211 protein-coding genes, 3 tRNA genes and 3 pseudogenes (2 of these 217 only partly in view) are annotated in these 230,686 nt (G+C 59.3%); 75 read left to right on the top strand and 142 right to left on the bottom strand.

Annotated features, from left to right (window positions below; translation table 11 throughout):
* A protein-coding gene (locus tag BM229_RS13800; protein ID WP_208604087.1) for an IlvD/Edd family dehydratase crosses the window boundary here: on the top strand, positions 1-1,763 show its 3' portion. It extends 34 nt beyond the left edge of the window; 1,763 of the gene's 1,797 nt are visible here — the last part of the coding sequence; the start codon falls outside the window, past its left edge; it ends in the stop codon at positions 1,761-1,763.
* 62 nt (positions 1,764-1,825) lie between these two features.
* Here BM229_RS13800 and kduD read toward each other — a convergent pair whose 3' ends face one another.
* The 3 genes from kduD to BM229_RS13785 all read right to left on the bottom strand — a co-directional run bounded on the left by kduD (position 1,826) and on the right by BM229_RS13785 (position 4,173).
* On the bottom strand, positions 1,826-2,581 hold the full coding sequence (gene kduD, locus BM229_RS13795; protein ID WP_093928224.1) for a 2-dehydro-3-deoxy-D-gluconate 5-dehydrogenase KduD: 756 nt from the start codon (positions 2,579-2,581) through the stop codon (positions 1,826-1,828).
* The gene (gene kduI, locus BM229_RS13790) at positions 2,578-3,405 is read right to left on the bottom strand and encodes a 5-dehydro-4-deoxy-D-glucuronate isomerase (RefSeq protein ID WP_093928223.1); all 828 of its coding nucleotides are present in this window, start codon (positions 3,403-3,405) and stop codon (positions 2,578-2,580) included. The genes kduD and kduI overlap by 4 nt, the downstream gene beginning before the upstream one ends.
* A 72-nt stretch (positions 3,406-3,477) precedes the next feature.
* Positions 3,478-4,173, bottom strand: coding sequence for a GntR family transcriptional regulator (locus BM229_RS13785; protein ID WP_093928222.1), 696 nt, complete (start codon positions 4,171-4,173; stop codon positions 3,478-3,480).
* A gap of 332 nt (positions 4,174-4,505) precedes the next feature.
* Between BM229_RS13785 and BM229_RS13780 the strand changes: the two genes are divergently transcribed.
* From BM229_RS13780 to BM229_RS13760, 5 genes are all read left to right on the top strand, one after another.
* Positions 4,506-5,249 carry an SDR family NAD(P)-dependent oxidoreductase gene (locus tag BM229_RS13780; RefSeq protein WP_093928221.1) on the top strand — a complete coding sequence of 248 codons (744 nt, stop codon included), beginning with the start codon at positions 4,506-4,508 and terminating at the stop codon, positions 5,247-5,249.
* A gap of 9 nt (positions 5,250-5,258) precedes the next feature.
* The gene (locus BM229_RS13775) at positions 5,259-5,570 is read left to right on the top strand and encodes a cupin domain-containing protein (protein ID WP_093928220.1); all 312 of its coding nucleotides are present in this window, start codon (positions 5,259-5,261) and stop codon (positions 5,568-5,570) included.
* 8 nt (positions 5,571-5,578) lie between these two features.
* Positions 5,579-6,490, top strand: a complete 912-nt coding sequence (locus BM229_RS13770) for a sugar kinase (protein WP_093928219.1) — start codon at positions 5,579-5,581, stop codon at positions 6,488-6,490.
* Positions 6,491-6,502: 12 nt separating this feature from the next.
* On the top strand, positions 6,503-7,654 hold the full coding sequence (gene uxuA / locus BM229_RS13765) for a mannonate dehydratase (RefSeq protein WP_093928218.1): 1,152 nt from the start codon (positions 6,503-6,505) through the stop codon (positions 7,652-7,654).
* Positions 7,655-7,727: 73 nt separating this feature from the next.
* Complete coding sequence (locus tag BM229_RS13760; protein ID WP_093928217.1) at positions 7,728-8,606, top strand: NAD(P)-dependent oxidoreductase; 879 nt, start codon at positions 7,728-7,730, stop codon at positions 8,604-8,606.
* On the opposite strand, the gene BM229_RS13755 is transcribed toward BM229_RS13760, so the two are convergent.
* From BM229_RS13755 to uxaC, 3 genes are read right to left on the bottom strand one after another with little or no spacing between them, the layout of a single operon-like run.
* Positions 8,603-9,028 carry a GlcG/HbpS family heme-binding protein gene (locus BM229_RS13755; RefSeq protein ID WP_093928216.1) on the bottom strand — a complete coding sequence of 142 codons (426 nt, stop codon included), beginning with the start codon at positions 9,026-9,028 and terminating at the stop codon, positions 8,603-8,605. The two genes, BM229_RS13760 and BM229_RS13755, sit on opposite strands and share 4 nt — an antisense overlap.
* Before the next feature lies 1 nt (position 9,029).
* On the bottom strand, positions 9,030-10,484 hold the full coding sequence (locus BM229_RS13750) for a mannitol dehydrogenase family protein (protein ID WP_093928215.1): 1,455 nt from the start codon (positions 10,482-10,484) through the stop codon (positions 9,030-9,032).
* The gene (gene uxaC, locus BM229_RS13745) at positions 10,481-11,887 is read right to left on the bottom strand and encodes a glucuronate isomerase (protein ID WP_093928214.1); all 1,407 of its coding nucleotides are present in this window, start codon (positions 11,885-11,887) and stop codon (positions 10,481-10,483) included. Before uxaC ends, BM229_RS13750 begins: the two co-directional genes overlap by 4 nt.
* Before the next feature lie 396 nt (positions 11,888-12,283).
* On the opposite strand from uxaC, the gene BM229_RS13740 reads away from it, so the two are divergent.
* The 3 genes from BM229_RS13740 to BM229_RS13730 all read left to right on the top strand — a co-directional run bounded on the left by BM229_RS13740 (position 12,284) and on the right by BM229_RS13730 (position 15,170).
* The gene (locus BM229_RS13740) at positions 12,284-13,267 is read left to right on the top strand and encodes a TRAP transporter substrate-binding protein (RefSeq protein WP_093928213.1); all 984 of its coding nucleotides are present in this window, start codon (positions 12,284-12,286) and stop codon (positions 13,265-13,267) included.
* A 93-nt stretch (positions 13,268-13,360) separates the two neighbouring features.
* Positions 13,361-13,891 carry a TRAP transporter small permease gene (locus tag BM229_RS13735; RefSeq protein WP_093928212.1) on the top strand — a complete coding sequence of 177 codons (531 nt, stop codon included), beginning with the start codon at positions 13,361-13,363 and terminating at the stop codon, positions 13,889-13,891.
* A gap of 1 nt (position 13,892) precedes the next feature.
* Positions 13,893-15,170, top strand: a complete 1,278-nt coding sequence (locus BM229_RS13730) for a TRAP transporter large permease (protein WP_093928211.1) — start codon at positions 13,893-13,895, stop codon at positions 15,168-15,170.
* Between the two features lie 826 nt (positions 15,171-15,996).
* On the opposite strand, the gene istB (BM229_RS13725) is transcribed toward BM229_RS13730, so the two are convergent.
* Together istB (BM229_RS13725) and istA are read right to left on the bottom strand one after the other, a co-directional pair.
* Positions 15,997-16,788: an IS21-like element helper ATPase IstB gene (istB, locus tag BM229_RS13725; protein WP_093928210.1), complete on the bottom strand. Its 792-nt coding sequence runs from the start codon at positions 16,786-16,788 to the stop codon at positions 15,997-15,999.
* A complete protein-coding gene (istA, locus tag BM229_RS13720; protein ID WP_093928209.1) occupies positions 16,778-18,307 on the bottom strand; it encodes an IS21 family transposase in 1,530 nt (509 codons plus the stop codon). The genes istB (BM229_RS13725) and istA overlap by 11 nt, the downstream gene beginning before the upstream one ends.
* 405 nt (positions 18,308-18,712) lie before the next feature.
* Here istA and BM229_RS13715 point away from each other — a divergent pair, with 405 nt between their 5' ends.
* A complete protein-coding gene (locus tag BM229_RS13715) occupies positions 18,713-19,093 on the top strand; it encodes a hypothetical protein (RefSeq protein WP_093928208.1) in 381 nt (126 codons plus the stop codon).
* Between the two features lie 74 nt (positions 19,094-19,167).
* Here the strand turns inward: BM229_RS13715 and BM229_RS13710 are convergent, their stop codons facing one another.
* The 3 genes from BM229_RS13710 to BM229_RS13690 form a co-directional block, all read right to left on the bottom strand.
* Positions 19,168-21,051, bottom strand: a complete 1,884-nt coding sequence (locus tag BM229_RS13710) for a UvrD-helicase domain-containing protein (protein WP_093928207.1) — start codon at positions 21,049-21,051, stop codon at positions 19,168-19,170.
* Positions 21,048-23,252, bottom strand: coding sequence for an ATP-dependent nuclease (locus BM229_RS13705; RefSeq protein ID WP_208604086.1), 2,205 nt, complete (start codon positions 23,250-23,252; stop codon positions 21,048-21,050). Before BM229_RS13705 ends, BM229_RS13710 begins: the two co-directional genes overlap by 4 nt.
* 1,714 nt (positions 23,253-24,966) lie before the next feature.
* Positions 24,967-25,695: a Crp/Fnr family transcriptional regulator gene (locus BM229_RS13690; RefSeq protein ID WP_244152228.1), complete on the bottom strand. Its 729-nt coding sequence runs from the start codon at positions 25,693-25,695 to the stop codon at positions 24,967-24,969.
* Positions 25,696-25,849: 154 nt separating this feature from the next.
* Here BM229_RS13690 and BM229_RS13685 point away from each other — a divergent pair, with 154 nt between their 5' ends.
* Positions 25,850-26,080, top strand: coding sequence for a hypothetical protein (locus tag BM229_RS13685; protein ID WP_093928203.1), 231 nt, complete (start codon positions 25,850-25,852; stop codon positions 26,078-26,080).
* A gap of 336 nt (positions 26,081-26,416) precedes the next feature.
* Positions 26,417-26,602, top strand: a complete 186-nt coding sequence (locus BM229_RS13680; protein WP_093928202.1) for a hypothetical protein — start codon at positions 26,417-26,419, stop codon at positions 26,600-26,602.
* 497 nt (positions 26,603-27,099) lie between these two features.
* Here BM229_RS13680 and BM229_RS13675 read toward each other — a convergent pair whose 3' ends face one another.
* From BM229_RS13675 to BM229_RS13665, 3 genes are all read right to left on the bottom strand, one after another.
* Positions 27,100-27,288, bottom strand: coding sequence for a hypothetical protein (locus BM229_RS13675; RefSeq protein WP_093928201.1), 189 nt, complete (start codon positions 27,286-27,288; stop codon positions 27,100-27,102).
* 286 nt (positions 27,289-27,574) lie between these two features.
* Positions 27,575-27,988 (bottom strand): hypothetical protein, encoded by a 414-nt coding sequence (locus tag BM229_RS13670; protein ID WP_244152188.1) that lies wholly within the window; start codon positions 27,986-27,988, stop codon positions 27,575-27,577.
* Positions 27,985-28,410 (bottom strand): hypothetical protein, encoded by a 426-nt coding sequence (locus BM229_RS13665; protein WP_093928199.1) that lies wholly within the window; start codon positions 28,408-28,410, stop codon positions 27,985-27,987. Before BM229_RS13665 ends, BM229_RS13670 begins: the two co-directional genes overlap by 4 nt.
* Before the next feature lie 632 nt (positions 28,411-29,042).
* Between BM229_RS13665 and BM229_RS13655 the strand changes: the two genes are divergently transcribed.
* The 3 genes from BM229_RS13655 (at position 29,043) to BM229_RS18435 (ending at position 30,172) form a co-directional block, all read left to right on the top strand.
* The gene (locus BM229_RS13655; RefSeq protein ID WP_093928198.1) at positions 29,043-29,432 is read left to right on the top strand and encodes a hypothetical protein; all 390 of its coding nucleotides are present in this window, start codon (positions 29,043-29,045) and stop codon (positions 29,430-29,432) included.
* Positions 29,433-29,561: 129 nt separating this feature from the next.
* Positions 29,562-30,056: a hypothetical protein gene (locus tag BM229_RS13650; protein WP_093928197.1), complete on the top strand. Its 495-nt coding sequence runs from the start codon at positions 29,562-29,564 to the stop codon at positions 30,054-30,056.
* A complete protein-coding gene (locus BM229_RS18435) occupies positions 30,050-30,172 on the top strand; it encodes a hypothetical protein (RefSeq protein WP_276326645.1) in 123 nt (40 codons plus the stop codon). The genes BM229_RS13650 and BM229_RS18435 overlap by 7 nt, the downstream gene beginning before the upstream one ends.
* 609 nt (positions 30,173-30,781) lie before the next feature.
* On the opposite strand, the gene BM229_RS13645 is transcribed toward BM229_RS18435, so the two are convergent.
* The 10 genes from BM229_RS13645 to BM229_RS13600 form a co-directional block, all read right to left on the bottom strand.
* The gene (locus BM229_RS13645) at positions 30,782-31,243 is read right to left on the bottom strand and encodes a deoxycytidylate deaminase (protein ID WP_093928196.1); all 462 of its coding nucleotides are present in this window, start codon (positions 31,241-31,243) and stop codon (positions 30,782-30,784) included.
* Positions 31,244-31,245: 2 nt separating this feature from the next.
* Complete coding sequence (locus BM229_RS13640) at positions 31,246-32,709, bottom strand: aldehyde dehydrogenase family protein (protein ID WP_093928195.1); 1,464 nt, start codon at positions 32,707-32,709, stop codon at positions 31,246-31,248.
* A 24-nt stretch (positions 32,710-32,733) separates the two neighbouring features.
* Entirely contained in the window at positions 32,734-33,618 is an 885-nt protein-coding gene (locus tag BM229_RS13635; RefSeq protein WP_093928194.1) for a dihydrodipicolinate synthase family protein, read from the bottom strand.
* 8 nt (positions 33,619-33,626) lie between these two features.
* Positions 33,627-33,974 (bottom strand): 4Fe-4S dicluster domain-containing protein, encoded by a 348-nt coding sequence (locus BM229_RS13630; protein WP_093928193.1) that lies wholly within the window; start codon positions 33,972-33,974, stop codon positions 33,627-33,629.
* 12 nt (positions 33,975-33,986) lie between these two features.
* The gene (locus BM229_RS13625) at positions 33,987-34,763 is read right to left on the bottom strand and encodes an enoyl-CoA hydratase-related protein (RefSeq protein ID WP_093928192.1); all 777 of its coding nucleotides are present in this window, start codon (positions 34,761-34,763) and stop codon (positions 33,987-33,989) included.
* On the bottom strand, positions 34,760-35,926 hold the full coding sequence (locus tag BM229_RS13620; protein WP_093928191.1) for a CaiB/BaiF CoA transferase family protein: 1,167 nt from the start codon (positions 35,924-35,926) through the stop codon (positions 34,760-34,762). Before BM229_RS13620 ends, BM229_RS13625 begins: the two co-directional genes overlap by 4 nt.
* 9 nt (positions 35,927-35,935) lie before the next feature.
* Positions 35,936-37,300, bottom strand: coding sequence for an FAD-dependent oxidoreductase (locus BM229_RS13615; protein WP_093928190.1), 1,365 nt, complete (start codon positions 37,298-37,300; stop codon positions 35,936-35,938).
* Positions 37,301-37,379: 79 nt separating this feature from the next.
* Entirely contained in the window at positions 37,380-38,186 is an 807-nt protein-coding gene (locus BM229_RS13610; RefSeq protein ID WP_244152187.1) for an ABC transporter permease, read from the bottom strand.
* On the bottom strand, positions 38,186-38,995 hold the full coding sequence (locus BM229_RS13605) for an ABC transporter ATP-binding protein (protein WP_093928188.1): 810 nt from the start codon (positions 38,993-38,995) through the stop codon (positions 38,186-38,188). Before BM229_RS13605 ends, BM229_RS13610 begins: the two co-directional genes overlap by 1 nt.
* Positions 38,996-39,002: 7 nt before the next feature.
* Entirely contained in the window at positions 39,003-40,046 is a 1,044-nt protein-coding gene (locus BM229_RS13600; RefSeq protein ID WP_093928187.1) for an ABC transporter substrate-binding protein, read from the bottom strand.
* 99 nt (positions 40,047-40,145) lie between these two features.
* On the opposite strand from BM229_RS13600, the gene BM229_RS13595 reads away from it, so the two are divergent.
* On the top strand, positions 40,146-41,102 hold the full coding sequence (locus tag BM229_RS13595; RefSeq protein ID WP_208604085.1) for a LysR family transcriptional regulator: 957 nt from the start codon (positions 40,146-40,148) through the stop codon (positions 41,100-41,102).
* A 527-nt stretch (positions 41,103-41,629) separates the two neighbouring features.
* Here the strand turns inward: BM229_RS13595 and BM229_RS13590 are convergent.
* The 6 genes from BM229_RS13590 to BM229_RS13570 form a co-directional block, all read right to left on the bottom strand.
* Entirely contained in the window at positions 41,630-41,908 is a 279-nt protein-coding gene (locus tag BM229_RS13590) for a hypothetical protein (protein ID WP_093928186.1), read from the bottom strand.
* Positions 41,909-42,040: 132 nt separating this feature from the next.
* Positions 42,041-42,271 (bottom strand): hypothetical protein, encoded by a 231-nt coding sequence (locus BM229_RS18070; protein WP_139226289.1) that lies wholly within the window; start codon positions 42,269-42,271, stop codon positions 42,041-42,043.
* Positions 42,272-42,320: 49 nt separating this feature from the next.
* Positions 42,321-43,442: an alanine/ornithine racemase family PLP-dependent enzyme gene (locus tag BM229_RS13585; RefSeq protein ID WP_093928185.1), complete on the bottom strand. Its 1,122-nt coding sequence runs from the start codon at positions 43,440-43,442 to the stop codon at positions 42,321-42,323.
* On the bottom strand, positions 43,439-44,638 hold the full coding sequence (locus BM229_RS13580; RefSeq protein WP_093928184.1) for an N-acetyltransferase DgcN family protein: 1,200 nt from the start codon (positions 44,636-44,638) through the stop codon (positions 43,439-43,441). The genes BM229_RS13585 and BM229_RS13580 overlap by 4 nt, the downstream gene beginning before the upstream one ends.
* Positions 44,639-44,722: 84 nt before the next feature.
* The gene (locus BM229_RS13575) at positions 44,723-45,562 is read right to left on the bottom strand and encodes a hypothetical protein (protein WP_244152186.1); all 840 of its coding nucleotides are present in this window, start codon (positions 45,560-45,562) and stop codon (positions 44,723-44,725) included.
* A complete protein-coding gene (locus BM229_RS13570) occupies positions 45,552-45,785 on the bottom strand; it encodes a hypothetical protein (protein ID WP_093928183.1) in 234 nt (77 codons plus the stop codon). The genes BM229_RS13575 and BM229_RS13570 overlap by 11 nt, the downstream gene beginning before the upstream one ends.
* A 1,330-nt stretch (positions 45,786-47,115) precedes the next feature.
* Between BM229_RS13570 and BM229_RS13565 the strand changes: the two genes are divergently transcribed.
* Positions 47,116-47,409, top strand: coding sequence for a hypothetical protein (locus tag BM229_RS13565; protein WP_093928182.1), 294 nt, complete (start codon positions 47,116-47,118; stop codon positions 47,407-47,409).
* Positions 47,410-47,779: 370 nt separating this feature from the next.
* Here the strand turns inward: BM229_RS13565 and BM229_RS13560 are convergent, their stop codons facing one another.
* Both BM229_RS13560 and BM229_RS13550 read right to left on the bottom strand, forming a co-directional pair.
* Positions 47,780-48,784, bottom strand: coding sequence for a hypothetical protein (locus tag BM229_RS13560; protein ID WP_093928181.1), 1,005 nt, complete (start codon positions 48,782-48,784; stop codon positions 47,780-47,782).
* Between the two features lie 684 nt (positions 48,785-49,468).
* The gene (locus BM229_RS13550; RefSeq protein ID WP_093928179.1) at positions 49,469-51,748 is read right to left on the bottom strand and encodes an adenosylcobalamin-dependent ribonucleoside-diphosphate reductase; all 2,280 of its coding nucleotides are present in this window, start codon (positions 51,746-51,748) and stop codon (positions 49,469-49,471) included.
* A gap of 580 nt (positions 51,749-52,328) precedes the next feature.
* Here BM229_RS13550 and BM229_RS13545 point away from each other — a divergent pair.
* Positions 52,329-52,781: a DUF1489 family protein gene (locus tag BM229_RS13545; RefSeq protein WP_394805066.1), complete on the top strand. Its 453-nt coding sequence runs from the start codon at positions 52,329-52,331 to the stop codon at positions 52,779-52,781.
* A gap of 161 nt (positions 52,782-52,942) precedes the next feature.
* Here the strand turns inward: BM229_RS13545 and hisG are convergent, their stop codons facing one another.
* From hisG to hisS, 3 genes are read right to left on the bottom strand one after another with little or no spacing between them, the layout of a single operon-like run.
* Positions 52,943-53,632, bottom strand: coding sequence for an ATP phosphoribosyltransferase (gene hisG, locus BM229_RS13540; protein ID WP_093928178.1), 690 nt, complete (start codon positions 53,630-53,632; stop codon positions 52,943-52,945).
* Positions 53,629-54,711, bottom strand: a complete 1,083-nt coding sequence (locus BM229_RS13535) for an ATP phosphoribosyltransferase regulatory subunit (protein ID WP_093928177.1) — start codon at positions 54,709-54,711, stop codon at positions 53,629-53,631. The genes hisG and BM229_RS13535 overlap by 4 nt, the downstream gene beginning before the upstream one ends.
* Entirely contained in the window at positions 54,711-56,207 is a 1,497-nt protein-coding gene (gene hisS / locus BM229_RS13530) for a histidine--tRNA ligase (protein WP_093928176.1), read from the bottom strand. The genes BM229_RS13535 and hisS overlap by 1 nt, the downstream gene beginning before the upstream one ends.
* 167 nt (positions 56,208-56,374) lie before the next feature.
* Here hisS and BM229_RS13525 point away from each other — a divergent pair, with 167 nt between their 5' ends.
* Positions 56,375-56,569, top strand: a complete 195-nt coding sequence (locus BM229_RS13525) for a SlyX family protein (RefSeq protein WP_093928613.1) — start codon at positions 56,375-56,377, stop codon at positions 56,567-56,569.
* A gap of 13 nt (positions 56,570-56,582) precedes the next feature.
* On the opposite strand, the gene BM229_RS13520 is transcribed toward BM229_RS13525, so the two are convergent.
* Positions 56,583-57,149 carry a hypothetical protein gene (locus tag BM229_RS13520; RefSeq protein WP_093928175.1) on the bottom strand — a complete coding sequence of 189 codons (567 nt, stop codon included), beginning with the start codon at positions 57,147-57,149 and terminating at the stop codon, positions 56,583-56,585.
* Between the two features lie 96 nt (positions 57,150-57,245).
* Positions 57,246-60,782 (bottom strand): DNA polymerase III subunit alpha, encoded by a 3,537-nt coding sequence (gene dnaE / locus BM229_RS13515; RefSeq protein ID WP_093928174.1) that lies wholly within the window; start codon positions 60,780-60,782, stop codon positions 57,246-57,248.
* A gap of 199 nt (positions 60,783-60,981) precedes the next feature.
* On the opposite strand from dnaE, the gene xdhA reads away from it, so the two are divergent.
* From xdhA to BM229_RS13460, 11 genes are all read left to right on the top strand, one after another.
* Positions 60,982-62,373 (top strand): xanthine dehydrogenase small subunit, encoded by a 1,392-nt coding sequence (gene xdhA / locus BM229_RS13510; RefSeq protein ID WP_093928173.1) that lies wholly within the window; start codon positions 60,982-60,984, stop codon positions 62,371-62,373.
* Positions 62,370-64,784 (top strand): xanthine dehydrogenase molybdopterin binding subunit, encoded by a 2,415-nt coding sequence (gene xdhB, locus BM229_RS13505; protein ID WP_093928172.1) that lies wholly within the window; start codon positions 62,370-62,372, stop codon positions 64,782-64,784. The genes xdhA and xdhB overlap by 4 nt, the downstream gene beginning before the upstream one ends.
* On the top strand, positions 64,781-65,536 hold the full coding sequence (xdhC, locus tag BM229_RS13500) for a xanthine dehydrogenase accessory protein XdhC (protein WP_093928171.1): 756 nt from the start codon (positions 64,781-64,783) through the stop codon (positions 65,534-65,536). The genes xdhB and xdhC overlap by 4 nt, the downstream gene beginning before the upstream one ends.
* Positions 65,533-67,050, top strand: coding sequence for an ABC transporter ATP-binding protein (locus BM229_RS13495; RefSeq protein ID WP_093928170.1), 1,518 nt, complete (start codon positions 65,533-65,535; stop codon positions 67,048-67,050). The genes xdhC and BM229_RS13495 overlap by 4 nt, the downstream gene beginning before the upstream one ends.
* A gap of 42 nt (positions 67,051-67,092) precedes the next feature.
* Positions 67,093-68,175, top strand: a complete 1,083-nt coding sequence (locus BM229_RS13490; protein WP_093928169.1) for an ABC transporter permease — start codon at positions 67,093-67,095, stop codon at positions 68,173-68,175.
* A complete protein-coding gene (locus tag BM229_RS13485) occupies positions 68,175-69,095 on the top strand; it encodes an ABC transporter permease (RefSeq protein WP_067263609.1) in 921 nt (306 codons plus the stop codon). The genes BM229_RS13490 and BM229_RS13485 overlap by 1 nt, the downstream gene beginning before the upstream one ends.
* Before the next feature lie 71 nt (positions 69,096-69,166).
* Positions 69,167-70,240, top strand: a complete 1,074-nt coding sequence (locus BM229_RS13480; protein ID WP_093928168.1) for a BMP family ABC transporter substrate-binding protein — start codon at positions 69,167-69,169, stop codon at positions 70,238-70,240.
* Positions 70,241-70,354: 114 nt separating this feature from the next.
* Entirely contained in the window at positions 70,355-70,972 is a 618-nt protein-coding gene (locus BM229_RS13475) for a glutathione S-transferase family protein (RefSeq protein ID WP_093928167.1), read from the top strand.
* A gap of 65 nt (positions 70,973-71,037) precedes the next feature.
* Positions 71,038-71,976: an aldo/keto reductase gene (locus tag BM229_RS13470; RefSeq protein ID WP_093928166.1), complete on the top strand. Its 939-nt coding sequence runs from the start codon at positions 71,038-71,040 to the stop codon at positions 71,974-71,976.
* A complete protein-coding gene (locus BM229_RS13465; protein ID WP_208604084.1) occupies positions 71,973-72,626 on the top strand; it encodes a DUF938 domain-containing protein in 654 nt (217 codons plus the stop codon). Before BM229_RS13470 ends, BM229_RS13465 begins: the two co-directional genes overlap by 4 nt.
* A complete protein-coding gene (locus tag BM229_RS13460) occupies positions 72,623-73,411 on the top strand; it encodes a glycoside hydrolase family 25 protein (RefSeq protein ID WP_093928165.1) in 789 nt (262 codons plus the stop codon). The genes BM229_RS13465 and BM229_RS13460 overlap by 4 nt, the downstream gene beginning before the upstream one ends.
* Positions 73,412-73,506: 95 nt before the next feature.
* Here BM229_RS13460 and BM229_RS13455 read toward each other — a convergent pair whose 3' ends face one another.
* From BM229_RS13455 to BM229_RS13440, 4 genes are all read right to left on the bottom strand, one after another.
* A complete protein-coding gene (locus BM229_RS13455) occupies positions 73,507-74,253 on the bottom strand; it encodes a hypothetical protein (protein ID WP_093928164.1) in 747 nt (248 codons plus the stop codon).
* Positions 74,250-76,742, bottom strand: coding sequence for a GcvT family protein (locus BM229_RS13450; protein WP_093928163.1), 2,493 nt, complete (start codon positions 76,740-76,742; stop codon positions 74,250-74,252). The genes BM229_RS13455 and BM229_RS13450 overlap by 4 nt, the downstream gene beginning before the upstream one ends.
* A gap of 210 nt (positions 76,743-76,952) precedes the next feature.
* A complete protein-coding gene (locus BM229_RS13445) occupies positions 76,953-78,356 on the bottom strand; it encodes an FAD-binding oxidoreductase (RefSeq protein ID WP_093928162.1) in 1,404 nt (467 codons plus the stop codon).
* 99 nt (positions 78,357-78,455) lie between these two features.
* Positions 78,456-79,442 (bottom strand): 2-hydroxyacid dehydrogenase, encoded by a 987-nt coding sequence (locus BM229_RS13440; RefSeq protein WP_093928161.1) that lies wholly within the window; start codon positions 79,440-79,442, stop codon positions 78,456-78,458.
* A gap of 154 nt (positions 79,443-79,596) precedes the next feature.
* Here BM229_RS13440 and BM229_RS13435 point away from each other — a divergent pair, with 154 nt between their 5' ends.
* The 5 genes from BM229_RS13435 (at position 79,597) to BM229_RS13415 (ending at position 85,245) form a co-directional block, all read left to right on the top strand.
* Positions 79,597-80,106 (top strand): SH3 domain-containing protein, encoded by a 510-nt coding sequence (locus tag BM229_RS13435; protein ID WP_093928160.1) that lies wholly within the window; start codon positions 79,597-79,599, stop codon positions 80,104-80,106.
* 77 nt (positions 80,107-80,183) lie between these two features.
* Positions 80,184-81,176 carry an NADPH:quinone reductase gene (locus BM229_RS13430; protein WP_093928159.1) on the top strand — a complete coding sequence of 331 codons (993 nt, stop codon included), beginning with the start codon at positions 80,184-80,186 and terminating at the stop codon, positions 81,174-81,176.
* 67 nt (positions 81,177-81,243) lie between these two features.
* A complete protein-coding gene (locus BM229_RS13425; RefSeq protein ID WP_093928158.1) occupies positions 81,244-82,587 on the top strand; it encodes a mechanosensitive ion channel family protein in 1,344 nt (447 codons plus the stop codon).
* Positions 82,588-82,649: 62 nt separating this feature from the next.
* Positions 82,650-82,724: transfer RNA gene (locus tag BM229_RS13420), tRNA-Gln, on the top strand.
* Between the two features lie 538 nt (positions 82,725-83,262).
* A complete protein-coding gene (locus BM229_RS13415) occupies positions 83,263-85,245 on the top strand; it encodes a TonB-dependent receptor domain-containing protein (RefSeq protein ID WP_093928157.1) in 1,983 nt (660 codons plus the stop codon).
* An 83-nt stretch (positions 85,246-85,328) separates the two neighbouring features.
* Here BM229_RS13415 and BM229_RS13410 read toward each other — a convergent pair whose 3' ends face one another.
* Positions 85,329-85,616 (bottom strand): DUF2218 domain-containing protein, encoded by a 288-nt coding sequence (locus tag BM229_RS13410; protein ID WP_093928156.1) that lies wholly within the window; start codon positions 85,614-85,616, stop codon positions 85,329-85,331.
* A gap of 128 nt (positions 85,617-85,744) precedes the next feature.
* Between BM229_RS13410 and BM229_RS13405 the strand changes: the two genes are divergently transcribed.
* The 8 genes from BM229_RS13405 (at position 85,745) to BM229_RS13370 (ending at position 92,168) form a co-directional block, all read left to right on the top strand.
* On the top strand, positions 85,745-86,614 hold the full coding sequence (locus tag BM229_RS13405; RefSeq protein WP_420855259.1) for a siderophore ABC transporter substrate-binding protein: 870 nt from the start codon (positions 85,745-85,747) through the stop codon (positions 86,612-86,614).
* 5 nt (positions 86,615-86,619) lie between these two features.
* Complete coding sequence (locus BM229_RS13400; protein ID WP_093928154.1) at positions 86,620-87,567, top strand: ABC transporter permease; 948 nt, start codon at positions 86,620-86,622, stop codon at positions 87,565-87,567.
* Complete coding sequence (locus BM229_RS13395) at positions 87,557-88,501, top strand: iron chelate uptake ABC transporter family permease subunit (RefSeq protein WP_093928153.1); 945 nt, start codon at positions 87,557-87,559, stop codon at positions 88,499-88,501. Before BM229_RS13400 ends, BM229_RS13395 begins: the two co-directional genes overlap by 11 nt.
* A complete protein-coding gene (locus BM229_RS13390; protein WP_093928152.1) occupies positions 88,498-89,250 on the top strand; it encodes an iron ABC transporter ATP-binding protein in 753 nt (250 codons plus the stop codon). The genes BM229_RS13395 and BM229_RS13390 overlap by 4 nt, the downstream gene beginning before the upstream one ends.
* A 169-nt stretch (positions 89,251-89,419) precedes the next feature.
* Positions 89,420-89,791, top strand: a complete 372-nt coding sequence (locus BM229_RS13385) for a hypothetical protein (protein ID WP_093928151.1) — start codon at positions 89,420-89,422, stop codon at positions 89,789-89,791.
* A 42-nt stretch (positions 89,792-89,833) separates the two neighbouring features.
* Positions 89,834-90,325, top strand: a complete 492-nt coding sequence (locus tag BM229_RS13380) for a copper chaperone PCu(A)C (RefSeq protein ID WP_093928150.1) — start codon at positions 89,834-89,836, stop codon at positions 90,323-90,325.
* A gap of 114 nt (positions 90,326-90,439) precedes the next feature.
* Positions 90,440-90,718 (top strand): hypothetical protein, encoded by a 279-nt coding sequence (locus BM229_RS13375; RefSeq protein ID WP_139226287.1) that lies wholly within the window; start codon positions 90,440-90,442, stop codon positions 90,716-90,718.
* A gap of 40 nt (positions 90,719-90,758) precedes the next feature.
* Complete coding sequence (locus tag BM229_RS13370; protein ID WP_093928148.1) at positions 90,759-92,168, top strand: PepSY-associated TM helix domain-containing protein; 1,410 nt, start codon at positions 90,759-90,761, stop codon at positions 92,166-92,168.
* Positions 92,169-92,210: 42 nt separating this feature from the next.
* On the opposite strand, the gene BM229_RS13365 is transcribed toward BM229_RS13370, so the two are convergent.
* From BM229_RS13365 to BM229_RS13345, 5 genes are all read right to left on the bottom strand, one after another.
* The gene (locus tag BM229_RS13365) at positions 92,211-93,125 is read right to left on the bottom strand and encodes a D-amino acid aminotransferase (RefSeq protein WP_093928147.1); all 915 of its coding nucleotides are present in this window, start codon (positions 93,123-93,125) and stop codon (positions 92,211-92,213) included.
* A gap of 186 nt (positions 93,126-93,311) precedes the next feature.
* The gene (locus tag BM229_RS13360) at positions 93,312-94,118 is read right to left on the bottom strand and encodes an ABC transporter permease (protein ID WP_208604083.1); all 807 of its coding nucleotides are present in this window, start codon (positions 94,116-94,118) and stop codon (positions 93,312-93,314) included.
* Positions 94,111-94,878, bottom strand: coding sequence for an ABC transporter ATP-binding protein (locus BM229_RS13355; protein ID WP_093928146.1), 768 nt, complete (start codon positions 94,876-94,878; stop codon positions 94,111-94,113). The genes BM229_RS13360 and BM229_RS13355 overlap by 8 nt, the downstream gene beginning before the upstream one ends.
* A gap of 81 nt (positions 94,879-94,959) precedes the next feature.
* A complete protein-coding gene (locus BM229_RS13350) occupies positions 94,960-96,219 on the bottom strand; it encodes a cation:proton antiporter (protein ID WP_093928145.1) in 1,260 nt (419 codons plus the stop codon).
* 176 nt (positions 96,220-96,395) lie between these two features.
* Positions 96,396-97,415 carry an ABC transporter substrate-binding protein gene (locus BM229_RS13345; RefSeq protein WP_093928144.1) on the bottom strand — a complete coding sequence of 340 codons (1,020 nt, stop codon included), beginning with the start codon at positions 97,413-97,415 and terminating at the stop codon, positions 96,396-96,398.
* A 122-nt stretch (positions 97,416-97,537) separates the two neighbouring features.
* Here BM229_RS13345 and BM229_RS13340 point away from each other — a divergent pair, with 122 nt between their 5' ends.
* The gene (locus tag BM229_RS13340) at positions 97,538-100,744 is read left to right on the top strand and encodes a 4Fe-4S dicluster domain-containing protein (protein WP_093928143.1); all 3,207 of its coding nucleotides are present in this window, start codon (positions 97,538-97,540) and stop codon (positions 100,742-100,744) included.
* Between the two features lie 63 nt (positions 100,745-100,807).
* A complete protein-coding gene (rpe, locus tag BM229_RS13335; RefSeq protein ID WP_093928142.1) occupies positions 100,808-101,497 on the top strand; it encodes a ribulose-phosphate 3-epimerase in 690 nt (229 codons plus the stop codon).
* 33 nt (positions 101,498-101,530) lie between these two features.
* On the opposite strand, the gene BM229_RS13330 is transcribed toward rpe, so the two are convergent.
* The 14 genes from BM229_RS13330 to lepA all read right to left on the bottom strand — a co-directional run bounded on the left by BM229_RS13330 (position 101,531) and on the right by lepA (position 117,567).
* Positions 101,531-103,030: a class I adenylate-forming enzyme family protein gene (locus BM229_RS13330; RefSeq protein ID WP_093928141.1), complete on the bottom strand. Its 1,500-nt coding sequence runs from the start codon at positions 103,028-103,030 to the stop codon at positions 101,531-101,533.
* A 54-nt stretch (positions 103,031-103,084) separates the two neighbouring features.
* Positions 103,085-103,852, bottom strand: a complete 768-nt coding sequence (locus BM229_RS13325) for an oxepin-CoA hydrolase, alternative type (protein ID WP_093928140.1) — start codon at positions 103,850-103,852, stop codon at positions 103,085-103,087.
* The gene (locus BM229_RS13320) at positions 103,849-104,256 is read right to left on the bottom strand and encodes a PaaI family thioesterase (RefSeq protein ID WP_093928139.1); all 408 of its coding nucleotides are present in this window, start codon (positions 104,254-104,256) and stop codon (positions 103,849-103,851) included. Before BM229_RS13320 ends, BM229_RS13325 begins: the two co-directional genes overlap by 4 nt.
* The gene (locus tag BM229_RS13315) at positions 104,237-105,370 is read right to left on the bottom strand and encodes an acyl-CoA dehydrogenase family protein (RefSeq protein WP_093928138.1); all 1,134 of its coding nucleotides are present in this window, start codon (positions 105,368-105,370) and stop codon (positions 104,237-104,239) included. The genes BM229_RS13320 and BM229_RS13315 overlap by 20 nt, the downstream gene beginning before the upstream one ends.
* Entirely contained in the window at positions 105,367-106,566 is a 1,200-nt protein-coding gene (locus BM229_RS13310; RefSeq protein WP_093928137.1) for an acyl-CoA dehydrogenase family protein, read from the bottom strand. Before BM229_RS13310 ends, BM229_RS13315 begins: the two co-directional genes overlap by 4 nt.
* A gap of 11 nt (positions 106,567-106,577) precedes the next feature.
* Complete coding sequence (locus BM229_RS13305; RefSeq protein WP_093928136.1) at positions 106,578-107,753, bottom strand: acetyl-CoA C-acyltransferase; 1,176 nt, start codon at positions 107,751-107,753, stop codon at positions 106,578-106,580.
* Positions 107,750-109,846: a 3-hydroxyacyl-CoA dehydrogenase NAD-binding domain-containing protein gene (locus BM229_RS13300; RefSeq protein WP_093928135.1), complete on the bottom strand. Its 2,097-nt coding sequence runs from the start codon at positions 109,844-109,846 to the stop codon at positions 107,750-107,752. The genes BM229_RS13305 and BM229_RS13300 overlap by 4 nt, the downstream gene beginning before the upstream one ends.
* A 15-nt stretch (positions 109,847-109,861) precedes the next feature.
* Positions 109,862-110,647 carry an IclR family transcriptional regulator gene (locus tag BM229_RS13295; protein WP_093928134.1) on the bottom strand — a complete coding sequence of 262 codons (786 nt, stop codon included), beginning with the start codon at positions 110,645-110,647 and terminating at the stop codon, positions 109,862-109,864.
* The gene (locus BM229_RS13290) at positions 110,644-111,984 is read right to left on the bottom strand and encodes a TRAP transporter large permease (RefSeq protein WP_093928133.1); all 1,341 of its coding nucleotides are present in this window, start codon (positions 111,982-111,984) and stop codon (positions 110,644-110,646) included. The genes BM229_RS13295 and BM229_RS13290 overlap by 4 nt, the downstream gene beginning before the upstream one ends.
* Entirely contained in the window at positions 111,984-112,517 is a 534-nt protein-coding gene (locus BM229_RS13285; RefSeq protein ID WP_093928132.1) for a TRAP transporter small permease, read from the bottom strand. Before BM229_RS13285 ends, BM229_RS13290 begins: the two co-directional genes overlap by 1 nt.
* Before the next feature lie 26 nt (positions 112,518-112,543).
* Complete coding sequence (locus BM229_RS13280; RefSeq protein ID WP_093928131.1) at positions 112,544-113,599, bottom strand: C4-dicarboxylate TRAP transporter substrate-binding protein; 1,056 nt, start codon at positions 113,597-113,599, stop codon at positions 112,544-112,546.
* A 245-nt stretch (positions 113,600-113,844) separates the two neighbouring features.
* Complete coding sequence (locus BM229_RS13275; protein ID WP_093928130.1) at positions 113,845-114,621, bottom strand: MBL fold metallo-hydrolase; 777 nt, start codon at positions 114,619-114,621, stop codon at positions 113,845-113,847.
* A gap of 80 nt (positions 114,622-114,701) precedes the next feature.
* Positions 114,702-115,532, bottom strand: coding sequence for a 3-oxoadipate:acetyl-CoA acetyltransferase (locus BM229_RS13270; protein ID WP_093928129.1), 831 nt, complete (start codon positions 115,530-115,532; stop codon positions 114,702-114,704).
* Positions 115,533-115,764: 232 nt separating this feature from the next.
* Entirely contained in the window at positions 115,765-117,567 is a 1,803-nt protein-coding gene (gene lepA, locus BM229_RS13265) for a translation elongation factor 4 (protein WP_093928128.1), read from the bottom strand.
* A 215-nt stretch (positions 117,568-117,782) separates the two neighbouring features.
* On the opposite strand from lepA, the gene BM229_RS13260 reads away from it, so the two are divergent.
* A complete protein-coding gene (locus tag BM229_RS13260; protein WP_243261421.1) occupies positions 117,783-118,145 on the top strand; it encodes a hypothetical protein in 363 nt (120 codons plus the stop codon).
* A 4-nt stretch (positions 118,146-118,149) separates the two neighbouring features.
* Here the strand turns inward: BM229_RS13260 and BM229_RS13255 are convergent, their stop codons facing one another.
* The 7 genes from BM229_RS13255 to BM229_RS18255 form a co-directional block, all read right to left on the bottom strand.
* On the bottom strand, positions 118,150-118,611 hold the full coding sequence (locus BM229_RS13255; RefSeq protein ID WP_093928127.1) for an arsenate-mycothiol transferase ArsC: 462 nt from the start codon (positions 118,609-118,611) through the stop codon (positions 118,150-118,152).
* On the bottom strand, positions 118,612-119,115 hold the full coding sequence (locus BM229_RS13250) for a UPF0262 family protein (protein WP_276326650.1): 504 nt from the start codon (positions 119,113-119,115) through the stop codon (positions 118,612-118,614).
* Positions 119,116-119,216: 101 nt separating this feature from the next.
* Positions 119,217-120,518: a histidinol dehydrogenase gene (gene hisD, locus BM229_RS13245; protein WP_093928126.1), complete on the bottom strand. Its 1,302-nt coding sequence runs from the start codon at positions 120,516-120,518 to the stop codon at positions 119,217-119,219.
* A gap of 51 nt (positions 120,519-120,569) precedes the next feature.
* Positions 120,570-120,899 carry a hypothetical protein gene (locus BM229_RS13240; RefSeq protein ID WP_093928125.1) on the bottom strand — a complete coding sequence of 110 codons (330 nt, stop codon included), beginning with the start codon at positions 120,897-120,899 and terminating at the stop codon, positions 120,570-120,572.
* A gap of 29 nt (positions 120,900-120,928) precedes the next feature.
* Entirely contained in the window at positions 120,929-121,399 is a 471-nt protein-coding gene (locus BM229_RS13235; protein WP_093928124.1) for a DUF2948 family protein, read from the bottom strand.
* Entirely contained in the window at positions 121,396-122,667 is a 1,272-nt protein-coding gene (murA, locus tag BM229_RS13230) for a UDP-N-acetylglucosamine 1-carboxyvinyltransferase (protein WP_093928123.1), read from the bottom strand. Before murA ends, BM229_RS13235 begins: the two co-directional genes overlap by 4 nt.
* A 3-nt stretch (positions 122,668-122,670) precedes the next feature.
* On the bottom strand, positions 122,671-122,847 hold the full coding sequence (locus BM229_RS18255; RefSeq protein ID WP_093928122.1) for a hypothetical protein: 177 nt from the start codon (positions 122,845-122,847) through the stop codon (positions 122,671-122,673).
* Between the two features lie 85 nt (positions 122,848-122,932).
* Here BM229_RS18255 and BM229_RS13220 point away from each other — a divergent pair.
* A tRNA-Thr gene (locus BM229_RS13220) sits at positions 122,933-123,007 on the top strand.
* A 294-nt stretch (positions 123,008-123,301) separates the two neighbouring features.
* Here BM229_RS13220 and BM229_RS13215 read toward each other — a convergent pair.
* Entirely contained in the window at positions 123,302-123,823 is a 522-nt protein-coding gene (locus BM229_RS13215) for a superoxide dismutase family protein (RefSeq protein ID WP_093928121.1), read from the bottom strand.
* Between the two features lie 105 nt (positions 123,824-123,928).
* Here BM229_RS13215 and BM229_RS13210 point away from each other — a divergent pair.
* A tRNA-Arg gene (locus BM229_RS13210) sits at positions 123,929-124,005 on the top strand.
* Between the two features lie 182 nt (positions 124,006-124,187).
* On the opposite strand, the gene BM229_RS13205 is transcribed toward BM229_RS13210, so the two are convergent.
* The gene (locus BM229_RS13205; RefSeq protein WP_244152226.1) at positions 124,188-125,375 is read right to left on the bottom strand and encodes an ATP-binding protein; all 1,188 of its coding nucleotides are present in this window, start codon (positions 125,373-125,375) and stop codon (positions 124,188-124,190) included.
* A gap of 24 nt (positions 125,376-125,399) precedes the next feature.
* Positions 125,400-125,576: pseudogene (locus BM229_RS18385) on the bottom strand (MHYT domain-containing protein); the annotation flags it as partial.
* 627 nt (positions 125,577-126,203) lie between these two features.
* Between BM229_RS18385 and BM229_RS13200 the strand changes: the two are divergent.
* Positions 126,204-127,985 carry a sensor histidine kinase gene (locus BM229_RS13200; protein ID WP_093928609.1) on the top strand — a complete coding sequence of 594 codons (1,782 nt, stop codon included), beginning with the start codon at positions 126,204-126,206 and terminating at the stop codon, positions 127,983-127,985.
* Positions 127,986-128,000: 15 nt separating this feature from the next.
* On the opposite strand, the gene BM229_RS13195 is transcribed toward BM229_RS13200, so the two are convergent.
* The 3 genes from BM229_RS13195 to BM229_RS18250 form a co-directional block, all read right to left on the bottom strand.
* Positions 128,001-128,708: an SDR family oxidoreductase gene (locus BM229_RS13195; protein WP_093928119.1), complete on the bottom strand. Its 708-nt coding sequence runs from the start codon at positions 128,706-128,708 to the stop codon at positions 128,001-128,003.
* Between the two features lie 64 nt (positions 128,709-128,772).
* A complete protein-coding gene (locus tag BM229_RS13190; RefSeq protein WP_093928118.1) occupies positions 128,773-129,492 on the bottom strand; it encodes a helix-turn-helix transcriptional regulator in 720 nt (239 codons plus the stop codon).
* A 430-nt stretch (positions 129,493-129,922) separates the two neighbouring features.
* Positions 129,923-130,102, bottom strand: a complete 180-nt coding sequence (locus tag BM229_RS18250; RefSeq protein ID WP_167360260.1) for a hypothetical protein — start codon at positions 130,100-130,102, stop codon at positions 129,923-129,925.
* 5 nt (positions 130,103-130,107) lie between these two features.
* On the opposite strand from BM229_RS18250, the gene BM229_RS13180 reads away from it, so the two are divergent.
* From BM229_RS13180 to arsJ, 3 genes are read left to right on the top strand one after another with little or no spacing between them, the layout of a single operon-like run.
* Positions 130,108-130,956, top strand: a complete 849-nt coding sequence (locus BM229_RS13180) for an arsenate reductase/protein-tyrosine-phosphatase family protein (protein ID WP_093928116.1) — start codon at positions 130,108-130,110, stop codon at positions 130,954-130,956.
* Positions 130,953-131,951: an ArsJ-associated glyceraldehyde-3-phosphate dehydrogenase gene (locus BM229_RS13175; RefSeq protein ID WP_093928115.1), complete on the top strand. Its 999-nt coding sequence runs from the start codon at positions 130,953-130,955 to the stop codon at positions 131,949-131,951. Before BM229_RS13180 ends, BM229_RS13175 begins: the two co-directional genes overlap by 4 nt.
* Positions 131,948-133,210: an organoarsenical effux MFS transporter ArsJ gene (gene arsJ, locus BM229_RS13170; RefSeq protein ID WP_093928114.1), complete on the top strand. Its 1,263-nt coding sequence runs from the start codon at positions 131,948-131,950 to the stop codon at positions 133,208-133,210. Before BM229_RS13175 ends, arsJ begins: the two co-directional genes overlap by 4 nt.
* 3 nt (positions 133,211-133,213) lie before the next feature.
* Here the strand turns inward: arsJ and BM229_RS13165 are convergent, their stop codons facing one another.
* From BM229_RS13165 to BM229_RS13110, 12 genes are all read right to left on the bottom strand, one after another.
* Positions 133,214-134,719, bottom strand: coding sequence for a mannitol dehydrogenase family protein (locus tag BM229_RS13165; RefSeq protein WP_093928113.1), 1,506 nt, complete (start codon positions 134,717-134,719; stop codon positions 133,214-133,216).
* Positions 134,720-134,791: 72 nt separating this feature from the next.
* Entirely contained in the window at positions 134,792-135,796 is a 1,005-nt protein-coding gene (locus tag BM229_RS13160) for an ABC transporter ATP-binding protein (RefSeq protein ID WP_093928112.1), read from the bottom strand.
* 15 nt (positions 135,797-135,811) lie between these two features.
* Entirely contained in the window at positions 135,812-136,642 is an 831-nt protein-coding gene (locus tag BM229_RS13155) for a carbohydrate ABC transporter permease (RefSeq protein WP_093928111.1), read from the bottom strand.
* Between the two features lie 12 nt (positions 136,643-136,654).
* Positions 136,655-137,521: a carbohydrate ABC transporter permease gene (locus tag BM229_RS13150; RefSeq protein ID WP_093928110.1), complete on the bottom strand. Its 867-nt coding sequence runs from the start codon at positions 137,519-137,521 to the stop codon at positions 136,655-136,657.
* 118 nt (positions 137,522-137,639) lie between these two features.
* Positions 137,640-138,944: an ABC transporter substrate-binding protein gene (locus BM229_RS13145; RefSeq protein WP_093928109.1), complete on the bottom strand. Its 1,305-nt coding sequence runs from the start codon at positions 138,942-138,944 to the stop codon at positions 137,640-137,642.
* Positions 138,945-139,059: 115 nt separating this feature from the next.
* A complete protein-coding gene (locus tag BM229_RS13140; protein ID WP_093928108.1) occupies positions 139,060-140,091 on the bottom strand; it encodes a LacI family DNA-binding transcriptional regulator in 1,032 nt (343 codons plus the stop codon).
* Positions 140,092-140,234: 143 nt separating this feature from the next.
* A complete protein-coding gene (gene eda / locus BM229_RS13135) occupies positions 140,235-140,888 on the bottom strand; it encodes a bifunctional 4-hydroxy-2-oxoglutarate aldolase/2-dehydro-3-deoxy-phosphogluconate aldolase (protein WP_093928107.1) in 654 nt (217 codons plus the stop codon).
* 3 nt (positions 140,889-140,891) lie between these two features.
* Positions 140,892-142,700 (bottom strand): phosphogluconate dehydratase, encoded by a 1,809-nt coding sequence (gene edd, locus BM229_RS13130; protein ID WP_093928106.1) that lies wholly within the window; start codon positions 142,698-142,700, stop codon positions 140,892-140,894.
* Positions 142,697-144,160, bottom strand: a complete 1,464-nt coding sequence (gene zwf, locus BM229_RS13125; RefSeq protein WP_093928105.1) for a glucose-6-phosphate dehydrogenase — start codon at positions 144,158-144,160, stop codon at positions 142,697-142,699. The genes edd and zwf overlap by 4 nt, the downstream gene beginning before the upstream one ends.
* A 149-nt stretch (positions 144,161-144,309) precedes the next feature.
* Complete coding sequence (locus tag BM229_RS13120) at positions 144,310-145,236, bottom strand: carbohydrate kinase family protein (RefSeq protein ID WP_093928104.1); 927 nt, start codon at positions 145,234-145,236, stop codon at positions 144,310-144,312.
* 3 nt (positions 145,237-145,239) lie between these two features.
* On the bottom strand, positions 145,240-146,367 hold the full coding sequence (locus BM229_RS13115) for an ROK family transcriptional regulator (RefSeq protein ID WP_093928608.1): 1,128 nt from the start codon (positions 146,365-146,367) through the stop codon (positions 145,240-145,242).
* 199 nt (positions 146,368-146,566) lie between these two features.
* The gene (locus tag BM229_RS13110; protein ID WP_338117467.1) at positions 146,567-147,193 is read right to left on the bottom strand and encodes a zinc-binding dehydrogenase; all 627 of its coding nucleotides are present in this window, start codon (positions 147,191-147,193) and stop codon (positions 146,567-146,569) included.
* 67 nt (positions 147,194-147,260) lie between these two features.
* Here BM229_RS13110 and BM229_RS13105 point away from each other — a divergent pair, with 67 nt between their 5' ends.
* The 3 genes from BM229_RS13105 (at position 147,261) to BM229_RS13095 (ending at position 149,366) form a co-directional block, all read left to right on the top strand.
* Positions 147,261-147,782 (top strand): TetR/AcrR family transcriptional regulator, encoded by a 522-nt coding sequence (locus BM229_RS13105; protein ID WP_093928103.1) that lies wholly within the window; start codon positions 147,261-147,263, stop codon positions 147,780-147,782.
* 64 nt (positions 147,783-147,846) lie between these two features.
* Positions 147,847-148,434, top strand: coding sequence for a TetR/AcrR family transcriptional regulator (locus tag BM229_RS13100; protein ID WP_093928102.1), 588 nt, complete (start codon positions 147,847-147,849; stop codon positions 148,432-148,434).
* The gene (locus BM229_RS13095; protein ID WP_093928101.1) at positions 148,431-149,366 is read left to right on the top strand and encodes a DMT family transporter; all 936 of its coding nucleotides are present in this window, start codon (positions 148,431-148,433) and stop codon (positions 149,364-149,366) included. Before BM229_RS13100 ends, BM229_RS13095 begins: the two co-directional genes overlap by 4 nt.
* A 27-nt stretch (positions 149,367-149,393) precedes the next feature.
* On the opposite strand, the gene BM229_RS13090 is transcribed toward BM229_RS13095, so the two are convergent.
* The 11 genes from BM229_RS13090 to BM229_RS13045 all read right to left on the bottom strand — a co-directional run bounded on the left by BM229_RS13090 (position 149,394) and on the right by BM229_RS13045 (position 162,943).
* On the bottom strand, positions 149,394-150,353 hold the full coding sequence (locus tag BM229_RS13090) for a 2-hydroxyacid dehydrogenase (RefSeq protein WP_093928100.1): 960 nt from the start codon (positions 150,351-150,353) through the stop codon (positions 149,394-149,396).
* Between the two features lie 3 nt (positions 150,354-150,356).
* Positions 150,357-150,518: a hypothetical protein gene (locus BM229_RS18245; protein ID WP_167360259.1), complete on the bottom strand. Its 162-nt coding sequence runs from the start codon at positions 150,516-150,518 to the stop codon at positions 150,357-150,359.
* 10 nt (positions 150,519-150,528) lie between these two features.
* Entirely contained in the window at positions 150,529-151,884 is a 1,356-nt protein-coding gene (locus BM229_RS13085; RefSeq protein ID WP_093928099.1) for an amidase, read from the bottom strand.
* Entirely contained in the window at positions 151,874-153,292 is a 1,419-nt protein-coding gene (locus tag BM229_RS13080; RefSeq protein ID WP_093928098.1) for a TRAP transporter large permease, read from the bottom strand. The genes BM229_RS13085 and BM229_RS13080 overlap by 11 nt, the downstream gene beginning before the upstream one ends.
* Positions 153,289-153,873 (bottom strand): TRAP transporter small permease subunit, encoded by a 585-nt coding sequence (locus BM229_RS13075; RefSeq protein ID WP_093928097.1) that lies wholly within the window; start codon positions 153,871-153,873, stop codon positions 153,289-153,291. The genes BM229_RS13080 and BM229_RS13075 overlap by 4 nt, the downstream gene beginning before the upstream one ends.
* A gap of 74 nt (positions 153,874-153,947) precedes the next feature.
* The gene (locus BM229_RS13070) at positions 153,948-155,078 is read right to left on the bottom strand and encodes a TRAP transporter substrate-binding protein (RefSeq protein ID WP_093928096.1); all 1,131 of its coding nucleotides are present in this window, start codon (positions 155,076-155,078) and stop codon (positions 153,948-153,950) included.
* 492 nt (positions 155,079-155,570) lie between these two features.
* Positions 155,571-157,187 carry an MFS transporter gene (locus BM229_RS13065; RefSeq protein ID WP_093928095.1) on the bottom strand — a complete coding sequence of 539 codons (1,617 nt, stop codon included), beginning with the start codon at positions 157,185-157,187 and terminating at the stop codon, positions 155,571-155,573.
* A 429-nt stretch (positions 157,188-157,616) separates the two neighbouring features.
* Entirely contained in the window at positions 157,617-159,089 is a 1,473-nt protein-coding gene (locus tag BM229_RS13060) for a TniQ family protein (protein ID WP_167360258.1), read from the bottom strand.
* Positions 159,089-160,054 (bottom strand): TniB family NTP-binding protein, encoded by a 966-nt coding sequence (locus BM229_RS13055; RefSeq protein WP_167360257.1) that lies wholly within the window; start codon positions 160,052-160,054, stop codon positions 159,089-159,091. Before BM229_RS13055 ends, BM229_RS13060 begins: the two co-directional genes overlap by 1 nt.
* 11 nt (positions 160,055-160,065) lie before the next feature.
* A complete protein-coding gene (locus BM229_RS13050) occupies positions 160,066-162,132 on the bottom strand; it encodes a DDE-type integrase/transposase/recombinase (RefSeq protein WP_139226286.1) in 2,067 nt (688 codons plus the stop codon).
* A 127-nt stretch (positions 162,133-162,259) separates the two neighbouring features.
* Positions 162,260-162,943, bottom strand: coding sequence for a hypothetical protein (locus BM229_RS13045; protein ID WP_167360256.1), 684 nt, complete (start codon positions 162,941-162,943; stop codon positions 162,260-162,262).
* A gap of 906 nt (positions 162,944-163,849) precedes the next feature.
* Here BM229_RS13045 and BM229_RS13040 point away from each other — a divergent pair.
* Positions 163,850-164,239, top strand: coding sequence for a DUF2384 domain-containing protein (locus BM229_RS13040; RefSeq protein ID WP_093928090.1), 390 nt, complete (start codon positions 163,850-163,852; stop codon positions 164,237-164,239).
* 260 nt (positions 164,240-164,499) lie between these two features.
* Here the strand turns inward: BM229_RS13040 and BM229_RS13035 are convergent, their stop codons facing one another.
* Both BM229_RS13035 and BM229_RS13030 read right to left on the bottom strand, forming a co-directional pair.
* Positions 164,500-165,324, bottom strand: a complete 825-nt coding sequence (locus BM229_RS13035) for a polysaccharide deacetylase family protein (RefSeq protein WP_093928089.1) — start codon at positions 165,322-165,324, stop codon at positions 164,500-164,502.
* Positions 165,305-166,249 carry a glycosyltransferase family 2 protein gene (locus tag BM229_RS13030; protein ID WP_093928088.1) on the bottom strand — a complete coding sequence of 315 codons (945 nt, stop codon included), beginning with the start codon at positions 166,247-166,249 and terminating at the stop codon, positions 165,305-165,307. Before BM229_RS13030 ends, BM229_RS13035 begins: the two co-directional genes overlap by 20 nt.
* Positions 166,250-166,497: 248 nt before the next feature.
* Here BM229_RS13030 and BM229_RS13025 point away from each other — a divergent pair, with 248 nt between their 5' ends.
* The gene (locus BM229_RS13025; protein ID WP_139226285.1) at positions 166,498-166,731 is read left to right on the top strand and encodes a hypothetical protein; all 234 of its coding nucleotides are present in this window, start codon (positions 166,498-166,500) and stop codon (positions 166,729-166,731) included.
* Positions 166,732-166,811: 80 nt separating this feature from the next.
* Here the strand turns inward: BM229_RS13025 and BM229_RS13020 are convergent, their stop codons facing one another.
* The 9 genes from BM229_RS13020 to BM229_RS12980 form a co-directional block, all read right to left on the bottom strand.
* Positions 166,812-168,071: an O-antigen ligase family protein gene (locus tag BM229_RS13020; RefSeq protein ID WP_093928086.1), complete on the bottom strand. Its 1,260-nt coding sequence runs from the start codon at positions 168,069-168,071 to the stop codon at positions 166,812-166,814.
* Position 168,072: 1 nt separating this feature from the next.
* Positions 168,073-168,840, bottom strand: coding sequence for a family 16 glycosylhydrolase (locus BM229_RS13015; RefSeq protein ID WP_244152182.1), 768 nt, complete (start codon positions 168,838-168,840; stop codon positions 168,073-168,075).
* Positions 168,841-168,880: 40 nt separating this feature from the next.
* A complete protein-coding gene (locus tag BM229_RS13010) occupies positions 168,881-171,136 on the bottom strand; it encodes a Wzz/FepE/Etk N-terminal domain-containing protein (protein WP_167360255.1) in 2,256 nt (751 codons plus the stop codon).
* An 89-nt stretch (positions 171,137-171,225) separates the two neighbouring features.
* On the bottom strand, positions 171,226-172,299 hold the full coding sequence (locus tag BM229_RS13005) for a glycosyltransferase family 2 protein (RefSeq protein WP_093928083.1): 1,074 nt from the start codon (positions 172,297-172,299) through the stop codon (positions 171,226-171,228).
* Positions 172,296-174,767, bottom strand: a complete 2,472-nt coding sequence (locus tag BM229_RS13000; RefSeq protein ID WP_093928082.1) for a glycosyltransferase — start codon at positions 174,765-174,767, stop codon at positions 172,296-172,298. Before BM229_RS13000 ends, BM229_RS13005 begins: the two co-directional genes overlap by 4 nt.
* Positions 174,764-176,269, bottom strand: a complete 1,506-nt coding sequence (locus BM229_RS12995) for a lipopolysaccharide biosynthesis protein (RefSeq protein WP_093928081.1) — start codon at positions 176,267-176,269, stop codon at positions 174,764-174,766. The genes BM229_RS13000 and BM229_RS12995 overlap by 4 nt, the downstream gene beginning before the upstream one ends.
* Positions 176,266-177,501 (bottom strand): polysaccharide biosynthesis/export family protein, encoded by a 1,236-nt coding sequence (locus BM229_RS12990; RefSeq protein WP_276326644.1) that lies wholly within the window; start codon positions 177,499-177,501, stop codon positions 176,266-176,268. The genes BM229_RS12995 and BM229_RS12990 overlap by 4 nt, the downstream gene beginning before the upstream one ends.
* Positions 177,502-177,569: 68 nt before the next feature.
* Positions 177,570-178,268 carry a sugar transferase gene (locus BM229_RS12985; protein WP_244152180.1) on the bottom strand — a complete coding sequence of 233 codons (699 nt, stop codon included), beginning with the start codon at positions 178,266-178,268 and terminating at the stop codon, positions 177,570-177,572.
* A 447-nt stretch (positions 178,269-178,715) separates the two neighbouring features.
* Positions 178,716-179,405: a GNAT family N-acetyltransferase gene (locus tag BM229_RS12980; RefSeq protein WP_093928079.1), complete on the bottom strand. Its 690-nt coding sequence runs from the start codon at positions 179,403-179,405 to the stop codon at positions 178,716-178,718.
* A gap of 352 nt (positions 179,406-179,757) precedes the next feature.
* On the opposite strand from BM229_RS12980, the gene BM229_RS12975 reads away from it, so the two are divergent.
* The 4 genes and pseudogenes from BM229_RS12975 to BM229_RS12955 all read left to right on the top strand — a co-directional run bounded on the left by BM229_RS12975 (position 179,758) and on the right by BM229_RS12955 (position 183,418).
* A complete protein-coding gene (locus BM229_RS12975; protein ID WP_093928078.1) occupies positions 179,758-180,873 on the top strand; it encodes a GNAT family N-acetyltransferase in 1,116 nt (371 codons plus the stop codon).
* A gap of 197 nt (positions 180,874-181,070) precedes the next feature.
* Positions 181,071-182,158 (top strand): annotated as a pseudogene (locus BM229_RS12965) (IS3 family transposase).
* 164 nt (positions 182,159-182,322) lie between these two features.
* Positions 182,323-182,646 (top strand): hypothetical protein, encoded by a 324-nt coding sequence (locus BM229_RS12960; protein WP_093928076.1) that lies wholly within the window; start codon positions 182,323-182,325, stop codon positions 182,644-182,646.
* A 148-nt stretch (positions 182,647-182,794) separates the two neighbouring features.
* Positions 182,795-183,418, top strand: coding sequence for a hypothetical protein (locus tag BM229_RS12955; RefSeq protein ID WP_139226284.1), 624 nt, complete (start codon positions 182,795-182,797; stop codon positions 183,416-183,418).
* 48 nt (positions 183,419-183,466) lie between these two features.
* On the opposite strand, the gene BM229_RS12950 is transcribed toward BM229_RS12955, so the two are convergent.
* From BM229_RS12950 to BM229_RS12900, 11 genes are all read right to left on the bottom strand, one after another.
* Positions 183,467-184,303: a sulfotransferase family protein gene (locus BM229_RS12950; protein ID WP_093928074.1), complete on the bottom strand. Its 837-nt coding sequence runs from the start codon at positions 184,301-184,303 to the stop codon at positions 183,467-183,469.
* 87 nt (positions 184,304-184,390) lie between these two features.
* Entirely contained in the window at positions 184,391-185,797 is a 1,407-nt protein-coding gene (locus BM229_RS12945) for a sulfotransferase family 2 domain-containing protein (protein ID WP_093928073.1), read from the bottom strand.
* 753 nt (positions 185,798-186,550) lie between these two features.
* A complete protein-coding gene (locus BM229_RS12940) occupies positions 186,551-187,024 on the bottom strand; it encodes a MaoC family dehydratase (protein ID WP_093928072.1) in 474 nt (157 codons plus the stop codon).
* Complete coding sequence (locus BM229_RS12935; RefSeq protein ID WP_093928071.1) at positions 187,024-187,869, bottom strand: HpcH/HpaI aldolase/citrate lyase family protein; 846 nt, start codon at positions 187,867-187,869, stop codon at positions 187,024-187,026. Before BM229_RS12935 ends, BM229_RS12940 begins: the two co-directional genes overlap by 1 nt.
* A complete protein-coding gene (locus tag BM229_RS12930) occupies positions 187,869-188,333 on the bottom strand; it encodes a MaoC family dehydratase (RefSeq protein WP_093928070.1) in 465 nt (154 codons plus the stop codon). Before BM229_RS12930 ends, BM229_RS12935 begins: the two co-directional genes overlap by 1 nt.
* 1 nt (position 188,334) lies before the next feature.
* Positions 188,335-189,540, bottom strand: coding sequence for a CaiB/BaiF CoA transferase family protein (locus BM229_RS12925; RefSeq protein WP_167360253.1), 1,206 nt, complete (start codon positions 189,538-189,540; stop codon positions 188,335-188,337).
* 89 nt (positions 189,541-189,629) lie between these two features.
* On the bottom strand, positions 189,630-190,664 hold the full coding sequence (locus BM229_RS12920; protein WP_167360252.1) for a TRAP transporter substrate-binding protein: 1,035 nt from the start codon (positions 190,662-190,664) through the stop codon (positions 189,630-189,632).
* A gap of 42 nt (positions 190,665-190,706) precedes the next feature.
* Positions 190,707-191,105 carry a cupin domain-containing protein gene (locus BM229_RS12915; protein WP_208604081.1) on the bottom strand — a complete coding sequence of 133 codons (399 nt, stop codon included), beginning with the start codon at positions 191,103-191,105 and terminating at the stop codon, positions 190,707-190,709.
* A gap of 14 nt (positions 191,106-191,119) precedes the next feature.
* Positions 191,120-192,409, bottom strand: coding sequence for a TRAP transporter large permease (locus BM229_RS12910; RefSeq protein WP_093928067.1), 1,290 nt, complete (start codon positions 192,407-192,409; stop codon positions 191,120-191,122).
* A complete protein-coding gene (locus BM229_RS12905; protein ID WP_093928066.1) occupies positions 192,406-192,942 on the bottom strand; it encodes a TRAP transporter small permease subunit in 537 nt (178 codons plus the stop codon). The genes BM229_RS12910 and BM229_RS12905 overlap by 4 nt, the downstream gene beginning before the upstream one ends.
* The gene (locus tag BM229_RS12900; protein WP_139226283.1) at positions 192,936-193,694 is read right to left on the bottom strand and encodes an IclR family transcriptional regulator; all 759 of its coding nucleotides are present in this window, start codon (positions 193,692-193,694) and stop codon (positions 192,936-192,938) included. Before BM229_RS12900 ends, BM229_RS12905 begins: the two co-directional genes overlap by 7 nt.
* Positions 193,695-193,905: 211 nt before the next feature.
* Between BM229_RS12900 and BM229_RS12895 the strand changes: the two are divergent.
* A pseudogene (locus BM229_RS12895) lies at positions 193,906-194,319 on the top strand (transposase); the annotation flags it as partial.
* Between the two features lie 159 nt (positions 194,320-194,478).
* Here the strand turns inward: BM229_RS12895 and BM229_RS12890 are convergent.
* From BM229_RS12890 to BM229_RS12875, 4 genes are all read right to left on the bottom strand, one after another.
* Positions 194,479-194,892, bottom strand: coding sequence for a hypothetical protein (locus BM229_RS12890; protein ID WP_139226282.1), 414 nt, complete (start codon positions 194,890-194,892; stop codon positions 194,479-194,481).
* A 122-nt stretch (positions 194,893-195,014) separates the two neighbouring features.
* Complete coding sequence (gene istB / locus BM229_RS12885) at positions 195,015-195,746, bottom strand: IS21-like element helper ATPase IstB (RefSeq protein WP_093928063.1); 732 nt, start codon at positions 195,744-195,746, stop codon at positions 195,015-195,017.
* On the bottom strand, positions 195,743-196,321 hold the full coding sequence (locus BM229_RS12880; protein ID WP_420855258.1) for a Mu transposase domain-containing protein: 579 nt from the start codon (positions 196,319-196,321) through the stop codon (positions 195,743-195,745). The genes istB (BM229_RS12885) and BM229_RS12880 overlap by 4 nt, the downstream gene beginning before the upstream one ends.
* Before the next feature lie 525 nt (positions 196,322-196,846).
* Complete coding sequence (locus BM229_RS12875; RefSeq protein ID WP_093928061.1) at positions 196,847-197,158, bottom strand: ETC complex I subunit; 312 nt, start codon at positions 197,156-197,158, stop codon at positions 196,847-196,849.
* Positions 197,159-197,299: 141 nt separating this feature from the next.
* Here BM229_RS12875 and BM229_RS12870 point away from each other — a divergent pair, with 141 nt between their 5' ends.
* On the top strand, positions 197,300-197,584 hold the full coding sequence (locus BM229_RS12870) for an antifreeze protein (RefSeq protein ID WP_093928060.1): 285 nt from the start codon (positions 197,300-197,302) through the stop codon (positions 197,582-197,584).
* An 87-nt stretch (positions 197,585-197,671) separates the two neighbouring features.
* Positions 197,672-199,876: an excinuclease ABC subunit UvrB gene (uvrB, locus tag BM229_RS12865; protein WP_093928059.1), complete on the top strand. Its 2,205-nt coding sequence runs from the start codon at positions 197,672-197,674 to the stop codon at positions 199,874-199,876.
* 59 nt (positions 199,877-199,935) lie between these two features.
* Here uvrB and BM229_RS12860 read toward each other — a convergent pair whose 3' ends face one another.
* Complete coding sequence (locus tag BM229_RS12860) at positions 199,936-200,205, bottom strand: GlsB/YeaQ/YmgE family stress response membrane protein (RefSeq protein ID WP_093928058.1); 270 nt, start codon at positions 200,203-200,205, stop codon at positions 199,936-199,938.
* 256 nt (positions 200,206-200,461) lie between these two features.
* Entirely contained in the window at positions 200,462-200,818 is a 357-nt protein-coding gene (locus BM229_RS12855; protein ID WP_093928057.1) for a PRC-barrel domain-containing protein, read from the bottom strand.
* A 182-nt stretch (positions 200,819-201,000) separates the two neighbouring features.
* Between BM229_RS12855 and BM229_RS12850 the strand changes: the two genes are divergently transcribed.
* Both BM229_RS12850 and BM229_RS12845 read left to right on the top strand, forming a co-directional pair.
* Positions 201,001-201,186 (top strand): PLDc N-terminal domain-containing protein, encoded by a 186-nt coding sequence (locus BM229_RS12850; protein ID WP_093928056.1) that lies wholly within the window; start codon positions 201,001-201,003, stop codon positions 201,184-201,186.
* 118 nt (positions 201,187-201,304) lie between these two features.
* Positions 201,305-201,976 (top strand): hypothetical protein, encoded by a 672-nt coding sequence (locus BM229_RS12845; RefSeq protein WP_093928055.1) that lies wholly within the window; start codon positions 201,305-201,307, stop codon positions 201,974-201,976.
* A gap of 58 nt (positions 201,977-202,034) precedes the next feature.
* On the opposite strand, the gene BM229_RS12840 is transcribed toward BM229_RS12845, so the two are convergent.
* The 3 genes from BM229_RS12840 to BM229_RS12830 all read right to left on the bottom strand — a co-directional run bounded on the left by BM229_RS12840 (position 202,035) and on the right by BM229_RS12830 (position 206,525).
* Positions 202,035-204,323 carry a glycosyl hydrolase family 28-related protein gene (locus BM229_RS12840; protein WP_093928054.1) on the bottom strand — a complete coding sequence of 763 codons (2,289 nt, stop codon included), beginning with the start codon at positions 204,321-204,323 and terminating at the stop codon, positions 202,035-202,037.
* A 147-nt stretch (positions 204,324-204,470) separates the two neighbouring features.
* The gene (locus BM229_RS12835) at positions 204,471-204,884 is read right to left on the bottom strand and encodes a DUF4864 domain-containing protein (RefSeq protein ID WP_093928053.1); all 414 of its coding nucleotides are present in this window, start codon (positions 204,882-204,884) and stop codon (positions 204,471-204,473) included.
* Positions 204,885-204,944: 60 nt separating this feature from the next.
* Positions 204,945-206,525: a lysine--tRNA ligase gene (locus BM229_RS12830; RefSeq protein WP_093928052.1), complete on the bottom strand. Its 1,581-nt coding sequence runs from the start codon at positions 206,523-206,525 to the stop codon at positions 204,945-204,947.
* 122 nt (positions 206,526-206,647) lie between these two features.
* Between BM229_RS12830 and BM229_RS12825 the strand changes: the two genes are divergently transcribed.
* Positions 206,648-207,070 (top strand): tellurite resistance TerB family protein, encoded by a 423-nt coding sequence (locus BM229_RS12825; protein ID WP_093928051.1) that lies wholly within the window; start codon positions 206,648-206,650, stop codon positions 207,068-207,070.
* Positions 207,071-207,077: 7 nt separating this feature from the next.
* On the opposite strand, the gene dacB is transcribed toward BM229_RS12825, so the two are convergent.
* Positions 207,078-208,655 (bottom strand): D-alanyl-D-alanine carboxypeptidase/D-alanyl-D-alanine endopeptidase, encoded by a 1,578-nt coding sequence (gene dacB, locus BM229_RS12820; protein ID WP_244152177.1) that lies wholly within the window; start codon positions 208,653-208,655, stop codon positions 207,078-207,080.
* A gap of 100 nt (positions 208,656-208,755) precedes the next feature.
* Here dacB and BM229_RS12815 point away from each other — a divergent pair, with 100 nt between their 5' ends.
* Complete coding sequence (locus BM229_RS12815; RefSeq protein ID WP_093928049.1) at positions 208,756-209,589, top strand: DMT family transporter; 834 nt, start codon at positions 208,756-208,758, stop codon at positions 209,587-209,589.
* Here BM229_RS12815 and BM229_RS12810 read toward each other — a convergent pair.
* From BM229_RS12810 to BM229_RS12800, 3 genes are all read right to left on the bottom strand, one after another.
* Positions 209,581-210,174, bottom strand: a complete 594-nt coding sequence (locus tag BM229_RS12810) for a nicotinate-nucleotide adenylyltransferase (protein WP_093928605.1) — start codon at positions 210,172-210,174, stop codon at positions 209,581-209,583. The two genes, BM229_RS12815 and BM229_RS12810, sit on opposite strands and share 9 nt — an antisense overlap.
* An 82-nt stretch (positions 210,175-210,256) precedes the next feature.
* Positions 210,257-211,804 (bottom strand): alanine/glycine:cation symporter family protein, encoded by a 1,548-nt coding sequence (locus BM229_RS12805; RefSeq protein WP_093928048.1) that lies wholly within the window; start codon positions 211,802-211,804, stop codon positions 210,257-210,259.
* Positions 211,805-211,815: 11 nt separating this feature from the next.
* On the bottom strand, positions 211,816-212,253 hold the full coding sequence (locus tag BM229_RS12800) for a universal stress protein (RefSeq protein ID WP_093928047.1): 438 nt from the start codon (positions 212,251-212,253) through the stop codon (positions 211,816-211,818).
* Positions 212,254-212,607: 354 nt separating this feature from the next.
* On the opposite strand from BM229_RS12800, the gene ettA reads away from it, so the two are divergent.
* Positions 212,608-214,263, top strand: a complete 1,656-nt coding sequence (ettA, locus tag BM229_RS12795) for an energy-dependent translational throttle protein EttA (protein ID WP_093928046.1) — start codon at positions 212,608-212,610, stop codon at positions 214,261-214,263.
* A 169-nt stretch (positions 214,264-214,432) separates the two neighbouring features.
* On the opposite strand, the gene BM229_RS12790 is transcribed toward ettA, so the two are convergent.
* Positions 214,433-215,410 carry a response regulator gene (locus tag BM229_RS12790; protein WP_243261489.1) on the bottom strand — a complete coding sequence of 326 codons (978 nt, stop codon included), beginning with the start codon at positions 215,408-215,410 and terminating at the stop codon, positions 214,433-214,435.
* Positions 215,411-215,785: 375 nt separating this feature from the next.
* Between BM229_RS12790 and BM229_RS12785 the strand changes: the two genes are divergently transcribed.
* Both BM229_RS12785 and BM229_RS12780 read left to right on the top strand, forming a co-directional pair.
* Positions 215,786-215,992: a cold-shock protein gene (locus BM229_RS12785; RefSeq protein ID WP_007117950.1), complete on the top strand. Its 207-nt coding sequence runs from the start codon at positions 215,786-215,788 to the stop codon at positions 215,990-215,992.
* A 143-nt stretch (positions 215,993-216,135) separates the two neighbouring features.
* Positions 216,136-216,687 carry a L,D-transpeptidase gene (locus BM229_RS12780; protein ID WP_093928044.1) on the top strand — a complete coding sequence of 184 codons (552 nt, stop codon included), beginning with the start codon at positions 216,136-216,138 and terminating at the stop codon, positions 216,685-216,687.
* Positions 216,688-216,919: 232 nt separating this feature from the next.
* On the opposite strand, the gene BM229_RS12775 is transcribed toward BM229_RS12780, so the two are convergent.
* The 6 genes from BM229_RS12775 to BM229_RS12750 all read right to left on the bottom strand — a co-directional run bounded on the left by BM229_RS12775 (position 216,920) and on the right by BM229_RS12750 (position 223,273).
* A complete protein-coding gene (locus tag BM229_RS12775) occupies positions 216,920-217,900 on the bottom strand; it encodes an ABC transporter substrate-binding protein (protein ID WP_093928604.1) in 981 nt (326 codons plus the stop codon).
* A gap of 29 nt (positions 217,901-217,929) precedes the next feature.
* Positions 217,930-218,769 carry an ABC transporter permease gene (locus tag BM229_RS12770; RefSeq protein WP_093928603.1) on the bottom strand — a complete coding sequence of 280 codons (840 nt, stop codon included), beginning with the start codon at positions 218,767-218,769 and terminating at the stop codon, positions 217,930-217,932.
* Complete coding sequence (locus BM229_RS12765; protein ID WP_208604080.1) at positions 218,769-219,629, bottom strand: ABC transporter permease; 861 nt, start codon at positions 219,627-219,629, stop codon at positions 218,769-218,771. The genes BM229_RS12770 and BM229_RS12765 overlap by 1 nt, the downstream gene beginning before the upstream one ends.
* Positions 219,629-220,414 carry an ABC transporter ATP-binding protein gene (locus BM229_RS12760; RefSeq protein WP_093928042.1) on the bottom strand — a complete coding sequence of 262 codons (786 nt, stop codon included), beginning with the start codon at positions 220,412-220,414 and terminating at the stop codon, positions 219,629-219,631. Before BM229_RS12760 ends, BM229_RS12765 begins: the two co-directional genes overlap by 1 nt.
* A gap of 74 nt (positions 220,415-220,488) precedes the next feature.
* Positions 220,489-221,949 carry a dihydropyrimidinase gene (hydA, locus tag BM229_RS12755; protein ID WP_093928041.1) on the bottom strand — a complete coding sequence of 487 codons (1,461 nt, stop codon included), beginning with the start codon at positions 221,947-221,949 and terminating at the stop codon, positions 220,489-220,491.
* 73 nt (positions 221,950-222,022) lie between these two features.
* Positions 222,023-223,273: a Zn-dependent hydrolase gene (locus BM229_RS12750; protein WP_093928040.1), complete on the bottom strand. Its 1,251-nt coding sequence runs from the start codon at positions 223,271-223,273 to the stop codon at positions 222,023-222,025.
* 156 nt (positions 223,274-223,429) lie between these two features.
* On the opposite strand from BM229_RS12750, the gene BM229_RS12745 reads away from it, so the two are divergent.
* Positions 223,430-224,068 (top strand): TetR family transcriptional regulator C-terminal domain-containing protein, encoded by a 639-nt coding sequence (locus tag BM229_RS12745; protein WP_093928039.1) that lies wholly within the window; start codon positions 223,430-223,432, stop codon positions 224,066-224,068.
* A gap of 321 nt (positions 224,069-224,389) precedes the next feature.
* Here BM229_RS12745 and preA read toward each other — a convergent pair whose 3' ends face one another.
* Positions 224,390-225,703, bottom strand: coding sequence for an NAD-dependent dihydropyrimidine dehydrogenase subunit PreA (preA, locus tag BM229_RS12735; RefSeq protein ID WP_093928037.1), 1,314 nt, complete (start codon positions 225,701-225,703; stop codon positions 224,390-224,392).
* Positions 225,704-225,728: 25 nt separating this feature from the next.
* Complete coding sequence (locus tag BM229_RS12730) at positions 225,729-227,060, bottom strand: NAD(P)-dependent oxidoreductase (RefSeq protein WP_093928036.1); 1,332 nt, start codon at positions 227,058-227,060, stop codon at positions 225,729-225,731.
* 331 nt (positions 227,061-227,391) lie between these two features.
* Here BM229_RS12730 and BM229_RS12725 point away from each other — a divergent pair, with 331 nt between their 5' ends.
* The gene (locus BM229_RS12725) at positions 227,392-227,598 is read left to right on the top strand and encodes a cold-shock protein (protein WP_067623368.1); all 207 of its coding nucleotides are present in this window, start codon (positions 227,392-227,394) and stop codon (positions 227,596-227,598) included.
* Between the two features lie 49 nt (positions 227,599-227,647).
* On the opposite strand, the gene BM229_RS12720 is transcribed toward BM229_RS12725, so the two are convergent.
* Positions 227,648-228,304, bottom strand: coding sequence for an arylesterase (locus BM229_RS12720; RefSeq protein WP_093928035.1), 657 nt, complete (start codon positions 228,302-228,304; stop codon positions 227,648-227,650).
* A 49-nt stretch (positions 228,305-228,353) separates the two neighbouring features.
* Between BM229_RS12720 and BM229_RS12715 the strand changes: the two genes are divergently transcribed.
* Both BM229_RS12715 and BM229_RS12710 read left to right on the top strand, forming a co-directional pair.
* Positions 228,354-229,022 carry an ABC transporter ATP-binding protein gene (locus BM229_RS12715; RefSeq protein WP_093928034.1) on the top strand — a complete coding sequence of 223 codons (669 nt, stop codon included), beginning with the start codon at positions 228,354-228,356 and terminating at the stop codon, positions 229,020-229,022.
* Positions 229,019-230,686: the 5' portion of an ABC transporter permease gene (locus BM229_RS12710; protein WP_093928033.1), read on the top strand. The gene runs 864 nt beyond the window's last position; the window shows 1,668 of its 2,532 coding nt (coding positions 1-1,668); its start codon is at positions 229,019-229,021; its stop codon lies beyond the right edge, outside the window. The genes BM229_RS12715 and BM229_RS12710 overlap by 4 nt, the downstream gene beginning before the upstream one ends.

The raw sequence follows: 230,686 nt of genomic DNA, 5'->3' as shown, positions 1-230,686 counted from the left end.
GAGATTGGTTTGCGCGCGAAGGTGATCCGGAAATGTCGGCGCTGTATCTTGAACGTTATCTGAACTACGGGCTCACGCGCGAGGAGCTTCAGGGCGGCAGGCCGATCATCGCCATTGCACAGACGGGCAGCGATCTCAGCCCCTGTAACCGCCATCATATCGAGCTTACCAAGCGTGTCAGGGAAGGAATTATCGCGGCGGGCGGGACCTGTATCGAGGTGCCTGTGCATCCTATTCAAGAGACCGGCAAGCGCCCTACGGCCAATCTGGACCGCAATCTTGCCTATTTGTCATTGGTTGAGACGCTTTACGGCTATCCCATTGATGGCGTGGTTCTGAACATCGGATGCGACAAAACCACCCCGGCCCTGTTGATGGCGGCTGGGACGGTCAATATTCCGGCGATCGCACTGTCTGTTGGCCCCATGTTGAACGGCTATTGGAATGGGGAGCGCGCAGGCTCGGGCACTGTGATCTGGAAAGCGCGCGAGTTGATGGCCAAGGGCGAGATCGATGGCGAGGAGTTTATGGAGATTGCCGCCTCCAGTGCGCCATCCGTCGGATATTGCAACACGATGGGAACGGCCACCACGATGAACTCGCTAGCGGAGGCTTTGGGCATGCAGCTTCCCGGCTCCGCCGCCATTCCCGCGCCGTACCGCGAACGCGGGCAGATCAGTTATGAGACTGGAAAGCGTATCGTCGAGATGGTCTGGAACGACCTGCGCCCGTCCGACATCATGACGCGGGAGGCTTTTGAAAACGCAATTGTCATCAACTCGGCCATTGGCGGCTCTACCAATGCGCCCATCCATCTGAATGCGATCGCTGCGCATCTTGGCGTGCCGCTGGACAATGACGACTGGCAAGACTTGGGGCATAAGGTGCCGCTGTTGGTGAACCTCCAGCCGGCGGGAGAGTATCTGGGCGAAGATTATCACCGCGCCGGCGGCGTGCCTTCCGTGGTGGCGCGTCTGCTGGACGGTGGATTGCTGCCGCACCCTCAGGCGATCACTGTGAATGGACGGTCGATGGGCGACAATTGCGAAAGGCGCACCGCGACGAACGAGGACGTGATCCGCAGATTGGAGAACCCGCTATCGACGAATGCGGGGTTCTTGAACCTCTCGGGCAACCTGTTCGAAAGTGCGCTTATGAAGACCAGCGTGATCTCTGACGATTTTCGCAAACGCTATTTGTCCAATGCGGACGACCCCGATGCTTTTGAAGGCCGCGCTATCGTGTTCGACGGCACCGAGGATTATCACAACCGCATCGATGACCCTGCCGAGGATATCGACGAGAACTGCGTCTTGTTCATGCGAGGTGCGGGGCCGAAGGGCTATCCGGGCGGGGCTGAAGTGGTCAACATGCGCCCCCCTTCCTATTTGCTGACAAAAGGGATCGCCGCCCTGCCCTGCGTCGGCGACGGGCGCCAGTCTGGCACGTCCGGGTCGCCTTCGATCCTTAACGCCTCACCCGAAGCGGCGGAGGGCGGCGGCTTGGCTCTTTTGAAAACCGGTGACCGGGTGCGATTTGATCTGGGAAAAGGCACCGCGGACATGCTGGTGCCGCTGGACGAGCTGGCCGAGCGGGCGCGTCAACTTGTCAGTGACGGGGGATATCAATTGCCCGCCAGCCAGACCCCGTGGCAGCAGTACTTCCGCGACCTGACCACTGGATTGGACAAAGGGATGATAATGCGCGATGCGCCCTCCTATCGCGATGTCGCCCGTAAGAGCAGGCCGAGGGACAGTCACTGATGACCGGCTTGTCCATCCTATAAGAAAGGCGGCGCCATTCGAGCGTGAGTTGGCGCCCCGCTCTATCGCCCCAACCAGCCGCCATCGACAGGCAGCGTAATCCCCGTGACATAACGCGCCGCGGGGGAGGCGAGGAACGTGACCGCACCCGCGATATCTTCAGGCTCGGCCCAGCGACCCAGTGGGATACGGTCGAGGATCGCTTTGTTCCGCTCGGGGTCAGCACGCAGGTCTGCTGTGTTGTTGCTGACGACATACCCCGGGGCGACAGCATTCACCGTGATCCCCTGTGCCGACCACTCGTTGGACAGGGTTTTCGTAAGCCCCGCCACGGCGCTTTTCGATGCTGTATAGGATGGCACGCGAATGCCGCCCTGAAACGAGAGCAGCGATGCAACGTTGATTACACTGCCGCCTTGTTGTGCCGTCACGCGCGCCTTGGCAAAGGTTTGGCTGAGGAAGAAGACAACCTTGAGGTTGATGTCCATCACGGCGTCCCAATCGGCCTCCGTGAACTCCAGACTATCCGCGCGGCGGATGATGCCTGCGTTGTTGACCAGCGTATCAATCGGCCCGAACTCGGCCACAGCCTGTTCGAACGCGGCGACCGCGCCTGCGACCGTTCCCAGATCGGCCTGCACTGCATCAGCCTTGCCACCTGCTTCGGCAACAGCCTTTAGCGTATCCGTCATGCTGGACCGACCCACCGCGATGACGTGGCAGCCTTGGGCTGCCATATCAATCGCGATTGCCTGTCCGATGCCTGTGTTCGCGCCGGTCACAAATGCACGGCTTCCCTGTAGTGAAAAGCGGCTCATCTAAGGTCTTCCATCGCGACCATATCCATATCGGTGAAGGCCATATTGTCGCCTGCCATCGCCCAGATAAAGGAATAGGCAGCCGTGCCAGCACCACTGTGTATCGACCACGGGGGGGACAGAACCGCCTGTTCGTTGCGCACGATCATGTGGCGGGTCTCGTCAGGCTCACCCATTAAATGCACGACGTTCTGATCTTCGGGCAGATCGATGTAGATATAGGCTTCGGAGCGGCGTTCATGCACATGCGCGGGCATCGTGTTCCAGATCGAACCGGGGGCGAGTTTCGTCATCCCCATCACGATCTGGCAGCTTTCGATCCCTTCGGGATGGACGAACTGGTAGATGACACGCTCGTTGCAGGTATCGCGCGACCCGAGCGGAACCTGCCGTGCATCGTCGATGGTTACCAGTTGCGCAGAAATGGCGCGGTGGGCGGGGGCAGAGATGATATAAAAATATGCGTCTTCCCCGCTGAGCGTTACGACGCCCGTTCCCATGCCGAGGTACAGCATGTCGCATCGGCCTAAGGAATATGTCTCTCCGCCCGCCTCGACAGTGCCTCCGGTGCCGAGATTGACAAACACAGCCTCGCGGCGGTCCAGCCAAGATGGCGTGCCCGTCTGGTCGACAGCATCAATCGCGAGCGGGCCGCTTTTCGGCTTGGCGCCCCCCACAATCATGCGGTCATATTGGGTGTACGTCAGATTGACCTCGTCGTCCTTGAACAGGTCTTCGATCATGAACTCCGCACGCAGCTCTGCGCTGCTCATCGTCTTGGCGTGGCGCGGATCAATTGCGCGGCGTAGGTTGGTCTTATGCATCGTTTCCTCCCGTGATGCCTGAATGATCGAAGGCTTTAATGGGCCTTGTTTTGTAGGGTTACTCCTTTGCCCCTATTGGTCCTCAAATGCCTCGAAATAGCTGGCGTTGGTGTCGGTGATGCGCTGGATTGTCTCATCGAGACGTGACAAATGCAGCGCCCCTGCGGCGACAGCCTGGTCTGCATCATGCGCCTTGATCGCCTCTGCAATCGCTTTGTGATCCACCAAAAGCTCAGGCATGCGCTGTTCCTTCGACAACCCAAGGCGACACAGGCGATCTACTTTCGCCTTCTCCCGCATGATGACGTCGAAGGCGAATTCGGCATCTGCGATGCCGCAAAGGGTTTCATGAAACTCGTAGTCTAGCTTGCCGAAGCCATCGACATCGTGGTCCTGTATCGCCTGCTTTTGCAGCTTGAGGGCCGCGTCGATCTTTGCCGCACCATCGGCATCGCATATTGCAGCCGCGCGGCGCAGCACTTCGTATTCCACAGAAGCGCGCACAAAGCGGGATTTCTCGATCTCTCGCATGGAGAACCGCTTTACCTCTGTCGCGCGTTGCGGACGGATCAACAGCAGGTCCAAATTCGCCAACCGGCTAAAGGCATCGCGCACGGGTTGGCGCGAAATACCGAATTTCGTTGCGATCTCCGCCTCGGAAATCTTGTCGCCGGGGAGGAGTGCCAATGTCGAAATTTCGCTATGCAGGTAATCGAACACCTCATCGACGCTGGTGCGCCGCTCGCTCAATTTTGTTACCTTCGCCATGTCGCTACCTTCTCTTAAAGGGGCCGTGAATTTCGCCGTCTCGTGGCATTGGGCATACTGGCCCCACAGAAGCGGCTCACTAACTTTTGCTTCTTTGAAGCCGCCAGATCCAGAAGTCTAGGGACACCCTACCCAATAAGTAACTAGTATGCTAGTACTCAGTTTAAGTTGATTCGACCAAAGTCGGCGGTAAGACGTATTGAAAATTGCTGAGCAGAAGGCCTTTTCCCGCGCCGACCTGCATATGCCGATACGATAAATCGCATTGCTTTGGGTGCTTCGCAGAAACCGGTCAACATATTGTGCCACGCCAGTCAGAAGAAAGTAGATTTATGAAACTTGCAGGAAAAACAGCCATCATCACTGGCGGTGGTCGGGATATCGGGGCGGCGGTCGCGCTCAAATTTGCGGAAGAAGGCGCGAATGTCGCGATAAACTATTTCGCCAGCTCCAAAGGTGCCGACGATGTCGTGGCCAAGATCAAAGCCGCTGGCGGCAAGGCAATTGCGGTTCAGGGTGATCTGAACAAGCAGGCAGACGTCGATGATCTGGTGGCAAAAACGCTCGAAGCATTCGGCGGCATTGATATTCTGGTGAACAACGCAGGCGGGCTGATCGCACGCAAAACACTGGCAGAGATGGATCTGGATCACTGGAATGCGGTCATGTCGCTTAACCTGACCAGCACATTCATGATGACCAAAGCCTGCCTGGAGCATATCAAAACCGGTACGATCTTGAACCTCGCCAGTCAGGCCGCGCGTGATGGCGGCGGCCCCGGTTCGGTGGCCTATGCATCTTCCAAAGGTGCCATTGTGACCATGACCCGCGGCTTGGCCAAAGAGCTTGGGCCCGATGTACGCGTAAATGCGCTTTGCCCCGGCATGATCGATACGGATTTCCACAACATCCACACGCCCGATGCGGGCCGTCGCGGGTACGAGGCGAACGCCCCGCTGAAGCGCCAAGGCACCGTGGATGATGTGGCCAGTGCCGCGCTCTTCCTAGCTTGCGATGACAGTGCCTTCCTCACGGGGACAAACATCGACATCAATGGCGGTATGCTGTTCAGCTAAGGATAGAAGATGGCTGATTTTCCTGTTGTGCCCACTGGCGAAAACGTCACCCGGCAAGTACTCTCGGACCATCCTGAGATGATGGTCGTGGCGTTCCGCTTTGCGGAAGCCGGTGCGGTTGGCGCGCTGCACGATCACCCGCATGTGCAGTCGACATATGTCGAGACGGGGCGTTTCCGCTTTACTCTCGGCGATGTCGAAAAAGAGGTGGGGCCCGGTGATAGCTTCGTCATTCCGACCCAACTGACCCATGGATGCGTCTGCCTTGAGCCAGGCACTTTGATCGACTGCTTCACGCCCCGGCGTGACGATTTCCTGTAGCCTTCGGCATGCGGATTTTGTCCATAGGGGAATGTATGGCAGAGCTTTCCCCGCAGGAGGATGCGGGGGCGTTCAAGCTTGGGTTTGCGGGGGATACGTTCAACACCGCATGGTATCTGGCGCGCATCGTCCCAGACAGCCCAGTGTCCTATTTCACGGGGCTGGGGGACGACACGATATCGGGCCAGTTGCGTGACACGATCACGGCTGCCGGCGTCGATGACAGCTATTGTGTCGAGGTGCCGAACCGGACCGTGGGCCTCTATCTGATCTCTTTGGAGAATGGCGAACGGAGCTTCTCCTATTGGCGTGGTCAATCGGCGGCCCGCAAGCTGGCCGCTGACCTCCCCGCATTGGAACGTGCGATTGACGCGCATGATCTGATCTATTTTTCAGGGATCACTTTGGCGATCCTTGAGGCTGGCGACCGCGACGCGTTCATTTCGGCTTTGAAAGCGGCTCGTGCTAGCGGCAAAACGATCGCATTCGACCCCAATCTTCGCCCCCGGCTTTGGGACGATAGCGAAACGATGCTCTCGGTCATCATGGCGGGTGCTGCGGTATCCGACATTGTTCTACCCTCGTTCGAGGATGAGGCGGATTGGTTCAAGGATGCGTCCCCACAAGCCACCGCAGATCGCTACGGCGCGGCAGGGGCGAGCACCGTAATCGTGAAGAATGGCGCCGGTGACGTTTACTATGATAGCCCGGAGGATCGCGGAACGGTTGCCGTCGCGCCGGTCACGAATGTGGTGGATTCCACGGCTGCCGGTGACAGTTTCAACGCGGCAATCCTTGCGGGGCATGTCGGTGGGCAGCCATTGTCAGACAGTATCGCGATGGCCTGTCGCCTGTCCGGCGCGGTCGTTCAGGGCCGTGGTGCTTTGGTCGACATCAATCTGGGCCCATCCAAAATTTGAAGAGGCGGAAAGATGCGGGAGACTTGGCGCTGGTTCGGTGAGTTCGACCCTATTCCGCTGGATCAGGTCGCACAGACAGGGGCGGAAGGCATCGTGAGCGCGCTGCATGCGATCCCCTACGGCGAAGTCTGGACCCGTGACGCCATATCCAAACGCCGCGACGAGATTTTGGCAGCCGGATTCACATGGGATGTCGTCGAAAGCCTGCCCGTTCACGAAGACATCAAGCGCGGGACCGGAGATCTGTCAGGCCTGTTCGAAAACTACCGCCAATCCCTCGCGAACCTTGCCGCTGAAGGTATCACGACCGTCTGCTACAACTTCATGCCGATCCTAGATTGGACCCGCACCGACCTGATGGCGCCTGTCGCGCGCGGTGGTACTTGCCTGCATTTTTCAGCAGCCAAGATGGCCGCGTTCGAAATTCATATGCTGGGGCGCGAGGGCGCAGAGGAAACCTATCACCCCGATGCCGTTCGACAAGGACGTGTGTGGCATGACGCCGCTTCACAAGAGGACAAGGCGGCGCTCTTGCACGCGATCATGTCCGGCCTTCCGGGGGCCTATGACAGGTACGATATCAGCGGCTTGCGCGACGTTCTGACAACATACGATGGGCTAACCCATGATGATCTGCGCGCAAATCTCGGGCGGTTTCTGGCGGAAGTCATTCCGGCAGCTTCCGAGCTTGGCATTCGCATGTGCATCCACCCCGATGATCCCCCGCGCGATATCTTGGGCCTGCCCCGCATCGTATCGACGCAAAGTGATATCGACTGGATCATGAACGCCCACCCAGATCCGACGAATGGCCTGACGCTCTGCAGCGGATCGCTAGGGTCTCATGCGGATAACGACGTGCCTGGCATCGCGCGCGCCTTTGCGGATCGCATCCACTTTGTCCATCTGCGCAACGTGACCAAATCGCACGACGGATCGTTTAGTGAGGCGGCCCATTTGACGGGTGATGTCGACATGGTCGCGGTCGTGAATGAAATCCTGAAGGCCGAAAGGCTACGCAATGCCGAGATCCCCTTCCGCGCGGATCATGGTCATGCCCTTTTGTCGGATGCCGAGGCGGAAACCCAGCCCGGCTATACCCTTATCGGGCGGATGCGCGGCTTGGCCGAACTGCGCGGGATCGTCACTGCCCTCAAAAGATGACTTTCTTCTAGTATACTAGTCTGTATGAACGTAAGGTAAGGCGGGAGATTACTTGTTCGTCTAGGAGTAGGAAATGGAAAACCTTGTCATCGGCTTTATCGGGCTCGGCCTCATGGGCGGCAATATGGTCGAATGCCTTCAGAAGAACGGCATCGAACCTGTTATCATGGGCCGAAACCGAAAAGCGGTCGATGCGGCCGTCGCCCGCGGAGCCCGCGAGGTGGCTACCCCTCGGGAGATGGCGGAGGCCTGCGACATCATCATGCTCTGCGTCACCACCTCTGAAGTTGTGGAAAGCTTGGTCTACGGCGACGATGGCATCTTAGCGGGTATCAAAAAGGGCGCCGTTCTGATCGATTTCGGCACATCCATTCCGGCATCCACGCGCAAGATCGGTGCCGACCTCGCCGCCAAAGGCGCGGGCATGATCGATGCGCCACTGGGCCGCACACCCGCACACGCCAAGGATGGGTTGCTGAATATCATGGCCGCTGGGAATGAAAACACATTCTCCTCTGTCAAACCCACGCTGGATATCTTAGGTGAAAACGTATTCTACGTCGGCGCGCTCGGTGCGGGGCATACGACGAAATTGATCAACAACTTCATGGGCATGACGACCGTCAGCGCCATGAGCCAAGCCTTCGCCGTTGCCGACCGGGCGGGCCTCAACCCGGCGCAGTTGTATGAGATCATGTCGGCAGGTCCGTCCAATTCACCCTTCATGCAATTCTGTAAAAAATACGCGGTCGATGGTGTAAGCGACCTTGGGTTCTCATTGGCGAATGCCAACAAGGACATCGCCTATTTCCTTGAAATGGTCAGCGATCTTGGCACGCGGTCCGAGATTGCCGAAGGCACGTCGCACAACCTTCAGGCCGCCGTCGATGCAGGCATGAGTGATGGCAACGTACCCGAAATTTTCGACTACTTCCTGAAGCTTAAAGGCTAGGTGCCCTCAGCGTCAAACGCATCAACACCGGCCTGTGCGACCTCAAGGTCTTGGGCCGGTGTTCCCGAACTTACCCCGATACCCCCGATCACTTCGCCATCCTTGAGTATTGGCAACCCACCTGCGATCACGACAAAACGTCCGCCATGTGCGGAGGTGAGCCCGTAGACAGGGCCGCCCGGCATGCTGGGTTCGGCCAGGGCCTGCGTCGGCTTCTGGGTTCCCGTCGCCGTAAAGCATTTGTCGATGGCCATTGTGATGCTGGGGATTTTCCCGCCATTCATGCGCAGAAACCCGATCAAGTGACAGCTTTCATCCATGACCGCGATGCACATCGGCACACCGATTGCCTCGGCGTGTTTCTTTGCGGCCTCGATAATACGCTGCGCGTCGTCGCAATCAAGACGGTGAATAGTCTGCATTCTAAGTTCTTTCTTCTGTTTCTTGTGGGCCATTAACGGCCCGCTCAATCGCTGCTCGCACGCCAAAGGCCCAAACCTCCTTCGCAGCGGCGGTCAAAGGTGCTTTCAGTTGGCGCGCCAAGCCTTCGGGGAACACCGCGCTCATTCCCAGCAGCGCGGTTACGGTTGCTTCCGGCCCGTCTGCTGCGGCGGTCAATGCATCGAGTTCGCCTGCCAAAGGGTCACGGACATCAATTGCACTGCCTGCTTCATCGACGCCGCGCACATAGAACATCCATGCCGCAACCGCCAAACACATGAGCGGAGTATCGCGGCCGGATTTATGCGCGTCGCCCATGGTTCCCAGCAACCGTTGTGGCAGTTTCTGGCTGCCATCCATCGCGATTTGCCATGTGCGGTGCTGGATATTGGGGTTTGCGAAACGCGCGAACAATGACGTGGCATAATCGCTCAAATCAACGCCTGCCGGTGCTTTGACCGTCGGCATAATCTCATCCCAAAGACCGTGAACAAACCGCTTGAACACGGGATCGGCCACGGTTTCGGAAATGGTTTCATATCCTGCCAGATAGCCTGTGTAGGCCAAAGCCGAGTGCGCGCCGTTCAGCATTCGCAGCTTCATCTCTTCGTGGAATGCGACATCGGGGACCAGCTCGGCACCCGCGGCGGTCCAATCGGGCCGTGCATCCGCGACAAAGCTATCTTCGATAACCCATTGGGAAAAGGGCTCATGCACAACCGGCGTGGCATCATAGCGGTCCGTCAGCGCGGCGATCCGTGCGATGTCATCTTGGGTTGTCGCAGGCGTGATACGGTCCACCATCGTGCAGGGAAACCGGGCGTTCTCGGCGATCCAACGCTGCAACTCGGGGTCGACGAGGGCCGCAAACTCAAGGACCAGCCCGCGCAAAAGCCGACCGTTCTGGGGAAGGTTGTCGCAGCTCATCACCGTGAAAGCCGGTGCGCCCGCGCGCATACGTTCCGCCAAAGCGCGCACGATGAATCCGATCGCGGATTTAGGAAGCTGGCTTGCCAAGTCATGTGCGATATCGGGGTGACCACGGTCCAGTTTTCCCGTCGCCGGGATGTGGCAATAGCCCTTTTCAGTCACCGTTAGGGTCACGATGCGCACATCCGCATCGGCCAACGCTTTCAACACTGCGGCAGGATTCTGCGGTGCGACGAGCACGTCATTCAAGATCTCGATCACACGCGGGGTTTCCACTTCCGATCCTACGGAAACGGCGGTGTAGGCCCAGCCCTGATCCCGCAAGGCATCGCGCAGATCCGAACTGCGAAGAGAGACCCCGACGATCCCCCAACCGCCGCCACTTGCCGCCATGGCATCGCTGGTTGTCGGTGCGCCAAAAGCCCGAAAGAATGCACCAAGGCCGAGGTGGACGATACCGGTTTGGGGGCGCGGATCGGTCGACCGTTGCAGACGAGGTTGGGTCATAGCTTATAGGCCGTCTTGGCCAACCCGTAGGACAGGTCATGGGCCACTTCGTCGGCTTCATCCCGGTCAAGCCGCCCTGTCTCCACCAGCGTCGCGAGAAAACTGCAATCGACGCGCCGCGCAACATCGTGCCGCGCGGGGATCGAGCAGAAGGCCCGCGTGTCATCGTTGAAGCCAACGGTATTGTAAAACCCCGCCGTTTCCGTGACCGTTTCGCGAAACCGCCGCATGCCTTCGGCGCTGTCGTGAAACCACCAAGGCGGCCCCAGTTTCAGTGCGGGATAGACCCCAGCCAAGGGCGCAAGCTCCCGCGCGAACGCCGTCTCATCCAGAGTGAAAACGATGATGGTCATTCTCGGGTGCTGCCCCACGGCGTTCAGCAAAGGGCGCAGCGCTTGGACATAATCGGTGCGCGTTGGGATGTCATAGCCTTTGTCGCGGCCAAAGCGTTCCATGATCGGACCACTGTGATTGCGACAGGACCCGGGGTGAATTTGCAGGACCAATCCATCATCCAGCGACATCCGCGCCATTTCAGTCAGCATGTGACCGCGAAACGCATCCGCCTCTTCCTGCGTGCATGCCCCACGCAGGGCTTTGTCGAAGAGAGCGGCGGCGGCCTCCTGCGAGAGGTCTTCGGTTCGGGCGGTAGGATGACCATGATCTGTCGACGTGGCGCCGAATTCCTTGAAAAAGGCACGCCTGTTCCGATGGGCAGCTAGGTATCCGGCCCAAGTGGTCGTATCCTCCCCTGCGAGTTCGCCCAAGGTAGCGACATTGTCGGCGAACCCTTCGAACTCGGGGTCGATGACGGCATCGGGCCGGTAGGCCGTGACCACCCTTCCGGACCAGCCGCTTTCCCGTATCATGCGGTGCCAGCGCAGGTCATCGATCGCGCTGTCGGTGGTGGAGAGTGCTTCGATGTTGAAGCGTTCGAACAGCGCACGGGGGCGGTAGGTCTCTTGCGCGAGGCAACCGTCGATCTGGTCGTAAATCTCGTCAGCGGTGGTCGCAGACAAACGCTGGGTAACGCCAAAGACCTCTTGCAGCGCATGGTCGATCCAAATGCGCGAAGGTGTGGCGCGGAATAGGTGATAGTTGTCTGCAAACAAACGCCAAATCTTGCGCGGGTCTTGCTCGATGGCACCGCCATCGACGCGCGGCACACCCAGTTCCTCCAACGCGATCCCCTGAGAATGGAGCATCCGGAACACATAATGATCGGGGGTGACGAACAGCTCGGACGGGTTGGCGAAGGCTTTGTTTTCAGCAAACCAGCGCGGGTCGGTATGGCCGTGGGGGCTGATGATGGGCAGATCGCGCACCTCATCATGGAGCGTGCGCGCCAGTTTTCGTAACTCGGGTTCAACCGGAAACAAGCGGTTGGGATGAAGCTGGGTCATCACTGGGCCTTCACTAATGAATTATCTGGTATTCTAGTCATCATCAGTTGGTCTGTCACGTGATATAAGGAATTACTGGCCTCCTCTGTTTTGATGTCTTCCCCACAGCTGGTTGAAGAAAACACGAGGTTAAGCGTGCCCCCTCGCACCCGCGAAGTCGAATGATGGTGGGGTGCCCAATATATAATCGCCCCCCTGACAAGAGGCGCAGATCGATCATTCCACCCCTTAAAAACCTTAGTAAAAACCGCGGCCTCGTGCAAAAAACACCACTTTCGCAGATGGATAATTGACTCAAACAGAGACAGGACATACTAGTATACCTGTTACGATGGGCGAGCGATGTGAGAGGGCACATCAACGTTCCAAATAGTCAAACGTATCTGGGAGGATCACATGACAGTAGGTTTCACACTTCGCAGCGCACTGCTCGGCAGCTGTATCGCACTCGCGGCGACATCCGTTTCGGCGAAAGAGCTCAGAGGCTGGAACATTCACGTTGAGGACTATCCAGTGTCTATCGCCATGGACTTTTTCGCAGAGTCCATCTCTGAAGCCACGGACGGCGAATTGACGGCAAAGACTTTCCACAATGGCGTTCTGGGCAGCCAGCCTGACGCGATCGAACAGCTTCGCCTTGGCGTATTGGATTTCGGTGAATTCAGCCTTGGCCCTTTCGGGACTTCCGTGCCGGAAGCCAACGTTGTTTCGCTGCCATTCATCTTTTCTTCGATCCCACAGATGTACAAACTCATGGATGGCGAAGTCGGTGAGGCGATTTCCGAAGGCATGCGCGCCCGCGGTGTTGAGCCGCTTGGCTGGTATGACGCTGGCGCCCGGTCCTTCTACAACTCCGCCCGCCCGATCAACACGCCGTCTGATGTCGAAGGTCTGAAAATCCGGGTGATGAGCAACGACCTCTTCGTGCAGATGGTCGAATCCATGGACGGCAACGCGACACCGATGGCATTCTCCGAAGTGTACCAGTCCATCCAGACAGGCGTCGTCGACGGCGCGGAGAACAATCCGCCCTCTTACGAATCGACAAGCCACTATGAGGTCGCAAAATACTACTCGCTGACCGAGCACCTGATCATTCCCGAGTGCCTTTGCATGTCGAAAAAGACTTTCGACTCTTTGACACCCGAGCAGCAAAAGATCGTGAAAGAGGCGGGGCAAGCCTCTACCGAGTTGCAGCGTGAACTGTGGCAGGCCCGTGAAGCGGCTTCCATGGAGACAGTCAAGGCTGGCGGTACGATCGTGAACACCGTAGCGGACAAAGCGCCTTTCCAAGCCGCGATGACACCGGTTTACGAAAGCTTCCTTGAAGCGAACCCTGATCTTGCGCCTTTGGTGGACATGATCCGCAACGCTGAGTGAACCTGCATCGAGTGAATGAATGAAACGGCCCGTGTCCTTTGCGGCGCGGACTGTTTTTCATTCGGACAAAAAAATTAACTCGGCGAGACTGTTATGAGTGGCAAGAAGACCGTTCTGGAAAGATGTGAAACCGTACTTGCGGCCGTTCAATGGGCCAGCATTCTGACGGCGTGTATCGCTCTCGTCGTACTGATCGTTACATTCGGTTGGCTGGTCTTTGGCCGCTATGTTTTGAACGCCACGCCAACTTGGGTCGAGCAGCTTGCGTTGCTCCTGATCTGCTACATTGCATTTTTGGGCGCTGCCGCGGGGGTTCGGGACAACACCCATCTGGGCGTCACACTGTTTCGCGACGTCATGCCCATTCCGGTGCAAAAAGTCATCATGATGGCAATCGACTTTATCCTCGCCGCGTTCGGCAGCGTCATGTTTTACGCAGGCACGCAATTGATGATATTTGGCTGGGATTCCAACCTGCCCATGCTGGAAATCCCCGAGAGCTCTCGCACCCTCGCCATCACCCTGTGTGGCGCTTTGATCGTGCTGCATGCGGGCACGCGCGGCATCATTCGCATTCTTACCTATTCCGATTGGCATCCCCAATTCGAAACGCGGGAGTCCTGATATGGGCCTGGTGATCCTTTTGCTTGTGTTTGCCATCGGCGTCTTCATCGGCTTGCCCGTCGCCTTTGCCATGGGCATCGCTGCCGCCTCTGCCTTCTGGATCGAAGGCTTTCCGATGCTCATCACTTTCCAGCGTGCGACAGCGGGCGTTTCGGTTTTCTCCCTTCTGGCGATCCCCTTCTTCGTCCTCGCGGGCGAGATTATGCTTCACGGCGGGATTGCTGCTAGACTGGTCAAGCTTGCATCGGCCCTCGTAGGACACCTCAAGGGCGGCCTTGCGATGGTAAATATTTTTTCGTCAATGCTGTTTGGCGGCATCTCCGGCTCTGCCGTGGCGGACATCTCGGCGCTTGGATCGATCCTTGTCCCCGTTATGAAAGAGCGTGGATACCGGCCCGACTTTGCGGTGAATGTCACGGTGACGTCGTCCATCGCCGGGATCGTCATCCCTCCCAGCCACAACATGATCATCTTCGCCGTTGCCGCCGGTGGCGGGATCTCTGTCTCCAAACTGTTCCTTGCTGGGGTCGTCCCCGGTCTGTTGATGTGCATCAGCCTTGCGATCGCCGCCTATATCCTTTCCGTCAAACATAACTATCCATCCGAGCCATTCCCCGGATGGCGTGAGGTTGGACGCAGTGCCGCCGACGCGATACCCGGCTTTTTGACCGCCGTGATTATCGTCGGCGGTACGCTGTCGGGTGTGTTTACCGTGACGGAATCCGGTGCCTTCGGTGCGATCTACGCAATCCTTTTGACCAAGTTCTACTATCGGAGCCTGACGTGGCACTCCTTCAAGATCGCTTTGGTCGGTACCGTGCGCACGACGTCGATGGTCATGATCCTTATCGCCTTTGCCAGCTCGTTTGCCTATCTGCTGGCCCTCTACCAAGTACCTGCCCGCCTCAGCGAAGCCTTGGTTTTGATCTCGGATAACCCCATCATCATTTTGCTGATGATCAACGTGATCCTGCTAGTGCTCGGAATGATCATGGATATGGCCGCCCTTATTCTGATCTGCACACCGATCTTCCTGCCTATCGCAAAGGGTCTTGGCATGGACCCGACGCAATTCGGCATCATGATGTTGATGAACCTCGGCCTCGGCCTCTGTACACCGCCCGTCGGAACCTGTTTGTTCGTGGGATGTGCGGTCGGTCGAATCAAGATCGAAACGGCGTTGAAATCGATCTGGCCCTTCTACATCGCGATCCTCGGCGCTTTGATCTTGGTGACCTATGTTCCGGCTGTATCGCTTTGGTTGCCGTCGCTGTTCTGATTTTGCGCTCCCCGCTTTAAGGCGGGGGTTCACTGCTTTCGGTCTGACCTACTACTGTCTCGGGGCAGAGCGTTGCGGCGAAGCGCCACTGAATCGCCCATTCATCCATCTTGTAGTATTGCCGGTGGATGAAGGCCGGGAAAGCGGACCTTAGTGATCTTAGCAGCAAAAGACAGGTTGAGCGATTGCTGACCAATTGAGGTGCAGAGTTCTTCGCCACTGCTGCATAGGCCGCGCCTCTAGGAGCGGCCCAAAGCCGGCCTTGGCCAAAGTCAGTGTTGCCGCAGTGCAGCCCGCCCTTCCTCCCGGGGGTGTTCGCAATCGCGGCGGAAACTGAGTGTCCACCGCGAACGGCAGGAAGGTCCGCCTATCGGACCTCAAGCCTGCTCCAAAAAACCTCGAATGTGAACGTTCAAAATGGGTGTGTTTGTGGCGCTACCAGATAATATCTATAAGCCGCCCATCACTATGTTGACAGACTCCGACCCCACCAGCTGTCGTAGGACCACTTGACTCAGCATATTGCAGTTCACAGGATAGAGTTGATCCTCGATTGCCAAGCAATTTGGCAACGAAGTCTCCAGTATAGCTGGACGCCACTAATGTAGACAGGCCTACATTACCAATAGCTGTTGAGCTTCACCGCATCACAGATTTGCCAACGAATACTTCTTGATCAATGGTTGCTGTTAAGCTGTCACTCGACATGCCTTGTTCGTATGAAAACGCTACCGGTTCGCCGGTACCTCGAACTGTTGATTGTCACCGAGAACTGACCCGGCATTGTCACCGAGACTTGACCCACCCAATTGTTATGTTCTTTGCGTTATGATGGCGTCAATGCCGCTGTCTCCTTTCGTTTCTTTTTGGCTGTCGCGGAGCTGGCCTTGAACCGGTAGCTGTCATTGCCGGTCTCGAGAATGTGGCAACGATGTGTGAGGCGGTCGAGGAGCGCGGTGGTCATCTTTGCATCACCGAACACGCTGGCCCATTCACTAAAGCTCAGGTTGGTTGTGATGACGACGCTGGTGCGCTCGTAGAGTTTACTCAGAAGGTGGAACAGCAACGCGCCACCCGAAGCGCTGAACGGCAGATATCCCAGCTCATCCAAGATCACCAAATCGGCTTTCACCAGCACCTCGGCGATCTTTCCTGCCTTGCCTTGGGCCTTTTCCTGCTCCAACGCATTGACCAACTCGACCGTGGAGAAGAAGCGCACACGCTTGCGATGATGCTCGATTGCTTGAATGCCGAGGGCGGTAGCGACATGCGATTTTCCCGTTCCAGGGCCCCCGATCAGCACTACATTCTCAGCCGCGTCCATGAACTCGCATCGGTGAAGCTGGCGCACTAATGCTTCGCGGACTTCGCTGGCGCCAAAGTCGAAGCCAGAGATGTCCTTGTATGCCGGAAAGCGTGCTGCCTTCATGTGGTAGACGATGGAACGCACCTCACGTTCAGCCATCTCGGCCTTAAGCAGCTGCGACAACATGGGGATCGCTGCATCGAAAGCGGGCGATCCCTGCTCATGCAGGTCCTGCACGGCCTGTGCCATGCCCGGCATCTTCAGGCTGCGCATCATGATGACGATGGCAGCACCGGCGGGATCATGACGCATGACGTGTTCCTTCCGTCGTGCGTAGCCCGTCATATCGTGCGACATTGGCCTCGGGCTCCTTATTCAAAGAAAGGGCCGCAGGCGGGGTCACATCAGGCTGGTCTATCGGTGCGCCATCCACCAGCCTGTGAAGTAGGTTCAATACATGGGTTTTTGTTGGCACGCCCGCCTCCAGCGCCATTTCCACCGCGCAAAGCACGGCCTGTTCGTCATGGTGGAACACCAAGGACAGGACGTCGACCATCTCGCGGTCACCACCTGGCCTACGCAACATCTGATCCTGCAGCTTCCGGAACCCTTCTGGCATCTCAACGAAGGGCGCCCCGTTGCGCAGCGCGCCGGGTTTGCGTTGAACCACCGCCAGATAATGGTGCCAGTCATAAATAACCCGCCCTGGCTGACGGTGTGAGCGTTCAATAATGCGCTCATGCGTGCAGACCACGTAGCCTTCGGCGACGACGACCAGCCGTTCAGGATAGATACGGAGACTGACAGGGCGGTTCGCAAAGCTGGCAGGCACTGAGTAGCGATTACGGTCGAATGCTATTAGACAAGTGGGGGACACCCGCTTGCTCTGCTCGACAAAGCCGTCAAACATTGTGGGCAGTGGCATCAGCGCGGCCTTCTCGGCGTCCCAGACATCCGCAATGTTGCCAGGCAATCTGCCATGCGGTGTCTCGGCCCACAGAAGCTTGCAGCGCTCCTCCAGCCATTCATTCAGCGCATTGAGGTTCGGAAAGGCGGGCATGAGTTGCCAAAGCCGATGGCGGGCGTCGCGCACACTCTTCTCAACCTGACCTTTCTCCCACCCTGCCGCAGGATTGCAGAACTCAGGGTCAAAGACATAATGGCTGGTCATCGCAAGGAACCGTGCGTTTACATCGCGCTTCTTGCCGACACCAATCCGGTCAACGGCTGTCTTCATGTTGTCATAGACGCCACGCCCCGGAACACCCTCAAACACCCGAAAGCCATGCCAGTGGGCATCGAACAGCATCTCATGCGTTTGCAGCAGATAGGCCCGCACCAGAAATGCGCGGCTGTGGGACAGCTTGATATGGGCGACCTGAAGCTTGAGACGCTCGCCCCCGACATAGGCCCAGTCCTCGCTCCAATCGAATTGGAATGCCTCGCCCGGCTGAAAGACCAACGGCACGAAAACACCCCGGTCAGTCGTATGTTGAGCACGCTGTCGTTCGCCCTTCCAGTTCCGCACGAAGGCCGCGACACGCTCATATGAGCCATCAAAGCCGAGCTGAACCAGATCCGCATGCATCTGTTTGGCCGTTCGCCGTTCCTTCCGTGATTTACGCTGCTCAGACAGCAACCAGCCTGTCAGCTTCTCAGCATAAGGGTCCAACTTGCTCGGTCGGTCCAAAATTTGGAACTCGGGCTCAACTATCCCTGTCCGCAGATACTTCTTGATCGTGTTGCGAGACACCCCTGTCCGGCGCGCAATCTCGCGGATGGGCATCTTGTCTCGCAGAGCCCATTTCCGAATAATCCTCAGAAATCCCATGTCTAACACTCCAATAGCTCCCAGCTGATTCAAGCAGGGGCAAGGTTGCACATGGGTCAATTCTCAATGACAATTTCTGCAGTTGCCGGGTCAGTTCTCGGTGACAATCAACAGACTCAGGTCCAAATGCAGCAAGGGGTACTTCCTACTCGCAGTGAAGACTGCCACTCACGGCCCGTTGCTGCCGTTCGCAAGGCTGGCTATTGCTGCGGCGCAGATTCACCAGAGCGGCCATTCGTCCATCGCGTAGCATTATCGGAGGATGAAGGTCGGCAGTGGGGACTTTCCGACACTGTAGCGAAGTTCAGCGTTTTAAGGCGGTGGGACAGAAGTCATCTCAACTGATAAACTTAATAACAAGTAAAGAATAAGGATCTTTGACGGTGACCGACTTAGAATAGCTCGATGACGCAAAGCGAAGGTTCATTGAGGCTCAACGCGAAATTGAAGAACTCAGAACCAAAATCGCTCATGGAAAAATGTCCAGTTAATGAGGGCGATGTTGTTCAGGTTAACTACGATGGCCGAGAGTTCTCATTCGTTGTTGAGTTAGCAACCTACCACCTTGACATGGACCCAATGACTGGAGAGTTGCCTGGTGCTGTCGCAGGTGCTGAGACTGGATGGGCAGCATCTGGTCCGAAAATGCGCAAGTCGGATGGTGAGCCTGGGAAGCACCGCTATTGCATCAACGGTGCCGAATTTAGCCTTGAACATGACCGGTGGGTCTCCCAACCAAAGGGTATCGAAGAAGCTCTCGGGATCGGAAAGCTCAATGAAACCTAAGTCTGCTTGTAATGCGCCTTCTACGCCGATCAGCGTTGAGTTCATGACCATCCGTGGTCTGAAAAATTCTCACACTACTCGAAGACGTTGATGCAGTCAGGCTCGAAAAAGGCCTTTTCTGTGATTGCATCACGCATCTGTGCCGGATCTTCGGCAAAAATGACTACGGCAAGGTCGGACAACGCCCGCGAGCAACAGACATAGAACAAGCGCCGTGTTCGGCCGATTACGGAGTCCCGCCCGGCATCTACATGAGCCTGATCCGTGTCAGAAAGCGGCGTCACACCAAAGTATTTGCCATAAGAGAATGCGTTCGATCTGCCCTCCTGATCATCAACGACCACTAAGACTTTTTCGAATTCCGCGCCCTTGATGCCTTGCTGTGTGGCAAAAGGCGAGAGTTTTTCGATGTATTTCCGGTAGCCCCACAACTCGGATGCTTCGCATTGCATGAAGCGCAGCGCTGCGTTCTCGGGGGCGGGATCGGCTACCTGTTCTTCAGTTTGGGCAAATTTCTCTACAAGCGCGGCGTATCGTTCGTCGAGTCCGAACAAGTTGTTGGCTTCCAGAAAACTAACGACATCGCCGATACGAGCACCGCTGCCGGGCTGGAGCATTCCCACCAGTTTGGCGATTTCGTCTCGCAGCGCATTCAGGAAACCTGCAGTATCTGCAGCGGCCGCGGTTTCGGGCTGGAACTGCGGGCTATGCTTACGCAGCAGGCGCATGATTTCGAATTCGCGCCCCTCCTGACGCGCGAGCGCGACCGGCATGATATACGAGAGGAAGGGCCGCACGACCCAGGCGGTGCCATCGATCAACCCCGAGCTCAGTTCTTCCGATGATTTGTCGTTGAGCGCGCTGTACAGGTCCGGAAACCCGAGACGCGCCGCAGCCATCCGGTGGACCAGCACCAGCAGCCTTAGCGCGCTTTCATCTTCGGTTTCTAACCAGCCATCATCATTGTCCTGATCGGCAAGCCACTGACGCGCATTTTCGAGCCGTTCTTGTCTCTGCTCGTCAGCCGGCAAGATCAACACCCGTGTTGTGCCTTCTACCGGAACCTCTTCACCGTCAACGATTTCACGGCGTCCGCGTGTCTGCTCCAACCCGTCATCTTCGGCCCTGATCCGGTTGATAACGCGCAACACAGCTTGCGGGCACCTGAAATTCTCAGGCTTTTCCAGCGTTTCCCAGCCGTCCTCGGTCTCGATTGGACCGGCCCCCTGCATGTAGATCTTCTGGACCGGATCACCGAAGAAACCGAGACAAAACCCTTGGGGTGTTTCTCTCGCTATGTGGCGCAAAGCCTCGACAAAGGCGGGGTCTGTATCCTGGCTTTCATCGACAAAGATGACGGGAAAGCGCCGCGTCAGGACACTACGCATCAACGTATGATCCTGAATAAATGCGGGGCCAATCCTCAGAATGTCACTGTGACCGAGCACACCATTGGTGTAATCGCTCCCGGTGCCATAGCGAAAATTCTTGACGCGATCGATCTCGGCAAGTTGACCCTGATATCGCAGGATATCCTCGGCCGCACGCGCCTTTGTGGCTTCTCTTGTTTTAGGCTTATCTATCTTTTCCTGCTTTTCGGCAATCTTCTCGTGTAGCCTGCCTTTCACCCATTCGCGGAGATTGTTCTGGAACGGCTTGATTACGGTCCAGAGAAAGCTGTGAATCGTCGAAACGTGGAAGAGATCGTCATTGCCGACATCACCGCGAATTTCTTCGACTGCCACTTCCGTATAGGTGATGCAGGCAACTTCTTGTCCGTTTCTGCGCAACGACGCACCCTGCGTGCGTTCGATCTGAGCCAAGGCCTTTACGAGCGACGTGGTTTTCCCCGAACCGGCGCCTGCCACCATGACAAAGTGGCGGTTGCCGTCTTTGGCGAGCCGCTCATGAAGAGCCGTGTCGGTCGCTGTATTGGGCTTTCCTATACGGCTTGTCATTCGGCAGCACCCCCGGGCTCTTCGATCTCTTGCTCCGCAACGCCCAGTGTATCTTCAAGCCATTGCAGCCCCTCGGCGATATAGCGGGGCACAGTCCAGCCATCGGGGTCTTTGGCGAGCAATGCGAGGGCGAAGTCTGTTTTCTTGTAGTTCGATCCGTGCACCTTATTGTGCAGCTTCAGAGCAAGGTCTTCGAGGTCCTGCGGCGCGCGTATCCGCAGCCTGAGTTCCCGATTGTCGTATTCCTGAGTCCATTCGAGGTTGTCGAAAGCGAAGGCAACTTCGAGTGTCCGACCGGCACGCTCAATCTGTTCATCGCCGCGTGTGAGGTTGACCGTGCACGGATAGGTGACACGAACAGAACCCATGCTGGTCGCGTCACCCGAAATGGTTTTCGCCGCGGCATCGGCGGCCAGCAACTCGTCGATCCTGCTTATGGCCGGGAGCCACCGGGCAAGCATCTGGTTCGAGGTAACGGCATTTGGTGTTTCAGGCGTGCAAGTGCTGCCCGTTGCGACACCGTCCTCTTCGTCTTCAGCCTCCGCCGGTTCAGCCTCTTCGCCTTCGTCCACAGCGGCAGCCGGAGTCACGCTATCCAGGTCGGTGACGACCAGTGTCGTAATCCCAAGAAACTCAATAAGCGTGCGGAACAGGTGTGCGTAAGCACCGCCGATCTCCAGCACGCTCAGGTAACACGATCGCAGGCCCGGCGCGGCCTTCGCGATCATTTGCGGCATGATCAGCCGTTCGACATTGCCTTCCACGAGCACTGCGGCATCAGCAAAGAACAGGTCGCAGTGTGTAAGCTTCAAGTATCTTTCCAGAAAGTCTCGGCTCGGATTGCCGGTTGTGCGGTAGAACGCCGACAAGTTCAGAACTGTCGACGCTTGCTGCGTGCCGTTGCCCTCGCGCCGAAAGTAGCGGATCGGCTGAAAGCCCCTTTCATACAAGATGTGTGGCGAGTGCGTTGTCAGGGCAAGTTGCGTATGGAACCCGTTCGGCGCGTCGTCCTCTGCGGCGAGGATTTCCCGGACCTTGTTGACGAATACCTGCTGCAGCTGCGCATGGAGATGCGCTTCCGGCTCTTCGACAAAAACCAGATGGACCGGCGGACGCCGTTCTTCCGTAGCAACCCATTGCGCGTGAAGGTCGAGCAGCTCGACCACCATGTAAATCAGGTTCTTAAAGCCAAGGCCGTTGTACTTGTCGGGGAGCGTAAGCCCCTCATCGTTAAGCGCATAGTGGACGTGTGCGCCGTCCTGGCTGTTCATCACCGTTGCGGGATTGAGTGCGGACTTGATCATCAGCCGCGGGTTAGTCAGCCCCGGATATCCCAATTGCGCGAGGCGCTCCAGCGTGTCAGCAAAAACCTGACGCAGGTGCTCGTTTAGCAGCGCCTCCGAGGCCGCCAGCGCTCTTATTGCATTCTGGTCTTCCTCGTGACGTTGCAGATTGCGCTGATAATAGCGGCTCAGGTGTCTGGAAAGCTCCTCGGCGCGGCTGCCGCCTTCACTATCCGAGAGGTGGCGCTGTGCATGAAGAAAATCGACTTTGATCAGAGAGCTAATGATATCCTTGCCGGTCCGCCCCTGTTCACGGAGCAATTCCTGCGGCTCGTAGCCGGCGTTGGGCTCCAGATCATCGTTGAACTGCGCTCCATCAAGAACATAATATTTGAAATCGTACTCTTTCCCCAATTCCCCTTCAAGGAATTCGCGTAACGACCGCGGCGAGGCGATATAGGGCTCCTGACCTTCGGGCGTTTCTATCCCCGCCACAGCTTCTTGCGCCTGTTGGTGCCGCTCATTGAAATGCGCCAGCGATTCGTCTGCGTTGCGCGGCGCGAAAGCGATGCGAACACCGACCTGCGATCCCTGCCATTCGAGACGGGGAAGCAGATCGAGTACACGATGAAGGTCGTCCTGCTCTACGGTAAACCACAGATCGAGCGACAACACCGGAAGTGAGGCATCGTCATTCCCGGCTTGAAACGCATCGATATCACTCCAGCGACACGCGCTGATATCGTGGAAACTGACGCGATCGCGGGTCGCGTTGACAAAGAAATTCAACGCATGGCCGACAGACGTCTTGCCACTGTTGTTCGCGCCAACAAAAATCGAGATATCCCGATCGAGGTCAATTTTAACATCCGCCAGGCGGCGAAAGTTCCGAATGGCTAACTTATTCAAATGCATCATCAATCCAAATTAAATTTTGAGCGCTAATTTTGTCGGGTCGCTTAGCGCGATGTTCGTCACACTGCCTCTATGAATCAAGATACTTTAGCAAAAACTCGCGAGAGTGGGCTTGTCTCACTCGGCCAGCGAGGTGTCGAAGATCGCTCCGTGAAAGCACTCGCCAAGTATTACGTTTGCCGCAAGACCTCTTTGGCCGTGGGGCCATGCCTCGAACAGCTGTTCTCAAATTCTTAAAACTATTCCATGACGCTACTTTGATCCCCTTGGGAAATACAAGCGCCAGCAATTTAAGGGATTTTAGTTTTCAGCCTGAATGTCGTCCTTCGCCTCCATCCGCGAGGTTTGTTGGCTGCCCCTGTGTTTCGCGCCCAAGGGCTGCGAGCCAGAGTCGGCACGTATGTTGGTAATGCGCGGATTAAATCAGACCAAGCAACGCTCGGGAATCTGCCCGATGATGGCTACAGGTGCGGACACCCCCCAATGCTTTAAGACAAACTATTTGCGCGGAATTGGCCGTGGGGCTGGGGGGGCTGCCGCCAGTGCTGAGCCTCGTGTAACCTATAAGTCGGTCAAATCGGGTTCGTCCTACTATCAAATGGGTGTGGAGCTTGCCGAGGCTATGAACGCGGACAGCAGCGGGGACATCTCGGTTGCGGTGGAAGAAAGCCAAGGCTCTAACCAGAACGTCATGGAAGTACGCACGCGTGGGGCCGACTATGTCTTTACCTCCCCGTCCTCTCTTGTCGGTCTGGCCCCCCGAACGGCAAGGTTGTGTTTGAGGGCGGGTGTCGCCGCCAAAATACAAAATTCAGCAGCGATATTCTCTTGTGAAACGTAGAAGACCCGGAATGGGACCAGATTGGACCTAACTGCAAATTTTGAGTGGAACGTTGCTGATAAGGCCTTGTTCAGTGTAAACTAAAAGTCGACTGCGCTTTCTGACAAGCGGACGATCGATCATAGTTTTGTCGACGCAAACACTGTAGGGGTTTGTGCTGCCGTCAATCGCAACGATGTCTATGTGCCCCGCAATGTTGATTGACGGCTCGATCAGAGCACGTTTCACGAGACTAAACTCGTGTACCGCTTCTCTGTGAACGCTTGGCAACAGCAAGCGCCAATTGCCTGCGTTGCCACTTAGATAGCAAATCCCAGATTTTGCCATCGGCAAATTCCAATAATTGGTTTCAACGATGCGCGACGCCTCGTTCCGGAACCAAACGGGACTCAGGTGCTCAGCAATATCGATGTAGTACGTCGTAGTCTTTAAAGTCATTTCACTCTCCAAGTTCAGTTACCTAAGAGAGATGGACATTTAGTGATAGACGCGGAAACGCCGACGCCCAATTCTACGAGATTAGTACCAATATAAACGGGCAACAAACGGCCCTAACCGGCCATTGAACCAGCCTTCCAATGCCGCAACGCGGCTTCCCCAGACCGCCCGTTCGTGTATCGCGCGGCATTTTCGGCGGCTGATAGCCCGCAGTGCGGACGTTACTGCAGTTCGCGGCACCTGCTCAATCTGCGCAGCGCCCGTGAGGGCCTTCAAAAATGAAGGGCGGTTTCCGGCCATTCGCCGCAGCCCCGTGCGGAAGCCGATCATGGCCACTTGCGTATTTCGCCATCCACCCGAAGTTCTTTGCACCCCGCGCGACCTTGCCAGCATTCCCAGACGATGCGGGGCATGTTGCAAAGTAAATGAGAATGAACCTTACGGTAGGAGCGGCCCTGCCTGATCCAAATAAGCTAATTCAAAATCAGCGAATTCAGCCAGAAGATCATAATTATCGAACGTGACATAGTCGTCGCGAAATGTGACCAATCCCTGCTCACGTAAGTACCGCAAAACCCGGTTTACATGGACGGCGCTCAGCCCAAGAGCATCTGCGAGGTGGTATTGCGTTAGAGGGCAAGCAAACCCAGTCTTGGTTCCCATGCCGACGAGAGTAAGCCTCGCACCAAGTTCCAGCAGGAAATGTGCCACACGTACCTTCGCATCGCGGCAACCAATTCCCACCAGATGTTCTACGACCATGGCTTCGTCACGAGATGCGGCCCACAGCACAGCGGTGGCAAGACGTGGTGTTCGCGCAAAAGCATCCAAGAGATGAACAGCTTTCACTTCCGTCACTTCAATCTTAGTTACAGGCATGATGCTGTGATCTGAAATGTGTAGTACGACACTGCGTAATCCCAGAAAATCCCCCGGAACCTGGAAGTCGATAATCTGCCGCTGACCGGTCCGCAATAGCTTGTAGGAACAGGCCCAGCCAGAAATCAGGATGTATGCGGCATGATCCAGTTGCCCCTGAAGGACCAGATCGCGCCCAGAAACGAAGGTGCGTCGGCGCTTATGTAGACCATCAAGTACGCACAATTCTGTCTCTGAGAGGGCCACAAATGCGCCCAGTTTGCGGACGAGAGGCTGGCTTTCGATGATGTCCTCCCTTCCGCGTTCATTCGCAAAATTTTGTCTGATAAAGCGCACAATTGACTGATTTCGATCAGGTTGTGGACGTGTGTTTTCTGAAAGTCTGTGGGGAGCATGGTCGAGGAAGGCCATGCAGAGACAATCGCTTTGAAAGGCAATTTACATGTCTGAGCATAGCATCAATTCAGGTATTGCGGCACTTTCAATTTCCGAAGCTTTATTGCTTGCTTTGAACGACGCACATATTTTACCGGAACACGAAATCTTGGGCGTTCTTCGGGATGCCGCTATCACTCATGAAAACGCTGGCGGTTCTGATATTGAAGAGCATAAGGCCGTGGCCGCTTTAATCAACAGGATCATCGCCAGCGGAAACTCTGTTCGTAGACTGTAAGCGTATTACTCATTTGCAACCACTTTTCTGGGCCAGCATCTCTTGAAGACCTGTTGAGTAGCATGTCTTGCTACCGGCCGTTCCAGCAAGATGATGCCGTTGTAGCTCAGACCCCAACCTGTGTTAGCAAACCACGTTTCATAGAATGATAGATCTTGCTCAGCACCAGCCTCTTCGGAGAGGTTCTGGTGCAGCATCTCCTACGTCGTCCGTGTGGTCACTTTTTCTTTCTGTGTTTGTGACCAACTTATGCACGAACGATCTTCGTACCGCGGAACGACCATTCAGGCCCCGAAGCGCGCTCCAAACCCAGTTCACATCAGAAAAGAGGCTGCCATGACCAATTCGAATTTCCCAGATGCGATAGCTGAACTCGCTCGGCATTTTTCTTCATTAGACCAAGATGACACAGAACTCGACATGCAGCGAACTCGCGGGCTGGACGTCGTCGCCGACAATGCCCAACCGGCGAAGGATCAGTTATTTGATGAAATCGAATGGTTCGACAATTTTCCAGTCTGAACACGACGCTGTTTGCCAGCCATTGGTATTTGCACACTGCTCAGTGTGAAGGGTGTTCATTGATAATAGGAAGCGACGGAAAGCTAACCTGCGTCAATTACTGCAGGTTCGCAGAGTGCTTAAATGTCATGTGTTCATGAATTTCGGACCACAACGATTTTTTAATCTCTCATGGGGCGCGAGATATCCTCATCCTCTATCAGGATGCACCCTTATCTCGCGCTTCGTATTTCTACCATAGTCTGAAATGCTAAATCGATGCCGTCTGTTATGGTTGACCCATCTGAGAAATATGGTTCGAGAGCACAGCTCTGGTAAGCACTCGATTGGCACCGCCTGCCGTAAACTCCCTTCACGGCGTCACAACTTAACAATGCTATCTTCGCCACGCAAACCGTCCAGGGCGATCCTGATCGTTTCTTCAGGCATGTTTAAGCGTGAATGGCCGCCCTCCGTTCACGGCAGGCGGCCATGTTGGCTAATTCAGAAACCGGTGTTTACGACAGTTTGTGTGTCACCGCATCGAGTTCTTTATTGGTTTCAGCATCGTTTTTAGCGGTATGCGCCTTCTCGGCAGCTTGGTAATGCTTGAACGCCACGTCCTTCTTCGGACCCGAGGGCGCCTTGTCCCATGCGGCTTTTACTAATTTCATCTTGCTGGAGGTTTTGCTTTGTTCGGGTGTCATTGTTTTGTCCTTTCATGGACGCTCCCAAGAACGAGGCGTATAAACGGGCGGATCTGCTGAAGCCTACTTATCTACACATTCTTCGAAAACTCGGGATGATTGGGCTACAGAGTCTTCTGCGGCTACATCTGCTCTTAATCCGGTCGGGATGGTGTTGCACTGACGCAGGTTAGCCGCCTGGAGATTAAAGACCCTTCGCTACGTTAAGGTGAACCACATACATTCGGTCCACGTACACTGTGCCCAACTGAGGCCAGACTTGCTGGAATACATAAATAATTCAAGATCATGCCACGGGAGTTTGCTGGTGTGAGACGCGCAGCCATCTCGCTGCGTCGTAGAGGTAGGTGGAAGCGCAAAAGGCCTCATAGATCGGTACCTCGGCCTTCTCGGCGGACACGCGGTAACTGAGCATGGCGACCTCACCACAGCGCATTACGCGGCGTTCAGACATGGCGATAGAACGCCAGCCAGTTCGCACTTTGATATGTTCCCAAATCTGATCGCCCTGTAAAATACCCGGCGGATAAGGAAAAATCATAATGGCATTCGTCGCTGTCGTTGTTTGGGCGCTGGCTGCATCGCTGGTCCAGAAGCGCTCTTCCATGTCCCAAAGCGTCGTTTTATCTATGGGCGATACTGTGCCCGTCTTATGCGCAATGTGACTGAGCACTGGAGGGTTTGGCAAAGGAATGGTCATTCGGCCACGCCCCATATGGTGATCGACAGAAAATGGACCATAAACAATACGAGCGCGAGTAGGGACCAGATCACAATGATAGTTACCTGTTGGCCCTGAGCGAGCTCCTTCTTAGAGGGTCTTGGGCCGGGCGCCTGGCGGTCGGGAAGCAAGAGACTTAAATCCTGCGCCACTTGGCCAGCGCTACGTTTCAGCCCAGGCACATCCCGAAGTTGAGACAGTAACTGGGCCAGCCTTACTCGTGCCGCGCAGTGGTCCATTGAGACAAGCGCCGCAGTTTCCGCCCAACGATCAAGATCAAGCCTCGCCAGCGCCGAGAGAACCGTCACGACGTTGCTGTTCCGGTCCTTTCCGACTGGCGAATAGAGAAACTGCTCGAAATCAGGCGGATGTGGGTAGAGGCTGTTGCTGTGGTTCAACATGGGAACTCCTTCCTATGATGTCGTGCTGCGCGCTCAAATTATGGTTCAGAGGCGTGGCGCTGAAAGCCCCAATCTGGTTGATTGTAATCTCGGATCGACGCCGCCGCCCAAACATAGATCAGTGGAGGTCAGGACCTATCTCAGCACTTGCTTACAGCCCATCCGGATTGTCTTTCGAAGGTGGGCGCTAACCTACATCAGTACTTTGATCGCACATGGGGCGTATTGTTGACGGACTGGCGTAAGCACTACGCCCCTTAACCTTGGGAGCGTTCCGGTGACGGGGTCGATAAGGGCCTGCCTTTATCTCGGAATCTTAATATGAACCTGCGGTCGTCTAAATTTACATTGGAGTTCTCGAATGTATTTTGTTTGCCGGGCAACGCGCAGGTGCTTCCCGCTGGCCCTTATGAAGTCCTCATAGAGGAGGAATGCTTACAGGGTCCTACATTCGAAACCTGGCAGCGGAAAACAACCTACTTGCTCGTGCGACAAAAGGGAGCGCGCTCGGGCCAAGTTGACTTGTGGGAAACGACCGAAAGAGCTCTCTTCGAGGCGCTCAGGCGTGATGACGCCACCCACAAAACGAACGGACACAGCGGCGCAGCACTGCCTCTGCCGGAGGACTCGAAATGACAACCCTTGTATGGTTAAGGCCGGGCATTTACGGTGCACTCATAGGTGCTGTGCTTGCCAGCATCGTCGGCTTTACATGGGGCGGTTGGGTAACCGACGGAACCGCAGTTGCGAGAGCGCGCGTTCTGTCTCACAACAACGTTGTTGCATCCATGGTGCCTGTTTGCCTCTACTTGGCCGAGGGCGACCCGGATCGGTCAACGAAATTGGCTACCATTCGGGCGGCCCCATCCGTGCGGAAGCGCGATGCTCTTATGGCATTTGGCTGGGCCACCGTGCCAGGAACCGACACCCCAGATCAAGATCTCGCAAACGGCTGCCTTGCCGCGCTCGATATTGATCGTCGGTCACCTGACGCCATAAACGCGTTGGCAGATGGCGGCTAAGCATCGCTTACGTTCTTTCCACCAGTCCAGCGTCAGCGGTAATCGCTGCCATCGACAGTAAGGCTACGAGCATCTTATCCCTGGCCAGGAGGAGTCGTTCAGTATGGAACCATTCAGAGGAACAAATAAATGGAAAGCCTTACAAGCAGAAGCGTCATTGTCCTATCCAAACCTTTTAGGGTCCCGGGGCACGATGAAACGTTGCCGGAAGGTGAGTATGAAATAGAAACCGAATTGCACCCGCCCCCTGCCCACCAAAGTCCCGGCAGCTGGAAGGCCTCTGTGATAGTGAAACTACAACCTCTGGCATCTCATCCGGGTCTTGCAAGAACCTTGACCCTATCACTGGCAGACCTTGATCAAGCGCAGGCAAGAGACAAAAAGACTGGGACGCAGCTTTCAACGCTGTTTCTTGAAGAGATGCTGGCGGATCCTATGATCCAAATGGTCATGGAAGCTGATGGATACTCAGAAATGCAACTCCGGCACCTTTATTCTGCTCAGATCAAGCCAGGTGATGCCACACGCGCAGGCGCATTTGGACAGAGCCTGAAAAGTAAAAAGGAAATCTTTTCGATCCAAGTCGCAGAAAACGAAGGAATGCCAACCAATCCCAAATGCTGAATCCAGCGTGGAAATTCGGTGCTCAGCAGGCGAAATTTTACGTGCCGCTATTACTGATCCCAGTGAAGGAAAATTCTGCCGGCAACCGCACTAAGCAAGGTTTTGGCGGCGTATGATTTTGGACACAGCGGACCTTGATGCTTACCGCGGCGAAGGTCCGCAAACCGCCCATTGTGTTGAAAAACTATTTGCTGCAGCTGCAAATTTTTAAAAAGTGGGAAGCTGTTCTCTGACAGAGCAATTGTGCCCCGGGGGCGCCGCCAAAATTTCAATAATTTGGAATTTTGTTCTGACAAATTTGGCTTCAGCGCGCTGTGAGAGCGTTTTTCAACACAATCCGCCCATTAGTGAAGGAAGTCGCTGAAAATTCCCACCGAACATCATGATGCTGCCCTGCGGCAATCCGAAGGATACGTTCGCGGTCTGGGAGATACTTATGCGTGACCGAAATTGGCTGTGTGAACGTTGCGAGCGCCCTCGCTCTGAGCGTCAACAGCTGCTTTTCAACTGATTAAAGAATTCACGTTAAATATCTGTGTAGCTGCGGGCGCCAGCATCATTACATGTTAAATTAAGCACGCAGTGGCTCGACTGCAATTGAAGTGGTATGCCGCTTAGTCGCCCCCCCGAAAAGGAGCATTCGTTTTTCTTAGGAGCTGTCAGGAGGGCCTATTAGCGCGCTACGCCATCAGATTATGCATCGCGGAGGGCAAGGGGGATCGAGGCTATACTGAGCTTTGGGCGGTTCGAAACAGTACCTTTCCTTCTTGGATCATTATCTCAGAAGCGCCAAAGCTTCTGCCGAGCGCCGCGTCATAAGCAGGTTTTTCTGGACAGATAATCTTTTCTATACCGCATTGAATTATAGCCCTCGTGCAATCTGCGCAGGGGAAGCGGTTGATATAAATCGAGCAGCCAGTCAGCGGTACGCCTATCCGGGCGGCGTTATAGATTGCATTGCGCTCGGCGTGTTCGAACCAATAGAACTTCTCCCCGCTCGCTCGATCGAAACGGGCGCCCTCGTTTGAGGCGACGCCGCGCGGCAGGCCATTGTAGCCTGTCGCGCGGATTTCATGGTCAGGCCCGACAATCACTGCGCCGACATGGAAGTCGCGGTCTTCCGACCAGCCGGAAACTACCTCGGCCAGTTGAAGAAAGCGCGCATCCCATGTGGCTTGGTCCGCCATGCTTAGCCCGCAAAGACATAGGAGGTTTTCACAATGGTATAGAATTCCACCGCATAGCGCCCCTGTTCGCGCGCGCCAAAGGACGAGCCTTTGCGGCCCCCAAACGGCACATGGTAATCCACCCCGGCGGTCGGCAGGTTGACCATCACCATGCCGGCCTCGACCCGGCGCTTGAAGGTGCGCGCCAGTTTCAAACTGCTGGTGCAAATCCCGGCTGAGAGGCCAAATTCAGTGTCATTCGCCACCGCCAGTGCCTCGTCAAAATCGGCAACTTTGATGACCGTCGCACAGGGGCCGAAGATCTCTTCGCGGTTGATGCGCATCGAATTGTCGGTGCCGACAAAGAGCGCGGGCGCTTGATAAAAGCCGGGCGTGTCACACTCCAACTGCTCACCGCCGATCACCTCAGTGGCCTCGGATTTGGCCAAGGCGACATAATCGAGGTTCGACTTGAGTTGCTTTGCGTCCACAACCGGCCCGATCTGGGTCTCGGGATCAAGCGCGTCGCCGACCTTGAGCGCCTGCATCTGCTTGGTCATCTCGGCTACAAATTCATCATGTATCCCGGCTTCGACAATCAGACGCGAAGAGGCGGTACAGCGCTGCCCGGTGGAGAAGAAGGCACCATTCAGGCAGGCAGAGACGGCCACAGATAGATCCGCGTCGTTCAGCACGACCATCGGGTTCTTGCCGCCCATCTCAAGCTGCACCTTCTTCTTCATCTTGCCGCAGACCTCGGCAATGTGATTGCCGGTGCCGACAGAGCCGGTAAAGGAAATGGCGGTGATGTCGGGGTGGGTCACGATCGCCTCGCCCACGGACGAGCCGCGGCCCATCACCAGATTGAAGACGCCGGGAGGACAGCCATTTTCTTGCAGCAGTTCCGCAATGGCATGGGCGCATCCGGGGGTCAGGTCGGCGGGCTTCATGATGACGCAGTTGCCATAGGCCAGCGCCGGGGCGATCTTCCATGCCGGGATGGCAATCGGGAAGTTCCAGGGCGTGATCAGTCCTACAATGCCCACCGGTTCGCGGGTCACTTCGACATCGACGTTTGGCCGAACCGAGGCTTGCAAATCACCCACTTGCCGCAGGGCTTCTCCGGCAAAGAACTTGAACACCTGACTGGCGCGCATGGTTTCGCCAATGCCTTCGGCGAGGGTCTTGCCCTCTTCGCGGGCCAGCAGTCGGCCAAACTCTTCCTTGCGGGCGGCCAAGGCGTTGCCAACGGCGTCCAACAGATCATAGCGGGCCTGCGGGCTGCTGTTGGCCCAAGCGTCTTGGGCCGCCTTGGCACCCTCGACGGCCTGCTCAACGGAGGCAGCATCGCCATAGGAATAGCTGCCGATCACGTCATTGGTGTCAGAGGGGTTCACGTTGTCCTTGTAGTTGCCAAAGCTGACCCAAGTGCCGTTGATCAGATTGTCGTGCTTGCCCAGATGGGAGAGATTTTCATGTTTGGTCATATGCTTTGCTTTCTGTCTGTTGGGTCAATGAGTCAGCGCGGGCATCAGCAGGTCGATCTGATCCAGCCGGGCCGTCTGGGCGTCCGCTAAGGAGGTGAATGGCGGCAGCGTCTGGGCCCAGAGGTTTGCTGCCGTTCGCCGGGCCACGAGGTATTTCACCGCCGGGATCAGCGGCTCACTGGCAATCGCGGACCGCAGCGCGGCGATCCGCGCCATGGTCTCGGTGTTCGGTGCGCCCCGCGCCTGCCAGACCTGCGCGCAGAGCGGCGCGCTTTGGTTCACCGTGGCCGAGATACAGCCCGCAAATCCCGACGCCGCGGCCTCGGCCAGAGATGTCTCGGAACTGGGGAAGACCGCGAAATCCGGCAGTGCCGCGGTCAGGGTCCGGCAATAGGCCAGATCGCCTGAACTGTCCTTGATGCCGGTAAAGCGCTCGGGATAAGCGCGGTGCAGTCGTTCGATCAAGCGCGGCGTCAGCGGGGTCCCGGTCATCTGCGGGAAGTTATAGAAATAGATCTCGATCCGTCGCGCGCCAAGCCCGTGGTGCAGCGCCTCATACCAGCAAAACAGCCCGTCTTCGTTGACAGGTTTGTAGTAATAGGGCGGCAAGACCAGCGCCACGCCGTAGCCTGCGTCGTCTGCATGCGCAGTCAGCGCGAGGGTTTCCGCCAGTGCGGGCGTGCCGGTGCCAACCATCAGGCGGGCCGTCTCGAAAGCCTCTGCCGCCCAGGTCATGATCTCCTTGCGGGTGGCCGCATCAAAGGAATTGGCTTCGCCGGTGGACCCCAAGATGTTGAGCGCGTCACAGCCGTTTTCCAGCATCCAACGGCAATGTTCAAGAAACGGCGTTTTTTGGGGCACGCCCTGCGCATTCACGGGCGTCGGCACGGCGGCAATGATACCTTGCATCGATAACCTCATTGATCCTGTGTTTCGGGTTGCCGCGCCTCATGGGCGGCGACCTCTGGGTGATCCTTGATTGGATCGGCGCCTTTGTACCAACCGCCCGGCTCTTCGATCTCGCCCCCGGCATCGTGAAAGGCTTCGGCATTGATCCGAACGAATTTCACCTCTGCCCCGGTGGCTTCGTCATCATAGCGGATCGCATCCACCGGGCAGATGCTTTCGCACATGCCACATTCGATGCATTCGGTCGGGTGGATGTAGAACATCCGCTCGCCCTCGTAGATGCAGTCGACCGGACAGGAGGTGGTGCAGATCCCGTCTTTGACGTCGATACAGGCGCTGGTGATGATCAAGGGCATGACGACCTCCTTTTATTTGCCGCGCCAGACCGGGGCACGTTTTTCGCGAAAGGCTGCGACACCCTCATCGGCATCCTCGGATTGCAGCGCGGCGATCAGCGCGGGGGTTTCGTGCTGATAGGCCTCATGCACCGACATATGCGCGGTCTCGCGGGCGGTGGCCTTGATCGCCTTCACACTCAGCGGGGCCGAGGAGAGGATGTCGGCGACCCAACGGTCGATCTCGGCGTCGAGATCGGCGGCAGGGACCACCGCGTTAACCAATCCGAAGCCCGCCATGTCCTGTGCCGAGACCATGCGCCCCGTCATCATCATGCCCATGGCGATGTTACGTGGGATCAGGCGCGGTAGCGTGACCATGCCGCCATCCAGCGGCAGCCGGCCCACCTTAGCCTCGGGCAGGCCAAAGCGCGCGGTGTCGGCGGCGATGAGAATGTCGCAGCCCATCGCCATCTCCAACCCGCCGCCAAGCGCCAGCCCGTTGATCCGCGCGATCACTGGGGTGGTCAGCGTGCCGCGCAAGGCGATCCGGCCAAAGCCGGTGGCGCTGATGTCTTTCCAGTAGTCGACACCGGACATGCCGCTGTCGTCCTTCAGGTCCGCCCCGGTCGAGAAGGCCCGGTCCCCGCTGCCGGTCAGCACCACGCAGCGGATCTCGGAGGTGGCCTCAATCTCGTCCCAGATCTCGGCCAGCCGGGCCTGCGTCGCGCTGTCCATCGCGTTCATCCGGTCGGGCCGGTCGATGGTGACGCGCGCCACATGATCTTCGACAGTGAAGAGAACGCTCATCCTGCGGCCCTTTCCTTCTGCCGTAGGCCAAATTCGGCGATCACCTCTTCGGTATGTTCGCCCAGACGCGGCGGCATCCGGCGGATGCCCATCGGCACGTCGCTCAGGTGCACCGGAGAGCCGACCAACTGCATCTCGCCAAGGATGGGGTGGTCAATGTCCAACAGCATGCCGTTGATCTCGGTCTGCGGGTCTTCCAGCGCGGTGCTCAACGAGCGTACGGGGGCGCAGAGCAAATCTTGGGCCTCCAGGCGCTCCAGCCAATAGGCTGTGGTGTTGGTGGCAAACCGTTCGCGGAAGGTGTCTTGCAGGAAGGGCTTGTTCTTCCGCTGCGTGGCGAGGGTTGGATACTGCGGCGACAGATCCTCGATCTCGAGCGCATTGCAGATGTCCTGCAGTGGGTTGAGCTTGAACGCCCCCACCACAACCAAAGCGCCGTCGGTGGTGTCGAACACGCCCGTCAGCGGCATTGCGGCCCAGTTCAGCACCTCGCGGTGTTTGCTCCACTGCGCGGCCTCCTGCATCTGCATCGCAATCATCGAGTCGTAGAGCGAGACACTGACCTTTTGGCCCTGCCCGGTCTTGGCCCGCGACAGCAATGCGGCCAGCACGCCCTGCACCAGATGCATCCCGGCGGTGTAGTCGCAAAGCGTGGTCGGGTAGATCGACTTGGGGATCGAAGGGTCTGACCTTTTTTCCATCACGCCGCTCATGGCTTGGGCCAGCACGTCCTGCCCGCCTTTGTGGGCATAGGGACCCGTCTCGCCATAGCCGGTGCCTGAGGCGCAGATGATGGCGGGGTTGATCTCTTTCAGCTTGTCGTAGCCAAAGCCGAGCCGCGCCATCACACCAGCGCGGAAGTTGTCGACCACCACATCGGATTCGCGCACAAGGTCATAGACCATCTGCTTGCCCTCGGGCGATTTCGTGTCGATCTCGACCGAGCGTTTGTTGCGGTTAAGCGAGGCGAAGACGGCGTTGTTGACCGCCTCCTCACTGTCCTCGCCATAGAACCCCCGCGACAGGTCGCCGGCGCCGGGGCGCTCGACCTTGATCACATCTGCACCGAAATCGGCCAGCATTTGGGTGGCGCAGGGGCCGAGCATCACTTGGGTGAAATCGATCACCCGGATGCCATCAAGTGGGAGAGTATTCTGCTGCATTAGGGCCTCCTATGCGTCCATTTTTTCTTCGACGAGGGCGTTGGACGAGGGCACATCGCCCGGGTCCGCGCCCTGCGCGCGCATTTGCTTCTGAATTGCGGTCACATCGACGTCACGCAGGGCGGTATTCCCTTGCAGCGCCTTGGCCACGGCGACACCGGCGGCCTCACCTTGCGACATGCAGGGCGGGATCTCGCGCGACATCTTCTGGGCCTCGCTTTCGACCGAATAGTGGCGGCCCGCGACGATCAGATTGTCGACACCTTTGGGCAGCAGCGCGCGGTAAGGGGTGTAGTAGTCCCGGCCCCGGCAGACGCTGTCGGCAAAGTGGCGGCGGCTTTTGACGTCGTCTTTGGTGACGACATATTCGCCCTGCAACAGACGGGTCTGGCGGACGCCCATCTGCTCGGCCGCGCCCAGCATCTTGGCATTCTCAAAGCCGGGGATGTTCTCGCGGGCATAGGCCAGCAATTTCATCATCCGCTCGCGGCCCTCGAACTCGGCCTCGACCATATGCTCGGGCGACATGCCGTCATAGCCCGGCATATGCGGGCAGTTGCACCAGACGACGCCCGGCAGCGGCGTCTTCAGCCACCACATGCCCCAAGCGCCACCGATGATCCGGCGGGCCTGCCGGTCGATCTTTTTGTATTCCTCAGGGTTGGCGTATTCAAAGGCTTCGGCCTTGTCGGTATCCACGTCGCAAAGGCGGAAGACGGTGGTCACGATGAACTGCCCGTCGATGAAGGACGCGCCGGCCGAGGAGGCCACATCCAGATCACCACTGGCGTCGATCACCATGTCTGCCTTGATCGCTTGGCGGCCCAGTTTGGTCTGGCAGATCACGCCGGTCACCCGGTTGTCTTCGACCAGCGCCTCAGAGAACCAGCTGTGCAGGCGCAGGTTGATGCCCGAGTCCTTGACAAGATCAAGGCTGACCCGCTTCCAGGCGTCGGGATCAAAGGCCACGGCGTGGATGATCGGCTGCGGCATCCCGGTCTTGTGGAAGTCGATGCAGCCCCAGCGGGACCATTTCTGCCACATGTCCCAGTTGGTCAGGCAGTCCTCGGACGGTGGGTAAACCGCCCCGTCTTGCTTGACCATCCGGTCGACATATTCGCTGACGATGCCGGTGGTGACGACTTCATTGCCTTCATTGACCATGTCGTCGAGGACCAGAACCATGCCGCCAGAGGCCATGCCGCCGAGGTGGTGGTAGCGCTCCAGCAGGGTCACTGAGCAGCCGTTGCGGGCGGCAGAGACCGCGGCGGAGACCCCTGCCGGGCCAGCGCCGATGACGACGACATCGGTATGAGCAACAACCGGAACCTGCTCGCCGCGGGTTTGAACGTGATCTTTGATTTGTGCAGTCATGTGACGTACTCCTTTCGGTGCCCTGCCTGACCCTCGGGCCGCAAGCAGTGCAATTTACGTTTGTTTTCAGTTTATTGGCTTACCAGCGCACAACCAGACGTTCGACAATCGAGACGGTCGCGAACATCAACACCGACAGTCCGGAGGACATAAAGACGGTAGCGTAGAGCAAGGGTGAGTTGAAGTTGAAGGTGGCATCGATGATCAGCGCCCCAAGGCCCATATCGGCCCCAACCCATTCGCCGACAATCGCCCCGATGACACTGGTGGTCGCCGCGATTTTTAGCGCCGAGAACAGGAAGGGCAGCGACGACGGCAGTCGGATTTTCCAGAAGACCTCGGATTTGGAGGCCGAGAGGATACGGGCCAGTTCCAGCGCCTGCGGGCTGACAGCCTGCAAGCCGCGGACCATATTCACCAGCGTGGGGAAGAAACAAATCAGCGCCGCGATCACCACCTTGGCCGTCAAGCCCGGCCCAAAGATCAGCACTAAGATCGGCGCGATGGCGAGGATCGGAATGGTGTTCACAAAGACCGCGATCGGGAAGAAGGCCCGCTCGACCGTGCGGCTGTGCACAAAGGCCACCGCGATCAGCACCGCCGCGATATTGCCCACGACGAACCCCAGCACACTTTCATAAAGCGTCGGCCAGAAGTTGGCCAAAAGGATCGGAAACTTGTCGACCAGCGTATAGGCCACATCCGTCGGCGCGGGCGCGATATAGGTAGGCACGGCGAACAGGCGAACGCCAATTTGCCAGAGCAGGATCAAACTCGCTGCGGTGCCCAAGGGCACGGCGATGGCCAGCATTTTCTGGCGCCTTTCGAGGGCGCGTTCGATGTCGAGCTCCGGGTCGGCAGCCTGCATGTTCTCAATGGCGGTCATCAGCATGTCTCCAGCAGCTTGCGCAGATAGGCGGAATATTGAACGAATTCCTGCGTATCGCGTTGTTCGATTGTGCGCGGGCTCGGCAAATCAATGTCGACCACCTCGCGCAGGCGCCCAGGGTGGGCCTGCAACATCATCACCTTTTGGCCCAGAAACACCGCCTCGGGGATCGAGTGGGTCACAAAGAGGATCGTGACCCCGGTCTCCTCCCAGATCTTCAGCAGTTGCAGGTTCAGGTGATCACGGGTCATCTCATCCAGCGCGCCAAAGGGCTCATCCATCAGCAGCAGCTTAGGCTGACAGACCAGCGCCCGGGCAATCGCAACCCGCTGGCGCATCCCGCCCGAAAGCTCATGCGGCAGCGCGTCTTCGCGGCCCTCAAGCCCCACAAGTTTCAAAAGCTCGCGCGGGGTCTTGTTGCCGATGGGGAGTTTGATGCCCCGGCGGCGTCCAATCTCAAGAGGCAGTTCAACGTTCTTGAGCGCCGACCGCCAGGGCAAGAGGGTCGCATCTTGAAAGACAAAGGCGAACTCGCGCGCCAGCCGGGCCTCTTCGGTCGATTTGCCAAAGATCGACACATCGCCCGAGGCTGTCGGGATCAGATCCGACACCAACCGCAGCATTGTCGATTTGCCACAGCCCGAGGGGCCCAGAATGGTATAGAACGCGCCCTCTTCGATATCGATCGACATCCCGCGAATGGCCGTGAAGGAGCCAAATTTGACGGAGGCATCTTTCAAAGAGGCGGCGATTGGACCAGTCGGAGTTCCGTCGGGTGTGGCTTGGGTTTCAACTATCGATGGCATTGGTCAATCATCCGTATTTAGGACGTGCGGCCGCGGTGGCTTCGAGCACGGAGAGGGTCATCACGTCTTCGAGCGAAGGCGCGCCATTTTCAAACTGGCCGAGCTGGTCATAGATGTCGATCTGCGCTTGCCAGTTTTCCGGGGTCATCGTGCCCCAGCCTTTCGCGGCGGTCTCTTTGTTAAAGGAATAGTCGAGCACCAGGTCGATGGTTTCCAATTCCTTTGCGCGGTCCATGTTGGGATAGCGTTTGACCAGCATATCGACGGCTTCTTCGCGGTTGTCACGCGCATAGCCCCAGCCTTTGGCGATCGCACGGATCATGCCGTTCACCTGCTCGGGGTGTTCGTTCAACGTTTCGTCGGTGACGTAATAGGGGTTGGCATAAAGCTGGATGCCCGCATCCCAAAGCGTCATGTCATTGCGCTGATCGCCCAAGACGGCAAGCGCGCTGGTGTTCGTCTTCCACCCCGTCACCACATCGACCTGCCCGGTCATCAACGGGGCCATATCCGACCCCATGACCATGATCTCAACATCGTCCTCGGAAATGCCGTTCGTGGCCAGCAAGGCGCGCAGCAGGATCCGGGCAGTACCGTTGGTTGCGACCCGTTTACCGATCAGATCCTGCGGGGTGTTCACCGCGTTATCCTTAAGGGAGAAATAGGTGAACGGATGCTGCTGATAGCCAGCGGCGATGCATTTGACGGGCAGCCCAGCAGAGCGGGCCAACATCAGCGATGGGCTCGAAGAAATTTGACCAATGTTGGCACGGCCCGACGCAACCGAAGCGACACCATCCACATTCGGGCCGCCAGCTACGATATCCAGGCTCAGCCCTTCCTCAGCAAAGAAGCCTTTCTCGTCGGCGACGACTTCACCCAAAATTCCATTTGTGGGCAACCAACCCAGCTGTAGGGTCGCGTTGAATGTATCCTGCGCAAAAGCTTTTTCGATGCCCACGAAGGTGCCGGTGGTGGCAGCACCGCCGAAAGCAGCCATAGATTTCAGCAGCGCGCGCCGTTTCATCTCGAGAAAAGAAGGTCGTGTCATTGATGATCTCCCGTTGGTCGTATTTTAGTCGTTTGTCTCTGTACGCCTTGTTCACATTTGACACTACGTCTGTGGAGAGCGATGCAGGAAGGATCAATATTGACCTACAGTGGTGCAAAAAATGCACCACCCCAAAATCGGAGCATTGCCTTGCACTCTAACTTTTTGAAATACTTTGATGAAGTTGCGCGTCAGGGGTCGATCCGCAAAGCCGCAACAGTTCTGAATGTGTCCTCAACCTCGGTAAATCGCAAAATACTAAGCATTGAGAAACAGCTCGGGGTCGCCGTTTTTGACCGCACGCCGGAAGGCGTTGAGTTGACAGGAATCGGCAGCATCCTTCTGGAGCACTGTCGCAAGACCCTGCACGACTATGAGCGCACCCGTGTCCTAATCGATGACCTACGCGACCTGCGCACCGGCCACCTTAAGGTCGAAACGATCGACTCAGTGGCATTCGGAATTTTACCTCAGGCCCTGCACCAATTCAGCCAAACTTTCCCTGATATCTCCATCTCCGTCACTACCGCGTTGCCTGACGATGTGATGAAATCCGTAGCTGAGGGTAGCACGGATATCGGCATATCGTTCTTACTGGACCTACACCCTGATGTACGGGTGATCTCCGAAAAATCCGCGCCGTTCGGTATAATCGTCCGCAGCGATCACCCTGTGGCCGAACGCAACAGCGTTACCATTGACGATATCGCCAGCTATCGTCTGGTACGCACTCTCGATGCCCGTGGTCGCAATTCCATCATCGATCAGGTCGTCTCGACAATCACCTCACCGCTATCAACACATGTTTTTACCAACGCACTAATCGTTGCGAAGCAAATGATCCTCGATAACCAGGGAATCGGCCTTTACACAAAAATTGGCTTTATTGACGAGATAGAGGCGGGAAGTCTAAAATTCATTCCTTTGGTACAAGAAGGGCTCAATGACATGCGGATTGGCTTGCTGGTGTCCGCAACTCATGGCATTGATCCAGCGAAGCGGCACCTTTGCGATGTAATCGGGCGCGCTCTTCGAATGATGCGGCTCGACTCTTAATGTCCCTAAATAATCTTCCGCGAGTTCCCAAGGTTATCTGATAAATTCATGTCGACAAGCCATTCGCTGATAATTTGTATAGCAGCAATCGAATTTATTCTACCTGGTTAGCATGACCGACGCTTCAGTATTAAGAAGACCTCCGTAGGAGAGATCAATTAGACGTTAGCGGCTCAATTGATCGTTATCCACACACACAGGTCAAAGGTAAAGCGATTATAGCGATTATTGACCCTTTCTGGAATTGGCGCTTTCGGCCCTAACCTGCCGTTCGCCTTGTGGCGGAACGGTGCTGAGCAGCTTCTTCAGACCTGCCATTCGTTCATCGTGCAGCATTTTTGTTGGATGAAGGTTGGCAGAGCGCAACAGAGGATGAATTCCCCGCGATTGCTGCAATGATCAGTCTATCGCCGCACATGACACCGAAAGGCCAATAGCCTGTTTCAGTAGCTCCCTTTGTTAGCTAAGGTTCCAGAGTAGACAAGCGAAACGGACCACAGGCAGGGCCAGCTACTTCCAGAGTTTTATCATTCGTCAAACCCCGGGACATTTCCCAGCCTCACAAGGAAGCTTGGATCGGCGACTTCTCCGCTGTTTGGATCTTCGCGGATCATGTAAGCGTCGGCACCAACAAAATCGTCGGATAGAGCCTCTCGTTCGGCACGGTTCTGTGCCTCTTGCGCGGAGGAACACTCAAATTGCTTGGCAATTTTCAAGCCAGTCTGCCCATTGCGCCCGGCCTTTGTTGTTACATAGGTCTGGCAGATATAGTGGATCTTTTCTGATGAAGGTTCTGGGTCGGTCACGAATGATTCCTTGGAAACGACTGGGTGGATTGGAAGGTTAAAGAGCGGCCTCAACCATCTGTGATATGCTTGAAATGTCTGTTGTCCTGTTCCGGAGCCACTTAACAAACGGCCGCCGGAGCTTGTTTGCAGTTATGAATCAGTTTCAGTGCGGCGGGTTTTGCGCACCGGTTTAGCTGTGGTCTCGGGTGGCGAGCTCGCTTCCCTTTCGAGGCGCGCAGTTCGCAGTCTGGAATTCTTCGCATCTCGCTGCGCCGCTTCTTCGACAACCATTTGTCTGACGACACGCGTTGTCTTTTCCATCGCGGTTTCCGGCTTGGCATCATACACTTTGGACAGGTTCTTTTTTGTGGGCTTTGACAATTTTCAGTTTCCTCTTTGGGTTGCATAAGGTTGAATCAAGTTCGCCCTTTCAAGCAGGCGCCAAGTGGCCAAGCTCCGGTTTGCTGCACTCGGACGGTCCTGAAGGTAGTTTGTCTAACAGACTCACTTCGATGTCGGGCGCAGACATGGCGAGCATCAACGCATTGTAGTTCATTTGAATTTTCATTTCGGAACCCACCGGCTGCGGGGATAGGTTTGTCCCTACGACAAAATGATCGCTGGTCGCGCCGATCAATACATTCCCGGCAGGCAGTGAAAGCCCCAGAATGTCAGTGTCCTGATGCCCAAGCGCGAGGATCATGAGCGCGGGCGCACCACCGGCAGACTTAATGAGAAGGCGTTCCGTAGTTGGATCGATCAGGGCGATGGGGAAAGGCGCAGGTTTTGCACCCGTTTCAATAACTTCGGCAACAAGCGTGAAGGCATCCGTATGCATCCCCCCGATCCGTTCACCGGACAGGGGTTCGACACCCAGAAGGATCGCCTCGCCCAGCCTGAGGTCATTGACGCGGCCCGTTGCGTGCCCACCGAATGCCCAAGGCAGGTTGGCAGATCCACCACCAGATACGATCTTGAGGCTGGGGCCGCCCTCTCGCTCAATCTCATTTGCCATTTCACTTAAGGTGGCCATTTGAGGTGCTGTCGGAGCGCGCCCGTTCAAACACGCAAAGTTAGCACCGATCCCCTTCAGCGTGACCCCGGGCATCTGCCGGACCTGCTGCGCGATTTCAGCCAGTTTCTCAGGAAATATTCCGTCGCGCCGATCCCCCATCTCGACCATGAGGATGATACCGTGGATTGACCCATTGCGGATCGCAGCGGCTGCCAAGGCCGAGATGACAAGAATTTCAGTGTTATAGCTCGCTTCGCAGGACTGAACGACCTCATCAGCCTGGCTTAACATCGGCGTCCGGATTAGCGTAATCGGGCCTGTCAGCCCTGTCGACCGTAGCCTTTGCACATTGCTGATACGTGAATCCGCAAGCGCCGTGGCCCCACCATCAAGCATGGCCTGAGCGATTGCAGGATGCCCGCAGACAGCCTTCGTCACGCTAGTGACGCCGACCCCCCGCAGGCCCAAACGCTCGACCAGTGTCTGCGTGTTGTGCCTGATCTTGCATAGGTCCACCTCGATGCGTGGGCAGCTCATACCGTTGCCACAGCAGGCCTTCGCGTCAGTGCTGGGTATGCGGCAGTTACCAACGCAAGCAGATCTGCAACCGGTCTGGCCAATGCATCGGTGACCGGCAGCCCAAGCTGTTGTGATTGGGCCGCGATCGTGTCGGTAATCTCGACCTCAGACATCCTCTCGTGATTAAGCGTGACACCGATGACCTTGGTATCAGCAAAAGCTTCAATCAAAGCGATCTCACTTGATGACGTGGGCATCGGCATAGTTGGAAAGTCGCAGCGATGGGCGCGTTTTGGCGCGTGCTGCAGGATGACCGCATCGGGCTGGCTCCCCCGCAGAATGAAGGCCGATGTGCAAAAGGCAGGGTGGCTGAGGGCGCCCTGCCCTTCGATCAGGATTACATCGGGCTGTTCGCCGTCGGACGCGGCGACAATCGCGCCCTCAAGCTCGCCACAGCAGAACTGCGGCGGCACGGCATCCATTGCGATCCCGTATTTTGCGCCCTGCATCAGGCCGGTCTGGCCCGTGCCAACAAGCACGGTCTTGATACCTTTTGCATTCAGCGCTCGCGCCAAGACGGTGGCCGTTGTCCGCTTCCCGATGGCGCAATCGGTGCCGAGAACGGCAATCCGCAGCGCTTTGACATTAGCGACACTCCCATCAAAGAGCCGCATGTCTTTGCTGGCTTTTGGCTTGCGGATGTCGCGGATCGTGACATTCCGGTCCGATGCAGCGCTGGCTATTTCTGTATCATCGCACAGATATTCATGCAGCCCGCTTACGATATTCATGCCAAGCTCAATCGCTTGCAGAACGACGCCCCGGTCCACAATAGAGAGACGCCCTGTTGAAGGGGCCATCCCATAGATAAGCGTATCGGGCGTGACGGCTTCATGCGCAACCGCTGCTTCGAGATGACCAAAGATCGGTATTTGGTTGACCCTATCATCGAGAACGAGGCCGCTGTCTTGTCCGCTATAGGTGCTGTCGATGACTGAAAGGATGCGATACGCTTGGGAATGGCGAACAAGGCCGTTCGCAGTCTTGCCATCAATCCGCGTGAAATTGCCTTCGCAATAGACAATCGCCGTTGGGTGAGCCGAGATCTGCGAATTTGATAGTGCGACAGGCGCGTTGCTCCGGCTCATTGGCGGAGCTTGCGCACCGCTGGCCGGACGGCGGATGGTATCGACAGTGTCAGATTTCGTTTCCATTTTGTTCTCTCTATTTATATTCGCATCAACGATAGGCCCGTTTGCGGCAGCCAAGGTTGATCCACGTGATGCTGTGTTTTGCGTTTAGTTGTTAAGGACGCACTGTCCTTTGGATTTTTGGAAATTCTTGTTACATTCCCACCGGTTGCCCGATCTGCCCAAATGCGCGTACTCAGGAATGTCGATCAATTCGCATCTATTGCCCGATGCGGCATATCCACGATCGCACTTCCAGCCTTTTCCATAGCTTGCGCCATCGAAATAGGCATTTTTGGGAATAACGGCGGCTTTGCAAAGACCGGCCTGTTCAACGAAGCTACGCTCGCACGTCCAAGGCTGACCGTATCCCGTTCCATTCAGATAGGCGTTGGCCGGAACCGCAATCTCGACACACAGGTTGCCAGTTGCTTCATACCCACGCTCACACCTCCACGCGGAGCCATATGAGGCATCTATCAAATACGCATGCGCTGGCACAACGATTTCCTGACATGAGTCATCGACTTTGACATAGCCACGTAGACACTCCCACCGTTTGCCTGACGGGTCTAAGAAGCCACCCTCAGGCACCGCGACCGCAATGCAGGTGTCCGTATCGGTTTTGCGAAACCCATGTAGACAGTCCCATCCGGACCCGTATGACCGCTTTGTGTCATATGCATTTTGCGGTACAATGACTTCAAGGCAGGCATTTTCGTTCAAGCGGAAACCAATATTACATTCCCAGCCTTCGCCGTAACTTCTGGCACTGGCGTTTTCAGGCATCGCTTGCGCGCTAGTTTGGGCCAATGCAGGTAGCACAGAAAGCATGAGCGCAAATATTGAACCGGCAAACAGACCGATGAATGAGTGGGTTTGCGAAGGGGCGCAGCAGGCAATTGCATGCGGGCCGCGGGCCCCTCTGAGTTGTGGTTTACGATCCATTTCTCTTAAGCCCCGCATGGCAGGCGTCTGCCAGTTCCCGGCTCGCAGCTTCAATGTCCGGCACCGAGGCCAAGGTCACTCGTTCTTCCACAGGGCCGTCAGCGATCTCCTGTGTGCCGCTGGAAATGGTCAACCCGTTACAGGCGAGGCCAAGGCTCGAGACAGCACCATCGCCAACTACAGCGCCGTAAATGTTGGGTTTTGTCCGCTCCGGAAATGTCATGTTCGATCCTCTGACGGCGAAAGTCCCGCCTCACTGTTTTGATTAGGTTCGTGATTGTATTTGCCTGGTACTGCGCTAAAGCCAGCTCCCGGCTTCAATGAACTGCGGCGCAATGTCTTGCCTTCCCAGTGCGCAGAAAAACCAAACAGAGTATCGTTCTTCGTCGGTGTAGCCGCAGAGCTTGAGCCTTCAGCGGCTGCGCCGTCTAACAATCATCATATTCGGCATTGGGTCTCTCCTCCCCGTGTGCAGCGACCATGGGCAGGTGGAGTGTGTCACAGTCGACCTGACCCCACCCTATGCCAACGGCAACGGTTCCAAACACCAAATCCCTAATAAAGAATCTGACAGCTGATTTTTAATGATGAAGGGTTATGGTCGGCTCTGTCGGGCTAATGCGCCTATCCGGGAGAGAACCACAACTTCGTAACTCATACATAGTATCATAGTCACGCAAATACAACGTTAGTGAACCACGCTTCACCTTGCAGGGGTCCATAACGTCAAGAGGTCACACTCTAAAGGCTTCGCCCTTGTGCACCGGAAGAATTTTGCGCAACTATTTCAGTGTATGTTTGGCTGGTCAGGAAGCTCTTTGTCGCTGCATCATTGATAAATAGTGGCAGTGGGGCCTTTTTTTCGCTGCCATTCTCTGCGGTCAAAAGTCCTACGTACTGCCGAATGTCCGCCTTCTCGTACCGTTTAGCTAACCGCGCACCCGCAGCGAATGACCGCATTCCGCCCAGTATGTGGCAGCTGCTGTTCGCAGATGTTTGCTGGCATGATCTCGAAGCCGCTTATATGTGGCCGGGCTGTTGGTCGACCCGTGGGTCGTGGTCTTGCTCGGGTTACGTACGCGCCGTGATCTCAGTGGTAGAAAGGTCAATTGGAACCATTAAGCAGTCAGGTTCTCGTGACGCGATTGCTCCGTTTTTTGTTTTCTATCTGTCGCGAACCATTTTGGGTCGTTTCGACTTAAACCCGAGCTGCGGAAGCAGCTGGCTGGTGTCGGGCCGTATGAAGGTAGCCTCCAGCTCCATCTTAGCTATCAGTCGGTCGTGGCTGCGCCCAGTGACTATCCCGCCACGGCGCAAATAGGCTGAGATCTCGCATGACCCGAGGAACGGCTATTTAGCGAACGCGCGGTAGATTGTTTTCATCACCGTCAGCATGCCCATGTCGAGTCCAAGCGGCATGTTATAAAACGCCGATCGGCTCAGGTTCACCAACAGTCGCTTTTGGTCTAACTCACATTAGGATGGTCCCGCGGGGGCGAATCCAACGCTCGCCCAGCTCAGGGCCCAATGTTATGATACAGTAGGCCAAGCAGATGGAGAATACTGTTGCGACAAATCCAAAACCCGATGAATCGGACCCGGAGTGGATGGAATGGTTCTCCAAGAAGATGAATGAAGCCAGTCCAGAGGAAGAGGCGTTTTGGGAAAGACGGCGGCGCCTTGGGCTTGGAGTTGGTCTCGATGAGAACGGCAATCTTGTCTCTGCAAAAGATGTTCTGCGGACTGAGATACTCGGCTCAGTCTCAATGGTGGAACAGGATGAAGCCTGCATCTTGTTAGGCCTCATAGACACGGATCCTTCCACCATACTCAAGCGTTACGAATGAGATGGCCGGATTCTACGCTTCGACATTGAGGGGCAGGCGGCCTATCCTATATTCCAGTTCGACGTCGCCCGGCAGCGGGTGTATCCTGCACTTATCGAGTTAATGAAGATGCGCTCAGACGACTGGGGCAGTCAATTTGCGTTTCTACATTGGCTTACCCGGCCTAACCGCAGCCTCGGTGGTGCTCGGCCCTGCGATAGCTTAGCGAAGGATGCGAATATCATCTCGGCCTGCTTTCGGGCTGAAATCTCTCAACATTTACATGGTTAAGGCTGAATTTGCTGCCTTTGGCCGTCACGGCTGTGAATACCGTGTGATGACGGGCGAAGGTTACGCCACGCCCGTATAGCGTAACCTCGTCGGATCGATTTCAGAAAACGCGCACACCGCGTGCCTCCATGTCATCGAGCAGCACATAGAGCCCGCTTGGCCAAACCACCCCTGCCTCCGCAAGATCATCCACGCGCTTCCTGAAGTGTGCCGTGGAGAACGGACCAGAGGATTTGAATTCGAGGAAGAACCCATTCATCCGGTCGATCATATCAAGGATAGACTGTCGCCTCCTTTTACTCGCCGGCTTTTCACGCAGTATGCCAACTATCGCCAGAACGAGCAGTGCCAGCAGGATGATCGACCCTAATGCTCCGACTGCCAGACCGCCGAGAAGCATCCCGTCAGCGGGCAAGGCAGGGAACACCATGGGTAATGCGGCAATTCCAAAGCTGACAAGGAGAAGGCCGAAGATTACCTTGGAGACATTCCAGACCATTTTCATCACGCTTGGGCTGTAGGTTTCTTCCAGCTTGCTCATACCAATCAAAGGGTTCTTCCATAGCATTTCGTCCACATACGCCACTAATTCTACTTGCGTGAGTGCTTGAGCAAAGACGCGATCGACCCAGGAGGACTTGAAGCGCCCCATTACATAGTTTCCCGCTGCATAAGATAGATCGTCTTGGAGAACCCCAAGTTTCCCAGTTTTTTTTACGTGCGCAGGGAGGTTCGTGACGTGAGGCGGCACGAGAAGAGCCATCTTCTCGGTGACCTGCTCCGGTGTCAGTGCTGTGCGGTCTTCCATGGAGAACGGCAGGCCCTGATATGCATGGACTACCGAAGTAGCCGTATCATGGCCCTCATCGAATGCCGCTAAGGCCTCATTAGAGCCAGGTTCCATATTCTGCTCTTCGCAATGTTGCTGAGCCAGTTCCAGCATATGCTTGATCAGCTGATAGCTCTCTGACCGGACCTCGGCCTTCCGAGCCTCTTCCGAAGCATCTTGCGGAAGCATGATGGAGTTCTCGAGATAGATTTCGACACTTTTCTCGTGCGTGCTGTGTGATCGCGCAAGCGACCCCCTGAAACTCTCTAAGCTCATACCGCACCCTCCCTCGGCCTGAAGTATAAGAGTTTCACTCCCGCATAGCGAATGTATTCAGATCAATCTTCAAGCTGGGGACCCTTACCCTCCCGGTCCTGCGGCGCCGCCGATCCTTTAATAATCTGCCTACCAAACTTCACTCTGTCTGTTCCGCACCCTGCGGACTCATCCCTTGGCCAACGACAGGAGATACCACGAAAGAGCAAGGCCAAACCAATCCAAAAGGCGGCAAGGCGCGCAAGCTTGATGAGCACTTGCATAGCGGCCGCCTCCTCACCGCGACTGTCCTGGGCCGGTTCCGCCTTCGCGCCTCATGGCTTTAGGAAAATAGAATAGGAGAAACCTGCAAGGCATGCGCTACTACTACCACGCAGGTGCACGAGAGCTCTTCACTCAGATTCATCCACGGAAGATCAAGCAACCGCCGCGACTGAGCCGCGCATGCAATCAATCGCGTTCATATTGGCCGAATTTGCTCTCAAACGCTTTGTGTCGGCCCCTCAGGGGAACAAAACCGGGCCGGTGGAGCTTTCGAGCGCAAAACTACCCAATATAAACCTGCCGACGCGTCCAAATGGCGGTGGCAGGTTTATAGTGGTCACAGTTTCAATCTAAGCTGGTCAAATTGCAAACTGTTGTTGGTTTTCACAATTTCAATCCACAAAAAGCCTAAATGCCCCATTACCCACACTTACTATGCCCGCAACTCCCGCAAGTCATGCACCCTTCGACCATGCGCAGGTCGAACTGCCCGCAAGACGGACAAGACTTTCCACGCGGGGCGTCCAAGCCGACGACCTTCGCTTGTGGATCAGTCTTCAGCCCCATGCCTTCGCCCGCGATAAAACCGGTAGCGATCATGTGCTGTTCGATCACGCCGCCAATCGCCGCGAGGATGGAGGGGATGTATTTGCCCTGCATCCAAGCACCACCACGCGGGTCAAAGACGGCCTTCAGCTCTTCTACGACGAAAGACACGTCGCCGCCGCGCCGGAATACCGCAGAGACCATGCGCGTCAAAGCCACAGTCCAAGCGAAATGCTCCATGTTTTTGGAGTTAATGAAGACCTCAAACGGACGACGATGACCGTTCAGCACGATGTCGTTGATGGTGATATAGAGCGCGTGCTCACTGTCGGGCCATTTGACTTTGTAGGTGTTGCCCTCCAACTCGGCGGGACGGTCCAGCGGATCTGACATATATACGATTTCGCCGCCTTCGCTGACCTGATCGGGGCTGTCGGCGGGGGCCTTGTCTGTCTTTTCGGACGACACGCTCAGGACCGATCCGGTCACGTCATTCGGGCGGTAGGTGGTGCAGCCTTTGCAGCCCAGATCCCATGCCTGCATGTAGACATCTTTGAAGTCGTCAAAAGAGATATCTTCAGGGCAGTTGATGGTCTTGGAGATCGAACTGTCGATCCATTTCTGCGCGGCGGCCTGCATCTTCACGTGATCCGCAGGCGGCAGGGTCTGAGCGTTGACGAAATAGTCGGGCAGCGGGGCGTCGCCCTTCAGCTCGCGCCACATCTGCACGGCGTAATCGACGACCTCTTCCTCGGTTCGGCTGCCGTCTTTTTGCAGCACCTTGCGGGTGTAGGCGTAAGCAAAGACCGGTTCGATCCCCGAAGACACGTTGCCCGCATAGAGGCTGATCGTGCCGGTGGGCGCGATGGAGGTCAGCAGCGCGTTGCGGATGCCATGTTCGCGGATCGCGTCACGCACATCGTCGTCCATCTGCATCATGGTGCCGGACGCGAGGAACTTTTCTGCGTCAAACAGCGGGAAAGCACCCTTTTCTTTGGCCAGTTCCACTGACGCAAGATAGGCGGCACGGGCAATCGCACGCAGCCATTCCTCGGTCTGTTGCGCGGCCTCGTCGCTGCCATAGCGCAAGCCGACCATCAAAAGCGCATCCGCAAGCCCGGTGACTCCAAGGCCGATGCGGCGCTTGGCCTGTGCCTCGGCCTGTTGTTCGGGAAGTGGGAATTTCGACACGTCGACGACGTTGTCCATCATCCGCACGGCGGTGGCGACCAGTTCACTCATGGCGTCCTGATCAAGATGCGCTGCCGCATCAAAGGGTTGCGCCACAAGACGCGCAAGGTTGATCGAACCCAAAAGGCAGGCACCGTAAGGCGGAAGCGGCTGCTCACCACAGGGGTTGGTGGCCGCGATGGTCTCACAATAGTTCAGGTTGTTGGCAGAGTTGATGCGGTCGATGAAAATCACGCCCGGCTCGGCATAGGAATAGGTCGCCTGCATGATGCTGTTCCACAGATCACGCGCCTGCACGGTCTTGTAGACTTTGCCGCCAAAAACCAGATCCCAAGAACCATCGGCCTTCACCGCTTCCATGAAGGGGTCGGTGACCAGCACCGACATGTTGAACATGCGCAGGCGGGCCGGATCGGATTTAGCCGAGATGAAGTCTTCGACATCAGGGTGGTCACAGCGCATGGTGGCCATCATTGCACCACGGCGGCTACCTGCGGACATGATTGTGCGGCACATGGCGTCCCAAACATCCATGAACGACAGCGGGCCAGAGGCATCTGCCGACACGCCCAGCACATCCGCGCCGCGTGGGCGGATGGTGGAGAAGTCATAGCCGATCCCCCCGCCCTGCTGCATGGTAAGCGCGGCCTCTTTCAGCATGTCAAAGATGCCGGACATGCTATCGGGCACAGTGCCCATGACGAAGCAGTTGAACAGGGTCACACGGCGCGCGGTGCCCGCCCCTGCGGTGATGCGGCCAGCGGGGAGGTATTTGAAATCCTCCAGCGCGCCGAAGAATTTGTCTTCCCAAATATCGGCCTCCGATTCGACCTGCGCGAGGTCACGCGCGATGCGGCGCCAAGTGTCCTCTACCGTCACGTCTTTCGCGGTGCCATCGGCCCCCTTAAAGCGGTATTTCATATCCCAAATTTGTTCGGCGATCGGGGCGGTAAAGCGGGACATTTTGAAACTCCTGAGGTCAGTGGCAGGGGCCCTTCATAGCTAGGGTGCGCGAAAACGAAAACAGGAAAAATGCCGCCTAACCCACAAGAATTTGCATGTGATTGAAATCCAACTACCTTATATGGATTGCTGGATGTTTTCCGCAAAACGCGTGATATCCCTTCATTCTGCGGCAACTGGGGTGGTCAATGGACGCTCCAGACACACGTCACCGCTGGAAGATATTTCTTGCCGAACTTATAGATTTTTGGTGTAAGCTAACGATCAGCGGGGAGAGGCTCCTACCCCCCTCCCCCTTAGACTGTTGAGTTCTGGGGGCGATGGTGTGCAAAACTAACACCCCCGGCTCTTCAACCCTGCACCCTTACATTAACAATCGAAGTGCAATAATTAGGCCGATAATCGAAGCAATTGACCCAAGTAGGGTAATCACTTCCCGTGCCGACCAAACTTTGATGAGAAACTTCACCATGCAGTAGAGTTAGCTAGGGTGCGCGAAAACGAAAACAGGAAAAATGCCGCCGAACCCACAAGAATTTGCATGTGATTGAAATCCAACTACCTTATATGGCGTAGACCAATGGAATCGCTGGGGGGCGATGTGACCGATAAAATCAACCTAATCAAACTTTCGGTCGGCACCGAGGGCGTCGAGAGCCTCACCAAATGGCAGGCGCGCAAAGATGTGCGGACGAAAGACGGTCTGCCGCGTCATGTGACCCGCATGTGGCCCAAGCGCGAAGCCGAGATTCTCAACGGCGGATCGATCTATTGGGTGATCAAAGGGGTGATTCAGGCCCGTCAGCGCATCCTGCGTCTGGAAGAGATCACCCGCGCCGATGGCATCCGCCGCTGCGCCATCGTGCTGGACCCCGAGATCATCCGCACGCAGAACAGCCTACGCCGCGCGTTCCAAGGCTGGCGATACCTCAAATCCGAAGACGCGCCCCCTGACCTGCCCGAGGGCCGCGAAGAGGAGACCGAACTGCCAGTCGAATTAAACCGCGCATTGGCCGAAATTGGCGTGCTCTGACCCAATTCAGGCGTAAAGCACATAGACGTTGGCGCGGTACAATTTGATTGTCGCCATCGTCATGGTCCGACATTTTGCTATGTGATCCCCACAATAAAACACCCGGAACTTTAGGCTCCGGGTGTTGCGATAGAAAAGAATAATCGCGCTATAACGCGAATTCAGGTCAGTTGCGCAATCAGGGTTTTCAGCGCTTTGCGGCTGTGGTCTTCCAACGGCGCCATGCGTGACCGCCAAAGCGTCGCCTGCGATTGCAGGATCAACCCATCGCTTAGGACCTTCAGGTGATTGGCGCGCAAAGTCTCTCCACTTGAGGTGATATCCGCAATCGCCTCGGCGGTTTCGTTCAGCACCGTGCCTTCGGTCGCGCCTTGGCTGTCAACCAACGCGTAATCGGCGACCCCGTGGGTGCGCAGGAATTCCCGCACCAAACGGTGATACTTGGTCGCGATGCGCAGCCGGAACCCATGTTCGGCGCGAAAGGCTGCCGCCGCAGCATCCAGATCATCCAGCGTATCGACATCAACCCACGCCTGCGGCACCGCGATGATCAGATCGGCATGGCCAAAGTTCAACTCTTCCAGAGGCTCGACCAATTGATCCCAAAGCGCCAGTTTCTCCTGCACCAAATCGGTGCCAGTCACGCCTAAGTGGATCCGCCCTGCCGATAACTCTCGCGGGATTTCCCCGGCTGAAAGCAGCACCAGAGAGACATCCTCAACCCCCTCGACCTTGCCAGCATATTCGCGATCAGATCCGGTGCGCTGCAGGCGGACGCCACGCGCACCGAACCACTCAAAGGTCTTTTCCATCAGCCGCCCCTTGGACGGCACGCCAAGTTTCAGCGTCATTGCCCGGCCTCCAGTTCCAGCATCAGGCCGGGGCGCATTACGCCGCCCACCGCCGGGATTTCATCGCCCTGCCCCAGTCGCCGCGTCAGCGCATCATAGCGCCCGCCGGTGGCGATGCTGGGCAGATCGGGGCGTGTTTCCGCCCGGAAGGCAAAAACAAAACCGTCGTAATATTCCATCGAAGAACGGCCGTGGCTGGCCTCGAAAAGCAAGGCATCGGTATCAATCCCACGTGCGCGCATTGCCTCGGCACGGTCGGTCACGCCAGTCACCGCATCAGCGATCGCGGGCATGTCCACCATCAGATCGCGCAGACGGCTGAGCGCATTCGGCAACGTCTCTCGCACTTCGAGAAGGGCATCGAACAGATCGACTTGTTGCTCTGAGATCGGCGCGGTTTTGGCATCTTCGCGCAGGGCTGCAACCCGCGCGTCAATCTCGGCGCTTGAGCGCAGCCCCACCATAGGCGCGCCGCCGTCTGCGGCGTCACCGGCCAACAAGGCTTGACGCGACGCGGGCACCGGGCTGCGGCCCGCGTAACGGTCAAGCAAGGCACGAAACCGGCGGGGCCGCCAGATGTGCCGCATCAAAGCCTGTTTACGTGCAGGCGATGTCTCAAGCCCCTGCACCGCTGCCATGAGCACACCGATGTCGCCCGTCACGGGGCGCACTGGCAGCCCCTGCATCGCCTCGGCAATCAGCGCGAACACTTCGGCATCTGCCGCTGCCGGATCGGCGCGGTCAAAGACCTCATAGCCCACTTGGATATACTCATTGGGTCGGTTCGGGTCATGCTCCTGCCGGCGAAACACCTCGCCCGAATAGGTATAGCGTGCAGGCTCCGCCCCATGTGCCATATGCATCTGCACCACGGGCACGGTGAAATCGGGGCGCAGCATTTGCTCGCCCCGCAGCGCGTCCGAGGTGACATAAGCGCGGGCACGAATGTCCTCGCCGTAGAGGTCCAGCAAGGTGTCCGCAGGTTGCAAGATTGGCGGTTCAACCAGCACAGCGCCCTGCGCCTCAAAGATCGCGCGCAGGCTTGCCGCGCGGGCCAACGTGTCAGAACTTGTCGGCATCAGTTGGTCCGATCCAGAATATTGCGCACTTCCTGCACCAGATCGCTGCGCTTTACCTCATATTGGTTTTTGCGCTCTTTCCACTCGTCATGGCTGGCCTCCTGCGCCAGTTGCGCGCCCAGCACCATGTCCTTGATCTGCACCACGCCGCGGTCTTTCTCGTCACCGCCTTCGATGACCACAACCGGGCTCTGCCGCTTGTCGGCGTATTTCATCTGGTTGCCGAAGTTCTTGGGGTTGCCCAGATAGACCTCTGCCCGGATGCCCGCCTGCCGCAGTTCCGCGACCATTGCTTGATAATCGGCCATGCGGTCCCGGTCCATCACCGTGACGACGACGGGGCCTGTCGCTTCGGCCTCAAGCCGCCCTTTGGCGGCCAGCGCGGCGAGCAGACGGTCGACACCGATGGAGACGCCGGTTGCTGGCACTTCCTGCCCGGTGAAGCGTTTCACCAGATCGTCGTAGCGCCCACCGCCCGCGACCGATCCGAAGTTCCGCGCGCGGCCTTTTTCGTCTTTGATCTCGAAGGTCAGCTCGGCCTCGAACACCGGACCGGTGTAATAGCCAAGCCCGCGCACGACCGACGGATCAATCTCAACCCGATCAGGGCCATAGCCGCCCGCGGCCAGAAGGTCAGAGATCAACTCAAGCTCATCCACACCCTGCACACCGACATCGGAGCCCGCGACCAACTCGCGCAGCCGCGCCACAGTCTCGGCCCCGCTGTCGCGCTTGGCCTGCATGAAGCCCATGACCACATCGGCCTGCGCGTCTGCCAGACCTGCGCCCTTGGTGAAATCGCCGCTGTCGTCCTTGCGGCCGTCCCCCAGCAAGGCGCGCACGCCCTCCGGGCCGAGGCGGTCCAACTTGTCGATGGCGCGCAGCACGATGCCGCGCTCGATATCCTTGTCGTCACCGGCAAGGCCAGCGACTTCCAGCACGCCGTTCAGAACCTTGCGGTTGTTCACGCGCACCACATAGTCGCCGCGCGCAATCCCGACCTCTTCCAAACAATCGGCCAGCATCGCGCAAATCTCGGCATCCGCTGCCACTGATGGCGCGCCTACGGTATCCGCATCACACTGATAAAACTGACGAAACCGCCCCGGCCCCGGCTTTTCGTTGCGCCAAACCGGACCCATCGCATAGCGGCGGTAGGGCATCGGCAGATCGTTGCGGTGTTGGGCATAGACCCGCGCCAAGGGCGCTGTCAGATCATAGCGCAGCGCCAGCCAATCGCCGGGCTTGTCGCCTTCGGAATCTTCCTGCCATGCAAAGACACCCTCGTTGGGGCGGTCCACATCGGGGAGAAACTTGCCAAGCGCCTCGACCGTCTCCACGCCCGAGCTTTCCAGCGCGTCGAACCCATAGCGGTGGTAAACTGCGGCAATCTTGCTGAGCATCTCGGCCCGATGGGTCACCTCGGTCCCGAAATAATCGCGGAACCCCTTTGGGGTCTGCGCCTTGGGACGGGGGGTTTTCTTGGGCTTTGCCATGGCAAGGATCCTCGGTGCATCAATTGGCCTCGCGTCTAGCCCAAGCCCCCCGCAAGAGCAAGCAACGCTGCGTGTTGCCCCTGTCTTGTGTCGCCCGCACATGCTAAATCGCGCAAAAAGGACGCGCCCCTATGTCAGAACAAACCCCAGATCAAACCGCAGAACGAATTAACCAACTCGAAGAGCAGATCGCCCACCTGACCCGCGCGGTCGATGATATGTCAGAGATCGTCACCCGTCAGGAGGATGAAATCGTCACCCTGAACCGCCGCGTGCATATGTTGATGCAGCGCGAGGGGGAGCGGGATGCCTCAGGCGGCGGCGCGGTGCTTTTGGGCGACGAACGGCCACCGCATTACTGAGCCGCAGTTTCGCTCAGTTCGCTGATTTCATTGCCACGGCGGCCACGGCCCCGTCATGCACGAGCACCTCAGACCAACGTGCGGTTTGGCCCAAACGCTCATAGGCGCTGACGAAAAACGCCGTTTTGTCGAGGGTGCCAATCCGCTTTCCGCAGGGTTTGCCGCGTCCTGCCCCGCAGACGCTGGCCTTGATCGCCTCATAGGCCGCGTCAGTCTCAGCGATGGGCAGGTTTTCCCCGCCCGGGCCATAATGCAACTGCTCATAGACCGACGGCGTGCCGAACAACACATTTGCTGCCGTCAACTGGCGCGCGCAATCATCCGCAAAACCGGTGATATAGAAACTGCGCGGCCCCGCGCTGCCGGGTTGCGAATCGAACAGCCGGTAGCCCCGTGCCGCGGGCTCTTCGACCATCTTCCCCAACTCCTGCTCGCGCACATCACAGACACGGGCGACCTCGCCAAAGGGCAAAGCGGTGCCAAAGCCAACCTCTGCAACCTGAGGCGATGGCGCCGTGGGCGCGATGCCGCAGGCTGAGGGAAGCGCTGCCATGAGTAGAAGGCTGATGCGTCGGTACATGGTCGGCTCCCCTTTGGTTGTCAGGGAATTAGCGCAGCCACCGCTTGCCGTCCACTGACGGGCGGAAAAAGGGCGGAACTGCGCGCGCCGCCGGGGTTAGATTTCCTCGACTTCCATCACCCCGTCGAGCGAGCGGATCGCGCCTTTGATCTGCGGCGTCACCGGGAATTCGCGGCCCAGATCGACCTCAACCTCGCCCGGCAGGCTTGGGTCCATCAGGCAGAACTGCACCGGCCCCTTCCCCGCCGCCTTGACCGCTTGGCACGCCCCGTCAAGCACATCGGCCACCGCCTGAATCGCCGCCGGCCCATCGATAAAGACCCGCAGCCCCATGCTGCCCGCATCCGCCACCGCCGCATCAATGGGTGCCACCGACCGGCCCAACAGCTTGAGCTGGTCGCTTTCCATCGTGGCCTCAACCGTGATGACGATCTTCGAGCCTACTTCGAGATGTTCCCGCGCTAATTCCAGCGTGTCAGAGAACAGCGTCACCTCATAGCCACCCGTGGTGTCCGATAGCTGCGCAAAGGCAAAACGGTTGCCTCGCGCCGATTTCCGTTCTTGCCGCCCGGCGACGACCCCCGCCAGCCGCGCATTCATCGCGCCGCGTGTGCTGACCTTCTCGGTCAACTCGTCCAGCGTGAGGAAGGGCAGCCCGGTTTCCCGCGCCCATTTACGGCGCAGAGGCACCATGTAGTCATCAAGCGGGTGACCTGAGAGGTAGAAACCAACCGCTTTAAATTCTTCGGCCAAACGTTCAGCCGATTGCCAGTCATCACAGGGCAACATGCGCGGCTCTGGCAGATCGTCGCCCGCCTCGCCAAAGAGCGAGACCTGATTGCTGGCCTTCTGCTCATGGATCGCCGCCGAATAGCTGACCAACCCGTCGAGGGATTGAAACACCCGTCGCCGATTGCTGTCGAGCTGGTCAAAAGCGCCAGAGCGCACCAGCATCTCCAAGGGCCGCTTGCCGACGCGCTTGAGGTCCACCCGCCGCGCGAGGTCATAAAGCGTGGCAAAAGGCTTATCGACGCCATCCACCTTGCGCCCCTCGGTCACCAGCTTCATCGCTTCAAGCCCGACGTTTTTCAACGCGCCCAATGCATAGACCAGCGCGCCGTCGACCACTTTGAACGTCGCATCCGAGCGGTTCACACAAGGCGGCACCCAAGGCAGTTCCAACCGCTTGCGCACCTCTTCAAAGTAGACCGCCAGCTTGTCGGTCAGGTGAATATCGCAGTTCATCACCCCGGCCATGAACTCAACCGGATGGTTCGCCTTTAGCCAAGCGGTCTGGTAGCTGACCACCGCATAGGCCGCGGCGTGGGACTTGTTGAAACCGTAGTTGGCGAATTTCTCCAGAAGGTCGAAAACCTCCGCCGCCTTCTTTTTATCGACCCCATTGGCCATCGCGCCCTTTTCGAACTTGGGACGTTCCTTGGCCATTTCCTCGGCAATTTTCTTACCCATCGCCCGGCGCAGCAAGTCCGCGCCGCCAAGGCTGTAGCCCGCCATGACCTGCGCGATCTGCATCACCTGTTCCTGATAAACGATGATGCCTTGGGTTTCTTCAAGGATGTAGTCGATGCTGGGGTGCACCGATTCCAATTCGCGCTGGCCGTTCTTCACCTCACAATAGGTCGGAATATTCTCCATCGGGCCGGGACGGTAAAGCGCCACAAGAGCCACGATGTCCTCGATACAGGTCGGCTTCATGCGCTTGAGCGCATCCATCATGCCGCTGGATTCCACCTGGAACACGGCAACGGTCTTGGCGCTGGAATAGAGTTTGTAGGTCGCAGCATCGTCGAGCGGGATCGTGGCCACGTCGTCAACGTGCCCCTCGGGTGGTTGGTAAAGCTCGCGCCCATCGGCGGCGAGATGCAGATGCCGCCCCCCCGCCTTGATCTGATCCACGGCATTCTGAATCACGGTCAGGGTTTTCAGGCCCAGAAAGTCGAACTTTACCAGCCCGGCCTGTTCAACCCATTTCATGTTGAACTGCGTCGCGGGCATGTCAGAGCGCGGGTCTTGGTAGAGCGGCACAAGCTGATCGAGCGGTCGATCCCCGATCACCACCCCCGCCGCGTGGGTCGATGCGTTCCGCAGCAAGCCTTCGACCTGTTGGCCGTAGTCGAGAAGCCGCGCCACGACCTCTTCGTTCTTCGCCTCTTCCCGCAGGCGTGGCTCATCCGCCAGCGCCTTTTCAATGCTGACGGGTTTGACCCCCTCAACCGGAATCATTTTGGACAGACGATCGACCTGCCCATAAGGCATCTGCAACACACGCCCGATGTCACGCACCGCAGCCTTGGACAGCAGCGCACCGAAGGTGATGATCTGCCCCACTTTGTCGCGGCCATATTTCTCCTGCACATAGCGGATCACCTCTTCGCGGCGGTCCATGCAGAAGTCGATGTCGAAGTCGGGCATCGAAACCCGTTCGGGGTTGAGGAAACGTTCAAACAGCAGCGAATAGCGCAGGGGATCGAGGTCGGTGACCGTCAGCGCATAGGCCACGAGGCTGCCCGCACCCGAGCCCCGGCCCGGCCCCACCGGAATGTTGTTATCCTTGGCCCATTGGATGAAGTCGGCAACGATCAGGAAGTAGCCGGGGAAGCCCATACCTTCGATGATGCCCAACTCGAAATCGAGACGTTTTTGGTATTCCTCAACGCTCACCGCATGGGGGATCACAGCAAGACGCGCTTGAAGGCCCTCGTTGGCCATACGGCGCAGCTCGGCGACCTCATCATCGGCAAACTTCGGCAGGATCGGATCACGGCGGTAGGCCATAAAGGCGCAGCGTTTGGCGATCTCGACGGTGTTGCTCAGCGCCTCGGGCAGATCGGCAAAGAGCGTCGCCATTTCGGCTTGGGACTTGAAGTAATGCTGCGCGGTCAGACGGCGGCGCGGTTGTTGCTGGTCGACATAGGCACCTTCCGAGATACAGATCAGCGCATCGTGTGCCTCATACATGTCGGGCTTGGGGAAATAGACGTCATTGGTGGCCACCAGCGGGATGTCCATCGCATAGGCCATCTCGACAAAGCCACGCTCGGTCAGGCGTTCAGGCTCGGGCTGGCCGCCGTCTTCGGGGTGGCGTTGTAACTCGACATAAAGCCGGTCGCCAAAGGCACCCTGCAGCCGCGCCATCAACGCCTCTGCCGCCGGGCGCTGACCGCCTTGCAACAGCATGCCCACCGGCCCCATTGGCCCACCGGTCAGGCAGATGATATCGGCGCTCAGCGCTTCCAACTCGTCCAGCGTCACCTCTGCCACGGCCCCGCCTTTATCAAGGTAGAGGCAAGAGTTCAGCTTCATCAGGTTTTCATAGCCCAATTCGCTCTGCGCCAGCAGCACCACGGGCGCGGGCGGACGCGGTTTCTCACCGGGCTGCACCTCGACATAGGCGACATCAACCTGACAGCCGATGATCGGCTGTACGCCCGCCCCCGCCATGGCGACCGAGAATTCGAGCGCGGCGAACATGTTGTTGGTATCGGTCAGCGCCAGCGCGGGCATGCCCGCATCGCGGCACATGCCGGGCAGTTTTTTCAACCGCAGCGCGCCCTCCAGCAAGGAATACTCGGAGTGGCTGCGCAGGTGAATGAATCGGGGATCATTTGACATGGCCGCAAACTACGCCAGCCACCCCTGAGGCACCAGCACCCGATCGCGCCCAGCGCATTTTTCGCCCAAGGTATTTTTCCTTGCCAAAACGCCCCCCACCCCGCTAGCCTGACCTCTACCTCGCCCGCGCCCGGTTCTACGCCGCATCGAACCCCGCGCACCGTTATGGGCCACTTTGTACCGCGGCGGATGAGAACCAATGGACATCACTTTTCTTCTCAACGGAGAAGTCGTGTCACTCTCCAACGTGTCCCCGACTACCACCCTGCTTGACTGGCTGCGCGAAGAACGCGGGCTGACCGGGACAAAAGAGGGCTGCAACGAGGGCGACTGCGGAGCCTGTTCGGTAATGATTACCGATGAAAACGGCAGCCGCGCGCTCAATGGCTGTATCCTCTTCCTCCCGCAGGTGAACGGCAAAGCCGTCACCACGGTCGAGGGCATGGCGAGCGCCGATGGCACGCTGCATCCGGTGCAGGAGACCATGGTCGAACACCACGGCAGCCAATGCGGTTTCTGTACGCCGGGTTTCGTCGTCTCGATGGCCACAGCGCATCTTAATGGTGCAACGGACCATGATGTGCAACTGGCAGGCAACCTCTGCCGCTGCACCGGCTACGCGCCCATCATCCGCGCGGCCAAAGCCGCCGAAGGCGCGCCGGCGCCCGCCCATCTGCGCAGCCTCAAGGACAAGTTGGCGCAGGACATCCCAGCCCCCGCCAAAGCCAAAGGCGCGCCGCATGTGCAGCCCGAAAGCAGCGACGAACTCGCCGCTTGGTATCTCGACAATCCGGACGCCACACTGATCGCCGGGGCAACGGACGTGGGTCTTTGGGTCACCAAAGGCTTCCGCGATCTTGGCGCCGTGGCCTTCCTCAACCGCTGCGCCGATCTGCGCGGGATTACCGAGGACGAAACCGGCCTGCGGATCGGTGCGATGACCACGCTGACCGAGGTGGAGGCAAAACTTGCCCCCCTGCACCCCAGCTTGGGCACCATGCTGCGCCGCTATGGCTCGACGCAGGTGCGCAACGCGGCGACCTTGGGCGGCAATATCGCCAATGGTTCGCCCATCGGTGACGGCCCGCCCGCGTTGATTGCGCTTGGGGCGACCCTGCAGCTGCGGCGCGGTGATGCGCGTCGCGAAATAGCGCTTGAGGATTTCTTTCTCGACTACGGCAAACAAGACCGCGCGGCGGGAGAATTTGTTGAAGCCATCCTCATCCCCCGCCAACATGACACCCTGCGCTGCTACAAGCTGTCGAAACGTTTCGATCAGGACATCTCGGCGGTCTGCGGCTGTATTTCGATCACCGGCAATGGCACCGAAGTCCTGACCGCGCGCATCGCCTTCGGCGGCATGGCGGCAACACCGAAACGCGCCGCTGCGGCTGAGGCGGCGCTGGTCGGCCAGCCGTGGAGCGAAGACACCATCCGCAAGGCGATGGAGGCGATGACCGACGATTTCACCCCCCTTTCGGACATGCGCGCCTCTGCCAGCTACCGGATGGAGGCGGCGCAAAACATGCTGCTGCGCTATTTCCATGACGCCAACGGCACCCCCACCAACCTGCTGGAGGTCTCGGCATGAGCGTTGCAAAGCCCCTTCCCCATGATGCGGCGATGCTCCATGTCACCGGCGCCGCACGCTATGTCGACGACATCCCCACGCCGCGCGGCACGCTGCATCTGGCCTTTGGCCTCAGCCCCGTCGCGGCGGGCGAATTGACGGCGCTTGACCTCGACGCCGTGCGGTCTGCGCCCGGCGTGGTCAAAGTGCTGACCGCAGATGATCTATCTCATGACTGCGACACCTCACCGTCGAACCATGACGAGCCGCTTTTGGCGACGGGCGAAATCCATTTCGCGGGCCAACCGCTCTATCTGGTCGTGGCCACCAGCCACCTTGCCGCGCGGCGCGCCGCGCAACTGGGCACGCCACAGATCACCCCGCGTGATCCGATCTTGACCGTCGAGCAGGCGCTCGCCGCCAACAGCCGGTTCGAAGACGGCCCGCGCATTTACCAGAAGGGCGATGCTGAGACAGCGCTTGCCAAGGCCAGCCGCCGCCTCTCGGGCCAGATCGAAATGGGCGGGCAGGAGCATTTCTATCTTGAAGGTCAGGCCGCCATGGCGCTGCCGCAGGACAATGGCGACATGCTGGTGCATTCCTCGACCCAGCACCCAACCGAAATTCAGCATAAAGTAGCCCATGCCATCGGCCGCCCAATGCATGCCGTGCGGGTCGAGACCCGGCGCATGGGCGGCGGTTTCGGCGGCAAGGAAAGTCAGGGCAATGCGCTGGCCGTGGCCTGTGCGGTGACGGCATTGCTGACCGGCAAGCCCTGCAAGATGCGCTATGACCGCGATGACGACATGATCATCACCGGCAAACGGCATGATTTCCGCATCAGCTACGATGTCGGCTTCGACGAGGCGGGCCGGATCACCGCGCTGGACGTCACGCATTACGCCCGCTGCGGCTGGTCGATGGACCTGTCGCTGCCCGTAGCCGACCGCGCCATGCTGCATGCCGACAATGGCTATCACCTGCGCGACATCCGCATCACCTCGCACCGCTTGCGCACCAATACCGCCAGCGCCACGGCGTTTCGCGGTTTCGGCGGCCCGCAGGGGATCGTCGGCATTGAGCGCGTGATGGACCATATCGCCCATGAACTGGGCCTCGACCCGCTCGCCGTGCGCCGGGCGAATTACTACACCGATAACGCCCACCGCCCGACCGAGGTGGAGAACACCGGCACCGCGATCGACAACCGCACCCCGCCGGATGCGGAGGCCGATCTATCGTCACGCGGTGCGCCTCCTGTGCCGACGGGCAAACCCGCAATCCCGGCCACGCCACCCGATGTGCAGACCACGCCATACCAACAGCCGGTGACCGATTGCATTATCAACGCGCTGACCGACCGACTGGTCGAAAGCGCCGACTACGACGCCCGCCGCGCGGCAATCGCCGAGTGGAATGCGCAAAACCCGCTACTCAAGCGCGGCATCGCCATCACCCCAGTGAAATTCGGCATCTCCTTCACGCTTACGCACCTCAACCAAGCGGGCGCGCTGGTACATGTCTATCAGGATGGCTCGATCCACCTGAACCACGGCGGTACCGAGATGGGCCAAGGGCTGTTCCAAAAGGTGGCGCAGGTCGCCGCCTCGCGTTTTGGCGTCTCGCCTGAGGTGGTCAAGATCACCGCCACCGATACCGCCAAAGTGCCAAACACCTCGGCCACGGCGGCGTCTTCCGGGTCTGACCTCAACGGCATGGCCGCGCAAAATGCCTGCGACACGATCCGCGACCGCATGGCGGCGCATCTGGCGGAACGCTACCAGACCACGCCAGATCAAGTGCGCTTTGCCGACGGCATGGTACGGATCGGGGGCGAGGAGATCACCTTCGCCGCCGCTGCCGCTTCGGCTTACGAGAACCGCGTCAGCCTCTCGGCCACCGGATTTTACAAAACGCCCGACATCGAATGGGACCGCATCGCCGGACGCGGGCGGCCGTTTTACTACTTCGCCTATGGCGCGGCCTGTACCGAGGTGGTGATCGACACGCTCACCGGCGAAAACCGCATTCTGCGCGCGGACCTGCTGCATGACGCCGGCGCCTCGCTGAACCCCGCGCTCGACATCGGCCAGATTGAGGGCGGATACGTGCAAGGCGCGGGCTGGCTTACGACCGAGGAACTGGTCTGGGACGAAACCGGCACCCTGCGCACCCACGCGCCATCGACCTACAAGATCCCCGCCTGCTCCGACCGGCCGCCCGTCTTCAACGTGACGCTCTGGGACCAACCCAACCCGGCGCAGACGGTCTACCGCTCCAAGGCCGTGGGCGAGCCGCCCTTCATGCTGGGCATCTCGGCCTTCATGGCGTTGTCGGATGCGGTATCGGCCTGCGGCGACAACTACGGCGATCTGCAAGCGCCCGCCACAGCCGAGGCCGTCCTTGCCGCCGTGGGACGGGCGCGGAAATGACCGCGATTTTCGTCGAGATCACCGCCACGCGCGGATCGGCCCCGCGCGATGCGGGCACGGTGATGAAAGTCACGGCGGACAGTATCGACGGCACCATCGGCGGCGGGGCGCTGGAACATCAGGCGATTGCACATGCCCGCAAAATGCTAGCCAACGGGCGGCTTGAGGACACGCAGACCGTGCCGCTCGGCCCCGGCCTTGGGCAATGTTGTGGCGGCGCGGTGAGCCTACGCTACACAACCACGCCGCGCCCATTGGACGCGGCCACCCCCCTGCCCCTGCCGGATGTGCAGAGCGATGTGCCGCTCTGGCTCTGGGGCGCGGGGCACGTTGGCCGCGCAGTGGTCGCCGCATGCTCGCCGCGTGCCTTTGCCATCACATGGATCGACAGCGCGGCAGACCGTTTCCCCAAAGACGTGCCGCCCCATATCACCGCTACCCCTGCCGCCGACATGCCGCGTCTTGCCGCCCACGCGCCGCAAAACGCGCATCACCTGATCTTCACCTATTCTCATGACATCGACCTCGCCCTCTGCGCCGCCTTGCTTAAACGCGGGGCAGAGAGCGTCGGATTGATCGGCTCTGACACAAAAAAGTCACGGTTTTCCCGCCGCTTGCGCGACATGGGGCTGGATCCCTCTGGCATCATCTGCCCTATTGGCGATAAGTCGCTGGGCAAGCTGCCCGCCCAGATTGCACATGGTGCGTTGATCTCTCTCATCGCCCGGACCCAGACAAAGGTTTCCGCATGACTGACAAACTCCTCGACCTCTCTGGGTTGACCAAGGCCTACCCCGGCGTCGTCGCGAACGATGACGTGTCCCTGCGGATCGCTCCGGGTGAGGTTCACGCCCTGCTGGGCGAGAATGGCGCGGGCAAGTCTACGCTGGTCAAAATGATCTACGGGCTGGTCAAACCTGACGCGGGCCAGATGCAAATGCGGGGCGAGAACTTTGCCCCCACCGATCCCCATGCGGCACGACAGGCGGGCGTCGGCATGGTGTTTCAACACTTCTCGCTTTTCGATGCGCTCAGCGTGGCGGAGAACATCGCCCTCGGCATGGAAAACCCGCCGCGCATGCGTGAACTCAGCCAGCAAATCCGCGATGTGTCGGACACCTACGGCCTGCCGCTTGCGCCGGACCGCATCGTCGGCGATCTATCGGCGGGGGAACGTCAGCGGGTTGAGATCATCCGCTGCCTGCTGCAGGATCCCAAACTGCTGATCATGGACGAGCCGACATCGGTTCTGACCCCGCAAGAGGTTGAAATCCTGTTCAAGACCCTGCGCAAGCTCAGCGCAGAGGGCACCGCGATCCTTTATATCTCGCACAAGCTCGAAGAGATCCGCAGCCTGTGCGACAGCGCGACGATCCTGCGGTTGGGCAAGGTCGTCGGCCATTGCACCCCGCGTGAGACCTCGGCGCGCGACATGGCAGAAATGATGGTCGGTTCAGCACTGAAAACACCCACGCGCGACAGCAAAGAGCCGGGCGAGGTGACGCTGACGCTGAACAAACTCTCGGCGCGATCGGCCCATGCTTTCGGCATGCCGCTGCGCGAGATTTCGGTCGAGGTGCGGCGCGGTGAGGTGCTGGGCATCGGCGGCGTCGCGGGCAATGGGCAGGATGAATTGCTCAACGCGCTCTCGGGCGAAACACTGGTCGGCGCGGGCATGATTGCCTTTGACGGGCGCGACATTGGCCTTCTTGGCCCAACCGCCCGCCGCGCGCTTGGCGTGTTGACCGCCCCCGAAGAACGGCTTGGCCATGCCGCCGTGCCGGATATGTCGCTCACAGAAAACGCCATGCTCACCGGCGCTGCCCGCGAAGGGTTGGAGCGGGGCGGTATGCTCGACTGGGGCAAGGCCCGCAGCTTTGCCGAGAAGATCATCAAGACATTCGACGTGCGCACCCCCGGCCCCGGCAATGCGGCGCGATCGCTGTCGGGTGGGAACTTGCAGAAATTCGTTATCGGACGCGAAGTGCTGCAACGGCCTGAACTTTTGGTGGTGAACCAGCCGACTTGGGGCGTCGATGCCTCTGCCGCCGCCGCGATCCGGCAGGCGCTTTTGGACCTCGCCTCCGGCGGCACCGCCGTGATCGTCATCAGCCAAGACCTAGACGAGTTGATGGAGATTTCCGACAATTTCGCCGCCCTGAACGAAGGTCGCCTGTCGTCAACGCGCCCCGCGCAGGGGCTGACTGTCGAAGAGATTGGCCTGATGATGGGTGGCGCGCATGGCATGGAGGTGGCGCATGTCTAAGCCAAACCTTGCATCTTTCGCTCTGACCATTGGGGGTGATCTGTGATCCGCCTTGAAAAGCGCCCGCAGCCCAGCCGGGCCCTTTCCCTGTCGACGCCGATCATGGCGGTGCTGGCCACTTTCATCTTCGGCGGGCTGTTGTTCGCCGTGCTGGGCAAAGACCCGGTCGAGGCGCTGCAAACGATTTTCTGGCAGCCACTGTTTGGCGAATATGCCTTTTATTACCGCCCGCAACTGCTGATCAAAGGCGCGCCCTTGGTGCTGATCGCCATCGGCCTCAGCCTTGGATTCAAAGCGGGCATCTGGAACATCGGGGCCGAGGGGCAGTACATCATGGGCGCCATCTTTGGCGCGGCTGTAGGGCTGGCGTTCTACCCCGCCGAGGGCTGGTATATCTTCCCGCTGATGGTGCTCGCGGGGGCCTTGGGCGGTTGGGCGTGGGCGATGATCCCGGCCCTTTTGAAGGTGCGCTTTGGCACAAATGAAATCCTCGTCTCACTGATGCTGGTCTATGTGGCGGAACAGTTCCTTGCCTCCATGTCATTGGGTTTGCTTAAAAACCCCGAAGGCTACGGCTTTCCCGGCTCGCGCAACCTGCAACAATACGCTTCTGCCCATAACGCCGAACTCTTTGCCGGTTCTGGTATGCACTGGGGCGTGGTCGCGGCGCTGATCGCGGTGATCTTTGCCTATGTGCTGTTAACCAAACACCGTCTCGGCTTTGCCATTCGCGTCACCGGCGAAGCGCCCCGCGCGGCGCGGTTCTCAGGCGTGAACCCGGCGCGGCTGGTGCTGTTTTGCCTTGGCACCTCGGGTCTGCTCGCTGGGCTTGCGGGCATGTTCGAAGTCTCCGGTCCCTCGGGTCAGATCACCATCGACTTCAACGTAGGTTATGGATTTACCGCGATCATCGTGGCCTTCCTTGGCCGTTTGCATCCCATCGGCATCCTGCTTGCGGGCGGGCTGATGGCACTGACGTATATCGGCGGTGACATCGCGCAGTCGAACCTCGGCCTGCCCGCCGCCGCCATTCAGGTGTTCCAAGGCATGCTCCTGTTCTTCCTGCTCGCGCTGGACGTTTTCACTCATTACCGGCTGCGCTTTGGCGCGGCGGAGGCTGCCTGATGGACCTTTCCGCAATCAACCCGCTTTTGTTCGTCGCAGGTTTCCTCGTTGCCGCGACGCCGCTGATCTTCGCCGCCATCGGCGAATTGGTGGTCGAGAAATCCGGCGTGCTGAACCTCGGCGTCGAGGGGATGATGATCACCGGCGCAATCTGCGGCTTTGCCACGGCGGTCGAGACCGGATCGCCGCTCTTGGGTTTCGCCGCCGCCGCTGTTGGTGGTGCTGTTCTCAGCCTGCTCTTCGCCTTCCTAACGCAGGTGGCGCTCGCCAATCAGGTCGCCTCTGGCCTATCACTCACCCTCTTTGGCCTCGGCCTCTCGGCGTTGATCGGCCAAAGCTACGTAGGGATCAAACCGCCCCGGCTTGGCGATATCGACTTTGGCCCCTTGGCCGACATTCCCGTCATCGGGCCAATCCTCTTTACCCATGACATCATCCTCTACCTCGGCATCGCGCTGGTCGCCGGGGTCTGGGCCGTCCTGAAATTCACCCGCGCCGGGCTGATCCTGCGCGCCGTCGGCGAAAGCCACGACGCGGCCCATGCGCTCGGCTACAAGGTCAAACGCATCCGCACCGCCGCGATTCTCTTTGGCGGTGCCTGCGCAGGCCTCGGCGGGGCCTACATCAGCCTGATCCGCGTGCCGCAATGGACCGAAGGCATGACCGCCGGGATCGGCTGGATCGCCCTTGCCCTCGTCGTCTTTGCCTCATGGAAGCCATGGCGGGCGCTTTTGGGTGCCTATCTTTTCGGCGGCATCACCCAGTTGCAATTGAACTTGCAAGGCGCGGGCGTTGCCATTCCGGTAGAGTATCTGGCAATGTCACCGTATATCATCACCATCATCGTTCTGGTGGTGCTGTCGGCGGACAAAAGCGCCGCGCCGGCCTCACTGGGCCGAACCTTCCACGCCTCGAACTAGGGGCAACATGTCACGCGGCCCTGCGCCGCACATCAAGCCCCGGCAAGGGGCACGTAAACAGGGGAAACCTCATGAAACTATCAACCCTTATGACCAGCGCGGCACTTGCGCTCGGCCTTGCTTCGGGCGCTGTTGCCCAAGACAAGACCAAGGTCGGCTTTGTCTTTGTCGGCCCCGTGGGCGACGGCGGCTGGACCTATGAGCACAACCAAGGCCGCTTGGCCGTCGAAGAAGAGTTCGGCGACAAGGTCGAGACCGTTTTCGTCGAAAGCGTTGCCGAAGGCCCCGATTCCGAGCGTGTGATGACGCAGATGGCGCTCGACGGTGCTGACCTGATCTTCACCACCTCCTTTGGCTACATGGACCCCACCATCAACGTCGCCAAGAAATTCCCCGATGTGAAGTTTGAGCACGCCACCGGCTATAAACGCGCCGACAACGTCTCGACCTATTCCGCGCGTTTCTACGAAGGCCGCGCCATTCAAGGCCACATCGCGGGCTCCATGACCGAGAGCAACATCATCGGCTACATCGGCTCTTTCCCGATCCCGGAAGTGATCCGCGGCATCAACTCCGCCTATATCCACGCCAAGAAAGTAAACCCCGACGTTCAGTTCAAGATCGTCTGGGCCTACACATGGTTTGACCCGGCCAAAGAAGCCGACGCCGCCAAGGTACTGATCGAACAGGGCGCCGACGTGGTCCTGCAACACACCGATTCCACCGCGCCCCAAGCGGCGGCACAGGAAGCGGGCAATGTGATCACCTTCGGTCAAGCCTCCGACATGGCGCAATACGGCCCCAAGCCGCGCGTTTCCTCCATCATCGACGACTGGGCGCCCTACTACATCGACCGCGTCAAAGCGGTCATGGATGGCACATGGGAATCCAAAGACACATGGGACGGTATTGGGCCGGGCATGGTCGGCATCGGCGAGATCTCTGACGCTGTGCCTGCGGACGTGAAAGCCGAAGCGCTGGAACTGAAAGACAAGATCGCGTCTGGCGACTACCACCCCTTCACCGGGCCGATCAACAAGCAGGACGGTTCCGCGTGGCTGGCCGAAGGCGAGACCGCCGATGACGGCACGCTGGCGGGCATGAACTTCTATGTCGAAGGCATCGAAGGCACGATCCCGCAATAAGCCGAACGGGCTGATAGACGACAGGGGCGCACGGGCAACCGCGCGCCCCTTTTTCATTGCGGCCCGTGTCGGTGTTGCTAGGCTCGCCCTTCCCACTTCGCGAAAGGCCCTGCCATGATCACCGTGCACCACCTCAACCGCTCTCGCTCACAGCGCATCCTTTGGCTGCTGGAGGAGTTGGATCAGCCCTATGACATCATCCGTTACCAACGGGATGCCAAGACCAACCTCGCCCCGCCCGAGTTGAAACTGGTGCACCCTCTGGGCAAATCCCCGATGATCGAAATTGACGGCCAGTTGGTTGTCGAAAGCGCCGCCATCGTCGATCTGCTCTGCACCCGCTTCGCCCCCGAAATGATTCCCGAACGCGATACGCCCGCCTTCTTGCGCCATATGGAATTGATGCATTTCGCCGAAGGCTCTGCCATGACGCCGATCCTGCTGAACCTCTATGTCTCGCGCCTTGGCGATGCCGCCGCGCCCTTACATCCACGTATCAGTTCCGAGCTGGACAACCACTACAGCTATATGAACAGCCTCGTGCGCACCTGCGGCCACTTCGTACAAGATACGCTGTCGGCAGCCGACATCATGCTGAGCTTCCCCGCCGAAGTCGCCATGCGCCAAGGCCGCGCTGCGGATTACCCCGCGCTAAAGGGCTTCGTCGAGATGATCCAAAACCGCCCCGCCTACCAACGCGCCCTTGAAAAGGGCGAGCCGCAGGACACCTAGCGCCCCACCGCCTGCCCCGCGCCAAACCCATTGCGCGCGGGCGGCACCCATGCCACCAATCGTGCATGACACAGATGCTCACCAGCCTTGATGGCACCCCCGCCAGCCGCCTCGCCTTCGGCACCATGCAGTTCGGTGGTCGCGCTGATGCGACAGCCTCCCGTGCGATGTTCGACGCCTGTGTCGAGGCGGGGATCACCCATTTTGACACGGCGCATGTCTATACCGATGGGGCCTCTGAAACGCTGCTGGGCCAATTCGTGAAGGAGCGCCGCGACAGCCTGATTGTAGCCACCAAAGCCGCCTTTAACGGCGGCGCGGGCCGGGCAAATATCCTCGCCTCTGCCGAGACATCGCGCCAGCGGTTGCAGCTTGATACGCTCGACGTGCTCTACCTGCACCGTTTCGACCCCGAGACACCGCTGACCGAAAGCTTCGCCGCGCTGGCCGAGTTGAAGGATCTGGGACACATCCGCCAAGTGGGCCTGTCCAACTTCGCTGCATGGCAGGTCGTCAAAGCAGCCCATATCGCCGCCGACTTCGGCCTTGAGATCGCCGTGATCCAACCGATGTACAACCTCGTCAAACGCCAAGCCGAGGTCGAGATTCTGCCCATGGCCCATGACCTAGACATCCTTGTCGCCCCCTACTCCCCTCTGGGCGGCGGCTTGCTGACCGGGAAATACGCCACCGGGGGCACAGGTCGCCTGAGTGAAGATGAACGCTATGCCGCCCGCTACGGTCAAGAAGCAATGCACGGGGCCGCTGCCGGACTAGCCGCTCTCGCCCGCGATCTGGGCACCCATCCTGCAACCCTCGCCGTGGCATGGGCCGCAGCCCACCCCACGCGGCCGACGCCGATCATCTCCGCCCGTTCGCTGGCGCAGCTCGAACCGTCACTGGCCGCGCTGAACTATCAAATGACGCCACAAACCTACGCCGCCATCACCGCCCTCTCGCCAACGCCGCCACCCGCCACCGACCGGCTGGAAGAGCAATCATGAGCCGACTGCCGCCCAATGCCAGCGTCGCCGAGGATGCAGGCGGCGATCGGCTCTTTGCCCCCGCCGCCGCACGCAACCTCGACGCGCTCAGCGATCTGCTGGCGGTTCACGCGCGACCAACAGGCCGCGCGCTAGAGATTGCCAGTGGCACCGGGCAACATGTTGTGGGCTTCGCCAAACGCCTGCCGGGCCTCACATGGCTGCCCAGCGACATCGACACCGCCCGTCGCGCCAGCATCAACGCCTACGCGGCCGAGGCCGCCCTGCCCAATATCGCCCCGGCCCTGCCACTCGACGCGACCCAGCCCGGCTGGGCGGGCGAATATGGCCCCTTCGACCTGATCATGCTGGCCAACCTCCTGCACCTCATCCCAACCTCCGCCACCCAGAGCCTGATCACCGAAGCCGCCACAGCCCTCGCCCCCGGCGGCATACTGATCCTTTACGGCCCCTTCAAACGCGCCGGCCAAACCACCTCTCCCGGCGACACCCGCTTTGACGCAGAACTGCGCGCCGCCGACCCTCTGATCGGCTACAAAGACAACCTCGACATGGCCCGCTGGCTCAGCGATGCTGGCCTCAGCCCCATCGACGAGGTGGCCATGCCCGCCAACAATCTCGCCTTTATCGCAGGAAACCCCAGCCCATGATGCTTCGCCGTGCCTTGATCCTGTCGCTTCTGGCCCTCGCCGCCTGCGGCCGCCCCGGCAGCCCGCCTCCCGCCGATCCCGGCACGCTTTTCCCGGCGCGTTTCAGCGACAGTGACCCGGTGGATTTCAACCGTCGCAATCCGCAATCCTTCCCCGTCCACGGGATCGACGTGGCCCGTTTTCAGAACAACATCGACTGGAACACCGCCCGACTGAACGGTGTGAACTTCGCCTTCATCAAAGCCACCGAGGGCGGCGATCTCAAAGACATCAACTTCGATACCCATTGGCAAGGCGCAGGCCAAGCCGCCGTAAAGCGCGGCGCCTACCACTTCTATTACTTCTGCACCTCACCCGAGGATCAGGCCCGCTGGTTCATCCGCAACGTGCCGCGCACCCCCGGCATGCTGCCCCCGGTGCTCGACATGGAATGGAACCCCTTCTCCCCCACCTGCGCCCACATCCGTCCGCCTGCATCCGAAGTCCGCGACCAAATGCGCCGCTGGCTCGCGGTGGTTGAGCGTCACTACGGCCAGCGCCCGATCATCTATACAACCCCGAAATTCTACCGCGAAAATGGCCTATCTGGCTTTAACGGCTATGACTTCTGGCTGCGCACCACTGCCAACACCCCCGCCGAGGCCTACCCCGGCCAAACTTGGCGCTTCTGGCAATACAGCGCCACTGGCATCGTGCCCGGCATTGGCGGTGACGTAGACCTCAACGCCTTCTCCGGCAGCAGCGCGCAATGGCAAAACTGGGTCGCCACCCGCGCCGCACGCTAAACGCCAAAGGGGGGGGGCGCACCTCCTCCCCCTTTCATCCTTTCTTAAATACCGCTGCGCCTCAGCAGCCCCGCGCGCAACGCCACTGTTGCGCGTCAATCCCGCGCATAATGACGTGCCACGACAAAAAGCCCGCCCACCAGCAAGAGCGGCAACAGGAAAATCCGAAACACATGCACGCCCAACACCGCCAGCAAAGCGCCGATTAACTCATCCGCCCGGCTCCAAAGGTTGCTGGCAAGCTGCCGATACTCGGTCAGACCCGGCTCTTCTTCACCCAAAGCCTCACTGCCTCCGACACGGGCGGTGATCTCCTCAATCACCTCCATATTGCGCAGATAGACCCCTTCGGTAAGCTGCCCCGCCAGCGGCTCGGACACAACCAAGGCCAGCGGCAAGGCAAGCCCCAGAAACCCGCCATACCACGCCAGCCGCCGTGGCAGCCCTGCGTGACCGCGCTTGCTCAGCGCCCAGACTGCCAGCGCTGCCGCCAACAACCCCAGGCCAATCGCACTCACCGGCCCCAAGGCCACCGCGATCACGCCCGTAGCCACCATCACGCCAAAGACCAACCCCGCGATCCGCTCAACCGTGTCGTCAATCGGTTCCAACACCTTCAAAGGTCGCGCCGACCCGGAAGCAATGAAGGACAGCCCAACCTCGATCTCTTGCGCGGTGGACAAAAAGGCATTCAACGTGCGCAGCGTGACATAGGACGCCGCCGCCTTGGTCGCCACATCCGCGGCATAGCCCTGCGCCGCGCTGACAACCGGATTGTCCCGCAACAGCGCCGCCGTCAGCGCCAGCACACAGAAGAAAGCAAGCAGCCCCCGGCGGATCAAATATCCGCCCGGATGCGCTGGTTCTTCGGATCATAGGGACTGTCTTCGACCACCTCGGCCTCCCACAATTGATCAAGCATCTTTACCTTCAGCTTCGTGCCTACCACCGCGTCTTCAACTTGCACATAGCCCATGCCGATGCTCTTGCCGAATGCGACCGAATAGCCACCCGAGGTCAGCCGCCCGGTACGCCGCGCGCCATTGTAAAGCACCTCGCGCCCCCACGGGTCCGCATCCTCTGGCCCATCGATCAAAACCGTCACGCATGTCACGCGAATGCCGTGATCGACCATCGCCTGCTTCCCGTGAAACTCTTTGCTGAGGTCCACGAAACGCGGCAAATCCGCCTCCAACGGCGTCGCATCGCGGCCCAACTCATTGCCAAAAGCACGGTAGCTCTTTTCCTGCCTGAGCCAATTCTGCGCCCGCGCACCGACCAGCTTCATTCCATGCGGCGCGCCCGCCTTTTCCAACTGATCAAACAAATGGTTCTGCATCTCGATCGGATGATGCAACTCCCAGCCCAACTCCCCGGTATAGGCCACCCGGATCGCCCGCACCGGCACCATCCCCAACTCGATGTTGCGCATGGTCAGCCAGGGGAACCGCTTGTTGCTGAGCACCGTCTCCGGCTCCGCATCGCGCACCAAATCCCGCAACACATCACGCGACTTCGGCCCCGCAATCGCAAATACACCCCACTGCGTGGTCACGTCATGACATTCGACATAACCCACCTCGGACATCTTGTAGGCAATCGCCTTGCGCAGATAGTCACTGTCATAAGCCGACCACCCCCCCGCAGAGACCAGATAATATTCATCCTGCGCCAGCCGCACGATGGTATATTCCGTCCGCGTCGTCCCTGCCCCCGTCAGCGCATAGGTCAGGTTAATCCGCCCCACCGACGGCAGCTTGTTGCAGGTGAACCAATCCAAGAAAGCCGTCGCCCCCGGCCCGCGCACCAGATGCTTAGTAAAGGCCGTGGCATCAATCAGCCCCACCCCCTCGCGAATGGCTTTCGCCTCTTCCACCGCATATTGCCACCAGCCCCCGCGTCGGAAGGATCGGCTGTCATGGTCGCTAAACCCCGCAGGCGCAAAATAATTCGGCCGCTCCCAGCCATTCACCTGCCCAAATTGCGCTCCCCGCGCCGCCTGCCGATCATATGCCGGAGAGGTCCGCAGCGGCCGGCAGGCCGGACGCTCCTCATCCGGATGGTGCAGAATATACACGTGATCGTAGGCTTCCTCATTCTTCCGCGCGGCATATTCCGTGGTCATCCAATCGCCGTAGCGTTTCGGATCAAGGCTCGCCATGTCGATCTCGGCCTCGCCCTCAACCATCATCTGCGCGAGGTAATAGCCCGTGCCCCCCGCAGCCGTGATCCCAAAAGAAAACCCTTCCGCCAACCACATGTTGCGCAAGCCCGGCGCGGGGCCGACCAGCGGATTACCATCGGGCGTATAACAAATCGGCCCGTTGAAATCGTCCTTCAACCCGCAATCCTCAGCCGAGGGGATGCGGTGGTTCATCGCCATATATTGATCTTCGATCCGCTCCAGATCGAGCTGGAACAGATCGGCCCGGAAACTGTCCGGCACCCCATATTCAAACCGCGCCGGGGCATTTTTCTCATAGACCCCAAGGATCCAGCCGCCCCGCTCCTCGCGCACATAGCTCTGCGCATCGGCATCGCGGATCACCGGATGTTCGCCATTGCCAGCCGCCCGATAATCAACCAGCGCCGGATCGCGGTCCATGACAATGAACTGATGTTCCACGGGAATCGCAGGCATCTTGATCCCCAGCATCCGCGCCGTGCGCTGCGCATGGTTGCCGCTCGCGGTCACCACATGTTCAGCAGTAATGACGATCTGCTCATCACTGGCGACAAGGTTGCCGCCCTTCTCCACCATCTTGGTGCAGGTCACATCCCAGTGGGTGCCATTCCACTCAAACGCATCCGCCTGCCACTTGCGCTCAATCGAAACCCCACGCTGCCGCGCGCCTTTGGCCATCGCCATCGTCACATCGGCGGGGTTAATATATCCGTCGGTCTGGTGATAAAGCGCCCCCTTCAAATCCGATGTCTCAATCAACGGCCACTTCGTCTTGATCTCATCCGGGGTCAGGAACTCATACGGCACACCGCAGGTCTCCGCGGTCGAGGCATAGAGCATATACTCATCCATGCGCGCATCGGTCTGGGCCATCCGCAAATTGCCCACCACGGCAAAACCCGCGTTCAACCCCGTCTCAGCCTCCAAGGTCTTATAAAACTCGACCGAATACTGATGAATATGCGTCGTCGCAAAAGACATGTTGAACAACGGCAGCAACCCCGCCGCATGCCAAGTCGAACCCGAGGTCAACTCGTCCCGCTCCAAGAGCATCACATCATCCCAGCCCGCCTTCGCCAGATGATAGGCAATCGACGTGCCAACCGCGCCGCCCCCGACAACCAATGCTTTGACTTGCGTTTTCATCTGCCAATCCCTCTGCGCTAGGCTCCTCCCCGTTGTACGCAGCAAGGCCAAAGATCGCAGGCACCAGCCGACCGAACATCGCCAGAAACCGACCTCACCTCACCAAACGCGCCAATCCTGCGTTGGGGCGCCCCTCCCCCAACTTCATCCTTTTCCAAATACCGTGCACCACATGTCCCGCCGCACAACATCAGGGCAAGCCGCCCCATCTCACCCGGGCAAAATCTTCCCCGGATTCAAAATATTACCCGGATCCAGCGCCGCCTTGAGCGTCGCCATGACATCCACCGCAGCGCCCAGTTCCTTGCTCAGATAAGCCCGCTTGCCCTGCCCGATCCCATGTTCGCCGGTGCATGTGCCGTCCATCGAGATCGCCAGTTCCGCCAGCCAACTCACAAAGGCCTCGCCCCGCGCCACCTCATCGGCGTCGTCCATGTCGATCAACAGCGAGGCATGGAAGTTCCCGTCGCCTGCGTGGCCCACGATGGGCGCGATCAGCTTCAACTCCTCCGCCCGCGCCTGTGCTGCGACCACGGCATCGGCGAGCCGCGAGATCGGCACGCAGACATCCGTTGCCACGGCCTTGCACCCCGGGCGCAGCGCCAGCACCGCCCAATAGCCATCATGCCGCGCCTGCCACAGTTTGTTGCGTTCTTCGGGCGTGGTGGTCGCCGCATAGCCGGTGCCGCCGAATTCCTCGGCCAGCATGCCAAAGGTTTCCGCCTGTTCGACAACCCCGGCGTCCGAGCCGTGGAATTCCAACAACAAAAGCGGGGTTTCGGGCAGGGTCAGCTTGGAATAGGCGTTCACGGCCTTCACCACATCGGCGTCCAAAAGCTCGATCCGCGCCACGGGCAGACCGTATTGGATCACCGCCATGACGGTCTCACAGGCCGCCTGCACCGTCGGAAAAGAACAACGTGCCGAGGAGATCGCCTCAGGGATACCCTGCAAGCGCAGCGTTATCTCAGTGATGATCCCCAGCGTCCCTTCCGAGCCCACCATCAACCGCGTCAAATCATAGCCCGCCGAAGATTTCCGCGCCCGGCCGCCGGTGCGGATCACCCGGCCATCGGCCATGACCACCTCAAGGCTCAACACATTGTCTTTCATCGTGCCATAGCGCACGGCATTGGTGCCGCTGGCCCGTGTCGCCGTCATCCCACCGAGCGAGGCATTGGCACCGGGATCGATCGGGAAAAACAGCCCCTGATCGCGCAGATGGGTGTTCAGCGCTTCGCGGGTCACGCCGGGCTGCACACGGCAATCCAGATCACCCGTGTTGACCTCAAGCACTTGGTCCATCTGCATGACATCGATGCAGATCCCGCCCGCCGGGGCGTTTACATGTCCTTCGAGCGAGGTGCCCGTTCCGAAGGGGATCACCGGCACCCGATGCGCGGCGCAGATTCTCACCGCCTGCGCCACCTCTTCGGTCGAACGTGCCATGACGACCGCGTCGGGCGCCTGCGTGTCGATCCATGTGGTGGTGTGGCCGTGCTGCTCGCGAATGGCTTGGCCGGTCAGCAGATTGTCCCCGAAGGCTTGTTGCAACTCGTCCAGCACGGCGGCGATCCCCGCCTCATTGCGCGGCAAATCTGCGATTTTCGTCACGTCTTATCTCCCAATAGCATCCTCAAGCCGCAAAATTTTGCGGCGGCATCTTTGTAAAAAATCAACCGAAAGGCCCGCGTCGCCGCAGCCGTCCGGGGGTCAAAGCATGGAGGGCACAACTTGATCCGGCGGACGGTGGCCGTCATCGAAAGTCTTGATGTTAATCAAAACCTTCTCGCCCATCTCAATCCGGCCCTCCAGCGTGGCCGACCCCATATGCGGCAGCAGAACGACGTTCTTCAACTCACGCAGGCGCGGGTTGATCTCGCGGCCATGCTCATAAACATCCAACCCCGCGCCTTTGATGTCACCAGTGCGCAGCATCCGCGTCAGGGCGTTCTCATCGATCACCTCCCCGCGTGAGGTGTTTACGATCACTGCGTCCCGCTTCATCAAGCCCAAACGGCGCGCGTTCATCAAATGAAAGGTGCTGGGCGTATGTGGACAGTTGACGCTGATTACATCCATCCGGCTGACCATCTGGTCAAGGCTGTCCCAATAGGTCGCCTCCAAAGCGCCTTCGACCTCTTCGCGCAGACGTTTACGGTTGTGGTAATGCACCTGCATACCAAAGGCCTGCGCGCGGCGCGCCACGGCCTGACCGATCCGGCCCATGCCCAGAATGCCCAAACGACGTCCGCCGACCCGACCGCCCATCAGCGCGGTCGGGGCCCAGCCATCCCAATTGCCAGACTGCATCACTGCCATGCCCTCGGGCATGCGGCGGGTCACGGCCAAGATCAGCGCCATGGTCATATCGGCGGTATCGTCAGTCAGCACGCCGGGGGTGTTCGACACCAATACGCCGCGCTGGCGTGCGGTGGCCACGTCGATGTGATCGACCCCCGCCCCGTAATTCGCGATCAGTTTCAGCCGCTCGCCCGCCTGCGTGATCAGCGGCGCGTCGATTTCATCCGTGATCGTCGGCACCAGCACATCCGCTTGGCGCATCGCCGCGCCCAATTCCTCGCGGGTCATGGGCCTGTCATCTTCGCGTAGGGTCACGTCAAACAGCTCTGATAGCCGTGTTTCCACCGCCTCTGGCAACCGTCGCGTCACTACAACACTCAACCGCTTCTTTGACATGCCTGCTCTCCCGGTCTTGGCGTCGCCTCGTTTCCGGGGCATGGTGTCTCATGCAGCGACGAGGCACAAGAACTCGCGCCGGAAAAAGAGCAACAATAACCGCAGATTTGCACAGCACCGACCCACAGCAGTGAACCGCATAGCAGGCAATTCCATGATAACGGCTTTTCTTCGCAGCACCCTTTTGGTGGGCGCGCTGCTTTTGGCTCAGGCAAGCCCCGGGGCCGCAGAAGAGGCGCGCGGACAGGTCACGAACCTCCCCCTCCCCCGTTTCGTTTCGCTTAAAGCTTCCGAGGGCAACGTTCGTCGTGGCCCTTCACTGTCGCATCGGATCGACTGGGTTTACAAACGCCGCGACCTGCCGCTCAGGATCACCGCCGAACACGGCCATTGGCGCCGGGTAGAGGACCGCGATGGCATGGGCGGCTGGGTGCATTACTCGCTTTTGTCGGGCACCCGCACCGTGCTGGTTGAGCAAGACATGCTGCAACTTCACGTCAACCCCGACCCAAAGGCCGCCGTTGTGGCGCGGCTGGAACTGGGCGTGGTGGCGCGTTTGGGCGAATGCACTTTGGAATGGTGCGAACTACGCTCGGGCGGGTTTACCGGCTGGGCGCCCAAAGTACGGCTTTGGGGTGTCGGCCCTCAGGAACTGCGCGAATAAGCCCGCCTTTCAGGCCAATTGCATGATCCCGGCGCATGCGCCACTCTGCGCGTTGAATTCAAGCCGGAGAAAGCACCATGCACGCCATCACTTATGACCAATTTGGAGCCGCTGCCGATGTGCTGCGCCTGTCGGAAATCGACAGCCCCGCACCGCAACCCGGCGAGGTCTGCGTGGCGCTGAGCCATTCGGGCGTGAACCCCTCTGACGTCAAGGCCCGCGCAGGCACCCGCCCCGGCGTGACCAAACCACCCTTCCCGCAGGTCATCCCCCATAGCGACGGCGCGGGAGAGATCATCGCCGTGGGTGCGGGCGTCGATTCTGCCCGCGTGGGTCAAAAGGTCTGGGTCTGGAACGCCCAGTGGCAACGCGCATTTGGCACGGCGGCACAGCAGATCACCCTGCCCGCGCATCAGGCCGTGCCGCTGCCCAAAGGCGTCTCTTTTGAGACCGGCGCGCAGCTTGGCATTCCGGGGCTGACGGCCTGCCACGCCGTTTTCGGCGGCGGCGGGGTGGCCGGGGAGACGGTGTTTATTCAAGGCGGTGCCGGAACGGTGGGCTACCTTGCCGTGCAATTAGCCAAATGGGGCGGGGCCAAGGTGATTGCCACCTGCAGCCCGCGCGACAATGATCTGGTCCGCGAGGCTGGCGCTGATGCGGTGCTGAGCTACGCCGATCCCGACCTCGCCGCCGCCGTTTTGGACGCCAACGGCGGCAAGCCTGTCGAGACCATCGTCGAGACCGAGTTCGGCCTGAACCTCACCACCGATACCGAAGTCATCGCCCCCAACGGCCGCATCGCCGCCTATGGCTCGGCAGGGGAAATGTCGCCCACACTGCCCTTCTACCCGCTGCTGTTCAAAGCGGTAACCATCGACATCATCCTGATCTATCTGCTGCCCACCGGCCCGCGCGAACAGGCGATCACACGACTGCATCACGCGTTGGAAGATGGCGCCCTGCGCTGTCCTGTCGACACAGTTCTCCCGCTTTCCGAGGCCGCCCGCGCGCATGCGTTGGTCGAGGCCGGACAGCGCAGCGGGGCGGTGCTGCTCGATTGTCGGGGGTAGTGCGCTAATTGACCAAGCCACCGCCCTCACCGAGGGGCGGCGGCCTTGCCTGTCGACGGAGACCCCCATGCGCCTGATCACTGCCCTACTCCGCCTGCTCTTGTGTCTGCTTCTGCTTCTGGCTCTGCCGCTGGCCCCTGCCTCGGCGCAGGACAACGACCAGCCCGAAGGCACCATCGCCGTCGAAGGGGACGCCACAGCAGATGCCGCCATCGCCAACCGGATCCGCGCCATCCTGCGCGAGCTTGATGGGTTTGAGAAGGTCAGCGTCTCCGTCTCTTCCGGCATCGTCACCCTGCGCGGCACCACGCTCGATGCCGCTAGCGCCGCACGTCTGAGCGAGCTCGCAGGCCGTGTCGAAGGGGTGGTGGCGATCCGTAACGAGGTCCGCGAAAGCACCGATGTGTCCGAACGGCTCAACCCTGCAGTGGACCGCTTCCGCGACCGGATGGAGCAGGCCGTGGCTTTCCTTCCGCTGGCCCTAGTGGCGCTTGGGGTCTTTGCCCTGATCGTCGTTGCCGGACTGGCACTAGCGCGGCTGCGCAACCCGTGGGAGCGGCTGGCCCCCAACGCCTTTATCGCAGATATTTACCGCCAGATCATCCGTCTGGCCTTTATCATCGCGGCACTAGTCGTCGCGCTCGATATCCTCGGCGCAACGGCGCTGCTGTCGGGCATCCTTGGCGCGGCGGGGATCGTCGGCCTCGCCATCGGTTTCGCAGTGCGCGACACGGTCGAGAATTTCATCGCCTCCATCATGCTGTCGATCCGCCAGCCGTTCCGCCCCAATGACACGGTCGAGATTGATGGCGACACCGGCAAGGTGATCCGCCTGACCAGCCGCGCCACGATCCTGCTCAGCTACGATGGCAACCATGTGCGCATTCCCAATGCCACGGTCTTTAAAAGCCGCATCATCAACTACTCACGCAATGCCGAGCGGCGCTTCACCTTTACGCTCTCGGTCGCGAGTGATGCCGATCTGGCCCGCGCCCGGGAATTGGCGCTGGAGGTGTTGAATGCCCTTCCCTTTGTCCTGCCCAGCCCCGAAGCCGCCGCTTGGGTGGAGGAGGTCGCTGATCACTGGATCAACATGCAATTCGCCGGTTGGATCAATCAAGAGACCACCGATCTGGTCGCGGCGCGCAGCGAAGCGATTCGCCTGACATTGGCCACCTTCAACGCGGCAGGGCTTACCGCACAGCCCCCGGCCTACCGATTGATAACGCAAAGCGAATCGTCCAGCACCGAGCAGAAAGATTCGCCTCAATCGCCAACGGAGAGCGCCAATCCGGCCCCCGTACAGCCCGTTGAAGCGCAGGCTGACCGTGAATTGACCCGCATCGTCGCGCAGGAACGTGCCGAATTGCCCAGCAAAGACCTGCTCTCCGTTGATGCAGCCGAAGAATAGGCTAATTTATCAAAAACGGGTCTTGCACCCCGGGCCAGAGAACTCTAATTAGCGCCCTGTGTTGGGATGTAGCCAAGTGGTAAGGCAACTGTTTTTGGTACAGTGTACCGTAGGTTCGAATCCTACCATCCCAGCCAACACACCTTAAAAATCAACTACTCGCCCTTGGGCTTCGCCGCACAAGTCCATGCTGGGATCACTTCATGAATCCGGATGATCTGCACGCCATCGCCGACAGGCAGGTGTGGTCGCCAGTGCTAACTCATTAATATTCTGATCTCGACCTGTCTCACCCTGAAGGTGCAGTTCGGAGTGCCCGTTTGGCAGGCGATCGGATTGGTGGAAAGTTTGTTGCGGTTACAGAGACCCTGGCCAGCGTCGCAATGCTCAATCGCTACACCGTTCTTAGCAGCCCCATCACAGAGCCCGTAAAACAAGTCTGTCCGGGGGATGGGCAAGCACGAGTAGCTGCGACCTGCCGCAAGCCCGCGGAACTCGCGCTCCTTTCCCTCCGGACTATGTCTGTAAAGGCACAGAATCTGTCAAAATAGCTAAACACTTTGATGACCTGACTATCCCCCTTGAGATTCCTGACAGTTTCTATAAGGAATCGCAAAAATAGCAGCTTCAGTCGGTTGATTGGCCGGTTGTAAGCCTTTTATTAAGGGGAAACTAATGAAGACGACACACGCATTTGCTTGCCTCGCCGCAGGGATGATACCCGCCGCAGGTCAGGCGCAGAGCAACAGTGAAGAAGCATTTTTGGGAACTATCGTTTTGGAAATGCCATCCGTGCCAGGGATGGAAGAAGACACCATTTCTGTCTCAAGCGAGGGCTTGGCGCTGAGCAACCCTGCCGACCTGTCAGAGCTTTTTGTAGCCGAGCCCACCATTGCTGTGGGCAGCTCCATTCCGATGTCACAGAAGGTCTATGTGAACGGCATTGAAGAGAACAACCTCGCCATCTCTATCGACGGGGCGCGGCAGAACAACAAGGTTTTCCACCACAACACAACCACGCTGATCGACCCCGCCCTGTTGAAAGCCGCCCGTGTCGATCCCGGTGTGGCCCCCGCAGATGCCGGACCCGGTGCTTTGGGTGGCGCGCTGGCCTATGAAACTAAAGACGCCAGCGATCTGCTGGCTGCGGACGAGACGTTTGGCGGACGCTACAAGTTTGAATATGATAGCAATGGCGACATCTTCTCGAACAGTCTAACGCTGTACGGCCGCGAAGGGGGGTTTGAATACCTTGGCTTTGCAAAGGTGGCTGATGGCGGCCTGCGTGAAGATGGCAACGGCGACGATATCATCGGCTCTGGCACCGATCTTCTTAGCGGGCTTGGAAAACTGGCCTACGAAGCCCAAACTGGCGACCGGGTCGAGCTATCCTACGAGCGTGTGGTCGACGATGAAATGCGCCCCTATCGCGCCAATATCGGCACCATCTTTGGTGGCCGCCCCCTCCCGGCAGAGCGCCCCTATGATCTGGAGCGGACCAACATTGTCTTGAGCTATAGCGACACCACGCCGACGGCCATGTGGAACCCTACCGCGCGGCTGGCCTATAGCGGCACGGAATTGGTCAATGACGAGACGGACCTGTCAACCAATTCTGTCACCCAAGGTGAGACCGTAAGCCTGAACGGCGAACTCTCGAACCGCTTTGAACTTAGCTGGGGTGAACTGAACACAGGTTTGGATTTCTACTCTGACGAAGCCGATCTGGACTATCTTGCCATTGCGTCCGGCGCGCGTGAGACGGCTCGTGAAAAACTAAACAACATCGGCCTTTTTGCCCAAGCGCGGATGGAGCCCAGCAGCAATGCGCGGCTTTCTTTCGGGGCGCGGGCCGATTTTCAGGATTTCGAAGGCACCGATGGTTCTTCGCAGTCTGAATCCGGTCTGTCGGGCAATATCTCGGGCGAATACGATATCTCGAACGAGCTGACCGTCAGCGCGGGCTACTCCCATGTTTGGGGCGGTCTGGAACTGGCAGAGAACTACATTCTCAACCCTGCTTGGGACTACTCTACATCCGACATCGAAGAAGTCACCGCCGACAACCTTTACATCGCGGCAAACTACGCCTTGGGAGCGTGGATCGTTGACGGTAAGATCTTTGCCACCAACATTGACAATGCTCGCGCTGCCACTTGGGGCGGTGGTCCTGCCTTGTCGGCAGACGTGCAATCCCGTGGCTTTGAGCTTGGTCTCGGCACCGCATGGGAGGATGGCTTCTTCCGCGCCGGTTTCGCCCGCATCGATACCGAAATCAACGGCCGTTCTTCGGACTCCTATGTCGGCAACTACCTGACTATGCCGATGGGGGATTTCCTGACCTTCCAAGTTGCGCACCGACTTAACAACGGCGTTCTTTTGGGCGGCGATGTCCAAGTCGCCTTCGACTTTGACGATACTTACGACTCGGATACGGGTGGACGTGGAGCAGAGCTTGATGGCTATACAATCGCCAACGTCTTTGCCGAATACACGCCCAAGCGTATGGACAATCTGACCCTGCGGGCCGAGGTGAATAACCTCTTTGATGAGCAATACACCAGCCGCGCAACCTATGGGCAAGAGTTTGTAGGCGAAGTGGAGCCGCTGACCGAACCGGGCCGCTCCATCCGTGTAAGCGCCGAGATCGTCTTTTGATCTACTCTTAATCGTTGGTCAAACGACGCTTTGATCCGCTCCCGGCGCCACAATTGGCGCCGGGTATTGCTATTAAAGTCGACCTATTCGACCGTCCAAACCATCGTTTTCTCTGGTTCGCGAAAGGCAAATTTCTCCAAGTGACGGTCAATGACATCATGCACCACTTGCACCGCTTTCGCGTCTTCTACTGTCGCGGTCACGGTGAGACCGCCATCAGTGGCGCTCAGATACGCGGTGCCCATCTCAAACGCCACCCAGCCCTTATGCGGATCAAAGGATGTCTCGACCTTATGGCCAAAGTGTTTGCACAGCTGCTGCAAGTATTTCGAGCCGTTTTCGGTCTCGTAAAACCCCGTTGTCGTCGGCATAGCGCGCTCTCCAGATTCAAGTTGTCTGCAAGTCCTACGACGCGCCATTGGGATGGTAAACACCGGCCCTGCCCCCCCGTTCTCTCTCTCACGAAAGCCCTACCGCTATGATAAAACCCCTAGCCCTGATGGCCCTTCTGCTTGCCCCGCCCGCCTTTGCAGAAACAAGGTCGGTTGAGACCGCCCGAGGCCCTGTGGACGCGCCCCATTCCCCCGAAACGGTCGCGGTATTTGACTTGGCCGCGTTTGACAGCCTCACTGCGCTTGGCGTGAAACCGCAAGGAATGGTGCGCCCAGTCTACCTGTCTTATCTTGAGGACGCCGCCGCTGGCACCGATGTTGTCGGCTCCCTTTTCGAGCCCGACTTCGAGGCGCTTTTTGCGTTGAACCCCGACCTGATCATCGCCGGTGGCCGCAGCTCTGAACAGGTGCCCGAGCTTGCCCGCATCGCGCCGACACTCGATATGACCATCTGGGAGGACACCATCGGCGAAGGACTTGCCCGGCTTGCCACCTATGGCGAAATCTTTGACAAAGATGAACAGGCCGCAGCCCTCGCCGCTGATTTTCAAACCAAATTGTCCGAGACCAAAGAGGCGCTGGCGGGCAAGGGCACCGCTCTGATCGTGATGACGAATGGCCCCAAGATCAGTGCATACGGCACGGGCGGGCGTTTTGGTTGGCTGCATGAGGCGCTTGGTCTGCCCGAGGCCGTGGAAGACGTCCAAATGACCGACCATGGCGAGGCGATCAGCTTTGAATTTATCCGCGAGGCCAACCCCGACATCCTGCTGGTGATCGACCGTATGGCCGCCATCGGTCAAGAAAGCGAAGGTGCGCACGCGACGCTGGACAATGCTTTGGTGCATGAGACCTCCGCATGGAAATCCGGCCAAGTTGTGCATTTGAGTGCAGCACCAATCTACATCGCTGGTGGCGGCATTCAGTCGATGAACCTCACGCTGGATGAAATCAACGCCGCCTTGGCAGAGCAGTAAACCCCGTGGCGCTGGCCCTTGCATGCCTTCTTGTGATCTTGTCGATCACCTCGCTTTTTGTCGGGGTGATTGACCTGTCGTGGGCAGCCCTCTGGAGCGATCCGGGTGCCGTCGAACTGCTTGTGGTCAGCCGGGCACCACGGACCATCGCCGTCATCATTTCAGGCGGTGCATTGGCGGTCAGCGGTGCGATCATGCAAATGCTGGTGCGCAACCGTTTCGTGGAACCGATGACCGCCGGGACAGGTCAGGGCGCGGCCCTTGGCATCCTGTTGGTCACGCTATTTGCACCGGGCGCGTCTATCCTTGTGAAAATGGTCCTCGCCTCGCTAACCGCCCTTGGGGCGAGCGCGGGGTTTCTGGCGATTGTGCAACGCCTTCCGCCAACACAGCCCTTGCTGGTGGCGCTTGTCGGGCTGATCTACGGTGGCATCCTTGGCGCGGCGGTCACCTTCATCGCTTATCAAGCAGACCTGCTGCAATATGTCGAAATCTGGATGAATGGAGAATTCTCCGGCGTTTTGCAGGGCCGGTATGAGCTGCTCTGGCTGGTGGCGCTGGTGGCGGCGCTTGCCTATCTCGCCGCGGATCAATTCGCGATCATTGGCATGGGGCGTACCGCCAGCATCAATCTTGGCTTGAACTATAGGCAGACGATGGTGCTGGGGCTGCTGGCCATTTCTATCGTCACCGCGTTGACGGTTGTCACGGTGGGACTGATCCCCTTTGTGGGGCTTGTGGTGCCCAACATCGTCGCGCGGCTGGCCGGTGACAATCTGCGCCGCAGCTTGCCGCTCACTGCAATGACCGGTGCCACCCTCGTTTTGCTCTGTGACATTCTTGGACGTTTGATCCGCTACCCTTACGAAATTCCGGTTGGCACAGTCTTTGGCGTGGTCGGCGCCTTGCTGTTCTTGTGGCTGCTGCACGGACCCAAACGCCATGTATCCTAAGCGTCTGTGGTGGCTTCTGGCGGTGCTCTGCCTTTGCATCGCGCTTTACCTCGGGCTGGGCGCGCGGGGTAATTGGGGTTTTGTGCTGTCGTTTCGCGCCAACAAATTGATCGCCTTGCTGCTGGTCGCCATCTCGGTCTCGACGGCCACCGTGCTGTTCCAGACGATCACCCGCAACCACATCCTGACGCCTTCGGTCATGGGGTTTGACGCACTCTATCTGCTGACCCTTACTGTGTTGATCTTTATTCTTGGTGGTCAAAGCTTCACGCAACTCCCCGAGATCGCACAGTTCATCGTGAATACGTTGCTGTTGATGGGAGCGGCGCTGGCGCTTTTTGGCACGCTTTTGCGCCGTGGCGGACATGACCTTTTCCGCATGATCCTGACCGGCATCATCTTTGCGGGGTTGTTTCGTTCAGTCACCAGTTTCTTGCAACGCATCATTGATCCCAATGAATTCATGGTCGTTCAGGCGAATTCCTTTGCGCGGTTCGGCAGGGTCGACACCGAGCTGTTAACCCTCGCTGCCGCGTTGACCGGCGCTGCGCTATTTGCGGCTTGGCGCATGCGGCACCGGCTTGACGTGCTGTCGCTGGGCGATGAAAGCGCCATCAACCTTGGCGAGGCTCCAAAGAGCGGCATGTTTCAGGTGCTGGTCCTTGTGTCGATCCTCGTCTCAGTTTCGACGGCCCTTGTTGGTCCGATGGCGTTCCTTGGCTTGTTGGTGGTAAGCGTTGCGCGGCAAATTACACCGGTGATATCGCATCGTATCTTGCTGCCCTCCGCGGGCTTGGTCTCGGCGATCACTTTGGTCGGTGGGCAAATGGTGTTGGAGCGCGCCCTACAATCCACAATGCCGCTGATCGTAATCGTTGATGTGCTCGGCGGCCTTGTTTTCCTAACCCTCCTGTTGCGGAGAAAACCCAGATGATCGCCATCCGTGACCTGAACCACGACCGAGACGGCAAACCGACCCTGCGCGAGATTGACCTGACGCTGCAATCGGGCGGTGTAACCGCGCTTATTGGGCCGAACGGAGCTGGGAAATCGACACTTCTATCGTTGATCGCGCGGCTGATTCCTTTGCAGCAGGGGCAGATCATGGTCGACGATCTGCAAATTGGCGTCTGCGCGAATGATGTACTAGCTCGGCGGCTCGCTATCTTGCCGCAGGCCAGCGATGCCGCGCCGCTGCTGACGGTGCGCGAATTGGTGGGATTTGGCCGCTATCCCTATCACAAGGGTCGCCCCACAGCAGAAGACGACGAAAAGGTAGAGGCCGCGCTGGCGACCTTTGATCTGCTGCCCCTTGCAGAGCGGCGGCTTGATACCCTGTCAGGCGGGCAACGGCAGCGCGCGCAAGTGGCCATGACTTTCGCACAGGAGACCGACTATATCCTGCTGGATGAGCCGTTGAACAATCTCGATATCGCCGCCTCGCGCAGCCTCATGCGCACATTGCAAGACCTCGCGCGCAATCATGGACGGACCATCGTCATCGTGCTCCATGACATCAACTATGCCGCCGCCTATGCTGATCAGATCGTCGCGATGAAAGACGGGCGAATTACCCATCAAGGCCCAGCTGTCGAAGTCGTAACCGAAGCGATGCTTTTGGAGGTCTACGGCACCTCCGCCAGCGTCCACCATATCGGTGATAAAGTGGTGGTGGCAGTTTGATGAGGCCCGCTTCGCGTTGAGCCGGCAATGTCGACCATATCATTCCGACGGCTAACCAAAGATAACACTGCTTCCCCAAGACCCACAGCGCAGCACCCCGCCCTACGACAACACGTCGCAGATTGCTCCGCGCTATAGCCTTGCGCAGCCCTTCGCGTTATCACGCCCTATGTCCGCCGCTTCGCGCATATCTTCGCTTCGGGTCACCCTGACCCTTTTGCTGGTTTTGGCCTTCGCCAGCCTGCCATTTGCGCATCGTTCCACCGCGCAAACTCAGCAAGATCCCGCGTTTATCGCCTTTATCCAAGCGGGCGGCACGCTAAGCGACTTTTGCGATGGACCGTTGGACGGCCAAGGCCATGCAGCGCTGGATTGCGAAGCCTGCCGGATCGTCAGCGCGTTGATGCTGCCGACTTTGGCCAATGTCCTACTTCCCGCTGAAAAGATGGGCATTGCCGCGCCCCGTGCGGCTTGCGCCCTTGGTGCGCCGCGCAGTCCAGCCGGGGCGCCGCCCCCGGTCCGCGGGCCGCCCTTTGTCTGATTAATCGCCCGTTAAGCAATTTATCAGACAATGGAACATCACATGAAAACCATCATTATCGCAGCCTTGGCTGCCCTTTTCGCCCTGCCTGCCGCCGCACATGAATACAACGCGGGCGGTATCGTCGTTGATCACCCCATGGCCTTTGAAACCCCTAAGACAGCCCGCGTTGGCGGAGGGTATCTCACCATCACCAACAATGGCGATACATCCGACCGCCTGCTCGCAGTAAGCGCTGAAGGTTTCGACGAAGTTTCCCTCCATGAGACAACGACCGATGACATGGGCGTGGCGCGCATGTCGCATGTCGAGGGGATCAACCTGCCTGCGGGTGAGACCGTCACGCTTAAGCCCGGCGGTCTGCACGTCATGTTCATGGGCCTAGATGGCGACCCTTTCGAGGAAGGTGAGAAAATTCCTGCCACACTGACCTTTGAAAAAGCCGGGACGCTGGACGTGACCTTCAACGTCGAAAGCCGCCGGGGTCATAGCGCCGGCGATATGGAACATTCCTCGCACGCGCACGAAAACTAAACCCTGAAAATACCGAAAATGCGCCGTAGGGCGTTGACCGGCTCCCTTCAGCACCTCTGCCTCTGGGCTTTGGTGCTGTTTTTCGGGGCGTTCTCGGCGCTTGCGTCGGGAACCATGCCAGAACGCCAGCAAGGCGGGCTGACCATAGTCTTGTGCACCGGTTACGGGGTGAAGACCGTGACCATCGGCCCCGACGGCGAACCGATCACGCCTGAGCATAAGCCCTGCGACTGGAACCAGCACCTCGTTGCCGAGGTTCGTACAGCGCTGGAATTGCAGCCTCGAACCGTCAACTTTCACCCGGCCCCTGCCCTACCGCCGGCCGCGATCACACAGCCCAAACCGCGCCCCAGCGCAAGCAAACGCGCGCGTGCGCCGCCAAAAACCCTCTGACGTCCACCTTACAAATCAATTCAGTCAGAGGACCAATTTAATGGTTTCTATCGATCCCGCAGGCGCCGCGGCCCTGCAAAACGACAATACGCAACGCACGAACAGTTTCTACCGCGCCGCTTGGCGCTGGCATTTCTACGCTGGGCTCTATGTCATCCCTTTTTTCATAATGCTGGCCCTCACAGGGTTGGTGATGCTTTGGATCGCCTTTGTCGGCGGGCGTGATGGGGAGCGTATCTCTGTGATGCCCCAAAACGCACCGCTTGCTGTCTCGGAACAGGCGGCCGCTGCACAGGCCAGCATAGAGGGCGGCACGCTGGTTCAATATGTCGCCCCACGCGCCGACGACTTGGCCGCGATCTTTCGGGTGGATGTGAATGATGTGGCGACAATGGTCGCCGTCGATCCCTATACCGCCGAGATTCTCGCCAGTTTCCCACGCCGCAGCGGGTGGTATGACATGGCCGATAACATCCACGCCAACCTGCTGCTTGGCGTCACAGGCGACCGCATGATCGAGATTGCGGCCTCGCTTGGGATGGTGCTGATTGCGACCGGGCTCTACCTGTGGTGGCCGCGCGGCACCGGCTGGCGCGCAGCGCTGCTGCCGCGACTGAGACGTGGTCGTACCTTGTGGAAATCTCTGCACGGGGCGATCGGTCTTTGGGTGTCGGTCGTGTTGTTCTTCTTCCTGATCTCGGGCCTGTCATGGGCCGGTGTCTGGGGGGAGAAAATGGTCCAGGCATGGAGCCAATTCCCAGCAGAGAAGTGGGATGCCCCGCTGTCTGATGACATCCACGCCAAGATGAACCACGGCCCGAAAGAAGTGCCTTGGGCGTTGGAGCAGACACCAATGCCCGCCTCTGGCAGTGATGCCGGTGTCGCAGGACTCGCCGAAGGCACGCCTGCCACGCTTGACACAATCGATGCGCTGGCACGGCAGATCGGCTTTGATGCGCGCTATCAGATGAACCTGCCGCAGGGCGAAGAGGGCGTCTGGACCCTGAGCCGGGATACGATGAACACCGATGCAACCGACCCCACCAGCGACCGCACGGTGCATATTGATCAGCACACGGGCAATATCCTCGCCGATGTGCGCTATGCGGATTACTCGCTGGCGGGCAAGGCGATGGCCGTGGGCATCGCGCTGCATATGGGCACGCTGGGCTGGCCGAGTGTCATGGCCAATACGCTGTTTTGCCTCTCGGTGATTTTCTTATGCGTCTCTGGCGTGGTGATGTGGTGGAAACGCCGCCCGGCAAATCCCGCAGGCTGGCTGTCGGCCCCGCCTGCGCCGCGCAACATGACGCTGTGGAAAGGCGCGGTTGTGGTCGGACTGGCCGTGGCGCTGGCCTTTCCCATGGCGGGGATCCCCCTGCTGGTCGTCGGACTGCTGGATTGGCTGCTGCTGCGCCGTGTGCCGGTGCTGAAACGCATGGTGTCTTGAAACGCCGCCCGCCCCTCCGCGGGGGCGGGCACCGCTTGGTCCTCAGGCCGCGTGCTGTTTGATCAACTCTTTATAAAGCGCCTGAATGCGTTTGGTGACGGGCCGTTCTCCGCTGCCGATGGTCTTGCCGTCAATCTCTGCCACCGGGGTCTGCGCCCCAAAGGTGCCAGTGAGAAAGGCCTCATCCGCGCCATAAGCCTCGTAGAGCGAGAAGTTCTTCTCCCGCACCGGGATGCCGTTTTCATGGCACAGGTCGATCACCTTCTGCCGCGTCACCCCGTTCATGCAGTAATCCCCGGTCGAGGTCCAAACTTCCCCGCGCCTCACGATGAAAAAGTTGCAGGCGTTGGTGGTGTTCACAAAACCATGCGGGTCGAGCATCAGCGCCTCATCCGCGCCCGCTTCCTCGGCCTGAAGGCAGGCGATGATGCAGTTCAGCTTTGAGTGGCTGTTGAGCTTGGGGTCTTGGCTATGTGGCAGCCCGCGCACCTGCGGGACGCTCGCCAGACGAATGCCCGCCGATTGCAGCCGGTCCACGGGTTTGGAATGTTCCATGATGATCACCAGCGTCGGGCCAGTGGTGCTGAGCGAGGGGTGCTGGAACGGTTTGTCCTTGATCCCTCGGGTCAACATCAGGCGGCAGTGCACGTCCTCGTGCATATCGTTCGCCTCTGCCGTGCGGCGCAGGGCGTCTGCGATGCCTGCCCTGTCCATCCCCACATCGAGCGAGATCGCTTTGCAGGAGTTGAAGAAGCGGTCCATATGCTCATCGAAGAAGGCCCATGTGCCGTTATAGAGGCGCATGCCTTCCCAAATGCCGTCGCCCAGCATGAAGCCCGCGTCATAGACCGAGACCTTGGCCTCATCCCGGTGGACGATGTCGCCGTTGACGTAGATCTTGATGTCGCGGTTGCGGACGTCTTCGTCAGCGGTGTGGGTGGTGGTGTGGTCGGTCATGGTGGGGTCCGTTTGTGAGGGCGGTTGCAGCATTGATACGCAAATGGATGGATGTTGCCACCCCGGGCCCGGAATCAAGCCGCAGGCGCCGGGCCATCGCCTGCCCGTCCGTCACGCCGGAGGCGTGCCAGCCTATATTGGCGCACCTTTGGTGCGACCGGGTAGGCGCTGGCCCTTCCGAAACCCTCAGACCCGCCAGTTCAACACACGCCGTTCAACGAAAGCCACCACGGAAGACACCGCAACGCCCAGCAGCGACAGGATCACCACGCCTGCAAACAGGCGCTCCAAATCATACAGACTCCCCGCCTGCAAAATATACGCTCCGATCCCATATTCCGCGCCCAGCATCTCAGCCGCCACCAACAGAATAATCGCAATCGTCAGCGAAATCCGCAGCCCCGACAGGATCCCCGGCATCGCGCCGGGCACCACGATTTTTGAAACAATCGACCACCAGCCGAGGCCGAAACTCTGCCCCATCCGGATCAGCACCCGGTCCACGTTGTCCACTGCCGCATAGGTGGCGACCACCGTGGGCGTGAAGGTGCCAAAGGCGATGAGCGCGTATTTACTCGCCTCATCAATGCCAAACCAAATCACAAACAGCGGCAGAAGCGCGATCTTGGGGATGGGGAAAATCGCCGCCACCAAGGGCACCAACCCCGCGCGTGCCAACGAGAACAGCCCGATCAGCACCCCAATCCCGATCCCCAGCGAGGCACCGATCAGCGCGCCCACGGCCAGTCGGGTCAACGAGGGGCCGAGGTGTTTGAACAACATCCCCGACTGATAAAGCTCTTGAAACGTTAGCAACACATCGCTGGGCCGAGGCAGCGTCAGGGCCGAGATAAAGCCGCTGCGCGTGCCCCATTCCGCCAGCAGGATCAGCACCACGAAGACCGCAAGCCCCACGCCCCGCCGCGTGCCGGGCTGGAAACCACCGCCTCGAAAAGTGACCTCGCGGGCATTTGCATCTGTCATCTCAGCCATCGATCAACTCCGCATCCGCCGCCGCAGCCTCATCGCGCATCAGCCCCCATAGGTGCTGTTGTTGGGCCTCCAGCACCGGATCGCCGTGACGCCGCTCGGCCAAGGGCATGTCTAGCTCCACCACCTCGCGCAGTTCACCCGGACGGCGCGAGAGCACGACGATCTTATGCCCCAGCCGCACCGCTTCGGCGAGGTTGTGGGTCACATAGACCGCCGTGAAAGGCTGCCGCGTCCAAAGCGCCACGAGGTCATCCATCAACAATTCGCGGGTCTGGCTGTCGAGCGCGCTTAGGGGCTCATCCATCAGCATCACCGCAGGGTTCACCGCCAGTGCGCGGGCGATCGCCACACGCTGCTTCATCCCGCCCGAAAGCTGTTTGGGCAGGGCATCTGCAAAATCGGTCAGCTTGGTCCGCGCCAGCACATCGGCGATGATCGCCTCGCGCTGCGCCTTGCCCAGCCCATGATCCTCCAGAACCAGCGCCACATTGCCGCGCACCGTGCGCCACGGCAGCAGGGCGAAATCCTGAAAAATATAGGTCAGCGGGTTCAGACAGCCCTCCGGCGCATCGCCCATTTGCAGCACCCGGCCTTCGCTGGGCCGCTCCAACCCGCCGAGCATGCGCAGCAGGGTAGACTTGCCACAGCCGGAGGGGCCAACGATGCAAACGATCTGGCCGGAGGGAATGTCGAGCGTGATGTCACGCAGCACTTGGGTATCGCCATAGTAATGGCTGACAGAGGAAAGCTTGAGGTCCATACCGCCCTTTTTCAGCAAAAACGCCGCGCGTGCAATGTGCGATCCGCATACTAGGACAGCCGCCCGTCGCAGGTGGCGCGCTTAAGGCTGCTCACCCTCTTTCCCGCGCAGCCCGTCCACCGCGATCCCGGCGGTAAACCCATGCACTAAGGTCGACACAAGGATCGCGAACCCCACCATCGCCCAAAGCGTCTCTTCGTCCAGAAATTCCACCTTCCCGGCCGCATAGGCGAGGTAGTAGACCGACCCGATCCCCCGAATGCCATAGAGCGCCACGACCCAGCGGGGGCGCGCCTCAAGCGGCGATCCCAAAAGCGCCACCCACCCCGCCAAAGGGCGTACGATAAAGATCAATGCCAGCACGATCACCCCACCGGCGAGGGTCAAATCAGCCAGCAAGGCAGGCAGCACCGCGCCAATCGCCACCAGCAGCAGCGCCGTTAGGGCGTGCTCAACAGCAGCGGTGAAGTCATGCAAACGGCGGTGGAATTCATGGTCCGCCTCAACCCGTCGGATCACCAGACCGGCCACCGCCACAGCGATAAAGCCATAGCCTTCGACCAATTCCGTCGTGCCATAGCACAAAAGCACCCCGGCCAAGGCCACCACCCCTGAGGAGGTATCCGCCAGAACCGCCTTGCGCGGCACAACGAACAACACCTGCCCCAAGGCCCAACCGCCCGCAGCACCCATGGCGGTGCCGACAGCAATGCGCCAAAAGACATCGCGCGCCAGCCACTCTACACCCCAAGCCGCCGGGGCCAATCCCTCAGCCGCGACCAAAATCCCGAGATAGACAAAGGGGAAGGCCAAGCCGTCGTTCAGCGCCGCCTCGGTCGTCAGCGCGAAACGCACCGGATGCTCGCCCCCCTCATGCGGCGGGCCGACCTGCACATCGGCGGCCAGAACCGGATCGGTCGGGGCCATCACCGCGCCCAAGAGGATCGCGCCCGCCGCGGTCATCCCCGCAAAGGCCCAGCCCATCAGCGCGACCGATAGGATCGTCAGTGGCATGGTCAGCGCCAAGAGCCGCGCCGTCGGCCCCCAGCGGGACCAATCCGAGAGTTTATCAATGCGCAGCCCCGTCGCGAATAAGGCGACGATCACGCAAAGCTCTGACACCATCTCCCACGGGAAGGGATAGATGCGGGGGTCGGGGAATATCGGCATACCGGGGACAAGGGCGAAAATACCCATGCCCAAAAGGATCAAAAGCCCCGATGCCGCAGGCTCGCGTCGGCTGACAAATCGCGGCAACCAATGAGCAAGGATGACAACCGCCCCGACGGCCCCCAAGGCGAAATGATAGCCGTTTAGGGTGAAAAAGCTGCCGTCGCTCACTGAACGTTCCCGTCTACTGGTCAGGGGCTTGGCCCTGTATCAGCTTCAAAGGTATCTTTACGGGGCGGCATTGCCAGTCACGCCCGCCCAAAATCGCCCCTGCGCGCGGCCAAAAACAAAGGCGCGCCCATTTCGAACGCGCCTTTTAGAATGACTTCAAAACGCCAGTGGCGCGCTTAGCTGCCCGCCGTCTCGACATAGGATGTGTCGACCAACGTCTCCAGCGTGATGTCGCTGTCGACCAGCCCTTCGGACTGGAACCACTCTAACTGGTCGCGCACAGAGGCGACGTTCAGCTTGGCACCTTCGTTCAGACGCATGGTGCCGTTGATGATCGACGGCGCCGCCTTGTCGCGCGGGCGGTCGGTGTAGACGTAATTATGGATCAGATCGACCATCTCATCCACGCCCGCATCGCCGCCGTCCTTGGCGATCATAGCGGCGTTATAGTCGGCGACACCTTTGGAATAGCCCGCAAGGAAATTCCTGGTCATCTCCTGCTCATCGCTGGCGTTCTTGGACGAGGTGAAGACGGTCGTCACCTGATAATCCGGCAGATATGTCGCCACATCGCCGATGATATGAACGGCACCCGACCCGGCCAGCGGCTTGGCGATATGCGGCACGATCGACCATGCGTCGATCTGGCCAGACTTCAGCGCACCAATCACCGCGCCGACCTTTTGCAGCGGCTTGAACTTCAGCTCAATCCCCTCGGCCTCGGCCATTTTGGCGCCCATGTAGTGGAAGGACGATCCCGCCTGCGTCATGCCAAAGCTTTTGCCATCCAACATGCCCGGCGCGGTGATGCCCGCTTGATAGGCCGCGTCGGAGACGAGGAACTTCTGTCCGTCGATGCCCGGCTCTTCTTGCAGACCGCCGCCGATAACCTTGACCGCGCCCTTTTGCGCCAAGGATACCAGACCGCCCGAAATCGCGGTGATCGCATAGTCCACATCGCCGCTGGCAATCGCCACGGCCATCGGCTGCGCGGCCTCGAAAAAGCGCAGTTCAACGTCCAGCCCGGCCTCTTTGAAATAGTCCCGTTCAAAGCCGACAAAGCTGCCCGCGTGGCTGGTAAAGCGCAGCGCGCCCACGGTGATCTTACGGTTCTGCGCCAGCGCCGGAGCCGCCAGCCCCACAGCGGTTGCGGCACCCAAGGTTGCGATGGCCTGACGGCGGTTGAACAGGGTCATGATCTCACTCCTCCAATTTTGCCGCAGGATGGTCGGCGGCTGCGCCGAAAGTCAAGCGAGAGCGCCCTCAGCGACCACAACCAGGACTGGCATCTCATTTCAAAGCATGGCATCGATTTGCCATGAAGCTCTTTTCATCCAAGACCCGCCCCATGCACCTAGGCCCCTTCCCGTTGGAGCGGCTGCGCCGGCTGCATGCACCCCATGACCAACTGCCGGGCGCGCCCATGCCGGTGCTGCGTTTTGAGCGGCCCGAGACGCCGCAGAGCATCTGCAACGCCATGGCGCCCTTTCAGGCGATGATGGACGTGCTTCGGGATGGGCCGATCAACACCGCAGGCGCGGTGATCCCCGACAGCCCGGTGGAACGCGCCAACCACCTCAAATCTTTTGGCTATTACAACGATGCCTCGATGATGGGCGTCTGCGCTCTGCCACAAGAGGCGCATCTAGCCACGCCCCGGCGCAGCGAAGGCACCGCGCAATTGGCCGAAGGTCTGCGCAGCCGCCAGACCAAGACGCTCGCCGCCGGAGTGGATGTCATCATGGCGAACCTGCGCGATGCGGTGGACGCGCCCGAGACCTCGATCGATACTCACAGCCACGCGCTGGTGGTCCTCACCGCCTATCCCCGCGATCCGCGCGCGGGTGAGCCGGGTAGCGATTGGATCATCGACGCCCAAGCCGAGCGCGCCTGCCTACGCGGCACCGAGAACGCCACGGTGCTGGCCGAATACATCCGTCAGTTGGGCTTCGCGGCCAAGGTGCATTCCGCCACCACCGCCGATGTGAACCTCGGCCAACTGGCCGTGGCGGCGGGCCTGGCGGTTTGGGAAGACAACACACTGCAGGCCCCGTGGATCGGTCCACGCTTCGGGTTGGCGGTTGTTACCACCGACATGGACCTCGCGCCCGATATGCCACTCGCCCCGTTCTCCGAACAACAGTGGTCGGTGCTCAAAGGCCCGCATTGGCAGCTTGGCACCCATGGCGGGGTCAGCGCCCGCGATGTCGACCCCTACGCGCGGCGCGAGTATGCCGCAGGGCCGCATCCGTTTGAGACGCTAAAACGGGTGGACGAACCCACCACCTACATTGACGCGCCCAATGTCCCGCGCGTGCCGAAACGCGGCGATCTTTTCGCACGCGGGCAGTTCGGCGACATGGGGCCAAAGGTGCAGAACGCCATGAAAGGCGGGCACCATGTGGTAAAATCCGCCCCCTCCGCCGCGCAGCGCCGCTTGCTGGGCGCTCTGATCTTGCTGCAAGATGGGCCAGTGAACGATGCCGCCCCTGCGATGACAGACAGCGCCCGCAATGCCGCGAACCTCAAGGCAGCGAGCTATTTTCTGGGGTCCGATGCTGCGGGCCTCTCGGCCTGCCCCGATTGGACATGGTACAGCCATGATGCCACCGGCACCCCGATCACCCCGCCGCATGACCAAGCGCTGAGCCTCATCATCGACCAAGGCTTTGACACGATGGAGGGGTCTTCGGGCGACGATTGGATCGCCGTGTCGCAATCCATGCGGGCCTATCTGCGGTTTTCAATGTTGGGCGGCGTGATGGCGCAGCACCTGCGCAACTTGGGCCACGCGGCCAAAGCGCATACGGTGATGGATGGCGATGTGCTGCAACCGCCGCTGCTGTTGCTGGCGGGACTGGGCGAAGTGTCGCGGATTGGTGAAGTCATCCTGAACCCGTTCCTCGGCCCGCGTCTGAAATCCGGCGTGGTCACCACCACCCTGCCGGTCGCCCATGACAAGCCCATCGACTTTGGTCTGCAAAAGTTCTGCGAAGCCTGCAACAAATGCGCCCGCGAGTGCCCCTCGGGGGCGATCACCGCCGGGCCGAAAAAAATGTTCAACGGCTATGAAATCTGGAAATCTGACAGCCAGAAATGTGCCACCTACCGGATCACCAACCAAGGCGGCGCGATGTGCGGGCGTTGCATGAAGACCTGCCCGTGGAACCTTGAAGGGCTCTTCGCCGAGGCCCCCTTCCGCTGGGCCGCCTCCAACATCCCCGCCGCCGCACCACTGCTGGCCAAGCTGGATGACAAGGTCGGCAAAGGCCGCCTGAACCCGGTCAAAAAGTGGTGGTGGGACATCGAGCGCAAACCCTCGGGCCAGTTCGACACGCCTGCCCAGCCAGTGAACGCCCGTGATCTGCAACCCGATCTCGACCTCAAGTTCGAAGATCAAACCCTCGCCGTCTATCCTGCCCCGCTGGCCCCGCACCCATGGCCCTACCCCGATCCGATGAACCGCGAGGCCGGGATTGCCGCCCATGCGGCCCTGCTGAGCGCCGATGAACACCGCCGCAAAACCGCAGCGGGCGAGACCGACCATTTGCATCTCTACAAGGTCGGCAACGACACCCCGGTCCTTGATCTGCGCATCACGCAAGTCACCCGTCTGAACGCCACCACCGCCCTGTATGACATCGCCCACCCCGAGGGCCACGACCTGCCTGCATGGACCGCTGGCGCGCATCTCGATCTAGTCGTCGCGCCCGAATTCCTGCGCCCCTATTCCCTGCTGGGTGATCCAACTGACCGCAAACGCTATCGCATCGCGGTACTGCGCGAGGACGCGGGCCGGGGCGGATCAGCCCTGCTGCACCGGGTCTTCACCAAAGGGCGGCGCATCTTTGTCGGCAAGCCGGTGAACCACTTTGAACTGGTCGAGGACGCGCCGCATAGTCTGCTCATGGGCGGCGGCATTGGTATCACGCCGATGATCGCCTTTGCCCATCGCCTGCACGCCCTTGGGCGGCCCTTTGATCTGCATTACTCCGCCTCCTACCGGGAAGCGGCGGCCTTTGCCGAGGAACTCGCGCAGGCCCCTTGGGCCGACCGCGTTCACCTACATGTCTCGTCTGAGAGCACCCGCGCCGACCTGCCCGCCATCATGGATCACGCCGTACCGGGCGCCCATGTCTACACCTGCGGCGCGGACGCCTACATGCAATCGGTCATGGCCGCCGCCGAGGCCGCTGGCATCCCCGAAGACGCGCGGCATCTGGAGTATTTCTCAACCCCCGAGGTGCCGGATTACGTCAATCACCCCTTCACGCTGAAACTCAGCTCTGGCCGTGAGATCGCCGTCTCAGCCGAAGAAACCGCCGCCGACGCGCTGATCGCGGCGGGGGTGCCTGTCGATCTGAAATGCAGCGATGGCATCTGCGGCGTCTGTAAATGCGGCCTGCGGGGCGGCGCGGTCGAACACCGCGACTTCGTGCTCTCCGCCAAGCAGCGCGAAGGCGCGATCATCCTCTGCCAGTCCCGCGCGGCAGAGGCAGGCGGCGTACTGGAACTCGATCTCTAACCCCTTTCGCAAAAAGCGCGCAGCCGTTAAGAGAAGCCAACCTCTGCAACAAAGGGCTGCCCCATGACATTCGACCGTTCGACCAAGATCGCCCCCTCCATCCTCGCCGCCGATTTCGCCAACTTCGGTGCCGAATGCGAAGCCATTGAGGCCCAAGGCGCGGACTGGGTGCATGTGGACGTGATGGACGGGCATTTCGTGCCCAACATCACCTTCGGCCCCGCCACCTGCGCGGCGATCCGGCCCCACATCAAGGGCGTGATGGACGTGCATCTGATGATCGCCCCGGTCGATCCCTATATCGAAGCCTTTGCCAAGGCGGGCGCCGATGTGATCACCGCCCATGTCGAGGCCACCCCCCATATCCACCGCACGCTTCAGGCGATCCGCGGCGCGGGCGCGAAGGCGGGTGTGGCACTCAACCCCGGCACGCCAGCCAGCGCGGTGGCCGAGCTGCTCGATATGGTCGACCTGATCTGTGTGATGACCGTGAACCCCGGCTTCGGCGGGCAGAAGTTCATCGACATGACAGCCAAAATCCGCGAATTGCGCGCGTTGATCGGCGACCGGCCCGTGCATATTGAGATCGACGGCGGCGTCGACCCCAAGACCGCGCCGCTGGTGGCGCAGGCCGGAGCCGATGTGCTGGTGGCGGGATCCGCCGTTTTCAAGGGCGGCTCGGTCAGCGACCCCGCGCCTTACGGCGAGAACATCCGCGCGATCCGCGCCGCCGCCGAAGGCACCTACGTCTGATAGAAATGCGGGGCGCCTCTGCGCCCCGCGCTGTCACGCCAGTTGATCGGCGAAAGCCGTCAGCAGGCGGTGCTTCAGGATCTTGCCGGTGGGCGCTGCGGGCAAATCGGTCGCCACGATAATCTGCGACGGGCGTTTGTAGCCGGTCAGCCGCTCTTTGACGAAACTGCGCAACTCTTCTGCGGTCACCTCGTCCCCCGGTGCCACCTGCACGAAGGCCAGCACCTCTTCGTCGCCTTCGCGCCGCCGTCCGACCACGGCCGATTGCACCACGCGCGGGTGATCGTTCAACGCGGCTTCGACCTCGGGTGGATAAACGTTGAAACCGCCGTGGATGATCAATTCCTTGCTGCGCCCGAGGATGTGCAACCGCCCATTCTCATCGAGCTTGCCCAGATCGCCGGTGTGCAGCCAGCCCTCGGCGTCGATGGCTTTGTCGGTTTCGGTCGGGTTCCGGTAGTAGCCTTTCATCACATGCGGGCCGCGCACCAGCACCTCACCTTCGCCCGCGCCATTGCCGCCGGGGGCTTGGTCGTCGATCTTGCATTCGGTGCCCGGCGTGACCGGTCCGACCGACGTATCGGGCGAGCCAAGCGCGTTGGTGGTGGCGGAGGCGCCCGAGCATGTCTCGGTCATGCCAAAGCCGTTTTGTAGAGGTAGTTCGTAGAACGCCTCGGCCTTGCGTTTCCACGCCGGGTCCAGCGGTGCACCGCCTGATGAAACATAGCGCAGCGTGGGGCTGGCCAGTTTCGCCATGCCACCCTCGCGGGAGTATTGCATCACCAGCGCGTGCATCTGCGGCACCGCTGGCAGGATCGTCACGTCTTCGTGGGTCGCCGCGTGGAGCTTCGCCGCCGAGAAACGCGACTCCTGCCGCACCTTTGCCCCCGCGCTCACTGCCGCCATCAACACAGAAACCAACCCGAAAACATGGGTCATCGGCAAGACGCCATAGACCACATCGCCGGGCAGCATCTGCCGCAAATCCGCCGAGGCCCGCGCGCCGAAACGCAGGTTGGAATGGGTCAGCATCACGCCCTTAGGATCGCCCGTGGTGCCGGTGGTATAAAGCAGCACAGCCACATCATGCAGATCGGCGTCCGGGCTGCTGGGCTGTGGCGTGGCCAAATGCAAGCTGCCGAAATCGCCCGCAATCTCGCGCGCATTCAGCCGCGCCGCGTGGGCCGCCGCTTCGGGCGAGACATCGCAGGTCAGCAGCACCGCTGCCGGGGTGGCGTGATCGATGATGCGGGTGACTTCGGCCTCGGTCTGGCGGGCATTGACGGGGATCGCCACCGCGTTCAACTCCCACGCGGCATAGAGGCCGGCAACGGCGGAAACACAGTTTTCCACCATCAAAAGCACGCGGTCGCCCGCCTGCACACCCGCGCTGCGCAACTCAGCGGCCAATGCCACGCGCGCACGGTCCAGATCGGCGTAGCTCCACGCGGCACCGCTGGGATCGCTCAGCGCGGGTGCCTCTGGTCGGGTCGCCAATTGCTCAGCTAGAAAATCCTGTACCCTGGCATTCATGGGTGTCTCCTCCTGCCTATCTGCGACGCCCTCCTCCGAGTGTCGCCGCCCGGTTTAAAACCGGGGCTTACGTTTATCCAAAAAGGCCGCGATCCCTTCGGCGGCCTCATCCCCGCCGGCGGCATGCGCCATGGCGTTGCGCTCAGCATCAAGCTGATCGGCCTCTTCGGTCTCATAGGCTTGCGCCACCAACTGTCGGATCACAGCTTGCGCCGCACGCGGGCCAGCGGCCAGCGTATCGGCCAGCATCAGCGCTTCGTCCAAGGCTTTGCCGTTGGCGCAGATGCGGTTCACCGCGCCCAGTTCCGCAAAGCGCATTGCCATGACAGGACGGCCCAAAAGGCACATCTCCATCGACAAGGGCCGCGGCAACAGCCGGGCAAGCGACGCGGTAAGCCCCGCGTCAGGCACCAGACCAGCCTTCACATAGGCGGCAGTAAACTGCGCCTCTTCGCAAGCCACGATCATGTCGCAGGCCAGCGCCAGAGACAGGCCAGCGCCAGCAGCACCGCCTTCGATAGCCGCAATCACAGGCACCGGGCAGGCGCGCATGGCGCGGACAAGATCATGCAGACCGTCCACCCGCTCGCGGCGTTCGGCCTCGGTCAATTTGCGACGTTCGATCAGCACGTTAAGGTCGCCCCCCGCACAGAAAAAGCGCCCCTCAGAAGTGAGGATCACCGCGCGGATGCGCGGGTCTTCGGCCATCCGCATCGCCTCTGCAATCGCCTCATAAAGCTCTGGCGTCAGTGCACCGCGCTTCTCGGCATTGCCGTTCCAGACGATCAACCGATCACCGCGATCTTCGATACGTGCGCTCATGTTTTTGCCCTTTTGAATACGCCTGTCGCGCGCGATAGCAGCTTGCCCTCGGCATCATGCAACTGCGCCTCGGCATAGAGGATTTTGTACCCCCCGCCCGTGACGCGCCCCGTGGCAACGACTTGGCCCTCGCGCACCGCCAAGATGTAATCGGTGGTCAGCGACAGGGTCAGCATCGGCACGAAAGGCCCGCTCATCGCACAGTGCCGCGCGCAGGCAAAGCCCGTGGCCACATCCAAGAGCAACGTATGCAGCCCCCCGTGCAGCACGCCCGAGACATTCAGGTGCTGTGGGCCGATATCGAGCGTCACGCGGGTGCTGCCATCGGGGTTCGACAGGTCGGGTTGAAACCCGATCAGCTGTTGAACCCCGCTGGTCGGTGCCTCATGCGGCGGATAGTGCAATGAACCGCTCCAGATGATGGTCAATGTCGCCAAAGCGGTGATCCGCCATGGTGATGCGCTTGGCGATATGGGCCAGTTCGTACTCCTGCGTCATGGCGATGCCGCCGTGCATCTGGATCGTGTCTTCGGCCACCAGACGGCCCACGCGGCCCATCAGGTTCTTTGCGGCTGAGACGTGACGCTCGCGGCTGGCGCGGTCGTCAGCCAGATGGCCTGCGGCATTGATCACGGCAGAGCGGGCCTGTTCGAGGTCAATCAGCAGGTCCGACATGCGGTGCGCCAGCGCTTGGAAGCTGCCGATCGGGCGGCCAAACTGCTTGCGGGTGCCGAGGTATTCGCGGGTCAGATCGCAGGCGGTTTCCATCGCGCCCAGCGTTTCCGCGCAGAGCGCGGTGGTCGCCACGGCCACACGGGCCTCGATGGCGTCAAACGCCTTGCCAGCCTCGCCCAAGCGGGCGCTTTCGGGCAGAGTCACATCGTCCAGCGTGACTTCGGCGGCGCGGCCACCGGCCAGCAGGGCGTAGCCCGTGACGGTGAGCCCTTTGGTATCCGCTGGCACAAGGAACAGCGAAATGCCTGCCTGATCGCCAGCCTCTCCGCTTTCGCGGGCAGAGACGACGAGCATATCGGCAGCCTCGGCATTGGCGACGACGGCTTTGCGACCGTTCAACACGATGTCACCGCCGTTTTGCGACGCAGTGGTGGTGACGCGCTCAAGGTCATAGCGGCTGGTCGGCTCGCCATGGGCAAAGGCCAATTGCAACGCGCCGCCGATCAGTGCCTCAATATGCTCCTGCTGCGCTTCACTGCCCAGATCGGCAATCAAGCCCCCAGCCAGCACGGCGCTGTCGAGCAGCGGCTCGACCACACCGGCGCGGCCCAGTTCTTCGAACACCACTGCGATGTCGAAACCCGCGCCGCCAAAGCCGCCCTGCTCTTCGGTGAACAGCGCGCCGATGACGCCCAATTCGGCCAAGCCGTTCCAGATATCAGCAGAGAAGCCTGCTTCGCTTTCCAGAATGCCGTTGCGCGTGGCGGTGTCGTATTTATCCCGCAGGAAACGGCGCAGGCTGTCTTGCAGCATCTGGCGTTCTTCGGTCAGGTCGAAATTCATTTTGCACCTCCCAGCGTTGTCTTGGCGATGATCTGCCGCTGGATTTCGTTAGAGCCGCCAAAGATCGACAGCTTACGGTTGTTGAAATACTGCGCGGCCACCGGGCCGGCCTCATTCGGGTCGGGCAGCGCGTCGTTGCTGCCTGCCACCGCTTCCGAGGCGAAGGGCATCGCATAGATGCCAGCCGCACGGCGCGCCAGATCGTTGATTTCCTGACGGATAATCGTGCCTTTAACCTTGAGCATCGAGGATTCCACCCCCGGTGCCTGCCCGGCTGCAGCCTTGGAGATGATGCGCAGGTTGGTCGTGGCCATCGCCATCAGATCAATCTCCGCCTGCGCCACACGGGCGGCGAAATGCGGGTTCTCGATCAGCGGGCGGCCCCCGGCCATTTCGGATTTGGCGATGCGTTTCACGGCCGACAGGCCCGCTTGGGAGAAGCCAACACCGGCGATGTTGGTGCGCTCATGGGTCAGCAGGTACTTGGCGTAGGTCCAGCCCTTGTTCTCTTCGCCCACAAGGTTCTCGGCGGGCACTTTCACGTTGTCAAAGAAGACCTCGTTCACCTCGGCGCCGCCATCCAGCAGGATGATCGGGCGCACGGTGATACCGGGCGTTTCCATGTCGATCAGCAGGAAGGAGATGCCCTCTTGCTGTTTCACGTCCTTGTCTGTGCGCACGAGGCAGAAGATCATGTTGGCGTGTTGGCCCAGCGTGGTCCAAGTCTTCTGGCCGTTGACGATGTAGTGGTCGCCGTCCTTCACCGCTGTGGTTTTCAGCGAGGCAAGGTCCGACCCCGCGCCCGGCTCGGAATAGCCCTGACACCACCAGTCTTCGCCCGACAGAATCCGCGGCAGCCAGTAGTCCTGCTGCTCTTTCGAGCCGAATTTTTGCAGCACCGGGGCCAGCATCGACAGGCCAAAGGGCACGATGCGCGGCGCGTGATGCGCGGCGGCCTCTTCCTCGAAGATATGGCGCTGCACGGCATTCCACGCCGCCCCGCCGAACTCCTTGGGCCAGTTGGTCGCCAGCCAGCCTTGGTCGTTCAGGATCGCGTGCCAGCGCTCGTGGTCGTCCTTGGTCAGCTCCTGACCGCGGCGCACCTTCTCGGAAAGTTCCTTGGGCAGTTTCTCGGCGAGGAATTGACGCACCTCCTCGCGGAAGGCGCGTTCTTCGTCTGTATAGCTCAGGTCCATGTCGGCCCCCTTTAGTAGATTTCGAAGAGGCCAGCCGCCCCCATGCCGCCGCCGATGCACATCGTCACGACGCCGAGTTTCGCGCCGCGGCGGTGGCCTTCGCGCAGGATGTGGCCGGTCATCCGCGCCCCGGTCATGCCGAAGGGGTGGCCGATGGCGATGGATCCCCCGTTCACGTTGCATTTGTCGGGGTCGATGCCGAGTTTGTCGCGGCAGTAAAGCGCTTGGCTGGCGAAGGCTTCGTTCAACTCCCAGATGTCGATGTCATCGACGCTCAGACCGTGGCGTTCCAAGAGACGCGGCACGGCAAAGACCGGGCCGATGCCCATTTCGTCAGGTTCGCAGCCCGCGACGGCGAAGCCACGGAACGCGCCCATGGCTTGCAGGCCCTGCTGCTCGGCCTCTTTGCTGTCCATCAGCACGAGGGCCGCGGCCCCGTCGGAAAGCTGGCTGGCGTTGCCCGCGGTGATGAAGGCCCCCTCGCCGCGCACGGGCGTCAGACCCGCAAGCCCTTCGAGCGTGGTGCCGGGCCGGTTGCATTCGTCGCGGTCCACGGTGACCTCGCGGGTGGAGATCTCCTTGGTCTCCTTGTCCTGCGCGCCCATGGTGGTCTGCATCGGGACGATTTCGTCATCAAAGAGACCGGCCTCTTGCGCTGCGGCAATCAACTGCTGGCTGCGCAGGCCATAGGCGTCCTGATCCTCGCGTGAGATGCCATAGCGTTTGGCGACGATGTCGGCGGTGTCGATCATCGCCATATAGACCTCGGGCTTATGCTCCAGAAGCCAGGCTTCCTTGACCGATTTCACATCCGGCTGGATCATCGAGATGCTTTCGACCCCGCCCGCGACCATCGGGCCTGCGCCCTCCATGCAGATCGCATTGGCGGCCATGGCGACGGTTTGCAGACCCGACGAGCAAAAGCGGTTCACGGTGACGCCCGAGGCGGTGACCGGCAGGCCCGCGCGCAGGGCGATCTGCCGCGCGATGTTCGAGCCGGTGGCGCCTTCGGGGTAGCCGCAGCCGATCATCACGTCTTCGATGGCCGACGGATCGACGCCCGAGCGTTTGACGGCCTCGGCGACGACATGGCCGCCCATGGTGGCACCGTGGGTCATGTTGAATGACCCGCGGAAGGATTTGGCCAGCCCGGTGCGGACGGCAGAGACGATTACGGCCTGTTTCATTTGGCAGCTTCCTTGTTCAGATCATCAAAGGTGCGGTTGGTCTTGACCAGTTCGGCCAGCAGCGGCGCGGGCTTCCAGAACCACGGGTCCTGCTCGGCGAAGCCTTCGATCGCGGCGAGGACATTGGGCAAGCCCTGAATATCGGCCCATTTCATCGGGCCGCCCCAGTAGCGCGGGAAGCCGTAGCCGAAGAGCAGCGTCATATCCACGTCGAGCGGACGCTTGGCGATGCCCTCTTCCAGCACCTTGGCGGCCTCGTTGACCATGGCGCACATGTAGCGGCGCACGATCTCGGCCTCGGTGAATTCACGCGGGGTGATGCCGCGTTCCTTTTGCTCTTCCTCGATCAGGCGGGTGATCTCAGGGTTCGGCGTGCCGCCGCGTTTGCCCTTCTCGTAGATGTAGTAGCCTTGGCCGGTCTTCTGGCCGAAGTATCCCTGCTCGCACAGACGGTCGATATAAGTCGGCACGCGCTCCTCGGGGTGGCGCGTTGCGGCCTTTCGCTTGCGCGTGGCCCAGCCGATGTCGAGCCCGGCCAGATCGGCTACCGCGAAGGGGCCCATGGCAAAGCCAAACTTCTCAAGCGCCGCGTCGATCTTGTAGGGGCTGGCGCCGTCCAGCACCATGTGGTCCGCTGCGGTGCGGTAGGTGGCGAGGATACGGTTGCCGATGAAGCCATCGCAGACGCCCGCGCGCACGCTGATCTTGCCGAGCGCTTTCCCGAGCGCAAAGCCCGTGGCGACAACATCTTTCGCGGTCTTGTCGGCGACCACGACCTCAAGCAGTTTCATCACATGCGCGGGCGAGAAGAAGTGCAGCCCGATCACGTCCTCGGGGCGCGAGGTGCTGGCGGCGATCTCGTTCACGTCGAGATAGGAGGTGTTGGAGGCCAGCACGCAGCCCGGCTTGCAAACCGCGTCGAGCTTGCCGAAGACCTGCTTTTTCACGTCCATATCCTCGAACACCGCTTCGACGACCAGATCGACGTCCGACAGGCTCTCGTATTCGGTGGAAACGGTGAGGGCGTCGCCGGTCAGGTGATCGAATTTCGCCTGATCGATTTTGCCACGTTTCAGCGCGCCTTGAAGGTTGCCCGAGATACGCTCATGCGCGGCCTTGGCGGCCTCTTCCTTCATCTCGATCAGCACGACCGAGAAGCCCGACAGCAGTGCTGCGGTAGCGATCCCTGCCCCCATGGTGCCGCCGCCGATCACGCCAATGGCTTTCAGTTCGCGCGGCTCGACGCCTTTCAGCTCGGGCAGGTTGCTGACGGCTCGTTCGGAGAAGAAGGCGTGGATCATGCCCTGCCGCTGGTCGGTGTTCATCAGTTCCGAGAAGATACGGCGCTCGGCTTTCATGCCCTCTTCGAAGGGTTTCTCGACACCTGCCTGCACGGCGCGGACGGCCTCAGCGGGGGAAATCTGGCCGCGGCCTTTCTTCAGCGTCACTTCATAGGCGGCATCCCAGTCGATCGGCGCAGGCGCGGGCATCTCGCAGATCGGGCGACGCTCGGCACCGCTGTCGAGCAATTCGCGGACGTAGGCGAGACCGACCTCCTGCGGATCGCCCTCCTCCACGCGGTCGACGATGCCCATCTCCAGCGCCTGCGGTGCCTTAATATGGCGGCCCGTGGTGATCGCGTCGAGCGCGGGTTCAACGCCAATGAGGCGCGGCAGACGCTGGGTGCCGCCAGCACCGGGGATGAGGCCAAGATGAACTTCGGGCAGGCCGACGCGTGCCGAGGGTTGGGCGATGCGGTAATGCGCCGAAAGCGCCACTTCGAGACCGCCGCCAAGGCTCACGCCATGCATGGACGCCACAACCAAGAGCGGCGAGGCTTCGATCTGGTTGCAGAGGTTGGGCAGATGCGGCTCCATCGGCGGTTTGCCGAACTCGGTGATGTCGGCCCCGGCGATGAAGGCGCGGCCCTCGCCCACGATCATCACCGCGCGCACGCCGTCTTCGGCCTCGGCACGGTCCATGCCGTCGGCCAGCCCCTGCCGCACGGCTTGGCTCAGCGCGTTGACGGGCGGGTTTTCGATGCGCAGCACGACGATGTCGTCATGGCGGGAATAGGCAATCTTGTCGGTCATGTTAAACTCCTTGATCTATCCGCGCCGGGATAGGGCCGGTGCCCGTCCGGTGCGTTGTTCGATGCCGCTGACCACGTCACGCAGCGCTGGCCCCACTTGTGACAGAATGCGGCTGTCGGGCAAGTCGCCCGGCAAAGCGCCGCAGGTGAAGGCGACGGGTTCGCCGAATTCCCCTGCGTAATAGGGCACGCTCACAGCGTTGATACTGCGGGCATAACGCGTCTCAGGCGGGGCGAGGACAAAGCCCTGCGCCAAAAGCTGCTCATACCCTTCGCGGCGGAAATTGCGTAGCCGCTCATCTGGCTCAAGCGCGTCAAACCGGTCTTCATTCAGGCTGGCCAGCGTGGCGAGGCCGGAAGAAGAGCCATAGACCGGGATGCGATGGCCCGGCTCCAACCAGATGGTCGAGGCGGTATGCGGACGCCATGTGCGCACCAGCATCATCCGGTCGCCATCGCGCACGGCAATCAGCGCCAGCGTGCGGGTCTCGTCGGCCAACTGCTGCATCACGTCCGACGCCATATCGACGAAACTGACCGCGACCGAGGCGACCGAGCCGAGCGCAATCGCCGCAGGCCCGAGCCGGAACTTATCGTTGCGCCCGCCATGCGCCAAATAGCCCAGTTCGCACAGCGTATAGGTCAGCCGCGAAACCGTGGGTTTCGGCAGGCCCGTCCGCTCGGCGATCTGCGCGTGGCTCAGCCCGCTGTCGCTGGCGCGGAAGGCACGCAGAATGCCGAGGCCCCGCGCCAGCGTATTGGCGAACTTACGGTCCGCTGTCGTTTCGTCGCGGTCCTTCATCGCGCCGCCATCGGGATCAAAAGCGAGATCATCGGGAAGGACATTATGAGGATCAGCACGATGAAATCTACGCTGAGGAACCGTGTGATGCCCGCAAAGATCTTATCAATCGGCGCTTCGCGGCCCACCACATTGGCGATGACAAAGACGTTGAGGCCCACGGGCGGTGTGATGAGGCCGATCTCCAGCAGTTTGATGACCACGACGCCGAACCAGATGAGGTTGAGGTCATAGCTTTCCACCAGCGGGATCATCAGCGGCAGGGTCAGCACCATGATACCGATGGGATCAAGGAACATGCCGAGCAGAAGGTAAATCAGCGCAATGCAGAGCATCAGCAAAACCAGCGACATCTGCGCGTCGGACACGAAACCAACGATGGTGCCCGCGACGCCAGTCAGCGCAACAAAGGCCACAAAAATCTTTGCACTGGCAGCAATCAGGAAGATAGCAGAAGTCTGAACACAGGTTTCTTTTACCGCCTCCCAAAGGCCCGCCCAATCCAGTTTGCGCTGCGCGAAACCGATCAGCGTGGCGGAGACGACGCAGACGGCGGCAGCCTCGGTCGCGGTAAAGATACCGCCGTAGATGCCGCCGATGATAAGCACGAACAGCAAGATCGCGGGCCAGCTATCAAGGGCCGCCTGCCAACGCTCACCCGCGGTGTAGCGTTGGTCGGTCGAGGGTGCTACCGCCGGATCGCGCCAGACCCAGACGGCGATGACCAGCACAAAACCCGCCAGCGTCAGCAACCCCGGCAGAACACCCGCAAGGAACAACGACGAGATCGAAGTCTCGGTGAAAATGCCGTAGATGATGAACAGAACCGATGGCGGAATGAGCGAGCCCAATGTGCCCCCCGCCGCGACCGAAGCCGTGGCCAAACGCGGGTCATAGCCCATGCGCAGCATCTCGGGCGTACAGATCTTACCCATGGTCGAGGCGCAGGCGATGGATGAACCGGTGATCGCGGAAAACCCGCCGCAGCCCATAACACTTGCCATGGCGACACCACCCGGCAGGCGGGTCAGCCAGACTTTGGCGGCGTGATAAATCTTGGTCGTGATATCCGCGCGATACGCGATGTGACCAAGCGCCACGAAAAGCGGGATCATCGACAGATCGTAAGAGTGAATGAGGTCGAAGGAGTTTGAAAACACCATCGAGGTGGTCGCCTTGATCGCACGTTCGGGCATGAAGGTCCCGGTACGGAAGGCGAAGATAAAGAAGGTAGCAACGGTCGCCACGGCGGCCAGCGTAAAGGCGATTGGCACGCGCAGGGCAAGCAGGATCAGCACCGCGGCAAAGGCGATCATTCCGATGGTCGAAGCATCCATTACAGCACGTCCTTCTCGGCCAGAAGGTCGGCCGCATGGTGTTGTTCGTCAGAGACCACGCCACCCGCCAGCACGGTGCGCCCATCGCGCCACGTCAGCTCAGCCAGTCGCAGGAAGGTCGCGATCATTCCGATCAGGAACAGCAGCCGCCCGGGCCATTTCGGCAGATTGAGGTCGCCATAGAAAAAGCTGCCCTTCTCGACCACGGCAAAGAACTCGCGCCCGCCGGAATAAATCAGCGGCGCCAGTGCCAGCATCCCGATGGCAGAGCCCGCAACGATCAACACCGAACGGGCGCGGTCGGGAAACCGGTCCGTCACGAAGGCCACGGAGACATGCGCACGGGCTGCGGTCGCAGCGGCGAGGGGCAGTAGGATGGCGGCGACCATGAGCTCTCGCACCATGGTCACGCTATCGGGCACCTGACTGGCAAAGAGCGCGCGAGCGATCACGTTGGAGGTGATCAGCACCCCCAAAGCGATCACCGCCAAAGCGCCCAATCCCAACAGAATTTTCTCCAGATTTACCAACATATGCTGCCCCTCCCCTAATTTAGCGCTTAGTTGCTTTTGGCTTCCCAAGGATAACCATCCGCGTCGCGCTGCTCGGTGTATTTGGCGATGAGGCCTTTATACTCTTCCAGCAGTTGCTCTCCGGGCAGGCCCGCAGAATCGGCCGTCTGCTGCCATTCGTCGAGGAACTTCTGACCCGCTTCGACCAGTTGAGCGCGGTCTTCTTCGGGGAGGGTGATGACTTCAACGCCCTGCTCTTTCATCGATGCGATGGCGTTGTCGTTGGCCTCTGTGATCATACGGCCAAATTCATCCGCCATGTCCGACCCCACGGAAGCCAGCGTTTCCTGCTGCTCGGGCGTCAGACTGTCGTGCATGTCTTTGTTCATGAAGATGCCCAGACCGCCGACCTGACCCCAATCGAGGATCGTGTAGCTGTCCATCACCTCGGCCTGCTTCAGCGCGGCGACGGCATAGCTGTAGCCCTGCGAACAGTCGATCAGCCCGGTGTCGAGCCCTTGGTAGGCGTCATAGATCGACATGTTGACCATGTTCGCGCCCTGCTCGCCAAAGACCTTGCCGTAGGCGCCCACGCCGCGGACCTTCTTGCCCGAGATATCCGCCACAGATTTGATCGCGCCGCCCTTGCAGCCGATGTTTACCTGGCTGGTGGTCCAAGTGCCTATGTAGACGAGGTTCTTGTCGGCCAGATCGTCTTGGATCGCTTGGCTGGAGCGCATCAGCTCATCCGTGGCGCGCATACCGACCCAAGCGTCGGGGTTGTTTACCGGCAGGTCAGCAATGCCGTAGCCCGCCATTTCCTGCGGATAGTACACGGCGATGACCGAGCCTGTGTCAGCCACCCCATAGGCGATGGATTGCACGGCTGCGTTCGCTTTGAACAGCGCGCCGCCCCACTGAATGTCGAATCGGATATCGCCGTCCGAGCGTTCGGCAACTTGATCGGCGAACCACTGCAACGCATCGGCGCGTGCGCCGCGGTTGGGCCCTGCTTCACCGTGAATCAAAACGGTTTCAGCGCTCACCGCGCCGCCAGCCAGCGCCAGAGCTGCGGCGCAGCTCAGGTGTTTGAAAATTGTCATGTCGGCTCCTCCCAGAGACTTGTTTCGCAATGTGAACCATTGTTTCACATCTGTCGCAGGTCACGCTAGTCCGCGAACTTGGGGCGATCAAGCAAAACTTCTGACTTGGGAAGGGAGAGTGCCTAGAGCACTGAATTCATTGTATAAGAAGATAATACAGGGAATTCGAAAGCGGCTCCCGTTGCGACCTGTGCGGGAACCGTCGAAAGGGTCGGCCACACCCCAATGGGCGTAGCCGCAGGGCTTTAGCTTTCGTACCAGCCGCCGATTTTAACCTCGACATCGGTGCCGACGCGCTTGGCGAACTCTTCTGGGTCTTGCGTGCCGCCGTCTTTGCCCCGGAAGTGATAGGGATAAACATAGGTCGGTTTGAACTCTGCCACGGCGGAAGCAGCGGCGTTGGAATCCATGGTGAACGGCAGGTTCATACAGACAAAGGCCAGAGAGATATCGGTCAGGCTGCGCATCTCTGGCGTATCTTCGGTGTCCCCCGAGATGTAGACGCGGAACCCTTCAAACCCGAGGATATACCCGTTGTCGCGGCCCTCAGGGTGAAACTTCTTACGCTCTTCGGTGGTGTTATAGGCCGGGATCGCGTTGATCGGCAGGCCGTTAAATTCGGCATTCTCGCCATTGGCAATCTTACTGGCCTTGGCGGCCAGCGCCTCGGGCAGCATGTCGAAGACGGCGGGGTTGGTGATGATCTGCACGTCATCGCCTGCCAGTGCGGCCAGCGTATCGGCATTGTAGTGGTCGCCATGCTCATGGGTGATGAGGATCAGATCGGCGGCGGGGAAGTCGCTGTATTGCGCGGGCTCGCCCACCGGATCGACATAGATCACGCCCGCCGGGGTCTCCAACACGATAGAGGCGTGGTCGACCGGATGCACCGTGATCGGGCCAGCGTCGGTATCGAATGTATCACCACTATGCGCGGCGGCGCGAGCGGCAAAAGGCAGCAGGGTCACGACGCCAGCGGCGGCGGCAGAGGTGGCAAGGAAATGGCGGCGGGTCTGGGACATCTCAGGCTCCTGTTGGTTGCTGGAACGGGACATAGCTGTCCCGTCCCTCATTTCAACGCAGCGCCTCTTAGACGGCAAGCCTATGCCGGGCGCAGACCCAGAATCTCACGCGCTTGTGCAGCCGTGGCGACCGGACGCTCGTATTTTGCGCAGAGATCCGCCGCCCGCTGGATCAGCGCGGCGTTCGACGGCGCCAGCCTGTCGCGGTCCAGCCGCACGTTGTCTTCCAGCCCCGCGCGGGTATGACCGCCCGCCGCGATTGCCCATTCGTTCAGCACGATCTGGTTCGGCCCGATCCCGGCAGCACACCACTGCGCATCGGGCGCGAGGCGGTTCAGCGTCTGGATGTAGAAATCAAAGGTCTCACGGTCCACCGGCATGGCGTTTTTCACGCCCATGACGAATTGCACATAAAGCTGGCCGGGAATGCGCCCGTCGCGGTTCATTTCGGCGGCCTTGTGGATGTGGCTGAGGTCAAAGGCCTCAATCTCGGGTTTAACCGCGTGAGTTTTCATCTCCGAGGCCAGCCAATCGACCAGTTCCGGCGGGTTCTCATAAACTCGCGTCGGGAAGTTGTTGGACCCAACCGAGAGCGAGGCCATGTCGGGCCTGAGCGAGAGCATTCCACCCCGCTCCCGCCCCGCGCCCGAGCGCCCGCCGGTGGAGAACTGGATGATCATGCCGGGGCAATGCTTTTGCAGGCCCTCCATCAGCCGCGCGAACTTATCGGGGTCGGAAGACGGGGTCTCGTCGTCGTTGCGCACATGGGCGTGGCAGATCGAGGCCCCGGCCTCGAACGCTGCGTGGGTCGACTCGACCTGCTCGTTGATCGAGATCGGCACGGCAGGGTTGGCGGCCTTGGTGGGGACGGAGCCGGTGATGGCGACGCAGAGGATGCTGGGGGTGGTCATGGGTGGTGGTCCTGTGGCGGCGGTGGTTGGGTGCGGAAGGTCGCATATGGTGGGGGCGGTGTACACTATTGGGAAGTGGAAGGTGGTGCCAGCGGGGAAGTGAAGTCCCCGCTTACCCTCAAGAAAGCCCAAGAGCTTCCAGCGTGAACCAATGCCCCCAAACACAACCGAGCGGGAACGCGCATTGCTTTGCAATACGCTGCCTCCCGCGCGCTCTAAAAATGGCCAGCTTTTAGCTGTCCATTTTTAGAGCGGAAATAAACGCCTCCTGCGGGATATCCACTTTCCCGAACTGGCGCATCTTCTTCTTACCGGCCTTCTGCTTCTCCAGCAGCTTCTTCTTCCGCGTGGCGTCGCCGCCATAACACTTCGCCGTCACGTCCTTGCGCATGGCCGAGAGCGTCTCGCGCGCGATCACCTTGCCACCGATGGCCGCCTGGATCGGGATCTTGAACATGTGGCGCGGGATCAGGTCTTTGAGCTTTTCCACCATCGCCCGGCCGCGCATCTCGGCGCGGTCGCGGTGCACCATGGTCGACAGCGCATCCACCGGCTCGTCGTTCACGAGGATCTGCATCTTGACCAAATTATCCTGCCGGTAGCCGATCATCTGGTAGTCAAAACTAGCGTAACCCTTGGTGACCGACTTCAGCCGGTCGTAGAAATCAAACACCACCTCGTTCAGCGGCAGGTCATAGACGACCATCGCCCGCGAACCGGCATAGGTCAGGTCTTCCTGAATGCCGCGGCGGTCTTGGCAGAGCTTCAGCACGTCGCCGAGGTATTCGTCGGGCACGAGGATCGTCGCTTTGATCCGCGGCTCTTGCATGTGGTCCACCAACGTCATGTCGGGCATGTCGGCGGGGTTGTGCAGCTCCTGCATCGTGCCGTCCTTCATGTGGACGTGATAGATCACCGAAGGGGCGGTGGTGATCAGGTCGATGTCATACTCACGCTCAAGCCGGTCGCGGATCACTTCGAGGTGCAGCAGGCCAAGGAAACCGCAGCGGAAGCCAAAGCCGAGCGCGGCAGATGTTTCCATCTCATAGGTGAAGGAGGCATCGTTCAGGGCGAGCTTTTCGATCGCATCGCGCATGTCTTCGAAGTCATTGGCGTCGACCGGGAAGAGACCACAGAAAACCACCGGCACGGACGGCTTAAAGCCCGGCAGCGGGGTTTCACACTTGCGCTTCTCATGGGTGATCGTATCGCCGACGCGGGTGTCGCGGACCTGTTTGATCGAGGCGTTGAGATAACCGATCTCGCCGGGGCCGAGGCTTTCGACGCCGGTCATCTTGGGCCGGTAAACGCCCACATCGTCCACGTCATAGGTGCCGCCGGTCTTCATCATGCGAATGCGGTCGCCCTTTTTCAGGGTGCCGTCGATGATCCGGACGATACAGATGACGCCAAGGTATTGGTCATATTTACTGTCTACCAGCATCGCCTTGAGTGGCGCATCGGGGTCGCCGCCCTTGGGCGCGGGCAGTTTATTGACGATCGCTTCCAACACATCGGGGATGCCGACGCCGGTCTTGGCTGAGATCAGGCAGGCCTCGGAGGCGTCGATGCCGATCACGTCCTCGATCTGTTCGCGCACGCGGTCGGGGTCAGAGGCGGGCAGGTCGACCTTGTTCAACACCGGCACAATCTCATGATCCGCATCGATGGCGGTATAGACATTGGCCAGCGTCTGCGCCTCGACGCCCTGAGTGGCGTCGACGACCAGCAGCGAGCCTTCGACCGCATGCATGGAGCGCGCGACCTCATAGGCGAAGTCGACGTGTCCGGGCGTGTCGATCAGGTTCAGCACATAGGTTTTGCCGTCCTTGGCAGGGTATTCGATGCGGACGGTGTTGGCCTTGATGGTGATGCCCCGCTCCCGCTCGATATCCATGTTGTCCAGAAGCTGGCTTTGCATGTCGCGTTCGGCGACCGTGCCGGTGAGTTGGATCAACCGGTCGGCCAGCGTGGATTTGCCGTGGTCGATATGCGCCACGATGGAGAAATTGCGGATGTTTTCAAGCGGTGTCATGCAAGGGGATATGGCGCAGTGCCGCGCCTGCGTCAATTGGCCATGAACGCTCCTGTGCCCCCTGCCCGCCCTTCACGGCGCTTTATCGCGGGCTGAGAGCCAGTACCCCTCCAAAGGAGAATTGCACGAAGCCCCTTTTTGCGGCATAATGTTCGGCAGAGCAGATCGGGCCGACAAGGGGAAAACCCCACGGTCCAAAACAATAGGGCAAATCAATGCGTACAGTTGTAAGTTTGATGGCGCTTGTCGTCTTGGCGGGCTGTGGTGGGTCGCGGTATTCCAGCGATGCGGCCGTGGGGCGTTTCGCTCCGTCTCCGGTGCTTTTTGCCACAGGACCGATCCAAAAGGCCTGTCTGGCCGATGGGCGTCGCGGCTCGAGCCATGCGCGTTGCGGATGCGTACAGGCGGTGGCGGATCAAACGCTGTCCCGCTCAGACCAGCGCCAAGGCGCCAAGATTTTCCGCGACCCCCACCGTTTGCAGGAAATGCGCCAGTCCGACAACAAGAGCCACAACGCTTTCTGGAGCACATGGAAAGCATTTGGGCAAAGCGCTGCAGCGGCTTGCTCCAACACCTAACCGTTCAGCTTTCGTTCAGCGGCGGTCCGAACCGGTCAATCAGCCGTCCGACGATCTGATCGCGGGCGGCGCGAAACTGGGTGAGCTTGGCCTCGCGCCCCTCTCCCAGCCCGGTGGGGTCGAGGATCGGCCAATATTCCACGTCGAGGTGATAAAACCGCGTCAGTTCCAGCGCCCGGCGCTGGCTGGCGGGGCTGAGCGCGATCACAAGGTCGAATGACCCCAGATCGTCGCCCCATTCTTCCATCTCATCGAAACTGCGGCTGCGATGCCGGTCCAACTCCACATCCAATTCACTGCACACAGCGATGGAAAAACCGTCGATCTCCATGTCGTTCTTGACGCCCACGGACTGCACATAGGTGCCAGTGCCGTAGAATTTCTTCATCAAGCCTTCGGCCATCGGCGAACGGACGGCATTGTGGTCGCAGCAGAAGAGAACGGACTGAGGCAGCACCTGCTTCATTTATCCGCCGAAATGCAAAACGCAGATCAGGGTAAAGAGCCGCCGCGCGGTATCGGTGTCGATCTCGGCCTTGCCCGACAGGCGCTCTTGCAGCACCCGGGAGCCTTCGTTGTGAATGCCGCGCCGGGCCATGTCGATCGTCTCGATCTGACTGGGGGGCAGTTTCTTGACCGCCTCGAAATAGCTTTCGCAGATCTGGAAGTAATCCTTCACCACCTGCCGGAACGGACCGAGGGAAAGGTGGAATTCCGCTGCTTTTTCAGCTGCTTCGGTTTCCACATCAAAGACCAGCCGCTTATCGCGGATCGACAAAGACAAGTGATACGGGCCGGACGGCACCGGGCCTTTTTCGCGCTCAGGCAGAACAAAGCTGTTCTCTTCCAGCAGGTCGAACATAGCCACCTTACGCTCCTGATCGATCTCAGGCGTGGGGGGCGGCATGTTCGCGTCATCAAGCGCGATATGGGTGATGCGGGTCATTGGCGCATCCTTTTTGCTGGCGATACCCTTTCGTGGATAACGCAGCGGTGGGGAGGGGGCAATGCGCGAGAGCACACCCTATGGCGAATGTCGCGCCCGGTTGGCTCAGCGAGCAGCCCCCTGCCCTAGTCGTTCAGTTTGCGCAGGCGCGCGGTGACCGACAGGCCGTGCGCCTCAAGGCTCTCTGACTGGGCCAGCCGCTCTGCCGCCGGGCCGATCGTCTTGAGCGCCTCGGGAGACATCTGTGCCAGCGTGGTCCGCTTCAGGAAATCCAGCACCGATAGGCCAGAGGAGAAGCGTGCCGAGCGGGCTGTGGGCAACACGTGGTTCGGGCCGCCGACATAGTCGCCAATCGCCTCAGGCGTCCATTGGCCGAGGAAGATCGCGCCCGCATGGGTGATCTTGGCCGAGAGCGCTTTGGGGTCCGCGACGCACAGCTCGAGGTGTTCGGGCGCGATGCGGTTGCTGAGGGCTGCTGCGGCGTCGAGGTCCGGCACGGTGATGATCGCCCCGTTGTCGCGCCAGCTGGCACCCGCGATTGCGCGGCGCTCCAAGGTCAGAAGACGCTTTTCGACGGCTTCTTCCACGGCACGGGCAAAGCCTGCATCCGTGGTGATGAGGATGCTCTGGGCGCTCTCATCGTGCTCGGCTTGGCTCAGCAGATCAAGCGCGATGAAATCGGGATCGTTGTTGCCATCGGCGATGACGAGGATCTCGGATGGCCCCGCGATCATGTCGATGCCAACTTTGCCGAAAACGCGCCGTTTGGCGGCGGCGACAAAGGCGTTGCCGGGGCCGGTGATCTTGTCCACCGAGGGGATCGTATCGGTGCCATAGGCCAGCGCCGCCACGGCCTGCGCGCCGCCGATGCGGTAAATCTCATCCACCCCGGCGATGCGGGCGGCCAGCAACACAAGCGGGTTCAGCACGCCGTCGGGTGTCGGCACGACCATGGCAAGGCGCTCGACCCCCGCCACCTTGGCCGGGACCGCGTTCATCAGGACCGAGGACGGATAGCTCGCCAGCCCGCCCGGCACATAGAGGCCAGCGGCGGAAACCGGCGTCCAGCGCCAACCCAGCGTGGCGCCGTCGGGGTCGGTCCACTCGGCGTCTTCGGGCAGCTGCCGTGCGTGATAGGCGCGGATGCGGTCGGCGGCCAGTTCCAGCGCCTTGCGGTCCTCGGGAGAGACTTCGGCGACGGCGGCGTCAACCTCGGCGGCGCTGATGCGCAGGGTTTCGGGGGTGAGGGTCACGCGGTCGAACTTTTGCGACAGGTCGATCACGGCAGCATCGCCCCGCGCGCGCACATCGGCGATGATCTCGGCCACCACGGCATCGACATCGGGGCTGTCTTCGCGCTTGGCGTTCAGCAGTTTGTCAAAGGCCGCTTCGAAATCGGGGGCGGAAGCATCAAGGGTGACGGGCATGGGGTCAGGCTTTCGAAAAGGGGGCCACCGCAGCGGGCTGGCCCAAAGGTATCAAGACGCGGAAGGACGGCGCAGGCTGGGCTCGGCCCGCAGGCCCGATGTTTTGACAGCGGCACTGGGGACGGAGCGCTGTGCCAAACGCATGGCGCGGGTATCTTGGGCGTTGTCGAACACGGCGCGCGCGACATGGGCTGCCAGAATGGCAAACAGCCCGCCCGCAATCGCCGCGGCAGGGGCCAAAAGCCCCGGTAATGTGACCGTGCCCAACAGATGCCGCACCGCCAGCGCCACCCCAAGCAGCAAAAGCGCCCAGCCGGTGGCCTCGGTCATGAGGGCCGCAACGCGCCCCCGGGTAAATCTATTCTGTTTAAGTTCAGGCATCTCGCGATCCTTGCCACCGTGACGGGATGTCACTCGGGGTGAACGGGCCGTCTCTTGGAGGGGGCGACATAGGGACGGGTCACGTCCTTAAGCGTCACTTCAAGCGCTTCGACTTCCAATCGGATCGCGCCATCCCCGGCCAGTGTCAGCGTGACATGGCCTGAAGGTGCGTCGCTTTCCTCAAAGGTGATGTCGAGCAGCGATAGGATCGTATCGGCATCGCCCTTGGGCACGCCTTGGCTCGCCACACGCTGCACGTTGTTGAACATCAGTATTGATTGCACACGTTCAGGCGCGTGCCGTGCAGCGCCCGTGTCTTCGTGCCGCAAGCGGTTCAGCAGCAAGGCAAAGCGCGCCCCGGTGCGATGCCAGCGCATTTCAGAGGCGGGAAAGACCGCGTCTTGGGTCAGCGAGGCGATCACCGTCAGATCCTCGGCATCCAATGCGCCGAGGTTCAGGGGTGCTTCGCGGCCGTCTTCGAAACGTGCATCTTCGGTCATTTGCCGCTAATCCTTTCGATATCCGCGCCCACGCCGCGCAGTTTCGACACCACATGCTCATAGCCGCGATCGAGGTGGTAGACCCGGCTTACCGTGGTCTCTCCGGTGGCGGCCAGCCCGGCAAGGATCAGGGAGATGGAGGCCCGAAGATCGGTCGCCATCACCGGCGCACCTTTGAGCTTTTCAACCCCGGTGACCTTGGCCGTGCCGCCATGCACGTCAATCTTTGCTCCCATGCGGATCAGTTCCGGCGCATGCATAAAGCGATTCTCGAAAATCTTTTCCTCCAACACGGAGGTCCCTTCCGCCGTGCAGAGCAGTGCCATCATCTGCGCCTGAAGGTCGGTGGGGAAGCCGGGGAAAGGCTCGGTCGTGACATCCACCGCCGAGATGCGCCCTTTGCGCCGCGCGACCTTGAGGCCTGCTTCGGTCTCAGTCACTTCAATCCCTGCCGCATCGAGCTTTTCACAGAACGCCTGCAGCAAGTCGATCCGCCCGCCCAGCAGTTCCACTTCGCCGCCGCAAAAGGCTGGCGCAAGCATGTAGGTGCCAAGCTCAATACGGTCGGTTACCACCTTGTGGGTCGCGCCATGCAGGCTGTCGACGCCCTGAATGGTAATGCTCGACGTGCCGTCACCTTCAATCTGCGCGCTCATGGCCCGCAGACAGTCCGCCAGATCGACGATCTCAGGCTCCCGTGCAGCGTTGTTGATGACGGTCGTGCCCTTGGCCAAAGTCGCGGCCATCAAGATATTCTCGGTCGCACCGACAGAGGCGAAGGGGAAGTCGATCACCGCCCCCTTGAGCTTACCGCCCTCAGCCTTGGCATAGAGATAGCCGTCACGCAGATCGATTTCCGCGCCCATCTTCGCCAGCCCATCGGTGTGGATATCCATCGGCCGCGCGCCAATGGCGCAGCCACCGGGGAGGGAAACTTCGGCATGACCTTGACGGGCCAGCAGCGGACCCAGCACAAGGTTAGACGCCCGCATCTTGCGCACGATGTCGTATTCCGCGCGGGTGTTGATCTCACCATGGCTGGCCATTGTGATGACCTTGCCGTCTTGCATAGAGGTCACTTCGGCCCCCAAAGAACGCAGTAGTTCGGTCATTGTCCGGATGTCGCTCAGGCGGGGCGCGTTGGTCAGCGTCAGCGGCTCTTCGCTCAGCAGCGTCGCCGGCATCAGCGCCAGACAGGCGTTCTTGGCCCCCGCAATAGGAATTTGCCCGTTCAGCTCGCCGCCGCCTCTGACCAGAATCGAATCCATCGTTCAGCTGTCCTTTTCCGACCCTTGGGGGTCATTGCCTGTATCCTGCGCCACATCCTCGGCCCGCGCACGCGCCTGCGCCTTGCGCCGGCCCATATTGGCCTTCAGCGCAGCCTTCAACCGCGCCTCACGAGCGCTCGGTGTTTTTGCGGTCTTTTCTGAAGCGTTTTGCTTTGCCATGCCGCCTATCTAGCGCAGGGTGCACGAAGCGTCCAGATCAGGGGTTGCGCCCCATTTCGATTGCGGCTAATCACCCGCCCACGGCGCTGCTGTAGCTCAGAGGTAGAGCACTCCCTTGGTAAGGGAGAGGTCGAGAGTTCAATTCTCTCCAGCAGCACCATGAACCCCACACTTCGTCATATAAGACACTTGTCGCGCTGGCGATGATCTCTCGACTTACGCCCGTCGCTGCGCGTCACTCTGAGTGCGAAAGATCGATTCTCTTCAGCAATATTGTGGACCCTTACTTTTTTCAGATAAGTCCTTCTTCACCCTCAGTTTTGCGAAGGCAGAGTTTCTTCGGGAAATGGTACCGGGGAAACCTACTAAGCCCAGCAACATCTCGAACCTCAACTTCAACCACCCTGCCCCAATCATGGGGCAAGGCGTGGTGTTTTCTACGCTTCAAGTCGAATCAAGATGCTTCAAACACACCGCAAGCAATACGTGATCCTGCGTCACCCGCTGGCTGAGATGTATAATCATCCGAGCCGTCGTGTATAACAAAAGCCGCGCCGTCATCGTCTTTGATCATGCTGTCAATTTCTAACAGATCAAGAAAGACTTCGGCCTTCAACACGCCATCATCACCGACAGTCATATTCGGCATGTCACCCGGATGCGGCCCACCTTCGACAAGCACGCCATGCTGATGATCGCCCGCGATATGACCGCCTGCCGATTTGAAATCCTCCGCAGAACAATCGCCAGTCTCATGCAGATGGACGCCATGAGTTCCAGCCGGAACGCCCGTCACATCGATCTTGACCAATGTCCGACCCGAAGCGGTCGTGTTTAGCGTAACACTGCCTGAAATATCATCAGAATTGCCGGCCACCTGAGCGGTTGCTGCCGTTTGCATATGGCCTTCGGCTTGCACCGCTGCGGCGCCTGTGGCGGCCAGAGTGGCCCCGATTAGGATATTGCGCAGATACATGGCTTTCCTCCGTTGGGTTCTATATCAGATGATAGCCCAACCCACCCGGCCCGCGTCGGGTTCCTCTTGATGCGCGCTAAGGCTTACCCCTATAAGCAGGCGAGTGCTCCCTTAGCTCAGCTGGATAGAGCAGCCGACTTCTAATCGGCAGGCCGAGGGTTCGAATCCTTCAGGGAGCGCCACTTTTCATAAAGCCCGAATGCACAAACCTATTTTCTTACGCACCACCCTGTGCCGCGGCTTTCGCCGAACTGTGCCTTCACTGGCTGGCAGCATCTTCACGAAATGCCTTATCAACCTGATTGTGAAGCCCAATCCGTCAGGGCCGAAATTCATCGGCCCCAACATCGACCGATTGGATCAATCAAGCCGCAGCGAGCGCTTTTTCCGCAACGATAACGGAAGCGCATTCCGGCAGATCAACGGTGAACTTTGTCCCAACACCAACGGTGCTTTCCACACCAATGTCGCCATCATGTGCCGCGGCTAATTTTTTGCTGATCGCAAGGCCCAGACCGGTGCCCCCTTCGGCGCTTTTGGTCGCTGTTTCAGCTTGGATAAAGGCTTGGAAAATCCGCTCCAAGTCTTCTGCCGGCATCCCGCAGCCGTTGTCCTCAACCTCAAGTCGGCAGGTATCGTCGATCATTCTGGCGCGCATTCGTATGCTTGAGGCCGATGAAAACTTCAGCGCATTGCCAAGCAGGTTAATCAAGATTTGCTTGCAGCGCCCACGGTCGGCGAAAACGTTGAACTCATCAAACTCAATTTCCAATGACGACTGTTTCTCTCTCGCCAGGCCCTGAAACTGCTCCTGCAGCTCGGCCAGCAAATCACCAGCTTGAAAGGAGATTCTGTTCAGTTTGATCGAGTTAAGTTCAATACTTGTGTAATCCAGAAGCTCGTTGATGATCGTTAGCAGGTGATCGCCTGCCGATTTGATGCGGCCCCCGTAACGCTCTGTCTGATCGCCCAAATCATCAAAGTGGACCTTGGTGATCGGCTCATTCGGTTTCAACTTGGCTATCGTATGCCCTTTGAGGTTCGTCAAAAAGCTGGCGTAACCGTTGATAATCGTCAGCGGCGTACGCAACTCGTGGCTTAAAACGCTCATGAATTCTGATTTGGCGCGGCTGGCATTGCGCGCTTCATCCCGCGCCTGGCGCAACTCGTCGATATTCTCCATCCGCGTGCGGTTTTCGATAAAATAGGTGAACAGCCCACCAAGAACGATCAGCGCCGCCGTTCCCGCGATGACAAGCGCCAGCAGCTTGAACTCAGCAGGGTTGCTGTGCCCGGCCATCAAATTCGTGGGTGTCACATGAAAGGCGGCCATCCCGGTAAAATGAAGCCCAATGATCGCCGCCGCAAAGGTCAGTGTCATGTTGAGTGTGGTGAACTTCCCGTTCTGCGCGCCAAAGAATAACGCGAAGATCGCAAACAGCATGGCAAATACAACTGAGGCGATGAGGTAATTCTCGTCCCAATGGATCATCCCTTCAACCCGATAGGCGACCATCCCAGTGTAGTGCATGGCCGAGATCGCCAGCCCCAAGATCACCCCGCCGATAATGGTTGTAATCCAAAAGCGGAACATCCCAGCGATCAGAATGCCGAGTGTACACCCAAGGATCGCGATCAGCAGGGATGCGAACGTCAAACCCAGATCAAAGCTTACCGGAGCGTCAGGCTGATAGGCAAGAATGGCGATGAAATGTGTGCACCAAATGGCGATACCAGAGGTGACAGCGGTCATAAAATACCACAGCAAGGCCTGTCGCGGCGTCTGCTTTAGCGCATGCCGGTAAAGGTTTGTGAACACCCAACTGCCGAAAACACACAAAAGCGCAGCCAGCAGAACCAGCATCATGTCGTGGTCACTATGCATAGAATGAGCGACTGTAAGCATTTTTTAACCTCAAAATAATCAAGGTAGTGTTGCTCAAGGAATGCGGCAAAACGTTGTCAAAGACCGCTCCTTTTAACGGTATTTTCACCTCACATAACCAGTGCGTGTATTGGTTTTCGCTCGGCCCGCACAGCGCACTGCTGCTCCGGCTGGGGCTGTGGACATTAATTCACCCAGCACCTTTGCTAGACGCCCATGCGTTTTCTAAGCCCTCATAGGCTTGAGTTGCCGCAACACCGGAAACTCTTGCGCCCCTCCTCAAGAATGTCGCGAATGCCCGCGTCCAACCGTCCTGTAAGGACGTCACCGCAGCCTAATCCCGCGCCAACCCCTTGATTCACATCCAAGGGTTGCATTGCTCTGCCACAATACGGCACTAGAATGCCAAACTTGTGCCGCATTTTCATGCTGATCTGCGCACATTGTATTTAGCTTACAGGTGTTTTCGCCATGCTAACGTGTTTTCAAGGTCTGATGCTTGACCCGGTCTACTGGACCGTGCTCGCCGTTAGCTTGATCGCTGCAGCAGTCGCGCTTTGGACGCTTAAGTTCCAAAAATTCCAAGCCAAGGTCTACTATGCGCTGACATTCGTCGGCATGATCTGGACCCTAATGATGGTTGGAGCCGAAGCCGCAACAACACCCTATCAATGCCAAATGCGGCAAGCGCAATTGGCTTGGTTGGGCCATGGTTTAGTTCCGGTCGCATGGTCATTCTTTATCTTCGACTATGTCGGTCCTTCGAACCGCGCGCGGGGACGGCTGAGCCTTTTGGCCCTGATCGCTATACCGCTGGGTGCATTTGGCCTCGCGGCGACGAATGACTGGCATCATCTGGTCTATACGGCAGAAACGGCGATCCCGCCGGATGGGGATCAGATCACGTTTTTGCATGGACCGGGATATTTCCTGATCCTAGCCGTGCTTTACTGCTTTGTCATGGCGACCTTGGTCTGGCTGGGCCGCGCATTTTCCCGGGCAAAGCGGGCCGCTTGGCCATTGTTGACGATGCTGCTGGCCATCACGCTCACCCCATTGGCAGCAAACGCGGCCTATGCCTTCTTTGGTTTCACGGTGTTGGGGCTGGACCCGACGTCCTTCATGTTCACCTTGGGGATATTAGCCTTCTCGTGGCTGCTGGTGACGAACAAGACCATGGACATGCCCTCGGTCGGACAATCGACACTGTTTGACACGATGAGCGAGCCGCTGATCCTGCTTGATGCGCGGCGCCATATTGTCCGCTCGAACGCGGCGGCGAAACGCAGCGGGCTATTGTCTGAACCGGAATTCGCGACGGACCTAATCGCCGGAATCGAAGCGCAGATTAACGACGCCGGTGCGCCCCATATCGCCTGCAATGAACGCCTCTATGAGCCGCGCGTTCACCCCATCGAAAACCCACTCGCCCCCGCTGGCCCGGGCATCGGATGGAGTGTTACTTTTGTCGATGTAACCGAACAGATCGCCACCACAAGAGCGCTTGAGCAAGCCTTGAAAGAAGCCGATGAAGCCAACCGCGCCAAGGACGAATTCATCTCTGTCGTCAGCCATGAACTGCGCACGCCGCTGACCTCGTTGAAGGGGGGATTGGCATTGGCGCTGAGCGGGAAGTTGGGCGAGGTCAAAGGGCCGCTGCGGTCGTCCTTGGATATCGCCCATCGCAACGGGGTGCGGCTGTCACGGCTGGTGGACAATATCCTATTGGTGCAGAAACTTGAGGTACAGGCGTTGTCGCTTGAATGGCTGCCCGTCGATCTACCTGCCCTGCTGAAAGAGAGCATTGAGGAAAACCGCATGTACGCCCATGAGCGCGGCGTGCGGCTTGATATCGGCGAACTGGGCCAGCCCGCCGTGGTCTTGGGCGATGCCTTTGCCATCCGGCAAGTGGTCGATAATCTGGTTTCCAATGCAGTGAAGTTCTCGAATGTGGGCGCCACTGTTGAGGGTACGTTGACCACGAATAATGGCCGCGTGCGGATCTCTATCACTGACAAGGGGCGCGGCATTCCTGAGGGGATGGAAGAACGGGTCTTTGGCCGCTTTGGGCAGCTTGATGACGACGGTCAAAAATCAACTCAAGGGTCCGGACTTGGGCTGCATATCTCTCGCCAACTGGCGCGGCAGATGGCGGGAGACCTATTTTACGAAAGCGAAGTCGGCGTCGGATCAACCTTTCATGTAGAGTTTGGCCTTGGGGCCGCAAGCAACCCCACGCCCCAAGGTGACGAAAACACGCTGCAGCAAACGGCCTGACGGCCCCTGCCCCGCCTACAGTTCAATACGGATGTCGTGAATCCACAGTTTCGGCGGGCGTGACAGGACAAAGACCACCACATCGGCCAGATCATCCGGCTCAGTAAAAATGTGGTTCGGCACATCCTCACCCGCTTTGGCGAACATGCCGGTATTGGTGCCTGACTGATAAAGCCCGCCAACCCGCACACCGGTGCCCTCCTCATCTGCCTTTAGCACTTCGGTAAAGCCACGCACGCCGTATTTCGTGGCCGTGTAGACCGACTGTCCCGCCTGCGCCACGACACCGGATTTTGACACGACATTCAGAATAATCGCCTCATCATTGTCGCGCAGCGCGGGCAGCGTGGCATGCGTCATCTGCATCAACCCCGTCAAATTGGTCTGGACCGTGGCTTGCAGCATTTCGGGCGCGATCGTGTCGAGCGGGCCTGCCTTGTGCCAAATCCCCGCGTTGTTGATCAGGATATCGAGCCCGCCAAAGCGCGCCACCACCTCTGAGGCGGTTCGGGCAATAGCAGACGGGTCTTGCAGATCGCACACCAGCCCTACCGCATCCGGCGCGCCTGCGGCTTTGCAGGCATCGGCAACAGATTGCAGCCGAACCTCATCGCGGCCCAGAATGGCCAGCCGCGCACCAGTCTCTGCCAGTTTGAGGCAAATGTGCCGCCCAATCCCGTCGCTGCCGCCGGTAACCAAAATACGTTTGTCGCGCAGTTCCATATTGCTCTCCTATGCTGTCGGCGGCTTACCGCGAAGGGCGGTTTGATGCAAAGACACGCTGCGGTCAGATCGTAATGATCTGCGCCCGGATCGCCTTGGCGACCGCATGGGTTTTATTGGTCACGTCCAGTTTGGCGCAGGCGTTATAGAGGTGGTGATTCACGGTGCTGTTGGACACAGTCATTACCTGTGCCGTCTCCCACGCGGTTTTGCCCACCGCCGCCCATTTCAGCACTTCTTTCTCGCGATTGCTTAGCCTCGGTGCGGGCTGCCCCTTGCCGATACTGGCCACCATATCGCTTTGAATCAGGCAGCCCAGATAGATAGCATCGGCAATGATCCCGCGCTTGTATTTGCGCCATTCGTGAATCCGCAGGTCAGAGTTCAACGTCAGCACCGCCTTGCCATGCGCATGGTCCCGAATGGGAATCGACACACCATTCTGGCGCACGCCAAACTCCATTGCCTCCCCGAAAAAGTTGCGCGTGGTCCGGTCGACCTTTGGCAATTCGCTCCAATCTACGGGCAAGGTGCCCTCAAGCGATTTGTCGACCACCGGGTCAATCAGATGGTAGCTTTCCTCTTGGTAGCGCGTCAGCCAAGCGGGATCATAGGTCGAGTGAATAACTGGATCACTCCCGCCCGAAGTGGTTTTGTGAAACCCCAGATAGGACAGGTTATTCAGCCCCATATCCTGCGCCAGGACCTGCAATATTTCAGCAGGCTTGATATCTGGTCGTTGCTCTTTCAAAGCGAGGTAGCGGTCGGAAAGCGGGGTCACCATAGGGCGGCGTTCAAAAGCTCATGTGTTTAAATACTGAGCAATATTTTAAGGCACCTCAACCAGTGAGGGAACATGGCCCACGGCGAATGATTTCTCGGTATAGGGGAATCTGACCAAAACGTTGCATTTTTGCCCCGGTGACCAAAGGTCAAGCTCAAGGACGCCCGGCCGATGATCGGCCCCTTCCCCAGCACCCTGCAGGGCATAAAGCGACCCCCGCCAGAAAACCGATACACCCCTTACAAAAACACAGTCGTCCAACACAGCGGACAGGGGCGCGGCTTCCTCAAGCGAGGGCCGGAACAGAGCCAAATGGCAGACCCTGTCAAAAGGTCGCGTCAGCCGTAGCACGCAGGTCTTATGTGGCTTCCATTCAAGGCAGCCACAAACCCGAATAACAAGATTCGCGCATCAGAACCCCAAGCACTTGTTATAGTTTGATTAAATTTTTCGCATATCTTGACTGATCGCGGCGGGTCGCATTTGTAAAGCTGGTAAAAATTATAGGGTCCGGTAAATCGACGCCACGCCCCAGCGTTACGCCCACTATGCCGAACATCCCCGTTACAAAAACTTCACTTGCAAAATTGCGACTAATTCCATAATTCATGAATTATGGAACAAGTGATCCCCAATCGCCTTGCCACCCTTGGCCACCCACAGCGGCTCGCGCTGTTTCGGCTGCTCATGCGCCGCTATCCCGACCGCGTTCCCGCAACCGAATTGGCACAGGCGCTTGGGCTGAAACCCAACACCCTCTCAACCTATGTCGGCGCGCTTATGCAGGTTGGTTTGGTCACTCAGGAACGTGTCGGGACCTCCCTGCGCTATGCGGTTGATCTGACTGCCGCCCGTGACACGATCAACTATCTACTGATCGACTGCTGCCGTGGACGGCCCGAGATTTGCACCCCCAACACCACCCCCTCCATACATGGAAATGCTCTCATGACTGACAGAAAATTCAATGTCCTGTTCATCTGCACCGGCAATTCTGCCCGTTCGATCTTTGCCGAAAGCATCTTACGCGATCTCGCTGAGGACCGTTTCAATGTGTATTCCGCAGGCACCCGGCCGCAGTCACAATTGAACCCCTTCGCGGTGGAAGTCCTTAAGCAGAAGGGCCATGACGTATCGCAACTGCGCTCAAAAAACGTGTCAGAATTCCAAGCCGAGGATGCCCCGGCGTTCGATTTTGTGTTTACCGTCTGCAATCAGGCGGCCAACGAAGAATGCCCCACATGGCCGGGCCAGCCGATTACCGCGCATTGGGGCCTGCCCGATCCGGTCAAGGTCGAAGGATCCGACGCCGAAAAGAGCCTCGCCTTCCAGCAGGCCTATGGCACCCTGCGCAACCGAATGTTGGGCTTTACCAGCCTACCGCTGACCTCGCTCGACCGTATTTCGCTGCAAAAAGCGCTCGATGACGCGGGCCAAACCGACAAAGAAGGATTCTCCGCATGACCGTCTATGCCATCAACGGCCTTGGCCGCATCGGCAAGCTCGCCTTGAAGCCCCTGCTGGATCAGGGCGCAGAAATCGCTTGGATCAACGACGCGGTGGGCGACCCAGAGATGCATGCCCATTTGCTGGAGTTCGACACGGTGCACGGGCGTTGGCAGGCGGATTTCGCCCATGATGCCGACAGCGTAACGATCAACGGCACCCACCTGCCTTTCATCGGCACGCGCGACCTCAGCGCGCTGCCGCTCGACGGGGTGGATGTGGTGATCGACTGTACCGGGGCCTTCAAAACCGAGGCCAAACTCGCCCCCTATTTCGATGCAAGGGTGAAGAAGGTGGTGATCTCGGCCCCGGTGAAAGACGGCGATGCGGCGAATATCGTCTACGGCGTCAACGATGACGTCTATGATCCCGCACGGCACCGGATCGTCACGGCGGCAAGCTGCACGACCAATTGCCTCGCCCCGGTGGTGAAGGTCATCCATGAGGCGCTGCGGATCAAACATGGCTCCATCACCACGATCCACGATGTGACCAACACGCAAACCATCGTCGACCGCCCCGCCAAAGACCTGCGCCGCGCGCGTTCGGCCCTGAACTCCCTGATCCCGACGACCACCGGCAGCGCCACGGCGATCACGCTTATCTACCCCGAACTCAAAGGCCGCTTGAACGGTCACGCGGTGCGGGTGCCGCTGCTGAACGCCTCGCTGACCGACTGCGTGTTTGAGGTAGAGCGCGAAACGACGGTGGAAGAGGTAAACGCCCTGTTCAAAGCCGCCGCTGAAGGGGAATTGAAAGATATCCTAGGCTATGAGGAGCGCCCGCTCGTCTCGACCGATTACACCAATGACACGCGGTCCAGCATCGTCGATGCGCCCTCCACCATGGTGGTGAATGGGACACAGGTGAAAATCTATGCGTGGTACGACAATGAGATGGGCTATGCGCACCGTTTGGTCGATGTGGCGCTGATGGTCGGGGCAAGCCTGTGAGCCAGGGCGCGACCCGCCCTGAGGGGCTATCGGCCTATATCGCGGTCACGGCGGCCTATTGGGCCTTCATGCTGACCGATGGCGCGTTGCGCATGTTGGTGTTGCTGCATTTCCACCGGCTCGGTTTTTCGCCGGTGCAACTGGCCTATCTCTTTGTGCTGTATGAGATCGCGGGCGTTGTCACCAACCTCTGCGCGGGCTGGATCGCGGCGCGCTTCGGGCTGGCCTCGACGCTCTATGCGGGGCTGGGATTGCAGATCGTGGCGCTGCTGGCACTGGCGCAGCTTGATCCGTCTTGGGCGGTTGGCGCCTCGGTCGTTTTCGTCATGCTGGTGCAGGGGGCCAGCGGCGTGGCCAAGGATCTGGCCAAGATGTCGTCGAAATCCGCCGTTAAGCTGCTGGCGCCGGCTGAGGATGGCGGGTTGTTCCGCTGGGTCGCGTTGCTGACCGGCTCCAAGAACATGGTTAAGGGTCTGGGCTTTCTGCTCGGCGCGGCGTTGCTGGCGACGCTAGGCTTCGTCTGGGCGGTGCTCGGCATGGCGGCGATCCTTGCGCTGATCCTGATCGCCGTGCTGACCGCCATGCCGCCCGGCCTGCCCAAAGGGCGCAAGGGGGCGAAGTTCTCCGAAGTCTTCTCTAAATCCGCCAATGTGAACTGGCTGAGCGCGGCGCGGGTGTTTCTCTTCGGCGCGCGGGATGTTTGGTTTGTGGTGGGCATCCCGATCTATTTCTACGCGGTCCTCTCGGACGGCACGGAGGAAAGCAACCGCGCGGCCTTTTTCATGATCGGCACATTCATGGCGGTCTGGGTGATCCTCTACGGGCTGGTGCAAATCTACGCCCCGCGCCTGCTCCGCGCGAAGTCCCGCCCGGCGGAGGATCTGATCTCAGCCGCGAAGGGATGGGCATGGTCGCTCGCCGCCGTGCCTGCGGCGCTGACGCTGGCGGCGCTCTTCAGCGACGGGCCGCAGGGCTGGCTCACCGTGACGCTTGTGATCGGCCTTTTGGCCTTTGGCGCGATCTTTGCTGTGAACTCGTCACTGCACTCCTACCTCATCCTGTCCTTCACAAAGGCCGAGCGGGTGACGATGGATGTCGGGTTCTACTACATGGCCAATGCCGCTGGGCGGCTCTTGGGCACGCTGCTGTCGGGGCTGAGCTATCAGATCGGCGGTCTGCCCCTGATGCTGGGGGCGGCGGCGATCCTGGTGGCCCTGTCGGCGCTGCTGGTCGGGTTCTTGAAACCCGACCAAGGCTGACCGTTAGCTTGCTTTGCTGGCGCGGCCATTGCTCTCATCGACCTGCGTATAGGCATTCATCGCCGCGACGGCCCCCTCATCCCAAATGAGCGAGAGCCAAGCAACAAAAGCGTCGCGGAACGCTTCTGCCTGCGCCAGATCGCCATAAAGACGGTCTTGCGCCAACCATGCCTTGGGCCGCGTCCGCGCGGCCTGCGCCGCCTCTTTCAAAGCCTCCCAGATCGGATCATTCGCCACGATCTCGCTGCCATCCTCCCGCGTGCCCGCACACATTCGCGCCCAAAGCGCCTCAACCAAGGCCAAACCACTGACTGAACGCCCCGCTGCGAGTTGATCCCGCAGGATCGGCAGGACGAACCCGGTGTGCCGCGCCGAGCCGTCAAAGGCGACACGGCGGGTGGTGTCGACGATGCGCGGGTTCGAGAAACGCTGTTCGATCAGCTCAAGATAGGCCAGCGGCGTCATACCGGGCACCGGGGCGACCGTCTGGGTGATCTCTTCGGCCTGCACGCGGTGGAACATCGCGCGGATCGCCGGATGCGCCATGGTGGCGGAAATCGTTTCGATCCCCAGCACCTCACCGACATTGGCTAAGACCTGATGGCCCGCGTTGAGGATACGGATCTTCATCTTTTCATAGGCATGCACATCGTCCGAGAAGGTCGCTCCCACCTGATCCCAATCCGGGCGGCCTGCGCAGAAGTCGTCTTCGATCACCCATTGGCGGAAGGCTTCATGGGTGACGGGGGCGGCGTCGTTCACGCCAAACTCCCGCGCCTGCGCGATCTCGGCGGGGCCGGTGGCCGGGGCGATGCAGTCGACCATGGAGTTGGGGAAACTGGCGTTTGCCTCGATCCAATCGGCCAACGCCGGATCGGACATGCGCGCCAGCGACACGACCGCTTGGCGCAGGATATCGCCATTGCCTTGCAGGTTATCACAGCTCAGCCCCGTGAACGGCCCCTGCCCCGCATCGCGGCGCAGCCGCAGGGCCGCGACAATGGCCCCAAAGGCGGTGCGCGGAGTGTCAGGGTTCGCCGCGTCATGGACGATATCGGCGTGAGCCGCGTCGAACCCCTTGCTGACGGGGTCGATGTAATAGCCGCTTTCCGTAACCGTCAGCCCGACGATGCGAATGGCCGGGTCGGCCATGGCGCGGATCAGGGCGCCGTTGCCTTCCTCGATCGGCAGGTAGTCGATCATGGAGCCCACAACCTCGGCCGAGGTTTGCGCGGGGTCGAGTTCGATCAGCGTCGTCAAGCAGTCCTGCGCCAAGAGCTTCTCGCGCATCGCCGCATCATAGGGGCGCACCCCCGCACCAAGGATCGCCCAGTCATGCGCATGGCCGTTCTGCATCAAACGGTGCAGATACCACGCCTGATGCGCGCGGTGGAAGTTGCCGACGCCGATATGCACGATGCCGGGGGTCAGGGCGCTGCGGTCATAGGTGGGCCGCGCGATATCAAGATCGCCCAGCGTCGCGTTCGAGAGGTCTACCAAATTATCCATGATCCACATCCTTGTAGGGCCGCGCACCGGGGAGAGGGTGCGAGGGTCGGCCTGTCATTCCTGTCGCTTGCATCACTCGACCCGAAGGCCCTGCGCATCGAACCGGTGCAGCTTGTCCGCCTGCGGGGTGAGGAAAATCCGGTCGCCATGTTTGACCGACAACTCCCCATCCACACGCACGGTCATCGGGTCACAGCCCGCGACACCGTGGATGTGTAGGAAGGTGTCAGAGCCCAGATGCTCGGCCACACCGATGGTGCCTTCCCAAGCGCCCTCGGTGGTGGAGACGTCGAAATGCTCGGGGCGGATGCCGATCGTCGGCGCGCCGCGGGCTTCGGCTTCGGGCCCTTTGATGAGGTTCATCTTGGGCGAGCCGATGAAACCCGCAACGAATTCGTTGCGCGGCTTGTAGTAAAGCTCAAGCGGGGTGCCGACCTGTTCGATATAGCCCGCGCGCAGCACGACGATTTTGTCGGCCATGGTCATCGCTTCGACTTGATCGTGGGTGACGTAGATCATCGTTGTCGCCAGCCGCTTGTGAAGCTCGCTGATCTCAAGACGCATCCCCACCCGCAGCGCGGCGTCAAGGTTCGACAGCGGCTCATCGAACAGGAACGCCGAAGGCTCCCGCACAATGGCACGGCCAATAGCGACCCGCTGGCGCTGACCGCCAGACAGTTGGCCCGGACGGCGATCAAGGTAGTCGGTCAGGTTCAGCGCTTTGGCAGCCGCTTCGATCCGGCGCTGCTGTTCCTCCGCCGGAACGCCCGCCATCTTCATCGGAAAGGCGATGTTCTTGCGCACCGACATATGCGGATAAAGCGCGTAGGATTGGAACACCATCGCCAGACCGCGTTTCGCGGGCGGCACATGGGTCGCATCGGTGCCGTCGATGTCGATATGGCCCGAGGTGATATCCTCCAACCCCGCGATCAGCCGTAGCAGTGTCGATTTCCCGCAACCCGAGGGGCCGACAAAGACCGTGAACTCGCCATCTTCGATGGTCAGATCAAGGGGCGGAATGACTTCCACATCGCCGAAGCTTTTGGAAACCTGATTGAGTTTAATTTGTCCCATGTGACTGTCCCTTGCTTACTTGACTGCGCCGAAAGTCAGGCCGCTGACGAGTTGTTTCTGGCTGAACCAGCCGAGGATGAGGATTGGCGCGATGGCCATGGTGGAGGCCGCGCTGAGCTTGGCGTAGAAAAGGCCTTCGGGGCTGGAATAGCTCGCGATGAAGGCCGTGAGCGGTGCCGCTTTGGCCGCGGTGAGGTTGAGTGTCCAGAAGGCTTCGTTCCATGCGAGGATGAAGTTCAGCAGCAAGGTGGAGGCAATGCCGGGGATCGCCATGGGCGTGAGGACATAAAGCACCTCTTCACGCAGGCTTGCCCCATCCATCCGTGCCGCTTCCAAGATCTCGCCGGGGATTTCGCGGAAGTAGGTGTAAAGCATCCAGACGATGATCGGCAGGTTGATGAGCATCAGGATGATGACCAAAGCGATCTTGCTGTCGAGCACGCCGAACTGGATGCAGAGCAGGTAGATCGGATAGAGCACACCGACCGCGGGCAGCATCTTGGTCGAGAGCATCCAGAGCAGGATATCCTTGGTCCGTTTGCCGGGCACAAAGGCCATCGACCATGCGGCGGGCACCGCGATCAGGATGCCAAGGACGGTCGAGCCCCCGGCGATGATGATCGAGTTCCACAAGAACCGCCCGTAGTTCGACCGTTCCAGAACCGCCTCGTAGTTCGCCAGCGTCCAATTAAAGCCGAGGAAGATCGGCGGATCGGCAATGGCCTGTGCTTCGGTCTTGAAGCTGGTGAGGATGGTCCAAAGGATGGGGAAGAAGATCAAGAAACCGATGCCCCATGCGAGGGCCGTGTTGACGATCTTGCGTTGTCTGGTGACTGCGCGTGCCATGATGTCTCCTCCTCAGGCGTCCAGGTTCTTGCCGACGATGCGCATCAGGAAGATGGCAACGATATTGGCGAGAATGATTGCATAGACACCGCCTGCCGATCCGAGGCCGATGTTCTGGCTTTCCAGCACCCGCTGGAAGATGAGATAGGTCAGTGTTTTGGTCCCAAAGGCACCGCCCGTGGTCACGAAAATCTCCGCAAAGATCGACAGCAGAAAGATCGTCTGGATCAAGATCACCACGGTGATCGCGCGGCCCAGATGCGGCAGGGTGATATAGGCGAAACGTTTGGTGGCGGGGGCGCCGTCCATCTCGGCGGCGTCAAGCTGCTCGCGGTCGAGCGACTGGATCGCGGTCAGAAGGATCAGCGTCGCAAAGGGCAGCCACTGCCATGACACGATGATTACGATTGACGACAGCGAGGCTTGGCTCATCCATTGCACCGGGGTCGCGCCGAAAAACTCCCACAGATGCGCGAAGAGACCATAGTTCGGGTCCATGAACATGTTCTTCCACACCAGCGCCGAAACGGTGGGCATAACAAAGAAGGGCGCGATGACGAGGATGCGGACAAAGCCCTGCCCCCACATCGGCTGGTTCAGAAGGATGGCGAGCAAGATGCCCAAGCCCACCGTGATCGCCAGCACACCGCCGACGATAATCAGCGTGGTCATCACCGAGGGCCAGAAGGCGCTTGAGGTGACGAAACGCACGTAGTTGTCAAACCCCACCCAGCCCAGATCACCGCCGCGCATCGGCAGGTATTTCTTGAAGGAAAAATAGAGCGTCATGGTCAGCGGGATGAGCATCCATCCAAGGAGCAAGACCACCGCAGGGGCCATCATCAGGCGTGCCGCTGATCGGGAATGTTGGGTAGCCATCGGGCACATCTCCTCTGCAGGCGGCGGATGCCGCGTTTAGGTGAAGGGTATCATATCAGGTGGTGGGGCGAAAAAGGGCGGCGGTGTCCGCCGCCCTTTGTGCCGGAGAAGCGGCGGCTTAGCGGTAGCCAGCAGCTTCCATTGCGTCGTTGGTCAGGTCCTGTGCCTTCTCAAGTGCCTCTTCGACGGTCTGCTGACCGGCATAGGCGGCAGAGAACTCTTGGCTCACGTCGGTCGCGATGCCTGCAAACTCTGGGATCGCGGCGAACTGAACACCGACGTAAGGCGTCGGATCGACGGTGGAGTTCTCAGGATCGGCCGAGAGGATCGAGTCGAGCGTCATCTGTGCGAAGGGCACTTTCTGGTACTCGGGGTTCTCATAGAGCGACTTGCGCGCGCCGGGAGGAACGTTGGCCCAACCTTCGTTCTCGGCAACCAGCTCGATGTAGTCTTTCGAGGTGGCCCATTCGATGAACTCTTTCGCGGCATCTTCTTTCTGAGTGCCCGCCGGGATTGCCAGCGCCCATGCCCAGAGCCAGTTGGAGCGTTTGCCAAGACCTGTGTCCGGTGCCAGCGCAAAACCAACCTTGTCGGCCACGGTGGAATCATCGGCATTGGTCACGAAGGACGCCGCCACAGTGGCGTCGATCCACATGCCGCATTTGCCCTGCTGGAACAGCGAGAGGTTCTCGTTGAACCCGTTGGAGGCATAGCCCGCAGGGCCGCTTTCATCCATCAGGTCTTTGTAGAAGTTGATCGTGTTGGCCCAAGCCTCGGTGTCGAACTGGGCGTTCCAGTCTTCGTCGAACCAGCGTGCGCCAAAGGAGTTGGACATCGCCGTGATCAGCGCGCCGCCCTCGCCCCAACCGGCCTTGCCGCGCAGGCAGATGCCGTTGATGTCGTTCTCACGATCGGTCATGGCGGCCGCGGCTTCGCGGATGAATTCCCAAGTCGGGTCTTTCGGCATTTCCATGCCGGCTTTTTCCATAAGATCTGTGCGGTACATGATCATGGAGCTTTCGCCATAGAACGGTGCGGCGTAGAGCGTGCCTTCGTGGCTCAGACCGCCGGCCATCGCGGGTAGGATATCGTCCGCGTCGTATTCTTCGCTGAGGTTGTCCAGCGGCACCAGCCAGCCGTTCGCGCCCCAAATCGGCGTCTCGTACATGCCGATGGTCATGATGTCGAAAGAACCGCCCTTGGTCGAGATGTCGGTGGTGACGCGCTGGCGCAGCACGTTCTCTTCCAACGTGACCCACTCCACTTCGTGGCCGGTCTCTTCGGTGAATTTGTCGGTGTAGCCTTGCATCCGGATCATGTCGCCGTTGTTCACGGTGGCGATGGTGATCGTCTCAGCAAAAGCGCCGCCGCCCATGACCAAAGACAGGGCCGTCGCAGCGTGCAATGATTTATTCGAGAACATCAATAGTTCCTCCCTCTACAGATGATGGAACGAGACTAACGGCCCACATAACGCGCAGTCAAATTAAATTTTACGCGCGATAACTATTTTCTGAGCAACTTGCGAACTCAATGACTTAGGCCGAGGCGCGCATCACCAATTTGCCATCGAACACGGTCTCTTCGCGTTCGGTCAGTCTGGTTTCGCTTTCGATAATGCGGAACAAAGTGCTCGCCGCGCGATTCGCGATGGCGCCATAATCCTGTGCGATGGTGGTCAGCGGCGGACAGGTGTAGCGCGAGAACGGGTGGTCGTCCTGCCCCGCGATCCGCATGACGCAATCTTTACCGTGACCGACCCGCACACCCAGTTCATAAGCAGCCGAGAGCATCCCAATCGCCAGACGGTCGTTTGAGCACAGAACCGTGTCCGTCTCGAATGCCCCAGCTGAGATCAACCGCCCGCCTTCGGTTGCGCCGATCTCTTCAAAGTTCCATCCCTCGCCCGGCACCTGATGGATCTTCGGGGCAAAGCCGTGACGTTCCATCGCTTCCAGATAGGCTTGGCGGCGCTTGTTGGCGTTCGGGTTGCTGGGAGTCTTCATCTCAAAGAAACAAGGCGGTTCGCCACTGCGGCAGAGGTATTCGACGATCAACTCCACACTTTGGAAGTTATCTGTACCCACGAAGGCCTCACACACCCCTTCAACATTCGCATCAAAGGTCACGACCGGCACGTCTTTGCAAAAACGCTCAATCGCCCCTCGGTCCGAGGCCTTGCCGAAAGGTGCCAAAAGCACGCCCGCAGGCTTCAGCGCCCGAAGCGAGTCGAGATTGGCCCGCTCCTGCGCTGGCTTACCGTGTGAACTAAGCAGGATAGGGCTATAGCCTGCCGCCAGACAGGCCAGTTCCACCTCACGACCAATCTCAGAAAAGAACGGGTCCGCAAGGTTGGGCACTACCACGCCGATGTTGCGGGTTTTGCGGCGGTTTTGGTTCACCGCATAGACGTTGGGGCGGTAGTCATACTGACTAAGGGCCGCTTCGATCCGCTCCCGGGTAGAGCGGCGCACGCTGTCGGCATCGTTAAAGTATTTTGACAGCGTGGGCCGAGAAATGCCACTGACAGCGGCGAACTCTTCCATATTGCGGATCTTTTGCTGGCCCATCTTAACCCTCCCTTGACGAAACGCATCGCGCGTAAACTCAAGTCAATATAGAGACAAGTTCGGTCAGCCAGCAAGGGTCTGATGGTGTTGGGCTTTCCTCGGCATTTTCAACCTCGGCGGAAAGCCTTCGGTCCGAATGGAAATCAGCCTTTTTGCCCGGATTGCGCTGCTGCACGTGCCAGCGCTTCGATCCCTGCCCAATCCTGCGCGTCGATCAGCTTTTTCGGGGCCACCCAACTGCCGCCCGCGCAAAGCACATTGGGCAGGCTCAGGTAGCTTTCCACATTACCGGGGCTGACGCCGCCTGTCGGGCAGAAGGTGATCTGCGGCAACGGCGCGCCGATGGCTTTGAGTGCGGGTGCCCCGCCAGAAGCTTCGGCGGGGAAGAATTTCAGCATGTCATAGCCACGTTCCAACAGACGCATCGCTTCGCTCGCTGTGGCAGCGCCGGGCAGTAGCGGCAGGTCTTCTTCCTCGCAGGCGGCGATCAGCGCGTCTGTGGCACCGGGCGAGACGCCAAAGGTCGCCCCCGCCCGTTTCGCCGCGCGCACGTCTTCGGGGGTGATCAGCGTTCCCGCGCCCACATGCCCGCCCGTGACTTCGGCCATGGCCGCAATCGCGTCGAGTGCGGCAGGCGTGCGCAGGGTCACTTCCAACGCAGGCAGCCCCCCGGCGACCAGCGCCTCGGCCAATGGCCGGGCGTGTGCGACGTCTTCGATCACCAGAACAGGCACGATTGGGGCGAGCGCGCAGATTTCACGCGTGCGACGGCTGGCGTCTTTTGCGGTAAGAGTCATGGATCAGCCTCCAAAAATGGTTGCGCCGGTGGTAGCAGAACCGACTGTGTCGCGGAACATGGCAAACAACTCGCGCCCCGTCCCGGCATGGTAAGCAGAAAGATCAGCGGTGACGTTGGGACGGTCGTCGAACCCTTCGGCCAGCACGTCAAGCGTACCGGCCACCGCGTCAACCCGCAGCATATCGCCATCCTGCACCCGCGCGATGGGGCCGCCGTCGACAGCCTCGGGGCTGACATGGATCGCCGCGGGCACCTTGCCCGACGCCCCCGACATGCGCCCATCAGTGACCAGCGCCACTTTCTGACCGCGCCCCTGAAGGATCGACAGAAGCGGCGTCAGGCTGTGCAACTCGGGCATGCCATTGGCCTTTGGCCCTTGGAAACGGACGACAACGATCACATCGTCGGTCAACTCGCCCGCCTTAAACGCTGCCTTCACCTCATTCTGATCCGCAAATACCCGCGCCGGAGCCTCGACGATGTGATGTTCGGGCGCCACGGCAGAGACCTTCATACAGGCGGTGCCGAGCGATCCGGCCATGCGCCGCAACCCGCCAGTGGGCTGGAAGGGATCGCTGGCGGGGCGGAGGATCTTCTCGTTCAGGCTTTCGCCCGCGCCCTTCTCCCAAACCAAGCCATCGGCCTTTAGCTTTGGCTCGGAGGTGTAATGCTCCAACCCCTGCCCGGCGACGGTATGGGTGTCGGGGTGCAGATGGCCGGATTTCAGCAATTCACCGATCATATAGCCAAGACCGCCCGCCGCGTGGAAATGGTTCACATCGGCCAGACCGTTGGGATAGACCCGCGCCAGCAGCGGCGTGATGTCGGAGATGTCCGAGAAATCCTCCCAATCCAGAATGATCCCACCGACCCGCGCCATGGCGATAAGGTGGATCAGCAGATTGGTCGACCCGCCCGTGGCATTGAGCCCGACGATGCCATTCACAAAGGCCTTTTCATCCAGAACCGAGGCGACGGGGGTATAATCATTGCCCAGAGCGCTCAGCGCCAGCGCCCGTTTCGCGCCCTCTTGGGTCAGCGCATCGCGCAGCAATCCATTCGGCGGCACGAAGCTCGCCCCCGGCAGGTGCAGCCCCATGAACTCCATCAACATCTGGTTGGTGTTGGCGGTGCCGTAGAATGTGCAGGTGCCCGGCCCGTGATAGGCGGCCATCTCGGCGGCCATCAGCGCGTCGCGCCCGACTTCGCCCGCGGCGAACTGCTGGCGCACCTTGGCCTTCTCATCATTCGACAGCCCGCTTTCCATTGGCCCGGCGGGCAGGAAGACGGCTGGCAGATGCCCGAACGCCTGCGCCGCGATGACCAGCCCCGGCACGATCTTGTCGCAGACCCCAAGGAAAACCGCCGCGTCAAAGGTGTTGTGGCTGAGTGCCACCGACGCCGCCAAGGCGATCACGTCGCGGGAGAAAAGCGACAGTTCCATCCCCGCCTCGCCTTGGGTCACCCCGTCGCACATGGCAGGCACCCCGCCCGCCACCTGCGCGGTGCCGCCCGCCGCACGCACGGCCTCGCGGATCAGTTCGGGGTAACGCTCAAACGGCTGATGCGCCGAGAGCATGTCGTTATAGGTGGTCACGATCCCGAGGTTGCCTGCGCTGGTGGTCGCCAGCCGTTCCTTGTCTGCGCCAGAGGCGGCATAGGCATGGGCTTGCCCACTACAGGACAGATGCGCGCGGGCTGGTCCCTTGGCGCGGGCGGCTTCCATTCGGTCGAGATAGGGGCGCCGGGTCGCCTCACTGCGGGCGATGATACGGTCGGTGACGCGGTCAATCGTGGAATGCAGGGTCATTGGTCGTCCTTTCGTGTGATCTCGCGCCAGCGGCGGCCGTCGCGGTGCATCAGCATCAGTGCTTCTTCGGGGCCTGAGCTGCCGGGGTCATAGGAGTACGGGGGTTGCCGGGTCTCTTCCCAGCCGTGAATGATGGGATCGGCCCAAGCCCAAGCGGCTTCGACTTCGTCCCCGCGCATGAACAGCGTCTGATCGCCACGGATCACGTCCATGATTAGCCGCTCATAGGCGTCTTGCGGAGTGGCCTGTTCGCCCAAAGCGTCGGCAAAGGTCATATCCAGCGACACTTCAGCCAGACGCATGCCGCCGGGGCCGGGGTCTTTGATCGTGTTGCGCAGGGTGATGCCTTCGTCCGGTTGCAAGCGGATGATCAGGGCGTTGCCCTTATGGCCCTCCATCGCCGGGAAGATCATATGCGGCGGGTCGCGGAAGATCACCGCGATCTCGGAACTGCGCCCGCGCAGCTTTTTGCCCGTGCGCAGATAGAAGGGCGTGCCCGCCCACCGCCAATTGGCAATTTTGACCTTCATGGCGACGAAGCTTTCGGTGCGGCTGTCGGGGTCGCCCGCATGATCACAGTAGCTGCCCTCGCCCTGCGCGGCGCGGTATTGGCCGCGGGCGATGTCCTTCTGGACCACTGGTTCCAACGCCTCGATCACCTTCACCTTCTCATCGCGCACGGCATTGGGGTCAAAACGCGAGGGCGGCTCCATCGCCGTCAGGCACAAAAGCTGCATCAGGTGGTTCTGCACCATGTCGCGCATGGCACCGGATTTATCGTAATACTCCCCCCGCCCTTCGACGCCGAGGCTCTCGGAAACGGTGATCTGCACATGGTCGATATGGGTGGAATTCCACAGAGGCTCCCAGAGCGCATTGGCAAAGCGCAGCGCCATGAGGTTCTGCACCGTCTCTTTGCCGAGATAGTGGTCGATGCGGTAAATCTGGCTCTCATCGAAATTGGCGCGCAGGTCGGCGTTCAGCGCCTGCGCGGTTGCCAGATCATGGCCAAAGGGTTTTTCGACGACGATGCGGCTGTCGGATGTGGCGATGCCATGGTCATGCAGCTTGCCGCCGATCTTACCGAAGAGCGACGGCGAGACCGAGAGGTAGAACGCCCGCACGACATCATCGCGCATCAGGTCTTTGAGGTCCGCCCAGCCCGCATCGCCCGCCGCATCCACACGCATGTAGTGCACCATGGCAAGGAACTGCTCCAAGGCGGCGCTCTCTTGCGCCAGCTTCGGGGCAAACTCCAAAAGGCTGTCGCGGATCATCTTGCGAAAGGCATCAGCATCAAGCTCGGAGCGGGCCGCCCCAACGATCCGTGCGCCTTCGGGCATCTGGCCGACGGTGAAACGGTGGAACAGACCGGGCAGGATCTTGCGCCGAGCAAGGTCGCCGGTCGCGCCGAAAATGACGAGGTCGAAAGGATCAACGGGGATTACGCGCGATACCATGGGGTCAGCCCTCCTGCCTGCGTTGATGCGCGGCGGCACCATGTTTTCGATTGCTCAAAGCCATCGCCATCCCTCCTGCGGCCTCCTCAGGGCAGCCACTGGTAGCGCTAACATATCTGAGCGAAAAAGATAGGCGGTTCTTCAACATTTCATATTTCCTCTACCCAAGGTGGGTTCGCCCCGGCCCGCGAAACGGTCACGGCAGCAACCCGCGCGCCATAGGCCAGCGCCTCGGTCAACACCTCCGGCGAAAGGGTGGCGAGCGCGGATTTATGGAGCTGCCCCAGCTCGGACATCTTGGCCAAAACGCCTGCATTGAACGTATCGCCCGCGCCGACCGTATCGACGATTTCGGCTTTCACGGCAGGCACTTGCATCTCTTCACCATTGGCCAGATAGCCCGTTGCCCCCTCGCCCCCGCGGGTCAGGATGACAACCGAAGGGCCCTTGGCCAACAACTCGGCCACCTTATCGCGCAGCGACAGGGGCGCGGGGTTGATCCAGTTCAGATCCTCATCCGATACCTTCACGATGTCCGACAGCGCCAGCATCCGGTCGAGCCTTTGACGGTAACGCTCGATATCCTTGATGAAACCGGGGCGGATATTGGGGTCGATCATCACCGCACGGCCTTCGGCGTTGCGCGCCAGCAGGTCTGCATAGGCATCCGCGCCCGGCTCGCAAGCCAAACTGATCCCGCCGAAATACAGCGCCGAGACCTCAGCCGAGAGCGCGGGCATATCCCCCGGCGTGATCATGCGCCCGGCCGAGTTTTCGTCATAGAAATCATAGGTTGCATGGCCACCGACCAGCCGAACAAAGGCCAGCGTCGTCGGCCGGTCGGACAGGACAACATGCGAGACATCCACATGGCTCGCCTTCAGCCCATCGACCAACTGCCGCCCGAACATGTCAGACGACAGGCCCGACAGCATCCCCACCTGCGCCCCGAGCCGCCCCAAGGCGATGGCCGTGTTAAAGACCGCCCCGCCCGCATGGGGCACAAAGCCATCGGGGCCTGCGGTGGTTGGGGTTGGGATCATATCGATCAGGGCTTCTCCGCAGCAAAGGATCATCTGTCAGCCTTTCAAAAATGCGTCGCGGTCGACGAGGAAACGATCAGAAAGCGGCAGGCTTGCCGCGCCAAGCGCGCGGGCGTCACTGCCGACGGTCCCTTCGCGCAACTCGGGAAGGGTCACCCCCGGTAGGGGCTGCGTGGCAAGATAGCGACGGCAGCGCGCAACGATGGCCGCGCGGACCGTTGCAGGCAAAGAACCGTCAATCATCACTGTATCGAAATCAATAAGACAAGCAGCTGCACGGATCGCCTGCCCCAAGGCTTCGGCGGCGCCATCGAGCCATTGCTCAAAAATATTCTCGGAAAAGCTCCAAGCCGCCGGGTCGCTCCAACTGCCGCGGCGCGTCTCTCCAGCATCGTGCAGCATCGCCTCTAATGTCGCCAAAGAGGCAACGTCTACCAACTGCGGCCCTGCGGCTCCGGCCAGCGGCATGGAGCCAAGCGCCCCCGCATTGCCGCTTTTGCCAGTGTAAAGCTTGCTGTCCAACACAAGTCCGCCGCCAACGAAATAGCCGATGTAAAAATACAAAAAATCGCGTGGCTTGTCCTGTGCACCAAAGACCAATTCCGCCCCGCAAGCGGCAGAGGTGTCATTACACAGGTAGATCGGCATCTTAACCACCTCAGCCAAAGCCGCTGCGATATCAAAATCACGCCAAGCGCTTAGATCGCCGCTGGCGACCCTCCACTCCCACATGCCAAAGGGTAGCGCGACACCCAAACCCGCAACGCGCGCCAGTTGATCCGCGCTCAGCGACGCAAGCGTGTTCCGCAAGGCAAGCGTTGCAAATTCCATCACGGCGGCGGGGCTTGGATGGTCATAAACCTCGCTGCTGTGGCGCGTCACTTGGCCCTGAAAATCGGTCAGGATCAGCTCTACGCTACGCCTCCCCAGCTTTAATCCCAGAAAAAACGCCCCCTCTGGATTAAGACTGATCGGCACCGAAGGCTGCCCAACCCGACCCCGCACTCGCGCGCCTTTTCTCAGAAGCCCATCCGCTTCGAGCGCCCGCATAATGACAGAAACCGTCTGCGCAGAAAGGCCGGTCAGACGGGCGATCTCAGCCTTTGAGGTCGGACCACTACGGCGGATAAGCGACAGGACAAGCCGTTCGTTATGCGCCCGCATCCCGCTTTGGTTTGAGCCGCGCGCGGTTTGGTCGGCCAAAGTCTGGACGTGTTGCAAACTGGCCTCCCCTCCGGTTTCTGCGCTCCTTCGTCAGCACAAATCCCAAATGAGCGGCTCTGAGTCAATAAATAAATCAATCTAATTTATTTATTGACAGCGGAATTGGCCGCCCACGTTATGCGTACGGCCTAGGATTGATTTACGCAGCCACCTGAATGCCAATCTTACCCATATGGGATTTCTCCAAAAACGCCTCCTGCGCGCGGCGTAGGTTTTTCAGGGGGTAACTCTCCGCCAGCAAGGGCCTGATTTCGCCGCGTTCAATATACCCCACAAGATCGCTAAATACCGCCGGTTCCTGCCGTGTGCTGCCGATCAGTGTCAGATCTTTGAGATAGAGCGTACGCAGGTCCAACTCGACAATCGGCCCGGCAATCGCCCCCGAGGTCACATAGCGCCCGCGCGTCACCAGCGCATCCAACAGCTTGGGCCAGCGCTCGCCGCCCACGAGGTCAAGCACCACGTCGAATGCATCCTCGGGCAATGTGGCATCACGGTCCAGCGCCTCATCCGCGCCGAGCGCCTTCAGCGCGTCTATCTTGGCTAGGCTCGTTTGAGCCGTCACATGCGCACCGCGCCGCTTGGCAAGCTGCACCGCAGCCGAGCCGACCCCGCCTGATGCCCCCGTGATCAACACCCGTTCCGCGCCCAAACCCGCGCGCTGGATCATACCTTCGGCGGTGGAAAAGGCGCAGGGAAAGGACGCAAGTTCAAGATCAGAAAGTGTGCTGTCAATCACAAGCGCATTGGTGGCCTCGGCTTGCATGGGGTCCTTACATGTAGAATGGTTGCTCTACTTGCACAGGTAGAGGGACCACTCTACACCGTCAAGCATGACGAATACAAAGAACAAGATCGCCGCCGGGCTTGAACGTGCTTTCGCCAGCCGAGGCTTTGCCGAACCCAGTGTCGAAGACCTGCGCGATGCGGCGGGGGTAAGTCTTCGCACGCTATACAAATACACACCCTCGCGGGCCGAGATGGTATTGGCAGCCCTGGAGAATCGGCAGCAGCGTTATTTGGCGTTGGTTTTTAGTGACTTGCCGGATGATCCAGCAGACGCGCTGGAGGTGATACTGTCTCGCGTTGGGCAATGGATGGAGACCGAAACCTCGCATGGCTGTCTGTTTCACGCCGCCGTCGCCGCTGATCCGGGGAGCGAAAGCCTGCGTGCGTTGCTGATCCGTCATAAACAAGAGGTTGCAGCCAAAGCCGCTGCCGCCACGGCGCTGGAAGGCGCGGAAACCGAGCTGCTGGTGATTATCGAAGGGCTGACACAGACTTGGCCACTTCACGGGGAGGCTGCCGTTACTGCTGCGAAATGGGTGAGCAAGGCACTGCATGCACCGCGCTGATTAAAACGGGTCTTGCTCTGCAAAGGAAGTAGGTATACCGATCTACCTACTTATAGGAGCAACCATGTCCGAGACCCCACCCAAACGCCCCGCCTATGACAGGCTGATGCAGGCCGCGATGGTGCTGTTCTATAACCACGGCATCAACGGCACGGGCATCGATGCCATCGTCGAACGCGCAGGTGTGGCCAAGAAAAGCCTCTACAATAATTTCACCTCCAAGGCGGACTTGGTGAGCCACTACCTAGAGGCGCGCCATGCGGAATGGCTGGCACTTTATGACGCGCGGGCCGCGTCGGCAGAGACCCCGCAGGCCCGCATCTTGGCCGTTTTCGACGCTTATCAAGATCACGCGGAATTTGCCTATGAACGTGGCTTTCGTGGCTGCGGCCTGTTGAACGCGGCGGCCGAGCTAGAGGCAGGCGACATCGGACGCGCGGCGGTGCGGCGGCATAAAGAAGAGGTTGAAAGCATCTTGGCAAAACACCTGACCGAGCTTTTCCCCGACGCGCCAGAACGTGCCGCCCCGCTTGCTGCGCATATTGCTTTCCTGCTTGAAGGGGCGATGGCGCGTGCGGGACTAGAGGGCAACAGCGCACGGGTTCTGGCCGCACGGGCGATGGCCGATGATATGCTGAAAGCATTGACATGATAGAAGGCCACCGCTGGGGTGTTATCGCCATTCTTTTCGCCGCCGTGGTCTGGGGCACAACCGGGACCGCCGCCACTTTTGCCCCCGATGTCAGCGCCGCCGCCATCGGCGCGGCAGCTATGGGCGTGGGCGGCATCGCGCAGGCGCTTTTGGCCGGGCGCGGCATTCTGCGCCACCGCACGCAGCTCTGGGACCAATGCCGCCTTTTGGCAATCGGCGCGATAGCCGTGGCGATCTATCCGTTGGCATTTTATGGTTCTATGCGGCTGGCCGGTGTGACGGTGGGCACGGTCATCACCATCGGGTCTGCCCCGCTTCTTTCGGCGCTGATTGAATATCTGCTAGACCGGCGCCGCCTGACTTTGCGCTGGAGTATCGGCGCTACGGTCGGACTATTGGGTATGGGCCTTATCTGCCTTGCCGAAGGGGCCGCGCACGTCGAGATGGCGGGCGGAACATCCGTACCCGCGGGGGTTTTCCTTGGGCTGATCGGCGGCTTTACCTACGCGCTTTATTCATGGAGCGCGCGGAAGATGATGCTTCAAGGCACGCGGTCGTCGGTCGCCATGGGCGCGACCTTTGGCCTTGGGGGTCTGATGTTGATGCCGGTGCTGCTGCTTTCGGGCGGGCCTTTTCTGGCCTCATGGACGAACGCCGCCGTGGGTCTCTACATGGCTGCGGTGCCGATGTTTCTGGGCTACATCAGCTTTGGCTTTGGCCTTGCACGGGTTGAGGCAAGCACGGCGACGGTGATCACCCTTTTTGAGCCTGTGGTCGCGGCGATACTGGCCGTGCTGATCGTCAAAGAGCGCCTTCCCCCACTAGGCTGGATCGGCGTGGCGCTGGTGATTGGCTGCCTTGCAATCATCACCCTGCCCCTGCCGTCATGGCTGCGCCGTGGTGAACCCGCACAACCGCCGGGCGTGGCCTGACGAGCATGCGGCGGCCAACCACCGCATTTACAATTGGTCGGGCGGCGTCTCACCTCGAAAGAAATGGTCGAGGTTATCAAGCGCCTTGAACCCCATCGCATCGCGCGTCGCCACGGTAGCACTGCCCACATGCGGCATCATCATCACGTTATCATGGCCTGCAAAGGCCGGATTGCCGCCCGGTTCGGTGACAAAGCAATCCAACCCCGCCGCCCCCACATGGCCCGAGGACAGCGCATCAAGCAACGCTGCCTCATCCACCAGACTGCCCCGCGCAGTATTCACGATCACACAGCCCTTGGGCATCTGCGCCAAACGCGCGGCATTCATGAAGCCAATGGTTTCCGGCGTGGCCGGGCAATGTAGTGACAAGAAATCCGACACCCCCAGCAGCGCGTCCAAATCAGCGTGATAAGTCGCGCCCGCCTCTTCTTCGGCGGTTAGGCGACGGCGGTTATGGTAGTGGATCTCCATATCCAACCCCCGCGCCTTGCGGGCAAAGGCCCGCCCCACGCCGCCCATTCCGATAATCCCCAGCCGCGCACCAGAGACCTGTTTGCCCACCAGCATCGCAGGCGACCACGACTGCCACTGTCCGCTGCGCACGAGCCGATCACCCGCCACCGCGTGCCGGGCAGCACCCAACATCAACATGAGCGCCAGCTCGGCGGTGGCATCCGACAGAACGCCGGGCGTGTTCGTCACGACAATACCCCGTTCCTTGAGGCTTGCCAGATCGCAGTGATCCACGCCGACGGAGTGGTTGGCGATGATCTTGAGCCGAGGGTCAAGCTGCGCCACGACCTCCGCGCTGAAATGCTCGGAATGGCAGGGGATCATCCCATCCACCCGCGCGCTCATCGCGATGATGTCTTCGGCGCTGCCGGGTTCGTCAGCCGGCTCCCAGATCACCTCATAATCACGGCGCGCCCGTTCAAGCGTGGCGTCAGAAAGCTGCCGGGTGATCCAGATGACGGGCTTGCCCATGGGTCAGTCCCGATCCTTCCGACTGGAGGTGAAGAAATCATAGGCCACAAAGGCCAGCGTAACCGCGACGATGACAATCAGATCAATACTGGGCACCTCAACCGCGAGGATCAGCAGAAAGATCGCAATCGCAGCAAAGGCGAAAAGGGCAAGTAAACGGTTCATGTTTCAATCCTCATTGGGTTGCGCCATCGGCCCAGTCGAAAAGCCATTGTGCGCTGCGCATCAATCGTCCGTCTTGGCCGTGCCCGCCGACCAGTTGCACGCCCATCGGCAGACCGTCTTCCGATGTCATCAAAGGCACGTTCACACAGGGGCTGCCGCAGAGCGTCCATAGCCCGTTGAAAATCGGATCGCCGGTGGTCTCCAGCCCGCGGGGCGCGGGGCCGGTGGCCGACGGACAAAGGATCGCATCGCAGCGGGTCAGCAACTCCTCCAGCGCGGCGGTCAGCACCTTGGGCAGGTCGCGGGCCGATTGATAATCGCGGGCCAGTACCTTGTTGCCCGCCTCCATCGCCTCTCGAGTCGCGGGTGACAGCAGGTCGGTCCCATCTCGCAAATAGGGGTAATAGTGATAGGCCATCTCGGCAAAGTTGATGCGTTTGCGCGCCTCTGCCGCCCCGTCGAAGACCGACGGCAGGGGCAGCTCAAACGCCTGATCGCCAAGTGCTGCGACCAATTCTTCGAAACCCGCGTGAAGCTGGGGATCTGCGTCCTCCCACCCCGGCGGGCGAACGAAACCAAAGACCGGCGGGATCGGCGGCGCGGTGGTGGTCTGCGCCAACAGCGCGGGCGTGGGGACAAGGATGGTGGCGCTGTCTTCGGGGTCATGGCCGAATAGCACCTCGGCCAGCAGCGCTGCACCGGCGGGATCGCTGGCAAAGACGCCGATGGTGTCGAGCGAGGGTGACTGCGTCAGCACCCCTCGGCGCGGGATCGCGCCGAAAGTCGGTTTGAACCCGGTGACCCCACAATAGGACGCAGGCCGGATCACCGAGCCGCCGGTCTGCGTGCCGATGGCCAGCGGCACCATTCCATCCGCCACCGCCGCCGCCGAGCCTTGGGACGAGCCGCCGGGGCTATGCGCCGGATTATGCGGATTGGCGGTCTTGCCCGGATGCATGAAGGCAAGCTCGGTCGTGACCGTCTTGCCCATGATGATCGCGCCCTCGGCCTTGAGCCGCTCCACGATGAAAGCATCGCGCAGCGGCACGCGCCCCTTGTCTTGGGCCGCGCCGTTCTCAGTCGGGATGCTGCGGGTGTCGATGACGTCTTTCAGCCCGACAGGCAGCCCATGCAACCGCCCAAGCGGCCTGCCCGCCCGACGATAACTGTCGAGCGTGCGGGCCTGTGCGCGGGCGAACTCGGGATCGAACCATGCCCAAGCGCCCACCACCTCCTCGCGCGCTTCGATCCGCGCGATGTAACTTTCCACCAGCGCCAGCGCGTCCAATGCGCCGCTCGCCAAACGGTCCCGCAATTCGACCACGCCAAGCGCTGCTGCGGCGGTCATCCTTGGCTCAGCGCCCATAGAACAGCTCCGGCAGGTAGAAGACGATCTGCGGGAAGACATACATCAGCACCATCGACAGGATCACGCAGAACAGGAACGGCATGACCCCCGCGAAGATCTGCGTGAGCCGCAACTCGGGCGGGGCGATCCCCTTGAGGTAATAGGCCGACATGGCCATGGGCGGTGTTAAGAAACTGGTCTGCAGGTTCAGGGCCACAAGGATGCCAAAAAATAGCGGATCGATCTCAAACACCGCCAAGAGCGGCAGGAAGATCGGCACGAAGATGATGATGATCTCGGACCATTCCAGCGGCCAACCGAGCAAGAAGATGATGAGCTGCGCGAGGATCAGGAACATGATTGGCGAGAGGTTCAACGATTGAACGAACTCGGAAATCACATGCTCTCCCCCAAGGTAAGAGAACACCGCCGAGAACGTGTAGGAGCCGACGAAAAGCCAGCAGACCATCGCCGTGGTGCGCACCGTAAGGTAGACGCTCTCGCGCATCCGCTGCCATGTCATCGCGCGGTAGATGAAGGCGAGGAAGATGCCGCCCAACGCACCGATCGAGGCCGCCTCAGTCGGGGTTGCAAGGCCGAAAAGGATCGACCCCAGCACCGCGAAAATGAGGAAGGCAAGTGGCAGGAAGGAGGTGGCGATCATCAACAAGAGCTTGCCCATCGGCATGTCCGGCACCTCATCTGCCGTCGGGCGCGGCGCGGAGGATGGCTGCAACAGCGAGCGACCGATGATATAGACCAGGTAGAGTCCGACCAGCGTCAGCCCCGGCAGCAGCGCCGCCGCATAGAGCCGCACGATGGAGACGTTGGTTGCCGCCGCATAGACGATCAGCATGATCGAGGGCGGGATCAGGATGCCCAACGTGCCGCCCGCGCAGATGATGCCCGCCGCAAAGGACGGATCATAGCGCGCCTTCAGCATCGCGGGCAGCGCCAGAAGCCCCATCAGCGTCACCACCGCGCCGACGATCCCGGTGGCCGTGGCAAAAAGCGCACAGGTGATCAGCGCCGCGACCCCCATCGAACCGGGGATGTTCTTCGACGCAATGTTGAGCGTGGTGAACAGCCGGTCAACGATGTTCGACCGCTCCACGATGTAGCCCATGAACAGGAACAGCGGCACAGCAGTCAACACTTCGTTCGACATCACCGTAAAGGTCTGGTTCACGAAGAGGTCGAATATTCGGTTGTTGAATAACCCCTCGAACCACGTCGTCCATTGCTCCCACTGGCCGGCCCCCTCGTCCAGCCGGTCAAAACTGCGCCACATGCGGCGCGCATCGAAATAGGCGTAGTAGCCAAAGCCGATGCCCATCGCCATCAGCGTGAAAGCAATCGGAAACCCTAGGAAAACAAAAACGATGAACAGCCCAAGCATCATCAGGGCGATTTGCGGATCGGTCATGTGAGATGGCCCTTTTCGGCCTTGTTGGCTTCGCGCATCATGAGGTCTTCGGTCTCAAAGACGTCTTCCTCGGCTTCGAGCCAGTAGTTGGAACGTATGGCGATGAGACAGCGGCAGACCTGCGCAATGCCTTGGATGAACAGCAGGATCCCCGCCGCCACGATGATCGCCTTGAATTGATAGATCGGCACGCCCGCCGGGCTATTGACCGACACTTCGCCATATGACCAAGACCGGGCGGCGTATTTCCACCCCGCGAGGATCAGCGCCGTGACCCCGGGGAAAAAGAAGATGATATAGAGCACGAGGTCGATCATGCCTTGGGTGCGCGGCTGGAATAGCCGGTAGAGGAAATCCCCCCGCACATGGCCGCCCCGCGACAGCGTATAGGCCCCGCCCATCATAAAAAGCGTGCCATACATGATGAAGGACACGTCCAGCGCCCAAGCGGTAGGATTGTTCAGCACATAGCGCACAAAAACTTCGTAGCCCGTGCCGATGGACATCAGCAGAATGAGCCAAGCGAAGGCCTTGCCGAACCATGCGGAAAGGTTATCGGCGAACCGAATGAAAGATATCATGATGTCCCCAATGTCTCGTAGAGCCCCCGGCGCATGGTGGCGCCGGGGGCCTCATTACTTGCGGGTATGCGTGATCACATTTTGATCTTGCCGGGGAAGTAATGCTCATAAGCAAGCCCGTAGTCCGGCGAGTTCATCAACTCGTAATAGGCCACGCGGTCGACCCATTCGCGCTGGCTGTCGAGGGTCTTTTTCATGAAGGGATCGGATTCCAACTCGGGGATCAGCTCATCCCATGCTTTCAGCTGCGCATCGAGGATCTCTTTCGAGGTGCGCCGCACGTTCACGCCCGCTTCGTTTTGCAGGAATTGCAGGTCTGCCGAATAGCGGTCCATCGCCTTGGCCGTGTTCGCGGTCGAAACCGCTTCCACAGCGTATTTGAGGATCGCCTGAAGATCAGGGTCGAGGTCTTCGAGGAACATCTTCGAGAACAGGAATTCAAAGCTCTCGGAGGCTTGGTGATAGGACGACAGGTAGTAGTTCTTGGCCACGTCCTGCGCGCCGAAGTCCTTGTCCGACGAGGGGTTGTTGAACTCGAAAGCGTCGATTACGCCGCGCTCCATCGCGGGCACGATCTCCCCGCCCGGCAGCTGTGCGACCGACATGCCCAGCTTGGCCATCAGATCGGCGGCCAGACCCACGGTGCGGTATTTGAAGCCTTGCAGGTCGTCGACGGTATTGACCTCATTCTTGAACCAACCGAACGGCTGCGCGAACATCGGGAAGCCCATGTAGCCGACAACGTCGAGGCCCATGATATCCTGCGTCAGCTCGTTATAAAGCTCCTGACCGCCACCTTGGTAGAACCACGACAGCATCGTCGTGGCAGAGCCGCCGAAAACCGGGCCGGTGCCAAAGAGCGATGCGGCCTTGTTCTTGCCGTACCAATAGACGGGCACCGAATGCGCCGCGTCAATCAAACCGTCGTTCACCGCATCAAGCACTTGGAACGCCGCCACGACCGCGCCCGCGGGCAGCACGTCGACCTTCAGACGCCCGCCCGACATCTCCTCCACCCGTGTCGCGTAGTCGCGGGCAAAGTCTTGCCAGATGTTGGCGTCGTTCCACGACGTCTGCATCTTGATGACGATCGGCGCTTGGGCCAACACCGCCGGTGCGGCCAGCATGCTCCCAGTAGCGGCCCCCCCAGCAAGTGCGGACTTCGTCAGGAACGAACGTCGGTTGAACTTTTTAGTGTCAGTCATGTTTCCTCCTCCCAGAGTGATCGCCCGTTTGCTTACTTTAAAATACGCTTTTGGTCGGACGACCCGAGATCAGAGACTAACCGAATGATCTCATTTGGCAAGAATTGTCCGTCAGAGACTCATCGAGAGCAAGATTGTTGTGCAATTTTATGACCGTATAACATTCTTGATCGATGCGGGTTTTGTTCGTTCTGCTGCTGCTATGGCGGGGCTTTGTCCCTTAAACCGGCCGGGGCAAACCCGTTTCCTCCTGTGGCTGCCCGCAAAGCTTGACCACAACAACTTTGTCATAGGCGAGGGGCTCGAGCGTCCGCGCGCGACAGGACCGACCGTTTCAAATCGGCCTGTGAGAGCGTAAAGCACGCGCTGTTCCCGCCCCGATTCATCGTGAGCCGGGTACAGCCATCATCGGCGGGTCAAATCGCCGGCCCAGCTCAGAAGCTGCTGCGGGGCAAGAACCGCTGAAATACGGCCCCTGCACTACCGCGCCACTTACGTCTCTTTTTGCAGCATGTCGTCGCGCAGTGGCACGGTTTGGCGCTCGATCATGCGGTGCACTTCGGGCGGGGTGTCCCCTCGATGTAGCCGTCTGATCTGATCCGATAGCTCTGCATCAGCATTAGTTCGCCGCTCGTTGTGGCGGACGTATTCACCCCACGTGGGCACATGGTAACTTTCGCTCCAATGCTCTGGTCGGTGCAGATCACGTAACAGCGCCCATTGCTGCGCACCATCGCGGATGCGCACCCGACGCCGGAGGCTCATCGCAGTTAGAAACTCCGGCACATCCGCCTGAGCGATCTCATAATCGACCATGACCATCACCGGCCCGCTGCGATAGCTAAGATCAAACCGCGTGTCGGGTTCTTTGAAACGGTTGAGGGGGTCAAGATCGAGCCCGCTAAACTCCGGCAGCGGCAGCCGCAAGCCGATTAGCGCACCAATCAGCAGCATCACACTGGCCCCGGCGAGCGCGGATTCCGGCCCGCCCCGGTCGGCGACGATCCCCCAGATCAGACTGCCCGCCGCCATGCCCCCGAAGGTGCCGGTCTGATAAAGCGCGATTACCCGGCCCACGACCCATCGCGGCGTTGAAAGCTGGATCGTCACATTGAACATCGACAACGACAACACCCAGCACGCGCCTGCGAGCATCAGCGCAGCACCCGACAGGACAGGCTGCGCGCTTACCGCCAGCACGGCACAGCTAAGGGCAAAGCCAACAAAACCGCCACGCGCGATCATCTCATTGCGAAACCGCGCCCGGAGCCCCGCGTTCGCCAATGCGCCAAACACCGCCCCCATGCCGAAACAACCCAGCATGATCCCATAGACAAAGGCCGTCGCTTGCAATGTCTCGCGCACCACGACCGGCAACAGCGCCAGTAGTGCGATAGCCGACAGTCCGAACCAAAATCCGCGCAAGATGACCCGCATCAGATTGGGTGACATAGCCACATAACGCAGCCCAGCGGAGAAGGCGCTGCCCATCGGCTCACGCGGCAAATGCGTATCGCGCAGCGGCGCTTTCCACCGCAGCAAGGCAAGAATGATCGCCACATAGCTCAGCGCATTGACGGCAAAGGCCGCCGCCGCCCCCGCAATCGCAACAATCGCCCCGCCCGCGGCTGGCCCGATGCTGCGCATCAGATTGAACCCCATGGAGTTCAGCGACACTGCCGAGGGCAGTTCCTCTCGGCTGACAATATCACCCATGGTGGCCTGCCAAGACGGATTGTGCAGTGCCGTGCCACATCCGATGGAAAAGGTGAAGGCCAGAAGCAACCAAGGCGTTAGCCAGCCCTCAAATGCCATAAAGGTCAGCAAGATCGAGACGCCGAACATAAAGCTTTGCGCGATCAACATGACCCGGCGGCGGTCAAAATTGTCGGCGAAGACGCCCGCCAATAACGAGAAGATCATGATTGGCAGCGCCACCGAGCCCTGCACCAGCGCCACCATATTCTGCGAGTCCGACAGCGAAGTCATAAGCCACGCGGCCCCCACCGCCTGCACCAGCCCGCCAAAGTTCGACGCCAGCGCGGCGATCCAGAGAGAGCGGAAGGTCTGGTTGCGGAAAAGGATCAGTGGAGAAATGCGGTCGGGCAAAACAAACGGGCCTATGTAGCTATCCCTATTCGATATGTGCTTTGGTGCCCGACTGTCGAGAGGTGACGCGCGATTCTCCATCCAGTAGACTGGCGCCCTATGAGCAACCAGCTAGACGAGCTTGACCCGTCCCAGCGTAATGGGTGCAGGGGCGCGTAAAACACGCGACAAACGGGAACGCGGCGAACACACGACAAGAAAAACGCTGAATACTGCTAATCCAAGAAAGCTACGTTAAAAGCTGTAAATTGGGGCAAAGTTATCTCGATGAAGCTCGAAAAATCAAAAGAAATCAATTCATTATTGACCGCTGGTTCGCAATGGGAGCAAAGAATCCGCGAAAATCGGACGAAGATCCCGCGAAACAGTGTAAATAGACACAAAAAATCCCGCCGAAGCGGGCTAAGTGGACCGGGATTTCATACGATTTCAAATGGATTTTTTCATCGAGGCCAAGGCGCCGACATCGACATAGATGGCAGAGATACCGGTTCTTTCTAAATGGCGGAACGCCAAGATGTGCCCCTGAAATATGTCGCTGAAAATGTCCTCAAAATACCCGGCACCTCGCTGACAGGCATACGAAATTGGATGGTAGGCTTCTCCAGCGGCGTCATCCAAGACCGGCAAATCGAGAATGCGCTTTAAGAACTTATCAAGATGCGACTTACCAAACACAACGTTGCGTACAGCGCCACGTTTGGTGCGCGGAACCAGAGGCTGGAGCACCCGAGCGCGATAAAGAATTTCCACTTGCCGATGGCTCGCTCCCAGATATTCAGGGACGTCTTGGAGCGGAATTGCAGTTTTAAACGCTTCGATCAGAGGAACCGTCTTGTCGACATCAAAAACCATATTGCCTGTTTCGACTTCGGTTGCGCTTGCCGGAATCTCACCTAACTTTTTCAGGAGGCGCGACAGACGTGGACGCTCGATGCCTACTGCGGTCGACAGGCTGTACAGGGTGTGAAACCGTCGGTCGGTAATTTCTACGCCCAGTACCCTGGTTCCGGGCTCAACGGCTGAGTGCTTCAAGATATGATCGCGTAGAATGTCGCGGATCGGGCCCGGATCGATGGCATTGCTACGACGGTCCAACCAATCATAGAGCTTGCCGTAGTAGGCCAAAGGACCGGCCTGAACCGCAGTGGCGGGTGATCTTCTACGGATGGTATCCAGTGCTTCTTCGATTGCCTCGGGGCCCTCGGAGTAGATAGCAAACCCGATGTCGGTCGCCTCTTCGGTCTGCTCCGGGGAAAGCTTTTTCAGGACCACCTTGTGACCGTGCTGGAGAATGCCACCCAGCATTTCAGAGGCGACAAGCACTTGCTCCAAGGTTTGCCCCCTCATCCAAGAGCCCCCGATGCAGGCGCCGCCGGTAAGGCGAGCCCGTAGCCACGCGAGGTATTCCGGAGTTTCAGGCGAGGCCATACGCGGTGACCCGAGTCGTTCCCCACCGAGAGCAAGGCGCAGGTTGACTTCGTCCTTGCACGGGGCCCCCAAGAGCCACGTCGAATGCCGATCACAGCGGGCGACATGACGGAAGCCCCAGATCAGACGAAACCGGCGATCGGCATGGTCACCGTCCTCTGCAAGGCAGCATGGGCAGTAGCGGGCCACGCGCGGGCTCAGGAAAGTCTTCGAGATCGGCTCTCCGCGGAAAGATGCACTCCGCTGGAAAACGCGCACCGAAGCCTGATTAGCGTCCTCAACCGGCACTTCGACAGCCTCGGCAAAGGCCAGTACCGCTTCTCCGCGCCCAGACCTGAAATGTTTAGTGTTGATCCCAAGATCCCTGACAAGGCGTTCCATGCCACGCCCGGTGTGCAGGACAGACAGCCGGTCTGCGTAGGACAGCAGGGTTTCACCGTGGTCAAAAGCAAGGCGAGGCCAAAGGATCATCACTGCCCCCATCCGATAGCGGTCAGTTCAGACTTCACCACATCCCATCCCGCGCCATCAAAGGGCGTCATATCAAGACCGGCGTTCGATTTCCGGTAAACGCGCTCTACGGCATCAAGAGTAACCGCATCACGCTGTCGGATGATCGCAGCACGCAAAATTTCCTTTCCCAACCCAACACATTTTCCGACCTGACCATGCTCGGCGAAAAGAATACGATCGGGAATCGCGTCTTCTTCCGCAACTTGGAGCCCAAGGAAGTTGGCAGATTTTACGAAGTTTCTGCCAAAAGTCGCGGCACCCTTGGACCCCGGGCGTATCTTGGACATAGAAAACTCGGTAAATCGGCGCGCGGTTTCGCCGGAAGCCTCCGATAGAATCGCATCCTTCAAACTAGGCACACCGGCAATGATCAGCGCTACGTGATCCTCAGACTGCATAATATGTTTCAGTGCCTGAATGGCGGCAGGAACATCACGCCCGGCCCCTGGGCGGAGAATGTGATGGCATTCGTCGATCACCAGAGCCTTGATGCCAACTTTGCCAAACCGATGTCGTGCAATTTCCCACGCATCCGCGGCGCGAATCTTAGAATAGCCCGTCCTATAGCCCGTTTTCGCGAGGATGATTTCTGCTAGCTTCTTGATGGAAGCCTCCGGCGGAACGGTGATGTAGAGCGTGTTCCCCCCCTGATCGACCTCGAACTCCTTCAGAATCTCATCAGCCCGCAAAGCACGCCTCATAAGCGCTGTCTTGCCATTTCCGGATGCACCGAGGACCATCATTCCTTTGGTCTCGCCCGTCAGCGGGTCGAAACGCGGCTCTGCTGTTCGGCGCCCTTCGTCATCCACGTTAAACAGGTCCAACAGGTGGTCGTCGAAGTTCTCTTCCTCTCCAAATTTCCAGTACCGGTCCTCAAGCCACGCAAGCTTTTCGGAGATACTAGCGGGGCTGATATTGCTCATTTCCTTCATAGTCATTCCATTGAATCGTCATCAAAATCATTATGGTTGCTGCCAGTGTCTTCATGGTCGGCAGCATTTTCCGAGGTGTACTGCGAAGGCTGGTCCCCCGTCTCATTGTCGAGGTCACCCAAGAGATCACGATAGGGACCTGCTTTATGTCGCCGCTCTGCGGTGTCAGCATGCCGCATGAACCGATCCACATCTTTTTGTAGTTCGGCTGGCGTCTTGGGCAGCGAAAGCAATCCCTTCAACTGCTTCAGGCGAACAGACTCCTTGTTAGCGTCGTTGATGAAATCACGGCGCGCGCGGACTTCATCAGGGTCTTGCGTAGCCCGTTCCTGGAGCCACACCCGCAGATCGATATCGTTCTTGCCGATCCACTGCTCATCCGCAGCTGGCACGGTGGTCCAAGGACCGTCATCACAGCGTACGCTGATGGTACCGATATCCCCATCCCACCGAAGGTAATCGAAATATTCAGCACCGGAATCGAGAAATTTTTCCATGCAAGCATCAGACTGGTAGTCGATGTGGCACACGCGAAGGCCGCTCCGGCTAAGTTTTCGCCGTCCCTGGTTCCCGAACGCCTCGCGCATTTCGTCGCTGCTGAGCGAACGGGGTTCACACTCCTTGGTTGCCTTTTCCCACGCTTCCTTGGGAGACATTCCCAAACCTTTGTGGAATTTGGGGTGGTAGGCATCGACGGTCCACCGCACGAGCCATACAAGAAAAGCCTCCAAAGTCAGCGTGGAACGTGCCGCGGAATCATTCTCGCCGCGTTCTATTACATTGCTGAATGCCCGCCCAGAAAAACGCAGTAGAAGATCTCTGTGAATCGTCCTAAAAACGCGCTCAATGAAAGGCTTTAGCCATGGCTTGCCGGCGGGCGCCCCCAGGTTTGTGATGCCGAGACTTGCGAGAACGTCATAGGCATCATCTGTGACATACGCGGGACCACGATCAAGAACGATGGTTTCAGGCGCCCCCGCCATCGGCCAACCAAATTTGGCTCCAGCGGCGTCGGCAATGGGGTTCTTGTCCGTGTAGATCATTTCCACGGTATGTCGCAGGGGGCTTTCAATGCCTTCAGGCACGATCTGCAGCGCAAGAAAGCAGCGGGTGTGAACATCAAGCGCGGCAGACAGCGTAACCCGTCGCGCAGCCCCGTCCAACTGCAGAATATTTTTGATTGACTGCGGCAAATGTTCAAACAAGTCAGTGCTTTTCATGAGCACGAAGAGATCAACTGTGTATTCATCAATTTCGACGCGCTGCAATGCGCGGGAAGTCTCTATCCCAGGGCCCAACGTGTGCAGGTCTTTGTAGGTCTTGTCCCACCCGTTCTTACGGATTTTATGATCAAGCGGAGCATTCTCCTTGATCAACCTCAGAATGTAATCATACCCGACCATCTTCATCTTGATCGCCGGAACAGGCAAACGTTCACGCCGCTCATTCTCCGCGCCCAGCGCAGCTTGAACGCTCTCAACGAATGACTTGACGGTCGGACGTTCTTGGTCCCAAAGGGCGCTCAGGATGCTTACGATGAATGCATCGGTCGCATCGTCGTAGCGATTGTATTTTCCGCAGTTCCTATAATTGTCAAAGAGTCCGTCGTCGCCGTTGTCACGCCACTGCCAGTACCACTTCCACATGGTCTGGCCGCATTTGAACCCTTGGTGGAACTCAACCGACTTCTCGATTTCCCGCCTCTTCCTTTGAGCCCTTGCGCCGCCCCTCTTTTTCTCTCGAATTGCAAGCCCCGCGAGATACCTGTCGTACCGGTTTTTTCCTTTAGCAACGATGTCGATGATCTTGTCACAAAAATCGTCGCGGATTAGCCGAAGCTCCCCGGCATCAATCATATCCTGTATCGCCATGACATATTGCTTCTTGAAGCGCTGGCGCGCGACCTCGACGGGCAATCGTTCGATGCGTCGAATCTGCTGACGGTCAAACGGTTTGGCAGAGGGGCGACGGAGGATTTTAAGGGTGCCGTAATTGTTTTCGGTGACGATCGCATCGAACGAGATTACGCTAGCAGTACTCTCATGGCATTCGCCAGAGTTCTGATCCATCCACTCTTCCCAAGACACCAAGTATCCCTCGGAACGCAACTCAAGGACGCGCCCTTGCCGGACACCAATCGTGAACTCGCAATCCTTCTCCAAAAGGACCTTTTTAAGTTTTTTGAATGGGCCGCCATTACGCAGGTTCCCCCCGTTCGATCAACGTTTTGCCGCGGATCTTTTCAGGGTTAAAAAGGCGCGCATGTCCGAAGCGAATCGCTCGGGCCACGCTAAAAAAGCCTCGGCCGGAAAGGCCGATGTTCTCGAGGAACCGGTCAATTGAAATCGGTGCCTCGAGCAGCGCCAACCCCTCGACAACCAATGCATCAATGTCCGGCTCAGGCCTACGAGCGGCGTGGTAAAGTTCGGCATTGTGCAATTCGATCGGACTGATGTTGCGCTCGGTCACCGTTACTACGGCGTCACAAATGTTGCCGATCGCCGCTTTTTTCACAGCGCCGATCATCGCCTGGTAGTCATAAGTCTGCGCGATCCGCTCCGGTTTCACGGAAATGCAGAGCCTCTGCCCACCCTTCGTGGTGAACCGAAAATCGAAGAAGTGTTGGCTGCGGACACCTTTGGGGTGTCGAAAAGGTAACGACGCTAGCTGCTCTTCGATATCGGCGAAATCGTACCGGTAAATCAAGCAAATCGCCGCCTTAAATTCCGTGTAACTACCAAACCCCAGCCGCTGCGGTTTGCCATCGACATTGTCATAAACCAATTCACCAACAAAATGGCCCTTTGAGGATTTCGGGATCTTACGAACAGCACGGTTCGGCAAAGGGGGTAGTGCATAGTGTTTTCTTGCACCATTCATTTGAGGACATATCTCCATCGGTCCGCGACAGAGGAAGCTGCGCGGAGGGTTATTTAATGATGGAGGGCGAGATCTGGTGTTGTCCTAGCGCTTCAAGGCGCTTATTTAAAGACTATGCAATCGGGCAGATCCGCCCCACCTTTTTAGCGCGTGCTCTTGTAGCACGCGTTTTTTTGGGGGAGTGAATTAATGTGTATCCGGTGTCTTCCTTTCATCTCTAAAATCTCGTCTCACTAGAACAGCTGTATTGCGCCGACGAAATCACACGACCCCACCGAAATGTCAATAAAGTCGTTATTTTTCTGATGCTTGCGAAAATTTAGCGCAGTTTCATATTTTCGCACTCCAATCCGGATTTCCTAGCACCCGGTAAACCAGTCCTTCAGTTGCCTTCTCGGCACCAGAATAGCCGCACTGCTTTCCCTGAGAAACCCGGCACCCTTCAAAAACAGAACCCAAAAGGTCGAAAATTGTGGATAACTTATACCGAGAACGCAAAATCCTTATAGGGAATTCCTCAAAAGCGACCGTGCGATAAATCCGGACAGAAACTCCCTCACCCGCCTTAAAGGCCGGATTTCGCAAAGGGGAACCAGTTCGACAGTCTGAGCAATTTCCGTTCTTTGGTCGCAGCGTAGCGCGCCGACTTCGCCTCTACAGCTCGCGTTCGAGCCTCACAGGTCCGGCACTAGGCGAATATGCTAATTTATCGGAGGACCCCAAAGACCGTGACAGACGAACACCACGTTATAAATAGATGCCGCGAGGCGTTTGCAGCACCCTCTGCCCGCCGCATAATTGAGCTTAACCGTTGCACTCATAACTGCTTTAGGACTACCACACTTAGACCCGAAAAACCCCGCGACGAACGCAACAAGTGCTGCACTTGACCCGAGGAATCTCAAAATGGAAATCATCAGTGCGACCCGTGATCCATCACAAATTAACGCAGCAGCACTCAAAGCATATACTCACATTGCCGGTCTTTGGTCTCTCGGTGTTAAAGATACTGCCAAACTCGCCGACATTTCTGAAGTTAATTGGTTACACTACATCGAGTCTGGCCTTGCAGTAGAACTTACTGAAGAGCAGCTGTTGCGTATCAGCGCAATTATCGGCATTCACAAGGCACTCGAAATTTACTTCTCCAAACCGATCGCTAGCGCTTGGTTCACGTATCCAAACATCGGCCCTTTGTTTTTAGGTCGCTGCCCACTTGATACGGCGATCAACGGCGGCCTACCTCAAATCATTGCAATTCGAAAATATTTGGATGCTTTGCTTGAAGGAGTATGATGTTTGCGCTCGTTTCTTACCCCTCATTAAGGAGATTGAAGCTTATTTGAAGATTTGATGAAATCTTCGTCTTTGCCTTTCGTCGAATTTGAAGTGACATTATCGCTGGAAATTAGAGGTATTTGGCCCTGCTCGACATGGGGCGGCTGTATGTGAAAGCCGAGAAACCGCTACCGCTGACATGTCGCAATGCCGAGTCAGACGCGACCCTTCAGGGTGGGCTTGCTTGGGGATTCCATGGCGGAACTGCACCGCTGGACCTATAAATCGGAACCCAATTCTACGCGTCCAGCTAAACGCTGCATCACATCCCGCACAGGCAGGATAGATACCCCCCCTGCCTGTGCGCCTGCGAGGATCGCCTCGAGACGTGCGGGCGGGCAACTGTAGTCATGGCCACTGTCGTCGACCCCATGTGCAAGCACGATCCCCCAAGCCTTCTGCCGCGAGATATCTTTAAAGATCGCGGTCCAATCGATCTCTGCCGCAAAGATGTTATCCGCGGGGAGAATGCGGAGAAGGTCCCGGTCAGTCAATTGTTGGTTCAGCCCGGGGCTAACGCCTCGGGCAGAAGAAAAACGTCGGCTGACCAGAATTTTCGCGGCGACCGAGACCTCGCCATAGGGATAAGCGAAGCTACCCGCACAGAACTTCGGTCCAACGACCTCCCGCAGGAAGCTGTCGTTCAAGCAAATCTCGTTGCGTATCTCACCCGGGTGCAAATTCAGGGTGCTGCGGTGATGGAAGAGATGCGAGCCTAGCTCATGCCCGGCGGCAAAGATTTCGTCGATATCCGACCGGCGGTATTGCGCGCGCCCCTCGACAGTCTTTCCGCAGAGATCGCCGCTAAGATAATAGGTTGCACGAACTCCGCATCGCCAGAGTATCGGCCCTCCTTCGCGCCAAGCTGACCGGGGGATGTCGTCGAAGGTGATGCTCAGATAGCCTTGGTCGGGGACAATCGGCAGTCTGCGAACGGCCACGCGTGCGGCGATGGCAAAGGACAGGCGCCCGGCGAGTGATATCCTGCGCTTCGTCGCGTTCTTGGCCGATTCAGGTGCTGCTTCACGTGCGATAGAGTTCAAGAACTTTCCCCCCGAGAATTTGCGAGCAGATCCCCGCGTGCAGCGATGCTCGCATCAGAGCCTTTGTGCGGCGGGCTGGGGACGTCGCGGCCGCCCCGGCGGCCCCGAGCAGCGCGCAGGTCTTACTGATCGCTTTGAAGAAAAGGATAGCCCGCCCGATAGATCGCTCAGGCCTATTGACACGACTATGCGTCTGACCGGCGCGGAAACTGCGGCGCAAGAGAAACCCGAGCGTCTCTCGCTGCTCTGACACTTCCTCATAGGCAACGGCGCTCTCTGCATAGCCAATTGTCCCGCCGTCCTTCACCATGCCGCTGAAGAAGGCGTCATCCTCACCCCCCGTCAGGCCATAGGCAAGCTCGAAGCGGCGATGGCGCAGATGGGGGCTATCCATCCGCAGAATCACGTTGCCGGTAAATCCGGTAACGATCTCGCCACTGCGCTGTACCACCGGGCGGACATCATGCAGACCCGCCCTTTTCATCCATTCCGGCGCCCCGGCACGATAGCGGGCAAAGACCGGCCCAAGCACCGCATCGGCCCCACCGGAGGCTATTTCGGTCAAAAGCGTCGCGGCCCAATCAGCCGTGACTTCCTCGTCATCGTCAATCATTGCGAAAAACGTGACACCGAGCGCCGCAGCTTTAATAAGCAAAGCATTGCGCGCAATGGATATGTTGCGGGCAGGAGCATGCACGTAGTGCATAGCAATGTTGCTTTCAGCCTTTAGGTCCTCCACCAGCGAAAGAGCCGAAGGCGTGTCATCATTATCGGCCACGATGATACAAAAACGGTAACCCGGCATCTTGGTCTGACCGGCCAGACTTCGGAGCGCACGCGCAAGCAGGGGGCGGCGGAATGTGCAAACACCGAAGGCGACCAACGGTAGGTTCTTGCATGAAAATTTCGAAGCCGCGATCGTCATTGGTATGCCCCGTTTCTTATGCGACCGGACTGCCGCGACAAGCTAATCATTTCGTTCCGCAGATCGATCGCTGTGCCATGCTTCAAGGGACTAAAGCGAATCGAATCGGCGGTGAAAGGCTCGAATACAGCTGAATTGGAGAGTATAGATTGAAAAAACTCTTTACGCTTGATAGACTTTAGGCAAGTTCGACGGGCTGAAACTTTCTCTGTTTTAGACTTATAGTGATCGAGCACAATCGAGAGCAGATGATGAACATATTCCTCTTTGTAATCGGCATGTTGACTACGGCGATCATTTCCATGGGCGCGACTTTGCTGCTTGGTGGTTCGGTCCTTCTGGCTCTTGCGATGGGAGGTGTGACCCTTGTGACCGCGCAACTTCTCTATTTGGTTCTGTTGCTGTCCACGGCTTGGCTCTCTAGGTCGAAGAAAGAAAAAGACTGGGCCAAACACCGTGAACAGAGCCGCACGAAAGCCTGATTTTGCCTTAGCGTTAGTGCTTGTTCGACGGTGAGACCGTGAATCAATTCCACGCGGTTTTTCCAGATTTGTTTGAAAGATCACGACAGTGGCCCTCCCTGCCCGCGCGTCCGCGCCTGTGGCTCTTCTCGGACGGCACGAAGGCTCTGCACCAGTGCAACGAGCACAATTACCGTCACGGCGTCGAACTCGAAGAATACCGGCACTTCGACCATGGATAAGGCCAGCACGAAGGTTACGGCCATGAAGGAAAAGATAGCCGGGGCGCGGCGCGACCGCATGAGCCAGAAGGTGCTCAGAAACAGAGCCGGCACCAGAAGTGCTGTCGAGAGCAGCAAACCAATCAGCCCGATTTCGACCGCGCTCGACAAAAACAGATTGTGAAAATTGAAGCCCGATTTCGACAGGATATAGTATTCCGCCCATATCTGTTCGGCAAGCGGGCTGCCCTGGACCCAAAAAGCCCGATAGCCGGTGCCTAACAGGGGCGACCGGGCAATCTCGCCGAGCGCGAGGGACCAAAGCTCTGTCCGTCCGGTAAGCGAGGGGTCCTTCCCGGTCCGCTCAATGATCAGATCAAGGATTTGGCCTTGGAAATGAAGTCCCGCCAGAATTCCGGCCAGTGCAGTGGCGCCAAACAGGGTAAGCACCCCCGCACGGCGCGCGAAAGGAAGAGCATGGGTGAGCAGGATCGTCAGTGCCGCAGCAAGGACAAAGACCGTCGCCAAGATCGCGCCAAGAGATTCCGCCATCTTGATCTGCGGCAACCCCATCGCCAGTCCAATGAAACCTGCGCCACGCCAAGCAGGCGACTCTGCCGGGTCGGCTAGCAGGGCGAATGAGCACAGAACTAGCGCGACCATGGTGAAAGCATAGTAATTTTTGCTTTCGAAGATTCCGAGCCAGACCCCGTCAAACCGCAGACTGCCGAACAACAGACTTGCCACGCCCGCCAGTGCAAGCGCGGAAAAGAGAAGCCTCAAAAACACGATCGGCGAAAGACGGTTCGCTAAAGTCGCGGCGATCAGGAAGGTAACCCCAAGCTGCGCGCCATGCCGTAGCGAGAGATAGGGGTTATCCGACCAGAATAGGCTGAGGATGCACCAACCCGGGAGGAGGTAAATCCACCAGAAGGCGCGCATCTCCACGCCCGCTCGGTCGGGACGGCGCAATAGCATGCAAAGCCCGGCCGCCAGGAATGCCACCACTCCCTTAAAGCCTAGATAAGAGACAAGGACCAGCGCATTGACAGACAAATACCCGAGCACCGTATTGGGACAGATCGTGAGGGTCGGTGCCGGTGCGGCGAGGCTGCCCTGATGCTGGTACTCAGTGATCAATTCAGCCTCCTGCAAGCTTGCAAAGGACCGATGCGGCAAACTGGCAGGACGCACCCTGCGCGGTAAAGGCGACCCAGTCTATCTCCATCCGTTTTGCGCGGTCCGGTGGAACGAAGGGCCCCATCCAGTCGTTCAATATCTCGGTGCCCCAGAGGCTGAGATAAATCTTCTGCGGCGTTTCCGGCAGCGCCGGGCCTGCGACGGAATGGATCAGTTGTCCATCGACGAACCACCGCAGGAGACCTGGCTCCCAGATAAAGGAATAGACGGTAAAGGCGACATTCGCAGGGTTGCTTAGCCGGTACACCCCACCGTGCATCGACTGGCCATCGACATAGGTGTTCACAGTCACCTGATCGACATTTCCCGTAAGGATTTCGAAATCGATCTCGTCGTGCCGCGCACCATGGGCGGGGCCGATATAGGTGAAGAACGCCGCATTGAGACCACTGCCATCATCGGTTCTAAGCCGCGCCTCGAAAGTGCCGTAGCCAAAACGCTGCTTGGTTTGGATTTCGCCGCAGTGATAGCCATGTGTCTCTGTCGGGGCCTCTATGAAGCTTAGAACCGCCCGACCGGGCAGATGCGATACGGCGGCAGAGGACCAGAGGCAGTTCTGGTGATCGCCGTTGCTCCATCCGTCTGAGACATACCAACGCGCGGCGTCGAAACTGGTGAAATCGTCCTTGAAGCTTTCGCCCAAAGGCTCGGCCTGCCCAGCGCCCGCTAGGACGAACGCCAGCGACAGTGCCGCCGTAATAGCGACCAACGTGGGCCGCCAAGCCCACCTGCACAAACCTTGGGCCAGATTAAGAGGCTGGATCGCCATAGGCATAATAAAGTTCTTCCGTTGGCTCGGACTTGCTGTATTTCGCAAGTGCCTTCATGTCGGTCTTGTTCAACGCGGCCCCGATCAGCCTTTCGTGGAGGATTGGGTCCGAAGATAGAATGTATTGCAGGAGTTCAGGCGACACTTTCCCCCATTCCAGCATCAGCACCAAACCATCCAACGCCGGTATGAGCGCCCGTGCGTCCGAGACCGGGCCGAGGGGCGCCAAATCAACTATCGTGAGTTCATAGCGCTGCTTGGCCTCGGCAATCAGGGTGCGGAATTCCGGCGCACTAATCATGTCGCCGGTCACTCTCGTTCCTTTGGACGTGGTGAAGGGCAAGAAGTGCAGGCCCGTATTGACCTCAAGGCGCAGGGCGTCCTCCCAGTCCGCCCGCCGGGTGAGCACCTCGTACAGCCCCATACCGATCGACTGGCGCCACCCCTTGGATAGCGAGGAGGTGCGGGCGTCGGCATCCACTAAGAGCACGGATCGCCCAGTGGTCGCCGCAAGCGCCGCGAGGTTCTTCGCCGATGTGGTCTTGCCCTCACCCGGTCGGATCGAAACGATACCAAGCGCATAGCCGGTCTGGCTACCTGCCGATGCTTCGACCGCCACACGGATGTTGCGCAGGGCTTCGGTAAACTGCGAATGAGGGTCTTTAAGAACCGGGAAAACGTGCCGGAATCCGAGACGTGGCTTGTTGCTGCCACGCCTTGGCTTTTTCAAAGCCTCCGGCGCCGTCGCACCTTCGATCTCGTTGAGGCTCATCTGGGGCAGATAGCCGAGAAACGGCAGCCCGATGGCGTCCTGTAATTCGTCCCTCGTGCGGATGAAACGCTGTGCCCGTTCCCGCCACAGGGACAGTGCGGCACCGGCCAGCAGGCCCAGAAGCATCAAGCCCAAGATCATCGTCTTGCGGGGCGCTATCGGGTCCTGCGGGGTGTCCGCAATCGACAGCAGTCGCACGTTGCTAACCGGGAATGTCTGGGTCTGCTCGAGGTCCTTCAGGCGCAGCAGGTAGGTCTCGTTCAGGCTTTCATAGATCTCCGCCTGCCGCTCGAGTGCGCGCAATTCAACGCGGGAAGTGGCAAGCTTGACGTTCTCCCTCGAGATCTCCTCAATGCTATTGCTCAACATGGTGATCTCGGCTTCCTGCGCGCGCAATGCGTTCAGCGTCGTTTCGTAGAGGCGCTGCATCTCGCGTTGCAATATCCGCCCCTCGACCTCGATCCGCTCCCGCAGCTGGAGGACTTCGGCATGGTCGGGCCCATACAGCCGCATGGTTTCGTCCAAATGTTGCTGCAGAACCAGCAACCGCTCCTGCCGGGCCGAGAAATCCGCATCTGGCACGCGCGCCCCGGCCGCGCCAGACGCGATGAAACGGGCTGGATCGAGATGCTGCAATTCGTCAAAGATGAGGCTTTGCGCCCGCAGCCGTGCGACCTCGACAGTGGCGGTCGCGAGGTCTTCTTTCAGCCGTGCGATCATCTGGACAATGATCGGTTCGCCGGCGACCGTCTCCAAACCACTCCGCGCGCGGTATTCCTCGACCTGAAGCGCCGCTTGGGTGGAATTGTCCTGAATGACGAAAAGACGGTCCTGCAACCAATCCAGCACCCTCGCAGAGGCCTCGACGTTCCCCATCAACTGGTCCGAGACGAACGCTTCGCCATAGGCGTTCACGATCTCCGCGACCAGCTCCCGATTGGTTGCCGAATACCGTATCAGGAAAACAGCACTGCGCCCCTCGCGCCGAATCTCAACCCCTTCACGGAGTATCTCCACGGCCTCGAACCGCTGCCGCATCTCTTCGGTTTTTGGGTCGACCGCGCTCTCCGGTGTCGCCGCCTGCGGCAAAAGGTCAGGGACCCTGCTCCGCAACTCCTGCACCGCTTCACCAAGCAGTGACGTGGGCGGCGACATAAACGCATCGTTCCGGTGAAGGTCCAGCTTATTCACGACCGCCAGTGCCAGTGTCTGTGACTGCAGCACCCGAAGCGCGCTTTCCAGGGTCAGCTCGTTCTGGGACAGATTCGCCGGACGGTTGGAGATCCCGGACGTGCCCGCGACCTCATCGCCGATCATGACTTGGGTCGAGGCCATGAAGACCGGCGGGGTCGTCTTGATGTAGAGAACCCCAATAAGGAGCGCTGCGACCACGGTTGCGACGATCAATAGCTTATGTCGCAGCACCCCTTGAAACAGAGCGTTGAGGTCAAAGGTCGTCCCCATCGGGTCTGGCGCTTGACTAGGAGCGGGCCCGTGAGTCGGATCGATGCTCGCATCGCTGTCGCTCAGTCGCACAAGCACCCGCCTCCCGGTCATTTCTCATCCTCCGCTGTTGGCAGGCGCCCGGGTACAGCATGGATGTCAGATGCTTGTAGAGCGTCATGAATTGCCCGCCCCCAGAAACCGCACGACCAGGCCAACTGCATCACCGCCCCCGCCAGACCGCACAGGACGATCTCTGCCTGTCGGCTTCGCCAAGCGGTCAGCACGCCAGCCGTCAGACAGGCGAACAGCCAAAGAGCCGTCGGCATCGTAAGCAGAGGTTCAAACGGTGACAACAGGCCCAGCAGCGCGATAGGAGCCAGCGAGAGCAAGATGAAATGCCGTTTTTGCAGGCTATCGGGATGTTTCCGGAAGTTCGCACTGCGGCCCGCGCCAAAGCGGTAATACTGCAGCGCCAGTTGTGTAAGACTTCGACGGGGATAATAGCTGATTTCCGTTGCGCCCGTGAGCCAGATTCGATGGCCCGCCTTCACCAGCCGCTGGTCAAGCTCGACGTCTTCTGCGTGGCTGAACGTCTCATCATACCCCCCCACAGATCGGAAGGCATCGACCCGCATGAGTGCGTGATGCCCGTGATCGACGTAACGGCCTTGGCCCTCCCCGCGATGGGCCGAACCACCATTGCCAAATAAGGCGTTCTGCGCCGCCGCGATGTTGCGCTCCATGACGCGGCGCCCGGCCGGGGTCGCCTGCATCCGCACCACGACACTGTCGGCTTGATGTCGGTCCGCCTCTGCAAGCAAGACATCGGCGTAGTCCCGCGGATAGTCGGCATGCGCATCGACCCGCAAAATCCAGCCGAGTTGCCCGCCATACTGCGCCACCACGAGGTTCACGGCGGCGGCCTGCTGGCGTTTCGGATTATGCAAGAGCACGATGCGCGGATGCTGCGAAGCCATCTGCGCCACCAGATCCCGCGTGCCATCGGTCGACCCGCCATCCGCCACGAAAATTCTTGCCTCCAGACACTCGGCACTGCCAAGCAGCGCCGTGATCACGCGACGGATGTGCCGCGCTTCGTTCAATGTCGGTATGACAAAGGCGATCCGGCCCTGTGGAGCATTCGCTGCAAACTGTTGTAGTGTTTTCTGAGGCGTCTTCATGCCACGACCTCCGCGCTTTCGGAGAGCGGCAAGGCGATTGGCCGCGCCCTGTTGGTCTCCCCGGCGAGCTCCTGCACGAGGCGAGCGCAGTCTTGTCGCGTGTAGTGCCATTGCTCCCTGCCCACCGCCGCGACCCGCGCGCGGGCCTTTGCCAAACTGGCGTCATCCAACTCCGTCAGCTGGGCGGCGAGCGTCTCGTGGTTCAAGTCATGCAGGCATAATCCCAGCCCCCGTCGCGCGAGATAGGAGCCGGCCTCGGTTCCAGCCAACCCGAGCGGCACCGCCCCGTAGCCGCAGCTTTCGTAGAGTCGGTTCGGCAGCAGCCAATCGGAATTCGCCCGCGCGTCGAACCTGTCCACCAGCCAAGCAATATCGATGCCCCCATAAATTTCTGCAAGGTCCTCGGGATAGCGATAAGCGCCGTGAAACTCGATATAGGGGTTCCCCGCGACGATCCGGTTGAACTGCGGCAACGCATCCAGCGCCGGACGCCCCCGCAGCACCAACCGCACCCGCCCCTTCGTCCCGCGACAGAGCGCGTCGAGGCAGCGCAGGGACTGGGCGCAGCGCAGAACCCCGAACCAGCCAATGACCAGCGACCCGTTGTAGGGGCGCATCTTTCTCGGCGGCGGCAGCGGAAGATCCGCTCTATCAGGGTGCCAAATCTTGTTCTCCACCAAGAGCGTCGGTGCAGACAACTGCCCATGCGGGCGGAAATACTCCGTCTCAAAGCGAGGAGAGGAGATCAAAACACGCGCCACCCCGCGACAGAGGTAGCGCTCCACCGCCCGCAGTATTGAAGAAACGAGGCCCCGCCCCACAAGCAACCGGTGTATGTCGAGCACTTCATAGACCAGCCGCGGCATCTTTTCGGACCGGCTGCTGATCCGGTGGGCAAGCGGCAGCATTTCGAGGTTCCGCGCCAAGATCACGTCGTGGGCGCCCTCCCCGGGCAAAGCCTCGCAGCGCAGAAATAGTCGCAGGGCGCTATGCCCGCGATGCAGGAACTTGCCGTTTTTGGTCTGGCCCAACACTACGGCTTCGCGCTTAAGCGGTGCAGTTTGGCGCCGAAATCCCGCAACATCGACAAGCGCCCCGCCGGCTGTCAGCATGGACACCCGGCGCCAGGTGGCCGGATCGTCTAGATCGTGCGACAGGTAGAGTATCCGCGTCGCGTATTTCCGCGCAGGGGCGGCACTCTGCTGGCGCAAAGGGCTGTAGCTTACCTCGGCGGAGGCAAATTGCGGCACCAGACCCAAAGCAAACTCCCCGGCCCTGTCTGCGGCTTGGATATGCAACTCATGCTCGCAGGCCATGCCAGCCAGATGCGCCCAGGTCTGCGCAGCGGAGGGCGACCATACCGCCGCCGAGACCTCCGGAACCTCGAACTTCATTAAGTGGGATGCCTCGGGAGGTACTTGCCCTCCGCGCTTACACAGGACCAGGTCCATCCGCCCTCCGGCGGCCTGCATGCGCGCGCGCCGCCGGTGGAGACGCTCCCGAAGGCTCTTCCCGAAGAGCCAAAGACTACGCGGGCTTCGTAGGAGACGTGCAGCAGTACCAAGCCAGTTCCCGGCCTTTGCAACCTCCAGCACATAGGCATATTGCAACGCCACCGCATGGCCCTTCATGCGCCGAGCGACAGCGGCGGACAATGCGTGTTGTTCGGGCCCCAAACCCTCAATAAATGCCGCCTGCGCTTGCACCATACTCTTCAAACCATCGACATTCAGACGATGGGAAATCGACTTCGCATGGCGGCGGTACAGGTACATTGCGTCCGGGATCACGACGAACCGAGCCCCCGAAACCAGCAAGCGAAGGTACAGATCATAATCCTCGTCGATAGTAAGCTCGCTGTCATAGCGAAGGCCGCCAAGCGCGGATCGACGGATCAGGGGCTTGAGATACCCAAGCGAAAGGTTCCTGACGCCGCAAAGCGTCCCTGACGCCATCGTCACGGCATCGATCACTTGCGGGACTTGCAGAGCGACCTTCTGCAACAGGGTCTTGTGGCGCTCCAACGGGTCTTTACCAAAATAGATAAGGTCGTCCGCGAGCATATCGGCCTCGAGCGCGTGAGCCGCGCGCAAGAGCCGCTCTAGCCGCTCGGGATGCATGATGTCATCCGCGTCGCAAATGGCAATCCAGTCTCCGGTTGCCGCATCGAAAGCGCGGTTGCGGGCGGGCCCCGGCCCGGTCGCCGCAGCGGCGCAAATCAGAAGGACCCGCGCATCGCGTGACATCGCCTTGCGGACGACGGCCAAGCTGTCATCGCTAGACCCGTCATCGCTAATCAAAAGCTCTAGGTTGCCATGGGTTTGATCCAGAACCGACTGGATTGCGCGCACGAGGTATGGCGCACAGTTGTAATTGGCCATGATGACTGAAACGCGCTGCCCTGAAGCCCTTTCGGTCAGCGCGACATTACGTCCGGTGCCGAGTGGAATCTGCCCTTCTGCGCTCATGAGGCCTTCCTTTCCGCGAATACCCGCCGCAATTCCGCGATCTGTTCTTTAGAGAAGCTTAGGCTAAGGGCGACGTAGACTGCGGTCGCGAGGAAAAATTTCAGTGCCAGCATCGGCTCGGGCTGCATCTCCGGTAGCGCCATTGGCAGCAACATAAGAAAACCCGCCATCGTCAGCGTCGTCAGCAGCGGCTGTATCGGTGCGGTCAAATACTCGCGCGCCGAGATCCCGATCAACTTGCGGGCAATGAGGAAGCCGCTTGGCAGCATCACCGCATGCACGACCACGAGCGCCGCCATCACTGCCTCGAACCCGTAATCCAGGCCCCACAAAATCGCTCCTGCCGAAAGCAGATTGCGCAGCAGGTCGACCCCGAAGGCCAGGTCCGTCCGCCCCAGCCCAGTGGCCAGCGACGTTGACGCGGCGAGCACGCTTGCGAACAACCCGAAGAATGCAAAGGCCTTGATTGCGGGCAGGGCCGGCAACCAGTGGTCTCCCAAGATCAAAGGCACGGCGCCTTCGGCAATGACGTAGAGCCCCCCGAAAACCGGAAAGGTCAGAAGCGTGGTCGCGCGCATGGCATTCCGGAATGCTTTGATCTGCCCCTCGGGACCATCTTCCTGCGTCGAGGCGAAGAACACGGTCGTTACCGATGCAATCATGCCCACTGTCACACCGCTGAGAATGTCAAACAGTCGCTTGCCGAGGAAGTATAGTCCCAGCACGCTCGGCCCGGCGAGCAACCCCAGCATCAGTCGGTCGAGGTTCAGATGATGCAGTGTGTTGGTGCCGGACGCGTACAGCCCGAACCGCAGCATCTGACGCAGCGCGCCGATATCCAGGTGAGGACCGGGCCGCCAACGCGCGGCCCTCATCAGGATGACCAGTGACACGATGGAGGTCACCATCGGCGCCGCAGCCAAGGCCCAGAGCCCAAAGCCATTCAGGGCCATGGCGACGCAGACGATGCCTCCAATACTGTTTCCAATGGCTGTCCGCGCGGCGACATATTTGAACTGCATTGCTCGGACCACCAAGGCCTGCGGCACGACTGCTATCAGATCCAAGATCAACTTCACTCCAAAGAACGGCAACAACAACGCAAGCATCGGTTCGCCGCTCAACTCAGCTACGCTCCCTGCAAAGTAAAGAAGCGGCAGATAGAGGATCACGCCCGAACCGAGGCAGAGCCAGAAGACGGTATCGAGATGCGCGCGGCTGATCGCCTTGCGCTGGACAATCGCCTCGCCAAAGCCACCCGGGGTGGCGCAGCCGACGATCGTGACGATCGAAAAGCCAAGTGCCACGATGCCGAACTCTTCGGGGCCGAGGATCCGCGACGTAACGATGAAAACAAGCACCGAGATCAGCATTGCCGAACCGGTGTTCAGCGCAGACCAGCCCACGCCGAGAATAGCGCTGCGACCGCGCTCTGTAGTCACGTGCTGCTGGATCAGGGCTCCGGCGGCGTCGGGTGCTATGCTGGTCAGTCCCGGTTTCATTGGGTAACGAGACCTAGGGCCTCGCCCGGTCGACGGCTCCAATTGCGTGGGATGGCGACCCGGACCACGTCCCCCGGCGCAAGAAGCGCCTCCGGGCCTGATCGCGGAACCGCTACACCGCTTTGATCGCGAACGATAGTCACGATCATATCGGTAGAGTGCCGATCACCCTCGCCCAAACCGTCTCCGAGGGCGCGCCCTATCTCCAGGTGGGCAAGCTCTTCTTCCGTGGCGAAGTTCGCAAGCATCCGTTCCAATTCCTCTTCGACCCGCTGCAATTCGCGCGTATCTTCGATCAACTCGCGATCCCGTAGCGCCGATTTTTCCGCTTCGGCCAGCGTGATCGCCTGCCGGGCCCGCAAAATGGCTGTCGAAAGGTCAAGCAGCTGACCCTCGATCAGCACGAGACTGCGCTCGGTCTCTGCAACGCGGGAGCCCACGGCCAAGCCGCGCTGGGCCAGCGACCGCGCGGTCTGCCGCTCATCCCGCGCGCTTTCGACCAACAGTTCCTGCGCCGCGGTTCGCTCGGTTAGCGAGTCTATCTCGTTGTTATAGAGCCGAATTTGACTGTCCAATGAGGCGAGCTCGCGCTTGCGCCGCACTTGCCTAAGCCGAAGCACCTCGTTTTCGCTTTTCACCAAATCTGCTGACCAGGGCAGTCCGCCATGCCGCCGCGGCTCCTCTAAGCTATCGGCACCGCCTATTGCCGCCTGCAACATCGCCCGCCTAATCGCCAGACGCTCGCTTTCAAGCGCGAGCAGCCGCATCGTTCCTTCCCGCGAGAGCAGATCGCTCAGATTGATTTCCGCAGTATCCCGCGCCAAGGCGCTCCCCCCTGCGCGCGCTATGAGCTGCGTGGCCGTCAGCCCGGGACGGAAGGTATACTCACCCGGATTGCGAACCGCCCCGGTAACATAGACGGGCCGGTAGCTGGCGATCTGAATCACCGCATCCAGTGAGGTCGAGACTGCCAGCCGTTGTCTTAGGGCTCTGGAGATCTCTGTTGCAAGTTCCTCCGTCGAATGGCCAGCGGCAGGCGTCGGACCGAGGAAAGGGATCGTGATCGACCCGTCGGCGTCCACCAGTAGCTCCACGGTGAAGGCATCCCAAACCTGCGCGTGACTTTCGGTAGGCTGCCATTCCAACACACGCAGACTCAACACATCTCCGGACGCAATTCTGTACTTCTCTGCAGACGCAATTGCAGGCAGCAGGTAAAGACAGGCAATCATCCCGAGAATCCATCTGCACCTTAACATCTATCCAATCCTTGAATTACGCAGGCCGAAAGAAATGCAATTCAGTATGAGCCGCGACCTGATAACGCGGCTGGCACTGTCTTAAATAAGAGAATGATATCGAGAAATGGCGTCCAGTGAGTTAAATACAGCCGGTCGAGCGCCACCCGCTTCCGATAGGAGACATCGCTGCGTCCGGAAACCTGCCAGATTCCAGTCAGGCCGGGCCTACAGGCGAGATAATGCCGCAAAGAGCTTCCATAAAGAACACATTCCGCTTCCGTAATTGGCCGCGGGCCAACAAAACTCATTTCGCCAATAAGAATATTAAAAAGCTGAGGCAATTCGTCGACACTGTATCTACGCAGTACATGCCCCAAACGGGTAATCCGCGGATCAGATCGAAGTTTGCGGCAGGCCTGCCATTCCCGCTCAGCCTGGGGATTGCGCCCAAGATGCTCCCGAAGACGCAGTTCTGCATCCGGCACCATGGTGCGAAACTTCCATACTTTAAACGCCTTACCGTCTGCGCCGATTCTGGTCTGGCCGAAAAGGGCCGGACCCTTGTCCGACAGCCGAACCGCCAGCACCAACCCGAGAAGCAACGGCGACAACACCAGTATCGTTATTAACGCCAATGCAACGTCGAATAGCCTCTTCCCCTGTCCACCGTGGATAGACTTATTACGAACAACGCATTCTCTTGCACTCGGAAATGCGAGTACCTCCATCCTTTCATTCCTCAAAATAATCTGCTTCATCTGAAAAATCGCACCCCTTATGGATCACCCGAGGATGGGATCGTCTATTAAATTCGTTCTCTCCCCCCCCTGGTGAAGAAAGCTCCGCCTATAGATTATGGCATAAATACGCCTAAAAGCTAGAATATCTTGTTTCCGACCTTAGCCCTTGATTCAATTAGTACATTTCGACAATGATCGGGCTAGTATTTCTTTCTTAGGTGGTTCCCTATTTAACCCACACAGCTTTAAGTGGCGTTCTTGCTCAACAAGGCCTGCGACTACATAACCGATTCTCAGCAGACGATCCTTCTATCGGTTCGGGAACAAGCGGTTCCCTTCAATCGCTTACCAAGGCCGGAGGACTGCCTCATTCGAAATCCTCGAACACGGCTCAACCTTCACAGTTGATCCAAGCGCAAAAGCTGAGCGATCGCGTTGTTTTCTCTTCATCCAAGGGATGTTGAGCTAGCTCGCCAAGAACAACAGGCGGGGATCGCCGTTTTGCAGAACCGTGAAATCGTTGCGGCAGTAGAGACCAAAGCCATAGTCCCGCCGTTGGTGGACCATATAGATATCAAATCCCGCGCGCTTGCATCCTTTCAGTGACGGAATGTTATCTTCGGATACGAAAGTCATGGCGTAATCCGCGTCCAGTTTTCGCGCCTGCTCCGCGATCAGAAACATTGCCGCGGCCATGACATGCTGTCCGCGGTAAGCTGGCGGGGTATAAGCGTTTTCAAGCACGGCCTCATTCTGCGCCAGTACCGGAAATCCCCATGGCTGCGCCTGAATCTTGCTATTTTGCTCAGCCCCCATTAGCCACTGCAAATAGCACGGCGTTCCCGTATATTCGTCAATTGCGACGTATGGTGTCGGAATATCGGCCTGGAGATGTTCAAGACGGTAGTTAATTTCCGTTAGATCGGCAGGGTCGGCGCCGGCATGGCGGTGGCCGAAAAGGGCGTTCTCGTCCTCCAGCTCGAATGGGCGGACATGCAGCGGAATTTTCGCCTTTGGGGCTTCGACTTCTTCGGTAAGGTTCCGGCGCAAGCCGTAACGCCAAGTATAGGTGTATAGACCTTTGCGCCAGCGCCAGCCGAACCTGTCAGCGAGCGATCGATGCTCTGGGACTGCGTTGGATGCTTCAATGATCATGACCCCACTCCCTACCTATCTGCCCGATCAGTATGGTTTGAATTGCGATTTCGGGCAATCACTGAATCGGCGAAGACTCTCCTGACTTCGGTGGACACGCATAAAGGACGCGCTTCTTTCGCCTAGACAGCGGAATCTATGTTAAAGTGAGAAACTAAACTTTGGATTAGCACTGGTATTAGGTCGGCCGTATCCGCGTATTTGGAATTACTTTGCGCTATTTCTGCGCCAATTGCTCTCCGAAACGGTCGGACCCGCGCTTCAAAGGCTCTGCGCGTACTGGGCGAGAGAAGTGGTCGTGAACAAGGTATCAAAACGTGGTTTCGCAATTCCAATCGGCTTAGGGGGCACAATGAAACATTCCATACTTGGCGAAGGATCGGCTGCTGCCAGTACGTCCCAATTGCGCAGAACGATTGCGTTACACCGGGATTGGACAAAACTGGAAACGGAATGGCGCCAGTTGGAAGAGGAAGGCCTCTGCACCGTATTTCAGACCTATGACTGGGTTTCCAAATGGTATGAATGCACCAGCCGACACGGGATCGCAGAGCCGCTCATCGTTACGGTGTCCGATGCAGAAGGACTCGTTTGGATCTTACCCCTGTGCCACCATCGCTGGAAGAGGCTCGACGTCATATCCCTCGCCGACCTCGGAGTCAGTGACTACGGCGGCCTTGTCATGGCGCCCGACGATCGCATCGATCCGCAAAAGGTTCCTGAGGTTCTTGCCGATATCCTGAATGTTCTGCCTCGCAGCGACTTGGTGCATTTCCAGAAACTACAGAACCACATCCAAGATCGGCCCAATCCCCTGCTGCAGATGAAGCACTTGGTCGCCATGCGCGAGAGCTGCTACGGAATTCATGTGAACCGCCCTTGGACCGAGATGGCGCCAGACGTAATGCAATCCCGCCTTCGCTCGACTATTCGCCAGCAGAAGAAGAAGATCACCACACTAGGCCCGCTGAACCTCGAGCATTACGACGACCCGAAGTCTATCTCCTCCGCCATGACGGCACTCTGGGGGATGCGACAGCGGCGTTTCGATGACATCGGACGCGATGAAACGCCCCACGTCTGGCGCGATTTCTATTTCGGCGTTGCCGAGGCCCCGAATCGTCGTCTCGAGGTGTCGGTCACGGTATTGAAGGTAGGAGAGACCCCTATCGCTGCCAGTTTTGGCCTCTCGCGGGACAAGGTGTATCTCAGCGTCATGCCCACTTTCGCAATTGAGGAATGGGGCCGTTATCGTCCCGGAATGCTCATGTTCGACGCGACGTTAGAAGAGTTCGGCCCTAAGACCGACTTTCAGGGCTACTTCGACTTTACCATCGGCGACGAACCCTACAAGCAGCGCTTTGGCGCGACCGGCAGCCCGCTATTCGAGAGCATGATACCGCGCAGCCTGAAGGGTGCGCTTGCACACCTCTATTGGCGCTACAAGGTTTCAAGGCGTTTCAAATAATGCTGCCCTACAGCAGTAGAACCGCGCCCTTCGCCCCTTCGCCGAGCTTGATATAAAGCTTAACCGCGCGCAGTCGTTCTTCGTAACTGTACATGGGCTGTCTCCAAGGTAGTCCAACTTTTCGTCGGTAATCGCCCCTAAAAATAGTGGTGTTCAAAAGTAGAACTTTCTCGGCAAGATATCTGAGGAGATTTATGATGAAGAACGGACGATTTAGCGACGCACAGATCATAGCCGTGTTGAAGCAGGCAGAGGGTGGCGTTCCGGTCTCTGAGCTGTGCCGCGAGCACGGAATGAGCAGCGCGAGTTTTTACAAATGGCGGGCCAGGTATGGCGGCATGGACGCGTCCTTGATTTTCCAGATGAAGGATATGGCGGAAGAGAACCGTCGTCTGAAGCGCATGTATGCCGAGATGAGCATGCAAAACGATCTGCTGAAGGAAGCGCTTGGAAAAAAGCGTTAAGGCCCTCTCATCGGCGAGAGATGGCCATGAATGCAGTTGCGCAATATGGGGTCAGCATAGCTCTGGCGTGCCGTGCGTTCGAGATCAGCGAGACCTGCTACAGATACAGCCCTGTGCTGAGCGATGAGAACGAAGAGATCGCAGATTGGCTTGAACGCTTGACGGCCAACAAGCGGACCTAGGGCTTCGGCCTGTGCTTTTTGTATCTGCGCAACGTGCAGGGCTATGGGTGGAACCATAAACGAGTCTACCGGATCTACTGTGAGCTGGCGTTGAACCTGCGTATCAAGCCGAAGAAACGTTTGAAGCGGGACAAGCCGGAGCCACTGGCTGTGCCTGACAGACCCAATGAAACTTGGTCCATGGACTTCATGGCGGATCTGTTGGCGGATGGCCGGTCGAACAGGACGTTAAACGTCTTGGATGACTTCAATCGCGAAGGACTGGCTATTGAGGTCGACTTCTCGCTGCCTGCTGAACGTGTCGTGCGTGCGCTGAACCAGATCATTGAGTGGCGCGGAAAGCCCCAAGCTATTCGTGTGGACAACGGCCCAGAATACATCAGCGGGAAGCTCATGAAATGGGCTGAGAAACGCAATGTGCGGCTCGAATATATCCAGCCCGGTAAGCCCCAACGGAATGCCTATATCGAGCGCTACAACCGCACCGTTCGTGGCGAATGGCTGGGGCAATACATCTTCGAAACCATTGAGGAGGCACAAGACCAAGCAACACAATGGCTCTGGACTTACAACAACGAGCGACCCAACATGGGCATCGGCGGCATGACACCCGCCATGAAACTGAAAACGGCTGCGTGAATTCTACGGCTGGACCCCATTAAAAATGGGAGGATTATCAATAGATCACCCAGTCTTTAGTGTTCCAGTACTCACCGTAGCCTTGGGTAAATCATCATGATAGGTGCTGGCCACTACATGCTATTGAATATTGATCGATAACGGAAATCTGTGGGAGACAGGCCATGAGCTTCAAGCTAACGATTGACGCCGAGGAAGAGGCTCTTTCTCTCAAAATCAGCGGCTTTGACGCAAAAGACCGTGTGCTAATACAAGCCAGATTGGCAGAAGTCGCAGAGCTTCTCGAAGAAATCCTATCTTCTGATGAAGCCGCAAACAGTCTCACCGATGCAGAGCTCACGCGGTTAAGGCCAAGCCTAGCAGCACTGGAGCTAAAGTACAAAATTCTTATGCACCAGGTTGGTGGGTTGGCGCAGGCCGCTAAAGGCATCGCCCAAGGCCATGAGACAATTTCTCATCACGGCTTTCCGGAGCTGGATGATGCCTGACCAAAGAACGGCGACTGTCCACTTTGGGGCAAACCGTATCGCGACCGGCTTTATAGAATGCATATCAAATCACTTGGGAAGGGTCTTACTAAGTACGTCGACCAAAGCCATCACGCGCCACGAATACGTAGAGCACTTTAGAGCGACAATGACCGCCTCAGACAAGCTGGGCCTTCTACAAGGTGCTGTTGAGCCTGTTCTAAGAGGCAAAAAATCTCTTGACGCCTTTAAGCACATTATCATCAGCGAACACGCCCTTCTCGGCCCGGTGAGCGATATGCTAACCAAAAAAACCATGTTCCCCAAGGCCAATCGCAGAGCTCAAAACCTCGACAATGCTTTCTCCGACCGCCAGCTGCATTTGCATTTAGCAATTGCTCCTCAAGCAGAATCTTGGACATATCTGCTGGCGGATGATGACATCTCCCCCGGTCCTTCTGACCGCACCGTGCCAGTTCATTCTTGGGCCGATCTGGTGTCTCGCATCACGGCTGCCTGTCCTGGAGCGACCTTAACAGTTTGGAATTTCGAGCAGCCCCATCAGGTGATGCTACCGTTCTTGGCAGCCCTGCTTGATTTAGATGTTGAGCTTATTGATCCTCAAACCCGCAGAGCCCTGTCGCAAGAGGCTTGCCATCACCTTAAAAGCGCAAAGCTTCTCAGTAAGATTGTCCAAATCGATGAAGAGCTCCAGATCCGCATGGATGCCCAGTATGAGCTCGATCTGATCAGGATTGCCGCCATGTCGAAGGTCACCTTGCGCGATGGCTGAGGCCAAGTCCGACATTCGCCACGTCAGACAATGTTCCATGCCCCTTTCTTACGTTTCTTGATAGAAGCTTTCGCCAAAATGGGTCCGAAGAAACGCGGCCTGGGGCGCGGCCAGCTCCTCCAAACGCTCAATGACATAGTCTGGCAACTGTAGCGGCGCTGTTTGATGAACTCTCTCAGCAGCCTGAGGGTATTCAGAGGCAGGCAAGCCACAATGATGCTCAATCTTGCGCAGAAGGCTCAAAGGATCTTTGCCGATTTGTCCGTAGGGTAAGTACAGCAATCGATCTGGTGCAAAATGTGCGCTCCACCGCGGCACATTGTTGAGATAATCTCCGCGCATACGAAGCGCAGGCATGTCTAGGAGCTCCTCCCACTCCTGTGGCGATGAAGGCAGTTTCTTTCTGCGATGCGCATTCATGCGTAGTTGAGACTTTAACCGATCCAAGGGGTTGCGGATGAGATAGATCAGTTTGCTCTGCGGCAGAAAGCGCCTGAAAAAGTCCACACCCTCATCTGGAATACATGAGTACTCCGGCGTGACATCGAGACATTTTTGATCCTCCGGCGCTCGGGAAAAAATGTACTTATACCATGTGCCGTTCAAAATGGGCGCGGTCTGCAAACGATCAAGATAGGCCAGATAGGCCTCATCTGGGGGTGAGGCGCTTGCGAGATGGCGCGCGCGCGCGCCCTGAAGACCCTGTTTGACATGCCACGGCGCCCACCGCCGGCATTCAGCAATGAACTTGTGATCAAAGAAATGAAGCTCCTTGAAGGGCGGCACCCAAATGTCCCGTCTTGTTGCCAAGGCGACGTGTAGCCAAGACGTGCCTGCCTTCTGCGCGCCGATACACAGGATATCGGGTTTACGACCTTTGTTCATATCACCTACCTGCTTGTCTAATCCTGAGACCAAGCGCTGGTGCAGCCCCCAAACACGAGAGCGGTACAGGGTACGCTCACCACCGGCTCAAGCATTGTTCTTCATAATCCGCTGTAGCCGCTCTTTGATCTTATCGTCTACCAGAGGTGCGGCCTTCACCCCCGATATAAACTTAAACCGCCTATAGACGGTTGGGCCAAGCTTCAGTCGCTCAATCACCTCCATCAAGACCTTTCCAGCCGTCGGCTCCGATGCCGCCACCTTCGCCGAGCGTGCAAACATATTGTCGATCATATCTCCCCTCTCCACCCAATAGGTCAGCATGCCATCAAACAATGCCCCTCCTGATGAAAAACGTCTGCGGGGAGGCCACGGACGCTTTGGGTGGAACAATTTAAGCTCGCTCTCATGAAGCTTCGCCGTATTTGCGTAGATACTGGCGCTCATTCCAACAGCACATTCTGCGGAACTTCGGCCCAAATCTGCGACCGTGTCTGCAATCGACACCAACCAGCGTAAGGATAGCTCTGACCGGATCACCTCAAACTGTTCATCCAAGATCCGCCAAAAAAGTTTAAGGGCGCTCTCGCAGCTCGGGTTCCTGCGCAGCACAACGATCGTACAGGCCAGCAGGTGCGAGAGACGAGAAGCCCCAGAAAACTCCGGCTGAAGCTTCTGAAAATGAGCTACCAGATCTTTTGACCGCCCCGCCCAAGCCCCCGTTGGAGAGCCCGGGATAATCTCATCCGCGAATGGCTCAAGCGCAGAAGTCTCCTCAGGCAGTGCTTGCGCGGCATCTTTTAGGAAGACCTTTTCGTCCGAGAAATAGGCTGGCCAAAGATCGTAAACCGTCCTTTCTTTGGGCCTAAAAGGTTCAAGATTATATCGTTTCTTTGTGGGTTCAGGGCGACCGGGAGCATACCCCAAAAAGCGATAGTCATCGGCAAACAAGCGCATGAAGCGCTTTTCATCCTCCGGCCGCCACCGCTCCTCGTGTTTCAGGCCACTCCGAGACGCTCGTAGTCGCGGCAGGTGTGCAGCGATCCCAAAATTTGCACAAAACGCCCCAAAATCCTCTTCAAGGGTTTCGAACCGAAGAACCGTGTCTGCATAGAACAAACAATTAAACGGATGGGTCTGGGGAATGATATGATGTTTGAAGTTCCAAGGGATGTCCCGATGACTGCGGTCAAAGCCAATCCACGGGTCTTCCAGCACATCAAGCGCCTGCGAGATGGACAGATCGGGCCATCGCGGCTCGGCATAATAGTCCCCCTCCAACTGATTGCCGAACTTGAACATCCGGAAGGCAGACAGAAATCGGGCTTTTGGCTCGCGAACAACCGCCAAGCTGTGTCGGTCTCGAAAGTGCTTTGGCACATGACCAAAGTACCGTCCCTCCAGCTCCCCAAGCGCGTCGCGCACCGATGTGCCGCCGGTTTTGGGCAAATGGATGAAAACAATACGCGGCTCGTCGATTATAAAGTTTGTCATCTCGTCCTAGAGCAATGTTGGAGCCGGTACGGGGGGCGCATTTCCTAAGTGTGGACGAGAAACAGCGTATTGTGAAGCGGTTACGCTCACAACACACGTTGCGAATCTTTAAACCTTCCCAATCTTAAGGGGATACGGAGCGCGCTCCGCGAGGTTTGGCCTCGGAGCCGAGATATGTCACTGCAGCGAGCAGCGAAATATCGATGTCAGGGCTGGACAACGCTCTCGGCCAAGAGCTGCCTTTTACGCACATCTCAAGCAATGTCCAAGCTCCCCCTCTTGAGGGCTTATCCTAGGAATCAATTGCGCAGCGTTTACAGCTAAGCTTGACTGGAGTGGCTCATAAGCGTGGCCAACGTTGTCATAACTTGAGCATGAACGGACGACTTAGGTATCAGTACGCTCTCCGGAACGCCCTCAGGCTTTTGAACAAGGGACCAGCGGGGGCAGGCCAATACCAGTGACCGTCCTGTTCGCCTGTTCATCACCGCAGCGCAGGTAAGCTATTTCACAGGCGGCGCGCCTTTAACGAACGGCCTCCCTGAGGTCGAGTGGCATCGCGTTATCTATAAAAAACTGGACCGACCAACCAGAAATACCGCCAGCATTGCGAGCATGGCTTGGAGCACTCTAAGTTTGCATTGAATGTCGCGTTCCTCGTTCGTCATGAAAACTTCCTCCACCTCAAACTAGGTAATTTATAGGAAGTGTCCCGAGAGTTCTTATATATCTACAGGCGCACTATATTCCCGCCTATTGGGGCCTTCCCATCATTAAGCGCAACGGCTCGTACACCATGACAGTTTTGTCTTCTTGATTGCGAACCGTGTTGCGTGTTCGTACTAGACCACGGCCGCCATTGCTTTCTTGGCGTACACTGAGCACTTCCATTTCGACATCAATCGTATCGCCAGCTTGGACGGGCCCCTTAATTTCTAGTGTGGAAAGCCCAAGAAAAGCTAAACCCGTTTCTTGAGCTGTGGCATTGAGGGCCAGCGCCTCTGCTACCGAAAACACGAGCGCTCCGGGTGACGGTTCGCCCTTCAAAGTGCTTTCGGTCTTACGGTATTCCGCATTGGTGAAAAGCACTTCGATCATGCCGGCCAGACCGACGAAGGTGCTGATATCCGCCGAGGTGATGGTGCGGCCGTAGGTTGAGTACCGATCGCCTACTGTCAGTTCTTGCCAGTAAAAGCCACGGCCTAGGCGAATGGGTGCAGGCGTCATTAATCTTCTCCATATTTTTCCACGAGGTCCAGAACCCGCTTTGCACGTTTGAGATGCGGCATATCAATCATCTGTCCGTCGATGCTGACCGCACCCACATTAGGGTTGCTCGCCAGCATCTGAGTGATCCGTTTGGCCAGCACGACTTCAGAAGCTGTTGGTCGGAACGCCTGATTGATGATCGGCACTTGTGCGGGGTGGATTGCCATCTTGCCGGTGAACCCGTCGCGCCGGGCGGCGTTGCATTCCTCCTCCAGCCCGGCGAGATCCCGGATGTCGGTCCAAACCGTGTCTATGGGTAGGCACTTTGCGTGCATCGCTCCGGCCAACATCAGATTGCGGGCCAGCGCGAACGGGCCAGTCAAGGCTCCGGTGTCGTCGCGTGAAGCTGTGCTTCCCAAGTCTGCCGATAAATCTTCTGCCCCCCAGGCCAATCCAAAGAGATGTGTCTCCAGCCCTGCATACTGGCCTAGGCCGAACAAGGAGCCCGCGGTTTCCGTAGCGATAGCAAGGATTGGCGGGCAAGCGTTGCCAGCCATATCGATCAGGTCGCGGACCGTGCCGCCGTTTTTGGATTTTGGCAGGACCAGCCCATCGGCGCGCCCTTTGACCGCTGTCGCGACATCTTGCGCGCAAAAGGCGCTGGATATGGGGTTTACCCGCACCCACAACTGCGAGCTCCGATCAAGCGTAGAGAGGGCGTTTGCCACTGCCTCGCGTGCCTCTTCCTTTTTTTGAAGCGCAACGGAGTCTTCGAGATCTAGGATGACGGCATCGGCGCCCACGCGCGCAGCCTTTGCCATCATGTCGGGGCGGTTGCCCGGGACGAAAAGCCACGATCGCATCAGTTTGCCTCCTGCGCTGGACGTGCGCGCATAAGCGCAGAACGACGGCAGGAAACAACCAAAGTTCCGTCCTGTTTGTAGGCGCGATGGATAAGCTCCACGATACCCTGACCGGCGCGCGACTTTGATGCCCGTGCTGAGATTACTTCAGTCTCTACCCGCAGGCTGTCACCATGAAAGACCGGCGCCGGAAATATCACATCAGTCATTCCCAGGTTGCCGACAGTAGTGCCCAGTGTAGTTTCATGAACCGAAATACCGATCATGATCCCCAACGTCAGAAGCGAGTTAACCAGCGGCTTACCCCATTCTGTTTGAGCGGCGAAGTTCCGATCAATGTGCAGCGGCTGGGGGTTCATCGTCTGGGTTGAAAAAGCAATATTGTCAGCTTCGGTGACCGTGCGCGTGATCGCATGCGAGATCACCATGCCAGGCCTAAATTCTTCTAGCCACAGACCTGCCATCCTATTCCCCCTCCTTTGGTGGGGGGGCCTGCACGACGCCGCGCTCTATCATGTCGTGAACTTTGGTAGGTTCGTAACCGAGTTCATGAAGCAGACTGATCGAATTCTCACTAAGCAGCGGCGCACCTCTGTCTACGGTGGTGTGAGCTCCATTGACCTTTACCGGCTGGGGCACCGACCGCGCTCGGCCAGTTGTATTATCTGTAACACCAAAGAAATCGACGGCCTGGAGGTGTGGATCATTCAGCAGGTCCCCCAAGGAACTAACCCGCGAATGCGGCACATCCAGCCGCTGAAAGGTGTTGATCCAGTCGTCGGTACTACGCTTGGGCATTACTTGAGCGAGGATTTCATACATCTCCGCCACATGGCTTGATCGACTTGAGGCGCTTTTAAACCACTCTTGTTCGATCACGTCAGCGCGCCCGATCTCCTCAAGCGTGCTGCGCCAGTGAGTTTCAGTATAAGGAAGAACCGCGACCCAACCGTCAGAGCTTTTGAACGGCCGGCGATGGCGGTTGAGCAGCCGGCGATACCCTGGTTTAGCGTCCTGTTCGAAAGATGCCGCGGCAAGATGCTCAGTCATCACGAACGAGGTCATAACCTCGAACATTGGGACCTCGATTTCAACTCCCTGTCCCGTTTGGGCTTTGTTGTATAATGCTGCGGAAATGGCATTGGCCGCGTAGAGCGCTGCCACCTTATCTGCGATCACGCCCGGCACATATGCGGGCTCAGCACCCGTGTATGTCGGCAAGTGCGCAATACCTGATGCTGCCTGAATAACGTCGTCATAGGCTGGACGATCAGCATAAGGGCCATCGCTGCCAAAGCCGATGGCGGAACAATAAATGAGGCCGGGGTTTATGGCGCGCAGAGTCGCGGCATCGAACCCGAGTTTGCGCACCGCCTTCATACGCATGTTGTGCAGGAAGACATCCGCCTGCGATATCAAGCGCTTCAAGACCTCGCGGCCCTCTTGTGTTTTCAAGTCTATAGCGATGCTCTGTTTGTTGCGATTGCAGTTCACAAACATCGAGCTTTCGCCGGCTTCTGAACGAGGCTCGACATGTCGTGCTAGATCACCGCCGGGAGCCTCGATTTTAACAACGTCGGCTCCAAAATCTGCAAGTATCTGGCCCGCCATGGGACCCAATACAATCGTGGTTAGTTCGACCACGCGAACGCCTTTTAGAAGATCAAACACAATGGCCTCTGATGGGTTAGGGTGAGGTTCGGGAAATCGGCTTGCGATACACGCGGCGACGAAAGTTTCCGTCGCCGCTATTGGAGGATTTACTCGTTCGCGACTTGTAGCTTTTCGACTTCGCTGCGGAAGGCCGCAAGCGCTTCGCTGCCCTTCTTGTCCCGGCTGTCGAGGTTTTTAGCCCAATCTTGGGCAACGGTTTCGAAGGATGCGTTCAGCCGCGCTGTCTCATCGTCAGAGAGACTGAAGACATTAACACTCTTAGCAGAGAGGTCGTCGGCGAACTGAACCTCTGCTTCGTCAAACGCCAAGCAAGCGCTTTCCGTCACCTCTTGCCCGACGCGGGTCAGGACTTCCTGAACATCCTGGGGAAGGTTGTCCCACTTCTTTTCCGAGATGGAATAGGTAATCCCAACGGTGCCAAAATTCGCGTTCCGCGTAGCCGACCCGACGATCTGATCGAGACCATAGGAGAAGGTAGAGGTGAAGGGCAAAAGAGCACCGTCGATTGTGCCTTTTGTCATGGCATCAAAAATCTCTGGCGGCGTCATGCGTACAGGAACGGCTTCGACCGACTGTAGCGACAATTCCATCGCGCCAGCATTCGAACGCAGCTTCATACCGTCGAATTCATCCAGCGAGCCCACACCTGCCCGTTCTGAGAAAATTGCCTGGTAAGGTGAGAGTGCGACGTTGTAGAGCACGCGAACGCCAGCAGGCTGAAACTCGAGTTCGTCGAGCATCCCACCGGGTTGCACGAGGTTGCGGAACGCCAGCGATCCTTCGCAAGAAGATGCGATTTCGCCGGGCAGCTCCACGACGCCACCCAAAGGCATCTTCTCAGATACATAGGATGGCACGATATAGCCGATGTCTGCGATCCCGGCCTGAGTAATGGAAAGGATGTCCTTTGCTTTAGCAAGCTGCTGAGCAGGATAGTGTTCGAAGGCAACGCGGTCGCCCAGTTCTTCCTGCACCCGCGCCATGAATACGTCGGTCGTATTCTTGGTAATGATGTGGTCCGCTGGCAGACTGTCGGCGATCTTCAGTGTAACCTCTTGCGCAAACGCCGGGTTGATAGCGCTCACCGCCAGCAAACAGATCGCAGTTAGGGTCGTTTTCATGATTTTACTCCTCCAGTTCATCATGTTTGGTAGAAATTGCCCTTAACACTCGACGCGAGCGCCTTCTCCGTAAGGGGGGGCGTAACAAATGAGCACACGCACCGGCGTCTCACCAATGGCGGTGAAAGTGTGCGGCATGTCGGCGGCGAAAAAGCAGCTTTCTCCTGGCCCAATCTCTTGTTTATGCGACCCGATGGTAACGTCCGCGTGGCCTGCGAGCATCCAGCAGAACTGATCAATTCCCGGATGGAAATGTGCGCTGGCGCCTTGGCCCGGCTCGATCCGTCCGATCAGAACTTCCATTTGGGTTGCGCCGGTTTCAGGAGAAACGAGACGACGATTTACAGTTCCGGAGTGTCCGCCTGGCGAATAGGGCTGCGCCATGTCTTCGGTCATGAAAAAAACGGATGGGTCCAGATCTGCAGCCTTTGGTTGCGTCATTTTCAGTGTCCTTTTTAGTTGTTGATTGTGCTGGGCAGCCACAGAACCAGCTGTGGAAACGCGATAAGCAATGCGATGATGATCAGATGGGTTACCACATGCGGCGCGACGCCACGGAAGATCTCTGATAGCGGTCTTCCGGCATAGCGGGCTACCACAAAGATGTTCATGCCTAGAGGCGGTGTGATCATGCCTACCTCAGCGGAGACGACGACGATCACGCCGAACCAGACCGGATCAAAACCCAAGGTGACGATGGCTGGCACCATGACGGGAACAGTCAGGATCAGAATGGCGAGCTGATCCATGAAACAGCCAAGAACCAAGTAGAACAGGATGATCCCGGCCATCACGACATAGGGCGAAACGTTCAGCGTGGTGATCCACGTCACGAACTGTGGGGTTATCTGCCCCAATGTCAGGACATAGCCGAAGATGTGCGCGCCGATGATGATTAGGAAAATCATACAGGTCGCGCGCACCGCACGAGACAGGGCGCCCCAAGTTCTTGCCCAGGTCAGCGAACGAAAAGCGGCAGCGATGACGAAGGCTCCGAATGCCCCGAGGCCAGCGGCCTCCGTGGGTGTTGCAACCCCAAGATAGATCGAACCTGTTACACATGCGAGTAAGGCGAGCATCGGGCCAATCTCGCGCAGGGCAAAAAGCTTTTCCCGCAGTGACCAACGCTTTGCCGCTGGGGCAATGGATGGATCGCGCGCCATGAGGGCGTAGATCGTTACGATAATACCAAAGGTCACCAGAACACCGGGGATAACGCCGCCAATCAGCAGCGACGCGATATTCACTTCGACGATAATGCCGTAGAGGACCAAGGCAATCGAGGGCGGGATGAGCATGGCCAAAGTGCCCGAGACGGCCACCACGCCAGCTGAAAATTTGGCTTCATAGCCAGCCTTTTGCATGGCGGGTATTGATGTCGACGACAGAGCCGCAGCGGCCGCAGTTGAAGATCCAGAGATTGCACCAAAGCCAGCCCCGGCAAGGGCCGTGGCAACAGCCAGACCACCGGGCAAACGGCCAACCCAGATCGTAATCGCCTTGAACATCCGATCGGCGATGCCGCTTACGATCACAAACTCGGCCATCAGAATGAACAGCGGGACGGCGATTAGCTCATAACCGTTGGTCGTGGACAGTGGAGTGGTTGCTAGAACCGACAAGGCTGAGTTGAATCCGACAATAGCGACCAGTCCCACCATGCCTGAAAAGGCAAGCGCGAGACCAACCGGAACCCCGAGGAACAGAAGAAAGAGAAGTCCGATAACGACAATCAGCGAGGTCATAATGCTTCTTCCCCGGGTTCGGTGTGTTGAGCCCTAGAAGGCTTTTCACCGGTGAGAACGACTCGGATGGCCAGAAAGAGGCGCGCCAAACAGACAAGGGCCATCGCTACCGATCCGACCGGCACTAAGATGTAACTGAGCCATGCTGGCCAGGGCACAATGCTGGCGATCCGCTCACTGTTAACAAAGCTTGTCCATGCTCTGTCCCATGACACCCAGATAAGAAGTGAGAAGATGAACAGGCCGATGGTAGCACTGACTGCATCTGTCACGGCACGTTTTCGAACTGATAGGCGCAACACGAGAAGATCGACAGCGAGGTGCTCGTCGCGCCAATACGTTGGACCGACACCAAAGAAGAAAAGAGCGGGTGTCAGGTACAGGACGACGACGTCATGTGCGAAGAACACTGGCTTGCCAATGCCGTAGCGCAAGGAGACATCCGCGACGACGAGAAGCGTCAATGCTGCGATGGCAGTAACGGCAACGGCGGTGAATGCCGTGTCTATGATGTGCATGGTTTTATTTAACATTTGATGCCTCCCGACCCGCTTATCTGGTCGCAGAGCGCCTTTATTGATCGAGTAAGCGCCTCGGCGATTGAGGCATGCCGGCCTTCCATGCGATAGTTCGGCCCGGCTACCGACAAACCAAGCTGGCGGCCTGCGACCTCCAGCATAACCCCCACGCCCGAAACCTCGGGAGTGAACTCGGTCGCGTTAAGGAACCAGCCACGCTGGCGGCCCTCAACGATCATTTGGAACAACTTGTCCGGATCGGTCACAGAATTCTCGTTGGCACCGGAGTAGTCCATCGCCTCGAGTTCAGCCATTAATGCCTTGTCATCGAGCGCGGCGAGCAACGCCTTTCCAGATGACACAGCATAGATGGGACGCCGTTCACCGGGCTCAGCCGAGTATCGCACCCCCTGATCGGAAACCATTGTATCCAGGTAGATTAGGTCGTTACCGTCGCGAGCTGCCAGCAGCACCGTTTCTCCGGTTTCGGAGCGTAGTTTGGCCATTTGGTCGCGCACGCTTGCAAGAACCGGATCGCCATCAATGATGTTCTGGCTAACGTCGAATAGCCTCCGGGTGGGATAGAACCCACCTCTTGGGCGCACCTCGAATAGGTATCCCTGTTCACGCAGCGTCTTAATTAGATTGCTGGTGCTAGAGACCGGTAGCGACAGGGCCGCCGACAGCCGCGTCAACGTTGCAGGCACTCGTTCGTCCGAGAAAAATTCGAAAAAACGCAGCACGTTTTCGACCTGCTTAACAGACATACTCTCCCCCCATTTGAGCCGTGCGTCCTTCCTCAAAGACGCAGAATTCTTCACGTATGTGAAAAAGATTTCGTATGTAAAGAATTTCGTCAAACACGGTATCTGTCAAGAACAAAGATTTAGAGGGTAGCGGCGACACAGGTAGCTCGAGAAGCCGCCGAGTTTTGCCTCAACTGGAACAACGGTGCGGGGGGGGCCGGCTGGACTACATCCGGCGCGGTATCGAGTGATTGTCACGGTCCGCCCGAAGTACGCCCGCCCCAAAGGACGCGCGGGCGTACTTCAGGCGAAAGCTCCCGCGCATCTTCTGGAGGGCAGCTGGCCCACTTAGGCGCTGCTGGCGCAGATCGCCGTGTCCAAGCATTCAGAGTACATGCCGCTGAACCATCAAGCCGTAGTCATGGCGCGGCAGGGCGTGCTAAACGACCGATCGGTCCTCGCCGACTGGATAGGCCGGACCGGTACACTGATCGCAGCGGTGGTGGATCGAATGGCGGTACTGCTAAAACAAGGCAGTACCCGGCCGTATATCGATAAGACGACGGCTCCCGCTTTGGACCCCGGACATGGCAAAACCAAGACTGGCTACCTGTGGGCGGTGCTGCGTGACGATCGCGGCTGGAACCGGGGCCAATCCAGGGGGCGGGCATCCCGCCCATCCCGCTAGGCTTCTCATTTCACATCCAGAAAAGGTCCTCGCAAGCCCTGTCAGGAATCAGATTTCCTACCCAAAATCAAGCTATGGCACCGGCTACGCCTAAGTTGATAGTTCCGTGCCATTTCTCTAGTAGAGGTCAAAAACTCCTAGGCCATCCAGAATGGCTAAAGTCTGCCGGATTGTCATGCCACCATCCAACAGCGCGCGTAAGGCCTGCACATCCTGCACACGGACCTCCCGAATATCTTCATCTGCCCCCCGTTCCGGGGAGACGAAATGTATATTTGTGACATATAAGGTTTCACCGTCGACCTCCTCAACACCCGTTGCGATGAATACGGACGAAGCAACCTGCTCTTTCCCTTGCGCCATAGCCTCAACAAAAAGATGATCGTAATAGACCTCATGATCACGGCCGCTTAGCTCCTGCCGAAAGCCCACTAAAATTTCATGTTCAGCAATAGGATGGACTTTATAAGCGGACATTTCGCTCCAGCTGTTGAAGCCATACTGCTTTGCGATTTCATCCTGCGCTGTCAATGAGCGTTCAAAACTGCCCCCTGGTTCAGCGTTTGATTTTGACCCGCCTATCGGATGGCAAAGCCCCCAGGCGGGCCGCCCTCATGTAGCGAGTCCGTCTGGGGGCTTTGCTTGCGGCATGGTTATTTTTCTGTGCGACTTTTGCTCTGTGCGAAGCGGTAGGATCTATTACCGGTCTCGATGATGGCGCAGTGGTGCGTGACGCGATCCAACAGCGCGGTTGTCATTTTGGCATCGCCGAAGACAGCGACCCATTCCCCGAACTCCACGTTGGCGGTGATGATGACGCTGGCTTTTTCGTAGAGCTTGCTGATCAGGTGGAACAGCTGTGTGCCGCCGGATTTCGGGAACGGGATATAGCCCAACTCGTCGATGATAACGCAATCCAGGGCCGACAGTTGCCGGACAACCTTCCCGGCATTGCCATCGGCCTGCTCCTTGATCAGGTCATTGATCAGATCGACCGCGTTGAAGAAGTGGGCCTTCTTGCCATTGTTGATCAAGGCGGCTCCAAGCGCGATGGCGATATGGGTTTTTCCCGTCCCGGTTCCGCCCACCACGATGAGGTTGTGTGCCTCTTCGGTGAACTGGCCCGAGCAGAACGGTTCGATCTGGGTCTGAGTGACGGCGGCCGCACCGTAATCGAAGGTGGCGAAGTCCTTGTGATGGGGGAACTTCGCGATGCGCATTTGATACTGGATGGAGCGCGCCCGCCGCTCTACAGTCTCAGCATCGACCAGTTGCTTTATCGCTGTGGTCAGACTTGGTGGCTTGCGCGCGGACAGCAAATCATGGGCGCAAGCTGCCATTCCGTGCAGCCTCAGGGCGGTGAGTTGGTCGATGAGGGCATTCATGCCGCGACCTCCCCGGCTGCACACAGCACCTCATAGCGCTTGCAATCGGCCTCGGGCCGAAGGGTCAGCTGCGGATAGGTATAGGCGTCGCTGAGTGGCGTGATGACCGGCTCCACCAACTGGTTGATCAGATTGATGATTGCGGGCAGGCGCAGCGTGCTTTGTTCCACTGCCAACTCGCAAGCCGTCTCGACCACCTCGATCCCGTGATCCTGGGCCAGCAGAAGCAGATCGACAAACTCCCGGCCCCCACCTTTGCCGACCATGTAGTGCTCCCTGATCCGATGCATGGCACCGGGCAGTTGCCAGTCCACGAAGGGTGCCCCGTTGCGCAAGGCACCTGGCTTGCGATCCAGCAGCGGCACGTAATGCCACGGCTCAAAGTAGCTGACGTTGCGGGTGAAGCGACGCTTGTGCTCGGCGATGCCATCGTGGCCCGACACCAGCACGATCCGGCCTGCATAGGCGCGCAGCGACACATGTTGCTCCGCGAACCGGGACGGCATGCTGTAGCGATTGCTGGAACCTCTGGGGACACCCCGTTCTGAAGGGCACGGAGCTTGCGCGGGCGCCACTCGAAGCGGCGCTTAAGGGCGAACTCGTTCTCGTCGGGATCAGCGAAGGAGGCATCGATGAAATTGATCTTCGTCATGGGGGCCTTTCTGGCGCGTCGCGCTATGCCCTCAGGCAGAGGATCTGCAGAAGGAAGTGCTTGGAAAGAACCCGGCAGGATTTGCCCTGAGGGATGCCGAAATCGCGACTGGCCGTCAACGGCGCCCACCAGGCCGGAGCACTGTCATGGCGCATCAGAAGCCGCAAAACCGACGGTGCCGCAAGGTGTTGAAATAAAGAGAAACCACCGGTTTCATGGCAGCCGTCATCATTTGGTCTGTGCCGGAATGGTCAAATTACCCCGGAATGGCCAATTTATCGTGGGTCAAACAGTTGGGTCGCCCTGAGGAAGCCGGCTTCGGGAATTTCGGCAGCGATCTGACGAGCGTCAAAACGTTGCGCGCCGCGCTCACCAACGTCCAAATCCGGGGCTCTGCGAAATCCTTAACCCGATTCCGAGACAACTTTGCCCCGATTTACAAAAGCCTTCAGTGCGTCCAAGCCCCACGACGTCCGGTCGCGAAATTCTCACCGTAGCCGCCCGCGCGGATGTTAGGTTTGCGCTTGTTCGGCAGTTGCACCTGCGCATCGATACCGTGATCGCGGGCGTATTCTTCGGCAACTTCGCGGGTGTCGAACTGCAAGCGCACTTGGCTTTGCGTGTCATCCGACGATGTCCACCCCATCAAAGGATCAACGCTGCGTGCTTCCGCTGGCGAAAACTCGAGCAGCCAGACACGGGTCTTGGCCGTGCCGGAGGACATCGCTGTACGGGCGGGTTGGTAGATACGTGCACGCATTTCGGGACTCTCGCTTCAGGAACCACGCGCTTTATCTAATATTCCACGCAAAGGAGCAAGGGAATGCAAGACAATGCAAATAGACCCTACCATGCTGCAGTGCAGAGACTACATGAGTAGAACCCCATTGGAGCCTTCCACATGAACCCCTTCGCCATTTTTGCCATGCAGAGCCAGCTTGCCTCGCTGGCCTTTGAAACCCAGATCGTCATGTCATTGCGCATTCTGGCCATGGCCGGTGCCCTTCCCGCACGCCCCGGCGAGAATAACCGCATGGTCGCCGAAAAAGGCCCGGCCATGGTCAAAGCCTTCAGCGCCGGAACGCAGGCGATGATGCTGGGCAAAAGCCCCGATCAGGTCATGAACGCCTCGCTCGCGCCCCTTGCCCGCAAGGTGCGACAGAATCGTAAACGATTGATGAAGTAGCGGCAAAAGCGCCCTTCGCGGCCCCCTGCCCCTTGAACCCCGCGTGAAAGAGGGCACCTATGGGAAGCTTGACGAAGGATACCCGCGATGCCCTATGCCCATTCCGACAAATCCGAGGGGATGCCGATGCTGGCAAACCCCGCGCCAGACGTGCGCAGCCGCCCCAAGCTGGAGGGCGGCCATAAGTTCAAGCTGGTGACCGAGTTCGCTCCGGCGGGCGACCAGCCCACCGCAATCAAAGAATTGACCGAAGGGGTGAACTCGGGCGAGCGCGATCAGGTGCTTCTAGGCGCGACCGGCACGGGCAAGACTTTCACCATGGCCAAGGTGATCGAGGAAACGCAACGCCCGGCGATCATCCTTGCGCCGAACAAGACGCTGGCGGCGCAGCTTTACGGCGAATTTAAGGGCTTCTTCCCCGACAACGCGGTGGAATATTTCGTCTCATACTATGACTACTACCAGCCCGAAGCCTATGTCGCGCGGTCCGATACCTTCATCGAGAAGGAATCCCAGATCAACGAACAGATCGACCGGATGCGCCACTCCGCCACCCGCGCGCTTTTGGAGCGTGACGACGTGATTATTGTCGCCTCGGTGTCGTGCATTTATGGTATCGGTAGCGTCGAAACCTACGGCGCGATGACCCAAGATCTGAAAGCCGGTGAAAGCTACGACCAGCGCAAAGTCATCGCCGATCTGGTGGCGCAGCAGTACAAACGCAATGACGCGGCCTTCCAACGTGGTTCATTCCGGGTACGCGGCGACAGTCTCGAAATCTTCCCGGCCCACCTTGATGACCGCGCATGGCGGCTGTCCTTCTTTGGTGAAGAGTTGGAGAGCATCACCGAGTTCGACCCTCTGACGGGCGAAAAGACCGACACTTTCGACCAAATCCGCGTCTATGCGAACAGCCACTATGTGACGCCGAAGCCAACGATGTCTCAGGCGATCATCGGGATCAAGAAAGAGCTGCGCACGCGGTTGGATCAACTGGTCGCCGACGGCAAACTGCTTGAGGCGCAGCGGCTTGAGCAACGGACGAACTTCGACCTCGAGATGCTGGAGGCCACCGGCGTCTGCAACGGGATCGAAAACTACTCGCGCTACCTCACAGGCCGCGCGCCCGGGGAGCCGCCCCCCACCCTGTTCGAATTCATCCCTGACAACGCCATCGTTTTTGCGGATGAATCCCACGTTTCGGTCCCGCAGATCGGCGGCATGTACAAGGGCGACTATCGGCGCAAATTCACGCTCGCCGAACACGGCTTCCGTCTGCCGTCCTGCATGGACAACCGCCCGCTGAAGTTCGAGGAATGGGACGCGATGCGCCCGCAGTCGGTCTTTGTCTCGGCCACGCCCGCCGCGTGGGAGATCGAGCAAACCGGAGGCGTATTCACCGAACAAATCATTCGCCCGACAGGTCTGATCGACCCGCAAATTGAGATCCGCCCAGTTGAAATGCAGGTCGACGATCTGCTTGATGAGGTGCGCAAAGTCGCCGCCGATGGCTACCGGACCCTGTGTACCGTGCTAACCAAGCGGATGGCCGAAGACCTGACCGAATATATGCACGAACAGGGCATCCGCGTGCGCTACATGCACAGTGACATCGACACGATCGAGCGGATCGAAATTCTGCGCGACTTGCGTTTGGGCGCCTTTGACGTGCTGATCGGGATCAACCTATTGCGGGAGGGGCTGGACATCCCCGAATGTGGGCTGGTGGCCATTCTGGACGCGGACAAGGAGGGCTTCCTGCGCTCTGAAACCTCGCTCATTCAGACCATTGGCCGGGCCGCGCGAAACGCCGAAGGCCGCGTAATCATGTATGCCGACCGCATCACCGGCAGTATGGAACGGGCGATGGGCGAAACCGACCGCCGCCGCGCCAAGCAGCTGGCCTATAACGAAGAACACGGCATCACGCCCGCCACGGTCAAAAAGAACGTCGATGACATTCTGGCCGGCCTTTACAAAGGTGATGTCGATATGAACCGGGTCACTGCCAAGGTCGACAACCCCCTAGCGGGCGGCAACCTTCAAACTGTGCTTGATGGGCTGAGGGTCGACATGCGCAAAGCTGCCGAGAACCTTGAGTTCGAAGAAGCCGCAAGGCTGCGCGATGAGGTCAAGCGGCTGGAGGCAGTCGATCTGGCTGTGGCCGACGATCCGATGGCCCGTCAACAAGCGGTGGACCGCGCTGTCGATGCCGCTCAAAAAGCGTCGGGGCGCAGCACCTCTGGCCGAGGCGGCATGCGTGGCGGCAACGTGAAACGGCGCAAACGCTAAACGCAACGAGCCGCCCTTTTGGGGTGGCCCGCGCATCTCACTCGAAAAACTATGCTCTGCTATCGCCGAAGCGCTGCGACAAGCGCCAGTACCAGCGCTGCACCAACTGCCGCAACAACCAGCAGCAACAGCAAGCCCCCTGCCGCCACGACCGTCACGCCGAGTGCTGCAAGGATGAAAGGCAGCGCCACCGCGCCAATCACCCCCAGAATAAGGTACAACAGACGGTTCCGGCCTGCGACAGCCCCGGCAATCGCCCCGGCGGCAAGCCCCACAACTACAAGCGCGATCAGCGCCACCGCGCCAAGCGTATCAAGAAAGGCTTCCATCAACGGGTCTCCTATAAATTTGGGCGAATGGCCCGATTAAATCAGCGGTATGAATGGCACGCCGCACCCTGCAAGGGTGAGCATCATACCCATAACGATCAAACAGCGCATCGGCGGCCCCTTTTAATAAACGCGGCTAACAGTCAGCCTTCGTCATGAGACCCGATCTGCGCTTCAAAAACAATGGGCTGCGCGATGAACCGCGCAGCAAAAAGGGAGGCGCCGCGGCCTCCCTCCAGATGCCTAGTGTGAGCGGTCAAAGCCAGTAATAAGGCACCCCGTAGTGATCAAAGGTACGTTCTTGCCATGAACGGTCGCTGTACCAACTGTCGGTACGCTCTGGTGCGCCTTTGACTGTCGTCTCGTCAATGTTTGTCATGAAACCATCGCGGGCTGGGTCATAGTCCAGCGCGTTCCATGGCACGGGATAGTGTTCTTCGCCTATGCCCAGAAAGCCGCCGAAACCCATAACGGCGTAAGCGACTTTGCCGGATTTCTTATCGATCATCAGATGGTCGATATGGCCGATTTCGGTCCCATCCGCGCTGAAAATGGCGGTGCCGTTCACATTGTCCGAAGAAACCAGCGATGCGGGTGCTGTGGTGTCAGTCATGGCCTGTTCCTTTCTTGGTTGATGTAGAAACAAAACCCAAGGCAGGCACCGCCGGTTCCCGCATAGCGGGCAAGCTGGCGGGTTCTGGCTCATTCAGTCAAAGACAGGCCCCCGGAACCAAAGAGGCCGTAGCTGGGTTGAGCATTCAATAGGAAATACACGCTTTCAAGAGGAGACACAGAATGGAATATGGACTTTTAGGGCTTATCGTCCTCATCGCCGACATCTACGCCATCTATCAGGTCATCACCTCAAGCGCCTCGGGCGCGGCCAAGATTGCTTGGGTATTGGGGATCATCATCCTGCCAGTGCTGGGCTTCATCGTCTGGCTGATTGCAGGCCCACGCGGCAACAAAGCCCACGTGTGATACAACCTACATAGACGACTTAGAAACCCGGTGCCCTTGGCTCCGGGTTTTTACGTTCGGCCACCCGCAGAAACGATTTATTAACCGCTATTAACCAAGATCGCTGCAGGAGCCTGCTATGCGATCTGCCCTTTGCCTTACTCTTGTGGCCTACCAGTTCAGCGCCGCAGTCGCCCACGCTGGGCCGTGGCTGCGCGAAGAAGGGACAAGCTTCCTCTCCACGTCATTCTCGGCAACTTACTTTTACGATCTCACCCAAAGCACCTACATCGAATACGGACTGCGCGAGAACCTGACCCTTGGCTTTGACCTCAATACAGGCCAAAGCCGTTTCGGACTGCAAAACGGCAGCGCCACCGTTTTCCTGCGTTTCCCTTTGGGAGAGCCGACCGAGCGGGGCCGCTGGGCCTACGATCTTGGTGCAGGGGCAAGCTGGACAGATGTGCTCATCTCGCCGCATCTCCGTGCCGGGCTGTCATGGGGCCGTGGCTTTACGTTCGGCGAACGCAATGGCTGGCTGACCGTCGATGCCTCCGCAAAATGGGAGTTTGGATTCTCGCAAGAGGTCATCAAACTCGACACCACCGCGGGGTTCGATTTCACCGAAGTCGTCACTGGTATGACGCAGGTTTTCGTTACCTACACCGGGGGCGAAACCTATGCCAAATTCGCCCCCTCCATTGTTCTATCGCCAAGCTTTAGCAAATTCCGCGTCCAACTGGGCAGCGAAGTGCCCTTTGATGCGCCTGAAAACTCGGCCCTTACCGTCAGCCTTTGGCGCGGATTCTAACGCAAATGGCCCCACCATTTTCGGCAGGGCCATTTAACGTATCGCCCCGAACCGGGGGTTAACGGTTGTCCATTCGCACCATCACCGAGACTTTGCCCCGCACTGCCGACGGCCAGACCACATGGATCTGATCCCGGTCAGGCCCTTCGGCATGGGTGACATAAGGCATATCGAACTGTGCCACATTGTTACCGTTGCGGATCGCACCATGGGCCACCACCGCATCGGTATTCAGGGCCTGCCCACCAAAAGGCAGATGACCAGAGGTATCAATCACCCATGTATTTGACGGTGTGGTTTGGGTAAATTCGATCTCGGCCATATTCTCGACCTGCGCCGAGACGGCGTGAAAGGAATTGCCCTTCATCACCACATTCTTACAACGCGAGAGATCAAGATCGGCAAATGTCGTATCCACACGCTCGACCCGGTCAATACCGCCAATCAAGCTTCGGAACCGATTGCCCGAGATGTTCACCCCGCTCAGGAAATGCCCTGCCCCATGCGGCTTGACCACAATATAGCTGAACCACGGCGCGACCGCGCCCGACAGGAAGATATTGTCGCTGATACAAAGCGCGCTGAACGAATAGCCAGTGGTGAAGGCCGGGGTCGGGTCTTGCTCGTTCGTCCATTCGATAAAGCAATTGTCGACGTAATTCCCCGTCACCACCGCACTTGTATGGGCCGAGGCAAGGATCAACCCCGCCGAACGCACACCACTCTCAACCGAGTCGCCTTGGAAGAAGTGGTTGCCCGTTACGATGCTATTGCCCCCTGCCAACAACGCGAAATGGCGGAACTTCGTCGCGCGGCAATCGCGTAGCTTTACATCGTTGGCGTTGGTGTTCAGCGCGATGCTACTGCGGTTCGGCACGGTCAGCGCATCTTCAGCGGAAAGGAACTGACAGCGGTCAATCAACATGCCCTGACAACCCACCCCGGTCGAGGTAACACCCCGGTCTTTGGGCCGGCTGATGAAGCAATCGCGCAGATGAAAGATCAGCCCCGAGGGAGCAAGATTAACCGCGCTGCAGCGGTTGTTGCACTGGAATTCGACATCCGCCATCACGAATTTCGACAGCGATGCAAAGCCACTAAAATCCACCATGTATTGAAATTTGCGAAAGGTAAAATTTTGGGTGCCCGCTGCGTCGTATAGCGGCGCATTCAGGGTGACCTCCTGCGTCGCGATATTCTTGGATCGCACATAAATCTCACGCCCCACGCCGGTGCCTTCGACCAGCGCGCCCACGGGCACATTGGCGATGTTGGTCACATTGGTCAGCTTGCGACTATGCGAGGTTGAGTAGCTCGCCTGCGAGGTCACCACCACCGTGTCCCAATTGCTGCTCGATGCCGCCTCAAGCTGGCCGTTGCGGATCACCCGGCGCGTGGCATAGCTCGTCTTGTCAGGCACCGCCGCCTGCATATCCAGTGGTCCGGTCACATTCACCTTGCGCCCACCCATATCGAGCGAATCGTGGTCCGCGTTGTTCAGCAGCGCCTGAAACGCCTTGAGGAACGCGACCTCTTCGTTCTCAAATGCCTCAATATAGCTGGGCAGGTCAAAGTTGCGGCGTAGCAGCAGGATCGCCGCCACGGGCATGGTAACATGGCCCTCAAACTTTACCGGCGTGTCGAAAGTGACATCGCCGTTCAGCAGATAATTCCCCGTAGGCACCAGAACCGTACGCCCATCGGCAGCGACATTGGCAGCTTCAAAAGCGGCGGTGTCGTCGGTCACCCCATTACCCACCGCACCAAAGTCGCGCACATCAACCTGCGCCAACATGTCCCGTAGAAAAACAGAGGTTACATCTTCGATCTCGATATCGTCGATCCGCACCACGCCGCCCGTCGGCCCGATCAGGTCCAGCCCGAAATGGCCATAGGTCGCCCGCGTGCCCCAAACCATATCGACCCCGCCACGGTCGCCACTGCCGATGATCGCGCTGACCTCAACCACCTCACCGTAGCTGGTAAGCGTGGTGGCCGGTCCGAACTCCGGCACGCCGCCTACTTTGCCCCCGCCTGATTGCGCCGGATAGCCTGCAATGCGCACCGATGGTAGGTTGCCGCTCACGGCCTTGACCCGCGCCGTCACGCGCAGATAGCAGCCCGGTAGAAGCGTGGTCTGGCCCATGTACCGCAGCCGCTGCGTGGCCTGTGTCTTGAGCAATTCCAGCGCCCCACCAAAATCCTGATCTGCCGGGACAAAGGCCGCGTTTGAGGCATTCTCATAGGTGTCTGACCCTGGCGTGCCATCGCCGCTCGACCAGACATCCAGACCCGCCGCAAAGGGTGTCGGCATCAGCACCAAACCGTCGGTAATCGCCTTGTTCATCGCATTTCCTTTCCCCGGCCCGCACCTCTCACCAAGGCGCGCCGCTCAACTGCTCTGGCTCGGACAGGCCGAACCGCGAGGTCAGGGAAGTATCAACGATGTGTTAATCGTGACTGTGTTCACCGCGCGTATGGGCCGCAACAGACCTCACACATTCGCGCCCGGCGCATCGAGGATTTGCACCGCGCCAATGCGCCAGCCTTCCTCGGTCTGCTCCATCAAATAACCCAGCAGATGCGTGAAGCCCTTGGGGTCAACGACCTGCACCACTTGGACAAACCGTGTGCCATCCGCACGGTGATCCAGAAACCGCACCTCAGCAGGGTTCTGCACCATTGGATAGCCATTGCTGACCATACTGCGAAAGTTCTCGGGGGTCTGGAAATAGCGCTGCAAGTTCGGCGTGGCGAACTCCAAAGCCGCGGCGAAATCATCCGCGCGAAAGGCGTCGAACTGGCTGTTGATCGTCTCTTCGATCTCGGCCTGCTGCGCCATAGCGCCAAAGCTCAGGAGGGCCGACAGCGCCAGCCCTCCGAAAAATGTAAATACCGCGTTGCGCATCGCCTTTCCCCCTTACCCTTGCTGAATGATCTAAGTCACGCAGGGCAAGAGGCAAAAGTTTCACGCGGTGGTCAGCTTGCCCGCCAGCGCGTCGTCGATCAGCGCCACGGTCTCATCCACACCATAAAGCGCGATGAACCCGCCAAAGCGTGGCCCTTGACTGGCGCCCAGCAACACTTCGTAAAGCGCGGTGAACCAGTCGCGCAGCGGGTCGAAACGCTCTTTGCCCACGGCAAAAACCATGCTCTGCAACGCTTCGGCATCCAGCCCGCTGTCCCAGACTTTGAGCCGCTCGCGCAGGTCTTCCAACGCTTCGCGTTCCAACTCCGTAGGCGCGCGGAACACCTTCTGCGGCTTCACGAAGTCGTTGAAATAGCGCACCGCATGGCCCGCCGCCTGATCCATGCCAGGGTTGTTTTCCGGTGTGGCGTCAGGCGCATAGCGCTGGATGAAACCCCAAAGCTGCGACTTGTCCTCGGCGCTCGATACGCTTGCAAGGTTCAGCAGCATGGAGAAGGGCACCACCATGTCCGACTTCGGCACATCGCCCCCGTGGATGTGCCAGACCGGGTTGTTCAGCCGCGCCTTCACATCCTGCGTCTCATAGGCCCGAAGCTGCTGGTGGTATTCATCAACCGCCTTGGGGATCACGTCAAAATGCATGCGCTTGGCCGTCTTGGGCTTTTGGAACATGAAATACGACAAGCTCTCAGTGCTAGCATAGGTCAGCCACTGGTCGATCGAAATGCCGTTGCCCGAGGACTTGGAAATCTTCTGACCGTTCTCATCAAGGAACAGCTCATAGCTGAAATGCTCGGGCTTCTTACCACCGAGGATCTCGCAGATCCGATCATAGATCGCCGTGTTGGTCGCATGTTCCTTGCCGTACATCTCAAAGTCGACATCCAGCGCAGCCCAACGCGCGCCAAAGTCAGGCTTCCATTGCAGCTTCACGTTGCCCCCGGTGACCGGCAAGGTCATCTCGGTGCCGTCCTCGTCGTCGAAGGTGATCGTGCCATCCTTGGCGTTGACCTCCTTCATCGGCACATACATCACGCGGCCCGTTTCGGGGTGGATCGGCAGGAAAATCGAATAGGTCTGCGCGCGCTCCTCGCGTAGCGACTTCAGCATCACCGCCATGATCTCGTCGTACTTCTCGCAGGCGCGCAGCAGCACCTCGTCGAACTGGCCCGAGCGGTAGAATTCGCGCGCGGAATAGAACTCGTACTCGAAGCCGAAAGTGTCGAGGAACCGGCGCAGCATCGCGTTGTTGTGGTGGCCAAAGCTCTCATGCGTGCCGAACGGGTCCGGCACCACGGTCAGCGGCTTGTGCATATGCTCAGCCAGCATTTCTTGCTGTGGCACGTTGCCCGGCACCTTGCGCATGCCGTCCAGATCGTCCGAGAAACACACCAGCTTGGTCGGAATATCGCTGATCTCTTCGAAGGCGCGCTTGATCATCGTGGTGCGCAGCACCTCCCCAAAGGTGCCGATATGCGGCAAGCCAGAGGGGCCATAGCCCGTCTCGAACAGCACATAGCCCTTCTCCGGCGGTTTCTTGGCGTACCGTTTGAGCACCCGGCGCGCTTCTTCAAAGGGCCATGCTTTGCTGCTAAGTGCCGCGTCTCGGGTCTCGGACATGTCGGATCATCCATCTTTTGGCGCCCCTGCGCCCAATGCGCACGGGGTCGCCCGTTCCTATTGCTTCGCACCCTGAGGGTCAATATTCTGCGCTGCAACATACCTGTTCAAAGGATTTCCCGATGCCCGACACATCTTCCCTCTCGCTCAGCGCCCAAGACTGCCTTGTCGCGCTGATGATCGCGGTCTCGGCCTCGGACGAAGACATTCGCACCGCCGAACTGGTTAAAATTGAATCCGCACTGAACCTGCTGCCGGTATTTTCCGGCTATGACAATGACCGCGTGGCGACGATCAGCAAAACGGTGTTTGACCTCTTTGAGCAGGAAGACGGGTTGGATGCCCTCTTTGGCCTTATCCGCGAAGCCCTGCCCGAACGCCTGCATGAAACAGCCTATGCGCTGGCCTGTGACGTGGCCGCCGCCGATGGTACGCTGGACGAGGCTGAACTGCGTCTCCTCGAAGAAATCCGCTATGAGCTCAACATCGACCGGCTCCACGCCGCCGCGATCGAGCGCGGCGCGCGGGCGCGGCATCTGACCTAAGCAGACTTCAGGATTCCTCCAGAACGGCTTCAGGCTCCGGTGCTTCCTCAGATGTAACCTCAGGCGCCGGGGCCGTTTCTGCCTCTGGCTTAACCGCCGCGTTATAAAGCAGCCCCCAACGCTCAAGCAGACCACGCTGCACACGTTTGGCCCGCCCATTCCATGTCCGCGCCCCCGGCGGGCGCTCACGCTCAGCACGTGTGATTTTCGCCCGCTCATCGGTGTTCGCCGTCAGGATTGCAAAGGCCAACACACGATCTTCGGGCGTGGTCAGGAACCCGGCCAGCGCCGAGACAAAGTTCAAAGTGCCCGTCTTGGCGTCAATCTCAATGGGATTATCGCGCTCCGGTCGGCCACTATCATCGCGCAGATACACAGGTTTCAGCAGGGGCCGCAGCCCCGTACCATGAATACGCGCCAACCCTCCGGCCATGTCATGCACGGTCATCTTGCTGTCGTCGCCAAGACCCGAATGGTCGATCATCGCCGGGTTTTCCATGCCCAGCTCCTCAATCGCCCATTTGTTCATCTCGGCGGCAGAGGCACGCAGGCTTGGCACCGTTCCCAGCCGTTTGGCGCTGGCGGCCAGACCAACCATCTCAGCCGTAAGGTTGGTGGAATATTCCAGCATGTCCTTTAGGATCGGCCGCAACTCGGCGCTGCGATGGGTAACGAGGGTCTCCCCCTCGGGCAGTGTTTCGGCCAATTCCGCATCGCCCAAGTTGATACCGTGGCTCCGGGCGATGGTGGTGAAAATGTCCCCTGCATAGACACTGGGCCGCCGGATCGGCAACCAACGCGCACCGCCGGTGCCCAAGGCAGACTTCGCCACGGTCCAGACATCTCGGTCGGGGCGGTTTTCGTAGGTATAGACTGGGCCACTGCGGTCCACGACTTCCATCGTGGCCGCACGTACTGCCGGCGCATAACGCGCCGCGCGGCCCTCCATTGTCACGTCATAGCCGCTACCGCTGCGTTTCCATTCGAAATGCACCCGGTTGTAGTTCAGGGCAATGCCCGAGACGCCAGGGTTATATCCCACATGATCGGGCTGTTCGGGGTCGATCGCAAAGGTCGAGGGCAAAGATCCTTCATAGACCTTGAATTTGCCCTTCACCCCGATGATGCCCGCCTCTTTCAACTCCTCGGCCATCTGGCCAAGGTTGTCACTGTCGAGCGTCGGGTCGCCCCCGCCGACAAGGATCAGATCGCCCTGCACTTCCCCATCGACCACGCCACCTGTTGCCAGCAACCGCGTTTCAAAAACATGATCCGGCCCAAGTTGATCCAGGGCATAAAGCGCGGTGATCGCTTTGATACTGCTGGCGGGCGGGATGCCATCGGTGGCATTTGATGCTTCCAGCCAGATACCGCTGTCGACGTCGATCACGGCAAAGGCGACCGTGCCTGTGATCCCGCTGTCGGCGATGATCTCTGACACATTTGGAATGGCCTGTTTGTACAGATCGGCATCGCGCCCGACGGGGCGCAATGATGTGGTCGGTGGCTCGGCCCAAGCGGAAGCTGCGGCCATCGCGGCAGCAGCCGTTCCAAGGAAAATGCGTCGTGTAAATCTCTGGCTCATGGGCTTGATATAAACCCCATGCGGCGTTCGGCCACAACCTGTCTGACGCCTGCCCCCCTTTCGCGGTTGCACAAAACCGCCGACCTGCTAACCCCGCATCATGCAACGCGCCATTCCGCTCATGTTTATCGCCATGTCACTGATCCCCGCAGGGGACAGCGCGGGCAAGATTCTGACCTCGGGAATGGGGGTGGCACCGGTATTCGTTGCGTGGTCGCGGTTTGCCATTGGCGCGCTGATGGTGCTGCCGTTCCTGCCGCGCGGCACTTGGGGGCTGATGCGCGACTGGCGGTTGTGGCTACGGGCGGCAACGCTGGCGGCGGGGATCACTTGCATTCAAACCGCTCTACAAACCGAAGCTATCGCCAATGTCTTTGCCGCCTTCTTTATCGGGCCGATGGTTAGCTACCTATTGGCCGCACTTTTCTTGCGCGAACGCATCACCCTGCTACGCAGTGCGCTAATCTTACTCGGGTTTTTCGGTGTGCTGCTGGTCGTACGCCCCGGCATGGGGGGTGGCACGGGCGGGCCGGGGCTGCTCTTCGCTGTGGCGGCGGGGCTGTTCTACGGCGTCTTTCTCACCATGTCGCGCTGGCTGTCTGACCTCGCCCCGCCGCTCGCGCTGACCTTTACCCAACTGGCGATGAGCGCGGTGATGCTGCTGCCCTTGGGCGTGATGAACCTGCCCCAAGCCACCCTGCCTGTGGCCGGTCTGGCAACGGCCAGCGCGCTGTTCTCCATGCTGGGCAATCTGCTGCTGCTCTACGCCTATCGCCGCGCGCCTGCGACGCGGCTGGCACCTTTGGTCTATTTCCAACTGATCGCGGCGGTACTGCTGGGTCTGTTCCTGTTCAGCACCCTGCCCGATGCGCTGACATGGGCGGGGCTTGCGGTGATCATCACCGCAGGCATCACCTCTGCCCGGCTACGCTGAGCGCCAGCCCCCGGCGGCCCGCAGCGCGGTTGACGACACCTCGACCATCGGCACATTCACAAAACACCACGCGGGCGCTGTGGCATAGGACAGCAGTTGACTGTTCCGCCCCGCGATCCGGTAGGGCGCATACAGCGCCGCCGCCCGGCTCATCCGGGCTGAAATACGTTGCCCGGGTCGGGCCAGCACGCCGACCGGCACTGTCTCCATGATCTGCCGCCAGTCTTGCCACAAATGAAACTGCGCAAGGTTATCGGCCCCCATCAGCCAGACGAACCGCACGCCGGGATAGCGCCGCCGTAGGGCCTCAAGCGTCTGCGCCGTGTAACGGGTGCCAAGCTGCGCCTCAATGTCCGTGATTTCGACCCTCGGGTGATCCATCACTGCCCGCGCCCGCGCCTTGCGCTGCGCCATCGGCGCTGGCCCGTGTTCTTTCAGCGGGTTGCCGGGGCTGAGCAGCCACCAGACGCGATCCAGCCCGAACCGCTTCAACGCCTCGCGCGTGATATGCGCATGCCCCTCATGTGCCGGGTCAAACGACCCGCCCAACAGGCCCACGACCTGCCCTTTGGTGGCGAATGGCATGGTATTGCGCAAGAAAATGGCCCCCGATCCGAAATCAGGGGCCAAAGGAGGGGCATTGCAGCCCATTGTCAATGCGAAGCGCTTACTTGTGTTTCACGATCTCGCCCGAGCGCAGCCGCGCGACATAGCTGTTCAGCTCGCGCTTCACGATCGGCATCAGGAAGTAGAGCGCGATGATGTTCACGATCGCCATGGAGAAGAGCATCGCATCGGAGAAGTCGATCACCGGCCCAAGGCTCGCCGCTGCACCGATCACGATGAAGACGCAGAAGATTACCTTAAAGGTCAGTTCCTTTGCTGGCCCCTCGCCGAAGAGATAGGTCCAAGCCTTGAGGCCATAGTAGGACCAGCTGATCATCGTCGAGAAGGCAAAGAGCACCACCGCGATCATCAACAAGATCGGGAACCACGAGAACGCCCGCGCATAGGCCGCCGAAGTCAGCGCCACGCCGCTCACGTCACCTTCTGTCGCGATCCGGCCCGCTTCTTCGTTCCAGATATAAAGCCCGGTTGCAGGGTCTTGGTTCAACACGCCGCTGATAACGATCACCAAGGCGGTCATCGTGCAGATCACCACCGTATCGATGAACGGCTCCAGCAGCGCCACATAGCCTTCAGTCACCGGCTCTTTGGTACGCACCGCCGAGTGGGCAATGGCAGCCGAGCCGATGCCCGCTTCGTTTGAGAACGCCGCACGGCGGAAGCCTTGGATCAACGCGCCGGTAAAGCCGCCGACAACGCCCAGACCGGTGAAGGCGCCCATGAAAATCTGACCAAAGGCCCAACCGATCATATCCCAGTTGATGATCAGGATCAGGATCGACACCAGCACATAGAAGACGCCCATGAAGGGCACGATCTTTTCCGTCACCCGCGCGATGGATTTCAGACCACCCGCGATCACGGCAAAGGTGACACCGGCAAGGATGACGCCCGTGATCCAACCCGGATAGTCACCCAAAACGCCCGCAAGCTGCGCATGAGCTTGGTTGGCTTGGAACATATTGCCCCCGCCGAGCGCGCCGAGGATGGTAAAGATCGAGAACAGCACCGCCATGAAGCCACCCAGCGGCAGGCCGCGCTCGGAAAAGCCTTTGACGATGTAATACATCGGCCCGCCTGAAACATGGCCGTCGGGAAACTCATTACGGTATTTCACGCCCAACGTACATTCGGTGAACTTGGTCGCCATGCCGAAGAGACCGGCAACCACCATCCAGAATGTCGCACCCGGCCCACCGATGCTGACCGCCACCGCGACGCCCGCGATATTGCCCAGACCCACGGTGCCCGACAGCGCCGTCGCCAGCGCCTGAAAGTGGCTTACCTCGCCCGCATCGTCGGGGTCGGAATAATCGCCCCGCACCAGCTGGATCGAATGCCAAAACCCCTTGAGCTGGATGGCCCCGAAATAAACGGTGAAAACCACCGCCCCCACAACCAACCACAGCGCGATCCAAGAGAAATTCGTGCCCGGCAGCGGGGCGAAAATGAAGGAAACATACCAACCGGTGTAATCGGCAAAAATCTGGTTAATACGTTCGTCGACGCCGACAGCCTCTTGCGCAGCGGCAAGGCTCGGCAGCAATGACGCGAAAACGGCCATCACGTAGGTAAACAGCTTGTTCATGGCTTATCCTTTCAGGGAATGATCGTGACCGGCACACTGGAGCCTGCGACCAACCGGCCCGTCACCCCACCAAAGAGCCGCTTGAGACCCCGCTCACCGACGCGGCCAACAACGATCTGAATCGCTCCGCGCTTTTTGGCGACACCTTCAAGGATATCGGCCACGTCGCCGTGCCGCACGATGCCCTCAACCTCGATGCCCGAGGCTTTGGCGTCTGCCACCGCCGGATCAAGCACCACGTCATGGGCGCGCTGCAACTCCTGCTCGCGCCGCATATGGCGCTGCTCGTTCTCTTCCTTGGTCTGAAAGGTGAAAGGCGACCATTCGATCACAAAGCAAACCGTGATCGAACAATCCCCGATCTGTTTGGCCTGAGCCTGAGCAAAGGCCAAAGCACGCGCGCCGGCCTCTGACCCGTCCAGACCCACAACGATTGTGGATTTTGACATGAGTAATTCCCTGTTGCTGTGCTGAAAGTCGACGCCCGCGAAAGGTGAACTCCGCTCTCAGTCTTCCTACTCTGCGCTGGCCAGAAATCGCCGCCCAATCGCAGATTGTAGAAATGTTAGCGCGAAAACCGCAGAAAAGTCGACTGAATTTCGCTGTCTGGCTTTGCAGATCGCCCGCCAAACCATTGTAAAACCGTCCAATCGCCCTCTGCCCTGCGTCATGGGGTCAACCACAGGGCAGATTTCGCAAGGCTCCGCCGGGCGATTGGCTCAGGATATACAGAGTGTTTGATATTGCCCCGCACGGACGATATTGCACTGCAAACCCCAAATCGCGTTTCGAGGATTCTCCAAATGGCTGCCTATCAATACGTCTATCACATGTCCGGCGTCTCCAAGACCTATCCCGGGGGCAAGAAGACATTCGAAAACATCCACCTGAACTTCCTGCCCGGCGTGAAGATCGGTGTCGTTGGCGTCAACGGCGCGGGTAAATCCACCCTGCTCAAGATTATGGCCGGGCTCGACAAGGATTTCACTGGCGAAGCATGGGCCGCCGAAGGCGCCAAGGTCGGCTACCTGCCGCAGGAACCCAAGCTCGACCCGACCAAGACCGTGCGCGAGAACGTCATGGAAGGCGTGGCCGAGAAGAAGGCCATTCTGGACCGCTACAATGAACTGGCGATGAACTACAGCGACGAGACCGCTGAAGAGATGGCCAAGCTGCAAGACGACATCGACGCCCAAGACCTGTGGGACCTCGACAGTCAGATCGATGTGTCGATGGAAGCTCTGCGCTGCCCGCCCGATGACGCGATGCCGGAAAACCTCTCGGGCGGTGAAGCGCGCCGCGTGGCGCTGTGCAAACTGCTGCTCGAAGCGCCCGACATGCTGCTGCTCGATGAACCGACCAACCACCTCGACGCGGAAACCATCGCGTGGCTGCAACAGCACCTGATCGACTACAAGGGCACGATCCTTGCCGTCACCCACGACCGTTACTTCCTTGATGACATTACCAGCTGGATTCTCGAATTGGACCGTGGCCGCGGCATCCCCTATGAGGGCAACTACTCCGACTGGCTGGAGCAAAAGGCCAAACGCCTGAGCCAAGAGGCCCGCGAGGACAAATCCAAGCAAAAGACGCTTGAGCGCGAACTTGAGTGGATGCGCCAAGGTGCCAAAGCCCGTCAGGCGAAATCCAAAGCGCGTATCGCCGCCTATAACGAAATGGCCGAAACTTCCGAGCGCGAAAAACTCAGCCGCGCCCAGATTGTCATCCCCAATGGCCCGCGCCTTGGCAACAAGGTGATCGAGGTCGAGGGTCTGAAGAAGCACATGGGCGATAAGCAGTTGATCGACGGGCTCGATTTCTCGCTGCCGCCCGGCGGTATCGTTGGTGTGATTGGCCCCAACGGCGCGGGTAAATCGACGCTGTTCAAAATGCTCACCGGGCATGAAACACCGGACGAAGGCACCATCGAATACGGTGATACGGTCGATCTCAGCTATGTCGACCAAAGCCGCGATGATCTGAACCACGACGACACCGTTTGGCAGGCGATCACCGGCGGGGCCGAGATCATCAAGCTGGGTGACGCCGAGGTGAACTCCCGCGCCTATTGCTCGTCGTTCAACTTTAAGGGCGGCGACCAGCAAAAGAAAGTTGGTCTGCTGTCGGGCGGTGAACGTAACCGCGTACACATGGCGCGTCTGCTCAAAGAAGGCGGCAACGTGCTGCTGCTCGATGAACCGACCAACGATCTTGACGTCGAAACCCTCCGTGCGCTCGAAGATGCGCTGGTCGATTTCGCGGGCTGTGCCGTGGTGATTTCGCACGACCGCTTTTTCCTTGACCGTATTTGTACCCATATCATGGCCTTCGAAGGCGAAGCGCATGTGGAATGGTTCGAAGGCAACTTCGACGATTACGAAGAAGACAAAAAGCGCCGTCTGGGTGCCGATGCGCTTGAGCCCAAGCGCCTGAAGCACAAAAAATTCGCGCGCTAAACAGCGCGACTGGCATGAGAAAGGGGCGACGGTTGACCGTCGCCCCTTTTTTTGTGCGTTATATGTTGGCCTACCAACCTAGGGCACTACAGGCATCCCCCGTTCCCCCAACGCAAAAGCCCGCCCGCAAAGCGGACGGGCCTAGCATCCCTGAGAACGAGCAGAGCCCTCAGCGATCGTCGTCGATTGCGGTTTCCAACTGGGCAAAGAGATTGTCTTCGTCGTGCCGTGCCAGACCATGGAGCGGGTCCCAGCTTTGCAGATATTCGCGCAGCTTGTTGCTGGCGGAAAGGCCCGACCAGAGGCGCTGCTCGGTCACGGAATGCACCTGCAACGACGGGGCCAGCCCACCGTTCATGCCTTTGCCATCCCAACTGCTCTCCAAATGCTCAAGCATCCGCTCGGCCATGGTGGCGGTGTTCAAACGTGCGCGGCTCATCACCACACCGATGAAACGGCCACTGCCTGCATAGGCCAGATGAAAACGCATACCTTCCAGCGAATGAACCGACGCACGGGCCACCTGTTCCATTTGACGGCGGAAGGCAGGTGCCTTGACCGCGCGATAGATACCGCGCGCGCCCTCAACAGAGATAGAGAACAGGCTCATCGAGAAACAACCGCTGGGCAGCCGCAGCAGGTAATTCTCCAACGCGGAAACATTGCTACAGGACGAAACATCAAGCTCAAAATCTTCGTCAAAGCGGATCTTCATCATCTGCGCCAGCTCGGACAGCGTATGTTGCGCCTCACGTTCCCGCAAAAGCGAGGCATTCAACATGCTTGCAGCATTGATCCGCGCGCTCAGCTCAACCCCGTCCAGCGGTTTGCACAGGAAATCCGTCGCCCCCGCATCAAAGGCCCGCTGCATCATCGCAGGCTCTTTGCTGGCGGTGATCATAATGATCGGCACAGCCCGATAGGATGGCACATCGCGGATCATCTCACACAGGCTGATCCCGTTGATGCCCGGCATCATGATGTCCAACAGGAAGGAGTCGAACGGCTGGTTGCTCTGCTGCATGATTTCAAGCGCATCTTCCGAGCTTTCGCAGCAGGTCAGCTCGTAATTGTCATTTTCAGTCAGACATCCCGTAAGGAGGTCAAGGATGACCGGGTCATCGTCTACAGCAAGGATACGCATCATGTCTCATTACTCCGCATGAGGGGGCGCTGGCAGGCGCTCTTGGGGCTTTCCGGCAGAAAACCACCTAGTCCGGGCAGCAATGAGACGGGTTTTAGGCAAACTCGAGACGGGCATTTTCAACCTATTCCCAATAAAATATGGAGATCATGAAATTTCGTGGCAGGAATTTGCCGATAACTGAGACGCTTTTACCGCCATTACAGCCAGATACGTGTTGCCCCTTGAACGAATCCCCTCCCAATGCAATATAGGCAGTGCAGACGTTATCTTTTTCGACCCACTGTCTCCCTCATACGGCGCTCAGTCTATCGATCCAGACCAACAACGCCGGGCCATCGCACTTAAGCGGATGGCATAAATATGGAGACTACGGATATGGCCACTGGCACCGTAAAATGGTTCAACACAACTAAAGGCTTCGGCTTTATTGCTCCCGATGGCGGCAGCAAAGACGTTTTCGTTCACATTTCCGCTGTTGAGCGCGCTGGCCTGACCGGCCTGGCCGACAACCAGAAAGTGACCTTCGACATCGAAGCAGGCCGTGACGGCCGCGAGTCCGCGACAAACATCGCGCTGGCCTAATGGCCGGGGGCTTCGGCCCTGACCCAAGAATTTTAACCGACCTGCTGGCGACGGCAGGTCGGTTTTTTTATGTCCAGCCTTGCTAAAATATGCCTCCGTGGCAAGATGCACGACAAAACAGTGATCCCAAAATGGAGCCTGCCATGCGCCGCCGTACATTTCTGACCAGCACCGTGGCAGCCGCCACCCTCCCCCTCATGGCGCAGGCCCGCACCGCCGCCTATGATCCAAAGCCGCAGATCGTACCGGTTAAGAGCCAATATGCGCCGGGCCAGTTACTGATCCTACCGCGCAGCCATTACCTTTATTTCGTGACGGCCCCCGGTCAGGCGATGCGCTATGGCGTGGGTGTCGGCAAGGCAGGACTAGAGTTCACAGGCACGGCGACCATTGACGTGAAAAAAGAATGGCCCACATGGCGGCCGACCAATGAAATGATCGAGCGCGAGCCGCAGGCCTACAAACGCTTCATCGGCAATACCGACGCCCAGCCCGGCGGCCCCGGCAACCCACTCGGCGCGCGGGCGCTTTATCTGTTCCAGAACGGGCGAGACACATACTTCCGCATTCACGGCACAACGCAGCCGAACTCAATCGGGCGTTCGGTCTCCAACGGTTGTATTCGCATGTTGAACGAACATGTGGTCGATCTGTACCAACGCGTGCCGATTGGGACGAAGGTTACCGTGCTGTAAGGCATCCGGTCCGGAAACAAGCCGCAGGCGTCGGGCCATCGCCTGCCCGCCCCCCGGGTAGGCGATATCGTCAAGCTCGGCGTGACTTTGCGAAGGCGCGTCAAGGTTGAGCCATAAAGTGGCACGATGCAACGTTGGACCGCCGACCCGCGAGCAGGCGCTGACCCTCCGTGCAAACAAGAAAGGGGCCAGCGCAAAGCGCGGGCCCCCTCCATTTCAAGAGCATTCAAATTTACTGAAGCGCTTTGTCGGTGATGTCGTGGGTCCAAGCCCCCTCAGGCGCTTTGGTGATCATCCCACCTTCCATGGTGATTTCCGCGCTCCGGTCAAAGGCCGCTTCGTCCAAGCGCCCATCGCTGCCCTCGGTCAGCTTGGCGATCTCGCCCATCATGCGGGTCTGGTGCTTTTCAGTCTGCGCGCCGGTCTGGTCATTCTCCAACACGATTTCGGCGGCTTCTTCGACATTTTCCTCGGCGTATTTCCAGCCCTTCATCGAGGCCCGCACGAAACGCGCCAGCTTGTCGACCATCTCAGGGTCCGCAAGGCTCTCTTCGGTGGTATAAAGACCATCTTCCAGCGTCGAAATGCCCTCGTCCTCATATTTGAAGACCACCAAATCTTCAGGCGTCAGCCCAGCGTCGATCACCTGCCAATATTCGTTGTAGGTCATGGTGGTGGCGCATTCGACCTGCTTTTGCAGCAGCGGGTCGACGTTGAAGTTGATCTTTTGGATGGTCACACCACCGTCCGAGCCATCAGTCGAATAGCCCAGCTTGCCCATCCAGCTTAGCAGCGGAATCTCATTGCCAAAGAACCATGTACCGAGCGTGTTGCCGGGGAAGTCTTCGGGGCTCTCGATACCGTGCTCTTTCAGGCAGGTCAGCATCAGGCCAGATTTCGCGAAGGGCTGCGCGATGTTCACAATCGGTGCGCCCTTTTCCCGCGCAGCCAATGCCGAGGGCAGCCAATCAACCATCACATCCGCACCACCACCCAGCAGCACCTGAACCGGCGCGATATCGGGACCGCCCGGCTTGATCGTAACGTTCAACCCTTCTTCCTCATAGAACCCTTTGTCCTTGGCCACATAGTAGCCCCCGAACTGAGCCTGCGTGACCCATTTAAGTTGCAAGGTCAGGTCATCCGCCGCCTGCGCCATCCCGCCCCAAAGGCCCAAGGCGACCCCTGCGGTAATCTTCGTGATATTCTTCATCATTATTCTCCCTCTTGGTTGGTCGTTGTTCAGCTTCGTTGACTGGGGTGCCAGAAGGTCACCCGGCCCTCGACCAGGGCCATAATACCATAGAACGCCGATCCGGCGATCGCCGCCACGACAATCTCGGCCCAGACGAGGTCTAGGGCAAGCTGTCCGACCGAAGTAGAGATGCGGAACCCCATGCCAAGCACCGGAGAGCCGAAAAATTCAGCAACAATGGCCCCGATCAGCGCCAGCGTGGTGCCGATCTTCAACCCGTTGAAGACAAAGGGCATCGCCGCAGGCAACCGCAGTTTCAGCAGCGTTCGCCAATAGCCTGCCGCATAGGTGCGCATCAAGTCGCGCTGCATGGCGTCGCTGGCCTGCAACCCCTGCACCGTGTTCACCAGCATCGGAAAGAACACCATGACCACGACAATCGCCGCCTTGGATTGCCAACCAAAACCGAACCACATCACCATGATCGGTGCCATGCCGATGATCGGCAGGGCCGCGACGAAATTGCCCACGGGCAGCAACCCGCGTTGCAGGAAAGGAAAGCGGTCAATCGCCAGCGCCGTCAGGAACGCCGCGCCGCAGCCGATGATATAACCACTCAGCGCGCCTTTGATGACGGTCTGCACAAAGTCGACCCAGAGGATATCCAGCGACGTTGCAAACCGCGCAGCAATCACCGAAGGCGCAGGCAGCAGGACTTGGTTGATGTCAAAGCCCCGCACCACGCCTTCCCAGACGGCGATGAGCGTCAGGCCGAAGACAATCGGAGAAGCGAGCGCCGCCCAGCGGGACGGCTTCTGCCGCGCCAGCCAGACGTTAATTGACAGACCGACCAGCCAAGCGACGATGGCGAAAAGAACCCAGCCCATCATGCCATCCCCATCCGTTTTAGGGTGACCCGCTGGATCAACCCGATCAGCCCAACCATCACCGCCGCCAAGGCCGCCGCCATGATAAGCGCGCTCCAGATCTGGACGGTCTGACCGTAGTAGCTACCCGCCAGCAACCGCGCCCCAAGACCCGCGACCGCCCCCGTCGGCATCTCACCGACAATGGCACCAACGAGAGAGGCCGCGACCCCCACTTTCAGCGAGGTGAAGAAATACGGCATCGAAGACGGTAACCGCAGTTTCCAAAAGGTCTGCCAACCGCTCGCGTGCCAAGTGCGCATCTGGTCCAACTGCATCTGATCCGGGCTGCGCAGCCCTTTGACCATGCCCACGACCATCGGGAAGAACGACAGATACATGCTGATGATCGCCTTGGGCAGCAGGCCCGAGAGGCCCACGGCATTCAGCACCACGATGATCATCGGCGCGATGGCGAGAATCGGAATGGTCTGACTGGCGATCACCCAAGGCATCACCGACATATCCATCGTGCGGTTAAACACGATGCCGACTGCCAGCAGCGTGCCAAGCGCTGTGCCCATGACAAAGCCAAGGAAGGTCGCGCTGAACGTGACCCATGTGTGATAGACCAGCGAGCGTTTCGACGTGACCTTCTTCATCACCGTGGTCTCCCACAGTTCGGCCCCCACCTGATGCGGTGCGGGCAGCTTGGGCTTGTCCTGCGACCACGTATCGGCCACCAATTCCGAGAATGTCAGCGTCTTGTCCGCCCGCGCCGCCACGTCCCGCGCCCACTGCGCGTTGAGCGCGACAGCAGCGCCATACCAAACGACAATCAACAGCCCCACGACCGTAAGAACCGGGATAATGTTACGCATCAATCGTCCCCATGCCCGGCGCGCAGCCCCTCACGGACGCGATGCGCGACCTCAAGGAATTCTGGCGTTTCGCGGATTTCCAAGGGCCGTTCGCGCGGCAGCGGGCTTTCGATCACATCGGCGATCCTGCCGGGGCGCGGGCTCATCACAACGATCTTGGTCGACAGATAGACCGCTTCGGGGATCGAGTGGGTGACGAAGGCAATGGTCTTTTCCGTCCGCGCCCAGAGCTTCAGCAGTTGCTCGTTGAGATGGTCGCGCACGATTTCATCCAACGCGCCAAAGGGTTCGTCCATCAGCAAGATATCGGCGTCGAACGACAGCGCCCGCGCGATGGAGGCGCGCTGCTGCATCCCGCCCGAAAGCTGCCAAGGGAATTTCTTTTCAAACCCGCTGAGTTCCACCAGTTCCAGCACGCGCCGCACCCGCTCGGCCTGCTCTGCGCGGGGGATGCCCATGATCTCAAGCGGCAGGCGGATGTTGCCGCCAATGGTGCGCCACGGGTACAGCCCCGCCGCCTGAAAGACGTAGCCGTAAGCCCGGGATTTGCGCGCCTCCTCAGGCGAGACACCGTTAATTGTCACGGTGCCGCCCGTAGGCTGCTCAAGGTCGGCCATCACCCGCAGAAAGGTCGTCTTCCCGCAGCCCGAGGGGCCGATAAAGCTGACGAAATCTCCCTTGTGGATCTCAAGATTCACGTCTTTCAACGCATGGACCGGCCCGTCATTGGTTTGAAAGGTCAGGTCAAGATTGCTGGCGCTGATCACGCTCTGGCTGTCATTCACGTATTTTACTTCCCTGTTGGTCGGCCGCTTTTAGCGCGGCACTTTACCTGATTGTCGTGGCGGTTTTACATCGCTCAGATCCCCGCCGGAATGTTCAGCGGATCGCGCTTGATCATCTTTGGGCTGTTGAGCTCCTTCCACTTGCTGAGCGCGACATTGGCGCTTGGGAAGGCTGGGCGCGGCACGAAACGCCCACGACCGGGTTGCGGCTGGCTGTTTTGACCCCAGGCCCAGATCACCTCGCCACGGCTTAGCGTATAGCGGCTCTGCGCCTTGACCTCGAAGCCCTCAAAGACGTTGTAATCAAGGATGGAATGGTGGTTCGCTGGGCTGATTGTCTTGGTGATTTTCGGATCCCACACCACGATATCGGCATCGGCCCCTTCAACGATCGCGCCCTTCTGCGGATAGATGTTGAGGATCTTGGCGATATTGGTTGAGGTCGCGGCGACGAATTCATTGGGCGTAAGCCGCCCCGTCTCTACCCCTTCGGTCCAAAGCACGGCCAGACGCTCTTCCAGCCCGTTCGAGCCGTTGGGAATGATCCGGAAATCATCGCGGCCTGCCCGCTTCTGCTCGGTGCTGAACGCCGCGTGATCCGTCGCCACCACCTGCAAACTGCCCGCCTGCAACCCGGCCCAAAGGCTGTCTTGGTGATCCTTGCTGCGGAAAGGCGGTGACATGACGCGCCGCGCGGCATGGTCCCAATCCTTGTTGAAATACTCCGACTCATCCAGCGTCAGGAACTGGATCAACGGCTCGCCGTAAACCCGCATCCCCTTTTGACGCGCCCGGCGGATCGCCTCATGGGTCTGCTCGCAGGAGACATGCACGATATAAAGCGGCACGCCCGCCGTGTCCGCGATGGTGATGGCGCGGTTGGCGGCCTCGCCCTCCAACTCAGGCGGGCGGGAATAGGCGTGGCCCTCTGGCCCGGTGATGCCCTGATCGAAATACTTCTGCTGCAACTCGGCCACCAGATCGCCGTTCTCGGCATGAACCATCGGCAACGCGCCCAGTTCCGCACAGCGTTTGAACGAGGCGAACATCTCATCATCCTCAATCATCAGCGCGCCCTTGTAGGCCATGAAGTGCTTGAAGCTGTTCACCCCCATGTCGACCGCGTCTTTCATCTCGTTAAAGACGTTTTCGTCCCAGCCGGTGACCGCCATATGATAACCGATATCGCTGCAAATCTGCGGCGCCGACTTGCGGTGCCATTCGTTGATCGCGTTCTTGATGCTGCCATCGGCGCCGGGCAGACAGAAGTCCACCACCATCGTGGTGCCGCCCACCGCCGCGGCCCATGTGCCGCTCTCAAAGGTCTCAGCCGCCGTAGTGCCCATAAAGGGCATCTCCAGATGCGTATGCGGATCGATCCCGCCGGGGATCACATAGGCCCCCTCGGCGTCGATATATTCGTCACCCTTCAGGTCTTCGCCGATCTGCTTGATCTTCTCGCCCTCAATCAGGACATCGGCTTTCCATGTGCGATCCGCCGTGCAGACCATGCCACCCTTGATTACCTTGCTCATCGTCTTCTCCCCATCTTTTCTGGCAATTCACGTCGGGGGGCCGGGGCAGCACCCCAGACCTCCGCCCGCGTGTTCAGGCCTCTATTTCCGCCGTCTCCAGCACCGCATGGAGCAGCACATCCGCCCCCGCCTTGGCCCACTCCTTGGTGATCTCCTCGGCCTCGTTATGGCTCAGACCATCGACACAGGGGCACATCACCATCGCCGTGGGCGCCACCCGGTTGATCCAGCAGGCGTCATGCCCCGCCCCCGAAATCAGGTTCATATGGCTGTAGCCCAACCGCTCGGCGGCGTTGCGCACAGCCGTCACGCAGCCCTCGTCAAAAGCCACGGGATCAAATCCGCCGACCTTTTCGAATTCGATCTGCACATCCATATCGTCGGCGATCTTTTGACCTTCTTCGCGCAGGCGGGCCTCCATATCCTCGATCACTGACAACTCAGGCGACCGGAAATCGACGGTAAAGACCGTCTTGCCCGGAATCACGTTGCGCGAATTTGGGTAGACTTCGATATGGCCCGCCGCCCCCACCGCATGGGGCGTATGGCTGAGCGCGATCTCGTTCACCTTTTCCAGCACGCGCGCCATGCCCAGCCCCGCATCGCGGCGCATCGGCATCGGGGTGGAACCGGTGTGGCTGTCCTTGCCGGTGATCGTCATTTGGGTCCAGCTCAGCCCCTGCCCGTGGGTGACAACGCCGATATCCTTGCCCTCGACCTCTAGGATCGGGCCCTGTTCGATGTGCAGTTCAAAGAAGGCATGCATCTTGCGCGCGCCTACTTCCTCGTCGCCTTTCCAGCCGATGCGCCGCAACTCATCGCCAAAGCTCTTGCCCTCGGCGTCGGTGCGCGCGTAGGCCCAGTCCTGCGTGTGGATGCCAGCAAAAACCCCCGACGACAGCATCGCGGGGGCGTAACGGGTGCCTTCTTCGTTGGTGAAGTTGGTCACGACGATCGGGTGTTTGGTCTTGATCCCCAGATCGTTCATCGTGCGGATGATTTCCAACCCGCCGAGTACGCCGAGGATGCCATCGTATTTCCCGCCCGTCGGCTGGGTGTCGAGGTGGCTGCCCACATAGACCGGCAGCGCATCGGGGTCGGTGCCGTCCCGCTGGGCGAACATATTGCCCATCTGGTCGAGCCCCATGGTACAGCCCGCCTCTTCGCACCACTTCTGGAACAGGGCGCGGCCTTCGGCGTCTTCGTCCGTTAGCGTCTGGCGGTTGTTGCCCCCCGCCACGCCGGGGCCGATCTTGGCCATTTCCATCAAGGAATCCCACAGACGGTCGGGATCAATCTTGAGGTTCTCTCCGGGCGCGGGCATAGGTCACTCCTCTGTCATCGGCTTGGGCCGTGTTGTTTTTTTACCATTTGGTAAATCCACGATTGCGATTAGGTTAGGCTCTGTCAAGAACTGGTTTGAAACAACCCACCGCCGACCCGGCAAACGCCTTTTTTAGCAGCACCAAGGATCATTGCCTTGCCCGAAAGCACCGCCAAGAAACCCAGCCGCATCCAACGACGCAACCGCCGGGTGATTCTGGATGCCGCGCTCGAAGTCTTTTCCAAACATGGCTACCGGGGTGCCACGCTGGATCAGATCGCCGCCGAGGCTGGGCTGAGCAAACCGAATATTCTCTATTACTTCAATGGCAAAGAAGACATTCACGTCACTTTGCTGTCGCAGCTTATGGAAACATGGCTTGACCCGCTGGTGGAACTTGACCCCGAAGGCGACCCCCGGCGCGAGATTTTGGATTATGTCGAGCGCAAGCTAACCATGTCGCGCGAACTGCCGCGCGAGAGCCGCCTTTTCGCCAATGAAATCCTGCAAGGCGCGCCCCGGATCGAGCCGGAGTTGCACAGCCATCTCAAACCCCTGTTCGACGAGAAATGCGCCGTGATCGCGGGCTGGGTGGCGGCGGGCAAACTGCCCCCACTGGACCCGCAGCACCTGATATTCTCGATCTGGGCCACAACGCAGCACTACGCGGATTTCGAGGCGCAGGCGCAAATCTTGCTCGGTCCCGAGGCCGATCCCCGCCCCCGCGCGCAGGCGCATCTTCAGGCGATGTTCGGCGCGCTTTTGGACCTGCCGGAGCCATTGGCAAACCGTTAACCATGGCCTCCGGAGATGGACCGCTTTTAATTCCCCAATAACATTTCTGCCGCAGTCTGCCTGCGGGTGTGGGCTCCTCAGTAATTTGAGGGGCAGTGATGAATGTAGGCGATTTTAATGGCGCAGGGTCTGCGCGAAATGCGAAGGGTTCTGATGAAGCGGCGAGCGCGCGACCGATCCCGCGCGAACAGATAGCGCGGGATGCGGCCATGGCAGTGATTGCGGCGCAGCGCGATCTGGCACGGACGGTCCCGCAGCCATCAACCGAAACCGCCGCCCCGTCGCGGAGAAACTCCTGAACGCGGGGCGGCGGGTCTTGTCTTACTCTGCCGGTTCGACCGCATGGACTGACGGGTTATTGGGGTGCGTGGTCCAATTGGCATAGTCCGGCGCCACCGTCTTGCCCGTGCGCAGGTCGGTGGCACCAACGGCCAATTCTTCCATCGAAATACAGTCTTCGACCGGGCACACATTGACGCAAAGGTTGCAGGCCACGCATTCCTCTTCGATCACGGTGAAGGTGCGGTCCTCGGACATGGCGATGGCTTGGTGGCTGGTGTCCTCGCAAGCCGCAAAGCAGCGTCCACAGGAAATGCAGAGATCCTGATCGATCTTCGCCTTGGCGACGTAGTTCAGGTTCAGCTGGTTCCAGTCGGTGACATTCGGCACCGCGCGGCCCACAAGCTCATCGACCGATGTCATGCCCTTCTCGTCCATATACTCCGACAGGCCCGAGATCATCTCTTGGACAACCTTGAAACCATAGGTCATCGCCGCCGTGCAGACCTGCACGTTGCCCGCGCCGAGGGCCAGAAACTCCGCCGCGTCGCGCCATGTGGTGACCCCGCCAATGCCGCTGATCGGCAGGCCGTGGGTCTCGGGGTTACGGGCGATTTCGGCCACCATATTGAGCGCGATGGGCTTCACCGCCGGGCCGCAATAGCCGCCGTGGGTGCCCTTGCCGTCAATCATCGGCTCGGGCGCAAAGAGGTCCAGATCGACCGAGGTGATCGAGTTGATCGTGTTGATCAGGCTCACCGCATCCGCACCACCGCGTTTGGCGGCCTCGGCGGGGTAGAGCACATTGGTGATGTTCGGCGTCAGCTTCACGATCACCGGCATCCGCGTGTACATCTTGCACCAGCGGGTGACCATTTCGATGTATTCCGGCACCTGCCCCACGGCCGATCCCATGCCGCGCTCGGCCATGCCATGCGGGCAGCCGAAGTTCAGCTCAATCCCGTCGGCGCCGGTCTCCTCCACATGCGGCAGGATCGCTTTCCACGCTTCCTCCTCGCAAGGCACCATGATCGACGCGATCAGCGCCCGATCAGGATAGTCGCGCTTGACCGCCTTCATCTCGCGCAGGTTTACCTCCAGCGGGCGGTCGGTGATGAGCTCAATGTTGTTCAGCCCCAGCAAACGCCGGTCGGCCCCATAGATCGCGCCATAGCGCGGGCCGTTGACGTTAACCACCGGCGGGCCTTCCATGCCGAGGGTTTTCCAGACCACCCCGCCCCAGCCCGCCTCATAGGCGCGGCGCACGTTGTATTCCTTATCCGTCGGCGGGGCGGAGGCCAGCCAGAACGGGTTGGGGGATTTGATCCCGATGAATTCGCTTCTCAGATCAGCCATGTTATGTCTCCCTCTCGGCGCGGCCTCAGCCCGCCGCCCCCATCAATGTGGTGTGAATGTCCATCGCGGCATCGCGGCCCTCGGCCACGGCGGTCACCGTCAGGTCATCACCACCGCTGGCGCAATCGCCCCCGGCCCAAACACCGTCGAGGCTGGTGCGCCCGGTGCCGTCGACCTTGATCTTGCGCCCGTCGAGTTCGGGCAGCCCCTCGCCCAACAGCGTTTGACCGATGGCCTTGAACACCTGATCGGCTTGCAAGCGCAGGGTCTGGCCTGTGCCCTTCATCGCCTCATCGACATATTCAAACTCGATCTCGCGCACCGAGCCATTGCCATGTACCGCGATCGGCACCGCATGGGTCACGATCCGCACCCCCTTGGAGGCCGCGAGGTCTTGCTCGAACACACTCGCGTTCATCCGGTCCCGCCCACGGCGGTAGACCAGCGTCACGTTCAGCGCGCCCAGCAGTTTCGCCTGCACCGCCGCATCCACCGCTGTCATTCCGCCGCCGATGACCACCACGTCGCGGCCAATCGGCACGCCTGACATGTCGCCCGACTGGCGCAGTTCCGAGATGAAATCGACCGCATTGGCGACCCCGGCCTTATCCTCGCCTTCGGCCCCAAGCGCATTGACGCCCACCAGCCCCATGCCGAGGAAAACCGCGTCATAGTCGGTCTTCAATTCCTCAAGCGTGACATCCCGCCCCACGGCGACCTCATGGCGGAAGGAAATCCCACCGATTTGCATCAGCCAATCCACCTCGGCCTGCGCAAAGCCGTTCGGCGTTTTGTAAGCAGCGATGCCATATTCGTTAAGCCCGCCGGGCTTGGGCCGCGCGTCGATGATCTCAACATCGTGGCCCAGCATCGCCAGACGGTGCGCACAGGACAGGCCCGCCGGGCCTGCGCCGACGACGGCAACGCGCTTGCCCGTAGGGGCCGCACGCTCAAACGGATGTTTGCCCTGTTGTTGCAGATGGTCCGTCGCATAGCGCTGCAACTGGCCGATCAATACCGGCTTGCCCTCGGCCACTTCGCGCACGCAGACTTCCTCGCAGAGCGTTTCGGTCGGGCAGACCCGTGCGCACATGCCGCCAAGGATGTTCTGGCTCAGGATCGTCTTGGCCGCCGCATCCGGCGTGCCAGTGGCGATCTGGCGGATGAACAGCGGAATGTCGATGTCCGTCGGACAGGCCGTCATGCAGGGCGCGTCGTGGCAAAAGTAGCACCGATCCGCCGCGACCAGCGCCTCATGTTCATCCAAAGGCGGATGCAGGTCCGAAAACCCCTCGTTGTAGTTCTGCGGCGCCAGCCGCCCCGGAACGATCCCCGGCTCAAAGACATCATGTGCCATATCAAAATCCCTGTCGTTTTCTTGGTGTTTTGAAAATGCTCACATGGAATCATTTTTTTATCAACTGGTAAATTTTTGAAAATGAGCCTTTCTGCACAAACCCCGCAGCACTGCCAGTTTTGTAACAGGCAGGTTATATTTCATGGGCGCTTCCTTGCTCGGAGCCTAAGCGCCCGTAAAAATCCTTGATTTTAAAAATAGGGGTTCCAATATCACAACTGCGACGCGAAGACTTTTCGACCCGGCTGCCCTAAGGCTCCAGCGATCACGAATTCGACCGAGCCGCGCTGCCGCATGTTGCGGGCAGATCAGACAGAGGGAGACACGGGTCATGGCTACTGGCACCGTAAAATGGTTTAACACGACAAAAGGCTACGGCTTCATCGCGCCCGATAGCGGCGGCAAAGACATTTTCGTTCATATTTCCGCTGTTGAACGCGCAGGCCTCACCGGGCTGGCCGACAATCAAAAGGTCACCTTTGATGTCGAAGCAGGCCGCGATGGCCGCGAAAGCGCGAGCAACATCGCACTGGCCTGACCGGGCCACTGTTTAGGGTTGAAACGGACGCTGCGGCGTCCGTTTTTTGTTAGGGCTTATCGGCGACTTGCTCGGCAAGCTTGGCGACCGAGGGACCGATATCTTTTACGATCAACGCCACACCTTCGGTATTGGGATGGATGCCATCGCCTTGGAAATACCGGCGGATCGTCTCGCTTCGCGCCGAAGCCGCCCCCGCTTCTTCAGCAAGAAGCCCGGTAAAGAAGTCAGGGTAGAGCAGCGTCTCATGCTCTTCGGCCAATTCAGGGTACAGCCCTTCGAAATCCGCTTTGTACTCCGCTCCATAGTTTCCCGGCGCCGACATACCGACCAGCAACACCTCAACCTCCGCATTTTTGGCCGCAGTCAGGATACCGTCGATATTGCCGCGCGCCTGCGCCGGGTCCAGCCCGCGCAGCATGTCGTTCCCGCCCAGAGTCACGATCATCGCGTCAACCTCAGGCGTCAGTGTCCAATCAACCCGCGCAAGGCCGCCCGCTGTCGTGTCGCCCGAAACGCCCGCGTTCACGACCGTCGCTTCGACACCTTCGGCGTCCAGCCATGCCTGCAATTGCGGAACAAAACCTTCCCCGGCAGGCAAGCCATAGCCTTGGGTCAGGCTATCGCCAAGAGCCGCGATCACCACCTCCTCGGCCTGTGCAGCGTTGCCTAAAATAAAGGCAAAACAGATCAATACCTTGCGCATCCTTCGCGGACCTCCATATCCAACTGATACTCAGAACAAAGGCGGCCTGATGAGCAACCCTGTCTATGACCTTCAAGATGTCACGCTAAGCCTCAAGGGCAATGCCGGGACCGTCGATATCCTGCGCGGCATTTCGCTGCAGGTCCAGCAGGGCGAGAGCATTGCGCTAACCGGCGCCTCGGGGTCGGGCAAATCCTCGCTTCTGATGGTCATGGGCGGGCTAGAGCGTGCCACGGGCGGCAAGGTTGTGGCCCTCGGCCATGATCTCAGCGCGCTGCGTGAAGATGGTTTGGCCCAGTTTCGGCAAGGGCGCATGGGGATCGTCTTTCAGTCTTTCCACCTTATCCCCACCATGACCGCGCTTGAGAATGTCGCCACGCCGCTGGAGCTTTCGGGGGCGGACGACGCCTTTGACCGCGCCCGGGCCGAGCTTGAGGCCGTGGGGCTGGGCCACCGGATCGACCAATATCCCGCACAGATGTCGGGCGGCGAGCAACAGCGCGTGGCGTTGGCCCGCGCCGCAGCACCGCGCCCGGCCATTCTGTTGGCGGATGAACCGACAGGGAGCCTCGACAGCCGCAACGGGGCCGCGATCATGGACCTGCTGTTTGAGTTGCGCGACCGCCATGGTGCAACGCTGGTGCTGGTGACCCATGCCGATGATCTGGCGCAACGCTGCGACCGGGTGGTGCAACTGGCCGACGGGCGCATCGTATGAGCCTACGTCTTGCCGCCCGTTTCGCCCGCCGGGAAATGCGCGGCGGCCTGCGCGGCTTTCGCCTGCTGCTGGCCTGTCTTGCGCTCGGCGTGGCCGCGCTGGCCGCTGTCGGGACCGTCCGCGCGGCGATTGAAGCAGGGTTGGAAGCCGAAGGAGCCGCACTTTTGGGCGGCGATGCCGAGCTTGATTTCACCTATCGTTTTGCCAGTGCGGATGAGCGTGACTGGATGGCCGCACGGGCGACGCGCGTGTCCGAGATTGTCGAATTCCGTTCAATGGCCGTGAAAGGCCAAGGCGACACATCCGAGCGCGCGCTGACGCAGGTCAAAGCTGTTGATGATCTCTATCCGCTGATTGGGCAGATGGTACTGGACCCCGCCATGCCCCTTGCCGACGCCCTTGGGCCTGACGCCACGGGCCTGCCCGGCGCGGTGATGGAGCGTGCGCTGGCCGACCGCCTCGCACTCGTTCCCGGTGATACTTTCGCTCTTGGTGAGGCTGAATTCACCCTCTCTGCTCTGATCCAACGCGAACCGGATTCCGCCGCCAGCGGCTTTTCTCTCGGCCCGCGCACGCTGGTTCTGCGCGATGCACTCGAAGGGTCGGGGCTGCTGGCTTCTGGTACGCTGTTCAACAGCAAATACAGACTAGAGCTGCCCGAGGGCACCGCCCTTGACCCGCTCGAGGCCGAGGCGAAAGAGCGCTTTGCCGATGCCGGGATGCGCTGGACCGATGCACGCAACGGCGCGCCCGGCGTGGCGCGGTTTGTCGAACGGCTCAGCGCGTTTCTGGTGCTGGTGGGGCTTTCCGGGCTGGCGGTTGGAGGCGTCGGTGTGGCCGCAGCTGTGCGCGCCTATCTGCAACGCAAGACCGCCGTGATCGCCACGTTCCGCGCAATGGGGGCAACGCGGGCGACGATCTTTCAGACCTATTTCATCCAAGTGGGTATACTGGCCGTGATGGGCGTGGCGCTTGGCCTGCTGATCGGCGCAGGACTGCCGCTGCTGCTGTCGCCGCTGATCGAGGCCAGCTTGCCCCTGCCCGCCCGTTTCGCAATCTATCCCATGCCCCTGATCGAAGCCGCGCTCTATGGCCTCCTAACTGCCGCGCTCTTCACCCTTTGGCCGCTTGCCCGCAGCGCTGACGTGCGTGCCGCGACCCTGTTCCGCGACGGCTGGCAGCGCCAATCGCCCTGGCCTGCTGTGCCCTATCTCATCGCCATTGCCGCGCTTTTGGCGGCGCTGCTGGCGCTCGCGAGCTGGTTCAACGGGTCATGGTCCCTCACGCTTTGGACACTTGGCGGGCTGGCCGCGACGCTGGCCGTTCTGGCGCTCGCCGCTGCCCTGTTGCGCCTGATTTCCCGCGCCGCGGCCCGACGCGCACGCGGGCATCCGCGGCTGCGGTGGGCGCTGGCCGCGATTGGCGGGCCGGGCGAAGGGGCCACGGCAGTCGTGCTGGCGCTCGGCCTCGGCCTGTCGGTTCTCGCCGCTGTCGGACAGATTGATGGCAACCTGCGCCGCGCGATTGCGGGCAACCTGCCGGATGTGGCGCCTTCCTACTTTTTCGTCGATATCCAGAAGGATCAAATGCCGGGATACACCGCACGGCTGGAAGGCGATCCGGCGGTCTCGCGCATCGAAAGCGCGCCGATGCTGCGCGGGGTT

It is taken from the genome of Sulfitobacter dubius (genome assembly GCF_900113435.1).
GTDB lineage: Bacteria > Pseudomonadota > Alphaproteobacteria > Rhodobacterales > Rhodobacteraceae > Sulfitobacter > Sulfitobacter dubius.
Note: the sequence above shows the minus strand (reverse complement) of the source record. Positions and strands in the feature narration are given on the sequence as shown.

Coding starts and splice junctions, on each gene's coding strand:
- BM229_RS13520 (WP_093928175.1), bottom strand. CDS start 57,149: ATGTACCGACGCATCAGCCTTCTACTCATGGCAGCGCTTCCCTCAGCC.
- BM229_RS13290 (WP_093928133.1), bottom strand. CDS start 111,984: ATGGATGCTTCGACCATCGGAATGATCGCCTTTGCCGCGGTGCTGATC.
- BM229_RS13380 (WP_093928150.1), top strand. CDS start 89,834: ATGAAAACCATCATTATCGCAGCCTTGGCTGCCCTTTTCGCCCTGCCT.
- BM229_RS13670 (WP_244152188.1), bottom strand. CDS start 27,988: ATGACCATTCCTTTGCCAAACCCTCCAGTGCTCAGTCACATTGCGCAT.
- BM229_RS12995 (WP_093928081.1), bottom strand. CDS start 176,269: ATGAAACCGGGACTGACCAGCATAGCACCCGACGCCGCCGGAGCCCTG.
- BM229_RS13775 (WP_093928220.1), top strand. CDS start 5,259: ATGGCTGATTTTCCTGTTGTGCCCACTGGCGAAAACGTCACCCGGCAA.
- BM229_RS13785 (WP_093928222.1), bottom strand. CDS start 4,173: ATGGCGAAGGTAACAAAATTGAGCGAGCGGCGCACCAGCGTCGATGAG.
- hisG (WP_093928178.1), bottom strand. CDS start 53,632: ATGACGCTGAAACTTGGCGTGCCGTCCAAGGGGCGGCTGATGGAAAAG.
- BM229_RS12780 (WP_093928044.1), top strand. CDS start 216,136: ATGCGCCGCCGTACATTTCTGACCAGCACCGTGGCAGCCGCCACCCTC.
- BM229_RS13645 (WP_093928196.1), bottom strand. CDS start 31,243: ATGGCGGACCAAGCCACATGGGATGCGCGCTTTCTTCAACTGGCCGAG.
- BM229_RS13115 (WP_093928608.1), bottom strand. CDS start 146,367: ATGCGGGCGCATAACGAACGGCTTGTCCTGTCGCTTATCCGCCGTAGT.
- BM229_RS13070 (WP_093928096.1), bottom strand. CDS start 155,078: ATGACTGACACTAAAAAGTTCAACCGACGTTCGTTCCTGACGAAGTCC.
- BM229_RS12815 (WP_093928049.1), top strand. CDS start 208,756: ATGCAACGCGCCATTCCGCTCATGTTTATCGCCATGTCACTGATCCCC.
- zwf (WP_093928105.1), bottom strand. CDS start 144,160: ATGGTATCGCGCGTAATCCCCGTTGATCCTTTCGACCTCGTCATTTTC.
- BM229_RS13310 (WP_093928137.1), bottom strand. CDS start 106,566: ATGGACCTGAGCTATACAGACGAAGAACGCGCCTTCCGCGAGGAGGTG.
- BM229_RS13345 (WP_093928144.1), bottom strand. CDS start 97,415: ATGACCCTGTTCAACCGCCGTCAGGCCATCGCAACCTTGGGTGCCGCA.
- BM229_RS13300 (WP_093928135.1), bottom strand. CDS start 109,846: ATGACCGACAAGATTGCCTATTCCCGCCATGACGACATCGTCGTGCTG.
- uvrB (WP_093928059.1), top strand. CDS start 197,672: ATGCCCTATGCCCATTCCGACAAATCCGAGGGGATGCCGATGCTGGCA.
- BM229_RS13565 (WP_093928182.1), top strand. CDS start 47,116: ATGGAGAATACTGTTGCGACAAATCCAAAACCCGATGAATCGGACCCG.
- BM229_RS13550 (WP_093928179.1), bottom strand. CDS start 51,748: ATGTCCCGCTTTACCGCCCCGATCGCCGAACAAATTTGGGATATGAAA.
- BM229_RS13680 (WP_093928202.1), top strand. CDS start 26,417: ATGACCAATTCGAATTTCCCAGATGCGATAGCTGAACTCGCTCGGCAT.
- BM229_RS13340 (WP_093928143.1), top strand. CDS start 97,538: ATGAAGCTCTTTTCATCCAAGACCCGCCCCATGCACCTAGGCCCCTTC.
- BM229_RS12920 (WP_167360252.1), bottom strand. CDS start 190,664: ATGAAAACGACCCTAACTGCGATCTGTTTGCTGGCGGTGAGCGCTATC.
- dacB (WP_244152177.1), bottom strand. CDS start 208,655: ATGAGCCAGAGATTTACACGACGCATTTTCCTTGGAACGGCTGCTGCC.
- BM229_RS12730 (WP_093928036.1), bottom strand. CDS start 227,060: ATGGCACATGATGTCTTTGAGCCGGGGATCGTTCCGGGGCGGCTGGCG.
- BM229_RS12960 (WP_093928076.1), top strand. CDS start 182,323: ATGAGCTTCAAGCTAACGATTGACGCCGAGGAAGAGGCTCTTTCTCTC.
- BM229_RS13610 (WP_244152187.1), bottom strand. CDS start 38,186: ATGACCGCCATTGAGAACATGCAGGCTGCCGACCCGGAGCTCGACATC.
- BM229_RS13415 (WP_093928157.1), top strand. CDS start 83,263: ATGAAGACGACACACGCATTTGCTTGCCTCGCCGCAGGGATGATACCC.
- preA (WP_093928037.1), bottom strand. CDS start 225,703: ATGGCTGATCTGAGAAGCGAATTCATCGGGATCAAATCCCCCAACCCG.
- BM229_RS12900 (WP_139226283.1), bottom strand. CDS start 193,694: ATGTCTGTTAAGCAGGTCGAAAACGTGCTGCGTTTTTTCGAATTTTTC.
- BM229_RS13030 (WP_093928088.1), bottom strand. CDS start 166,249: ATGACGATCGCGGCTTCGAAATTTTCATGCAAGAACCTACCGTTGGTC.
- BM229_RS13085 (WP_093928099.1), bottom strand. CDS start 151,884: ATGGGCGCTGAGCCAAGGATGACCGCCGCAGCAGCGCTTGGCGTGGTC.
- BM229_RS13145 (WP_093928109.1), bottom strand. CDS start 138,944: ATGTTCTCGAATAAATCATTGCACGCTGCGACGGCCCTGTCTTTGGTC.
- BM229_RS18255 (WP_093928122.1), bottom strand. CDS start 122,847: ATGGCAAAGCAAAACGCTTCAGAAAAGACCGCAAAAACACCGAGCGCT.
- BM229_RS12800 (WP_093928047.1), bottom strand. CDS start 212,253: ATGTCAAAATCCACAATCGTTGTGGGTCTGGACGGGTCAGAGGCCGGC.
- BM229_RS13330 (WP_093928141.1), bottom strand. CDS start 103,030: ATGAATGCCAGGGTACAGGATTTTCTAGCTGAGCAATTGGCGACCCGA.
- BM229_RS12935 (WP_093928071.1), bottom strand. CDS start 187,869: ATGCGATCGTGGCTTTTCGTCCCGGGCAACCGCCCCGACATGATGGCA.
- BM229_RS13605 (WP_093928188.1), bottom strand. CDS start 38,995: ATGCCATCGATAGTTGAAACCCAAGCCACACCCGACGGAACTCCGACT.
- BM229_RS13280 (WP_093928131.1), bottom strand. CDS start 113,599: ATGACAATTTTCAAACACCTGAGCTGCGCCGCAGCTCTGGCGCTGGCT.
- BM229_RS13480 (WP_093928168.1), top strand. CDS start 69,167: ATGAAACTATCAACCCTTATGACCAGCGCGGCACTTGCGCTCGGCCTT.
- BM229_RS12835 (WP_093928053.1), bottom strand. CDS start 204,884: ATGCGCAACGCGGTATTTACATTTTTCGGAGGGCTGGCGCTGTCGGCC.
- BM229_RS13430 (WP_093928159.1), top strand. CDS start 80,184: ATGCACGCCATCACTTATGACCAATTTGGAGCCGCTGCCGATGTGCTG.
- BM229_RS12845 (WP_093928055.1), top strand. CDS start 201,305: ATGCGATCTGCCCTTTGCCTTACTCTTGTGGCCTACCAGTTCAGCGCC.
- BM229_RS13215 (WP_093928121.1), bottom strand. CDS start 123,823: ATGTATCTGCGCAATATCCTAATCGGGGCCACTCTGGCCGCCACAGGC.
- BM229_RS12765 (WP_208604080.1), bottom strand. CDS start 219,629: ATGCGTAACATTATCCCGGTTCTTACGGTCGTGGGGCTGTTGATTGTC.
- BM229_RS13615 (WP_093928190.1), bottom strand. CDS start 37,300: ATGACTGCACAAATCAAAGATCACGTTCAAACCCGCGGCGAGCAGGTT.
- BM229_RS12910 (WP_093928067.1), bottom strand. CDS start 192,409: ATGACCTCGCTGATTGTCGTTATCGGACTTCTCTTTCTTCTGTTCCTC.
- BM229_RS13710 (WP_093928207.1), bottom strand. CDS start 21,051: ATGACAAGCCGTATAGGAAAGCCCAATACAGCGACCGACACGGCTCTT.
- murA (WP_093928123.1), bottom strand. CDS start 122,667: ATGGATTCGATTCTGGTCAGAGGCGGCGGCGAGCTGAACGGGCAAATT.
- BM229_RS13025 (WP_139226285.1), top strand. CDS start 166,498: ATGATGAACATATTCCTCTTTGTAATCGGCATGTTGACTACGGCGATC.
- BM229_RS13715 (WP_093928208.1), top strand. CDS start 18,713: ATGACGCAAAGCGAAGGTTCATTGAGGCTCAACGCGAAATTGAAGAAC.
- rpe (WP_093928142.1), top strand. CDS start 100,808: ATGACATTCGACCGTTCGACCAAGATCGCCCCCTCCATCCTCGCCGCC.
- BM229_RS13465 (WP_208604084.1), top strand. CDS start 71,973: ATGAGCCGACTGCCGCCCAATGCCAGCGTCGCCGAGGATGCAGGCGGC.
- BM229_RS12945 (WP_093928073.1), bottom strand. CDS start 185,797: ATGACAAACTTTATAATCGACGAGCCGCGTATTGTTTTCATCCATTTG.
- BM229_RS13405 (WP_420855259.1), top strand. CDS start 85,745: ATGGCCCTTCTGCTTGCCCCGCCCGCCTTTGCAGAAACAAGGTCGGTT.
- BM229_RS13675 (WP_093928201.1), bottom strand. CDS start 27,288: ATGACACCCGAACAAAGCAAAACCTCCAGCAAGATGAAATTAGTAAAA.
- BM229_RS13075 (WP_093928097.1), bottom strand. CDS start 153,873: ATGATATCTTTCATTCGGTTCGCCGATAACCTTTCCGCATGGTTCGGC.
- BM229_RS13285 (WP_093928132.1), bottom strand. CDS start 112,517: ATGTTGGTAAATCTGGAGAAAATTCTGTTGGGATTGGGCGCTTTGGCG.
- BM229_RS12810 (WP_093928605.1), bottom strand. CDS start 210,174: ATGCCATTCGCCACCAAAGGGCAGGTCGTGGGCCTGTTGGGCGGGTCG.
- BM229_RS18250 (WP_167360260.1), bottom strand. CDS start 130,102: ATGAATTATGGAATTAGTCGCAATTTTGCAAGTGAAGTTTTTGTAACG.
- uxaC (WP_093928214.1), bottom strand. CDS start 11,887: ATGACCCAGCTTCATCCCAACCGCTTGTTTCCGGTTGAACCCGAGTTA.
- BM229_RS13485 (WP_067263609.1), top strand. CDS start 68,175: ATGGACCTTTCCGCAATCAACCCGCTTTTGTTCGTCGCAGGTTTCCTC.
- BM229_RS13275 (WP_093928130.1), bottom strand. CDS start 114,621: ATGTCCCAGACCCGCCGCCATTTCCTTGCCACCTCTGCCGCCGCCGCT.
- BM229_RS12860 (WP_093928058.1), bottom strand. CDS start 200,205: ATGGAAGCCTTTCTTGATACGCTTGGCGCGGTGGCGCTGATCGCGCTT.
- BM229_RS12855 (WP_093928057.1), bottom strand. CDS start 200,818: ATGACTGACACCACAGCACCCGCATCGCTGGTTTCTTCGGACAATGTG.
- xdhA (WP_093928173.1), top strand. CDS start 60,982: ATGGACATCACTTTTCTTCTCAACGGAGAAGTCGTGTCACTCTCCAAC.
- BM229_RS13360 (WP_208604083.1), bottom strand. CDS start 94,118: ATGGCTGAGATGACAGATGCAAATGCCCGCGAGGTCACTTTTCGAGGC.
- BM229_RS13655 (WP_093928198.1), top strand. CDS start 29,043: ATGACAACCCTTGTATGGTTAAGGCCGGGCATTTACGGTGCACTCATA.
- xdhB (WP_093928172.1), top strand. CDS start 62,370: ATGAGCGTTGCAAAGCCCCTTCCCCATGATGCGGCGATGCTCCATGTC.
- BM229_RS13780 (WP_093928221.1), top strand. CDS start 4,506: ATGAAACTTGCAGGAAAAACAGCCATCATCACTGGCGGTGGTCGGGAT.
- BM229_RS13305 (WP_093928136.1), bottom strand. CDS start 107,753: ATGAAACAGGCCGTAATCGTCTCTGCCGTCCGCACCGGGCTGGCCAAA.
- BM229_RS13235 (WP_093928124.1), bottom strand. CDS start 121,399: ATGACCGAAGATGCACGTTTCGAAGACGGCCGCGAAGCACCCCTGAAC.
- BM229_RS13040 (WP_093928090.1), top strand. CDS start 163,850: ATGGAAATCATCAGTGCGACCCGTGATCCATCACAAATTAACGCAGCA.
- BM229_RS13740 (WP_093928213.1), top strand. CDS start 12,284: ATGACAGTAGGTTTCACACTTCGCAGCGCACTGCTCGGCAGCTGTATC.
- BM229_RS13385 (WP_093928151.1), top strand. CDS start 89,420: ATGTCCGCCGCTTCGCGCATATCTTCGCTTCGGGTCACCCTGACCCTT.
- BM229_RS13175 (WP_093928115.1), top strand. CDS start 130,953: ATGACCGTCTATGCCATCAACGGCCTTGGCCGCATCGGCAAGCTCGCC.
- BM229_RS13090 (WP_093928100.1), bottom strand. CDS start 150,353: ATGGGCAAGCCCGTCATCTGGATCACCCGGCAGCTTTCTGACGCCACG.
- istB (WP_093928063.1), bottom strand. CDS start 195,746: ATGAATGCCCTCATCGACCAACTCACCGCCCTGAGGCTGCACGGAATG.
- BM229_RS13100 (WP_093928102.1), top strand. CDS start 147,847: ATGTCCGAGACCCCACCCAAACGCCCCGCCTATGACAGGCTGATGCAG.
- BM229_RS13050 (WP_139226286.1), bottom strand. CDS start 162,132: ATGGATCAGAACTCTGGCGAATGCCATGAGAGTACTGCTAGCGTAATC.
- BM229_RS13370 (WP_093928148.1), top strand. CDS start 90,759: ATGGTTTCTATCGATCCCGCAGGCGCCGCGGCCCTGCAAAACGACAAT.
- BM229_RS18245 (WP_167360259.1), bottom strand. CDS start 150,518: ATGAACCGTTTACTTGCCCTTTTCGCCTTTGCTGCGATTGCGATCTTT.
- BM229_RS13635 (WP_093928194.1), bottom strand. CDS start 33,618: ATGCAAGGTATCATTGCCGCCGTGCCGACGCCCGTGAATGCGCAGGGC.
- BM229_RS13315 (WP_093928138.1), bottom strand. CDS start 105,370: ATGAATTTCGACCTGACCGAAGAACGCCAGATGCTGCAAGACAGCCTG.
- BM229_RS13165 (WP_093928113.1), bottom strand. CDS start 134,719: ATGGATAATTTGGTAGACCTCTCGAACGCGACGCTGGGCGATCTTGAT.
- BM229_RS12870 (WP_093928060.1), top strand. CDS start 197,300: ATGAACCCCTTCGCCATTTTTGCCATGCAGAGCCAGCTTGCCTCGCTG.
- uxuA (WP_093928218.1), top strand. CDS start 6,503: ATGCGGGAGACTTGGCGCTGGTTCGGTGAGTTCGACCCTATTCCGCTG.
- BM229_RS13755 (WP_093928216.1), bottom strand. CDS start 9,028: ATGCAGACTATTCACCGTCTTGATTGCGACGACGCGCAGCGTATTATC.
- BM229_RS13365 (WP_093928147.1), bottom strand. CDS start 93,125: ATGACCGACCACACCACCACCCACACCGCTGACGAAGACGTCCGCAAC.
- BM229_RS13630 (WP_093928193.1), bottom strand. CDS start 33,974: ATGCCCTTGATCATCACCAGCGCCTGTATCGACGTCAAAGACGGGATC.
- BM229_RS13625 (WP_093928192.1), bottom strand. CDS start 34,763: ATGAGCGTTCTCTTCACTGTCGAAGATCATGTGGCGCGCGTCACCATC.
- BM229_RS12805 (WP_093928048.1), bottom strand. CDS start 211,804: ATGAACAAGCTGTTTACCTACGTGATGGCCGTTTTCGCGTCATTGCTG.
- BM229_RS13000 (WP_093928082.1), bottom strand. CDS start 174,767: ATGAGCGCAGAAGGGCAGATTCCACTCGGCACCGGACGTAATGTCGCG.
- BM229_RS13460 (WP_093928165.1), top strand. CDS start 72,623: ATGATGCTTCGCCGTGCCTTGATCCTGTCGCTTCTGGCCCTCGCCGCC.
- BM229_RS13045 (WP_167360256.1), bottom strand. CDS start 162,943: ATGAATGGTGCAAGAAAACACTATGCACTACCCCCTTTGCCGAACCGT.
- BM229_RS13435 (WP_093928160.1), top strand. CDS start 79,597: ATGATAACGGCTTTTCTTCGCAGCACCCTTTTGGTGGGCGCGCTGCTT.
- BM229_RS13495 (WP_093928170.1), top strand. CDS start 65,533: ATGACTGACAAACTCCTCGACCTCTCTGGGTTGACCAAGGCCTACCCC.
- BM229_RS12790 (WP_243261489.1), bottom strand. CDS start 215,410: ATGATGCGTATCCTTGCTGTAGACGATGACCCGGTCATCCTTGACCTC.
- BM229_RS13665 (WP_093928199.1), bottom strand. CDS start 28,410: ATGTTGAACCACAGCAACAGCCTCTACCCACATCCGCCTGATTTCGAG.
- BM229_RS12915 (WP_208604081.1), bottom strand. CDS start 191,105: ATGACGCAACCAAAGGCTGCAGATCTGGACCCATCCGTTTTTTTCATG.
- BM229_RS12840 (WP_093928054.1), bottom strand. CDS start 204,323: ATGAACAAGGCGATTACCGACGGTTTGGTGCTGATGCCGACACCCTTT.
- BM229_RS13580 (WP_093928184.1), bottom strand. CDS start 44,638: ATGGAAACGAAATCTGACACTGTCGATACCATCCGCCGTCCGGCCAGC.
- BM229_RS12785 (WP_007117950.1), top strand. CDS start 215,786: ATGGCCACTGGCACCGTAAAATGGTTCAACACAACTAAAGGCTTCGGC.
- hydA (WP_093928041.1), bottom strand. CDS start 221,949: ATGAGCAAGGTAATCAAGGGTGGCATGGTCTGCACGGCGGATCGCACA.
- BM229_RS13470 (WP_093928166.1), top strand. CDS start 71,038: ATGACACAGATGCTCACCAGCCTTGATGGCACCCCCGCCAGCCGCCTC.
- BM229_RS12940 (WP_093928072.1), bottom strand. CDS start 187,024: ATGACGCCTGCACCCATTCGCCTAGGCCGTGGCTTTTACTGGCAAGAA.
- BM229_RS13450 (WP_093928163.1), bottom strand. CDS start 76,742: ATGAAAACGCAAGTCAAAGCATTGGTTGTCGGGGGCGGCGCGGTTGGC.
- BM229_RS12990 (WP_276326644.1), bottom strand. CDS start 177,501: ATGATTGCCTGTCTTTACCTGCTGCCTGCAATTGCGTCTGCAGAGAAG.
- BM229_RS12770 (WP_093928603.1), bottom strand. CDS start 218,769: ATGGGCTGGGTTCTTTTCGCCATCGTCGCTTGGCTGGTCGGTCTGTCA.
- BM229_RS13410 (WP_093928156.1), bottom strand. CDS start 85,616: ATGCCGACGACAACGGGGTTTTACGAGACCGAAAACGGCTCGAAATAC.
- BM229_RS12750 (WP_093928040.1), bottom strand. CDS start 223,273: ATGCCCGCGCCCGGAGAGAACCTCAAGATTGATCCCGACCGTCTGTGG.
- istA (WP_093928209.1), bottom strand. CDS start 18,307: ATGGGATTTCTGAGGATTATTCGGAAATGGGCTCTGCGAGACAAGATG.
- edd (WP_093928106.1), bottom strand. CDS start 142,700: ATGACCCTGCATTCCACGATTGACCGCGTCACCGACCGTATCATCGCC.
- BM229_RS13190 (WP_093928118.1), bottom strand. CDS start 129,492: ATGGTGACCCCGCTTTCCGACCGCTACCTCGCTTTGAAAGAGCAACGA.
- BM229_RS13295 (WP_093928134.1), bottom strand. CDS start 110,647: ATGAAGGACCGCGACGAAACGACAGCGGACCGTAAGTTCGCCAATACG.
- BM229_RS18435 (WP_276326645.1), top strand. CDS start 30,050: ATGCTGAATCCAGCGTGGAAATTCGGTGCTCAGCAGGCGAAATTTTAC.
- BM229_RS12930 (WP_093928070.1), bottom strand. CDS start 188,333: ATGGCAGGTCTGTGGCTAGAAGAATTTAGGCCTGGCATGGTGATCTCG.
- BM229_RS13390 (WP_093928152.1), top strand. CDS start 88,498: ATGATCGCCATCCGTGACCTGAACCACGACCGAGACGGCAAACCGACC.
- BM229_RS13325 (WP_093928140.1), bottom strand. CDS start 103,852: ATGAGCGCACGTATCGAAGATCGCGGTGATCGGTTGATCGTCTGGAAC.
- lepA (WP_093928128.1), bottom strand. CDS start 117,567: ATGACACCGCTTGAAAACATCCGCAATTTCTCCATCGTGGCGCATATC.
- BM229_RS13160 (WP_093928112.1), bottom strand. CDS start 135,796: ATGGGACAAATTAAACTCAATCAGGTTTCCAAAAGCTTCGGCGATGTG.
- BM229_RS12985 (WP_244152180.1), bottom strand. CDS start 178,268: ATGAAGCAGATTATTTTGAGGAATGAAAGGATGGAGGTACTCGCATTT.
- BM229_RS13010 (WP_167360255.1), bottom strand. CDS start 171,136: ATGGGGACGACCTTTGACCTCAACGCTCTGTTTCAAGGGGTGCTGCGA.
- BM229_RS13685 (WP_093928203.1), top strand. CDS start 25,850: ATGTCTGAGCATAGCATCAATTCAGGTATTGCGGCACTTTCAATTTCC.
- BM229_RS12955 (WP_139226284.1), top strand. CDS start 182,795: ATGACCGCCTCAGACAAGCTGGGCCTTCTACAAGGTGCTGTTGAGCCT.
- BM229_RS12825 (WP_093928051.1), top strand. CDS start 206,648: ATGCCCGACACATCTTCCCTCTCGCTCAGCGCCCAAGACTGCCTTGTC.
- kduI (WP_093928223.1), bottom strand. CDS start 3,405: ATGCATAAGACCAACCTACGCCGCGCAATTGATCCGCGCCACGCCAAG.
- BM229_RS13080 (WP_093928098.1), bottom strand. CDS start 153,292: ATGACCGATCCGCAAATCGCCCTGATGATGCTTGGGCTGTTCATCGTT.
- BM229_RS12720 (WP_093928035.1), bottom strand. CDS start 228,304: ATGCGCAAGGTATTGATCTGTTTTGCCTTTATTTTAGGCAACGCTGCA.
- BM229_RS13155 (WP_093928111.1), bottom strand. CDS start 136,642: ATGGCACGCGCAGTCACCAGACAACGCAAGATCGTCAACACGGCCCTC.
- BM229_RS13120 (WP_093928104.1), bottom strand. CDS start 145,236: ATGATCCTTTGCTGCGGAGAAGCCCTGATCGATATGATCCCAACCCCA.
- BM229_RS13150 (WP_093928110.1), bottom strand. CDS start 137,521: ATGGCTACCCAACATTCCCGATCAGCGGCACGCCTGATGATGGCCCCT.
- BM229_RS13535 (WP_093928177.1), bottom strand. CDS start 54,711: ATGCCGACAAGTTCTGACACGTTGGCCCGCGCGGCAAGCCTGCGCGCG.
- BM229_RS12975 (WP_093928078.1), top strand. CDS start 179,758: ATGAAACATTCCATACTTGGCGAAGGATCGGCTGCTGCCAGTACGTCC.
- BM229_RS13180 (WP_093928116.1), top strand. CDS start 130,108: ATGGAACAAGTGATCCCCAATCGCCTTGCCACCCTTGGCCACCCACAG.
- hisS (WP_093928176.1), bottom strand. CDS start 56,207: ATGGCAAAGCCCAAGAAAACCCCCCGTCCCAAGGCGCAGACCCCAAAG.
- BM229_RS13260 (WP_243261421.1), top strand. CDS start 117,783: ATGCGTACAGTTGTAAGTTTGATGGCGCTTGTCGTCTTGGCGGGCTGT.
- hisD (WP_093928126.1), bottom strand. CDS start 120,518: ATGCCCGTCACCCTTGATGCTTCCGCCCCCGATTTCGAAGCGGCCTTT.
- BM229_RS13195 (WP_093928119.1), bottom strand. CDS start 128,708: ATGGAACTGCGCGACAAACGTATTTTGGTTACCGGCGGCAGCGACGGG.
- BM229_RS13395 (WP_093928153.1), top strand. CDS start 87,557: ATGTATCCTAAGCGTCTGTGGTGGCTTCTGGCGGTGCTCTGCCTTTGC.
- BM229_RS12775 (WP_093928604.1), bottom strand. CDS start 217,900: ATGAAGAATATCACGAAGATTACCGCAGGGGTCGCCTTGGGCCTTTGG.
- BM229_RS13425 (WP_093928158.1), top strand. CDS start 81,244: ATGCGCCTGATCACTGCCCTACTCCGCCTGCTCTTGTGTCTGCTTCTG.
- istB (WP_093928210.1), bottom strand. CDS start 16,788: ATGCGTCATGATCCCGCCGGTGCTGCCATCGTCATCATGATGCGCAGC.
- BM229_RS13705 (WP_208604086.1), bottom strand. CDS start 23,252: ATGATGCATTTGAATAAGTTAGCCATTCGGAACTTTCGCCGCCTGGCG.
- BM229_RS13110 (WP_338117467.1), bottom strand. CDS start 147,193: ATGCAAGCCGAGGCCACCAATGCGCTTGTGATTGACAGCACACTTTCT.
- BM229_RS13650 (WP_093928197.1), top strand. CDS start 29,562: ATGGAAAGCCTTACAAGCAGAAGCGTCATTGTCCTATCCAAACCTTTT.
- BM229_RS13600 (WP_093928187.1), bottom strand. CDS start 40,046: ATGACACGACCTTCTTTTCTCGAGATGAAACGGCGCGCGCTGCTGAAA.
- BM229_RS13440 (WP_093928161.1), bottom strand. CDS start 79,442: ATGTCAAAGAAGCGGTTGAGTGTTGTAGTGACGCGACGGTTGCCAGAG.
- eda (WP_093928107.1), bottom strand. CDS start 140,888: ATGACTCTTACCGCAAAAGACGCCAGCCGTCGCACGCGTGAAATCTGC.
- BM229_RS13585 (WP_093928185.1), bottom strand. CDS start 43,442: ATGAGCTGCCCACGCATCGAGGTGGACCTATGCAAGATCAGGCACAAC.
- dnaE (WP_093928174.1), bottom strand. CDS start 60,782: ATGTCAAATGATCCCCGATTCATTCACCTGCGCAGCCACTCCGAGTAT.
- BM229_RS13620 (WP_093928191.1), bottom strand. CDS start 35,926: ATGCAGCAGAATACTCTCCCACTTGATGGCATCCGGGTGATCGATTTC.
- BM229_RS12850 (WP_093928056.1), top strand. CDS start 201,001: ATGGAATATGGACTTTTAGGGCTTATCGTCCTCATCGCCGACATCTAC.
- BM229_RS13570 (WP_093928183.1), bottom strand. CDS start 45,785: ATGACATTTCCGGAGCGGACAAAACCCAACATTTACGGCGCTGTAGTT.
- BM229_RS13640 (WP_093928195.1), bottom strand. CDS start 32,709: ATGACCAAACATGAAAATCTCTCCCATCTGGGCAAGCACGACAATCTG.
- BM229_RS13475 (WP_093928167.1), top strand. CDS start 70,355: ATGATCACCGTGCACCACCTCAACCGCTCTCGCTCACAGCGCATCCTT.
- BM229_RS13730 (WP_093928211.1), top strand. CDS start 13,893: ATGGGCCTGGTGATCCTTTTGCTTGTGTTTGCCATCGGCGTCTTCATC.
- BM229_RS13760 (WP_093928217.1), top strand. CDS start 7,728: ATGGAAAACCTTGTCATCGGCTTTATCGGGCTCGGCCTCATGGGCGGC.
- BM229_RS13545 (WP_394805066.1), top strand. CDS start 52,329: ATGGAATCGCTGGGGGGCGATGTGACCGATAAAATCAACCTAATCAAA.
- kduD (WP_093928224.1), bottom strand. CDS start 2,581: ATGAGCCGCTTTTCACTACAGGGAAGCCGTGCATTTGTGACCGGCGCG.
- BM229_RS12875 (WP_093928061.1), bottom strand. CDS start 197,158: ATGCGTGCACGTATCTACCAACCCGCCCGTACAGCGATGTCCTCCGGC.
- BM229_RS13355 (WP_093928146.1), bottom strand. CDS start 94,878: ATGGACCTCAAGCTTTCCTCTGTCAGCCATTACTATGGCGATACCCAA.
- BM229_RS12725 (WP_067623368.1), top strand. CDS start 227,392: ATGGCTACTGGCACCGTAAAATGGTTTAACACGACAAAAGGCTACGGC.
- BM229_RS12830 (WP_093928052.1), bottom strand. CDS start 206,525: ATGTCCGAGACCCGAGACGCGGCACTTAGCAGCAAAGCATGGCCCTTT.
- BM229_RS13140 (WP_093928108.1), bottom strand. CDS start 140,091: ATGGGCCAGCAAAAGATCCGCAATATGGAAGAGTTCGCCGCTGTCAGT.
- BM229_RS13375 (WP_139226287.1), top strand. CDS start 90,440: ATGCCAGAACGCCAGCAAGGCGGGCTGACCATAGTCTTGTGCACCGGT.
- xdhC (WP_093928171.1), top strand. CDS start 64,781: ATGACCGCGATTTTCGTCGAGATCACCGCCACGCGCGGATCGGCCCCG.
- BM229_RS13055 (WP_167360257.1), bottom strand. CDS start 160,054: ATGAGCAATATCAGCCCCGCTAGTATCTCCGAAAAGCTTGCGTGGCTT.
- BM229_RS13575 (WP_244152186.1), bottom strand. CDS start 45,562: ATGGATCGTAAACCACAACTCAGAGGGGCCCGCGGCCCGCATGCAATT.
- BM229_RS13770 (WP_093928219.1), top strand. CDS start 5,579: ATGCGGATTTTGTCCATAGGGGAATGTATGGCAGAGCTTTCCCCGCAG.
- BM229_RS13270 (WP_093928129.1), bottom strand. CDS start 115,532: ATGACCACCCCCAGCATCCTCTGCGTCGCCATCACCGGCTCCGTCCCC.
- BM229_RS13105 (WP_093928103.1), top strand. CDS start 147,261: ATGACGAATACAAAGAACAAGATCGCCGCCGGGCTTGAACGTGCTTTC.
- BM229_RS13095 (WP_093928101.1), top strand. CDS start 148,431: ATGATAGAAGGCCACCGCTGGGGTGTTATCGCCATTCTTTTCGCCGCC.
- BM229_RS13560 (WP_093928181.1), bottom strand. CDS start 48,784: ATGAGCTTAGAGAGTTTCAGGGGGTCGCTTGCGCGATCACACAGCACG.
- BM229_RS12980 (WP_093928079.1), bottom strand. CDS start 179,405: ATGATCATTGAAGCATCCAACGCAGTCCCAGAGCATCGATCGCTCGCT.
- BM229_RS13200 (WP_093928609.1), top strand. CDS start 126,204: ATGCTTGACCCGGTCTACTGGACCGTGCTCGCCGTTAGCTTGATCGCT.
- BM229_RS13735 (WP_093928212.1), top strand. CDS start 13,361: ATGAGTGGCAAGAAGACCGTTCTGGAAAGATGTGAAACCGTACTTGCG.
- BM229_RS13240 (WP_093928125.1), bottom strand. CDS start 120,899: ATGCCTGAACTTAAACAGAATAGATTTACCCGGGGGCGCGTTGCGGCC.
- BM229_RS12905 (WP_093928066.1), bottom strand. CDS start 192,942: ATGTTAAATAAAACCATGCACATCATAGACACGGCATTCACCGCCGTT.
- BM229_RS12950 (WP_093928074.1), bottom strand. CDS start 184,303: ATGAACAAAGGTCGTAAACCCGATATCCTGTGTATCGGCGCGCAGAAG.
- ettA (WP_093928046.1), top strand. CDS start 212,608: ATGGCTGCCTATCAATACGTCTATCACATGTCCGGCGTCTCCAAGACC.
- BM229_RS13060 (WP_167360258.1), bottom strand. CDS start 159,089: ATGATCCTTTGGCCTCGCCTTGCTTTTGACCACGGTGAAACCCTGCTG.
- BM229_RS13750 (WP_093928215.1), bottom strand. CDS start 10,484: ATGACCCAACCTCGTCTGCAACGGTCGACCGATCCGCGCCCCCAAACC.
- BM229_RS13005 (WP_093928083.1), bottom strand. CDS start 172,299: ATGAAGACGCCTCAGAAAACACTACAACAGTTTGCAGCGAATGCTCCA.
- BM229_RS13255 (WP_093928127.1), bottom strand. CDS start 118,611: ATGAAGCAGGTGCTGCCTCAGTCCGTTCTCTTCTGCTGCGACCACAAT.
- BM229_RS12715 (WP_093928034.1), top strand. CDS start 228,354: ATGAGCAACCCTGTCTATGACCTTCAAGATGTCACGCTAAGCCTCAAG.